Here is a 230,686-nt window from a genome sequence, read left to right on the forward strand (position 1 = left end):
AAGAACAGAAACAGGAACTCCAGGAGACTCAGCAAGAAAAGAATGATATAGCAATGGAAAATGCTATCTTAAAAAAAGCAGTGCACATCTTCAGCAACCCAAGGAAATAAGATTCCAGTTTATTGAGGATCATCGCTCCGAGTTCATCCTGGAGAAGATGTGCAAGGTTATGGAAGTTTCTCGGAGCGGCTACTATAAGTGGAAAACCTCAATTCCAAGTAAGCAAGAGTTGCGCAAGCGTGAGTTAATGGGGCGAATTACGTATCACTATCACGATAACAAGCGACGCTATGGTGCCCCTAAGATCACAATAAAATTACATGATGAGGGCTACAAAGTCACGGAGAGAACCGTTGGCTTGTATATGCAGGAGTTAGGCTTACGTTCTTGTGTCTCAAGGAAATTTAAAGTTCAAACAACAGATTCCAATCACAACTTGCGGATCGCTCCAAATCTTTTGAATCAGCAGTTTAAGGTAAAGAAACCTAACCGGGTTTGGGTTGCTGACATTACTTACATTCCATGTAGAGAGGGGCGCTTATATCTCGCAAGCGTACTTGATCTTTGTACGCGTAAGATTGTGGGCTGGCGTCTTCAGGACCATATGACAACAGACTTGGTGCTTGGAGCTCTGCAAGACGCTTACGTAGCCGAGAAGCCTAAGCAGGGTTTAATGCACCATTCTGATCGTGGAAGTCAGTATGCATCCGAAGATTACCAAGAGCAACTCAAAACATACGAGATGGAGATTAGTATGAGTCGTAAAGGCAACTGTTACGACAATGCATGCATCGAATCCTTTCACAGCATCTTAAAGAAAGAACTGATTTACTGTAACCCACGATTCAGAACGAAAGAACAAGCATACGATGAAATTTATAGTTATATTGAGTTTTTTTACAATAGAAAACGAATCCACGGTGCACTAGGCTACCTTTCACCGGTTCGGTTTGCTGCGCAATTTAATAAGAGAAAGGCAGCATAATGGGTGTCCACTTTCTTGACAGAGGTCCATTCCCCCCTATAAATTCGAGTAATACCCCTATTTCAGAGCAAATCAAGGATATTATAGGGAGAAATTCCCCTTATCCTAACTTACTGACCCAAAATCCAAAAATAACAGGAGAAATTCCCTCTAATCTGATCGAAGATCATTAAGCCCCAGATTCCGCCTAATCACAAGCCAAATCAGCATTCATTCATCATAATGCATTAGATACGATGCAGAACATCATCCTTAAAAGTTACACTCTCGCTTGCCTCACGACTCTCCAAGGCATTCCAGTCATCCTGTGACAACAGCTCGAGCTGTGCTTCCACCAATGTGCGGAAACGAGTGCGATAGATCGAAGCTTGCTTGCGCAATTCTTCAGTCTCAATAGCAACCTTACGGGATTTGGATAACGCTTCGTTAATAATCCGGTCTGCGTTCTTTTCCGCTTCCTTGATAATAAGCTGCGATTCCTTCTTGGAGTTGTTCTTCACATCATCCGCCGCTTCCTGAGCGACTAAGATCGTTTTCGATAAACTCTCTTCAATATTCACAAAATGATCTAAACGCTCTTGAATGGACAAAAGCTGATTCTGCAGCTCTTTGTTCTCACGGATGACACTTTCGTAATCCTTAATTACTTGATCCAGAAATTCGTTGACCTCGTCCTCATCATAACCGCGAAGTCTCCGGGAGAACTCCTTGTTATGTATATCGAGCGGTGTTAATGGCATGCTGTGCACCTCCTAGAAATTTCGGACCTTCTAAGTCTCTGAACCATACCTGCGCAGCAGACAAAGAAGAAAGACTGTACTTCAAGTAAAGGCAGAGGATGTATCGACGTTCCAACTGCCATTCATGGTTCGCCTCTTTTATAAAATATCGGCGTCCTGCTTTAAAAATGTTTGATTCCCTCGAAATAATCAATTTCGACAAGTAAATCCGGATTCCTGCAAGGGATTCACACAAATTTACCAACCTGAACACGGTATCGGCCCTTTTTCGTCAAACTACCAACCTCTAGAACCTTGAATCGACCAAATCCTTGAATAGATACCATGTCACCATCTTTAAGTCCGCAGGAAGGGTCTTCTTCCACTTTCCAATTTACCCGAACGCGTCCAGCCTTGATGGGAGCAAGAATTTTGCTTCGGCTAAGCCGTGTTACTTCTGCGGCAATGCCATCCAATCGTAGGGACGCTACAGTCAAATCCATCATTTCCAGCTTCACCTCACTATTACGCAAGGCAGAAAGTGGCAATACCTTCGTACTCACCTGTATACGGTGCACTCCAGTTAAATTCATGGCTAAATAATCTGCAATATCTGCAGCTACTACCACATGACAACCATCTTCCAGAACATGAATATCACCGATTTTGCCACGTTTTACTCCAAGACCCAGAATAGAGCCCATGTAGTCCCCATGCTCAAGCGCCAGAAACTTTTGCTCACCAGAGGTTATCGCAAGAACCCTCAGCTCCATGTCCTCATGATCCAGATCACGATAATCAGGTGCAATGAGCGCTCGCTTCCGCTCTGCCTCAGGGTGACCGCCTTCCCATCTGACAATAACATCTGGATGTCGGTTGACAAGACTTTGCAGAATAAATCCTTGGCGCGGATCTAGAAATTCGGTCAGTTTCGTCTCATGATATTCTCCAGCATGGGTAACCCATTCCCAAGCCTTGTCCACAAATTGTCTTTCATCGGGATGAAAATGCCCGTAAACTTCTGTCTTCATCACTTCTGCCTAAAAAATTAAGTGCAAAATGGATTTGAGTCCACCTGCCGCAAATTCCAAGACGAGTAGTGCTATGATCGGGGAAATATCAAGCGTACCAAAGAGTGGCGGAATAAATCGACGAAATGGTGTCAAATACGGCTCAACAAGCTTGCTAAGCAGTTCTCCGATAAAGTTCTCACGAACGTTTGGTAACCACGACATCAGTACGTAGAAAATAATCATGTAAAAATAAATATTAAACAGCATATCAATAATGTAATCAATTTGGAGCAAAGCTCATTCACCTCATTCTGTTATAGTCTGGATCGTCACCTAGAATTTCCGTAATGGCACCTTGAATTTCAACGGTATCTGGCGTGCACATAAATATATTGCCCCCAATTTTAGAGATTCCTCCCCCAAGGGCATAAACGGTTCCACTTAAAAAATCAATAATTCTCATCGCCTGATCATTACGAACACGCTGAAGATTGATCACTACCGTCCGGTGAGAACGGAGATGGTCCGCAATTTCCTGAGCCTCATCGTACGAACGGGGCTCATAAAGTACAACTTTTACATTCTTCTGCGAATGGATACTGACAACGTTGCCCCTTTGATTTTTGCGGGTTTCGACAGGGGCTGGCTCATACTCATCCTCTTCGTGGATTCGCTCCCGCTCCACAACTTCTTCTTCCTCCTGCAAGCCCAAAAAACTCATAAATCGGTTCATAACGCTCATCACGATCCCTCCTAATGGCCTACTAACACCGTACCTAGGCGTACCCAGGTGGCTCCTTCCTGTATCGCCACTTCAAAATCATTCGACATTCCCATTGATAGCTCCGTAATTGGCTCAGGTGTCAAAGCAAGTTGATTGAGCTCATCGCGCAGCTCACGAAGTCCGCGAAATACAGGGCGGGTAAGCTCCGGATCACCTTCTAAAGGTGCCATCGTCATTAGTCCAATTACTTTTACACGGTCGAGACTAGCAATCTCACGCAAAAATCCAGGTACCGCCTCAGGCGACAAACCAAATTTCGTATCTTCTCCAGAGATGTTTACTTGAAGAAAGACATTCACTTCTTGATCTGCGGCAATTGCCTTTTTGTGTAATTCTTGTGCCAGGGATATCCGGTCCAAAGAGTGTATATATTGAAACTTGCCAATAACGTCTTTCACCTTATTGGTCTGCAAATGCCCGATAAAATGCCATGTCCCTTGGTCCCCTAAAACCTTCCATTTGTGCTCAGCATCCTGCCAGCGACTCTCGGCAATATGCTCCAGGCCTGCCTCCAATACGGAGGACACCATTTCCAGAGAAACATATTTCGTCACTGCAATTACCTTGACGTCATTTCGATCCCGGCCGCTTGCCGCGCAGGCACGTGCAACACGTTCCTCTACCTCAGCAATTCTCTCCTGCAGTGTTAAAGCCAACTTTCAACTCTCCTTTATTCCGATCCAGCTCGTCATCCTGCCTGTAACCCCATTTTCTTTACGATAAGAAAAGAACAAATCTTGATTACAGCTTGTACACCAAGATGTACATTCGATATGAGTCGGCAATATTCCTGCTTTAATCATAATGCGTCGATTCATTTCTTTCAAGTTTAGCATATATTTGTTCTCATCTGTGTCAGATGTTCTGTACAGCTCCAAAATACCGGCTGTTCCTGTTGGTTTACTCAGATCACCTTCCAGTCGATGAACATGCTCCATCACATAATCGTCCACCTCATAACAGCAGTCACCAATGGAGGGTCCGATCGCTGCAATAATATCCTGCGGATGGCTTCCGTAAATTTTCTCCATTTTACTCACCATTGCAGCTGCAATCTGGGCCACAGTTCCCTTCCAGCCAGCATGCGCAAGACCTACGACTTGGTGCACAGGATCATAAAAGTAAAGGGGTACACAATCCGCATAAAAAGAAGTAAGGAAAACTCCCGGTACATCCGTAAGCAAACCATCGGTTGCCTGAAATGCCGAGGTTCTATCCTTTTGACCCCGTCCACGATCAGCTTCCCTTACCACTGCTATTTCTGCTCCATGGGTTTGTTCTCCACAGGTCCAAGCTTCCGGCTTGAAATCAAGAGCTTCCGCAAGCGCCCTACGATTCGTTAAGACATCTTCCGGAGCATCCCCAACATGAAATGCACAATTCAGGCTGTCATAAGGCTTTTTACCAGCCCCTCCCTGTCTACCCGTAAAACCTGCTGTAATTTCTTTATGCTTTACACGCCAAGGCTCCAGATGGAGCAGCATAAGTGTTTCCTTCCCCTGCACAAACGGTTCCATATCCTCACCTCCGCCTTAGTGTACCACATGTAAATACCCCCACAAAATGCCGCTTAAGTTAGAACACCAAATTTACTAACTTTTAAGCCATGACATTTCGAATCTTTTTATAAAAAACAAAAAACGCACCTAATTAATAAGTGCGCCGTTCGCCTCGTTCGCCTCGGTCCCCTCGTTCCAAATACATCGTTTCTCGCTCGTCCTGTCCTTGAGGCATTCTTGATTCTTCAATCTTCACAAGCACTACATCAGACCCGATTTTGACAATATTTCGCCATGGAATAATCAGATCCGTTCCGCCTCCGAACAATCCCATAAACCGAGTGTATCCTGGAATTACGATAGCATCAATGACACCTCGGCGTAAATCAAGTTCTAAGTCACTGATTTGGCCCAACCGCTTGCCGTCTACAATATTAATAACGTCCTTAGTCTGAAAATCAGAGATTTTCATTTTTTTAGCTGATCCTACATAATCCTCGTTCATCTCACCACCCCTGTACAATCAGACCTATAGTCCAATATATGTTATGAAAGCTTGGCCACATGCATGAAATATCCCCACAAAGTGAGGCTATGCTTTGATGCTTAAACATTAAAAAGAGGAGATCACCTAAAATCCTTTTAACGGATTCTAGATATCTCCTCATTTCAGACGGTTTAAGACTTCACATGCTTTTGCATTTGCTGAATCGCAGATTTCTCTAGACGTGAGACCTGTGCCTGTGAGATACCAATCTCATCTGCGACCTCCATCTGTGTTTTTCCTTCGAAAAACCGCATGGATAAAATTCGTTTCTCCCTTTGACCTAACTTACGCATCGCTTCACGTAAGGCGATTTCTTCGATCCACGACACATCCTTGTTCTTATCATCGCTAATCTGGTCCATTACATAAATAGGATCGCCACCGTCATGATAGATCGGTTCGAATAAGGACACTGGATCCTGAATAGCATCAAGGGCAAATACTACATCTTCCTTAGGTACACCAAGTGCTTCAGAGATTTCGAATATCGTCGGTTCCCGTGAATTCTGATTGGTCAGACTATCGCGTACCTGTAGCGCCTTGTAAGCAATGTCTCTAAGTGAACGCGATACTCGAATCGGGTTGTTATCACGCAAGTAACGACGGATCTCACCAATAATCATCGGGACCGCATATGTGGAGAATTTAACGTTTTGTGATAAATCGAAATTATCGATGGCTTTCATCAGACCGATGCAGCCCACCTGAAACAAATCGTCAACAAATTCCCCCCTATTATTGAACCTCTGGATAACACTTAGAACGAGCCTAAGATTACCATTTACCAATTTCTCTCTGGCGGATCGCTCGCCCTGCTGCTGCAGCGAAGTGAACAGTTGCCGCATTTCCACATTCGTTAGAACAGGCAGCTTAGCAGTATCCACACCGCAAATCTCGACTTTATTTCGGGTCATGATGATTTACCTCCCAAGGAGAAACATTACTGTACATTATCTCCCGGGTTGGCCATTTTATTCCTTGCTAATTTCACCTTACACCATCTTGTTAAACTCCTTACGCAGCCGCTTAATAATTCGTTTCTCCAGACGAGAAATGTAAGATTGGGAAATGCCGAGCAGATCCGCCACATCTTTTTGTGTCTTTTCTTCGCCTCCACGCAGTCCGAACCGCAGCTCCATAATGAGTCTTTCCCGCTCGCTCAGCTTTTCCAGCGCCTTTTGCAGCAGCTTGCGATCGACCTGTTCTTCAATGTTCCGATAAATGGTATCATTTTCCGTTCCTAATACGTCTGAGAGCAACAACTCATTACCATCCCAATCGATATTAAGAGGCTCATCAAAAGAAACCTCACTCCGTGTCTTGCTATTACGCCGCAGATACATCAAAATCTCATTCTCTATGCAACGTGATGCATAAGTAGCTAGTTTTATTTTTTTCTCGGGATCAAATGTGTTAACCGCCTTAATTAATCCGATAGCCCCTATCGAAACCAGGTCTTCAATATTGATTCCGGTATTCTCAAATTTACGAGCGATATACACTACGAGACGCAGGTTACGCTCAATCAGCATCGCACGAACAGCAGCATCGCCGCTAGATAGCCGCTGAAGCAGATACTCTTCTTCTTCCCGTGTCAGCGGTGGAGGTAGAGCCTCGCTCCCGCCAATATAATAGATTTCCTGACTCTTCAGCCCCAGTAGAAACAGCATGCGGTAGTATTGCAGCTGCAGAGCAATTTTCCATTTGACCATTATTGTTCCTCCTCCAAGAAGTACACGGTTAGCGTATTAAGCTTTCAATTCCCGCTTTCAGCCATCAGAAGTTTGGTTCAGCTAGCTTTAAAGATTAGGAAGGTAGTGCTGCATCAGTAGCGCTCTCTTTTTGAGTTAAATCCGGATGTATGACCGCCCGATAGGCTCCATCTCCTGAGAGTGTCCCGCCATCCAGCCCAATTAAGACTCTTTTACTATAAAAGATATCTTCACCGAGCTTTATCGTCACAAGGTCTGGCTTCAGTGCGAGCATAAATGATGCCCCTCGGTTAATCCCCCTGTAAGGTACTAGTCGCATCCTATCCTGCCAAGCAAACGACTGCCCGTCCGTTTCTAGCAAAAGTTTGTCCGCACCATCCTGAGTGAGTCTCCCTTTCCATGCAGCAGGCAGATGCCCCTCCCAGAGCGTCGATTCCATCACCATCACCGGTATGCGGGTCAAAGGATCACAGAGACGATTACCTGTGTCTAACAGGCCAGGACAGGAAACACTTACACCATCAATTTCAACAACCACCTCACCGATATAGGTTTCAAGCTGCTCCCTTCTGATTCGTGAAGAATGCACTGCCTTGAAGCAGATTAACACCAGGGGGAATACTGCAATGACAAACCAAAAGCCGATCTTTAGGCCGTAGGCATGCCCTCCTGAAGCAGTGAACATAATACCATTCCAAATGTCGCTGGAGCTCTGCAGCAAATAGTGAATACCAACAATTCCACCTGCGGCTGCAAAATTAATAATATAGAAAGCTCCCATAGTACGAAGGTAGCTTTGCAGACTCCCAAAACCAAAGGCAATCCATAACATAACCACCGACAATCCAAACTTGATAAGGAAGGTATACATGAAAGACAGCTCCGGTACAAACATCATCACTACATACAGTGCGCCAACGAGAGCTGAGAGGATTAAACGCCACCATGAGATTCTCAGCTTAACCATCCAGCCTGTCAGCCACAAAAGAATTCCGTCGATCACTAGATTGGCGGCGAATATCAAGTCAATATAAACAACCAGTGCATTCACCTGCTTAATGGCGGAATCTATCCTCTAGCCAAATTGGATCAGGCTCTGTTTTTTGGACGATATGATTAGTATAGAAAGTCTCGCATTCAAAGTCTGTCTAAACTTGGGAGGCATTCTTGCGGTTTTTTTGTCGAGTTATAGCGCGTGAGGATTTATTCCTTCTTTATGGAATTTCTTAGATCTTTTATTTCAAAAAAAACACCGTACCGCCATAGCTAATTAGCTAAGCGATACGGTGTTCTCGTATAATCTTGATTCTCTTTAATTAGTCATTGTTGCCCCGAGTACGATTACGCAGGAACGTCGGAATATCGAGCTGGTCAGAAGAACTCTGATTGCCGAAAGGACGTAAATTAGCTGAACTCTTATCCGGTGCTGCCGCAGGCTCGTTATTCGTCGAGACCGGACGACGTCCTGGAGTTTCAGGTGATGGTTTATGTTCAAAGCCAGTAGCAATTACTGTTACTTTGATATCATCCTTCAGGCCTTCATCAATAATCGCACCAAAGATCATATTCACTTCAGGATCAGAGGCGGATGTAACGATCTCAGCCGCTTCATTAACTTCATATAGAGAGAGGTTGGATCCTCCCGTAATGTTCATGATTACGCCGCGGGCGCCTTCAATAGACGTTTCCAAGAGTGGGCTCATGATGGCTTTACGTGCGGCTTCAGATGCACGGTTCTCACCATTTGCAATACCAATACCCATAAGCGCTGAACCGCGCTCGGTCATGATCGTCTTTACATCCGCAAAGTCAAGGTTAATCAGACCAGGAACCTTAATTAGGTCAGAGATACCTTGAACAGCCTGCCGGAGAACATTATCTGCTTCACGGAAAGCTTCCAACATCGGTGTTTTCTTATCAACGATCTCAAGCAAACGGTCATTCGGAATGACGATTAGCGTGTCGACTTTTTCTTTCAAAGCTTCGATTCCAAGCATTGCCTGGTTATAACGTTTTCTTCCTTCAAAAGTGAACGGGCGAGTAACTACACCCACAGTCAAGGCTCCACACTCTCTAGCAATTTCAGCTATAACTGGTGCTGCACCTGTTCCTGTACCGCCACCCATCCCTGCAGTAACAAACACCATATCTGCGCCCTTAAGGGTATTAGAGATCAAGTCACGGGATTCTTCCGCTGCCTTCTTACCGACTTCAGGATTAGCTCCTGCACCCAACCCGCGGGTCAGCTTGTCCCCGATTTGCAGCTTGTGCTCCGATTTGGCCATATGCAACGCTTGGGCGTCTGTATTAACCGTAATAAATTCTACACCCTGAACGCCATTTTCAATCATTCGGTTGACAGCATTACTACCTCCGCCGCCCACGCCGATGACTTTTATTTGCGCCAAGCTCTCCATTTCAAAATCAAATTCTAACATATTGTTCCATCTCCCCCTCAATGTGCTTGGATGGCCAATCCAAGTATATCTGGACTTACACTTATATAAACTCGCTGAACATGTTCTTTAGACGCTCGACAAACCCGGTCTTCTGAACCGTTTCCTGATTTGGAGTGGCGTTCTGCTTACTCCGGTTGACCGTCTTTTTGTTGCTGCTTCCACCACTGCTTCTTCCACGGAAGCTACGGACAACATTATGCAGGATACCAACTCCTCCGGTAAACCCAGGGTCCCGTACACCGATATAATCCGGTACAGCGATGCGTACAGATGCGGCCAATTCAGTCTGAGCCGCCTTTAATACGCCAGGCATCGAAACAGTTCCACCCGTTAGTATATAACCTCCAGGCAGTTCACTGTAACCAAGCCGTTTCACTTCCTGTTTAATTAGATGGAAGATTTCTTGCACCCGTGGTTCGATAATTGCCGCTAAATCCTCTTGGTTAAATTCCTTCTCAACATTACTGCCAATGCGCAGCACCTTGAAGACAACGTCAGAGGCTGCATCGTCAATCCATGCGCAACCATACTTTAGCTTTACTTTCTCCGCTTGATCAGTAAGTGTACGTAATCCGTATGCAATGTCATTAGTTACAAATTCTCCGCCGATCGGAATCGTAGAGGTTGCACAAAGGGAACTTTCTTCGTATATGGCTATCGTTGTCGACCCGGCACCAATATCAACCAGAACAGATCCCATCGATTTCTCGTCCTTGGACAGCGCCAATCCACCAGCACCAAGAGACATCAGCACAAGATCCTTCACTTTCAGCCCTGATTTCTCAACACAGCGTAGTAGATTATGTATTGGCGTCTTAGCACCCGTAATGATGGTTGCGTCCACTTCTAGACGAACACCAATCATCCCGCGCGGGTCCTGAATACCTTCGAGACCATCGACGATAAATTGTTTAGGAACAACATCAATCACTTCCCGCTCCGGAGGCATAGCGATGACTTCCGCAGCTTTAATAACGCGATCGATATCATCCTCACCGATTTCACGATCCTCATTCTGAACGGCCACGACACCGTGGCTGGATTGCAGGCCAATATGATTACCGGAAATGCCTACATAAACCTCTGATATTTGAATACCCACCATTTGCTCTGCATGATCTATAGCACTTTTGATCGATTGCACAGTTTGGTCGATATCTACAATCGCGCCTTTACGTATTCCTTCCGAATCAGCAGATCCAACGCCAATAATATTAAAGGTTCCATTGGTAACTTCCCCAATTATTGCCCGAACTTTGGATGTACCGATGTCCAAACTAACAATGATGTCATTGTTGCTCAAGTCCTATGGCACCTCCTGTTATAATCGAAATAATTTGCATAACCTTATCCCGGTCCCGGGAAACTTCTCTGTACATATTCAACATACCTAACCCTTTCCCTCTTTTTTCTACAAATTTTTTGAACGGAATAATATTCCAACAGCCCTAAATGTGATTAGTTACTCCTAATTTTTTATAAGAATGATAATGATCACAAGAAATATATTCCTTTTCGGTTATCACTAACCATATATAAGATTATATTTCAAAAAAATCGAAGAAAAAAGAGGGATATAGCTTCTTGCCCGTAACTCCGATTGTAGCATTTTTTCAACTCTATTAGTAGGGACTATTGACCTCTACTCTACTCTTGCACATCTTTTTGCTCATCGCCCTTTTGTTCCTCGCTTCCGACCTGAAAAGGAACATACGAGTCGGCTTCAAGCATCGTGATAAGTCCAGGCTCCTTTGTCTCTATTACCTGATTCAAATAGGACACTTTGCTCTTCAATAAAGAGATGGATGTGATCACCTCGAAACGGGATCTAGTATAGAGCTTGATACGATCCGGAAATGACAAGGTTGGCGAGGGAACAATTTCAGAGATATCGCTTGTCAATTCATTAGAGATGCTTGCTAACGCTTGACATAACTTAGCTTTATTCGGATCTTCCGGGTCCCAGTTAGTTAATATGGGCTTCTCAACGGCGATCCCCGTATCATTAACTGGCACTGCAGCTCCGCTGGACAGAATCGCCTTCAAGATGCCGCCCTGTTCCAGTTCATAGGCCACCGCAGGGAACTCTTCAATCTTCACAGTGATTACCCCGGGGAAATCCTTCTTTACGGACACAGCCTTAACCGTCTTAAGCTCCAGCAGAGATTGTTCCACAGATTTCGTAGAAACGGCAAAGAATTGTCCACCTTTATGAATTCCACTTTGCGAGAGTAATTCCTCACTAGTAGAATACTTGCTTCCCTGAAAATCTATCACTGTAATGTGACTAATAGACGATCTGAAAAAAATCACAGCAAGAAGCGCAGTGAACAGTAGCAGCAGGATCGCCGTAATCTTACGGCTCATTTTTTTCTTAGGCTTGTCCTCTTTAAGAAGAGGTAATCGGGTTGTTGTCATTCTCATATCTCCGTAATAAGGCCCTGTCTCCTTCCTTGGTAGAACTGAAGGAGACAGGGAGCTTTAATTGGCCAAATCAAGTGGATCCGGTACGGGCACCTTGCGGCTTATACGCGCGCCAAGCTTCTGAAACAGCTTCTCTATTCCATCATACCCACGGTCAATATGGTGTGCTTGCTCAACGACTGTAGTCCCTTGTGCAGCGAGCCCAGCAATGACCAGAGCCGCACCAGCACGCAAGTCAGTAGCTTCCACAGTAGCACCATACAATCTCTGAACGCCGCGAATAAACGCACGATTCAAATCAATAGAAATATCAGCGCCCATCCGCGCCATTTCTTCAACATGTTTGAATCGTCCCTCAAACACCGTCTCCTTGATTACACTGAAGCCATCAGCGAGAGACAACAGCACCATGACCTGAGATTGCAGATCGGTTGGGAAAGAAGGATAAGGAGAAGTCACAATTCTCTCAACAGCACGTGGACGCCCCATACAACTGATATTAATTATATCATTGCACACTGTGATTTGAACACCAGCCCGCTTGAGCACATGAATAAGCGAAGTCAGATGCCCCGCGTTGGCATGTGTCAAAGTCACATTTCCTCGTGTAGCTGCCGCAGCAATCATTACGGTTCCAGCCACAATCCGATCAGGTATCACCTCGTACGTACAGGGATATAGGTTTTTCACCCCTTGAATTGTGATGGTGTCCGTACCTGCACCGATAATCTGAGCCCCCATACTATTTAGAAATTGCTGTAGGTCCTGTATCTCCGGCTCTCTCGCTGCCCCCGATATTGTTGTAGTTCCCTCTGCCTTTGCGGCAGCCATCATAATATTCTCCGTTGCTCCTACACTTGGATAGTCGAGATGAATATCACTCCCTATAAGCTTAGAACCCCGACAGAATATTCTTCCGTTGCTCTCCTCGATCTCCGCCCCTAACGCCTTAAGTCCCTGTAGATGAAGATCGATTTTACGCTCTCCGATCGCACAGCCCCCAGGCTGATAGATCGTTACCTCTCCAAATCTGGATAACAGCGGTCCCATTAGAAAAATGGAAGATCTCATCTGCCGCATTAAATCCTCAGGGATATGAGATGTCCCGACGGCAGACGTATCTATCGTCACCGTATCCTCTTGATGCACGCACCTGCAGCCCAGCCGGTCTAGGATGTCTAGCATAGTCTCGATGTCCAGCAGCTTCGGCACATTATGCAGTGAGTGAACTCCTTCGGCCAGCAGGCTTGCCGCTAGAATCGGCAGCGCCGCATTTTTTGCTCCATGGATACGAATGGTGCCTGACAGGGGACTTCCACCCTCAATCACCAATTTGTCCAATGTATCACCTCCGAGATTACCGCTCACCCACCACAAACACTTCCGTTACAAGCTCATATGAAATGTACAAGTATAAACGTCTTCGGCGTCCTTTATAAGGACGATAAGCGTTTAAGCGAGAAATATAAGGATAATGTATAACGTGAAACTTATACTTTCTTATATTTCAAGAATATCCTGCACTACATCTCAGGTTTGGAAGTGTCCTGGGTGATTGTCACGATTATAGGATTATCCTATGTTCGTTCCTCCAAGTGTGTGACAGAGAGCTGCCAATAAGGAAGACCCATATGGAAAACGAAGATATCTTAAGACTTCTTACCCGCAAGTCTTCGGAGCTCGCTTGTGATTACTGCCGCAGAATCTCTTTTGCCGAGTCGTTCGGAGGCTGCGGACATTTGCTCACGCACGGCTTCGGTTCCGATGATTTTTTGAACAGCCTCATATAGAGCCATGCCGTTTAAATCTTTCTCAAGCAGCACTACAGCAGCACCTTCACGTTCCAACTGTCTTGCATTGGCCTCCTGATGGTTATTCGTCACATTAGGAGATGGAATGAGTACAGAGGGAATACCCAGCGCTGTAATCTCAGCGAGAAAAGATGCTCCCGCCCGATTAACGATCAAGGAGGTACAAGCCAACACCTCTGGCATATTATGAACATAAGGAAGGACATGCAACCAGTTTGGTATGCTACCCAGCTTTTGACGCAATTCCGCCCGAGTCTCTTCGAAATAGGGTTCACCTGTAACATACACATAATGAACACCATTACCCTTACCCACTTTTGGGGCCATTTCAATCATGACTCTATTAATAGCCTTAGCTCCCTGACTGCCACCAACCACCAAAACAACAGTACTGCCATCCGAAATCCCCAGCGATGCGAATCCACGTTGTGGACTTGCTGTAGTAACTGTTGTAGCACGTGGATTACCAGTATAGATCACATTTTTGCTACCTGGAAAAGAGGACTCTGTACCTTCAAAACTTACGGCAACTGTACTCGCATACCGACTCAGAAAGCGATTGGTAAGACCTGGTATGGCATTTTGTTCATGGATCAAAGTAGGGATGCCCAAACGGGATGCAGCATAAACGACTGGACCACACACATAACCGCCTGTTCCAATCACAACATCTGGTTTGAATTCTCTTAACATTTCTTTGGAAGCCTTAACCCCCTTCAAGAAACGCATTACGGTCTTGACATTGTCTATGGATAGCTTGCGCCGAAAACCAGTGATGTCAATAGATTTGAAAGGGATATTCTCTTGAGGAACAAGCTTGCTCTCTAAGCCACGTGTTCCACCAATATACAGGAAGGTAGATTTGCTATCTTCCAGCTCCATTTGTCTAGCAACAGCGATCGCAGGATAGATATGTCCACCCGTGCCTCCGCCGCTTAATACGATACGCATCTCTTTCACCTCGCAAAACGGGATAAGTTCAATAGAATGCCAAGGGAGGTTAGCATCAGTGTAAGTGAAGATCCTCCATAGCTAATCAGAGGAAGTGTGATGCCCGTTACAGGCATTAGACCAATAACAACACCAATATTAATAATGACTTGCACAGCCACCATACAGACGATGCCAACGGCCAGATAGCTTCCAAAACGGTCAGGCAGACTCATCGCCACCTTCATCCCGCGCCAGATTAGAATAAGAAATAGGATCAACACAGCCAAACCACCGATAAACCCCAGCTCCTCGGCCAATATGGAAAAAATAAAATCTGTTTGTGGCTCAGGTACATAACTGTACTTCTGCCGACTCATTCCTAATCCAAGGCCACCGAGCCCCCCAGGACCGATCGCATATAGCGACTGAATGATCTGGTAACCTGCACCAAGGGGATCGGACCAAGGATCAAGAAAAGCGGTAATCCGCTGCAACCGGTAAGGCGCTGCTGCAATCAAAGCAACAAACCCTGCCGCACCAGCTACTCCAAGAGAAAGTAAATGCTTCATTCTAGCCCCTGCTGTGAAGACCATCATCAAGGCTGCACCAAACATGACGGTACCTGTACCCAAATCCGGCTGGAGCATGATCAGCGCGAAGGCTGACCCAATGAGCGCAAGTGGCGGGAGCAGGCCGCGTGTGAAGGAAGTGATGTCGTATTCCTCTTTCCCTAACCAATTGGCTAAGAATAGAATCATCCCCATCTTCATGAATTCGGAAGGCTGGATCCCGAAGGAGCTAATTCCTAGCCAGCTGCGCGCTCCCCCGCGTACTACACCAATGCCAGGGATAAGCACAATAACAAGTAAGAAAAAGCAGATCAGAAGTGCCGGCTTAGCCAGCTTTTTCAGCACCTTGTAATCGGTATTCGCCGTAACGAACATGGCGACTAGTCCTAGTCCTGCAAACAAAAGCTGTCTTTTTACAAAGTAAAACGAATCTCCATAATTGCGGAAGCCCAGAACGGACCCGGCGCTGTATACCATCACCATGCCGATCACCAGCAAAGACAGAATAGGAATCAGCAACCAAATATCGGGAGCATGACGAGTTTTGTTCATCAGGAGCACACCTCTTGCATCCGTAGTAGGGATGGGGCTTATCCACCCCCCTACTTAAAGGTTATGCACCGCCTCTTTAAAAATACGCCCGCGCTCTTCATAGGATGTAAACATATCCCAACTTGCACAGGCAGGAGACAATAGAACGATATCTCCTTCTTCCGCCAAAGCGGAAGCTTCCTGCACAGCTTGCTCAAGCACGGCAGCGGCACTCTCCCCATTATCGACGGAGATAATCTGCTTTAATCCTGCCAGCTGCGCTACATTCGTTAGCTTGTCCTTAGTTTCCCCTAACGCCACTAGCGCTTTAACACGACCGCTCAGGACAGGCAGCAGCTCCAAATAATCGGAACCACGGTCTAACCCACCAGCGATCAGCACTACGGGGCGCTCAAAGGATGTTAATGCCATAATCGTCGCTTTGGAGTTTGTTGCTTTGGAGTTATTATAATAAGTGGCTCCAGCCTTATCAGCCACATACTCCAGCCGGTGCTCCACACCGCGAAATGAAGCAAGCACTTCGCCCAATAAAGAGGGGTCAGCTCCAGCAGCAATGGCAATTCCGCATGCAGCCAGTGCATTTCCCACGTTGAAACGTCCCGGAAGGCCAATGGAATCTACATCAGCAATGATTGTTTCTTGGTCTGCAGATTCGCGATAGATGATGCGGCGCTTCAGATCGTCTTCTTGACCCGTAATATAGGATGGGCTAACAAACACACCATGAGTGAGCTCCTCGGACAGAGAGAACGGAAGAATAGTAGCTTTCATATACGGCACAAGTTCCCGGCAAAAAGGATCGTCCCAGTTCAGCACAGCCGTATCCGTAGCTACTTGATTGGCGAACAGCTTTGCTTTGGAATCGACATAATCCTTCATGCTCCCATGATAATCCAGGTGGGTCTCCGCAATATTCAACAAACAACCTATTTTAGGGCGAAAAGTCTCCGTACCTTTGAGCTGGAAGCTGCTGAGTTCGACCACCATCCAGTTATCCTCTGTAGCTTCTTGCGCAGCCTCACAGAGAGGCGTGCCAATGTTACCTGCAACAATCGGATTCATACCTGCAGCTTCCAGCATTTGACCTACCCAGGTCGTCGTTGTCGTCTTGCCATTGGATCCCGTGATGCCAATCATCGGCGCTGCACAAAGACGGTAAGCAACCTCTACCTCTGTAACTACTTCAATGCCAAGCTCAAGAGCCTTTTGCACAGGAGGCGCAGAATAAGGAATGCCTGGATTCTTAATGACCAGACTTACACCTTCATGAATCAGTCCATCCGGATGCCCACCGCATATAACACAAATTCCCAAAGATTCCAATTCGGAAGCTTCGGGACTCTGATCTCTTTCCTTTTTATCGTTCACCGTAACTATTGCGCCTCGATCATACAGCACTTTAGCAACCTGGACACCGCTTTTTGCGAGCCCAAGAACCACAACTTCTTCACCACGATACATATCTGGATGTTTCATTCGCTACAACCCCTTGCTAATAAATAGTCCAACAGCGGCTAATATCAAGCTTACCGCCCAGAACGAAATTACCACACGCCATTCCGACCAGCCACCAAGTTCAAAATGATGGTGAATCGGGCTCATTCTGAATACACGTTTGCCACGGGTTTTGAAAGAAACCACCTGTATCACGACAGATAACATTTCCACCACAAACACACCGCCAATAATTAGAAACAGCAGTTCGCTCTTTGTGACAATAGCAATCGCACCTATCGCGCCGCCAATACCAAATGAACCGGTATCTCCCATGAACACCTTAGCTGGATGGGCATTAAAGACCAGAAATCCAAGAACAGCCCCGATCATTGCCGCTGCACACACTCCAGCTGCAATTGACGTAGCCTGCATCGCTACAACAGCATAAGCTGCCAAAGCAATAGCACTTACACCAGACAGCAAACCATCTACTCCATCGGTAAAGTTAACAGCATTCGTTACTGCCATCATCATAATAATAATGAATGGATAGTAGAAAAAGCCGCCCCAGTCAAAGCTGAAATCAGTACCCGGAACGCTGATACTCGTGCTATGTCCTGCAGAAATCAACAGACCGCACATCACAGCACCTACCAACAGCTGCCCGAACAATTTTTGACGCGCCGTAAGGCCCAAAGAACGCTTGAATACGATTTTGATATAATCATCCAAAAATCCGATCAGTCCAAAACCAAGCGTAGCCACTAAGAGTACGTAGAAATCGTTATTCACCACGGAAAATTTCAGATAAGCCAATGTAAAAGCCACGATGATTACGATACCGCCCATCGTCGGCGTTCCCGCCTTCTTTAAATGGGATTGCGGTCCGTCATCTCGCACCTGCTGTCCGAATTTCATCCTGCGCAGTAGCGGAATGAAGAGCGGAGCGGCAATGACCGCAAGGATAAAGGAAACAGCAATAGTCAATAACAATAGTTGATAATCCATGGGTGCACCCCCTCCATTTATTTAGGTCTCTTTAATCTCTTTATTAAGGCTTTGAAGCACTTCCTCAAGCCTCATCCCTCTAGATCCTTTGAATAGAACAATATCCTTGGAGCTGCTTTTCTCGATAAGGACAGCTGTTAATTCTGACTTATCCGTAAAAGCCAGCACACGCTCGTTTCCGAATCTTTCCTTTGCAGCTTCAGCAATATGGACTGACAATTGACCATAGGTATATACAATATCAGTCACTGCGGGATCAAGGTAGTAGCCAATTTCTTTATGAAACTGTATTTCATCCGGCCCAAGTTCCAGCATGTCCCCCAGTACTGCGATTTTTTTGCCACTGCATTTCATAGTTTGGAGCACATCAATGGCCGCCTTCATAGAAGTCGGACTGGCATTATAAGCATCATTCAAAAGTGTAAGCCCGGAAGAAGTCCGAATCACTTCAATCCGCATGCCCGTCAACTTAAGCTTACTTAACCCATTCTCTACATTTTGATCTGTAATTCCAAAATGGCGAGCAACCGCTAGTGCAGCCAACGCGTTAACAACGTTATGCTGGCCTGGCAGCGGTAATGTAAAAGCATGTTCCTTATGAAGGCTTGACGTAAACGTCATACCGCCACTATGGGACATCATCCCAGTCGGATAATCATCATTATCTCCGTTCAGCCCGAAACGAAAGGACACCATCCCCTCCGGAGCCTCAAAAGTGGACTCTTGCATTACCTCAGTCAGCAGCGGTTCATCACCGTTATAAATTAGCAGTCCACCTGGCTTTAGCCCTTCGACTATTTCCAGCTTGGCACGGGCGATTTCTTTGCGGGATCCCAGTTGCAGCAAATGCGACTCACCTACATTAGTAATGACTGCCACATCCGGTGCAGCCAAAGAAGCCAGCAGAGCAATTTCTCCCCGCGAGCTCATACCCATTTCAAGAACTGCAATCTCTGTATCCTCAGCCATGGATAGAATCGTAAGCGGAAGACCAATATGATTATTGAAGTTTCCCTCTGTCTTATGCACCTTGTACTGCATTTCGAGCAAGGCCATAATGATATCTTTTGTCGTTGTTTTGCCATTACTGCCCGTAACAGCGACAACCTTCGGAGCGACCTCATTCAAATATGCGGCGGACAGCTTCTGAAGCGCCTCTAGCGTATCTTCAACAATTATGACTCCGCCACCCTCAGGTGCAGGACCTTTATCACGCTGCCATAAGGTCCCTGCAGCACCAGCTGCAATAGCTGTAGCTGCATAATGATGACCGTCAAATTTGTCTCCCGTTAGAGGAACAAACAGGCAACCTGCAGTTATCTTACGGGAGTCAGTAACGACGCCCGTAAGAGGTATATTCATAGCTTCGGCAGCAGGAAGTCCACCTTCGCACATCACAGCAATTTGTCCCAGTGTTCTTGTAATCAATAGCTTCGACCCCTTATAACTTCTTTAGCGACGATGCGGTCATCGAAATCGTGAACCACTCCGCCAATCAGTTGATAGGTCTCATGACCTTTCCCCGCAATCAATACTACATCGCCAGAGCTTGCCATTTCAATAGCCTTCCCAATTGCTTCTCGGCGATCAACAATCATATGATACCGGTCAGAGGTGACTCCATCCTCTTCTAGTCCTGCTTCTATATCCTTCAGAATTAGCCCAGGGTCCTCCGTCCGAGGGTTGTCAGAGGTTACGAATACCATATCGCTATATTTTGCAGCTATCTTACCCATTAAAGGACGTTTCGTGCGGTCTCTGTCTCCTCCGCAGCCAAACACAGTAAGCACTTTACCTGTAGCAAATTCGCAGACCGTTCTTAATACATTTTCCAGACCGTCTGGTGTATGTGCATAGTCAACGATAACGGCATATTCTTGCCCCTCATCCACTGACTCCACTCGTCCAGCTACCCCATCAATCGCCTCAAGACTAGTCTTGATATCAGGCAGTGACACATCTTCCAACAGCGCAGCCGTAATCGCCGCAAGTGCATTATAGACATTGAACTTACCAACCATACGAAGCGAAATGTCCGTCTCACCCTTAAACGTATCCACATGGAAAAAAGTTCCTTTTGCAGTGATCGAGATTTGCGAAGCTCGGACATTAGCGTTGTTATCAATGCCATATGTAATCACTTCCGCTGCAGTTTGGGTTGCAAAATAGTGGCTCGCCTCATCATCAGCATTAAGCACTGCATATTTGCGTTCTTCTTTCCAAGGAGAGATCACATTTCCAAGTCTGGAGAAAAATAGACCTTTAACCGCCCGATACTCTTCCATTGTATGATGATAATCCAGATGATCCTGGGTTAAGTTCGTAAATATTGCTGTACGGAAGTCCGCACCCTTCACACGTCCTTGCTGAAGCGCGTGGGAGGAGACTTCCATTACGCAACATTCCACACCTTTGGAGGCCATATCATGAAGCGAGCGCTGCAGATCTAGCGATTCTGGGGTGGTCCCTGACATAGGGTAGCTTTTGCCGTCATAGCGCATTTGAATGGTCCCAATCAGACCCGTCTTCATATTCTGGTCTTGCATAATTCGCTCAATAAGATAAGTCGTAGTTGTCTTCCCATTTGTACCCGTAACCCCGATCATTCTCATTCGACTACTAGGTGAGCCAAAGAATGCATTCGACATCACAGACATCGCAAAACGGCAGTCATCCACAACGATCTGTGGGATATCAAGCTCCAGCTTATACTCACATACGATAGCAGATGCTCCAGAGGCTACGGCTTGCGGCGCAAATTTATGTCCGTCTACGGTGTGACCCGGTAAACAGATAAACAGATCACCTGGACTTACATGGCGGGAATCCGTCTGAAGATCAGTAATCTCCACCTCCCCATCCCCATATAGACGCGAAGTAGCAAGACAAGCAGATAATTCATTAACTTTCATAGTAATCCCTCACTCTACATTTTCGGATAACAAGCTAAAACGCCTTCTGCGTCCTTTTAAGGACGGTAAGCGGTTATGCGAGAATTATAAGGATAAAGTATAACGTGAAACTTATACTTTCTTATAATTGAACTGGACCCTTATACCTTTATCATTATTCACTAGAAGCTCCCATATAAATCCTGATGGTTGAGCCCTGTTCTACTCTTGCCCCAGCTTTCGGAGCCTGATTGATGACCGTATTGCCGGAGCCTGAACGCGCCAGATTAAAATTCATATTTAAATCCTCATAAATATCTTGCACGGTTGCACCTGTAAGGTCAGGCACGGTCACAATCGGGGTTTCACCATACTTATAAGTTTTGGGAAGCTGATCACCGCGCTCAGGAACCTTCATATAGTGCAGCGAGTCTTCCAAAATATTTTGCACGATTGGAGCTGCAACTACACCCCCAAATTGAATCCCTTTCGGATTATCCACTGCAGTGTAGACAACGATCTGTGGATCATCCGCCGGTGCAAACCCAATAAAAGAAACAATATGCTCTGTCGGAGAATAACGTCCATTTATAACCTTCTGTGCAGTACCCGTCTTGCCACCTACACGATAACCGTCGATAAAAGCCGGCCGTCCCGTGCCTTTGGCAACCACGCTCTCAAGTGCTGCCCGCACCTTCTTGGATGTCTCCTCCGAAATAACCTGCCGCACAAGCTCAGGCTTCACCTCTGATACAGTCTCTCCCGTTTCCGGATTAACCCATGATTTTGTTACATGTGGTTTATAGAGATTACCACCATTGATAGCCGCGGATACCGCAGCAATCTGCTGAATAGGTGTAACCGAGACCCCTTGGCCGAAGGCCGTAGTCGAAAGCTCTACCGGACCTACCTGACTAAGCTTGAACAGAATCCCGTTAGATTCTCCATTTAGATCAATTCCCGTTTTACTGCCGAAACCAAAATCACGAATATATTTGAAGAGTGTTTCTTTGCCCAGCCGTTGCCCAAGAGTAACAAAACCAGGGTTACAGGAGTTCTCAACCACCTGAAGGAAGGTCTGGCTGCCGTGGCCGCCCTTTTTCCAACAGCGCAGCTTCGCACCCGCCACTTCGATAAACCCAGGATCATAGAAATGATCATTTTGCAGGTCTACCTTACCTTCTTGCAATGCTGCAGCAAGTGTAATGATTTTGAACGTCGAACCAGGCTCGTAGGTCATCCAAATGGGCAAATTCCGATTATAGATCTGCGGATCGTATTCCTTATATAGACCCGGTTCATAACCCGGTCTACTAGCCATGGCCAGAATTTCACCATTCTTCGGATTCATCGCTATAGCCCAAGCACCCTGCGCCTGATATTTTACCATAGCTTGATCCAGCTCACGTTCCATAATGGATTGAATCTGTTTATCAATGGTCAATTGCAGATTAAGTCCATCCTGAGGGGCAGAATACTTCTCCGATGATCCAGGCATGAGTCTTCCACCTGCGTCAGACAAATACGAAATATTGCCTGCTATGCCTTTAAGCAAATTATCGTATATATTCTCGACTCCTGTAATCCCTTGATTATCAATACCTGTAAAGCCTAGTATATGCGCGGCAAGATCACCGTAAGGATAATATCTTTTGCTATCCTCAGCGACAACGATGCCCGGCAACTGCAAATCACGGATGCTCGCGGCAAGTTCCATCGTAATTTTGCGGCCGCCGGGCTGTAATTTCACCGACATTGATTTTTTAGTCAGCAAGCTCATCAGCTTCTCCTCGGTCATCCCAAGCAGAGGCGCCAATTGCTGCGCTGTCTTTTGCTTCTCCTTCACCTGCACAGGCACCGCATAAACCGTAGGCGTACTGATATTATAGGCCAGCGGTATACCTTCACGATCCAAAATTTCACCACGCTTGGCTGTAAAAGGAATATTGCGGCGCAAGGAATCTTCTACCTTGTCACTTAATTTCTCGCCTTGGGATAATTGCACATAAGCAAGACGCACGACCAGCGAACCGAATAACACTGCCAGTCCGAGCAGCGTCCACAACATTCTCCGCCGTGTTACGACCTTCGAAACCTTCATTCCGTTCTCCCCCGCTTTCACCTATAGACATGAGCTCTTATCTTCATGACTATTCGGGACAAACAGGGGTTAGAACAAGCCTATGGCCCACTCTCCGATTCCGTACCCTCATCAGCAGACGAAGTTGCAGGATCATCTTCACTATTATCATTTAATGGTTTCAGCTTCAAAGTAACCAATGTTTTGCCGTTCTTTATTCCTTCAATCTGTTCCGAGACATATCCTTCGCCTTCTACCGCAATCTCCACTTTTAGAAGTGTTAGAATCTCAAGTGCATCACGCAGCGACTCTCCTTGTAAATTTGGAATGGTAGGCTTGTCCCCTTGCTTGCTTAATAGGTATATACGCTGTCCTGGAGCAAGCTTCGTTCCAGCCTCTGGATATTGGGTTTCCACAGAAGCTTCTTCACCGACAACTTCAAAATCAAATCCTTGATCCAGAAGCGTCTCTCTTGCTTCCTTCATCGTTTTGTCCGTCAGATCAGGTGTGGTCCGGAGCACAGGCGCTTCAGATTCAACTATTTTTTTACTATCTTTATCGCTAGTTTCAGTCGCTAACTTTGGAACTCCCATGTATTGAAGAGAATGAGATACGATTTCTTTAAATACAGGAGCTGCAGCTTTACCGCCGCCAACCTCAACGTTCGGTTCATCAATAATAACGATAACAGCGATCTTTGGATCATTCACAGGCGCATAACCAATAAAGGATACCAGTACTTTGGACTTCACGTAGTCCTTACCTTCAACCTTGATAGCCGTTCCTGTCTTACCTGCGACACGGTAACCTTCTATGTGAGCGTTGCGTCCTGTACCTTTGACTTGGTCAGCAACTACCTGCTCCAAGTATTCACCCGTTTTCTTGGCACTTGCCTCATCAATCACCTGACGCACTACACTAGGCTGAGTAACCTTAGTGTCTCCGGTGTTTGGGTCCGTAACCTCTTTTACCACATATGGAGTCATCAGTTTCCCACCATTGGCGATAGCAGATACAGCAACCAATTGTTGAAGTGGGGTAACCAACACTTTACCATGCCCATATGAGAGTGTAGCAATTTCGATAGGACGTCCAAGGTTAGGGTTAACGACCCCACTGGCTTCCCCTGGCAAATCGATTCCTGTCTTCCCATTAAAGCCGAAATCATCAATATACTGTAAAAGTCTATCTTGTCCAAGCATTTCATAAAGTTTTACAAAAAGAACGTTACTAGACCGCTTCACACCTTCCAGGAAACTGATTTGCCCCCAGCCGGCACGATTAATATCATGTAATGCCTTACTGTATCCCTTAATTCTGATAGATCCTGACAGAAATGTAGCTACGGGATCAAAAAGCTTCTCTTCTACAGCTGCAGCAAGTGTAACAATCTTGAAGGTGGAACCAGGTTCATATTTTGATTTGATAGCATGATTATAGAAACCAGCACCCTCATCCTCTGTTTTCCAAAATTCATTAGGATCAAAGGTAGGCATATTCGCCATCCCCAAAATCTCCATCGTATTCGGATCAGCGGCAATGACACTCATACTTTTCGGCTTATATTGCGCATATGCCTTTTCCATGGCCGCTTGTATATACTGCTGGATCGTACTGTCGATTGTAAGCTTGAAATTACTGCCATTTACTACAGGTTTATAGGTATCTTGTGATTCCGGTAGCTTAACCCCTTGACCGTCACTTTGATAAAGCAGCTTGCCATCGGCACCCTTAAGCTGTCCATCTAGGGATTTTTCTAGCCCCATAATCGCCTTGCCATCTCGATCTGTATAGCCTAATATATGCGCAGCAAGCGAACCCTTAGGGTAATATCGTTTCTGCTCTCTAACAAGACCAATCCCAGTCTCTTGAATTTTATGCTCTTTACCTAGGGCTACATAAAATTCTTTCACCTTATCGGCAAGGTCCTGATCGATCTTCCAGCCTTCGTTACGAATTTCACGGTTTTTGAGATAAGCTCCCGTCTTTTCGTCCTTGGCTTCAATCAGCTTCCGCAGCTCATCTTCTGGCTTGCCGAGTAGCTCATGCAATCCCTTGACGACCTCATCACCAATTCCCTTTTCAGCAATGACTGCTGGGTTTACAACCACAGTATAAGCAGGGACATCACTTGCGAGCACACTCCCATTACGGTCAGAAATCGTTCCTCGCTCTGCTTTGATAGTCGAAGTGTGCGCCCAAAGTGTAGCAGCCTTTTCTTGCCATTCTGAACCCTCCATAACTTGAATCCAGAACACTCTAGCTATCAAAACAAGAAAAAAGAGGGTAATACACCCTCCTATAAACAGCGTGCGAAGTTTTATTCTCTTTACCATAAGCGAACCTCACATTTTTTTTATTGCGATCTTGCCAATCGCTCACTAATTATCGCCTTCTGTCGATAGCGGATTCGCCGGAATAAAGATGGTAGTATTTTCGTCCGGTGATACGTAGCCAAGATCCTTTGCTTTTTGGGCAACCTTCTGCTCCAAACTCTGCTTCTCCATCTCAAACGTAGAAATTTGCTTCTTAGCAGTCGCTATATCCTTATCTAATTTCTGGGCCTGCAAGTTCAAATCATAAATGTGAACGTAACGTGAAATCAGGGTGATAGCCACCAAAACGCATACTCCTAGCGTCAGCATATACAAAAGTTTCTCTTGCAGCGGAAGTACTCTTCGTTTGGTAACTACTTTTGTCTTCTCGCGGTAAAGGGGGTTTACCTCTTCTTTTCTTTTGGGCTGAACTGCTAAATTGCCGCGGGTATAGGCCATCTCTGACTCTCCTTTATCGTCAATTACAATTTTTCTGCAATGCGCAGCTTAGCTGAACGGGCTCGAGTATTAAGCTCAAGCTCTTCTTCAGAAGGCACAAGCGGTTTGCGGTTGATTAACTTAAGCGTGCCTTTCGCGCCACATACACAAAACGGAAAGTCAGGCGGGCATGTACATCTGCTTAAATAGCTGCTGAGTATTTGCTTACAAATTCGGTCCTCGAGCGAATGGAAAGTAATAACGGATACTCTACCTTCTGGTGCAAGGCAACGTACTGCGCTATGTAATCCTTCTTCAAAAGCACCCAACTCGTCGTTTACAGCAATCCGTAAACCTTGAAAGCTACGTTTAGCGGGATGTCCTCCCGTTCTTCGTGCAGCCGCCGGAATACCTTCCTTGATAAGCTCAGCTAATTCTCCTGTGGTCTCCACAGGACTTTCTTCTCTTCTGTCTACAATTTTCTTAGCGATTCTCCGCGAGAACTTCTCTTCTCCATATTGGAAAAGCACACGGGCAATCTCTTGCTCGGACCACGTATTCACAATATCAGCAGCCGTTAATAGTGCTGTCTGATCCATCCGCATGTCCAGCGGAGCATCATGATTGTAACTAAATCCGCGTTCTCCCTCATCAAACTGGGGAGAGGATACGCCAAGATCAAAGAGGATTCCATCCACTTGGGGAATGCCATCTTTTTGTGGTACAAAGGGCACATCCTTAAGTACACTCTCCAGATCACGGAAATTGGTCTTAATGAGTACAACCTTGTCTCCGTATTCGGCCAGTCTTTCTTTTGCGTTCTCCAGAGCCCAATCATCTTGATCCAAACAGATTAATCGGCCTTCGCCGCTAAGTTTGGAAGCAATTAGTGCGCTATGGCCTGCTCCACCGAGAGTGCAATCTACATAGATTCCGTCTTTTTTGATGTGCAGCCCTTCTGTCGCTTCTTCTTTAAGCACCGTGATGTGGTGAAACAAGCTGCATCCCTCCAGGACAGTATTCGATATTGTGTTTTATAGATCAAAATTGAAATCCACCAATTTTTCGGCAATTTCGTTGAACGATTCCTCGGACTGTTCGAAGTACTGCTCCCATAGCTCTTTGTTCCAGATTTCCACCCGGTTCGAAACGCCCAGAATAACACAGTCTTTGTCCAGTTTGGCATACTGCCTTAAATTGGCCGGCAGATTTACCCTTCCCTGCTTATCCCATACACATTCTGTTGCGCCTGAGAAAAAAAAGCGACTGAATGCGCGGGCATCTGATTTCATCAGTGAAAGGCTTTTTAGCTTTTGTTCCATGATTGCCCATTCTTCCATGGGATAAACAAATAGACAGGAGTCTAGACCACGGGTCGTCACAAAGGAGGTTCCAAGCAATTCACGGAGTTTAGCCGGAATAATAATTCGGCCTTTGTCGTCAATGCTGTGTTGATACTCTCCCATGAACATCCTTTTTCCCACCCCTAATCCTCAAATCCCCACTTTACCCCACTTTTCACCACTTAAGCATAATAGATTCGCCATTAAAAATCAAAAACCTTTTTCTGGTGAAAGGATTTTTTTGCTAAATCAGATAGAACGTTACCCCAAAAACATTTTGCCACAGAAAAAAGCCATACAATCGGAATCTTGTCCGCTGCATGGCTTTTCAAGCATAAACGCCTTCGCCGTCCTTATAAGGAGGACGAAGCGTTTAAGCGAGAAATATAAGGATAATGTATAGCGTAAAACTTATACTCTCTTATATTTTACAAAAGTTGCTTCAGTTCAAGGTACACTTGGTTAATATACTTTATTGTTGTGCGTTCCGTAATTAATCGTTCAGATTCCAGCTGTCCAAATAATCCACTTGTGCTGGAGTCAGACTATCAATGTTAATGCCCAGACTTTGCAACTTGTAGCGTGCTACCTGCTCATCCAGCTCATATGGAACATTCTCAACTTTTACACCAATGCTCTTATAATTGTCATTTACATATTTCAACGACAGCGCTTGTAGCGCAAAGGTCGTATCCATAATTTCGGCAGGGTGTCCATCCGCAGCACCCAGATTTACAAGTCTGCCTTCTGCAAGCAGATATAGTTTACGTCCGTCGCGAAGCTGGTACTCTTCGATATTTTTGCGAACAGTACGCTGAGATACGGATCTTTCAGACAATTCAGGCTTATTCACTTCAACGTCGAAATGGCCTGCATTGCACATGATTGCTCCATCCTTCATCACATCATAATGTTCACCGCGAATGACATAACGATTACCAGTTACTGTAACGAAGAAATCACCAACCTTAGCAGCTTCCAGAATAGGCATAACTTCGAAACCATCCATATGTGCTTCAACGGCTTTAATAGCATCCACTTCTGTGACAACCACTTTTGCGCCCAAGCCTTTGGCACGCATAGCAACACCTTTACCGCACCAGCCGTATCCGACAACAACTACAGTTTTGCCAGCAACGATCAGGTTGGTTGTACGAATAATTCCATCCCATGCGGATTGGCCTGTGCCATAACGGTTATCAAACAAATATTTGCAATAAGCATCATTTACTGCGACCATTGGGAACTTCAACACACCTTGCTTTTGAAGAGCTTTTAGACGAATGATGCCGGTTGTTGTTTCCTCAGCACCTCCACGAATATTCTCCATTAGATCAGGACGCTCCGAATGTAGCAATGTAGCAAAATCCCCACCATCATCAATAATCAAATCCGGTTTGCTTTCCAGCGCCTTGATATTAAGGGCTTTGAACTCTTCAGGTGACGGGTTGTATTTAGCAAATACGGTAATTCCGTCCTCTACAAGCGCCGCACATACATCATCCTGTGTAGAAAGTGGATTCGATCCAGTAATGGTTACTTCTGCACCGCCTGCTTTGACTACCTTTGCCAGATAAGCAGTTTTAGCTTCCAAATGAAGCGTAATAGAGACTTTTAGTCCTTTGAATGGCTGTTCAGCTTCGAACTGCTCACGGATACGGTTCAATACCGGCATATGTTGGCGAACCCAGTCGATTTTCAAATGTCCTTCGGGTGCTAGTGACATATCAGCCACGATACTATTTTGTTTGGATGAACTCATAATGAAACCTCCTAAAAGTTTTATGGAGCAATACTTCTATGTTTTACTTCGCAATAAAACTCGCTTCGTAAGCATAATCCAAGTTTTGTGAGCGTTACTACATTGAATCTACTTCGCACAAAACTTGCATCGTAAGCATACGCTTTGTTTTATGGAGCAATACTTCTATGTTTTACTTCGCAATAAAACTCGCTTCGTAAGCATAATCCAAGTTTTGTGAGCGTTACTTCTTTGTTTTGTGAGCAATACTTCTCTACATATAAATGATACGATGCGTCCCACTATAATCCGGTTCAATAGCCATCAGCTCATCTAACCATGGAAGTCCGTAGCGGTTCAAGTAATACATGATATTGTACACTCTTTCTTGCAGTTTACCCAGTGGCATTAACGACAGCTCGATTCGCTCCCATTGACGGATTGCAGCTTCATTCTGTTTTGCCATGGCATCTTGGGCTTTCGCTTGTAAAAAAGTGATCTGATCTAAAATCTTATCTTTATTGTTATTCCCTAGTTTTAGCAGACCTGCCTGAATGGTTCCAAGCTGCTCAATCAGTGGTTCGTACATGGCAGAGAAAGTAGCTTTAGTTTCTTCGAAGCGTTGTTCAATCCCCAGCTCATCCTGTGCAGCCAACCACTCATGTCTTTTACGATCTAGTCCCTGTCTTACATCCTCAAAGCTTAGTTGATATTTATCCATATGCTTATGAAGTGTACCTTCCACCACTGTGAAAGACATTCTCGGGATGATCAGGGGCATTTGTCCCCCAACGGTCTCAAACGCACGATGCGGAATGGCCCAATAAGCAATCTCGCCTTGACCTAGCACTGTTGCTAGAACCGGCAACACATAATCCTGCATAAGCGGGCGTGTCAGCACGTTGTTACTGAATAGTTCCGGATGAACCTTCACTTCCTCCAGTAGCTCATCACGCGTGAACGATACCTGGCCCTTGCGATCGGCAAAAACGCCATCTTTCTTATGAAGCAATAATCGTACACCTTCATATATATAAAAGAGGTTGGCATTGCCTGCCGTAACGTCAGCTTGAAGCTCATACCCAGCGTTCACGATATCAGAAGAAGAATTCATGTACGCTGTTTCCAGTGCATCATTCTGCATAATTAGCAAAGTAAAGAAAGGCTCTTCTAACTTACGAAGGTTAGGATCAGCAGAATCAAGCAGGATCAGACCAAATTTACCAAATAAAGAACCCATCAGCTTGGCAAAAGCATCCGTCATACTTTCTGCTCTAAACGAAGAAGATCGAATAAATTCCATAATTTGCGGTTTAAAGTCACTATCTTGAAGTAGCGCATCCAGCTGTTCCACTACTTGCTGCCAGCTTTCCTCTTCTACACGAATATTACTTACCGAGGAGCGTTTCTCCTCTGACTTCTCTATCTTAATCTTTGTAATCTCCTGCGTACGATTCAATACATACGTATGATTCACTTCATCCCAGTCATGATCCTCACCTGCGATCCAGAATAATGGGACAACAGGTCGACCGAGCTGTTCAGCTGCTTCTTTTGCCGCCATAATGGTTGTCATTGCTTTATACACTACAAGTAATGGTCCTGTAAATAATCCGCTTTGCTGCCCACCAGTAACTACTAACGTTTCCGGCTGTTCTAAAAGTGCCAGTGAAGACATCACCGCATCATGTGAATTATGCTTTTCATTATATTGTCGTAGACATGCAGCAACTTGTGTTCGGTCGGCACGGAGACCTTCACTACGATCCAGCCATTCTGCCCGAATGCTTCTACTCTCTTTACTTCGGAAATCCCCACCATACAAATGACTAACCTTCTCAAAATTTTCTATATAGTCGCGCGCGAGTGTAGATCCACCCGGGAGCGGTTCCTTAACAATATTCATTTGCTAGTGCCTCCAGTTCTACTGAGCAGTTATATGTAAATCCAAGTTCGTAAACTCTCTATGATTGTATCCAAAGTCAGGGGCCGCGTCAAAAGAATTACATACCTGCAAAAAGCTATGAAAGAGCAGCCGTTTTATTTTCTTATCCTATAAAATGATTATTAAATATCCCCACTACATACAAGAGGCGAGAGCATAACGCTCCCGCCTGTCTAATACTCACTATGGATTTAAGCAAATTTTTTGCTTACCCAGTGTCCTTTGGATACTTCTACTAATTCAAAGTCACTATCATTGCTCTTTTCGTTAGCAGAATAAATAGGACTACCAAGCTCATCATGCAAGTGAATGCGTTTCTTGTTCACTTCAATTTCCGGATCCGGAATTGGAATAGCTGACAAGAGAGATTTGGTATACGGGTGGATAGGATTTGCATAAAGCTCTTCACTTTCCGCCAATTCTACCATTTTACCCAAGTACATAACAGCTACACGATCACTGATATGTTTAACCATGGACAGATCATGCGCGATGAAAAGATAAGTCAATCCCAGACGATCTTGCAATTCTTTAAGCAAGTTTACGACCTGGGCCTGAATGGATACGTCAAGTGCGGAAATCGGCTCATCACAAACGATGAACTTAGGATTTACCGCTAACGAACGGGCAATCCCAATACGTTGGCGTTGTCCACCAGAGAACTCATGCGGATAACGAGTAGCGTGATCATGGTTAAGACCAACCATATCGAGCAGCTCTTCGATCCGTTTTTTACGCTCTGCACGGCTACCCGCCATTCCGTGAATGTCCAGTGCCTCGCCGATAATATCAGAAACCGTAAAACGCGGGTTAAGCGATGCATACGGATCTTGGAAAATCATCTGCATGTCACGACGCATAGCTTTCATTTTGTTAGAAGGCAATTTATAAATGTCTGTACCATTATATTTCACACTTCCGGCAGTTGGCTCATACAAGCGAAGAATTGTACGTCCAGCAGTAGTCTTACCGCACCCGGATTCTCCTACCATTCCAAGCGTCTCGCCCTCACGGATGGAGAAGTTAATATTATCAACAGCCTTAAGAACCTTGCCTTGACCTACATTAAAATATTTCTTAAGACCTTCTACCTCTATTAGGTTCTTACTCAAGAGTACTGCACCTCCTTGGCCATCGAATGCAGATTCCAGCAACGCGCCATATGCGTTTCGCTGAATTCTGTGGCGCCGGGATCGATTTGTTCGCAAACATGCATTGCTTCGTTGCAACGCGCGGTGAACGGACAGCCGATCGGCGGCTTGATCAGATCTGGCGGTGTGCCGATGATCGGAATAAGCGGCTCGCCTTTCTTTTGGTCCAGACGCGGCATTGAGCGCAGCAGACCTTTGGTATATGGATGCTGTGGATTCTTAAAGATTTCCCATCTTGTTCCGGTCTCCACAACTTCACCTGCATACATTACAATAACCCGATCACACATACCGGCAACGACGCCAAGATCATGGGTAATCAAAATGATGGAGGTACCTAGTTTTTGCTGCATCTCTCTCATAACTTCCATAATCTGCGCCTGAATGGTTACGTCAAGAGCCGTTGTAGGCTCGTCCGCTATGAGTAAAGCCGGACGGCAGGCCAGCGCGATGGCAATCATTACACGCTGGCGCATACCGCCTGAAAACTCGTGGGGATATTGGTTAAAGCGAGCCTCAGCATTTGTGATACCAACTAATTTGAGCATCTCAATACCTTGCTTTTTCGCTTCGGCCGCTGACATTTTCTGATGTTTAATCAAAACTTCAGTGATCTGTTTGCCCACTTTGATGGTTGGGTTCAAAGAAGTCATCGGGTCTTGAAAAATCATGCCAATATCTTTACCGCGAATGGATTCCATTTCTTTCATGCTTTTGTCTAGCAGATTTTGTCCTTGGAAAATAATTTCTCCCTTTTTCACTTTTGAGGGTGGGGAAGGGATCAACCGCATAATCGATTGTGCAGTTACACTCTTACCGCTGCCGGACTCGCCGACGATGGCAACCGTTTCACCTTTGCCAATTTCAAAATTCATACCACGGACAGCTTGCACTTCTCCGCCTTTAACAAAAAACGAAACATGCAAATCTTTGACTTGTAAAATAGGTTCCATCCATAACCCTCCTATTTCTTCAGCTTAGGATCAAGCGCGTCACGAAGACCATCACCGAAAATGTTGAAAGAAAGCATGGTTAAACTGATCAGAATGGCAGGGAACAGGAATCGCCATGGATAGTACAACCAACCGGTGAGTGAATCGTTAATCATAGATCCGAGTGAAGCGATAGGAGCTTGTACACCAAGACCCAAGAAACTTAGAAAGGCCTCAGCAAAAATAGCATTTGGTACAGAAAGTGTAATGGTTACGATAATCGGGCCAACTGCGTTCGGCAGAAGATGCTTGAACAACAGTCTTGCAGAACCTGCACCCATGGAACGGGAAGCCAATACGAACTCGCGATTCTTGAGCTGCATAATTTCTCCACGTACAATCCATGACATCGTAATCCAGCCTGTTATGGTTAAAGCTAGGATGATTGTACCAAGACTTGGTTCAAGCACAACCAAGAGCAAAATCACAACCAATAAATAAGGAATAGAGTACAGAATTTCAGAGAATTTGTTCATAATATTATCTACACGGCCACCGAAGTAACCCATAATTCCACCGTAGATAACACCAATAAATAAGTCGATAGCTGCCGCAGCTAAACCTACGATCAAGGAAATCCGTGCGCCGTACCAAGTACGTACGAAAATATCACGTCCAAGATCATCCGTTCCAAACCAGTGATCGGAGGAAGGGGGCTTATTGGTATTCATCAAGTCATTGGAGTAATAGTTATATTTCGAGAATAAGGGAGCGATAATCGCTGCAAGCACAATCAAGCCTAGAATCCCAAGCGCGGTCATTGCCATTTTGTTTTGACGCAACCGTTGCCAAGAGTCTTTCCAGGCAGAGAGACTCTCCCGCTGAATTACCTCGGCTTCTTTTTCATCCATACCGATTTTTTGAAAATCTTCCGGTTTTAAATTCATGTTGTTCGGAACCAAATTATTATCAGTTGCCACTCTTTAGCCCTCCTTTCCTCCACTTAATTTCATACGTGGGTCAATCAATACATAAGCAATATCAGTAATGAAACGGGCTACCATGAGTAGTACACCATAGAAAATGGTTATCCCCATAATAACGGTATAGTCACGGACACCAATCGCTTCCACGAACTGTTTACCAATACCCCCAACACCAAAGATCTGCTCGATAACAACCGAACCAGTTACGATGTTAGCTGTCATAGGTCCCATGTAAGTAACAACAGGCAGAATACCATTACGAAGTACATGGCGGCTCAGAATAGCCATCCAGCTTAATCCCTTAGCCTTAGCCGTTTTGATATAATCCGCATTCAGAACTTCAAGCATACTTGAACGGGTCAAGCGAGCTATAAAGGCTATTGGCTGTGCCGAGAGCGCTGCTACAGGTAGGAAATAATAGATTGGCCCTTTAAAACCTGAAACCGGTACCCAACCCAATTTGAAAGCGAACACATACTGTAATAATGAAGCGACTACAAAGCTCGGAACCGCAATCCCCAGAACTGCCAGCACCATCGCGGCGCTGTCAAGAAACTTTCTGTGATAGAGTGCCGCTAACATGCCGAGAAGAACCCCAACAATAACCGCCACAACAATTGCGACGAGTCCCAGCTTCAGCGACGCTGAAAAGGTTTGACCGATCAAATGTGATACATCTTGATTCAGGCGTTTCATGGATACACCCAGATCACCTTGGACAATATCACCTAAATACTTAAAATACTGATGAGAGAGCGGCTTGTCCAGACCATATTGCTCCATCAAACGCGCTTTAATTTCTGGCGGTACTTTTTTCTCCGAAGTAAACGGATCCCCTGGAATAGCTTTCATCAAGAAAAAAGTTGCTGAAATCAATACCAATAATGAAACCAACATATAGAAGAATTTATTTACGACATAACGAACCATCCCCATCACACCTCCTCCGACAAATTTTTTAGAGCATTATATTGATTTTATGAAAAAAACGGATTTTTGTCCATTTTCTAAATATGTTATAAATAACAAGAAATAACAAATAGACGGAAATACAAAAAAAAGGGATATATATGGAGTTCCACATATATATCCCGAAGTATTGTGTTACTTCAGTCAACTAACTATTCTGTTTAAATTACTTGAGATCAATCTTAGTGCTCAAGCAAGTATCCACGAGTCAAGTCAATTGCACCACTGAAGTCAAGAGTAACACCTTTGAGGTACTCTTTAGTCAGGGAGTTGTTAGTGTAGTAGTACAATGGAATCAAGACCATGTCTTGTTCAATAAGCAATTTTTCAGCTGCTGCAAACTTGTCTTGACGTACTTTCAAGTCAGAAGTTGCTTTAGCTTCTTCGATCAGTTTGTCATACTCAGGGTTAGCGTAACCAGTATCATTGTTACCGCCACCTGTTACCCACATATCAAGGAAAGTCATTGGATCATTGTAATCCGCAGTCCAACCAGCACGTGCAACTTGGTAGTTCAGGTTTTGACGGTTTTCAATAAACACACCCCACTCTTGGTTAACGGTTTGTACATCGATACCAAGATTGTTTTTCCACATATCAGCAATCGCCAAAGCGTTTTTCTTGTGGCCTTCACTTGTGTTGTAAATCAGTGAGAATGTAGGCAGTTTAGTAAGACCTTCTTCTTTCAGACCTTCAGCAAGCAATTTTTTAGCTTGTTCTAGATCTTCTGTGAAATAGTTATCTTTAACTGCTGTACGGTATTCACCATCAGCACCAGCGATACCTGGAGGTACATAACCGAATGCTGGGAATTGTCCGCCTTGAACTACATTGTCAATAAAAGCTTGACGGTTAATTGCCATTGCAAGAGCTTTACGGATTTTAACGTTAGAGAAAGGTTTTTCAGTGATATTGAATTCGTAGTAGTATACGGAAGCAATACCTTTACGGCTGAATTCGTTAGGAAGTTCTTTTTGTACGATTGGAATTTGCTCTGATGGAATTTCACCAGTAGGTCCGCCCGCACGATCGTATTCACCGTTCTTGTAGCTGAGCAGTTCAGTTGCACCACTGTTTACAAGGGAGAAGTCGATTTTGCTAAGTTTAATGGCATCTTTATCCCAATATTTATCGTTTTTAGATACAACAAGCGTTTGCCCAGTAGTCCACTCAGTAAGAGTGAAAGCACCGTTAACGATCATAGTGTCTTTGTTTGTTGCCCATTTAGCATTACCCTCAGTAGATTTATGAGTAGGGTAATAAGTATAGAAGGAAAGCAATCCAAGGAAGTATGGAGTTGGCGCTTCAAGAGTAACTTCTAGAGTTTTCTCATCAACCGCTTTGATACCTACTTGACTGAAATCAGTAATTTCCTTTTTGAAGTATTTCTTAGCATTTTTGATGTAATACAATTGACCAGCGTAAGGCGCAGCGGATGCAGCAGCAGGATCGAGCACGCGTTTCCAAGCGCGAACGAAGTCTTCTGTTGTTACAGGATCGCCGTTGCTCCATTGTGAATCACGGAGTTTGAAAGTATATACCAGACCGTCAGCGGAAACATCCCAGCTTTCAGCAACACCTGGTTCAGCTTGACCTGTTTCAGCATTCATGCGAGTCAAACCTTCGTACATTGTTTTCAGGACAGTGTTAGCTTGGCTATCCTGTGCCAATCCTGGGTCAAATGTCGGAGGCTCAGCACTTAGATTGATTCTCAATGTTTGGTCTGCAGCCAATTTCTCATCTGTAGCCGCATTACCAGTTGCTGTGTTACCAGTGTTACCAGCATTACCTTTATTGCCGCTGTTCGCGTTGTTTCCGCCGCAGCCAGCAAGCACTGTACCGATAACAAGTACTAATGCAAGCATTAGCAATAGACTTTTACTCTTCTTCATCTAGCAGTTCCCCCTAAATAGAATGTGGTATATGGTTTATGATTATACAACCAGTGGTCAAAAAAATCTAGTGGTATGTTTTCAGAAAATTCTTTTTTTATTAAAACTTTAAACTTTTGTGACGTTGACGCTTCACCGGAGCAGTGGAACATTACATCGCTTGTGATATGTACTTAATTAGCCCTACAAACATAAATAATAAATATCCGACGCTCATAAAAAAGAAGGAAAGTCTCCATACTGCCCGAAATAACCGCTTCCCATCTACTTTTCCTTTCAGTCGATTCTGTGCGCCGCCAATCAATCCAGTGGATATTAATACAATAAGTAGTATAAGATAAAACCCAAAACCGTTATTGAACAAGTTGTTAAATAATGCTGAGACCGATAATAATAAAAAAAATGTAGTCACGTCCATAGCGAGCATAAAAGTTTTCTTTTTATCTTTTTTTAAGCCTCTTCCAATGAAATAAACAATTAAAAACGGTATTATTGGAATCAAGCTTAAAGTACCGACCGAATTCATCAGCAATCCCATAGCTTCACCTCTCCTCCGAGATCATACCTATATTCCCTCTACTAATTGGCAGATCAAGCGATGTAAAGGAACCAATGTTCCAGTTCGTTCTGCCATTTCTACAAGACTTCCATTGATCCAACGAATTTCTGTGCTTCTTGAAGCTAGAACATCTGCCAGCATGGACGAAGTATTGCCAGCCGTTGTCCTGCACACTTTAAGGATGTTATCCCACGCATCATGATCATAAGTAACTCCGCAGGCATCATATACCATAGTAGCTTCTCTAAAAAGTTCTTTCATTAACTGCAGGCGCTCTTCTGAAGCAAGCAGTTCACCATTTGGAATACGCCAAATCGCTGTGAGCGGATTAATAACGGCATTGATTAGGAGCTTCCGGTAAATCATGGTATCCACTTCATTCGACAAAAAGGCTGAGAATCCTGCCATAATGAGAACTTCTATTAAATAATTCACTTGTAAATCAGTATGTATATTATGAGTTTGTCCATTCTTTAAGCTCCATTCTCCTATCCACACCTCCCCCGCACCTGCATGAATGACCTCAGTTAAAGACTTTCGCTTCGCAGCTTCTGTTGTTACGGCAGCATATAAATTAGCCTTCGGCAGCAAGTTACTGAGCATCTCCATATGTCCAATGCCATTTTGAAAACAAATGATGTGTACCTGTTGTTCCCTAAGATCCTTAAGAGGGGATAGAAATTCAGGTAAAACATTATGTAGTATGTCCTGTTTAACCGTCACTATAATCCAATCACTGGGCTCACGAAGATAGGCATCTGCAAATCCCTCTATTGGTGCGGACATAAATCGATCCCCCGAAATCGAAGTCGGATCGCGCCCATCCTCATAACTCACAGTTAAGCCCTCATCTTTTAATTTCCGGCACTGCTCTCCCCCTCGACACCACAATCTCACATCATTCCCGGACTGGGTCAGCCTCCCTGCCAAAAGCAGTCCAAGTGAACCCGCACCGATTATATCGATTTTCATCTGATCCTCCTGTTAATCTCAAGCGAAATTTTTCTAAGTATAGCCTTAATATACCAAGAAGAAACGCCGTTGTCGTCCTTCATAAATGACATACAAAACCAAAACGCCCGCAAATGGCGCTAATAAAGCGAACCACTTACGGGTGTTTTAGTTTGCCTATCTTTTATTCAATACGTTCTAAATTTCCATTCCCATCCATTTTGAAACGAGTCTTCATTTCTTCTTCTTCTTCGTTTAAGAAAGCTAGCCTACGCGCACGATCCATAATCTGAATTAAAGCTTTGTAATCATCATTGACTACCCGGTAGTCACTTTGAGCAAGATTAACCTCTTTTGACAACCGCTCATTCTCAGATCTTAATTCTGTTAATTCATCTTCCTTCTCGCGCAAATCTCTCTCCAGCATTTTCAGCTGGCGCCCTGCCTCCTGGATTGTACCTTTCCATTGTCTCAGGAAACGAATAACCGCATCAATGGATAATGTGTTTTCACTTAATCCTTCGCTTCGACCGAATTCCTCCTCGGTATCCCCGAGAATCAGACCCGCTACCTGCGCTCCTCTTACCGACGGTTGCTTTTTCAGGTAACTTCTCTTTTGACGTTGGCCTTTAGCGATTCCAATTGCGCCTTCATAGCTTTTTCGAACACAACTGTTCCAGCGGAATCCACAAGCAGCCGACGTTCTGCCGATTTTCTCACCCACTTCTTCAAAAGCAGCAAGTTGTGTACTGCCCTCCCGAATGTGGCGCAAGGTTACTTCTGCCAGTATTAGATCATCTTCTGCACTCCAAGCATCCTGTCTAACGGCTGTCATCCAACCAAACCTCCTAACAACATCTTGAAATAACCATCTCCATAACCGACAGCTCTGCCGGGTAGTGAATAGGGATAAAAGCTGCTTACTCCATTTCTATGCTTCTCATAGAGTTCATAGAATCTATTTGATACTAAATTGTATTTCCATTATCTGCCCACATCATACGCTTAAAGTAATAAATTCTCTTTTTTCAAGCATTAATCACTTCAGTCAATTATAAAAATCACATTTTTTCAAGATTAGTGTATTTTTTTCAATGAATTCGTTTACACATTTTTACTGAACGGGTATAATAAGTCGAAGGAATATTCGTGAGATACATACTGGAAGGGGGACTCTCTCTTGGACCGCATGTTTCGGGTATTAGGTTTTTTTACATTGGCTATTGGATTGATGGCTTTCGCCGGAGGTCTGACAGAAATGGCCTTGCTTTTCTTTTTGCAAACCGCTTTTTTCGTAATTCTCGGTTATTTGAAGTTTACTGAAAAAACTTATGTCCTACTTTTCTGGGCATACATGATTTTGACTTTCACCGGTTTCAGCTATTGGACGATCTTTCAAATGGGTCTTCCACTATAAATTGCAGTGCTCTCTTGAAGCGGATGAGGTCCTTATCTAATAAGGATCGCTTCCGTTTTTTTGTTTATCAGTTAGTATATATATATGAGGCCCTCACTGATACCTGAGTACGCATTGAAGGATAACCTTACTTTGTGGGGATATTTTTGTATGTATGCTATTTTAGAAGGGTTAAACATATTATTAGTACATACATATATCCATTCAAGAAGAACCGGTTTTGCCGTCTTTTAGGGACAGCTTCCGTTTCTACGAAACTAGAAGGATAATTTATGGAGTAAAACAGATAAGTTCTTATCTTATATTTCAAAAAAAGGTGGTGGTGTGGTGCGCTCCCGCAATGCCCAAAGCCGCATGATGGCAACCATACTAATTCTCTTCTGCTGTACATTGTTTCCGTTACAATCTACGCTGTACCTGTCTGCCGATCCTAGCGGTTCTTTTTTCAATTCCTCTATACCAGATAATGAAGAAACCCGTAAACTTCTGGAGCAGACTTTATCTTCCGCAGAAATCGAACGGGAGATCATCAAGATTACAGCCGAACAAAAAGCGCTTGAAGAAAAGGTAGATTACCTAGAAGAACAGGCTATCCAGAAAAAATCTGACATCGCAAACCAACAAGAGCGTGCAGGCGCGGTCCTTCGTTCTTATTATATGGGGGATAGAGACGGTCTCTTAGCCGCATTTCTATCCGCGAAGAGCATTAGCAGATTCCTGGCACTATTCGATTATTATGAAATTATTATCGGAAATGACCGCAGCATTCTAACACAATACGAGGACCAATATAAGGATCTAAAGAAGACCCTCCAGACTGCACAGCGCAGCTCGAAGGATCTTGCACAGCTGCGAACCGCTCTGGAAGAACAGAAAATTCGGGTAGCCGCGCTCAATAAAGAAATTGAAGGTGGGATTAAAGACAGTAGTGATCCTGATAATATGAGCGCTCTACTTCAAGAATTCACATTATATTGGGAGAATATTGGTTTGCGCGAGGTAAAGACCTACTTCAAAGCATTATCTACCGCAATGAATAAATTACCGCAGTTTGTCCAGAATCGAGAGGGAGTTCTTACTCGTAAGGGGATGACTTATGTTCTGAATCTGAAGGAAGAGGATTTAAACGAATTCCTTCAGTCCCAGAATAAGCTATTTAACGATTTCGCATTTCATTTTAATGACGGAACGATTACTGCCACAGGAAAAAGTGGAGCTTTAGCCCTTTCATTAACCGGTCACTACATCATACAGGAAGAACCCATCAACGGACTTATATTCCAAGTAGATCATGTTGTATTTAATGGTCTCGAATTACCTGACACCACTAGAAGAACACTTGAGGAGGAATTTGATTTAGGCTTTTACCCTGGGAAAATTGTTTCTTTCCTACGCGCCACAGAAGTAGATAGTAAAGACGGCGTCCTCCAAGTTAAACTTTCTATCTCATTCTAAGCCTTCCTTGATGAAATCTTTGTACCCGGCCGCATCAATTTTTCCTGTAAGCAGTAAGGTTACTGCTTCAACAATCTTACTCCAGCCGCCTTGGAATTCGACCTCCGGGGCGGTTTCTTCTGTCAGTAATAGTTCGACTCCAAAAGGAAGCCTATATTTGAAATCATGTTCTGAACGATATAGGACATCCAGCGCAGGCAAGCTCCCCGTGTTCTCCAGCCAATCCATCTGAGAATCCTCAGAGGTGATAAACGTCAACCAATTCACGGCTTCCTTCGGATTTGGAGATTGAGCTGGAAGTGCAAAGGAACGGCTGTAATAGGATTCAAGTACTCTCCCGTTACTTGCGGTCATTGGTGCTTCAGCAACTAAAGATGAATTCCCATGTTTTTTCCACTCAGATAGCGGTAGAGCAGCAACAGCAACACTCCCGCTCTGAATCATATCCCAAACATCTTTGTTATATCGGCTGGTAAGGTAAAAATAACTGCGAGCATTCTGAGTCCAATTTATTACTTCTTGGTTATCCGATAGTAAGCTGTTGTTCATACTCTCCATAACGGCCGACAATCCATATGGATTACGTGTATCCATCGCGAGCAAATATTTCCCTTGCTCTTTAAGCACATTCTGAAGCAATGTGTTCCACTGTTCCAGACTTCTTGGTAAGGTAGTGAATCCCAGTTCCGCAAGACGCTGTGGTGAATAAACAAATACATAAGGGTCGATATCCAGCGGCACTCCCCAATTATATCCGTTCCATTGCATCCATGGGATTAACTGAGTTAACGGTGCAGTTCCCGGAATGCTCTGATACACATCCACCGGCAATAAATATCCGCGTGTAGCCCAGTCGAGAATACTCCGTCCATCCGCCATAACGATATCCGGGCTATCCCCGATGGTTAGGTCATGCTTCAAAACTTCGTCTGCATCCTCGCTATCAATATTTCTTAATATTACCTTCACTCCACTTTCTAAAGTATAACGATTGCTTAGAAGCTCCAGTTCACTGAATTCCTCACTATTTAACGATACTGTTATGCGCAGGCTATCTATAGTTCCTTCTTCCCCTGAAGAAGGGTTTGTCAACTGACTTTGTGGTTTTTTCATAGGATGTGGGTCGCTATTGGTACTCAATTCCATACTGGGTGACAAGCTTGTCAGCGATAGTAATAAAATTGCAAAAAGCAGCCAATAATTTTTGCGTTTCAGCACAATTCCCCACCTTCCCCATGATTCCTCACCCCTATTTTACCAAACCCGCCGCTGCTTGTCTTTAGAATGTGAAAACGTTCTCTTTCTATTATATAGGGGAAACGAACGGAGATAATAAAAGACTGGGTGATCTTAGTGCTAAGGACGCTCCGTGTGCGGATTATTCTTCCGATCGCTGTTGTCCCCAGATTTATGGATTATATTCCTTAATGGTATAAATCCGGTGACAAAGGCGAACGCTAACGCTTCTACAGAACAATTCCTCCCCCTCCGCTAACCGCTCTCCATCTAAGAACCATAACCTACTAAAATTCCTCCGCCGTTTGTGGGCGGGCAGGAAAAAGCCGGGAGTGTATGCTTCTCCCGGCTGAAAAGAGGATTGAAGGTTAGAGAAGGTCCGCGGCCAGCTGGGCCAGGCGGGAACGCTCGCCTTTTTCCAAAGTAATATGTCCGCTAATCCCTTGCTGCTTAAACTTCTCAACAATATAGCTGAGTCCATTGCTCGCAGCATCCAGATATGGATGATCGATTTGCTCCGGGTCACCCATAAGAATCACTTTACTTCCTTCACCCGCTCTGGAGACGATTGTCTTCACCTCATGACGGGAAAGGTTCTGGGCCTCATCAATTATAATGAACTGCGAAGGGATTGAACGGCCACGAATATAAGTTAAGGCTTCTACCTGTATGCTGCCTAAACCCATTAAGATTTTATCGATATCGCCAGCTTTTTTGGTGTCGAACAGGAACTCCAGATTATCATAAATAGGCTGCATCCAAGGTCTGAGCTTCTCATCCTTCTCTCCGGGTAAATAACCAATGTCTTTACCCATAGGAACTACTGGACGAGCAATGAGCAGTTTTTTGTATTTGTGCTCATCCTCAACTTTGAATAGTCCGGCAGCAAGTGCCAATAATGTCTTCCCTGTACCCGCCTTACCCGTAATGGTTACAAGCGGGATTTCATCATTGAGAAGCAGCTCCAGTGCCATTCGTTGTTGCGCATTTCGGGCGCTGATCCCCCAAACTGAATCATTGCCCAGATAGAGCGGCTCCAGACGGGTCGTATCACTATTCACTTTGAGAAGAGCTGATTTACCTGTGCCTATTTCATCCTTGAGGATCACAAATTCATGAGGATATAAGGGATATGACAACCCGAGCTGTTTAACCGTTAAAGAGCGGTGACTGTAATATTCATCAATCAATGCCGGATGTACCTGCAAAGATTGGTAACCAGTGTAAAGTTCATTTAAATCTCCAGTACGATCTGACAAGTAATCCTCTGGCGTAATTCCTAACACATCCGCTTTAATCCGGACCAGCACATCCTTACTCACAAGCACTACGGGACGCGGATCAGGCTTCTCTTTCTCTTCGATTAAATAATTGAGAGCTACAGCCAAAATCCGATTGTCGTTAGATACCTCACCAAACATTTCCTGTACCTTCACAAAACTGCGATGATTAAGTTCAACCTTCAGCTTGCCTCCATGCTCCAGCTCCACACCACTATGCAAATGACCTAGCTCACGAAGTCCATCGAGCAATCGGGAAACCGTGCGTGCATTCCGGCCGATTTCGTCAGCATTGCGCTTTTTGGAGTCGATTTCTTCCAGCACAACCGCTGGAATAACCACCTCATGCTCCTTGAAAGAGAAAATCGAATTGGGGTCGTGCAAAAGCACGTTGGTATCTAGCACAAATATCTTGTTCATATTATCCCCTCCACAGCGCCTGGTTTGATTGATCATACATAACTCTTTCCGCCAAGGGAAAAGATAAGGTACAGAAACGATCTTGGTTGAAAGGAGTAATCACATATGAGAAAATCAATGTGTCTGTTGCTGGTACTGCTGCTACTGACAAGCTGCGGTATCGCTAATAAAAAGACATCACCCTCTCCTCAGAATAAACAATCTGCGAATGCTGTAAAGGGTACGGGAAACCATGCGGTTCGGCAATTGGCCAACGATGGTGCAACTAATCCTAAGGCCACCTCAAAAGCTGGTCACACCGTCAGTGTTAAGGGCGAAAGTGAAATTGCACTTAAGGACCATTTTGAACAGTTGGCCAAAAGAGTTCCTGGTGTGAATGGCGCACATTGTGTAGTCATGAACAAGGTCGCCATTGTAGGTCTTGACGTAGAAGGTTCTCTAGACCGATCACGTGTTGGAAGCATTAAATATTCTGTAGCGGAAGCTATCCGCAAGGACCCGAGAAGTGTACGTGCACTAGTCACAGCCGATATGGATCTCTCCAGCCGCTTAGCGGACATGAGCCGTCATATCTCTCAGGGACATCCAATTTCCGGATTCTCATCCGAACTGGCTGATATCATCGGTCGAATCATGCCACAGCTGCCAGAGGATACTAAGCCGATCAAAAATGCAAAGTAGAGGAAAAAAAAAGCCCAGTGATATTCTCACTAGGCTTTTTTCATGGCAGTAAATACTTGTCCGTCCAGCTTCTCAGCGGCACGTCCATCATAAACCTTTGCATATCTTGGGGCGGATTCAAGCTGCGCTCCATAAAAAAGCGCGTTACGCACCGCCATAATTTCAACATCAAAGCAGCACATCTTGAAAGGTACATCCAGAAGTGGATCCTGCTTTACAACGGCACTGCCGTTAATAGCATAGACAGTACCCTCACCGAACACAGTGACGGTTACTAACGGGTTGACCTTCATGTTGTTCACGAGTCTGGAACGATGATCTACAGCCAGACGCACAGTACTAGGACTAACTGCATAAATCCACGAAATGGCCGTGGACGTTGGACCTCCTGATTCCGCATCAACTGTGTTGAGAAGAACAAAAGTTTCCGATTGCAGCATCGATAACAAGGTTTCGTTCAGCTGAGCAACGGCTTCGGACATAAGTACTGGCCCCCTATGCGGCGTAAATTCATTCAATTTATTATATTATAGCACAGGCTGAAACTTGCATTCAATTTTAGATCAAGTATTATTAAGGTCTTAAGGCGCCTTAGTAGATTCAGAAGTAGATCCAGCAGAAACTCCTGCTAATCGGTCCTGCAGACTTTTCTTGGCAGCCTCAAGCTCCTCATCATTAATATATACATACGGACTTCGCCACGTTCCAGTCACCGGCTTGAATTCGATATCATCTTTGGAAATCTTCCAATACGTCGCAATGATATCTTTAATCTGCGAATTTTCGATATCAGTCTTCATATTATTGTCCACTGCGTCAAGAACCTTGCCTATTTTTAATACTCCACCAAGCGATTGCATCTGATCCACCAGTGAATGAAGAACCTCATTCTGACGTTTGTTCCGATCGAAATCGTCTGAACCCTTAGTCTTAGGCTTGCAATTAGATTTACGGTATCGCACATAATCCAGCGCTTTATCTCCATCAAGCTCCGCCGGACCTTTTTTCAAATTGATATTCGTACCGTCTACACTGTCTGTATAACACATATTATCGCTAATGTTGACTTTGACTCCACCAAGCTCGTCCACCACATCACGGAAGCCTTGAAAATCCAGAATCGTTGTATAATCTACGTTAATATCTAGATATTTCCCCATCATTGTCTTCATCTCATCTTCTGCCAAAATACCAGAAGAATCTTCTTTCCCCTTAAAGCGAGCATAGAATTCGTTAATCTTCGTTTGCTTGTATCCATTGAGCTCAACTAAGGTATCGCGTGGAAGAGAAACAATGGTTGCTGACTTTGTCTTAGGATTAAGCGCTGCAACCATAATAACATCAGTCAATCTAGATTGATGCTTTGGTCTATTATCCGTACCCAGGATAAGCATCGTCAGTGGTTTTTCTGTAGCCGAATGTCCTGGAGCAACCGTTCCTTTAACACCTGCATTAAAGACCCCATTTTCAAGCTTCCAATATAGATAGCCCCCGTAGCCCAATACGCCAAGAATCGCAATAATGAGTAAGGTTAACAGGATTCTAACTAATCTGCCAAAAAAGCCTCTCTTTTGCGGTTTCTTCTTTTTTTTCTTAGGAGCACCCTTCACAGGCTGTTTTCTATTATTCGGTTGTTGACCACTTGCTCGTGGAGGTAAACTGCTGTTTCGTGTACTCATAGTAGAATAAAGTCCTCTTCATTTCATTTAGAATTAAAATTGCTACACTTAAATAGACGTTCCATAAGCAGTAAAAGTTTCGATTACTGTCTTTTTGCTGCAGCTGCAGCCTTTCTCTTCTGTCGAGCTTCTACGATATAACGTATCCGTACCATCAGCATTAATCCGACGGCTACCAGCAGACACTGGATGATCGGTAGCTTATCATGTTGAAAAATGAGGAGCATGCCGGAGCCGATTGCCATCATTATGTACAGCATAATCTCTTTACCAATCGTTAACTTTTGATTCACACGAAATACCTGGTTATACACAAATGTAAGCAATATAAAAATAACAATATAAGCGACGATTGGATGCTCAGCAAACCAGCCCTGCATAGATACCGCACTCCTCCCAAATTTAAGATACGTTTACATTATATCATCTGTAGGAGAATTTTTTGTTATAAAAAAACCGCCGAAAGTTAAACTCTCCGACGGCTCTTTACTATGCTAAGCTGATCTTACGCGTTTGCTTGTGCCATTTTACGTTGCTTCTCTACACGTTCGCGTTCGCCTTTATTCAGAATCTTTTTGCGTAAGCGAATGGATTTAGGTGTGATTTCACAATATTCATCATCATTCAAATATTCAAGTGCGCCTTCCAAAGAGAAGGTACGTGGTGTCTTCATTTTTACAGTATCATCCTTACCTGAGGTACGCATGTTGGTAAGTGCTTTTTCTCTACAGATGTTAACGATAATGTCGTTTTCACGGGTATGCTCGCCTACGATCATACCTTCATAAATTTCTGTACCTGCATCCAAGAAGAGAATACCACGATCCTCAACGCCCACTATTCCATATTGTGTTGTTGATCCAGTCTCACTGGCTACAAGCACACCTTGATGACGTCCGCCAACTTGACCAGCAACCAGTGGAGCGTAGCTGTCAAAAGCATGGTTCATAACGCCGTAACCGCGTGTCAAAGTCAAGAAGTAAGTGTTGTAACCAATCAAACCACGTGCAGGAATCAGGAACTCCAGGCGTACTTGACCCGTACCGTTGTTAATCATGTTGACCATTTCGGCTTTGCGAGTGCCCAGACTTTCCATAACAGAGCCCATGCTTTCTTCAGGAATGTCAATCATAAGACGCTCAAGTGGCTCCGATTTAACACCATCGATTTCTTTAATGATTACTTGTGGTTTAGAAACTTGCATTTCATAACCTTCACGACGCATATTCTCGATCAGAATACCAAGGTGAAGCTCACCGCGTCCAGAAACGATAAATGCATCAGGACTATCCGTTTCATCTACACGCAAACTCACATCTGTCTCAAGTTCTTTAAAGAGACGCTCACGAAGCTTACGGGAAGTTACCCACTTACCTTCTTTACCAGCAAAAGGACTGTTATTCACAAGGAAAGTCATTTGCATAGTTGGCTCGTCGATCTTAAGAACAGGCAGTGCTTCTGGATTCGCTGGATCAGCAATGGTCTCACCAATGTTAATGTCCTTGATCCCTGCGATAGCAACGATATCGCCTGCGCCCGCTTCTTCTGTTTCAATACGTTTTAAACCTTGGAACCCGAACAATTTCTCAATACGTGCGGTTTTACTCTTACCGTCACGCATAATTACAGTTACAGATTGACCTTGTTTAATCACACCGCGGTTTACACGGCCAATAGCAATACGACCCAAGTATTCGTTATAATCCATCAACGTTACGAGGAATTGAAGCGGGTCTTCTACACTTTCAGTTGGAGCTGGGATATGCTCAACGATTGTTTCGTAAAGTGAAAGCATTGTCTCATCTTGCTTCTCAGGGTCCATGCTTGATGTTCCGTTAAGAGCAGATGCATAAACTACTGGGAATTCCAATTGTTCATCATTGGCTTCAAGCTCGATGAACAAATCCAGTACTTCATCAATAACTTCCTTCGGACGTGCAGCCGGACGGTCAATCTTGTTCACGACAACGATTGGAGTCAGCTTCTGCTCCAAAGCTTTACGCAATACGAATTTCGTTTGCGGCATGCAGCCTTCATAAGCATCAACAACCAGCAATACACCGTCAACCATTTTCATAATCCGTTCTACTTCGCCACCGAAGTCAGCGTGTCCAGGTGTATCCACAATATTGATCAAAAACTCTTTATAAGTAATTGCTGTATTTTTAGCTAGGATTGTAATTCCGCGTTCCCGCTCGATATCGTTAGAATCCATAGCGCGTTCTTGTACGTGTTCGTGTGCGCTGAAGATCCCCGATTGCTGAAGAAGCTGATCGACGAGTGTTGTTTTGCCATGGTCAACGTGGGCAATGATCGCAATGTTGCGAATATCTTTTCTTGAATGCATGATTTGTATCCAAATCCTCTCATTTATCAAATTAAAACTGTTAAAATTCTTAGCATGTCACGGCAGTCTCACAAAAGAAGCGCCAGGCAGAAAGCCGACGCTTCAACATAACATTAATATTATAGTGAAAGCACTATGAAAAGCAAGTCTTTTTATGAAAAAACAGTTGCCAAATTCCGTTTTTTTTCACAAGATCCAACATTAATTAACTTCGATACCATCTCTTCCAGCCGCGTGTTCTGCCCCGTCCGGTAATCAGCCAAATCCCTGCAGCGATGAATACAATACCAATTAGATAGATCACACCCGTACCCATAAGACTGAAAATACAAAGCGTTATGCTTACAACGCCTAATATCACAGCAATTGCAGATAGTCCCCCTGTCCGTCTTGGAGAATTGATGGAATATTCATACAGACCTACGGCAATGCCAAGCAGAAGCACAGGCCATAAATATTTCATAAGCCCCCATCCCCATATATTGCAAAGACCAAACAATAAACCATATACCGTTAATATTCCCGCGGGAATCAATACCGTTGCCGAAGCACGGCGGCTAAAAAATAACATATGTAGAACTAATCCTGGAAGTAAAATCACTAGCGGCCAAAGGGCACGTCCCAAAAATCCGAAGACTCCCAGCTTACCAAATAAAATCACAAATCCAGCAACTGCAATAAATATTCCTAGTTTTATGTCATTCTTTGAGGACATCCCTCACCCATCCCTTCAAATTCACGTCTACCTCACTACCTTGTCATCTCTTACCCAGAAAACGACAGGATTCTTATTCATATATTATCTGAAATATACACAAAATGCCATCACTGACCACGACAAAAAAAGGACGATTCCAATTTATGGAGATGTCCTTGTAGTATTGCCTTTTATTGCAATTTATTAACCTACTGATGTTGTTCTTCGTTTAACTGCTCCTGTAACAACTACTAATATTCCTAAAGCGATCGGCAGTATGGAATGCGTGGATGGGAGCAAAAAGGATAACATTGTCCCTAATTTTGCATCCTGAAGCATCATATCACCTGCTGTAAAGGCTAAAATATAAGCGCCGATAAATACGAGTATCGGAAATCTATGCAGCCACCCCACAATGAGGCCACTTCCCCATACTACAATCGGAATGCTGAGCGCAATCCCGATGACAATTAAAGCCAAATCCCCCTTGGCTAGACCGGCAATCGCCAGGACATTATCAAGACTCATAATAAAGTCAGCCACGAGAATCGTTCGGATGGATTTCCATACGGAGGATGTTTCCGCGACTCTAAGGTCCTCCTCTTCTTCCAGCAGCAGCTTGAACGCAATCCATAGCAGCAGAATTCCTCCTCCAGCCTGGATATAAGGGATTTTCAACAGTAATACCGCGACAAAAGTAAGCAAGCAGCGCAGAATAACAGCTCCCGCAGCTCCCCACCATACCGCAGTCTTCCGGTGCTTCTCCGGAAGGTCCTTACTGGCCATAGCGATGACCATAGCATTATCTCCACTCAGCACAAGATTGATCATCAATATTTCACCAAGGAGCAATAATGATTCCATTCGCTCTTACCTCCCCGAATCACATGTAACTACATGTATGTTCGGAAGTGACAAGCTATGCTTCCTGTCCAACTTTTTTTGAGGATGAAAGCATGTATGCCCCTTTTTTTGCGTATACAAAACTAAGCATATCTTCGTGCTCATCTTAATTAACTTTAGGGGTGACTATGCCTTGAATACATCCATATGGGAGTTTGTATTATCGCTGCTCAATATTATTTTTCTAGATCTCATTCTGGCGGGAGACAATGCCATAGTCATCGGACTTGCTGCGCGTAATTTGCCGAACAGCACTCAAAATAAAGCAATTGTGCTTGGAACAGCAGGTGCCGTCGTATTACGGATTTTCGCAACGGTTCTGGTCGTATGTTTATTAAAAATCCCTTGGTTACTGCTGGCAGGCGGGGTTTTACTTATTCTAATTGCCTATAAGCTGTTAACAGATGAGAACAATTCAGCGAATATCAAGGCTGGTCAAAGCTTAGGGGCTGCTGTGGGTACAATTATTCTAGCCGATGCTGCGATGGGACTGGATAATGTCATCGCCATTGCGGGAGTCGCTAAGCACAATATCTCTCTAGTTGTCATTGGACTGTTAATCAGCGTTCCAATTGTGGTCTGGGGAAGTACTCTTTTTATTAAATTAATCAACAAATATCCATGGATTATTTATATTGGCTCAGCAGTCCTAGGGTTTACAGCCTCAAGCATGATTACAGATGAGCAGCAGCTATCCCCATTTTTTGAGCAGCATCCACTATTGAGAGCTCTGTTTATATTTGTGATCATTGTTGGCATCTTAATTGGTGGACACTGGAGACGCCAATCAAACCATAACAAATCAAAAAAGCTGCCTCAACCGTAGTTGTTGCTACGAATGAGACAGCCTTTTGTTTATAATATTAGAACCATTCTTCCTGTAATCCAGCCTGAGCACTTACTACATCTTTAGGCTTCTCATCTCCATAAGGTGTGATCAGCACAGTCTCCGTGGCTTCAATCGCTGCGTCCAGCAATGCAGAATATCCAGGTAGCGTAGCTTCAATCTTATCTACAATTCGTAAATTCGGGTTCGTTGTAGGTGATTTAGGTACAAATAATGTACAGCAATCCTCATACGGAAGAATTGACAGGTCATAGGTGCCGATATTCTTAGACAGCTCCACAATATCACTTTTGTCCATCATTACCAGCGGACGTAAAAGAGGAAGTTCTGTCGCACGACCGATCACGTTCATACTTGGTAACGTCTGGCTAGCGACCTGTCCAAGACTTTCACCGGTTACGATCGCGAGGGCACCCTCACGTTCAGCAAGCTGTGAAGTAATCCTCAGCATAGCTCGACGCATCAACGTAATAATCAGATTATCCTGACCTATTCCAGTAAAAGATGTCTGCACCTCTGTAAAAGGTACTAAATGTAGCTTGATAACTCCTGCATATCGTGACAATACCCGCGTAAGATCAACCACCTTTTGCCGGGCAAGCTCACTCGTATAAGGATAACTATAGAAATGTACGCACTCCACTTCGAGTCCACGACGCATGGATGACCAACCGGCTACAGGACTATCAATGCCTCCGGACAGCAATAACATCGCTTTTCCATTCGTACCAAGCGGAAACCCACCAACACCAGCAATATTTTCGCAAAATATAAAAGTATGACCTTGACGAATTTCGACTTTCAGCTCCAATTGAGGTGACTTTACATCCACAGTAAGTCCAGAATAGCCTTGCAGCAGTGGTGTGGAGACTAGCTTATTCATCTCCATGGAGCCATATGGGAACTCTTTCCATACCCGGCGTACATTAACTTTAAATGTAGTTCCCGGTGCAGGAGCGATAATCTCCAAAAAATGACGGCTGACAGCCACAATATCCTCGAGTTCTGACTTGGCCACCTTTACCGGACTGACAGAAGCGATTCCGAATACATTCTTCAGTGCTTCTACCAATGGGGCAGCAGGTTCTCCATTCAGTTCCACGTAAATTCTTCCAAACTCTTTGGTTAGAACCACCTTAGGATAAGGCTTAATCATTTCTTTCACATGACGTAGTACTGTTTTCTCAAATCTGGCACGGTTCTTGCCCTTTAATGTAAACTCCCCGAAACGCAAAAGCAGCATATCGGCATAATCAATACTATTGGCACTGCCCTTAGCAGATTCTTGATTCATCACACTCATTAGTTACTTCATACCTCCTTCAGCAATCTTTAAAGCTCGTACCGCAGTAATTAGTGCTTTCTCAAGCGCCGCGACATCTTCTTCAGTGTGACTATCACCGAAACTGATGCGGATGCCTCCTGAAGCTACAGAGACATCTTTCCCCATAGACAATAGAACACGACTAGGTTCTGCCAGCCGGGAGGAGCAAGCTGATCGAGTTGAAACAGCCATCCCTAATTCTTCCAGCTTACGGGCGAACACTTCCCCTTTCATGCCAGGGTATGAGAAATGCACAATATGAGGGGCTCCATCCTCTCTGCTGTTTATAACAAATTCAGGAACACTGTGCAAGAAGCGTAACAGCCGATCTCGAAGTGGGAGCAATCGGGCATAGAAGCTTTCACGCTGCTCACCACCCATCCGTACGGCTTTGGAAGATGCAACAATCGCAGGTACATTCTCAGTTCCAGCACGTAGTCCCTCTTCATGAGAACCACCTGAAAGTAAGGGGAACAGTTGGATTCCTTCTTTAATATAGAGAAGCCCCGCTCCGCGAGGGCCTCGAATTTTGTGAGGAGACAAGCTGTAAAGATCCGCCTTCCATCCTTTAAGGTCAACAGCAAGCTTACCATATCCCTGAACGCCATCCACATGAAATAAGGTTCGTGGATTTACGGATTTAATCAGCCTGCCAATCTCCATCAGCGGCTGTACTGTTCCAATCTCATTATTTACATGCATCACACTTACGAGTACGGTATCACGCCTTACTGCAGCAGCTACTCGCTCTGGATCAATCATTCCATTGCAGTCAGGCGCTACAAAAGTAATCTCCCAGCCATTTCGCTGCAGTTGCAGACAACTTTCATACACAGAGGGATGTTCTATTTCCGTAGTTATCAGATGACGTCCTCTTGACTGATATTGCAAAGCAGCACCTTTAATGGCTAAATTGTTACTCTCTGTAGCCCCAGATGTAAATAGGATCTCCTTTGCTTGTACAGATAACGCAGCCGCGCATACTTCTCGTGAACGCCTGATCAGCTTTGCCGCTTCACTACCGGCCCGGTGTAAGGAGGACGGGTTAGCATAATGCAGCTTCATAATTTGTTCCATCGTCTTCACCACGTCTTCATAGGGTGGTGTGGCGGCGGCATAATCCCAGTAAAGCATATATCGATTGTCTCCTTTACTTCTTTAAAGTACAGAATCATTCTTTTTTAAATTTCGAAAAAGGATCAAACGGTCATCCCAAATACCAGCATGTGGTTTAAGGGGAATACCCGTTTGATCCTTTTTATTATACAGCGTATTCCGCGCGAGCGCGTTCTATTTTAGTGATATAAGACTGCGTCTCTTTTGGGAGCAGTGTAAGTTTTTCCAATAATTCCTGATCATTGCTTACCCCAAGGTTAATCACCCTTCCAGGCCCTGCATTGTAAGCCGCTAATGCCATCTTTTCCTGTCCGTCAAATCGCTTCAATTGATAAGACAGATAGCGTACACCACCATCAATATTTTGAGCTGGATCGAATGAATCAGAAACCCCTAAACCACGCGCTGTTCCATCCATTAATTGCATTAATCCTTTAGCACCAGCCGAAGAGACAATGTTTGGATTAAAGGAAGATTCTGTATCAATCACAGCTTTTATCAAATCGACTGGCACCCCGTACTTAGCACTCGCCGTTTGAATCAGATCATCATAGCTTGTTGGTTTAGTATCCGTTATTTCCCCGGAAATTACACTATCGATGCTTTCAGCTGTTCCGCCTATCTGTTGCCATAACAAGCTACTAACTGATGAAGCATCCGGGAGTGACGTCAAGAAACTTGTATCCCCGTTATTAGAGGAGTTAGAAGATAAAGCTTGAAGCATTGCTGCAAATTGAGAGGCTGACGCGCCCGATCTTTCAGTTTCATTCGCTGAGCTACTCTTGTCGGTTGCACTCTTTAAGCTTACCCATTTAAGCTGCCCTAACCCATTGGTTACAGCGGGATTAATCTCCATACCGGCGCACTCCTTTGATCCTGTTGAATCATATCTATTGGTCTAACCTTAGATTTCGATGAATTACGGCTTAATATTACATTTTATCCGAGATTATTGCTATATGCTGGAATGAAAAACAGACTTCAGACCCTGATATTTAGGTCTAAAGCCTGTTATAATTCAAACTTACCAGTTCATGTTTAGCGAGCAAAGGGTATCATTACAAAGTAACTAAGTGTTGATACTATCCCTAATCCCATCGCCCATGCCCCAAGCGTTTTTTGCTCCTTGGCATATGCAAAATATCCAATCACAACTGAAAGGGGCCCAAGAATGATGGACCAGAGAAACAAGGAGGCAATACCCATAGCAAGCCCAGTATAACCCATCGCTTTGCTTCCACTATATTCCTCTTTGTTCTCCTTAGTTTCACTTGCCACACGTGGTGTTGTATCCCGGACCGGCATCAAAACCGGGGTTACCTCTGCGGCATACTCCTCTTGATGTTCTCTGTCCCGGCGTGGATAGTCTACTCTGCGCGGACGCAAAATGACTTTTCTTGGACCGGATTGTCCATTTGATGAGCTTGAATCATGTTCCTTTTCTTTGTCCATTTGAACGGCCTCCTAGGAGTTCGGCTTAAAAGTTAAACAGCATGTTGCAGACGATGTTGCGACATGATCGTGGTGACCTTCATTCGTCATTTCTTCAGCATATTCTTCTTTAAATCCGCTACCTACGTGCTTGTCGATCTCAATAATAATTTCTTCTGCCCGGCATAAATTATGCTCGCCCCAATAATGACAATTGCTTACACTACATTTGACTAATGGCTTTACATTCGACATATTTATCACCTCGGCTTCATTATGTCCGCATGATTTACCCCCTATTCGACAGGCTGGTTTCCAGTTGATGTAATGATGCCCACGCAAAAAAGGATCAGCCCTCGTCACTTGACGAAGTGCTGATCCTTTACACGAATAAGTTAACTGTTAAACCTGATTTTGCATACGTTTCTCAGTCAAATAGTCGTTCTCATAATAAGTAAGATCATCGCGTAGCTCTTCATAGGTCTTGGTAATTTCCAGAATGATATCACGGGCCGGACGTACTGGCTTTTTACGGAAACGAATGGCATCCTGTCCAGTATAAGCATAACGGCCATCTTCAGAATAGCTTTCGTTCTTTGGATAGAAGAAGTTATTCACGCCATAGTGATATACATTATAAAGCGCTTTCTGCGCAAAAGATTCATCGAATGTAGCACGACGCAGCGCAACTCCCAGCTTCTCATAAGACATTTCCGAGAACACTAACAGATGACGAACATCGGACAGAAACCCTTGATAAAATTGTACAGTTTCTTCATCATCTTCTGTTACAAGCTGAGGCAATGCATGCTCGTTCAGAAAAATCTCCATCTTATCAATTACATCTTTAAGTTTATCTCTCGTCGATTCACATAATTTCTGCACATTGGCTGCTGACATGGCGGTTGCTCCCCCTTATTATTCCCTGCTCTTGTAGTCAATAAAGTTAATCTTATGAAGAAATAGTCTTTAGACATATCTCTTTATTCTTGCAATATCAGGATGTGAACACAGAGAAGTCTAACCTTCTTAAAATTAAAAGAACATCTATCAACATCTCTCCTGCAATATCAGGATGCGAACTCAAGATGCTTATTCTCTCTGATATTATCATAAAAAACGTTAGGAAGGTATCCTTTTCTAAGATGCATAAAACATGCGCTCTCTTCTAAACCTATAGGCATTACAATGCGTAGAGGAGCGGAAATCATGTCACGTAAAAATCTAACGGTTGCAGGTTTGGTAACAGCTGCGTTCACAGTTGCATTACTTACCTTTGCGCTACGTCCTACCACTAATGGGACGACCAGAGAAGTCGCTAATGTCGCTGTACCAAATCCTGCTCCAACTCCAGCCCTACATTCAGCACCAAATCCTTCACAAGAAAAAACATTGAAGAAAAGCTCTTTATCTCAAGATGTTGATGCGACGGATCACCTGAATAGAGTGGATGTCAGCAGACATTTGACTAAACTCCTCTCTGAAACGGATGGAATCGCTTCGCTTCATGATAAATCAGTGTATGCGAAACGTTTGCAGCAGAACCACGGATTTATCACTATGCTTATGTGGATTGATTTTCGCAAGCATAAAACGGAAACCTTTAAGTCCTCCTCATTTCCTCGAGGAACCGAACAGGAGAATCAACAGCTGCAAAAATATCTTAAGACGGCGAAATCAGCAATTCGTGGTCATCAGTCCTATGAATCTCCAACATTTTCAATTGGTAAAGAGAAATATTACTTTATCGCTCAGCGGAACGAAGATAAAAATGTAGGCATCATCGCACTTATTAACCAGAAGGTGCTTGGGCGTGTGGCAGACCATCAGCTGAAGAACCTGCGTCTCATTCCTTATCCGAAGGAAGGGAAGTACCGTGTAGAATCTGTCCATACCGACAATTTAAAGGATATCACCGTTAAGACCGGTCATGATAATGAAAACGCCAGCCATTTTTATGAGAATGAAATTGTCGTCCGTTTCCGTAACAACTCACCCACTCCGGGGCAGCTTCAAACGATCACTGCTGACATCAACGGCAAAAAGCCACGTAAGCTTGGATACGCCTATATTTTCCGTTCGGAGAAGATGACTTATTATGAGCTCAAAGACTATTTCACTAATAAATGGCACCCTGAATATACGGAGCCTCACTATATGTATTTAACCAATGATACGATATCTAAAAACGCAGAGGGAACTGTTACTCCAAATGACATGTTATTCTCCACTTATCAATGGAATCTGCCGGCGATCGAAACGGAACTCGGATGGAATTTATCCAAGGGAAGTAAAGAAGTGATTGTTGCCGTAGTGGATACCGGAGTCCAAATCAATCATCCGGATCTAAAGGGTAAGCTTTTGACAGGGTATAACGCGATCACCAATGGTTCCACCCCAGAAGATGATGTAGGACATGGCACACATGTATCTGGAATTATAGGTGCCCTGGTCAATAACGGAGAGGGAGTAGCTGGAATCAGCTGGTACAACAAGGTCCTTCCGGTAAAAGCACTCGATAATTCAGGAGCAGGTACCACTTATTCTGTTGCAGAAGGAATCATTTGGGCAGCGGACAACGGCGCGAAAGTCATAAACTTAAGTTTAGGTAACTATGCCGATTCCCAGTTTCTTCATGACGCGATCAAATATGCCTACGACCGTGATATCGTCCTCGTTTCTGCTGCAGGCAACGATAATACAGAACGACCAGGATTTCCTGCTGCGTATCCCGAAGTGATTGCAGTAGCTGCAACAAATGCTTCAGGGGAAAAAGCTTCCTTCTCCAACTACGGCGATTATATTGATGTCACAGCACCTGGAGAAAGCATAGCAAGCACTTACCCTGATAGCCAGTATGCCGCTTTATCCGGTACATCGATGGCCAGTCCTCATGTCGCTGCGCTGGCGGGTCTGGTGCGTTCACTAAATCCGAATCTGACGAATACGGAAGTTATGGATCTTATGACCAAAAATGCTGTTGATTTGGGCACTCCCGGGCATGACAAATATTTTGGCTGGGGTCAGGTCGATATTTATAAGACACTGCAAGCCGCTAGCGGCAATCAGGTTCCACTTCAGCTATGGCCACAGCATGTACAAAAACAAATGAAGCAATTGAAACAAAGATTCAGTAACTCTAAGTAACACCCCTTAACTACCCATCTGCAAAAATCGGCCAAGCAAACGGAGAAATAACCGTAAGCCTTCCTCCATATCCGTTTCATTCATTTGTGAATAACACAAACGGATATGCCGGGAAGGAGTCTCCGCGGAGTAACAAACATCACCAGGTAAAAAAGAAATGCTCTCCTGTTCGGCCAGCTCATGTAGCTTTCCGATATCAGGTGAGGCCGGCAACTCCAGCCAGAGATTAAGACCACCCTCTGGGAGAATATATTTTACTCCAGGCGGCGCGTAAAGCTTCAAAAGCTTCGCCGCCTTTTCCATGCGACCACGGAGTGTAACTCGTAACTGAGCAGCATAGGTTTCATACTTCCCCGCTATGAATGGCAGTACCGCCCTTTGTGTAAGCAGCGGACTCCCTAAATCACTTGCAGACTTGGCGGCGATAAGCCGTGACAGAATATTCCCACCAGCGGCTACACAGGCAATTCTGCAGCCGGGTGCAATAACTTTACTGAAACTCTTCATATAAACTACATGCCCTTCGGAATCCATCGATTTGATCGTAGGCGGCGGAGGCGCATGGAAATATAAATCACTAAATGGATCATCCTCAACAATAAGGCAACGGTAACTGCGGGCTAATTCCAGCAGACGTTGTCTTTTTGCTATGCTCATGGTTACTCCGCTAGGATTCTGAAAAGTAGGGATTGTATAAATTAGCTTAGGCGGTCTTTGATCACACATTCTTGTAAGAATATCCACCCGCATCCCTTCACTGTCCGTAGGTACAAAAATCATCTCTGCACCTCGTCCTGCAAAAACATCTATAGCCCCTGTATAACTAGGAGCCTCAAGATATACTGTGTCCCCAGGTCCGACAAAGGTACGAGCCACCAGATCAATGCCTTGCTGAGTTCCGCTTGTGATCATTACATCGGAGGAAGCAAGTGCAATTCCACGTGTTTTTAAATGATCTCTCATAATTCCTCGCAGCTCCAGATCGCCTTGGAAGTTCCCGTAGGTTGCCATAAGCTCCGGCTGCTGAGTAACTAATGATGCGAAGGAGTCACCAATATTTTTTAGAGGAAGTAACTCACTATGAATTGCAGCGATATGAAAGGGATACTTAACTTCAGAGTAATCAAAATTGCGCCAAAGCTGAGCTCGCGGCAAATAATCATCATATACATCCTGCCAGCGGCCATCTTCCTGACGTCTGGTGTGTTCAGGGTCGGCTACAAAGCAGCCTTTTCCTTGTCTGCAATAAATAAGTCCCCGCTTCTCAAGCACATCGTATGCCTTGCTTACAGTAACCTGGCTTACTCTCAAAGCTGTAGCCAAACTTCTTACGGAGGGCAGCCGGACACCTTGCTGAAGCAATCCTGATGAAATCCGCTGACTTAGGGTTTCACTGATTTGATGAGGCAGAGACTTACTGCTGGTGCGAATCAAATCGATATGCATGAACCCTTCACCTCCACTGTTATATTCAACGCTTTACTGTTATACAGTACTCCTATTATGATAGCACCAAATTGAAAGGTGGAGAACTCATTTATGGATATCAAATACTCGGCCGCAGCCAATCATCTAGGATCATCAGCCGTTCGTGAGATTCTAAAAGTTACACAGGGCAATGACATCATTTCACTTGCGGGCGGGCTGCCTGGGGAGGATTTGTTTCCCTTGGAGGCAGTAAGGGACGCTTATAACCGTGTACTCTCCAGCGATACCTCAGCGCTTCAATACGGACTAACCGAGGGCTTTACTCCACTACGTGACAAAATCGCTGAAAGACTTACTCGGCAAGGAATCCCTGTTACAGCATCTGAGATGATCTTGACTACAGGTTCCCAGCAAGCCATAGATTTATTATGTAAAATACTACTTGATCCCGGTGATACTGTACTTGTTGAAGCCCCCACTTATCTAGCTGCTTTACAGGTACTCGGCTCTTACCGAGCTGATATTCATACGATAAATAATGACGAGCAAGGCATTCTGCCAGATCACCTGGAAGATCAAATACAAAAATTACGGCCCAAACTCCTATATGCAGTTCCGACCTTCAACAATCCTTCAGGAGAAACTTGGAGTAAGGAACGCCGTGAGAAAGTGGTGGAAATTTGCCGCCGCTACAATGTTCTTATCTTGGAGGATAATCCCTACGGTGAAATAACCTTTGAGGAGAATAAAGATCTTTATCCACCCTCATTAGCGTCTATCGACAGAAGCTTTGGTGACGATTATTGTGTCGCTTACACTGGAACTTTTTCCAAAATCGTAGCCCCTGCCCTGCGTACCGGCTGGATTATCGGCGATTCCAATCTAATCAAGACCCTCGCCAAAGCAAAACAAGCAGCTGATCTGCATTCTAGCACCGTTGACCAGCGCGCTTTAGATGAACTGCTGCTGCATTTCGATATTGAGCAACATATCCGTGTCATCTCACGAGAATATTATTCTCGAATGAAGCTCTTATCTGCGGAACTACGGTCGCAGAACTGGGAAGGAGCTCATTTTCTGGAGCCGCGAGGCGGTATGTTCCTATGGCTAACACTTTCCCAAGAGATCAACACGAAAGAATTACTTCCTCTAGCAGTAGAGAACGGTGTTGCTTTTGTTCCAGGTGAAGTGTTCTATTCATCAGAGCCCCATAAGAATAAGATGCGTTTGAATTTCACACATACGCCACCTGAGCTTGTACCCGTTGCTGTTCAGCGCCTGGAGAAGGCGTTGGTACAATGGCGGGAGAGTCAGACCGGCATTCGATCATAAGCATGACAAAACCCGGCTTCTTCATCCTGTATGGGATGAGGAAGCCGGGTTATTTTTATTTCTCAGCCATGCTTAGAGTAATTTACTTCTTAGATACTTCTATGCTATCTTTATTGAGCCTAAAATATCCATTTTCAACGAAAGACATGATTCGACTGACACTTACTCCTGTTTGAAGGGATATATTTAATACCATCGTGTCGGGTGAAGTCTCTACGATACGCCTGATTCTCTGATACATCTCATCACAACTATTGCACATCCTCTTATTGTTTCGTTCATATAAATGTCCGCAGAACCCGCAAATCTGATAATTACCCATGCTATATATTTCCCACTTTCTACATATCTTCTTGCCACGAGCATAAACACCTTCGGCGTCCTTATAAGGATGGTAAGCGTTGCGAGAAATATAAGGATAATGTATAAAGTGAAACTTATACTTTCTTATATTTTAAAAAAGCGACGTGATCCGGTTTCCCGAGATACGCCGCCGCTTGTATAGTTGTTGTTATCATAACGTTGCAGTTAGGAAAGTTTGCCGTAAGCCGGGTTCTGTGCTCGTCGTGGTTCGATCGGGAACTACCCTCCCACCATAAGCGACAATCATCTATCTAGGCCGTACATTACTGCACAGCTCCAGCGACCAACCTAGACGCGCCTCAGGCTAAGGCTGCCTATTCCAATAAAGGAATCTGCTGCGTCTCATTAGGTCTTGCTCCAGATGGGGTTTACCAGGAACGAAGTCACCAGCGTTCCTCGGGGTCTCTTACACCTCGGTTCCATCCTTGCCTGTGCCGCCCTAAGGCGGCCATCGGCGGTCCATTTCTGTGGCACTATCCTTCGGCTCGCGCCGACTGGACGTTATCCAGCATCCTGCCTTATGGAGCCCGGACTTTCCTCCCGTGACGTCTTCACGTCACCGGCGATTGTCTGTCAAACTTCCCGAACAACATTATTTATTATACAGACATCACATGTCTGGCACAAGCATTAATATATGGTAATTTTACAGGAACTTAAATGGCTCCGTATTCACCTGCGAAGCATGTACGGCTGTATCGTACTTATGCCCCGCCAGTTTCCCAGTCATCCACTCTGCTACTTTCTCTTTCATGATCTTCTCCGCATTATGTCCTGGATCAATCAGAGTAATCCCAGCGAGCACGGCATCCTGTGCAGTATGGTAATCAAGATCTCCCGTAACCAGCACATCCGCACCGCGGAAAATAGCACTGTTATAATACTTTCCACCCGAACCGCCGAGAACAGCGGCTTTACGAATCGGACGATCCAAATCACCCACAACACGTACGTGGTCTACATTCAGACCCTTTTTTACCCTCTCAACGAATTGCCCAAGTGTTGTAGGCTCTTTGAGCTTTCCAACTCGCCCAAGCCCTAAACTGCGGCCTTTAAGATCCATCGTGTACAAATCATAGGCAACCTCTTCATAAGGATGAGCCTTGAGCATAGCCTGTACCACTTTATTGCGGATACTGTGTGGCACGATTGTCTCAATACGGATCTCCTCAGCACGCTCCATCTTCCCTTTTTCCCCGATATAAGGATCTGTGCCTTCTCCCGGAATAAAAGTCCCGTATCCCTCGATATTGAAGCTGCAATGACTATAGTTGCCGATTGCCCCTGCTCCTGCATTCAAGATGGCATCCAGTACCTTCTGATGATGGTCCTTTGGTACAAATACCACCAACTTAGACAATTGCTCTGAATGAATGTCTTTGATGGGTACTCCGTTCTCTATGCCCAGAGCTTCCGCCATCCAATCGTTCATTCCACCTTCGGTAACATCCAGATTAGTATGACTGATGTAAACCGCGATGTCATTTTTAATCAATTTTTCATACATTCGACCCATTGGAGTGTCTGTTTGAATCCCTTGCAGCGGACGAAAAATAATCGCATGGTGGGCAATGATTAGATTACAGCCGAGACTAATTGCCTCTTCCACGACTTCATCATTAACATCCAGTGCAACCAGAACCTTGGTTATTTCTTTCTGTAAGGAACCTAGTTGCAGCCCGACTTTATCCCAATCTTCAGCTAAATGCTTCGGAGCCAGCTGCTCCATATATTGAATTACTGTTTGTCCTTTGGCAAGCATTGCAGCACCTCCGTAATCTCCTTGATCTGATCTCGAATTAATTTTCGTTTATTCTCCGCAGATTCGAGTTCTGAACGTGACAATGATGTCAGAATGCCTTCCAATTTCTGAATCTCTCCCTGCCACTTGGCAAAAAACACTTCATTCGGTGCTTGAATCAGAAAAGGTCCCATCTGTAGCAAGGTATCCTGACCACGAACCACAGCGGAATCGCCTAACGTAACCTCTCGATATACATTAGCATTTGTAATTCCGGCACCTGGATCCTCTGGTACAGCTGTTAATACTTCATATAACTTGCCGTCTTCTTCCAGAATACTTTCAGCGGTAAGAACCCATTCATTATTTAACAGCCAGCGGCGCAAAATATCCTCGCCCACATTCGGTTGAAGTACCAGTGTTGTAACATCCTTTAGCTTGCCTTGACTCTGACCACGGTCTAAAATCGAGGCAATTAAAGCCCCTCCCATGCCAGCGACCGTGATACAATTAACTTCACCAGGTTCCAGTACCTCAAGGCCATCTCCTCGCCGCACTGAGATTACTTTCCCTAGTCCGGCCTCTGCAACGCCTTTACAAGCAGCATCAAAAGGACCCGGGTTTACCTCACCTGCTACTGCGAATACAGCCTTACCGCTTTCTACAGCAGCTACAGGAAGCAGTGCATGATCAGAGCCGATGTCTGCCAACCTGCTTCCTTGCGGAATTTGTTCCAGCAATTGCTGAAGTCGATCTGATAATTTCACATTGTTCATGTTGCCACCCACGTTATCCATTTTTTTCGAAACAAGAACAGCAGGGCCAAGCCTACCGCAATTTTTAAAATTAGCATAAGCGAAATCCACTGTGGATAATCCTGCCTCAATAAAAGAGCATCGAGTTCTGGCATCATCCATAGTGATACGCCCACTGCAAAAAAAACACTAGCAACGCCTCTAACTTTGTGATGTAATAGCCAGCTCAGCCACACCATCATTACACAGAGTGGAAGCCATAAGAGCTCAAGCTCTAGCATCGAAGCCTCAGGGCGTCTTCCACCGAAGAATCCCCCATATAATAAGGCCCAAAAAGCATAACCGCAGTACTGCAGCAAGCCGATACGGAGTAGAAATCCCAGAATACACCATAACAAGCCACAAGCTCCAATCAGAATCGGTCTCCAGAGCTGAGGATCAAGATCATGCAAAGCAATCAACCATAACCCAAAACCAAGCGATAACACACTGCCAAGCCCCGCTAGGATAAGACTAATAACATGATTTCGGCTCCTGTAAACCGCTGAGTATCCATAACAAATAATTAATACGGATAGTGCTGTTGCAAGTTGCAAAGGCCAGGGAAAAACGCTAAAATAAAGACTAATCAAGAAAATCAAGGAAATAATTCCAAAACCAAACAGCCAAATTTTGATGTTTCCCTGCTGTAGATTCTTCAGTGAAATCGGATTTTTATCCTTCGCCGCAGTTTCATCATCATACAGGTTGGTTAAGAAGTCGCAATATTGCTCTGGTAGCAATCTGTTATTTCTCCAGTACTGAATCTCTTTTATAATAATTTCGCGTTTCTCCAAATTCACTGGCTCATCCTTCTTTCCCGATACGCAAAAGTCAGCACTTTTAGGGTCGTAATTCAAATAAAAGAACCTCCTGCTACTGAGCAGCAGAAGGTCCAGTTCATGAAATACTATTCAAGGAAATCCTTAAGCCGTTTACTGCGGCTAGGGTGACGAAGTTTGCGCAATGCTTTAGCTTCAATCTGGCGAATCCGTTCGCGGGTAACACCGAACACTTTGCCCACTTCTTCAAGTGTTCTCGTCCGGCCATCATCTAGGCCAAAACGCAGACGAAGTACATTCTCTTCACGCTCCGTGAGCGTGTCCAGTACATCCTCCAGCTGTTCCTTCAGCAGTTCATAAGCTGCTGCATCCGCAGGAGCCAAGGCTTCCTGATCCTCAATGAAATCTCCCAGATGAGAATCGTCTTCTTCACCGATCGGTGTTTCGAGCGATACTGGCTCTTGGGCAATCTTCATGATTTCTCTAACTTTCTCAACCGTCAGCTCCATCTCAGCCGCAATTTCCTCTGGCGAAGGTTCACGTCCCAGTTCTTGCAGTAATTGACGTGAGACACGAATCAGCTTGTTAATCGTCTCGACCATGTGTACAGGAATACGAATCGTACGTGCCTGATCCGCAATCGCGCGGGTAATAGCCTGACGAATCCACCAAGTTGCATACGTACTAAATTTGAACCCTTTGTTATGGTCAAATTTCTCTACCGCTTTGATCAGACCCATGTTACCTTCCTGAATCAAATCAAGGAACAGCATACCGCGTCCAACATAACGTTTAGCAATACTTACAACGAGACGAAGATTCGCTTCCGCAAGACGACGTTTAGCTTCCTCGTCACCATTCTTAATCCGCATAGCAAGCTCTACTTCATCGTCAGCCGACAACAGCGGAACGCGTCCAATTTCTTTCAGATACATACGGACAGGGTCATTAATCTTGATCCCTGGCGGCAGTGACAAATCATCATCAAAGCTGAACTCATCGCCCTCTTTGTCCTCATTGTCCTCATTTGGCCGGAGGCTGTTAACCTCCTCATCATTCTCGTTTACAACCTCAATTCCCAAATCACTGAGTTGTTCATAGAACTCCTCCATTTGCTCGGGGTCTTGATCAAACGGCGATAATTTCTCCATAATATCTTTGTATAGCAATGATGATCTTTTCTTGCCTTGCTCAATAAGCTGATCCTTAACCTGATCCAAAGTAAATTCTGCTTCCAATTCAGTATGCTGATCGTTCGCCATAATTCGACTCCCTCCTCCCTAGGTACATCCTGTCAACATTTCATTGTCTCTCTAGGGCTATAATCTCACTTGCTATTTGTGCCGCACGCAAAAAGTCACCTGACTTTTCCGCCTGAATCATTTCTTCACGCTTCTGGTCCATCTTGCGCTGCAGTGGATATTTCCGCACTTCACGGATACAATCATCCAGCACCTGCATATTCCAGTCTGGAGGTGTATCCATCATGGAAATTGATGTTGCAGTTTTCTCTAGACGATCATCCTGAAGCGATGATAGAAACCGACTAATGCCGGGTGGTTTGCCTTGCGCGTAATAGGCATATAGATAAGCGGCAATTGCCGCATGATCATCGATGTTGAAATCTTCTCCGAGGCGTTCGCCCACATACGTGGCGGCTTCCGGGTCCTGAATCATAAAGGACAGTAGACGCCGTTCCGCGACATGATAAGCGGGCAGCAAAGTTGGTGTCTGCACTTGCCCTTTTTTATGCCTACCATTATTCCACCTTTTGTCGTTATTATCCCCTTCAGGGATGTTTTTTTGCATCGATGCCCTAAGTAAATTACAATCCTGCTTCAAACTATCATATGAAAGTTCCAGCTCAGAAGCGATTTCCCTTAGGTAAACCTCTCTCTCGGTCGAGGAAGGTAACGAAGCAATGACCTCCAAAGCTTCTTTGACGTAGGCAATTTTGCCATCTTCCTCTAGGAGTATATGGTTTTTTTTCAGATATATAAGCTTAAATTTTATGGATGAAACCGCTGAATCAATTACCTGATCCATAAACCTTTCTCCACCATGCTTGGAGATGAATTCATCTGGATCGAGCCCGCTTGGCAGTAAGGCGATCTTTACACGCAAGCCACTGCCTTCAAGCATTGGAATGGACTTCATAGCAGCTGCTTGTCCTGCCCGGTCACCGTCATAAGACAGTACAATTTCATCGGCCAGGCTCTTCATAAGTGCTACATGACTTTCAGTTAAAGATGTTCCCATTGTTGCTACACCGTTATGCACACCTGCTTCCCAGGCCGAAATGACATCTCCGTATCCTTCAAAGAGGACGATTTGCCGCGTTTTGCGGATGGATGCTTTGGACTGGTGCAAATTGTATAAAATCCGGCTTTTGTTAAACAATCTACTCTCTGGAGAATTTAGATACTTGGGTTGTCCTTCACCAAGAATTCTTCCGGCAAAAGCAATCACCTTGCCTGTACGGTTCGCAATCGGGAAAATAATCCGACCACGGAAACGGTCTATATAGCCTTTCCCCTCACCTCTGGCAGACAAGAGTCCACCTTTCTCCATCTCAGCAAGGTCAAAATTCCGTTTCTCCAAAAATTGTAGCAAAGTATCCCAGCGGTCCGGAGCATATCCGATCTGAAACTGGTCAATCATTTTATCGCTGAAGTTCCGGGCTCTTAAATACTCCATTGCGGCTTTGCCGTGTTCCGTATTCTTCAGCAAGTAATGATAAAACTTTGCAGACCATTCATAAGCTTGAATCAACCGATCGCGTTCCGGATCAGGAGGAGACATTAGGCCTCCCTTACCTTCAGGAACGGGAATATCACTTTCTTCAGCCATTATTTTGACGGCTTCGGGGAAGGTTAATCCTTCGATTTCCATCCTAAATTTGATGGCATTTCCACCCATGCCGCAGCCAAAGCAATGAAACACTCCCCGGTCGGGGGTAACTGTAAAGGAAGGGGTTTTCTCCGAATGGAACGGGCAGAGGCCCCATAAATATTTCCCCTGCTTGGACAAATGGACAACCTTACCGACTGTATCGACAATATCATGACGTGCAAGCACGCTTTCGATAACTTCTTCCGGAATATTCCCGTGTCCGCTAGCCACTTCAACCACCTTCAATTCTTAACAAATAAATATAATTCGCTATTGCTCCACATTCTCCTGCAAAAGTATTAAAAGTTTTGTCATTTTATGTTGAAAATACATTTTTTCTTCTGCCGTTATAGGTTTTGGACCCTTAGAGTAATGTCCCCGTCTTCGTTCCACGGCCCTGGCATGCCTGCCTTCCAACATAAAATCCATTTTGGAATCGACATATTCCTGGCCACGAAAAGAAAGAACACTGCAACGTTTCCCGAGTGCAAGCGCTGCGAGACCATAGTCCCCAGTCAATACCACATCTCCTGCAGAAATATGATTGGCAATATATAGATCGGCGCTCTGATCTCCCCGGTCCACCTGCACAACCGTTACACCCTCTTCAGCTTTCAGTGCATGGTCATAAGAAGATACCATCAGTACCGGCACACCAAAGGCGCGACCAACTTCAGCTATCTCTTTTTTGACCGGACAAGCATCCCCATCCACGACTATAGTTCTAGACCGGGACTTCTTCTCCATGATCATCACCAATTTCCCGTGTAATATATATACGCCCTTACCGCAAGAAATCCTTCTTTCTATGCATAAATACGGAACGGATGTCAAATGACGCATTGGCACCGTTCCGTATATTTATACCCCAAACCAACGTTCTATACCATAAGACACAAACTTTTCTTATAGATGTTGTTCAAAAAGCTACCCTTTGATCACGAAGTCTAATCTGAGAAGCAATATCGACGTCGAATCTTGAATTCAGCCGGGAACTCCGGTGCTCACGTAGATAATGCCTACGCTCCGCTCCTCCCTCCCTAGCTTCATCCAACCTTCTTGGTGCTGAAAGGTCATCTTTTTGAACCTCAATTTTATAGATGTTGTTCAAAAAGCTGCCCTTTGATCACGAAGTCTAATCTGAGAAGCAATATCGACGTCGAATCTTGAATTCAGCCGGGAACTCCCGTGCTCAGTCGTTTACCAGACGAGCTTGCCAAAATCAGCAAATGCCTTAGAGTCGGCATCAATACCAGCAAGCAAAGCTAAACGGTTAGCGCGTACTTGCTCATCCTCCGCCATAACCATAACGGAATCGAAAAATGCTGTAACAGCATCTTTTAGACCCGAAAGAATACGGAGTGCTTCTTCGGCATTATTCGCGGACATCGCTTCAAGATACGGTGTGTGTAATTCCTGCCATGTATTGTACAGCTTCAGCTCAGCATCTTCTTTAAGCAAAGAAGGATCAATCACTTCACTGGTTGCTTTAGCTGCCAAATTACTGACACGAGTGAGTGAATCTACGGTAATTTTAAAGTCTGCTTGGTCTAAGACAGCACCCATAAGCGCACGGCTTCTGCCCACAACATCTACCACATTGTCAAAGCCAGCTGCTGTAACAGCGTCCACAACATCATAGCGTACATTGTCGGATAAAAGTCGTTTAACACGCAGACCGAAGAACTCGTACAGGTTTATACGTAGTTCATCGTCAGAATGTTTCGAATTCCCTGAATTTTTATGAATTTCAATCGCTGCTTCAAAAATCTCCCGCAGCGTAATCGGCAATTTATGCTCCAGCACGATTTGCACAATCCCTGCAGCCTGGCGGCGCAGTGCGTAAGGATCCTGAGAGCCCGTTGGGATAATACCGATGGAGAAGCAACCTACAATCGTATCGATCTTGTCTGCAATGCTGACAACCGAACCGGCATCCGTCGAAGGTACTGCATCTCCCGCGAACCGTGGCTGGTAATGCTCGAAGATTGCTTTTGCCACAGTTTCAGGCTCTCCGGCTTTGCGTGCATAATCTTCGCCCATGGTGCCTTGAAGTTCTGGGAATTCATAAACCATTTGAGTCACAAGGTCGAATTTGCAAATATCAGCAGTCCGGCTTACTTCAGAGAGGGCTCTATCAGACAATCCCAACTTTACAGCAAGACGATCGGAGATTTGGCGAATTCGACGCACTTTATCTCCAACACTGCCAAGCTCTTCATGGTAGACGATATTCTCTAGTTTGGCTAGTGCATCGTCAATCTTCATCTTTTGATCTTCTTGATAGAAGAATTTGGCATCTGATAGACGAGCACGGAGTACCTTCTCATTACCCTTAGCAATAACATCCAAAGATACTGCATTCCCGTTACGCACCGTTACAAAGAAAGGTAACAGTTTGCCCGCTGCATCAAAAACCGGGAAATACCGCTGATGCTCACGCATCGAAGTAATTAGCACATCCTGAGGAATGTTCAAGAACGATGGGTCGAAGGTTCCAAACAGCACGGTTGGTGTTTCCACCAGGAACAGTACTTCCTCCAAAAGATCCTCTTTGATCGCAATCGTCCAGCTTTTTTCTTCAGCCAATTGATTGATTTGTTTCAGGATCAATTCTTCCCGTTCCTTCACATCTACAAGGACATGCTGCGCACGCATGCTCTCTACATATTGTGCAGGCTCCGAAATTACAGTCTCTGTTCCCAGAAAACGATGTCCACGGCTCACATTACCCGCTTTTACATCCGTAATTTCCAATTCAATAATATCTTTACCGAAAAGAGCAACTAACCAGCGAATCGGACGTACGAATTTAAAATCGTAAGCTCCCCAACGCATGTTTTTCGGAAAAGTCATCGCATTTACAATCCCTAAAAGCCCTTCTGAAAGCAAAGAAGCTGTCTCTACCCCAGCACTATTTCTAGTAGCATATATATACTCTACTCCAGCTAACTCTTTGAATGTAAATTGCTCCGGAGATACACCCTGACTACGGGCAAATCCTAAAGCAGCTTTGCTCCAGTCTCCATTTGCATCCAGTGCGATTTTGCGTGATGGTCCTTTGACTTCTTCGCTAATATCCTCTTGCTTCTCAGCCGCATCCTTAACAAAAACAGCGAGACGACGTGGCGTTGCATAGGCCGTAACTCCAGCATGGGTAATCCGTGCAGAATCCAACCACTTGGATGTTCTATCTTGTAGTTGTTCCATCGCAGCGCGGATAAACCGTGCAGGAATTTCTTCCAGACCGATCTCAAACAGGATATCTTTAGACACGGTCAGCACCTTCTTTCTTCAGCAGCGGGAAGCCAAGCTTCTCGCGTTCCTCAAGATATGTTGCCGCTACAGTGCGGGCAAGATTACGCACTCGGGTAATAAATCCAGTCCGTTCAGTAACACTGATGGCTCCACGTGCATCCAGCAGATTAAAGCTATGTGAGCATTTCAACACGTAATCATAGGCAGGGAACACAAGATGCTGCTCCATCGCTCTACGCGCTTCTTCTTCGTACATGTTGAACAGTGAAAATAGCATTTTTACATCAGATACTTCAAAGGTGTACGTAGAATGTTCAAACTCCGGTTGATGAAAAACATCACCATAAGTCATGCCGCTAACCCATTCAAGATCAAATACATTTTCTTTATCTTGAATGTAGGATGCCAGCCGCTCCATTCCGTAAGTAATTTCTACGGCAACTGGATTGGCTTCAATTCCACCGACTTGTTGGAAGTAAGTAAACTGAGTGATTTCCATACCATCCAGCCATACTTCCCATCCTAGACCTGCACAACCCAGTGAAGGGTTCTCCCAGTTATCCTCAACAAAACGAATATCATGCAAGAGCGGATTAATGCCAAGTGCTTTCAAACTATCCAAGTAAATCTCTTGAATGTTATCAGGCGATGGTTTGATAATGACTTGAAATTGATGATGCTGATACAGACGGTTCGGATTCTCTCCATAACGTCCATCGGATGGGCGACGTGAAGGCTCTACGTACGCAACTCTCCATGGTTCAGGACCTAATGAGCGTAAAAATGTCATAGGGTTCATCGTGCCGGCGCCTTTTTCAGTGTCATAAGGCTGTACGATAATACAGTTCTGTTCAGCCCAGAACTGCTGCAGCGTCAAAATCATCTGCTGAAAGTTCATAATACCGTCTCCTTCGCTTTACAAGTTTTTTTGATCAGCTTGCTTAAAACCTCTTACCATGGAGGCGGCATTTTTCGCTCCTGACAGCAACAAAAAACCCCCGCCCCCATGCCTGATTAACAGACATAGGGACGAGAGCTTAACTTATTCTCCCGCGGTTCCACCCTACTTGATTCCAACCCTTGATTCAGCAAGCAATATCACTTGCTAAAGACAAGAACGAAATCCACTTTCATTCGCCATATCCGTACTCCCGGGTGCCATGTTCATGAACATTGTCCCGCCAGGCTCTCACTACCCCCAGCTCGCTGAATCGTGACAATATCGCTCATTACTTTCCCGATCAATGCACGTTCTCCCAAAGTGGAGCAAAACGGCGATAATCTTAAAATTAAACTGTCCCTATAGTAACGGAAAAATCAGATTTCGTCAAATCTTGTACTTGTCGAGTTGATCCAGGAAATTCTGTGATTTTAGCTTTAATCCAAGCTGCACATCCATAAAGGCACGCATAATTTTTTTTAGCTCATCACGGCTGCTTTCTTTGACATCCACATTCCCTAATCTAGTTAGATCAAGTCTGGCGAATAAGCGTAGTAATTTCAACACACGAGCAGAGACCTCCATTGCTGGAGGATCATTATGTTTACAGCTGCGACAGAGTGCTCCACCAAGGCGAGGGCTTATCAGCAGTTGTTCATCAGGCTTTTCAGCTCCACATATAATACAGGTGTCGAACTCTGGACCATAACCGGCTGCTTGCAAAATCTTCATTTCATAAACATTTATGATAACTCCTGGTTCCTTATCTTCTTCAAGTGCGTTCAAGCAGGCCGTAAGCTGGCGAAACCAGAAGCTCCCCGTTTCCTCATCATGCAGGACTTTATCAAGCAGTTCACAAGCGTATGATGCATATGCAGCTTTGATCAAATCCTCACGCAGAGGGTGGTGAGACTTCGTGATCTCGCCGGAATTCAGCGTCCCAAGACCTCCGTTATTTCTAAAAAAAACAAATTCCCCGACGGTGAACAGCTGGATCAGGGCAGCATGGCGGCTCTTAACCTTCTTAGCACCTCGTACCAGAACTCCTACTTTCCCGGCGTTCTCGGTGCAAAGCGTAATGATTGCGTTCCCCTCACCGTAGTCCATGCTGCGGATGACGATCCCTTCCACCCTGTGTAGCATGCCTCTTCCCCCAACCATTCGGCAAGCAACCAGTCTTTATTGCGCTTCTTCATCACAGACCTTCTCTTCTTCCACTAGCTGTAATCCACTGTCTTCAAGTGGATAGCCAGCTTCCTTGTATAGTAGGTACGCATCGACATCTCCTGTCATTACAAAATACTTCCACGAAAAGTTTCGCATTCGTATTCATCCTTTCTTGGGAAAGACGATGTATCTTCAAGAATTAGGATGTGCGATGAGCCAGGTTCTATCCTTGCAATTCCTGCCAAACGAGAATTGCGGATATAGATCTTAAAGGTCTTTATGGAAGCCCAAATCCCGCAAGACGCGGTCCTGATTACGCCAGTCTTTTTTCACTTTTACCCATAGCTCCAGAAAAATCTTCGAACCCAAAAGGTTCTCAATGTCAGTCCGAGCGCGTCTTCCAACCTCTTTCAGCAACGCACCTTGCTTACCGATAATGATTCCCTTCTGAGAATCACGTTCAACAAAAATAACGGCAGACACATGCACCACACCATTCGGCTCAACCCTCATATCTTCGATAGCTACAGCAATGGAGTGCGGTACTTCTTCCCGCGTCAAATGCAGAATCTTTTCACGAATCAGTTCTGCGCACACAAATTGCTCAGGGTGATCCGTAATTTGATCTTCCGGGTAGTATTGTGGACCTTCTGGTAAATACTTAGCGACTTGCTCTAACAGCGTGTTAACATTGCTGCCCATCTTAGCAGAAATTGGAATAATTTCAGCAAAGTTATGCAGCTTGTTATATTCAGCCATAAGTGGGAGCAATGCTTCCGGCTCTATTTTATCGATCTTGTTGAGTACAAGAATAACTGGCGTCTTAAGTCCGTTTAATTGCTCAGCAATGTATCGGTCTCCACCGCCCAAACCATCTGCAGCGTCCACAAGGAACAGTACAGCCTCAACTTCACCCAACGTGCTCATTGCAGTTTGGTTCATGTAGTCGCCTAGCTTGGACTGTCTTTTATGAATACCTGGTGTGTCCAGGAACACGATTTGCGAATTATTCGTTGTATAGACCCCATGGATTTTGTTTCTAGTTGTCTGTGGCTTATCCGACATGATTGCAATCTTCTGTCCAATAACCTGGTTCATGAGTGTCGATTTGCCTACGTTCGGTCTGCCGATAATTGCGACAAAGCCTGATTTGAATTTCATATTATCTTCCTTCCATACTTTCCTTCTAGTTCAATCTTTTTCAATCATTCAATCTTTTTTTAAAGATTTTTCGATCCCCCTAAATCCCCCTTAGCCAAGGGGGACCCCAAGGGCCCCGGCCCTCTGGACACCCGGAAATAGGCGTACCTGCAACGTTCGGCGGGATTAGAGGTACGGTCGTGCATGAGCGCTTTCGTCCCCTGTTGGGGACACGCTTCACTGTCGCTTATTCACACGGCTCACTTGAAGCTCGCCGTGGTAGGCAAAGATACTGAAATGAGCGACTATAGGCAGGTTTACAATTTACATTGTGCTAGGAATCGCTGGCGGCTACGCCGCATCGCTTACTGATGTTACTCCTATAACACTCAGTTTGCACCAGATTAGCCTAACTTGAAAGAGTTGGAACCCTTTTAAGTGTATTTTGTACAACTAATTTGAGTTTGAGTTATGCTTTTGGTGTTTTAATTGCATTCTGTGCAACTAATTTCTACCTTCCAAGCCAAATGTGGATTAAAACATAAATTTAATTGTATATTCTGCAACTAAATTAGGCTTGATTCGAAATAGTGGCAGTTTAATTGTACATAATGCAACTAAATTAGCTTAATCACTCAACAATGAGCTAAATTCACTCCGGAGCTTGTCCTTGCTTCAGATCTACGGGACCAAAAGCACCGGGAAGTAATTCTCCCACCGTGGTCTCAACAATATCGCCCTTCATGTTTCCAAGGATAACCTTCATGTCGGGTGAACACAACTCAATCAAAACTTGGCGGCATACACCGCAAGGTGATACGGGACCATCAGAATCGGCAACAACGGCGATTGCCTTGAAAGAACCGATAGCATGACCGTCGGCAATGGCACGGAATAAAGCAGTCCGCTCTGCACAATTGGTTGGGCCAAAAGCAGCATTTTCTACATTACATCCGTGATGAATATGACCATCCTGATCAAGGAGGGCGGCTCCAACTCCGAATCGGGAGTAAGGAATATATGCCTTGGCACGTGCTTTAATTGCTTCTTGCATAAGAAGAGCGGAATCCATATTTGGGTCCTCCTAAAGTTTTGTTTAGCGTTACATCGTGGGATCACTTCGTACAAAACTCACTTCGGAAGCATCCACTTAGTTTTGTTTAGCGTTACATCGTGGAATCATTTCGTACAAAACTCACTTCCTAAACATCCAGTAACCAAAGAGGCGGAATCGCAAAACGCGGGTCCGCCTCTCCCCTGAATTGAATTGTAACCTGATTATGACATAAGTCCGCTAATCCAGTCCATCACCGGGTGGTAAAAAACATAGACCCCGACTAAGACAGCAAACACCGCCGTAAGAAGTACAGCTCCTGCGGCGGTATCTTTTGCTCTCTTAGCCAGTGGGTGAATCTCCGGCGAGATCAGGTCTACCGTCGCTTCAATTGCTGTATTGAGCAACTCGGCGGTTAAGACAAGCGTGATTGAGAAGAGCAGCAACATCCAACTGGCCAGCGGAAGTCTGAACACGACAGCGGCAACAAGTACAACCACAGCCAAACCACAATGCACCTTCATGTTAAGCTCGGATTTGAATGCCGACACGATGCCTTGCGATGCAAACCGAAAAGAGTGCCAGAACTTCTTGTGTCCTACCGCCGTGTTTTTCACCATTAGCGAGTCAACCCAACCTGAGCTAGTACTTTCTCTTGCTTAGACATCATCTCTGCCTCTGAAGCTTCATCCTGATGATCGTATCCTAACAAGTGCAGAAATCCGTGCACAAAGAGGAAACCAAGCTCACGCTCCAGCGAATGACCATATTCCTGCGCTTGCTCCTGAGCACGAGTTACGGAAATGATGATATCTCCCAGTACATCCGGAACATCTTCCAGCGCTTCGCCTTCTTCTACTTCGTATATAATGTCCAGCTCGTCCTCTCCGCTTTCATTCATCGCAAAAGAAAGCACGTCCGTCGGACGGTCAATTCCCCGGTACTCCAAGTTCAACTCATGAATACGAGTGTTATCGACAAAAGTAAGCGCAACTTCTCCCTGATTGATCCCTTCCGCTTCACCTGCTTTTTGCAAAATGCTCTCCAGCAGTGCTATGAGATCGTCCTTTATCTCGTATTCTTCTTGCTCGTTATCCCAAACGATCTCCAAACTCATGGGTTAGCTGCCCCTTCCTCTTTTTTCGGCTTACGCACATCTTCCGGGTATTCGATCCGTGAATGGAAAATCCCCATGACCGTTTCTTTCAGCGTCCGTGCAATAATGTCCAATTCTTTAATCGTTAAATCACATTCGTCAAACTGATGATCATCCAGTCGGCTTTTAATAATTTTCTCAATCATCGTTTCCACCTGAAGCACGGTTGGTTTGCGCAAAGATCGCACCGCAGCTTCAACACTGTCGGCGATTCCTACAACAGCCGATTCCTTCGACTGGGCTTTCGGGCCAGGATAACGGAAATCTTCCTCGGTAAAATCAGGCTCGACACCTTTTTCTTCCGCCAGCTTCAGGGCCTTATGGTAAAAATAATGCAGGAACGTAGTCCCATGATGCTGCTCAGCTATATCACGAATCGGTTTAGGCAGCTTATATTCTCGTTGCAATTCCACCCCATCGCGGGCGTGAGCTACAATGATAGATTTACTAAGCTTCGGTTCAATAGAGTCATGTGGGTTTTCCATATTATTCTGATTTTCAATAAAATAAAACGGACGTTTTGTTTTACCAATATCATGATAATACGATCCTACCCGGCACAACAGGCCGTCTGCTCCAATCGCTTCTGCGGCCGCTTCTGACAGGTTACCTACCATTACGCTATGGTGATAGGTTCCTGGTGTTTCCGTAAGAAGCTTACGCAATAAGGGATGGTTCGGATTAGACAACTCTACCAGCTTCAGGGCAGATAGAATGCCAAAGGTAGCTTCAAAGAAAGGCATCAGACCAATCACAAGCACTGCAGTCAAAAGTCCACTCGCAAAAGCAAAACCAACGGCATACAGCGTGCTTATATCTTTCCATTCACCACCAGCTAAGAGTGTCAGCATAAAGACGGTCACACAGCCAAAAAGGGATACCATAATCCCGCCTTTTAATAATGTGGAACGCTGGCCTGCACGATGAGTGGCAAAAATAGCCACATAACAAACAACAATTGAAAAGAAGCCAAAGGTGAAATCAAACACCGAATTCTGCTGAACATTCAAAATGATACTGGCGAGTATACTGATCAGAATAGAACAGAAATACGCTAATGTCATATCCAGAAGCATGGTAATCAGCATAGCACCAATGGCTACTGGAGCCAGATACCCGAGATAGGAATGGACATCCGTCTGCAAAATTGCGGTCAACCGCATGGAGATGATCGTAATAACAAACACAAGCACCAGCATTAATAACTGGGAATTATTATACTTGAAGCCGGCGGTTCCGCCAGAGTAACGGATAAACACCATTAGACCCGCAGATAGCATGGTAGCGAGTAATAGCAATCCAACCTGAGGCCAATAATTGACCACATTACTTAAAAGGCCATTTTCATCTAAAAGGGTATATAGCTCCGGGGTAATTTTCTGCCCTTTAGCGACGAGCACATCTCCTTGCTCAATGAACACATTAGGTGTGTTCTCACGAGCCTGCACCTTAGCTTCCTTCGTAGCATCCTCATCATAGAACTTGTTGCTTGAAATCACTAACCGCACCAGCTCCTGTACAACCTCACGTGCTGTACGCTGACTGAGGGAGCTAATACTGACTTGCTCTGCTACCTTGGCACGCGCAGTCTGAGCATCCATGATTTGATCATTCATAAGCCTGGTTACAATGTCACGAGCGACCGGCTTCATTTCGATAATGTCTTGAGAGGTCAGACGCGGAATCTTGATGTAGGTCTCCTCAGGAATGACATAAGCCTGGTCCTTGATGACAGATTGCATTTCCTCCAACAAATGATCAGAATAAGTCCCATTTCCCCGATTAGAAGCTACGAAGTTCAAGACAAAGTCACTGGCTCTACGCGGAATTTCCTCACGATAAATAGTTGTCTTATCCGTTTGTGAAATCAGATCATCCTGATTGAGACGATCAATCCGATCCAGTAAAGAAGTCACAAGGTTATCTGCCCTCATGGGGATGATCTTGTATTTCAGATCCACTCTCTCAGCAGCTTCTTCCGCCGCCTTTAGCGTTGCCTTCTTGTCCAAAATTTGCTTAGGCGAAATAATCTCCTTCGCGCTGAGCGTATTCTCTTTTATATCGTACCGCTTTGGTAGTAGATCGGGCGACAGACTGAAGTAGAACACAAGTCCGAGTAACAGGAAAAGAGCATAGCGTGTCACTGCGCTATACTTCCACCCGTTGTTCGTATATACAAATCCGCTTAATTTAGATGGTTGCTTTGAAGCCATGAAGACAATCCCCTTTATTGGAGGTTTTCGGCAGAGCGGTCATAGGCAACGATAATTTTCTGCACCAGGGAATGCCGTACTACATCCTGCTCCACAAAATAAACAAAACCGAGTTCTTCTATGCCGGATAAAATCGCTTTAGCCTCAATCAAACCGGATTTCTTGCCGCGAGGCAGGTCAATCTGGGTAACGTCACCCGTAATCACCATTTTGGACCCGAAGCCGAGTCGAGTCAAAAACATTTTCATTTGCTCAGGCGTTGTATTCTGGGCTTCATCCAAAATAATAAATGAATCATCCAGCGTACGACCACGCATGTAAGCGAGCGGAGCAATTTCAATCAATCCCCGTTCAAGCGCCTTAGCCACCTGATCAGGCCCCATAACGTCGTATAAGGCATCATATAACGGACGGAGGTATGGATCTACCTTTTCTTGCAAATCCCCTGGGAGGAACCCTAGACTCTCTCCTGCTTCTACTGCTGGGCGCGTAAGAATGATACGCTTAACAGAACCTTCTTTTAGTGCCGTAACTGCAAGCACTACCGCCAAGTAGGTCTTACCCGTTCCTGCAGGACCGATTCCGAATACAATATCACGCTTCTTGATCGTTGTCACATAATGCTTCTGGCCAATCGTTTTGACACGGATAGGCTTTCCGCGAAAAGTTGTTGTAATTTCTCCCTTGAACAAATCGAGCAGCTGATCGGCTCGAAAGTCTTTCGCCAGCTCCACAGCGTACTGCACATCACGTTCAGTAAGTATGTAACCGCTCCGAACGAGGGACAGCAGCACATTAAACAATTGTCCCAGCATGTCTACTTCCCGCTCCGCACCACGTATCGTTAACTCTGCTTCACGGGAATCAATAATAGCAGGAATTTCACTCTCGATGATTTTCAGGAATCCATCTTGCGGGCCGAACAGCGATTGCGCTTCTCCCGCATTTTGCAAAGTAATACGAATGCTTGCAGTCTGTTCTGACAAGTAGCCTCATTCTCCTCAATTGTTTACTATTGGCAGTTCTTCGGAAATTTTCTCTTCTACTTCAAAGATCACTTTCATATAAACTTTACCATTCTCTTTCTTCTCATGCAAAACTTTTTGACTTTTGATGACGCTATCAACGCCATAACGCGCCAAAATATCCTTCTTCGCTCGTTCTATCCCCTTTTCAAATCCAGACTCAGGAGTTAATGACTCACTCGTTTCACTAATTTCTAGTTCTTTCTCAGTCATTAGACCCAGCGGCAGCTTAATGGACCGCCAGGACAGCGGATCGTGCTCAGTAAGCGTTCGTGATTTCTCAAAAGGAGATTCGCCATAACCCCATAGCTGGATAGCCCATTTGCCAAGCACCAGATAGGTTCGATCCTTACGCTCCCCTGTATATGAGCTATTCGTTGTTGTAAGAGGCACCTCTATATTGTATTCATGCCATACTAGACCCTTAACCTCACCTTTAGCCACCACGTACTGTACATTCTCTTCATCGCCTAGAGCACCCGAGATCAGGATATCCCCTTTTTTAACCCGTGAGTTACGCGCTACAACCGGTCTGCCCTGCTCCGCATATATTTCAGTGACCACCGCATCTGTTCTGCTAATCAAATGCCGCTGACTAAGTAGAGGTTTGATATCCGGCTGTTTAGATTCTACCACCTGAATTTTAATGCTCGTCCCCGTCCGCTGCACCCCTATCCATGAAACGCCGGGTAATTGGGCTAGGAGCCCCTTAGAGAGCTTGTCCGGCTCATCCAGACGCCATATCCATTGAAAAGGATACACCCCCTCCTGGCGAGCAGCTGCCAATATATCCTCAGACGCAATCTTTTCATTCCCCTCGACTCTAATGCTCCATACCATCGTAGATAACATAAAGAGCATTATCCCGAATACCAATATTCCCATGCCAAAAAATTTTCGTTTCCAAAGCCGCGCCATCAAAAATGGCAATCCGCTTCTTCCTGTAACGTGCATCCGACAGCCTGTCTTTTTTAAAATCGGACGGAGGACATAAAAATCATTCAGAAGCAGCTTAAGGGAAGCGCCGCCCTCAGCGGGCCTCACATCCCAAATCACTATACCTGCTTCAGAAATGACATTAATGAATCTCTCCACCTGAGGCCCCGTCACATGCAGTGTAACGGATCCCCGCAGTGATGAAAGAGGTGGTTCCTTCATGATTTCCCCTCGCTTTCTTTATATCTGATCTCTCCGATAATGCCTTCTACCGCCAGTTCTTGGCCAAGAATATTGCGGATGACAAGATCCTCGCCAGTGATTTCAAGCGATCCATTAGCTAACGCGAGCTTAAGCTGGCCTGAAGAAAAATGCAGCACGCCGCGATGATTCTCGATATACAGTTCCTTATTGCCGATCAGGGTGATCCGGGGCATTTCCTGTAGTAAGTCCTGTGGTAAATCCAACACCCCGTTTGTCCATCCCCGCAGCCTGCGGCCAATACGGGTCATAAGTAGACGTTCCCCCTTCCTGCCTTCTGTACACCTTATGCGGCAACGCTTTTGTTTATGAGAAGAAGTAATAAAGGAGCACCTTTCAGGTAAAAAAAATGCAAAAAAAGCCTTGGCGTCCTATCGTAAAGATAGGAAAGCCAAGGCTTAATTGTTACAATGACCGAAAATTACGATCTTCGGCTGGAATGCGGCTGGCGAGCGCGCGGAGGTCCCAAAATTTCCGCCCAAACCACACCATTGCGCAGCTCATCCCTATTCCCTGTTCGATTTGACTGAACAGCTGTGTCAGAGGATGAACTCTTCGTCTTCTTCGACTTGGAATCCGCTCCTGCAATTCCATCGAAAGCAGCTTGAAGACGCCGCACCTCTTCCTGCATTCTTTGCGTGCGCAATTCAACTCCGTCATCAGCGTACTCCAAAGACATACCTTCTCCAGTAGAATAATCTGGCGTTGGGATATACGCAGGCTCTGGAAAGGCAGGTGATGCATCATACTCACGGGAGGATGTAGTAACTGGAGTAGGAAACCCACTATTAGATTGCTCTGGTTGCTCTCTGTTCCCGTCTACATCCTTATTACGGCGGAGAGGATTCCCTTCACCTCCACCAAAAGTCGGCATCCCTCCGGGTGTAGTCCCTTTGGGTTTGTTCTTCGTGGCCTTGTTCACATTGGATACAATCGCGAAGATTATAACCGCAACAATATAGATCCAGCTCATGGAGATTCACATCCCCTTTATTTATTATTGTTTGGACGGTTATTGTCGTCCTGATCATTCATTTTACCGAGGGAACCGCGCATTTGAGTATCGGCCTCGATGTTTTTGATATTCATATAATCCATCACACCAATTTGACCATTTCTGAGCGCCTCAGCCATCGCCATAGGTACCTGAGACTCGGCTTCCACAACAAGCGCCTTCATTTCAACTACGCGTGCCTTCATCTCTTGCTCATGAGCGACAGCCATTGCTCTGCGCTCTTCAGCCTTGGCTTGTGCAATACGTTTATCCGCTTCTGCTTGTTCTGTTTGCAGATAAGCACCGATATTCTTGCCGACATCAATATCCGCAATATCAATGGAGAGGATCTCAAAGGCAGTACCTGAATCCAGACCTTTGGACAAAACAGTACGTGAGATCGAATCCGGATTCTCCAAAACATCCTTATGCGAATCACTCGAACCTACTGTAGTTACAATCCCTTCGCCTACACGAGCAATAATGGTTTCTTCACCTGCACCACCAACGAGGCGGTCAATATTAGCTCGAACAGTAACCCGTGCTTTTACTTTAACCTCAATACCATTCTTAGCTACAGCAGCTACAATAGGTGTTTCGATTACACGTGGATTTACACTCATCTGAACGGCTAGAAGCACGTCCCGTCCTGCGAGATCAATTGCTGCCGCGCGAGTAAATTCCAAAGGAATATCTGCACGTTGTGCTGCAATAAGTGCATTAACAACTCGGTCTACATTACCACCTGCGAGATAGTGACTCTCCAGTTGATTAATATTCAGTCCAAGACCTGCCTTAGTCGCTTTAATCATTGGATTAACGATTCGACTTGGTGTTACACGACGCAATCTCATCGCCACCAGCGTAATAATACTAATTCTAACGCCCGACGCCAATGCAGAAATCCAGAGCATGACTGGGAAGAAGCTTAAAAAGACACTCAACAAAATAACTACGACTACCGCAATCAACAAAAAAGTAATTAAAGATGCTTCCATAACTTTATAACCTCCAGTAAATTATTGTGGAGCTACTATTCGCCATACCTTTTATCTCTTACCTTATTCCTTAATTTCCTTCACCACAATCCGTCCGCCCTCAACTTTTACAACAGAGACCGGTGCATTAACGCTAATAAAGCTGCCTTCAGTAACGACATCTACTCGCTCGCCAGCAATTAAGGCCGTTCCGGATGGACGAAGTGGAGTAATACTGTTTCCTATAGCGCCAACTAAGCTTAACTTCTCTTCAACAGGTACAAATCCCTGATCTTTAGAGAGCGTATCCTTTAAAATAAACCTATTCCAAATTCCACGTTCTTTAAATGCGACAGCCACAATCACAATGACTACCGTTGCAGCCGCGAATGCGATACCGAGACTAAACAATGCATGTGTGAAGCTGTATGCTGCGCGTACGACACCTGCCACAAGGCTCACGGAACCGAGTATCCCCAATATCCCAAAGCTCGGCACGAATAGCTCCAGCACAAGCATGACAAGTCCGATTATGAACAAAAGCCAAGTCTCTGATCCGGCAAACCCTGCTACAGAATTTCCGAAAAAATATAAAACAAAAGCTAATGTCCCAATAATCCCAGGTGCACCAAAGCCCGGAACGATCAACTCAATCACAATGCCTGTGATCCCGATGAATAGCAGAATCGTCATTATAATCGGATTTGTCAGAAATTGCGACATTTTCTCGGCACCCGTATGCTCCACACGAAAAATGTCATCTGTAGTATAACCTAGCCAAGTAATCGCCTCTTCTGGAGTGGTTGTAATTTGATCAGCATAGCCAGCTTTTAAAGCTTCGTCACTAGACAAGGCAATAATTTCGCCCTGCGCTTTAGATACGCCTAGATCTGGCTTATCCACAACCAAATTACTATCCACCATTCCCGCAGCAATATCAGGATCACGCTCATTTAGAGCAGCGGCTCCAATCATTTTTGATTTCCAGTAGGACACCATCTTCGCGTCATCTACTTTCTGGCCGCTACTATCCACTAGAGATGCAGAACCGATCATACTGCCCGGTTTCATGATGATTGCACCTGCGTTAAGTGCTATGTAACTGCCTGCGGAAGCGGCATCACCTTTAATAAATGCAGCCGTAGGTATGTCACTATCTCTTACCATCGTCCCAATCTGTTCTGCTGAATTCACCAGTCCACCCGGTGTATCCACCTCCAGTACAATTAGAACTGCTCCATAATTAGAAGCTTCGGCAAACCCTCTTTCCAAAAAGCTTTGCAGACCTCTTTCAATTTTCTGATCAACCGGAATAATAAACACAGGGCCTTTCTTCATCTCACCATTCGCAGCCTTCGTTGCTTTTGGTACGGTTACATCAGCGCTTACATTCGGGATAAACGGCGTTAAGAGCAGTAGCAGTAAAACAACTGGAATGCTGGCTAACATAATTTTCCGTAATCTTTTCAATGTTTTTACCTCCCTTCTTCAACTTTACCCGGGACACATAAACTTTATTACGTTGTAAGCGTAATTACGTTTCAAAACAAGCTAAAACGCCTACAGCGTCCAATTAAGGACGGTAAGCGTTTATGCGAGAACTATAAGGATAAAGTGTGGTGTGAAACTAATAATTCTTATAATTCAAAGAAAAGCACCCCTTTTGCAAGGGGTGCTGGCGCTATATTATTGCAGAAATTGCTGAACCGCTTGGTTCACGAGTTTACCATCGGCGCGACCTTTAACTTTAGGCATCAGTGCGCTCATGACCTTACCCATTTCACTTTTCGAAGAAGCACCGGTTTCCTGGATGGTCTGCTGTACAATTGCTTTAATTTCTTCTTCGGAAAGTTGCTCGGGAAGATACTTAATAATAATCTCGATTTCTGCCTTCGTACTCGCGGCAAGCTCGTCGCGACCCGCTGATTCAAATTCTTGGAGGGCATCTTTGCGCTGTTTGATTTCACGACTAAGGATATCAAGCACTTCGTTGTCGTCCAATGTTCTCTTCAAATCTATTTCAAGATACTTTATTGTAGAACGAACCATTCGAATCGTGGAGAGCGTGAACTTGTCCTTACTCTTCATCGCTTGCTTCATATCTTCGTTCAATCTCTCGCTAAGATTCATGCGTGGGTAATCCTCCTAAAACTTTCTCTTACGAGCAGCCTCAGACTTCAGCTTTTTCTTAACGCTTGGCTTTTCGTAATGTTTGCGTTTCTTCACCTCAGCCAAGACACCATCTTTTGCGATGGAACGTTTAAAGCGACGAAGTGCAGCATCAATTGTCTCGTTTTTGCGAACTTTCGTTTCAGACACAGTTTCCCCTCCCTCCGACCATACCGTCCAAGAGCATAACACGGTTTATCAAATTCCATTATAGGTCAAACGGAAATAGAGTGTCAACCTTCGTGTTATTCTTTTTTTTCTGGCAAGTTCTTCAACATTTAATGATTGTACTATGCGTGAGAAGCTGAGTTTCCTGTGAGAGCTCCCAGCTTGGCCCCACCAAGCAAGTGATAATGAAGATGAGGCACAGCTTGTCCACTATCTGGACCACAATTATTGATCAAACGATAACCAGACTCGGCAATCCCAAGGTCGATAGCGATCTGTTGCGCTACACTGTGAATTTCTGCAATTAGCGGAAGATCCTCAGGTGTGACATCATTCATGGAAGCAATGAACTTCTTTGGAATGATCAACACATGTACCGGTGCAGCCGGCTCGATGTCGTAGAATGCAAGAATACGTTCGTTCTCAAATACTTTTTTGGAAGGAATAGTACCCTCAATAATTTTGCTAAACACGGTCTCCATAGAGTGCTCGCCTCCTAAAAATTGGTTAAATTCCACTTCATCATAAGATAATCATACAGGAAAATCACCAATTACGAAAGACGGTAGAAGATTCAACATCCACACCCTAGAACTGTATCTATTACAGAATGAAATCCGTTAACAAATGAAGTAGGGCTATATATACACCTGTAGGGTCAAAAAGGCAAAAAAAGAGAAACACCCTTCACAGCTTATAAAGCTGATTCGGCGGCGGACGTATGATAAGGAGTATATTCCCGGTCATACGTCCGCCGAGGTGTTTCTAAAGTAATGTCGGCTTAGCTGTATTATAACAGTGCGTTGATGCTGTATCTGTGATATCGATCACACAGTTTAAAACACTTCACATTTTTTCCAAAAGGATACGAGATCCCCCTCCACCTTGTTCAGCAGGAACAACAACCAGCTTGCGCGGCAGCCTTGCACGAAGCTCTGGAACGTGGCTGATAATACCGACAGACAGCTGGTCATTATGCAATCTTTCAAGTGAAGTAATCACTGTATCCAGCAGCTCCGGGTCGAGAGTACCAAACCCTTCATCCAGGAAGAAAAATTGCAACGGATATTGCCCACGCAGCTGGATCTGAGCTGAAAGAGCAAGTGCCAGCGAAAGGGATGTTAGGAAGGTCTCTCCACCAGACAGGGTTGAGACAGGTCTTCTCACCCCACCGTTCCCGTCATCACGGATCACAAAGCCGCCACCCGAATCAACCTCCAATGCATAACGCTGCTTACTCAGGAATCGAAGCCGCTGGGAAGCGGACTGACACACCTGCATCAATTGTTCCTCCGCAATGTACTCAACAAAGGCGTTCCCACGTAAGACCGTCTGTAGTTTGGAGAGTTGATCTTGCAAAGAAGCGTTCACAATCCGTCGGGCTTCGAGCTCCATCCAGCGAATATGTCGATGCCGCAGGTCCTCCAGATCACGCTCTGCACGTGCTCTGGCCTGAAGAGATACTTCATCCTCAGCTTTGCTTTCTCTTAAGATCCCCTGACTTTCTTGCCATTCTTCTTCACTTAAGCTGGCCCCGTCAAGCTTCTCTTCAATGTTACGAAGTTGCAACGAGACCTCAGCTTCTTCGGCACGATGAGCACGTACGCGGGAAGAAGCCATTTCCCTTGCTTCGGATGTGAGCGCTGCTCCTTCAACCTCAGTGGCTGAACTAAACGCTGAAGAAGCCAAACTTTGTTCCCAATGACTGGTAGCTGCTACGTAATGTTCACGCGCAGATTCCGCAGCCTGGCGAGTAATCGCTGCTTCCTTAACCTCATGCTGAGCCTTCTCCGCCGCTACGAGATGTGACTGCTTGCTTGTCTCCAGTGCAGTTAACAATTCCTGCAGACGTCCTTCACATTCCGCTAGAAGAGGAGCAGCAGCACGACCATTCGTCCACTCCAGTAGTCGCTGATCTTTTTCACGCTGCAATTCTTCCTTGCCTTCGATCTGTGTGATCCACTGAGCCAGCTCTTTATCCAGTCCCGTTATAGTCTCTTGAAGGTTCTGCACTGAAGCGCTTTTCTCCTCCAGAAACTTGACACTGATATCAAGACGAGATCTAATTTCTTCAGCTTGTGCATCCTTAGCTAACAGATCACGGTAAGCTTGTTCCACTTCTCCAGGTGCCAGATCGGGGAACTGCTGTGTCCAGTTCTGCCGTAGAGCCGTTAGCTGGGCGCTGAGTTCCTCAGCTTTGGCAGCAATTCCTTCTACCCAGCTCCGTTCACCTGCGACACCTGCCGCTTCTTTGAGGCACAACTGCTGGACCTCCTGCATCGATTGCTGCCACTGTACCGCAGTTCGGCGTAGTTCACCTGACTGTTCTTTTAATCCCAAATGTGCAGCTTCAAGTTCTGCCAAGGCTTTTTCATCTGGAATGATTAAATCGGTGGAAGTAACTGCACTACTTACTTCTGAACCTGCAGCTGCAGGGTGATTTGCCGCTTCGATGACTTCATTTCCAAATACCTGCTCCAGCCATACTTGATCCTGTTCACGAAGACCACGGAACAGATGACGAGCTTCCAAAGCCCGTCTAGACAATGTTCGAACTTGCTGAAGTTTCATTTCCAGTTCTTGTTGCTCTAAGCTATCCTGCAATAATGCAGGTGAAGGATGATGCTCGCTTCCGCATACAGGGCAGGGTTGTCCTTCTTCCAGCTCCTTAGCTAGTGCTAGAGACAGTCTGTGAAGCTCTTGATCCTTCATTGCCGCTTCCAAAGAACTGACATGTTGCTCCAGGCGCTCCGCTGCGGTACGCGCAGCTTCTTCTGTCGCCAGCAGCTTCTCTTGATGTAGCGCCGCCTCGCGGATCAGTTGCCCGCGAGCAGCTTCCTGCAGCTCGCGACGGCCCTCGGCCTCCGCGAGGCGCGCCTGCGCAGCCGCGAGGGCAGCGTCACGCTCGCGGCGCTCCTTCTCCGCCTTATCCCACTGGGATTCGGCGGAGTGCAGCCCTTGCAGTCTCTGCATCGCTTCTTGCAGAGACTGCCGCTCCTGGGAGCGGACACCGAGCGGCTGCAAGCTCAGCTGCAGCTCTTGCTGGCGCTTTTGGCCCTTGGCCAAAAGCTCACGCTCCCGAGCCATGCCCTCCCGCAGCTCCGCTAGCTTGCGGGAGGCCTCTTCGCGGCGCTCGCGCAGAGCCGCGAGTTCGCGCCGTAGCGCCCCGAGCTCGGACTCGAGCTCGAGCGCGCGGCGGTAGGTGCCGGCCCCCTCCCGGAGGGCCGGCTCTTGCGCCGCAAGCGCGGCCTGCGCAGCAGCCGCGGCGGCAGCGGCACGCGCCGCCTCCTGCTCGGCGGCGGCGGCCAGCACCTCTTGGCCCTCCGCGCGGGCCAATCGGCTCTTAAAGGCTTCTTCCGCGCTTCGCCATGCTTTCAGCGCGGGAAGCCTTGCCTCGGCCTCGTCAGCTTGGCCAAGCTTCTGTTCAAGGAGGAGAATCTCCTCCTCCTTGGCGAGCAGCCCCTGCCGCTGTAACTCGCGGCGGGTCCGTTCCTCTTGGAGCTCGCGTATACGTGCGAAACGCTCCGAGACCTGCAGCGCCGCCTCCAGTTTGCCACGGCATTCCGCAGCATAAAGGGTGGCCTGCTCGAGGCGCTTCGCCGCTGCCTCTACATCCCCTTTACCAGCGCTGCCAAGACCCTGCTGCTCCGCCTCCAGCGCGCGGAGCGCAGCCTCATTCTCCTTCACCCGGCGGCTAAGCTTGATTGCCAGCTGATCGCCATACTGCTCCAGATGGAACAGGCGCTGCAGCATTTGCCGGCGGTCTACGCCGCGAAGTGATAAGAATTCGGCAAATTTCCCCTGCGGCAATACAACCGCTCGCGTGAAGTCATCCATTTTCAGACCGATATGCTCCTCCACGCAGCGCGTAACATCTGCGAGCTTATCCGCCACAACGTTATCTCCGTCAGGTGTGACTTCGATGAAACGGCTAATCGTGTTGCTGACGGTTTGCTCTCCTGTACGTTTGAATTTACGTTCAACCCGGTAACGGTGTGCCCCCGCGGAAGAAGTGAGCTCAAAGGTAAACGCTACGCTGAGTGAATCTTCAGAGTGGTTCATAATCCCCTGTGTTCCATTAACGGCACGTTCCACTTTCCCGTACATCGCCAAAGTAATAGCATCCAGCAAGCTAGACTTGCCGCTGCCCGTAGGTCCAAAAATTCCAAACAGACCCGTCTCACACAGACTTTCAAAATCTATTTCTTGCATTTCTCTATAACTCTGTAATCCTGCTACTTTTAATAGAATAGGTTTCACCTTAGTTCTCCTCTCCTTCCTCTGGCTGACGCCGTTCTTCTTCAGTTAGTTGTAAGAACAGCTCTATCAAGCTATCTTCCGGTTCCGCTCCACCTGTCTGACGCTGATAGAATTTACGGAACAATTCTTGCACCGGCATACGCGAACGGGAAGTCTGTTCAAGCTCCATCTCCATTTGCGGGTAAATTGGACGAATATGAATGATTCCCTCGCGTGACTTGCGCAGGCGCTGTATATCATTCATCGACATGGCTTCCCTAAGCCGAATCTCCAAATCTATAAAAGCAGAAGCATCTCTACCTTCATCCAGCCAGTTATATACCTCCTGCAATCCACCAGTGGAGCTCCATCTTACAAGCGGACGTCCACAGCGGAGGTAAATTTCTTCGAAGATTGGCTCACCGCCCGGCGCAACATCAATCAGCGTTACCGATTTGGCCTGTCCTGCTTCAGAAAAACTGTATGCCAACGGGGAGCCGCTGTAACGGATCATTCCTTCCCCTTTGACACGCTGAGCGCGATGAAGATGACCAAGTGCAGTATATTGCGCTCCACAAGCCAAAGCAGAAGGATCAACGGTATACGCTCCGCCCACTTGAATCGGACGTTCTGAATCACTTTCCACCCCACCAAGCACATAAATATGGCTCATCGCTAAATTTACGGTCTGCGGTGTGAATTCCCGTCCCAACAGCTGCATGAGCTTGCCTACCCGTGCGCTGTAAGCCAGTCGAAGTTCCTCTTCCCCGCTATCTCCTGCAAGTAGTTCACCGAGACGTGCCTCGGAGGGATAAGGAAGAGCTGCGATTTTGGCGATCTCACCCGTGCGTGCAACATGAACAGTCACTGGCTCTGAGGTAGGAAGCCCCACTAATGTAATCCCCTGCCTTAATACAAGCGGTGAAACTGAAGATACGCGCTCCGGTTGATCATGATTTCCGGCGATCACAACAAGGGGCCTGCCCCCTGAAGTCAGCCTTGCGGCAGCCTCATAGAATAGTTGTTCTGAAGCCGCTGGTGGATTAACGGAATCGTACACATCTCCCGCCATCATTATCAAATCCACTTTATGAAAATCGGCGATCTCCACCAATTCATCTATGAACTGCTCTTGCTCCTTCTGCCGGCTTCTTCCTTCCAGCGTTCGGCCGAGGTGCCAATCTCCCGTATGCAATATCCGCATCTTCGTCCTCTTTCCCCGCTCCTATGCGGTAATGAATAGATTTATAATTTCACAGCATGTCCGCCGTCAAAAAAGTACAGCCAAATCTCGCTGATCGGTTCTCCCAAAATATCATGTAATGCCTTGCTGTATAACTCTAGCTGAAAACGATATTTTTCCTTAAGCGCTTCTAACCCACCCTGATGTTCTAAAACAGAGTCCGTCTTATAGTCTAGCAGAATGATCCGGTCTTCTTCACGGAACAGGCAGTCAATCACCCCTTGGATCAGCACAGCTTCACTAAAGCCTTCATTATTATTCTCAGGGCTTAGCTCTGAGACGGCTTTATTCATATAATCAAGCCCTCGATAAGCTTCCCCTGCGGAAACCATATAACTGAACGGCATTTCTCTAAGCTTCCAAGTAGAATCTATTAATCTACGACCAAGTTCATTCGTATAAAAAGCCTCGATCTGCTCGGGAGCCACTGCCTCCACCTGCTCAGCAGTTAGAATAGCCACTCTCTGCAGGCGGGCTAATGTTTCTTCCACAACTTTAGGATCAACTGAACCCTCCAGCGGAATATGCTGCATAACCGTATGATAAGCTGTCCCGCGCTCCGCTGGGGTTAGGCTGCGCTTTTCCATAAATTTCGGACGCCGCAAATGAAGACTGTCTGCTCCTGCTACATTTGGACGTTTATGGTTTTCTGTTGATTTAACAGGATAGCTGCCTTCCTCTAGGAGATCATAAGAAGGCTGGTCCTGCATCGACAATAAAGCTTTTAACTCCGTAACGGAGGTTTTGGCAGGAATACCAGAAACAGCCGCATACGGATAAGGCCATTCTAGTCTTCTAGCAATTTCTTCGCTATTCTCTGATCCATAGACACTTACAGATTCACCTTTTTGCAGCGCCTTGAGGACAGATTGACGTTCTTCTGCTTTGTCCTCTGAGTTATCCGAAGGAAGGAACGCCCCGGAATTCAGTTCGGAAGCATTCTGCACACTGATGCTCCAGTTCGAGACATCGCTGTGCAGCACTGTCGAAACGGTACCTTCAGAACCGCCTAGCTTACGAAGAATAGCCGCCGCCGGATGCCGGATCAATGCCGGACCAACCCAATCCAGATAGCTGCGACCCCGGGCTAGTAAATGATCAGCAAGCAGTAGCTCATCACGATTCTGCACACTGCTCCAGCTGGCAATTTTCCGTGGTAAATCTCTTACGGTACCGACTAGAATCATCTTATCTCTCGGACGAGTCAAAGCTACATATAATACCCGCATTTCCTCAGCCAATAATTCAAGTCGTGTACGACGATTAATAGCCAAATAAGGAAGCGTAGGGTAGCTGACCCGTGTTTCCCGCTCCACAAAACGTGGTCCGAAGCCAAGCTCTTTGTGCATCAGGAAAGGAGAATGCAAATCCTGCCGGTTAAACTGCTTCGCCATACCCGCTATAAAAACAACAGGAAATTCCAAGCCTTTGGATTTATGGATGGTCATAATTCTGACCCCATTCCCCTCTTCACCGCCACCACCAGCTACACCCAGATCTCCTCCATTCTCACGAAGCCGTGAAATGAATACCAGAAAACGGAACAACCCACGCGCCGCAGTATCATTCTCAAATTGAACAGCCCGATCATACAAAGCCTTAAGATTGTTCTGTCGCTGTGAGCCTCCAGGCAAGCCTCCAACCCATTCCAGATAACCGCTCTCACCATAAATACGCCAGATCAACTCACTGAGACTGCCTTGTCTAGCCGCATCTCTCCAGCTTTCAAGCCGTTCTAGAAAACTCTTAAGCTTATGCTTCAGCTTTAGGCTGATTTGCGGTAAAGCTTCACTTCCAGCTTCTACCTCATTAATGATTTCATCGTTATTATTATCTGAGGTAACTTTCTCTTCCGCCGCACTTGCTGTTTCTATCACATGAGCCGAGAAAAGATCGTATTCTTCCTCTGCTTCTTTTGTATCTTGTATGTTCGCTGCCACTTGTACAGCACGATAGAAAGAACCATGGCTGTACATCCGAACTGTAGCCAGTTCCTCTTCAGTTAGACCAACAACAGGTGAACGAAGCACACCAGCGAGTGGAATATCCTGCTGAGGATTATCGACTATTTTTAAGAGTGAGAGTGCAATTTCTACTTCTGTGGCTTCAAAATATCCTTTATTCAGATCTCCGTAAGCAGGGATTCCTTCCATACGAAGCTCTTCAATGATTAAAGGGGTCCATATTCTCGCCGAACGAAGCAAAATCACGATATCACCATAAATCACCGGGCGCATAATCTTAAGCCCCTTATCATAAATCAGCAGCGGAGATCCGCCATTCTGGCCAGTCATCTGTGATATACGCCGAGCTATCGCCCGTGCTTCCAGCTGCGCAGTCTCACTCTCAATGGCTTCACTTTCCTGAAGTGGAGTCTCACCGTCCTCAGCAGCCTCTTCTACTTTACCCGCTGCCGCTCCGCGATCGATTAACAATAGCTCTGGCGCAAAAAAAGTATCTGGCCCCTTCTCTGCTGCACCCGGGAAATTCGCACCATACACAAGCTCAGCACGTTCGTCATAATTAATCTCCGCCACCGTCTCGTTCATAATCTGCCGAAAAATCATATTTACGGCGTTCACAACCTCCATACGACTACGGAAATTACGGGCTAGATCGATAACCGAACCGCCGGACGTTTCATTAGGCTTCTCAGATAACTCGCCTAACTCGGATTCGCCTACTGTATTACTGCTACCCCCGGCATTCTTAGAGCCAAAGCTACGGTATTTATCCAGGAACAGCCCCGGCTCTGCCAGACGGAACCGATAAATACTTTGCTTCATATCTCCGACCATAAATCGGTTACCAGGTGTTTCGCGGGAGATAAGCCGCACAATCTCTTCTTGCACACTATTCGTATCCTGATATTCATCTAAAAGAACCTCATCGAATTGGGCACGGTACTCCATCGCTGCATCAGAAGGCAGGGAATGTCCCGGTAGTGAATCTGGATGCCGTAAAATTTGCAGACAATAATGCTCCAAATCACTAAAGTCGACGAGACCTCGTCCTGCTTTTTCGATTCGATAACGTTCACCGAACGCTATCACCGTCTCAGCAAGCTCTGCCATAAGAGGAGCCGCCTCGTTAAGTTCTCTCAAAAAAACATCTGCAGGACGGCCAAACAATGCCTTCTGAAGATCTAAAATACTCTTCTTCACACTGTCGCGCAGTTCTTTAACCATTTCCTGCAGTCCAGGATCTGTCGAATCCTTCTTACAAGCTTTCAGTTTTCCAAAGTATACTTCCATAAAAATATCATATAGTTCTGCCCAGGGCCGTTCATTCACAGCCTCCTGCAATGCATTTACCATTTCAAGATCAGCCGTCAAATTCTCGGCATAAGGTGCCGGACCACCCGGCTGAAGCGCAATCTCCCGGCCTTGGATAAGCTGACTGGCTGCACCCGCAAGGGTAAGCTTCGCTTCTTCAAGGATACTTAGCACCCACGGTGTTCGGCCCAGACTTTCTGTGTCTGGTAATGAGAAATCTGCTGCGGTATCACGAAGCCACTGCTCTGGCCAAGGATGGCTGCGGGCATAATCATGCAGTCGCTGTATGAGCGCATGTACCGCATCATCGCTGCGTTCACCACTGAACCAGTCAGCAAGCTGTACAAATACGCTATCCGCGCCATCTTCACCTACTTCACCGTATTTTTCCTCCAGTAGCTCTTGAAGCAGCTCCTGCCGCATCATCTCTGCTTCATGTTCGTTCAGGATACGGAAACCAGGATCTATAGGAATAATCTGATAGTAACGCCGGATCACTTCCAGACAGAAGGAGTGTAGTGTTGTAATCGAGGCTTTCCCGAGCAACGACAGCTGACGGCGTAAATGGTCATTCTCTCCATTCTCCTCCAGCTCCCGATCTAGTGCTTCCCTAATCCGCTGGCGCATCTCGGCAGCAGCAGCTTTGGTAAACGTAGCTACTAGCAATCTATCTACGCTAAAGCCATTCTCTTCCTTGCTGATTTTGCGAATAATCCGTTCTACAAGTACAGCTGTCTTACCGGAACCTGCCGCCGCGGCAACGAGGATATCATCACCGCTCTCAGCGATAGCGCGCCACTGGTCATCACTCCATATGCTTCCTTCCGGTTTCGCTTCTATTCCAGGCTTAATACTCATGGTGTAGTTCCTCCTTTACGGGACAGCAGATCCCAAATGACGTCCTTCCCTGGCTTACCCAGATTGTTGTAGCCATTGCCTTCCACGGCTTCATCAAACTGGCAGACGGGTCTAAAGGAACAGAAAGTGCAGGCTGTCTCTTGCCCAATCCGATAGGGCTCAATTGCTACATCACCTTCCGTAATACGAGTCCCGATATCCGAGATCGTTCCCCGAACGGAAGACAATAAGTGCCCCCATTGCTCTGGTGTAGCTACAGACGCACTGCTATAAAAGCTGCCATCAGCCTTTACTGCTACAGGCACGATAGAAGAATACCCTTTGTCTAAAGTCGTATCCATCAGGGATACCACCTCGCGGTCTGCTGTAAGCAGTCCTTTCATCTTGAAGCGTTTCAGCAATTCTTGTTCTGCCTGTTCCTTGTTCATCCCGTTAGATGAGGTTAACAGTGGGTCATGTACGTGGAAATATAGTGTCCCTGCTGGAAGCGCCGGTTGCCCGAGCCATTGCTCCGAGTATGTAAGCAGCACATCCAGATAGGTCAGCATCTGTAGCGATAATCCATAATACACTTCATGTAGTTTAAGATCTTTTTGAGACGATTTATAATCAATTACTCGCAGAAGAATTCCATTCTCTCCACGGGCCATGTCTACACGGTCGATCCGTCCAACAACCTCCATCACACAGCCATTCGGCAGCGTAATTCTTAAAGGAGGCAACTCCTTATCCGGTCCAAAATCCAGCTCCAGCCCTACCGGCTCAAAGCTACCTCGGCGGGCATGCTCGCCCAGAATTACAGAAGCACGTCCAACAATGTTTTTTAGCTTGCGTGAAATGTATCCGTACCGTTTAGAGCTCATCAGAATTTCACCCTGCAGCATCGGCGATAGTCGTTCAACCGTCTCACTTGCCTCACGCCGACACTCCTCTGGAGACAAGCTTCCCCAGCCGCGGCCCTCTTCTTTCAGTCTTACCGCCATGTCACTTAACGCAGCATGGAACAGTTGTCCAATATCAGGTGCTTGCAGCTTATATAGTTGGCGTTCCTTCAGTCTAAGTCCATAAGATGCAAAATGGGAGAAGGAGCAAGCAACAAACTTCTCCATTCGGGAAACACTGCCTCGCAGTGTCGATCCACCGTACAATCTGAGGCTTGTTCCACGCTTTAGCTTCATTCCCACGTTACGATAGAACAATGAACTGAGCAGACGTTTCAATTCGAGACTACGAATATCATCAGCAGCGAACCAGTTATACACATCCCACCATAATTCAGGTATCTCCGTCCCCTGACGCCACTGGCGTAGCTGCATAATCAATGCATGAAGACTCTGTTCTGGATGACCAATGTAACCGAGGTGAATGGAATCTCTGACTTCTTCTGGTAGTCCTGCAGGGGGAAGTGCTGCCAAGTTATGCTCATGAACCCTTGGGAACATTCTATGCAAATGACGGATTACCTCAGAGGGAAGAAGCGCCTTGCCCTCATCATCAGCAGTGGTGTAGCTAATCCAGAGCTTTCGACTTCCTGTCGTTAGCGCATTATAGATCAAAAACCGCTCGTCCAGCAGTTTACGAGAAGCACCAGGAGCAAGCTCCATACCGGCGTTCTCAAGCACGGAGCGTTCGCCTTCCGAGAGAATTCCATCTTCCTTAAACTGCGCAGGCACAACACCTTCATTAAATCCAAGCAAAAAAGCGTATTTAACTCCCGTTGGTCGAGTCCGATCCATGTTACCAACCAGTACTTGATCTAGCGCTGGAGGAACAAGGCCCATCTTAAGCTCAGCAAGTCCTGTTTCTAGGACTCCAGTGAACACATCAAATTCAAGTCTTTCGTTGCCCATCATTTCGACGATCTGATCTAGCAGATCAAGCACTGCACCCCACAGCTGACTATGTTCTCTAGCCTTCTCGGGTTGCCCCTTCTCCATAGCTTCAACGCTAAGTTTCTCCAGCTTTCGAGCTACATCCGTTTCATCTAGCAGCTTGTACACTGCGGTAGAAAGTTCAAGACCGCTTCTGCTCTTCTGTATCCGTTTCTCAAAAGCAAATAGAGGATCCGTTATGCTACCACGGCATCGCTCCATCGTAGCAAGCAGGTCTTCATCCATCTGTCTGCCGCCTTCCAGCGACAAGCTAGGAATCCCTTTCCATGAACGGCCATCCGTCCAGCGATACCCCTGAATCCCGCAAGCCAGCACATAATTCTCTAAGGCATCCATATCCTCACGCGTAATACTACCATCCAGCGGTCTCAAAAGATCCGTCTTTACGCAGCGAAATACATCCTCGTAGCGCCAACGTCGACGCACCACATCCAGTGCTGAACGTACAAACTCCACCAATGGATGGTGTAGCTCATTTACCTTCTGGTCCAGAAAAAAAGGCACTCCGTAATCTTTGAACAACGGTTTAATCAGTTGCTCGTAATCTCCAATATTACGCATCAATACAGCCATTTGGCCATATTTTGCACCTTCATCCCGTGCCAGCCTGATCATTTCACGGAGTGCTCCCTCAACCTCTGCTCTGTGAGAAACTGCCGCGCCTATAGATATCGCTTCATTTGCCAGTTCATCTGTACCCATCCAGATCTTTCGGCGGTCATATCCCCTTTCGAGATGAGCAAGAACAGGACTTTCTTCAAAACGCGGAAGAACCGCTGGCTCCAGAAGCTCGTCCCACACATCGATGCCTAGCTCTTCGGCTATTCCACGCAGTTTAATGTAAGTAACCGCAGTTGGGTGAAATAATTCAAGCTCATTCAACTGATCTCCATAGGGATAGGAGCGATCAAGTGTAAGTGAGATGGTTAGCTTCGACGCTTGCTGCATTAATTCTCGAAGCACTACGAATTCCTGCGGAGTAAAGCCGTGGAACCCATCTACCCAAATCTCCGCCCCGCGAATGTAAGAGGAATCAGGAATATGCTCAGCTAGTTCCGCTAAACGATCCTCTTCGTCGATATAGAGGCGTGACATTTCCTTCTCTAAATCGCTGAATACCAGCTGTAAATCATCCAGCTTGCCTTCAAGAATAGGACTTCTTGCAATAGCGCCTCGCATTGCGGATAACTGCTCCTCTAAATCAGAGGAAGCCAAACAGCAACGCTTCATCTCCGTATGCAGTTGATTGAGCCGTTCCACAAAACCCGGTCTGTCTGCAGAGGCACCGAACAATTTCAGTTCCTCTTTGCGACGACGGATGATTTTGTAAATCAACATCTTTTTACCTTCTTCACTGATAGGCAGACTAGCACTACCACCAGTTTCCTGTTTCACTCGATAGGCAAGCCGAGAAAAGCTTAGTGTCTGCGCCCGAATACTTCCCTTCACATTCCCTACGGTCAGAAGCCCCCTTTCTGCTCCAAAGGAACCTTGTTCCGGTACAAGAATAATGATTGGCGCGCCAAGAGGCTCCTTCTCTAATGAAGAAGAGATAGACTCCCATATTTTTGTTGTCTTGCCGCTGCCCGAGCGGCCTAGTAAAAAGGTTACCGACATAAATGATAGACTCCTTCCGTAGCGGAGAAAATGTATAAGATATAAGGTGAAATATTCACCGTTTGATGATTTTCAATTGAAAAAGTTCAGTCGTTCCTCGTCCCCTCAGTATAGCATAACTAGACAAATCAGAACATGCGTTTGCTAGTATTTTCCAATGATTTACAATAAGAATCTTGTGAATCCCGAATCCAACACTTTTCAGAACGTAGCAAAAAATCCGTAAAAAGAGGCCTCGATCGAAGACTCCTTTTACGGATCAAAATCCATTACCTATATGAACAGTCAGCTTATTTCTTACTCCGCACTTCAAAAATCGCAAACTTCAGATAGTGTCCTTCGTTAACGCCTAGAATCTGCGGATGGTCTTTGCCTGCGGCACGCCATTCCACAAGTCTCAATACTTTACCTGCATCTTTAGCTGCGTCGGCAATCGTTTCGAGGAACAGATCCGGCTGCATGTGGTAAGAACAACTTGCTGTAACCAAATATCCGCCTTCGTTCACCAGTTTCATACCGTGTAGATTGATATCCTTGTAACCACGGCAAGCACCTGCTACTGCACTTTTAGTTTTCGCAAACGCTGGAGGGTCCAGGATAACTACATCCCAAGTTTTACCTCCACCTGCTGTCATTGGCTTGGAGGTATCCGTTTTGGCTGTTTTGCCTCCGGATTTAGCATTTGTAGACGCTACTGTTGATTCCGTTCCGCTTGCAATCGTCGCCCGCTCCGAACGTTCCTCCAGACCTTTTACCTGATTGCGCAGGTAGGCAAAAGCATCATCCACTACAAATTCCACTCGATCACTAAAGCCATTCAGCTCCACATTGACTTTGGCACTCTCTATGGCATGAGCGGAAACGTCAAGGCAGGTTACTTTTTTCGCACCATACTTGCAAGCATGCAGAGTGAAGCTGCCTGTGTGCGAGAAACATTCCAGCACTGTAGCACCATCCCAATAAGGGAAGGTTACGTGTTTACCACTCTTGTTTACCGGCAAAGTTTGTAACGAGCCATCTTCTGCTTCGATTTCTTGCAGCGTAATGCCACTTCGTCCACCCCAGCCCTTCATGAGTGGGGCAATGGATGCTCTATTCTCACGCTGATCAAAGAAGTAGCCTGTCTTCTGGCCCTCTTCGATATCTACTACCAGCTTCAGGCCATTCTCACTTACGGTAACATGCCGTGGGCATTCCCCATACAGCACGCCTGTAGTCTGCTCCATTCCTTCCAGTTCGCGCACGCTAACATCACTGCGTTCATAAATACCACGCGGTGCCATAACCTGTACAAGTGCTTCAACGATCTCTGCACGGCGCTTGTCCATTCCAAGTGTAAGGAGCTGCACAACCAGAATATCCCCGAATCGATCCACAATAAGCCCTGGCAAAAAGTCCGCCTCTCCATAAACCAAACGGTAAGCATCTGCCCCAGGAAGGAAACGTTCTCTATGCTGTAGACAATTCGTAAACCGTTCTGCGAAAAAAGCGGTGTCCATGATAGCCAACGGTCCCTGTGATACAATTCTTACCCGAATCTGCGATGCTGGGTTGTAATATCCTACAGCCAGAAACCGACCTTGATGGTTAAGGACATCAACTAATCCCCCAGCCTCTGGGTTTCCTTCTACTGATGCAACTTCACCTGCGTAGACCCATGGATGGCCCTGTTCCAGTCTTTTTTTACGATTACGTTCTAAAATAACCGATGCCAATGACTTCAACTCCCTGTTTCTCTAAAAATGATTTTATACATGTCCTACTCGTTACTTTCATATATTGGTGTACAACCCTCGTCCAAAGGAGTATGCCCTATGTTCCGTGAACTGCTTTTCCCTATCATATATGGTCTTATTATCTTTCTGGCTGGCATGAAGCTAATGGAAACAGCTTTGTCCAAGCTCGCAGGCCCTCTGATGACTAGAAGCCTTAATAAGGCTACCTCTACGCCACTCAAAGGAATGATTGCCAGTAGCTTGCTGTCGGCCCTGCTTCAGAGTAGCACGGCTGTAACCGTGTTGACGATCGGTATGGTGAATGCCGGCCTGCTCACCTATGCTCGTACACTAGGCATTATCTTAGGTAGCAACATCGGCACTACTTTGACCACAGAACTGATCGGACTTCAGATCAATTCCATGGCCTCCCCATTGCTGGCTGCCTCGCTGAGTCTGTGGGCAGCTGCGGTTATAGCAGGCGAGTTACCACATACGTCACGGGCGGCAGCACTGTGCCGGAAAATATCGGAGCCGCTGCAATTCATCAGCCTGGCTGTATCAGGATTCGCCCTAGTCTTATGGGGAATCGCAGTCATGCAATCCATCGGCGGAACTCTTCAAGAGAGTGGCCTATTCCTCTGGTTCCTGAATCATGCCGCCACAAGTGCCCTATGGGGACTCGCCGCAGGTGCCTGCTTAACTGCCCTGTTACATAGCAGCGCAGCAGTTATAGCCATGGCCATGGGTATTGCTGCCTCGGGTGCCATGCCGCCAGAGCTCGGCATAGCCATCGTGCTCGGTGCTAATGTCGGTACCTGCTTCACGGCAGTCATTGCTTCCATCGGCGGCTCATCTTCTGGCGTCTTCGTCGCTTGGTCGCATGTTGCGCTCAATGTAGGCGGTGCGCTACTGTTCCTACCTCTAATCGGGCCGCTACAAGCAACTGCTGCATGGATTGGCGGAGGAGCCGCCTCACAAATCGCCCATGCACAGACTATTTTTAATGTAGTATGCTCGCTAATTGCACTACCATTATGTTACCTGCCTGTTTGGTCAAGACTGGAGAAACGTCTTCAATCGTAACGATATACTGTAATGCCTGAACCCAAACTTTCCACAACTGTACTATTATACTTCAATCGAAAATATTATAAAACCGCGAACCATCGTAAAAAGTGATTACTGTCGAAGATATTGCGATCAGAGCGAATAAGATCAAAGCAATATAGTCCTTTCTTGAGAACGGACGACTGCTGTACCATGTTCGTTTTCTCTTAGTTCCGAAGCCACGTAACTCCATAGCCGTACTAATATTCTCAATTCGCTCAATGCTAGTCAGAATCAAGGGCATTAGAATCGAAATGATATTTTTAAGCCGCTTAGGCAACTTTTCTTTTCGGGAGATGTCTATTCCCCGTGCCTGAGCAGAGAACGATATATTCTCATAATCTCTTTGGATATCCGGAATGTACCGCAGCGCAAGCGATACAGAATATGCAATTTTATAATTCACACCAATCCGGTTTAAAGACGCTGCGAATTCACTTGGATTTGTCGTTAGAAGGAACAACAGTGCCATGGGAATGACTACTGCATACTTAAGGGCAATATTTAATTGATAGAATAGCTGCTCATATGTAACGGTATACCGACCTACAAGATGAACAATATCATGACGTGAACCATAAACCTTTACACCTTCCAAAGGAGAAAAAATAAAGATAGCTATATGATTAAGCACAAAGAAGATCAGGATAAAATATAGTACGAAAGCATAATCCTGAAATTGAACTTTAGAAACTCTAAAGGCAATCAAACTAAATAATAACATCACTATTAGACATCTTGTATCATATGTAATCATCCCAGTCACAGACCAAACTACAAATAGAATCAACTTAGTGGCGCCTGTAAGACGGTGAATAGGTGAATCTTGCTTCGTAAAAGTTAACATTGTGGCCTTCATCCGCCCCGGCTCCTCCTATCGTATGCAATAAATCTTCTTACGAACTCTTCAGGCTGATCCAATTGGGCCTTCATAGCCAATGTAAATAGTGAGGTCTCCTTCAAATTAGCATTCCTTACTACTTCTATATTGGTTAATACTCGCTCAGGGCTATCATCAGCAAGCTTCACGCCATCAGACAACACTACAGCTCTATCGGCATACTCCAGCATAAGATGCATGTCATGCGTAATCATAATGACCGTCATCCCCTGTTCCCGAAGCGTCAAAAGAAATTCCATCATTTCGTTGTAGTGTCTATAATCCTGAGCTGCAGTCGGCTCATCTAATATGATTACTTCCGGCTCCAGGATCATAATAGAAGCAATAGTCACACGTTTCTTCTGACCATAGCTGAGCGCAGAGATGGGCCAGCTACGAAAAACGTATAGACCGCATATTTTCAAAACATGATGCACTCGCTCACGAATATCCTCCTCAGATCCCCCCCGTAATTTAAGGCCTAGTGCAACCTCATCATATAAAAGCGTCTTAGAAATCATATGATTAGGATTCTGCATCACGAAACCGATCCGCTCTGCCCGCTCCTTAATCGTATCCTTTGCAATGTCTCTTCCGTTCATCAGAATCGATCCGGAGGTCGGCTTATAAAATCCACAGATGAGCTTAGATACCGTGGATTTCCCTGCCCCGTTTCGACCGGCTATACAGACCATTTCTCCTTTATGAATAAGGAGGTTAAGCTTATGAAGCACTGGTCGATTCTTTTCGTAACCGAATGAAATATCTCGTAACTCCAGGATAGGTAGATTCACGATCTTATCCTGCCGCGCTTTATTGTCATCATACCAGTACTCAAGCTTACTGGAGCAGGAGTCCAGCAGAATTTCATCTATATGCTGTGGATTCATATCTGATGTAATCGTACATCCTGCATACTTTAAAGCTGTTAAATAGAGAGGTTCCCGAATACCTACTTCTGAAAGTAAGCTAGTACTTAACAGCTCAGCTGCTGGCATATCCGCCGCAATGCGTCCATCATGGATCACAATAATGCGGTCCACCGCACGATGAAGTACTTCCTCGAGTCTGTGCTCGATAATAATAACCGTTTTACCGGTCTCTTTTTGCACTCGATCAATAAGCTCTATCGCTTTTGTACCGGTATAAGGATCTAAGTTTGCCAAAGGCTCATCAAACAACAGGATGTCCACATCACCAACTAGAACACCAGCTAAGGTCGTTTTCTGCTTCTGGCCGCCTGACAATTCCTGAGGTGACGCTCCCAAATATTCGTGGATATCCACGGCTGTTGCCGCAGCCACTACCTTTTCTATCATTTCGGCCTGTTGAACCGTGTGATTCTCCAGACTGAAGGCGATATCCTCTCCAACCGTTAATCCAACAAATTGTCCGTCCGGGTCCTGCAATACAATCCCTACCTGATCCGACAATGCTGCAATACTAAGTTCTTTCTGCTCCAGACCCATAATTCGCAATGACCCAGACATTTCACCTTTATAGGCAAAAGGGATGAGTCCGTTTATACAATGAGCCAATGTACTTTTTCCAGAACCAGAGGGTCCCACGATAAGTACCTTCTCCCCTTCGGCAATCGTTAAGTTGATGTCTGCGAGTGTAGGTTCCTGCTGTGCCCGATATTGAAAACTGAAATCCTTAAATTCAATCACTGCTTTTTTCATCTTTGACCTTCCTCTTAGCTTCGTTTGAAGAATTCCACTTCCATTATATGTTTTATAGTCATGAAAAAGCCGGTGATCTCCACCGGCTTTTGGTTTGGATTATATGCTACTCAGGCTTCTCTGGTCAAGCTGCCTTGCTTCGTTCTTGTCTTAGCATATGCAATTGCGAGTAGTGAACCAATCACTGCCACAGTGACTATATTGGATGCTCCGGCGATAAGTCCTTGTGTCAATACTTTATTCGCTGGTTCCGCATAGATTAGAATATCCAGTACAGGTGCTACTAAGAACCAGGCGATTGCGTTCGCTACAATCTGGGCCAGATTAAAACGAATCAATTCCTTTCGTCCGAACTCCCCATCATGAATCCCAATCCTAGCCACAAGCAGACCAACAACGAGCCCAACAATGCCAGAAGCGATCACCCAACTGAACCAAGGGGAACCATAAAAAATCGCATCCTTCAGTGTATGTCCGATCAGGCCAATGAGTAATCCGGCAAACGGACCGTATAACAATGCGAACAATGCCAGTAAAGCGTATGTAGTCTCAATGTTAGTGTTTGGAATTCCGGATGGAATCGAACCGAACCTGCCCAAAATAACGAATAAAGCAGAACCGATACCAATCGCAACAATCGTCTTAATCGATAACACCTTTTGTTTTGCCATGTTTTAATCTCCCCCAGTGCATCTTTTTCATTTTATGTTATTATACATCGGAATAGTCGGAATTAATATAGAATATAATAAAAAAAATCTGCAAAGCAACATTAATGTTGGCTTTGCAGACCCAGACCACTTATAGATTCATTATATGATATGTTCTATCTATTTCACAGTAACAGTTACCGTCACTGTCTTGGTGCCAATCTTTCCTTTAATGGATGCCGTGCCTTTGCTCACAGCTACAATCTGACCGCTAGCAGATACTCTAGCTACAGCAGGCTTAGAACTAGTCCATGCCGCACTTCCAGTAACAACAGCTGTCTTCCCCGTATCATACTGCGCAATCACAACTGCGTTCTGAACAGCTCCCGGAGCCATCTTCAGTCTATTCTCATTAACAGTCAACTTCATTAGCTTAGGAACTACATTAATTTTGACACTTGCAGCGAGCCCTTGGTAAGAACCTGATAACGTCGCAGTTCCTTCTGTTATGGCTTTAACAGATGTACTTTTAACCGTGGCAACTGCCTCATTCGAGGACTCCCAATTCATGCTGCTGGAGATATTTCCTGTCTTACCATTAGAGTAGTAAGCCGTTACCTTTATGGATTTAGAGCCTTTAATATTCAATTCAATCGCATTCGGTTCTACAACAATCTTATTAACCTTCTGTTCAATAGTAACCGGAATACTGATGGTCTTATTAGCGTAGGTTCCCTTTAAAGTGGCAGAACCCTTCACCAATCCTTTGATTACCTTGCCGGAGGATGTTGTCTTGATAATGGCATTCGTACCGGTAATCTCCCATTCCATAGTACCTGTAGCATCGAGTTCATTCCCATTTTCCATTACAGCTTTAACTTCAGGAACAGCCTTCTCTTCACCAGTAACAATCACAACGTTTTCCTCTGGTCCGAGCAAAATATGAACCTTATCTTTAACTGTAACACTCACTACAACACTTTTTTCACGAATTGCTGCTTTAGAGGAGGTAGGGTTCTCTGATTTTATTTTGCCGACAATATTAACAGTACCCGCCATTTCAGCAACGAGCTTGCCATCTTTGATGATGGCGATCTCATCGTTGGCAGAAGTCCACTCGATTTCTTGACTGAGATCCAGCTTCGTTCCATCTAGTTTAGTTCCGTTTACCTTTGGCAAACTAACGGAATCCTCTGTGTACAAGTCCAGTTCCTTTTTATCAGCTTCCAACTCAGTAATCGTTGGATATACAGTTACCTTAAAACTCTTACTAACGCCCATATGTTCTGCTTTAACAGTCGAAGTTCCCACTGCTTTTGCAGTGACTGCTGCAGCATCACTTCCTGCAGTAACCGTCACCGCGAGCTGATTGTCCGAACTCCATACTGCACTACCCGATACATTCGGAGTGGAATTCGCAGCATCTCGAACCTCTGCTTTAACGTTCAAACTCTCACCCATAAACAGGAATTGATCGCCTGATGGGGCTAGGAGTAACGCTTCATAAGGAGCACGTACATATACATCTACAGTTTGTGTAATCCCCAGATAAGCTACTGTAATTACAGATTTTCCTGCGGATAGTACTTTGATCTCTCCCTTGTCAACCGTAGCAACACTTGTATTGGAAGAAGACCATTCCGCTTTGGCGGAAATATCATTTGCGGTTGTCTTTGTAGTCTCTTTGGTAAACGCAGCTACTTTCACTGGATTATCGCCAACGAGCATTTCAATTTCCTTAATTACCGTACCCTTATCATTTTTAAGCTCAATTCCCGAATAAGGCAATTTCACTACTGCTTTAAAGGTTGCTGTTAAGTCCTTGTATTTGGCAGTAATGGTTGAGGTACCTTCACCTGCCAGTGTGATCTTACCTTCTGCAATCGTCAATACGCTTGTGTTGGAGCTGCTCCAAGTGGTATCAGCTGTAACATTCTTAGCAGAAGTCGCGGTTTCGCCACCAATCGCATTGGCTTTAACCAGCAATTTATCCTCTTCGTCACCCAATTTATAGTTCCCTTCGGAGCTATATTCGAGCTTCAATTCTTTGATCGGATGTGTTACCTCTACTTCAATAGTAGCGAGCGCATTATTATAAGTAGCTGTAATAATAGCTTTTCCGCTATCTATTGGAGTCAATAAGCCATTTACTACTTTCACAGCGTTAGTGTTAGAAGAATTCCATACCACTGCACCAGTCACATCTCTTTTGGAGGAGGACCCTTCCACATTCGCATATACCTTCAGTTGCTTTGGCGTTTGTCCAACCGTAAGCTGCACTTTGGCTGAGCTTTCGAATTCGATCGAGTTAATGTCGCCGGCAGCTGCAAAGACACTTACCGGAAAAACCGCAGTAGCTAACAATATCATGATGAGGAGCATTTTCGTCATTTTCCTGTACACAGTCATTTGTTCTCTCCCTTGGGCTATAATGTCGTTTGGTGGTTTATCCCCACACTCTTTTACTTATATCGACAATTGTACACCAAGTGTTTACCTTATATCTCCATAAAGCCAAATTCAGGACTTTCAGACTAGATAATCAGGTGAAGGGTTGATCAATATATTAGGAAGTAATATGCTAGCTACTACATTCTTTAATGAACCAAGGGGGTTACGATGAGTACACAGAACATTCAACTAGATGCAATCCCTTCTCCAAAGCAGGAAGATAGCTTCCTTAAAGGGGTAAAAGATTGTATTCCCACACTACTTGGTTATTTAAGCATTGGACTTGCAGCAGGTGTTGTTCAAAAGACAGCCGGGCTGAGCATTGCTGAGATTGCCTTGATAAGTCTGATGCTTTATGCCGGTTCTGCACAGTTTATAGCTGCTGGAATGATAGCAGTAAGCAGCTCGCCTGTTGCTATTATCGTTACGATATTTATCGTGAATCTTCGGCACATTTTGCTTAGTGCAGCTCTTTCACCTTATTTCCGGCATCTTACCCCACTACGAAATATGCTGGTTGGAACCTTATTGACAGATGAGACCTTTGGGGTTGCTATAAATCAAACGGTGAATAAGCAACAAATCAGTGAAAAATGGATGCATGGCCTCAATATCACTGCTTATTTAAATTGGTTTATTGCGAATATAGCGGGAGCTTTTTTGGCACAGTGGATTTCTGATCCAGATCAATTCGGTCTACAGTTTGCTTTACCTGCCATGTTCATTGGCATCCTTGTTATTTCCATGATTGATCGTAATAAAATAAAACTCGATTTGGTTGTCGCAATCCTAGCAGTAATCATTGCTGTAGCTAGCTCCTTCGTATTCTCCGGTAGTGTAGGTGTCATTATTGCAACGCTCATTGCGTCAACAGTAGGGATGGTGCTTGAAAAATGGAAGTGAGATGGGAAGTATTTTTAATTATTCTAGGGGCGGCTTTGGTAACCTTCATTCCAAGGGTGGTTCCATTAATGATTCTAAGCCGATTCGAACTGCCTGAATGGGGAATGCGCTGGTTAAATTATGTTCCTATCTCTGTTATGGCGGCACTAATAGGTCAGGAGATCCTCTTAAATGATGGAAAATTCTCGCCTATAGCTAATAATGTTGAGCTTTTTGCGGCAATTCCTACTTTTTGGATCGCGATAAAGACCCGTAGTCTGCTGGGAACTGTACTTACGGGGATTGTTTCGATCATGATATTACGTTTGTTTTTTTAAAAGACGGATTGAAATATGAAGTGCGACACCTAGAAAAACAAAAAGATCCATGCTGCTTTCATGTACATTGGAGTCACTACAATACAATTCTGTACAAGAGAACCCAACATGAGCTACTCCCATCTCAACATAATTAAAACCAGTAAACTAGAAACACTGCATCGATTAGATTGAGCATGCCGGAAGATTAAGCGTAGTGCGGAGACTTTCAGCGAACAGAAGATGCCGGACCGAAAACCTCACTCGAAGGAAGTTGCCTTCGGGATTTTGACTAGTCAGTAACCTTACAGTAAATTCCAATCGGCGAAAACTGATCGAATTAAATAATTTATTTGTTACGCGAATCTGGTAGCCGTTCACGACATATAGGTCTATTTTGTGGATCCTAATTCTTTTTGACAACGAAACTCTATCGAGAACACAAATGGTCTACTCCGGGAATTCAAACCAAAAAGACATAACTTCACTTTCGTTACCTATGAGCAACTCGCCGAAGCAATAAGGATTTTCCTTTTTACTATGTATTGCTGTCACATAGGTATAGTGCAAGTTCGCCAGCGTATATTCATGAAACAGCTATTATCATGGTTTGAATTATTGGTAGCTCCAAATTTATACTCCAGATAAAATTAAAAAAATATATCTCTATGATTTATATACAGCCAAAATGGTAGCCGAGAACCAAAAAACGGTTGCTTTAGCAACCGTTTTGGTCTCTCCCTAAAAGTACGTCAAAGTCCACACAAGAACTTTTTGATATTATTGAATTACTTTTATAATATTTGTTTCTTCTTTTTTAATCAATTCATCCATTAATTTCAATTTAGATATTTCGTCTTATTCGATCTGTAATAACATTTCAGAATTCGTTTTTTGAACAATAGAACCATTACCCATAACGATTAAGTATTCACGACGCCAAAAGAACTATAATTCCTTCTAATTCAATCCAATTCAGAGTTGAACCCAGGCACATTTGCAGAATTGTCTGCCAAACATACTTCTTCAAAATGGTCTCGTTCTGAGTTAAGAAGCCAGCTCCGAAGCATTATCCTCTATAAATGAAGTTATACTAATTTATTTCATTCAACTCTCACTATCAATTTTATCAATTAAATATCTTAAACATAGATATCCAATACCCACATAGGTAAGAAATGGGGTGACTGCTACCCTAAATGAAGATCCAAATAATCCTGCAGTGATACAACCTGAACATAATAAATAAAAAGAAATTCTTGCTTTTGCTTGTTTTATAGTGATTTTATCTTTCGAGATGTGATACATAAAATAAAGTACTGTAAACAAAGACATTGATAAAAATAGTAAATTATAAAATATTACTTGCCAATCAAAATTCACTCCAATAATGAATTGGGAAGCTACCATCATTAATCCACTCATCGTGAAGGTAAGAAAAAATGTAAATATTGTTAGTCCATAAAGATATGAGGAATGACTAAACATGCTGAGAAAACCACTTACTTCATCATTACTTTTTCGAATAAATTTTGGTGGCTTAATCCAATATGATTTGAAAGTGATTAAGAACAAAGTAAAAAAAATCAAAACACCAAATATTCCAGCAAACTTCTCAATAAAAAACTCATTATCTCCGATAAAAGTGTAAAGTAAAATCATGATCCCAATTATTATGTAAAAAGCGTCTCCAATTCTTGTCGGAGCAAACCTCCCTTTGTGTAAAAACCAATGGTGATAAAAAAATAATTTATCAAATAAGTTACTAAAAGTTTGTTTCAAGCTCTTTTCCTCAATTCAATATTTTTACGTGTAACTGTCTGAAATTCAAGAACCTAAGAGATTAAAGGAGCAGCGCTGGATCCAAGACTTAACTTCACTGAGTGCTCTCTTTATCTAATTTCTTAATACCTCTATGATCCTATAACTGCCTGGTATAATGCATTTACTTAATAAGCAATCCAAGTAATAGAAATATAGTGGCAAGGACTATATCCTTAATGATTGATTTATAATCCCTAGATAAATAGATCTTTAGTGAATTTATAAAGCCTTTATTACTTTTAATTCTTATAGTAGGAACAAAAGCTTGATAAATAAAAAAACTAAATAAGACTGGAAATCCAGTTGCTATTATTAAATCAAAGAATAAAGAAGAACTAAATGAAAAATCTCCTTCAATAATGTTACCGGTTGGCACAATACCAGAGAACATACTCAAAAATAAAACCACTCCAAAGAGAATGCTTACTCCATTAATAAAATTTCTCCTAGTTGGATTTTTATATTTTCTTAATTCTTCATTTATTTTACTTTGAGTCTCTCGAATTTTTTCTATACTGTTAGAGGATAAACTAATAGTTGCATTATTTTTAATTAGGTTTAAAGAGGTATAAGTAAAATCAATTATTGTTTCGTTGGATTGGATAGACATTGTGATATTATAAATACTTTTTGCTGAATTCATCTCATCTAATAATTTACTGAATTCTGAAGTTGAATATGTATATTCTTGATTTTCAAAAGAAGCATTTAGGTCAGTTGAATTACCATTTCCAAGAAAATCAATAAAATCTATAAACTCTTTTAGTGAAGCAAATTCCTGATGCTTTATTCTCAATTTGGATTGATAAGAAAAATCACTATTCATGTTTTTAGTCCTTTCGATAATTCCCTCTAACATTCCTATATTCACGACACTTATCCCTTAAGCCCAAAAAAACAGGAGTGATGCGGTTAGGTCGTTCGTAATTATCAGTCCAATTGCTCTCCTCTGAAATACCTCAGTCGAAAAAATAGGCCAGATGATCGTCGCAGGAATTGGATGTTATTAGTAGTAATTATTTTTCTTGATATTCATAGAATTATCTCATTATGTTCTTTACTACCTTGTAAAGGACATAAAATAGATTGGCTACTCTAATTGTCCCTCCTTGATATCCGACTGCAACTTCCTTTTTCTCAGTTTTGATCTGACCGATTGTAATATGAAGTGCGACACCTAGAAAAACAAAAAGGTACATGCTATTTTCGGGTGAAATGGAAGTCACCACAAAATCATTTTGTACAGGAGATCCTAACATGAGCTACTCCAATCTTATCATAATTAAACGAGGGTAACTAGAAACGCTGCATAGATTAGATTGGTCCACCGGAAGATTGGGTGTCAGCTAGGCTTCGGCTCTCAACCATTTCAAGAGAACTGATCGTGGCTGCAATCCGAACGTAGCTTATAGCGCACGGATTACCCAGCAACTGCATCACGAGCGTAGAGCTAGACCAAAGCTAATAGACACCTGTTCACTTGCTCATTGGCACCCGATCAGAGAACGGAAGACACGCCAGTACGTGTAGCATTGAAGATGCCGGACCGAACAGTTCACACGATGGAGGTTGCTTACGGGGTCGTAGCTACTCAGTACCCTTACCGTTACAAACGGCGACAGACCAAGATAAAGAATTTGCTTGCTATGCGGACCAGAAGAGCATTCATGACATGAAAGTCTATTTTCAGATCCTTATTCCTCCTGGTAACGAGGCTCCACCAAGAACGCAAATGGGCTGCTCCGAGAGTGCATATTTCTTTTCCGCTATTAATGATCAACTCGCCGAAGCAATCCGTATAACAGCCACCCTCGCAAATCCCTCGAATAGAAGTCTTCTAAGGAAGCCTCATGAAAGAACTATCGCACTTAACTTGATAATTCGTCAAAAAAAAGAGTCATCCCAGAGCCATGAACTGGCTATTTGGGACACCCCCTTTTAAAAAAACGTGTATTCTTGTCTCATCGGACAGCCTGCTTAAGACCACTCTGACTAACCCCGACCAATTGGCCTCGGCATTCGTTCACACCAGCTTCGGTGATCTTCACCTCACAAAGCTCTCCTTGAAGTGAATCCTCTCCATCAAAGAAGACCTGCAAATAGTTGTCGCTGAATCCATGCTGGATATTGCGGCCCGGAGCTCCTTTAGCGGATCTTTCTGGAATCACACTAAGCGTCTGTCCTACAAACTTACGGGCATATGCTAATTGCATTTCTTCGGATAGATCAATCAGTTCCTGCACGCGTACATTTTTGATCTCCTCATCGATCTGATTCTCCATCCGCGCTGCAGGAGTACCTGTCCGCTTGGAATACGGGAATACATGCATCTCCGAGTAATTCACAGCCTTCATGAAATCGTAACCGGCACGGAACATCTCATCGGTCTCACCCGGGAATCCAACGATAACGTCAGTGGTAATCCCGACATCTGGCATCGCCTGGCGGATCAATTGCATTTTTGCGTAATACTCTTCTGTCGTATATTTACGGCGCATCGCTTTCAGCACATCATTATGACCGGCTTGTAACGGAATATGCAAATGACGGCACATTTTGGAGGAACGGTTCAGCACCTCAAGCAGCTTCTCATCAATCTGACTAGCTTCGATAGAACTGATACGAACCCGTTCCAGACCATCTACCTTATCTAGATCCCACAGTAAATCGGAAAGACGGTAATTATCAAGATCATCACCGTAACCTCCGGTATGAATACCCGTAAGTACAAACTCCTTATACCCTGCTTCTACCAATTGATGCGCTTGAGCTACGATGCTTTTGGGATCACGGCTGCGAGAAAGTCCACGCGACCATGGAATGATGCAGAAGGTGCAGAAGTTGTTACAACCATCCTGAATCTTCATAAAAGCACGCGTCCGATCTGCAAAGCCTGGCACATCCATCTCTTCGAACTCACGTGTCTTCATAATATTACGCACAGCATTGACCGGCTGACGTGAGGCTTCAATATTTTTCACATGTGTCATGATCTGATCGCGGTCCTGGTTACCGATAACAAGGTCAACTCCAGGAATATCTAGAATCTCCCCAGGAGAGGTTTGTGCGTAGCAGCCTGTTACGGCCACGATGGCCTCTGGATTACGGCGCACGGCACGTCGGATCATTTGACGGCTTTTTTTGTCACCTGTGTTAGTTACTGTACAAGTATTAATTAGATATACATCGGCGGGACCCTCGAAATCAACCTGCTCGTAACCTTCATTTTTAAATAGCTGCCAAATGGCTTCGGTATCATAGAAATTCACTTTACAACCTAAAGTATAAAACGCTACGGATGGCATCTCTTAAGCTCCTCCCATTTCTCCAGATTCATATAATATACAAGCAGCGGCAACCATGCCCGCTGTCTCACAGCGCAGAATTCGCCGTCCTAGTCCTACGGATACTGCCCCGGCTTCTTCTGCCTTGAGGCATTCCTCCGGAGTAAAACCTCCTTCAGGACCTACCACAACCATAACTTTCCCGCCAGACTTCGGTGAAAGCGATGCTAACCATGGAGCGACGCTGCTTCGAAGCTGTAAGCCTTCCTCTTTTTCATAGCAGAAATAAACAGCATCATATTCACTAAAAGTCTGCAAAAGCTGCTTCCAGGACAACGGTGATCCTACAGATGGAACGATGTTCCGATGTGCCTGTTCGGCAGCTTCCTTACAAATTTTACGCCAGCGATCCAGTCGTTTGCTTTCTTTACGCTCGTCGTATTGCACTATTGTACGCTCTGACAGAAAAGGAACAAAGCCTACAGCACCAATCTCTGTACACTTCTGAATGACAGTTTCCATCTTATCAGCTTTAGGCAAGCTCTGAGCTACTGTAATTTTAATTCGAGGTTCATGCGTCATCTCCAGGGACTCCAGAATGTTCACAGTGACTTCCCCAATTTCAATCTGCGCAATCTCTACTAATGCCTCACGGGAAACACCATCGCTAACAATAAGCTTGTCCCCTGCCTTACCACGCATCACTTTAGCAATATGACGGGCGTCTTCCCCATCAATTCTCACGGTATCCGCACCAAACTGCTCCGGTGTAACGAAATATCGCTGCATCTCATCATCATCCTGTTCATAAATTCAGTAACAAATATAAACGCCTTCAGCGTCCCTATAAGGACGGTAAGCGTTTAATCGAGAAATATAAATCATAAAGTATAGAGTGAAACTTATACTTTCTTATATTTGAAGAAACGGCTTAGCCGCCCTATAAGGACGTCACCCGTTTCTTCAAGAAATATAAGGTTCGGTCAGACGAAAACTAACTATCAAATTTTGATCAAATTACATAATACAATGTTTGACAAAGGTTGAACAGACTTCATCCTTACCTTAGCTACCAAAAATTCTTAGAGACAGCTGTACAAATGTTCTCGACATTTCACTAGCCCAGCCTGCGAGCGGATCAATCGTATACGTCCGTAGCCCAGGAATAAACAGAATCAATAAAAAGAGGAATACAGCCCATTGTTCAAATTGCTGTAATTTGCCGCGGATCGAACGTGGGGCGATATCTTCCACAATCCGATAGCCATCCAGTGGCGGCAGCGGAATAAGATTGAACAGAAACAGGAAGAAGTTCCATTGAATGAAGGTGCCAAAGAATAAGTATACAGCCTCGAGCATGCGATCATTCGAGATATTATCTAGAACTCCAGTTGCCGCAAGTGCACCGTATATTATAGCACCAATAATTCCTAAGAGCAGGTTACTGATTGGTCCCGCAGCCGACACGATGACTCCCATGAGACGAGGACGACTAAAGTTATCGCGGTTTACCGGAACCGGACGTGCCCAACCGAAGCCAGCAACTAGCAGCAGCAAAATACCAAAGAAATCGAAATGAACAGCAGGGTTAAGTGTCATGCGGCCAAGTAATCTTGCTGTTGGGTCACCGAACTTATTCGCGAAATAAGCATGACTGAATTCATGTACTGTAAAAGCAATTAAAATTGTAATGAGCAGGAAAGGAAGCTGATCTAAATCTACTCGAATTATATTTTGTAATATATCCATCTTTACCTCTTTCCGGCTGTAAACGCCACCCAATCTTCCTCACGGGATATTTCAATAATCTCAAAACCAGACGCTTTCAGCGCGTTCGCCACAAGTCCTTCTTTATCTTTATATATACCTGAGGTAATGTAGAGGCCTCCAGGCTGAAGCGCGCGGTATACATCATCCGTAAACAATACGATGATTTCCGCCAAAATATTCGCAACCACAATTTGTACAGGCAATGTCACGCCAAGACTGCCTTCTTGATCTTGCTTAGCAGGAACGGCTCCTTCTAGTGAGTGACCAGGTCTAGCGGATGGCCACATCTCTCCAGCCGCTGTATCAGCTACGCCTTCCCCGCCCAGCAGCGATAGAAGATCACTCTCTTTTACCGTTATGGACGATTCAAGCTTGTTAAGGGCTACATTCTCCCGTGCACTTTCCACAGCCACCGGATCTAGATCTAAGGCCAATACGGATTTTGCACCTAGCAGCATCGCACCTACAGCCAGAATTCCTGAACCGGTGCCGACATCGATAACTTCTTCACCGCCGCTAATATTCTTTTCAAGTGCACGTAGGCACAGAGCTGTTGTAGGGTGAGTCCCAGTACCAAATGCCATGCCAGGATCGATCTCAATGATGGCTTCATCCGGACTCTCAGGCGTATATTCCTCCCAGGTTGGTTTAATGGTAAGACGTTTGGATACGCGTAGCGGTTTGAAATATTGCTTCCAAGCATGCGCCCATTCGTCTTCATCCACAGTCTTCCAAGAAATCAACGCTTTGCCTGGATCAATCCCGTACTCATGCAATTCGGCTACCCGTGGAGTCAATTCTTCTATAACAGCATCCATATCTGTGGAATCGGCATAATAACCCTTTATGACCGCTTCCCCTTCAGGAATATCATTCAAAGGTTGGTCGTACAATTCACCGTAACGTGTATCCCGTTCTTTATTCAGTGTACCGGATTCCTCGATAGAAACCCCACCTGCACCAGCTTCATATAAAAAATTCGAAATCATTTCCTGAGCTTCTTCTGTTGTATGTATCGTCACTTCATGCCATAACATCTTTATGTAATCCTCCTAAAAGTTTTGTGAGCATTTGCTACACTTGAATTTACTTCGTGCAAAACTCGCTTCGAAAGCATAGGCTTAGTTTTGTGAGCATTTGCTTCATTGATCTCCTTCGTGCAAAACTCGCTTCGAAAGCATTCGCTTCATAGTATAACATTTCTTATTGGTGTAACGCCAAACTACAGCTCAATGACCTGCGACGTCCTCTTTACGCCTACAAAAGCAGTTGAGCGAATGATCATTCACCATCCCCGATGCCTGCATAAAAGCATAACAGATTGTAGTACCCACAAACTTCATGCCTTTCTTCTTTAATGCCTTACTCATCTCATCAGACTGAGCCGTCGATGCAGGTACATCTGCACGAGTCTTCCAATGGTTAATAGTAGGCACACCTCCGACAAAGCTCCAGAGATACTCTGCAAAGCTGCCATGTTCCTCGCAAATTTGCAAATATACACCCGCATTACGGATGATAGCATCAATTTTCAATCGATTTCTAATAATCCCGGGATCACTCATTAGCTCCGCAATTTTGGCTTCATCATAATGAACAATCTTATTCGGATCAAATCTGTCAAATACCTCTCTGAAACGCGCCCGTTTTTTTAGTACCGTGTACCAGCTCAGCCCTGCCTGCATCCCTTCCAGCATAAGCAATTCAAACAGCTTTTGGTCATCACACAGAGGCTTGCCCCACTCCTCATCATGATAGGCAATATATAGAGGATCATCATTGACCCAAGCACAGCGAGTGTCTTCCATCCTTCTTCTCTCCTTTACACCAGTCCTAGCTGAATACATTCACATCTACTCACTGTATACGAAAAAAAGGGAAGAACACAAGGTTCACCCCTTAAAAAAGTTAATCTATTTTCTATACGCTTACGAATTGCCTACCTCTTAAGGCCGGATCTGTACTCTCGTCTCTTTTTCCGGATCATCCGTGGTGTAGAAGTAATTATAAATAGTAGCTTCTGTACCTTTAAAATTCTTATATACCTCTATATTCTTGTTGCTCCCATCTCCTGTGAAAGTAGGAATAACCGTTTTACCTAGAAGGCGCTCTCTATCCAGCCCAATATGGGTGTTGTTAATTCCACCAAAACGAGCATCTTCGCTTCCAGTTTCGACATAAAGATCGGCTCCCTGTATATAATAGGTCCAATTCACGGGATATCCGCTGAGCTGCTGGATTATCGTCTGTTTCTTTTGAGAGATGTTTGTTAAGAGAAGGGGTATTTTATCATCATTATTCATGTTGTAACTACCATGCTGAGTCACCTTATATTTAGCTACAAAGGTAATCGGAGTCCCCTTTGTAATTTCAAGATCAAATGGTCGCTCAAATAGAAGCTCTGTCAACGCTGGCTCATCTGGAGATATCTTTGATCTACTCTCAATAGTCTTACCTCCTATTTCAAGAGCGTACTTTTTATAAGGGAAGCTATAGTATTTATCCTTACTTCTAACTATGACTCGAATTTGCGTTGGCGTCACAACCAGCTTCTCCAGCATGAAGTCCGTTTCAGCTACCTCGAGCGGCAGATTTAGGCTTGTACTCATTGTCCCGTTTTCCATCTCCTTTTTGCTTAATTGAATATTAAATACCTTTGGTACTGCTATATCTTTTTCTTTCTTCATATATTGCAGCTTATAAGTCAGTTTAACGCCGGAAACATCTTCCGCTTTATAATATTGCTTCGCTGTATACTCCCCATTCACTCCTGGTAGAGCAAATGTAGAGCCAGTTTGCCAATTTATTAGCGTTCCATTGTTATACACAAATATCTCTGGGTAAGCCCACTTTTTCACGTCCGGCTGGTCAAAAATAATTCCTGATGATAACAACAGCATGTCTTGATCTTGGGTAAACGGCTTCACTTCTATGCTACGCATCCCTTCCTGTCCAATAGGGAAGCTCTGTGTCTTCGTCGAGTCGACATCCAGCGGTAAATCCAATGTTTGTAAACTAAAGGCCTGGATATTATCCAAAACAACCTGAGCATTCACTATATCCTGCTTTGGTGTCCATTCACTTTCGAAATAACCGTAATATATATGGTTGTTCTCGTCCCAGTTCAGATATGTAAACTTTTCAAACCTCTTCTCCCCTTCAGGACCTTTCAGAGTCATCCCACCCACACGCCAATATTCATTATCCTTCCGTCCTCCTACATCCAAGGTAAATAAGATCACCGTCCGTTTCTTATCCACGACAGCTGTACGTAGCTTTAGCGTTACTCCATCCTTTGTCACTGATTGATCCAGCTGTTGTCCGAGTTCCTGTGGCAGTGCGGCCTGAATGCCGCTTCTTCCACGAAGCATTGTATCCCAGTTATAATGAACTGCCGCATAAACCGGCGCCGCTGCTAGAAGTACGGATAACGATGACACAAGGGCTAGTTTGCTCCAGTTTCTCCCCCGTTTCTGCTTACCACTGCTCATCTGAGTTTGAAAAGCGGTTGTAGTATTCTGTTCTATTCTCTCCCACATGTTTTCAAAATCAGGATAGGGCACATTTCTATCCTCATTTAACTGATGCACCAGCATATTCTCCAACTTTTTCATAAACTTCGCCCTCCTTTCCCTCAATTTGAACCCCAGCCTCCAGCAGAATTCTCCGTAGTACCTTTAGCCCTTTGTGCAGCCTTGATTTGGTCGTCCCGAGCGGGATGGACAGCAGTTCTGAAACCTCAGCTAAACTGAAATCATGCATGTACCTAAGCGTAATCACCACCCGAAGTTTGACAGGTAGCTTTCTCAAATATTTCGCCCATTCCATTGTCATCTCTCGCATTTCAATCAATTGTTCCACAGGAATTTCAGGAGATTTCTCAAACAAATATAGATTGTCTGAGACTTTTTGCTGTAGAGTACGCTTCCGTTTCAAATGATTGAGGCAATGGTTGACCGTTATTTTCATAATCCAAGCCTTCAAATGCTCTACGTTCTCACGATTCGTGCGAAATACGGTAATGAACACATCCTGCGTCAAGTCCTCCGCATCCGCCGCGTCATGCACCATATAGTAGCAGGTTCGATATACATCCTTGTTGTAAGCTTCGAATAATTCCCGGTTAGTCTCCAAATCTTTCTCCCTCCTTTCTTATCTGTGATATCTATATGACAACCAATCTCTGGAAAAGGTTCGTTTTTCTGAGCATAAACTATAGATGCTAGTAATAACAGATGAAAGATAGCAATTATACTCGCAACACAAAAAGCCACTCCCCATAAATCTGAGAACTGGCTTTCCTTTATATTCACGCTAACAGCATACAGAAATTAAATGATATTCATAACCTCTCGTGCTTGTGTATCTAAATCCTGGGCTGAGGAAGAAATATTCTTGAAATCATCTAATGCTATTTGAATCTGCTGTTGACTATCTTCTATATTTTCTTGCACCTGGTTTGTTCCTTTGGAGATTTTATCGATTTCCAGTGTGATAGCATCGACACTATCTTTCACTTGAATGATTGAATCCTGCACCATGGAAGACAGCTTCCTAACTTCTTTTGCAACCACGTCAAAACCTCGCCCAAACTCCCCGGCATGTGCCGCTTCAATTGCTGCGTTAAGCGCTAACAGGTGCGTTTGCGAAGCAATATTACGAATCGTTTGTACAATCCCCTGAATCGATACCGCTTGTGTCTCCAGATTAGCTAGAGTCTGTGTATTTTCGATGGATACTTCGGCTATTTTATCGACACTCAGTAATAGTTCTTGACTGCGTTCAATGCCTTTCTCAGCTCTTTGATTTAAGCTGTCCGACATCTCTTGCATCCGCTGTACCACGACACTCATGTTATTTTGTCGATCCGTGATATTAGTCGCTATCTTAGATACACCAATGACCTGTTCATTATTTTCATCAAAGACAGGCATATATGTAGCTTCCAGCCATACCGCATTTCCTTTTGCATCCATTCGTTCGATCTTATCCTGAACACTTTTTCCTGAATAAAGATCCTGCCAGAACAACTCATAGCCCGGGCTATTTACAAAGTCAGGAAAGCATAACTCTTTATGATGCATCCCATACATCTCTTCTTTGTTATAGCCCATCGAACTAGCAAAAACGTCGTTCACGTAAGCCACTCGTCGATCAAGATCAAACCTTATAATTGCTAAATTTCTTTCTAAAGATCGGACAACAAGCTCATCGGTAACTCCCTGAGAGTGTACCATTCCCATACAATAATTCCTCCTGGATATCTATAAGTTTTTCGCGTCATCTTGAAGTATATTTGAACAATTATACGCTCTTATTAGGTAGAGAGAAATACATGATTTTTATTAAAATAAATTTAATTCGTAATAAAAATAACCCCGCCAACGTTCGGCAGAGTCCAGCTCTCATCCCGGATGTAACGGTCCAGCAAACTTAGCCTCTTATATGTACAGTTCCTCATTTCTTGGATCCGTAGTCTCCCATTTTGATTCCCCATACCGAATCCTTCTGATGGGCAGCTGCCTCCTTTAAACTTGGAAGTCTTACATCCTGAGGACTATGCCGTTCCAAATACGTCACAAAGGCCTGGCGAAGCCCAATCTCAGCATCCAGTTTATTAAGTTCATTCGGGTGTTTCTCCATCTCCGCTAATTCAACTTCCCAACGGTATAAATCGCTTGCCTCAGATCGTTCCAACCGAACTTTTTCAGTCAGCTCCCGCAGCTCACGGTAAGCCTGTTTTACTTTTGAAGAGTAAAGTTGCTTCTGATTCATAAAAGTTAAGAATGCAACAAGCAGCGCTAAACCTATCCATAAAATAACGTTATCCATATTCTCCCCCCTACTTGGGCTATTCCCCTAATTATACACAGCAGAACGCAAAAATACCCCACAATGTGAGGTATCTTCCCTAGATTTTGCATCTATTCTTTTTTCATAATTTCATGCAACTGACGTTTGTCTGCTTCTAGCGCTCGGGCCTGTGCTTCGACATCCTCCAGATCTGCCTCCGCCGCCGAAAACTCCACATCCTCTGCCTTCGCTTCGTACAGCATTTTCATCTTCTCGGTCTTTGAGAATATTTGCGAGTTCTCTCTATCCATAGTATCGATCGTCTCCCTTCTTATTAATGAAATCATTATTCAAATCATCCCGCCTGCTTCTTCAATTAAACGTAATGCCTGATCATAGGACTCAGAATGCAAGATCACCGTAAGTAAAATATCTCTACCCGTCGGTCCTCCATCTCCGCCATGACTCATCCCACTCGCGCTGGTATCAGCAGCAGCTAGTATACCTGAGTGTGTACGCTCAGCAGTCATGGAGTCCATTCTGGCGACATTGCCTGTCACTGGGTTTACCCCTGAGCTAAAGCTCGTGCCTCCATATCTACTGAAGCGATCAACGGAAATTTCAATGGCCCGAAGTGCACGGAGCTTACGAGCAACTCCCTCAGCTTCTTCAGGACTTTTAAAATAAGCTAAAATAGATCTTTCCGACATCTTATCCCCGCTCTCGCTTGAAATTCAGATATCTGTTGCATTCCTTTATATTGTCTTCCTTTCGCTTGTTTTATGCCCTTTTTTTCTCATATTCCACTTATCTACTGGGAATTCGACATTTTCCTCAACGCTTCCCTGCAATATAGTGCTAAAGTTGTATATTCGATTTGAAGTTATAGCTGTAGAATAAATTTAATTTTCATAATTTTTTACATTTTATGCTGAGGAGGAGAACTACAGATACACACTGCAATATAAAAATTCATTTGGGAGGATGAACTTATTTGAAACGTACCTTTAAACACTCTATTCAGAAATTTGGTATGGGGGCGGCGAGCTTCGGACTGGCTGTTTCTGTCCTTTTTCCATCCGCTGCATTTGCGAACTCATCCCTTGAAACATCAACTAACCTAGCTAATAATGTACAGTCTCAAAGCGTGACCCCTCATAACTATGCGGGTGTGCTCAAAGGTTCAGCACCAGTATCCGTAATTGTGGAATTAACGAATAAACCAGTCAGTGTATATGAAAATGAGGCTAAAACTTCTTCTTTACGATCCTCAGTCTCCTTACAACGCAGTAAAATTATCTCAGAGCATAAAAGCTTTATTTCCTCAGCACAGAAAATCGATGCCGATATCGGTTTTGAATACAGTGAGATTTTTAACGGGTATTCCATTACGTTGCCAGCCAATCAAGTAAACAAGCTGCTAGAGCTTCCGGGCGTTGCGGCTGTTTATCCAAATGATGAAGTACATGCGTTAGCAGACAGTGTTGAGGTAGCAACTTTGCCTGTTACACGTTCCTATTCAGACAGTGGCAATCTTATAGGCGCGGATAAATTACATGCATTAGGTTACACAGGAGAAGGGGTAAAGGTAGCGGTTGTCGATACCGGCATTGATAAAAATCACCCTTTATTAAAGGATAATTATAAGGGCGGTTACGATGCCTATGATCAGGATGATGATCCGTCAGAAACACCTCCTGATGCTAACTTTCCTCCAAAAGCAGGTAACCCTTACAAAACCTCGCATGGCACTCACGTAGCCGGTACAATTTTGGATGTTGCACCTGAGGTGGATTTGTACGCGTATCGCGTGCTCGGCCCCTATGGTTCCGGGCCTACAGCGGTTGTAATCGCGGGTATTGAGAAAGCGGTCGCTGATGGAGCCGATATAATTAACCTCTCACTGGGCTCTGATGTTAACCAAAGCTATTCCGCAAGTTCAATCGCGATTGACAACGCCATAAAATCTGGCGTGAATGTTGTTGTTGCCGCCGGTAACGCTGGACCGGATGTAGGAACATTGGGCGAACCTGCTGGATCTCAACTCGCACTTAGTGTAGGTGCTTCTACTACCCCAGTGAATACCCCATTCTTTGATATTGGCGATGTTAAAAAAATTCCAGGGACATTAGCCACTTACTCCCCAGACTTAGTTGATAATATTGCTGGCAGTAAGATCGTTTATGCTGGTCTTGGGAGTCCTTCCGATTACACAAATTTGGACGTCAAAGATAAGGTAGTCCTTGTCGATCGAGGTGTGCTGAGTTTCGGAGATAAATCTCTAAATGCCAAAGCAGCTGGAGCCAAGCTTGTCCTAATTGCTAATAATGCTGCTGGTGAAATCACTCCCACCCTCGGTGCGCCCGGGAATTACATTCCTACCTACGGAATTACTCAAGCAGATGGCAAAAAGATAAGAGCTCAATTGGATGCTGCTAAAGATATCATCAGTTACTATATAGGGCTTGAAGTAAATCAGTTAGCAAACTTCAGCTCTATGGGTCCGGGGATGCCGGATTATCTAATCAAACCTGATGTCGTTGCGCCAGGGGTTAATATCAACTCCACAATTCCTAGCTGGAATGGTGATTACGAACATGCTTATGGCCTAAAAAGCGGCACCAGTATGGCAACCCCACATGTTGTAGGAGCTGTGGCTTTGCTACTGAGTGAATACTCTGATCTGAAACCAAATGAAATTAAAGCACTGCTGATGAACAATGCTGATCCTATCTTTAACCGTGATGGGGATCCTTACTCACTGTATCAACAAGGTGCAGGTTTAATTAATCTGGAGAAATCGGTAAACGCTAAATCCATTGCTAAAGTCGGAGAGAGCTTAATTAGCGGCCTACCTGGGACTGTAGAAATCCCTTATTACACAGGTTCCTTGTCCTTCGGCCTGCTCCCAAAAGGAGCTAGTGTAACGAAATCAGTTTATGTAGAAAATTTTAATGATAAAGGATCAACCTATACTCTTTCCACCAAATGGCTTACGGAAGCGCCTGGTGACATTAGTATTAATATTGCGCCAAACAGCATTACCTCAGGTGTAGATCAATATGCACAATTTACACTGAAGGTATCTGACACAGCAAAAGAGGGTGCATATGAGGGGATCCTGCTCCTAACCTCTGGTACAGAAACTCTTCGTCTTCCCTTTAATGCACTTGTCGGCGATAAATTCAATTTAGAGCCTGTTAATCAGCTTTCTTTTGAAAGTCCACAGATTTCTCCTAATGGGGATGGACGCTCAGACGACACCACCTTTACCTTCTCTGTCAATGAAGAGCTGGATGGCATAAGTTTCGTAACCTCTCCAATAGATGCTCCTGCGACGGTTTTAGGTGAAGTTTATTCTATCGATGAAAAGGTCTATCGTGGCGTATACGAGATTCCAAATTGGGATGGAACATTAACAGACCTGGAGACCTCCACCAAGTCCACTTTAGCAGATGGTCACTACTACATCACTCCTGTCCTTCCCAATGGGCAACTGCTCGAGAAACAAAAAATCGAGTTCACAATTGATACCGAGAAGCCATTAGTTTCCGGGATCACACTTGAGGAGTATGAACGTGAAGCGCCAACCGATCCTGGTGCGGCTCAAATCAGCGGTTTTATTGATGATGACCTAATGGCCTATTATATTTCGACTACACAACCTATTGGAAACTGGTTTACCGTGTACGCCGAAGGTAAACATTATGATGGGAATTCTTATAAATTTGGCGGTGTGATTGCAAATAACGGTGCTTTTTCCATTGACGTTCCTGTTAACGAGGGGCTTAATGAGTACAAAATCTATGTGGTTGATAAAGTAGGTAATGGCGCAGACGACGATGATTATGCTCAGCGACTGCTTTATAGCACAGGGGATGGTATTTTCAATGTAACTCCCTCTCTATCTGCTGCCACCATTGATGTGGGACAACCGGTAACCGTTGATCTAGGGTATTCCGTGACAGATGAGGTTTATGGCGTCTATGGGGCTTCATTTGCTGTCATTTACGATGATTCCCTCGAAACACCAGCGATCCAGCCAAGCGTACAACTGGCAACGTATCAAGAGGAGAATTTCTCTGGTGTTCCACTTACAGAATTCTCAGAAACCTATGATCTAGGAGACGGTCGCAAACTGACACAGTATAGTGTTAATCTGTCAGGTGGTGCTTATCACGGCTCAGGCTCACTAGGCAAAATAACCTTCAAACCATCTACAGCGGGAAAATACGACTTGGAGCTGTACGATGTACAGGTCTGGAATGATGCTAAAACATCAACAATCCCATCTGGTTTGAGAACGGTAAGCGTAACTGTTAAGACACCTGAAACACCGACGCCAACGCCAACACCAACACCAACTCCATCAACTGATTCATATGTACCTACAGCAACCAGTGCTCCCGCTTCTGGAATCGCATTAAAATCCGGGAAGCTAGTAGAGAATGCAGATCCAGCAGGTGGCAAGCCTTCAGCGGTGTTCAACATCTTAGACACTGCATTAGCCAATTCGATCCAGAATGCAAAAGATAAAACTTCTGTTCTTGATCTTAGTGATGTAAGCTTCAATAAATATAGCCAAGTTGTTATTTCTCTTACCCCGGCCCAAGCCGAGCAGTTAAAGAAATCGGAGAATGCACTCCGCCTAAACGGTAGTGGGTTCAATGTACTTATTCCAGCCGCAACACTTCCGGATTTCATCAACAGCACTGGTTTGACCCTTACGATTAGCCTAACAGATGCGGGCAACACAGCAGTCTTAGCAGGTAGCTCAGCTGCAATAAATATCGGTTCTTCCATTCTCACTATCAAAAATGGTTGGACAACCGGAAAGCCGATCATCCTTCAGCTTAATCTAAAAGCCAGCAGTCTTCATGATGCACGAAAGACTGCTGCTTATGTAGAATCAAAGGATCATAAATGGTCCTATCTACAACCTGGTTTTATCTCTAAAGAAGGTATTCTACAGTTTAACGTTACTAGTGACGGTTCTTACAGCGCAGCATCCCGAAAAATAAGCTTTAAAGATATTGGCACTCACTGGGCTCAAACCGATATCGAAATCCTTGCTTCACATGGTATCATTGCCGGCAAAGGAGCCGATGGCAGCTTTAAGCCTGCCGACACTTTAAATCTGGCAGAGCTTCTAACGCTCTTCGACCGTCTACTTGGAAAAGGTGACACTTGGAGTACTCGCATTAAAGAAAGCGGATCTCGTGATGTGCTGACTCGCGAAGAAGCAGCTCTTATCATCGCTAAGGCTATTGGTGCTGATCTTACAGTAGCCAAGATACCTTTAAGCTTTAAGGATGCCGACAGCATCGCTGCGGAAGCACGCAACGCTGTAGCCTATGCTGTAACCAAAGGTTATCTCAAAGGTGTTACTGCGGACAGCTTCAACCCACAAGGAACTCTGACTCGTGCACAAGCAGCAACGATTCTGAGCCGTGTGCTCGAGGATCTACGTTCTTCGAACAACATTTAGTTGAATGATAAAAAAGCTGTTCCAATGCATATCCTGCATCGGAACAGCTTTTATTCAATTAGTGGATTAATGAAGTTAGAAATATCAGTCCCCGCGGAACGCACGCTTCACACGATCAAAGAAGGATTGCTCGTGCTCATGTGTGTTTTCTCCGTTCAGAGCAGCGAACTGGCGTAACAAATCTTTTTGTTCTTCATTGAGCTTGCTAGGTGTCACAACGATGACTCTAACATGCTGGTCACCTTGGCCAGATCCGCGTAGACGTGGAACACCTTTTCCTTTAAGGCGGAAGAAAGTACCGGTCTGTGTTCCCGCAGGAATCTTCAGCTTCACTTTTTCCGTTAAGGTAGGGATCTCAATCTCATCGCCAAGTGCGGCCTGTGCAAACGTAAGTGGAACCTCGCACATAATATCATCGTTCTCACGTACGAAGAAATCATGCGATTTAACACGGATGACAATATACAAGTCTCCAGCAGGACCACCGCGTAAGCCGCCCTCGCCTTCGCCAGTCATGCGCAGCTGCGCACCATCATCGACACCGGCAGGGATACGCACATGAATCTTACGCTGCTTTTTAACTTTACCCTGTCCGCTACAAGTCGTACATTTTTCCTTAATAATCTTACCTGTACCACTGCAATGCGAACATGGACGACGATTACGCATCTGTCCAAGTGGTGTATTCTGTACGAATTCCTGCTGACCACTACCATGACAAGTGGAACAAGTCTCTGGTTTAGTACCCGGTTTAGCCCCGGAGCCGTAGCAGGTATCGCAAGTTTCCGTACGTGGAATCGTAATATCGGTTTCTTTACCGAATACCGCTTCCTTGAATTCAATGGTCATCGTATACTGCAAATCGCCACCACGCTGTGGTGCGTTAGGATCACGGCGTCCACCGCCTCCGAAGAACATATCGAAGATATCACCTAGACCTCCGAAGTCACCACCGCCGCCTCCGAAGCCGCCCATACCTTGGTTAGGATCAATATGGCCATACTGGTCATATCTAGCTCGTTGTTGTCCGTCGCTAAGAACATCGTAAGCTTCTTTTACTTCTTTAAACTTAGCTTCAGCATCATCTGCTTTATTCACGTCTGGGTGATATTGGCGCGCCAATTTCCGGTACGCTTTCTTCACCTCATCGTCTGAAGCATCTCTACTGAGGCCAAGCACTTCATAATAATCGCGTTTATCTGCCACTGCTTTCACCTCCGTACGTTACATACTCAAATTCCTAATTACCTGTCAAAGAAACCATTATACGATAAAACCCCAGGATCTGACCATCCAGTTCCAGCAGATGTTTATTCTTACAATATCAGAAGGCGCATTCGCGAAGAGTGTGCAAACTGATATTACAAAAGGAAAGTCAAAACACGGGATGACCCGGTTTTGACCTTCCCTTCTTAACTATATAAGAATTTATCAGTTACGCCCTATACACTTATCGTTTAAGGTTACCCTTGATTCTTATCTTCGTCAACAACCTCATAATCAGCGTCAACTACATTGTCTTTCTTAGGAGCGCCTTCAGCAGCTCCAGCGCCACCTTCAGCACCTTGCTCTGCTTGAGCAGCTTGTTCGTACAGCTTCATGGACAACTGTTGTACAATCTCAGTCAATGCTTCTGTAGCTGCATTGATTTCTTCAAGATTGTCAGTTTCAAGTGCTGCTTTCACTTTATCTTTAGCTTCGTTTGCTTTTTCAACTTCGGAAGCATCAGCTTTATCACCAAGATCTTTGATCACTTTCTCAGTAGAATACACGAGTTGGTCAGCGCTGTTCTTCGCTTCTACCAATTCTTTACGCTTACGGTCTTCCTCAGCGTGAAGCTCGGCATCCTTCATCATTTGTTCTACTTCTGCGTCGCTCAGACCGCTGGAAGAAGTGATAGTGATCTTTTGGCTCTTGTTCGTGCCTTTATCAGTTGCAGACACATTCACGATACCGTTGGCATCAATATCGAAAGAAACTTCGATTTGTGGTACGCCACGTGGTGCTGGTGGAATCTCGTTCAGCATGAAGCGTCCCAATGTTTTGTTGCCATTTGCCATTTGACGTTCACCTTGTAGCACGTGAATCTCAACGCTAGGTTGGTTGTCAGCAAAGGTCGAGAATACTTGTGATTTACTTGTAGGAATCGTAGTGTTACGCTCGATCATTTTCGTGAACACGCCACCTGCAGTTTCGATACCGAGGGAAAGCGGAGTTACGTCGAGCAATACAACGTCCTTAACATCACCAGTCAATACACCCGCTTGAACAGCAGCACCAAGAGCTACAACTTCATCCGGATTCACACCTTTGTGTGGATCTTTACCTGTAAGCTTCTTAATTGCATCTTGTACAGCAGGGATACGTGTAGAACCACCAACCAGAACGATTCTGGTAAGGTCTGCAGGCGTCATGCCAGCATCAGACAACGCTTGACGAGTTGGTCCCAAAGTACGTTCTACTAGACCAGCAGTAAGCTCATCAAACTTCGCACGAGTCAAGTTGATCTCCAAATGCTGAGGTACTCCGTCAACTACAGTGATGAACGGAAGAGAAATAGTGGTTGTCAGTACGCCCGACAATTCTTTCTTCGCTTTTTCAGCTGCATCTTTCAAACGTTGTACAGCAGATTTATCTTTGCTCAGATCAATGCCTTGCTCTTTCTTAAATTCGGATACCAGATAATCCATAACCACTTGGTCAAAGTCATCGCCACCAAGTTTGTTGTCGCCGCTTGTAGCTTTTACTTCAAAGAATCCATCGCCCAGTTCAAGGATAGATACATCGAACGTACCGCCACCAAGGTCATAGACAAGGATGGTTTGATCTTCGGATTTCTCCAGACCATATGCCAAAGCTGCAGCTGTTGGCTCATTCACAATACGCAAAACTTCCAAGCCTGCAATTTTACCTGCATCTTTAGTAGCTTGACGTTGGCTGTCATTGAAATAAGCAGGAACTGTGATAACTGCTTGAGTAACAGTTTGGCCAAGATATGCTTCTGCATCGGATTTCAGCTTTTGAAGAATCATTGCTGAAATTTCTTGTGGAGAGTAGTCTTTACCATCGATGCTTTCTTTATGGTTAGTACCCATGTGACGTTTAACAGAGCTGATCGTACGATCAGGGTTAGTAATTGCTTGGCGTTTAGCAGTTTCACCGACGATACGCTCGCCGTCTTTCTTAAAACCTACCACCGAAGGGGTTGTACGTGCGCCCTCTGGGTTTGGAATTACAACGGCTTCGCCGCCTTCCATTACGGCAACGCAAGAGTTCGTGGTTCCTAAGTCAATACCGATAACTTTACTCACAATAATTTGCCTCCTCTAAAGGTATATGGAGCATTCGCTCATTAAAATAATAAAATATTTAAAAAATTCGATTGGTACCGATGGTGGACAGATACTGCCCGTCCTATATATACAGATTACATGCTGACTTTGACCATAGCAGGACGAAGGACTCTATCTTTCAGGAGGTATCCCTTTTGGACCTCTTCCGTTACGATACCCTCTTCGTACTCCTCGCTCTCCACCTGCATAATAGCCTGATGGTATTCAGGATTAAAAGGCTGTCCTACTGTTTCCATAGCCGTAAGTCCCTCGGACTTCAATACCCCATCTAGCTGACGGAAAATCATATTAACACCCTTCACGAAAGCTTCGGATTCTGTGCTGCTAGGAGTAGTTACTAAAGCACGCTCAAAATTGTCCAGTACTGAAAGCAATTCAGTCACGAGCTTGGAGGTGGCATATTGAGCCAACTCTTCTTTCTCCTTCTGAGTACGACGACGGAAGTTATCGAAATCAGCCTGCGCACGCAGCGCACGTCCTTGATATTCATCGGCGAGATCCTGCAGACGTTTTACCTCCGAACCTGTGTCTGAAGCACCTTCACTAATTTCTTCTGCCGTAAATGAGTCGGTTTCCGAAGCTACATCAGCCTCAGGTTCCTCATTTATCAAATCATCTTTGAATTCATTAGCATCTTGAACTTGTTCCTTTTTCAAGTTGTCTTCACCTCCTTAAAATCATTCATTAAAATCATTCACGTAATCAATGTTGACTCTGTTCACTTATACCAGTGTGCCAGCATCGCTGTCAAATCTCGGGATAAAATGCCCAAGATCCCCATCACTCTTGCATATTCCATTCGTGTCGGACCAAGGATACCAATACTCCCCAGTGCCTGCCCATCAAGAGAATAAGTGGCGGTGATCAGACTGCAGTTAGCGAACGCTTCATGATTGTTCTCCGTCCCTATTCGGACCTGGATACCTGTGCCGCCTGTTGTAGGGGCCAGCATTTTGAGCAATGTAGGCGTCTCTTCCAGCAGATCAAGAATGCTTTTCACCTTGTCAACATCCTTGAACTCAGGCTGTGTAAGCATATTCGTGGCTCCACTAAGATAGATACGCTGCTCTTGATCACTTTCCAGCGCAATGTCTAGCACTTGCATTAATTCTTCATAATGTGAGATGTGACGCTGCATTTCCTCGCCAAGCTCGGAATACAGCCGAGTCTTCAGCTTATAGAGTGGTACATTGACCAGCTTACTATTCAGTAGGTTAACCACTTTCTCCATCTCGGAAACGGATATCTCCGGTGGAATGTTCACCGTACGGTTCTCAACTTGCCCCGTACTTGTAACAATAATCGCTACAGCGGTTTTATCATCTAGTGGTAACAACTGAAAATGACGCAATGATGTATGAAAAACCTCCGGTCCCAGAAGGATGGAAGTGTAATTCGTCATATTGGAAAGAATCATCGCCGCATGTTGGATTACCTGCTCCATCGCATTCAGCTTCTCGGCAAAAAAAGCGCGGATCGTGCCCATCTCTGCCGTTTCGGCGGAATTCCACGGTACCAGATGATCCACATAATATCGGTATCCTTTATGGGAAGGTATTCTCCCTGCCGATGTATGAGGCTGCTCGAGATAACCCAAATCCTCTAGGTCAGCCATTTCATTTCGAATAGTTGCAGGGCTATACCCTACATCCCCCCGTTTAGAAATGCTGCGAGATCCTACTGGTTCTGCTGATGAAATATAATCATCTACAATTGCATTTAGTATCATTCTCTGGCGATCAGTTAACATGTTATCCCCTCCTATCGGCTGTTGGCTCCGATTCGTTAGCACTCGACTCAGATGAGTGCTAACCACTAATACAAAAATACCAAACTGACATTGACATTGTCAAGTCAGTTCAGTATCTTAAGCACTGCTATTTCATCGCAGGCATGCTGCTTTTTACAATTCACGCAATCTGTCCATACCTTTTCGGGAAAAATCTCTTTCTCGACGACTTCAAATCCATTTCTAAGAAAGAAATCTACGGCGTAGGTTAGTGCCATGACCTTAGGTATTTTCTGGTTTCTGGCTTCCTCAACCAGCTTCTCTAAAATCATAGAGCCGACACCTTTGCCCTTACCTTCGTCATTCAGACCGATCGAGCGAATCTCTACAAGATCATTCCCGAGTCTGAAGAGTGAACCACAGCCAACGAATCTGCCACCAATCTCGGCAACAACAAATTGATCGATTTGGCGTGTCAGCGCCTGCCTGGAACGAGGCAACATGATACCGCGCTGTGCGTATTCTTCTATCATCAGATACAACGGTTCAACATCTTCTATCACAGCATTTCTGCAAATCACCTGTGCGTCTCCTGCTGGAGACGAATGGCGGATCATTTCCGTCTTGGCAAGCACTTTAATTCACCCCTCTGTTGATAATATGAATAAATATACAACAGAGTGAATTACAATTCAAGGGGTATTTTAAAATTAAACTTCTGTCAGTGCACCTACAAATTCTGCGAAAACATCGTTCCCAAAAAGGATCCCTTGCTTGCTGAGTCGGTAAGTTCCCTCTTCGTGCTCAAGTAGACCCGCATGCAGCATCTTATGCAAGGATTTCGCAAATATATCCTCTATCGAACGCCCAAATTGTGCTTGAAAAGCCTCATTAGAGACGCCTTCATGCATACGCAGGCCAACCATCATAAAGTCCTCCATCGCTTCTGCTTCAGTGATTGGATATGCGTCTAATCGAGGCAGGCCTTTACGTGTAGCTTCAACATAAGGATTTACACCCTTCACATTAATATGACGCTGGCGACCCACATATCCATGTGCACCTGCTCCGAGACCATAGTAATCTTCATTACGCCAGTAAGTGATATTGTGACGACTCTCCATCCCTGGTTTTGCGAAGTTACTGATTTCGTATTGGTTGTAGCCCGCTTCCTTCATAGATGACATCAACAAGAGGTACATTTGCAGTTCATCTTCTTCATTAGGAAGAGGAAGTTTGTTCTTATTAAATAGGGTGTGAAAAAGAGTGTTCTCCTCCACCTTCAAGCTGTAAATAGAATAGTGGGGTAAATCTAGCTCGAGCGCCTTACGAATACTTTCGCCCAGCATCTCTACAGTTTGGTTCGGCAAACCAAACATAAGGTCAACCGACAGGTTGTTAAGACCGACTGCACGGGCATTCTCCAAGCTGCGGTATACATCGTCAACATTATGAATACGGCCAATGCCCGTTAGGAGTTCGTTCTGAAACGCCTGAACACCAAAGCTCACCCGATTCACGCCGCCTTCTTTCATAACCGTCAACTTATCTATATCCGTAGTTCCCGGATTTGCTTCCATAGAGAACTCGATATCTTTATCCCAGTTTGGGAAATGTGTCCGAACTGATTTTAGAAAATAAGCCATCTCATCCGGCTTCAGTACTGTTGGGGTACCACCGCCGACAAAGATCGTTTTGATGACACCCGGTGGGGTGTTCTTGACGGTCTGCTCCATTTCTCGATCCAAAGCCTCCAGATAATCCATAACCGGCTGATCCTTGAGAACATAGGAATTAAAATCACAATAAAAGCACTTATTGGTACAAAAAGGAATATGAATGTATACGGCCTCAGGGGGACGGCCATTAGTATTCGTGGTCATTAGCTGTCTCCTTTATATAAAAATATCGTTTGACTAGTGTAATCTAAAAAACAAGAAAAGGGAAGCCTGACGGCTTCCCTCCAAGGGCGATCATTTAGAAATTAGTAAATCCGCATTTCCACGAGTTCTGCACGTTCTCCACCGTTAGTTTCATGTATAACGATCCGAACAGCGTCCGTAAGGGCAGGCTTCTCTAAACGATGTACGTTCTTCCGGCGATGGTTGTCTTTGACACGGAACATGACTTGCCACGCGCCATCAATAAGCAACTCTACATTATAAGCCTTTACTAGTTCAGGAATCACTAGAAATGGCGTTTCATGGTGATGTAAGTTAATAAGATCTTCATTGACATCATCGTTAAAGGTAAAATGAATTTCAGAGACTGAAGCAGCATCCGGGAGACGCGCCTCTACCCATTCCGTTCTACCAGCAGTCATCGGCTCAGAAACCCAGCTATGTGGCCCTGCAAAAGGTCGAACATACCCGTCAGTGACTTTGGATGCAGCATATGCGGATGTTTCTACTGCAAAGCAGAAATGCCTACGTACAAGCTGTTTCATGCTCCACTCCATCACCGGCTGATCTGGCTGATGATCCTCCAGTGCTGAATCAACTACAGGTTTAATGCCTCGCTCAAATGTAATAACACCTGTGATTGGGGTTTCTGAGATATGCAATTGAAGATGCTCATTTGCTCGAATAATAGCGAAGATATTACCTGCGCCGATTGAACTCCATTGCTCCTCTTGTACCGGAACGTCAATCCATTGCTGTTCTCCAGCTTGTACTGCTATAACATTAACCTGTCCGCACTCCGCCGGCACGTAATTTTCCGCACGTCCAGTCGTCCATAGCTCCACGGTCAGCTCTGACTGAATACTCGCTGACACAAGCAGCTTTAACCCACGGATATTCCCTTCAACCGGGAACAAAATTCCTACATCATGAGAAAGTTTATAAGCTTCAACTGGACGATCCAGCAATATACCATTCATCGTACTGGATGCATGAATCTCGCTTTTTCTGGCGAGGTCTAGCGGATCTTCGTTACGCAATCCAATAATCGAAGCATCTTGCTTTAACATCACCTGTTGCAATTCATGCATATACTGCTTGCGAACTTCACGAGGGGTTACTCCTTTGATGACAGATATTGCTGCGCCCGTTCCAGCCGCTTCACCCATGATTGCACAGGTCGCCATGACGCGTGTTGTTCCAAAAGCCACATGAGATGCGCTGATATTCCGACCTGCGAAGAGTAGGTTTCGCACATTTTTCGAATAGAGCGAACTGAATGGAATATGATAGATCCCATCCGCATGCAGATGCTTCGAGCCGCTCTCTTCTGCGTACATCCCTTGCGGTGGATGCAGATCAATCGACCAACCTCCGAATCCAATCCGGTCTTCAAATTCACGCTGCGCGAGAATATCATTTTGCGTTAGAATCGTATCGCCAACAAACCGTCTGTATTCACGTTTACCCGGAATTGAGCCAACCCACTCCAGCGTCATATTTTCGGCATCAAAATGACCTGAGTTTTTAATGTAATCCCAAATCCCATAAATAACAGAGGATAGCTCATCACGTATACGTTCATTCTCATCCACCGTATCAAGCTCACCGCCCCACTCAATCCACCAGTAGTGACAGCCTGAATCTCCACTCCGAATGACCCGACGGATCGGGATCGATGTTGTTGTAATATCCTTTGCAAACGATGGTGCAACATAACGTACCGGTTTTCCTGTATCCTGTGTATAAAACAATAATGTACTGCCTAATGTAATGTTATCAGGCACTTCAGGTGCCCATTCCTCATTAAATTCATGGCGGGCTTCACGTCCTAATCGGAAATCAGCTCCTGCTAGGAAGCCAACCAAACCATCGCCCGTACAATCGATAAACGCCTCACTCTCGAACGTAATCAACCGCTCAGATCCCATCATCCAACCAATCACACTGCGAATCGTCCGATCCTCTGCCTCACCTTCCGCTTCCACTTCGCGTACATCGGTATTTAGGAACAGACTGATATTCGATTCTGCCTTCACGGCTTCGAGCAAAGTTAGATCCCATAAGTATGGATTCCCCTCCGGGTTCCGGTATTGATTCTCGATGAATAACTCACCCATAATGCCCGTCTCACGTGCATATCGATTTACACCATGTCCTGTTGCACCACATACCCATACCCGAACCTCTGAACTCGAGTTACCACCAAGTACAGGGCGATTCTGCACTAGTGCTACCTTTAACCCAAGGCGCGCTGCAGCGATCGCCGCGTTCATTCCTGCAAGTCCACCACCGACCACTGTTACATCGGATTTAACCGTTTCTGTTCTCATGTTAGTATCCCTCCTATAGTTAGCCTTTTACAGCCGAACTTGAAATCCCTTGAATAATATATTTCTGACCCACGAAGAAGATAATAATCATTGGAATGATCGCAGCCGATGAAGCGGCCATCATCCCGTTGTAATCGACATTGTTCTCAAGAATAAAATTCTGCAATCCAAGCGGAATGGTATATAGTTTAGGACTTTGCAAGAATACAAGCGCATTCTCATAATCATTCCATTGCCAGGAGAAATCGAGTATAGCAAACGTTGCTATTGCCGGCTTTGCTAATGGCAGAATTAAGCGGAAAAATATCTTATAATGCCCCGCACCATCCAAAAAAGCAGATTCCGTAATTTCCTTAGGAATGCTCATGAAGAACTGCCGAAGCATAAATACACCGAAGATCGAGAACATAGCTGGTAGGATCAGCGCCCAATGCGTATTGTAAATCCCAACCCAGTTAAACATGATAAACTTTGGAACAAAAAGCACCTGAGGTGGAACCATCATCATGGATAGATATATGACAAATAGTCCATCTCGCCCTTTGAACGACGTACGTGAAAATCCGTAAGCGGCAAGGGCAGACAGAAACACAGCCCCCACAGTTCCAATAATCGAAATCTTAAGTGAATTTAAATAATACGGAACAAAATCATGACTTCCTGTCCACACCCGAATATGATTGCTCCAGTTGAGAGATGAAGGCAGCCAATTCTTAAACACCTCGGCAGGTGTCTGAAAAGATGTGCTGAGCATCCATAGGAAAGGCACAATCATAAATAGTCCTAGAATAAACATGATGATCGTTACTGGCAGCTTCACCTTCATGTTTCCTGCTTTTTCATTCATACCGCCTGCTCCTTTAAATTATGGTTTCGGGGCCCCCCGCTAAGCTTCACTTTGTGGGATTATTTAGTAATGAACCCAGCGCTTTTGGCCGATCCACTGAATGACTGTAATGACGAGAATGACGGCGAACAAGAACCATGAAATGGCTGAAGCGTATCCCATATCGTAATAACTGAATGCTGTTTTATAAACGAATAGTGATAAGACCGTCGTACTTCCGCTAGGACCTCCAGCCGTAATGGCTTGAATAATCGAGAACGATTTCATTGTCATAATTAATCCGGTAATCATTAATAAGAAAGTTGTTGGACTAACAAGAGGCCATACAATTTTCCATGTTGTTTTAAATGTGCTTGCACCATCGATCCGAGCAGCTTCCAGCTGTTCAGTCGAAATTTCCTGTAGTGCAGCTAAATATATGATCATATTGTAGCCAAGCATCAGCCAGATTTGTACGATATCAATGGCATACATCGCAGTTTCCGTATCCGCAAACCATCCTGGCGGTGAGGCAATGCCAATCCAGCGAAGCATTTCATTGATGGGTCCCTGTGAAGGCTGAAATAACAGCATCCAGACAAATGCAACGGCTACTCCACTGGAGATATACGGCAGGAAGAACATTCCACGTAATACGCCTTTAAGATACACACTGCGGTTTAGAAATAGCGCTACAATAAAAGCGAGCACCATCGATACTGGAACCGATATCAGGAATATCACCGTATATTTGATCGAGGCATAGAAATTATCGTCATGGAACAACCGTTTGAGATTATCCAGCCCAGTAAATTGCCAATTCGGATTTGAAAATTGATAATTCGTAAACATGAGAACAAAGGAATAGATTGCAGGGATAATAAAGAATAAGAGAATACCAATCATATTCGGAAGAATAAAGGTCATGCCGATCCAGCCTTGTCTGTCCATCCAGCTTCTCCGCTTCACGGTATCGCCGCCTTTCGTATGCTGAAAAATGGGTACACGAAAGAGAAGAACGAAGAAATCTTCCTTCTTCTCTTTTGTGTGTGCTAACTATTTTCTTATTTCAATAACTGTTGCGAACGGGTTTGCATATTTTTCATTGTGGTATCAATATCTTGCTTATTTAAGAAGTATTTTTCATACTCTTCTTTACGTGCATCAACGGCTTGCTGGGGTACATTTAGCTGGAAGGATGGGAATTTGCCGAATACAATATTATTCATTGAATCTGTATCATATTTGTCCTCTACACCTTTCAAGAGAAGGCTCATCGCTTCCTTACTGTCTACACTCTTAGAGGCTGGAATACGACCACCGCTTGCCATTGGCAGCATACCGCCATCCGCATACCATTTTGCGAACTCCCAAGCTGCGTCTTGGTTTTTCGACTTAGCGCTTACAGAAAGAACGTCACCCACACCGCCCGGGTATTTATAGTCGGTTTGATCTTTATTCACTCTTGGAATAGCAGCGAACGCGGTTTTGAAGTCATGAGGATAATCCTTCAGATTGTTCGCATTTCGGAAAATAAACTCACCCGCTGATAGCATTGCAGTTTGTCCTTGCAGGAACATTGTGTCAACTGGCATTTTACTCGTTAATTGCTCTCCATATTCAGGTGTAGATTTATCCACGAACATCATGTTATGCAATATTTCCAATTGCTGTTTCCAGAGATCATTACCAAAATTCGAGGTACCATCCGTCTGTTTTACACCCATTCCAGCAAGCGTACCGTCCATCGTTGCTGTGAAGGAGGATTCTGCCTGCAATAGTCCGTACACATCAGGCTTCGTTAACTTCTTCGCATACTCCTCAAGATCCGACCAAGTCCAGTCCACTGCAGGTATCGGTAAGTCTGCTGCATCCAGCATGTCTTTGTTTAACCATACGAACGACATATTCTTCTTCGTTGGCATGCCATAGTATTTATCATTGATTTTCCACAACGCCGCATCCTGACCTATTTGGCTATCGATATCATAATCTGTCTTTGCACTTAGTTCTAAAGCAACGCCTGCATCTACACGCTTCTGTAAATGGGGAAGATCGTAGTTCATATAAAGATCTGCGTTTTGATTGGTCATCAACGCTGTGTCCAGCTTTAAGTTTCCAGCATCATCATTTACATAACGTATATACTCGACCTGAATATCTGGATTTTCTTTATTCCAGTTATCAATTACAGTTTGAGGTCCGGCTTCTGCTGGAACTGCTCCCCACAGGGTAAGCTTTATTTTCTCCTTTGTGGATTGACCGTTCGTACTGCCCTGCGCATCATTACTTCCGCTACTACCACAACCAGCCAGCATCGTACCTGCTAATAAGACAGAAAGCACTGCAGGATACCACTTTTTCTTCATCGATATCTTCCCCCTTGGAAGGATTATGTGTTGTGCTCTACGTCTATAACTTTATCATCAGAGCGGATTCTGGGGGATGAACTACATTTGGGAAACTATAGAACGTTTTTTGGTTCTTTGCGGAATTCATTTGGCGTGACGCCACACCACTTTTTGAAAATTTTAATAAAATAGTTATCATTCTCAAAGCCCACCTGCTGCCCAATCTCACTAATCGTTAGCTTCGTCTCTGCAAGCAGCATTTTCCCAGCCTGAATACGCCGCTCTTGAATATAATTCGTCAACGTTTTCCCTGTCTTTTTCTTGAATAAGTCACTTATATAACTGGCATCCATTCGTATCAACTCTGACATGGATTTGAGCGAGATATCCTCAGAATAATGCTCTTCAATATAAGCAATTATTTTATTCATCTCCACATGATCTGTCGGTCCCGTTTGCTGCTTCTCAGGAAACCATTTATCAGCCTTCTTCATCTTCACCATTCGCTCCAGCTCGGCATGAACCTTACCCATGGTCTGCTTCAAACCTTGTAGATCTAAAGATAGCTTCAGAATGTAGTCCGAAGCTCCAAATACGAGCGCTTGCCGGGCGTATTCAAATTCACTCAATGCGGTCAACATGACAAATCGGCAGTCGAAGCCTTCCTCTCGCGCAACTTGAAGGAGCTTCACCCCATCCATCACTGGCATATTGATATCCGTCACTACCACATCAGGTCGAAGCTCACGAATCATCTGCAAGCCTACTTCACCATTCTCCGCCTCACCTATAATTTCAAAAGGGATTCCAGCCTTTAAGAATAACTTCCGTATACTTTTAACCGCGGGTTGTTCATCATCCACAATTAACGTTCTCCACATATGAGCTTACCTCCATCGTAAGGTTTTGAAATAAGAAGTGGACAATGGATAATCACTTCAGTTCCTGTGTCTGATGACACAATGTCCATACCTGTCCGTTGATTCTTGAACAACAGTTCTAAGCTCTCCCTAATATTCTGAACACCGATTCCTTTACGTTTCCGTGTAGCCTTATTCAGCTGTGCTCTTTCTATCCCCATGCCGTTATCTTTAACCTGCAGATACAGCTGTTGTCCAGTCACCTTAGCGGAAATATCAATTCTCCCTTGTTTCACAGACTGACCGAAGCCGTGAATCAAGCTATTTTCAATTAAGGGCTGAAGACAGAATTTAGGGATTAATGCGTATTGTAGCTCCTCGTTGATATCATATTGAATTTCAATCCCATGTCCGAAGCGTTGCCGCTGAATCTCCATGTACGATTCAATCAGTACGATCTCATCCTTTAACAGGATTAAATCCACTTCAGTATTTAATGTCGTTTCCAATATTTTGCCTAGTGCAACACAAATTTCATAAATTTCATCATCATCTTTATCTAAAGCGATGCTCTTTATCGTATTCAATGTATTTAGTAGGAAATGCGGGTTCATCTGTGAGAGCAACACCTGAAATCGAACGAATTGCTTCTGTTTTTCTTCAAGCTGAAGACGCTGTAATAGCTCATTCAAATCATTAATCATTATATTGAAGCTCTGGGTCAGCGCAAGAATTTCTCCCCGCCCTTGCTCGGGTAATTTCATTTTAAGATTCGTTTTAGCGGTCATTTCCATCTTCTTCTGCAGCTTCTTAAGCGGTACTGTAATCGTTGATGATATGAAATAAGTTAACAGAACGAATAGCAGTAGAATAACTCCAAATACGCCAAAAAATCTCTGCTTCTGCTTGTCTACCTCAAGAAATAGCTGTGCTAGCTGTACCTTTTTAACGACATAGCCATTTAACTCTTCGATGTAGCTGTACGTGTATAAGCTTTTCTCCTTCGGGTCGATGATCGATGCAGCACGTGCTGTCTGCTGTTGGCTGGTACTCTTTACAATACTCTGCGCAATATCAGGAGAAAAGGTCTCGTCCCTATTCGGATTAAGCATCACTCTCCCTGAGGCATCGAGCAGAAAAAAGGACCCTTCCTGTCTACTCCCTAAGACCGATCTAGTGAACCACTCCTCGTAATCGATACTCAGTCTTGCATAGGCGTAAATATTCAAGGCATTGTCACGCATAACCTCATAGAGACTAAGCATTTTATTACTTGTTGTACTTTCCCGAACAACATTATTCCTGTCATTCGGATTCCATATATATCGATTTGACCCTTCTTGCTTCAACGCTTGAACCCAATCCTCTGATTGAATTTCGTCATAGCTCAAAGTATCCTTCGGCATAAAAGAAGTGTATGCGTTTCCATGGAGGTCGATTAAAGTATAATAAACCGTCGCTCCACTCATGAAGAATGTATTTTCAATCGCTCCAAACTTGCTTTCAACGAGCTTTTTTCTCGTGATTTCGTCAGATTGCTCAGGATTCTTCATTATTGATAAGATCGTCGTATCCTGTTCGAGTAATAACCCTGTTTTCATAACGAGACTCATTAGATCGACAAAACCATTCTTAATGCCAATCAGCTGCTCCATGTTCTTCGTTTCCGCGTTATCCTGCAGCATTTGTTCTGTTTCTTTGAAGTTATACAGAACGAGTACGGCAATGGGTGTTAATACCAATAGTAAAAAAGCTAACAAAATCCGATTCTTAAAGGTACTAGGTGTAAGTCTCAAATATAATCGTTTCAAACGAGGACTCCCCTTACTTTGTATGTGCTTACAATCCTTCCACCCTATTGTAATCTTCTCCTGCTCAAAAAAATAGAGCCGGGATATTCTCCCGGCTCTACCTAATTTCTACTCGTCGATCTTCAGTACTGCCATAAATGCTTCTTGTGGTACCTCTACACTGCCGACTTGCTTCATGCGTTTCTTACCTTCTTTTTGCTTCTCAAGCAGCTTCCGCTTACGCGAAATATCACCGCCATAACATTTAGCAAGTACGTTTTTGCGCATCGCCTTAACGGTTTCACGCGCAACCACCTTCGTACCCACAGAGGCTTGAATCGGCACTTCGAACATTTGACGAGGGATAATCCCACGTAGTTTCTCACAAATGATACGTCCGCGGTTGTATGCACGATCACGGTGAACGATAAAGGACAAGGCATCAACCTGCTCATTGTTAAGCAAGATATCCATCTTGACCAGATTCGAACGACGGTACCCGCAAATTTCATAGTCGTAGGATGCGTAACCTTTTGTACCTGATTTCAACTGATCAAAGAAATCATAAACGATTTCAGACAGTGGAATCTCGTAAGTAATCGTTACACGATTCGTATCAAGATACTCCATATTTACGAACTCGCCACGTTTGTTCTGGCACAGCTCCATTACGGTACCTACAAAGTCATTAGGCACGATGATTGCTGCTTTAACATATGGCTCTTCAATGTAGTCAATCGTTCCGATTTCCGGATAATGTGACGGGTTGTCGATTTGAATCATTTCGCCATTGGTCAGCATAATTCGATAAATAACACTCGGTGCTGTCGTGATTAGCGGCAGATTGAACTCGCGCTCAATCCGCTCTTGAATGATCTCCATATGCAAGAGTCCAAGGAATCCACAACGGAAACCAAATCCAAGCGCGCTTGAGCTTTCCGGCTCAAAGCTTAGCGAAGCATCATTAAGCTGGAGCTTCTCCAGTGCCTCACGAAGATCGTTATAATCGGAGGTCTCAATCGGATACAACCCGCAATATACCATCGGGTTGATCTTACGGTAACCCGGAAGCGGCTCAGCAGTAGGATTCTTTGCGTCAGTGACAGTATCACCGACACGGGTATCTCCAACATGCTTGATCCCAGCAACGATAAATCCAACATCCCCGATGTTCAATTCATCGACAATGGTCATACGCGGCATAAATGCGCCAACTTCAATAACCTCGAAGGTCTTCTCAGTTGCCATCATCTTAATCTTCGATCCCGCACGGATCTTCCCGTCCATTACGCGTACATAGACGATGACGCCTTTGTAAGGATCGTAATGTGAGTCAAAGATCAACGCTTTAAGCGGCTCTTCTGAATTACCGGATGGCGCAGGAACCTGCTTCACCACCTGCTCCAGAATTTCCTTGATCCCGATACCGGCTTTGGCAGATGCCATAACCGCTTCACTGGTATCCAGCCCGATAACATCCTCAATCTCCTGCTTTACCCGGTCAGGGTCAGCGTTTGGCAAATCAATTTTGTTGAGCACAGGTAGGATTTCCAGGTTATTATCCAGTGCTAAATACACATTGGCCAATGTCTGCGCTTCAATTCCTTGAGCCGCATCCACGACCAAGAGTGCGCCTTCACATGCTGCAAGACTGCGGGAAACTTCATAGGTGAAATCGACGTGTCCCGGTGTATCAATCAAGTTGAGATAATACTCTACACCATCGTCTGCACGATAGGTTAAACGCACGGCTTGCAGCTTTATTGTGATACCACGTTCGCGCTCCAGATCCATCTGATCGAGTACCTGCTCCTGCATTTCACGCGTGGTTAGTGCCCCCGTGTATTCCAAAATGCGGTCAGCTAGTGTCGATTTACCATGGTCTATATGTGCAATAATCGAGAAATTGCGAATTTGTTGTTGTCTTTTCTGAACGTCAGTCATTCCTTACCCCCACAGACAGCCTGATATTAATCCACTTATTATAACAGTACAAGCTTACTCCATCAATCCCGCCCTTACGTAAAACAGAAGAAACAGCTATTCACGCACCCGTGAAATAACTGTTTCTCCTGAAATCATTGTGATTCTTCCGCCGAATCGAACAATGAAACTACCCAGCGTATGCCCTTCTGAGAAGCCTGCTGCAGAAGGCCTGCCGTTTTATCCGCTATCACATCGACTGTCGGCTTTTGTTCCTCAGGAATCAGAATCTGCTCCGGAGTTTTCGTATTATACCCATCTGCCACCTGCTGAGGAAGATCTGTAGTTGGCGCAGAATTGCTATTCTGAGGCAATGGAGATACAGGCGTATATGCACCTGTGATAGGGTCGATCACCATTGGAACATACACATAAGTCTGCCCACCTTGTGTAACCCCATTCTTAATCGGCTGTGATTGCATGCCCGTCACTTGACTGGTTGGCGTAGTCGATAGGTCGGTCCAGCCTGGCAGCAGCTTAGAGACGGTTGCCCCTCCGCTGCCACTGAACTGCATACCTAACAGTATGCCGACCCCTGCCCAGATACCGACCATAACCAGTCTTTTACCGAAACGAGACATGTAAGCCACTCCTTTATAAATACTTGATAATAAAGCTGTTTATTCTAAAATTAAATGTCTATAGCTTAAGAAGCTCCATTCGACTTTTGAGGTGCTGTAGCGTTTACCTTCTCCGAGTCATGACTGCTCCAGTACACATCTGCAATAGCGTCTGCCAAAATATCAGCCGTACGCTTTAATTCCTCTGCTGTATTATCAATACCGCCCACTTCAATCAAGACACTATTGGGTGAGAGGGTTTGGTTGTACTCCCCGTTGTTTCCTTTACCCGCAGCTTTTCCCCATATTCCGCGAGATATTCCTGGGTAACTCTTTTCAATCGTTTGATGAATCTTGTTCGCGAACTCTTCGTTTTTCTTCCAATCTTTATTCGCATGTCCAATAATAAAATACACCTGAGCGTAACTTTTCCCATCAATCACTGCAGTTGTTTTGCCATGACGCTGTGAGTCGCGGTGAATGTCGATAAGTTCACTCATTTCTTGGTTTGAGCTCATTGCAGATTTAACCAACATTCGAGAGTATTTGTAGGAAAAATTCCAGTTATAGTCGGCAATTTTAGTTAGAAAATCTTCTTTCGCATGAACTGTACCAATCCCGCGTTGTTCCAATTTTTTCTTAATATATGATCCTACCAGCATTACATTTTTAGAAGAAACCGCAGAGCTTGGATTTTCGTTCGCTACTCCTAGTAGAGGGTTATAGGCCTCCCGAGGATGTGAATGATAGATAAGGATCCGTTTAACTGAGGTGTCCTTGGTATTATCTGTCTCGCTTTGCGGATCACTCTTATCCGTACCTCCCGCAGCTCCTGATGGCTCAGGAGACGGAGCTATTGTCGCTTCAGGCTGCTGTGCTGGAGTATCTTCGGGCTTGTCCACTTCGTTTGGAACCGATGGATCAACCTCTTCCCCTCCACCTTCAGCCAGTTCATCCGTTCCCGGATGATAATCAACAGGTGCTCCTGTAGAGCCACCCGAGCCTTTTCGCAAAAGAAATGGATCATCCGCTGCCAAGCCTGGCACTTCACGAGAAACTAGACTCTTCGGATCACTTGGATTCACACTGGTCAGCAATTGAAATACGAAGGAAGTTACTTTTTCACCTGAAAAAGCGGAAGGCTCTTTACCCTGCGGTAAATGGGGGACCTCCATCCCCAATAGCTCCATGAAAAATCCACTCGATAGGGAGGCCGCAAGCCCCTTCATAGATGGAATGGGTGAAGAGTTCAACTTCTGTCCGGCCAATCCACCAGCGCCAAGCAGCATAAAAAATACTAGCGAACCTCCGGCCAACAGCAGCATCGTTCTTCCCAGCGATAAAGCATCCAGCACTCTTCCACGTAAACGGCCGATGTTCCAAAGCTGAAACCATTTTTTATTCATTATATTTATGTCCTCCTCCAGCCCTCTGTAATCTCTTATACTCCAAATCTATGAGCGAAAGAGAAATAGTAGAACCGTAAATGAGAGAATAGACATAGAGTCCGGCGAGATACTGTACATCAGCATCCCGCCAGACTTGTGCTAGCTATGATTCAATTAGTGGGTATAAGCGCCGACATTCTCAGGATCTACCGCATCATGCAGGGCCGCATTCAGACCACTGGCTACAATATTGGCGATGCCTTCAATAAATTCATCGATTTCCTTAGGTGTAACGATCAAATCATGCCCTAGTGGCTCAAGTACTTCCTTCACTAGTGACAATCGTTCCTGCTCAGAAATATCGTCTAGCATCCCCATGATTTCCTTGGTGTGACCAGCTCCTTGCCCAAAATGATTCTTCATCATCTCCAATACATTATTTACAATGGTCGAAGCATAGCAAACAGTAGGAACACCGATAGCAACACAAGGAACACCTAGAATTTCCTGCGTCAATCCGCGCCGCTTATTGCCAATCCCCGAACCGGGGTGGATACCGATGTCGGCAATTTGAATCGTCGTATTGATCCGTTCCAGCGAACGGGATGCCAGCGCATCAATGGCGATGATGAGATCCGGCTTTGTACGATCCACGATTCCCTGCACAACCTCACTCGACTCAATACCGGTCAATCCTAATACCCCAGGAGCAATAGCACTTACCTTGCGATAGCCTGGAGAGACCTGATCCGGCACGAGCTCATAAAATTGCCGAGTAATGAGCGCATTCTCCACCACCAGCGGCCCCAGTGAATCTGGAGTCACATTCCAGTTACCAAGTCCAACGATCAGAACAGATGCCTCCTTACCAATTCCAATCCTAGTCAGGAAGTCCTCGAATTCGCGAGCAAAGACTTCAGCTACTTTTTGCTGCAAGCCGGTATCTCCACCGCGCAATGCTGGTACCTCAAGCGTGACATAATTCCCAATCGCACGACCTATCGCCTGTGATCCGGCAGCGTTAGCCACACCAAGCCGGGTAACTTTTATCCCTTCAGACTCTTCCACTTCTTCGTTTACACCAGGGATTGGCGTCCTTTGTGGCCCTTGAGCCATTTCCTTCGCCTCTAACGCCAAGTCCGTGCGTACCGAATATAGCTGCAGATCCGGTTCCATTGTTCCAGCCTCCTAAAAGTTTTGAAAGCATATGCTTCCTTGAATTACTTCGGACAAAACTTGCTTCGTAAGCGATACTTAGTTTTGTAAGCATCGCTCCATTGAATTACTTCGAGCAAAACTTGCTTCGAAAGCGTTACTTAGTTTTGTGAGCAGACACTTCTTTGAGTTACTTCTAACAAAAACTCAAATTGCAAGCTTCTGCCTATGCTCTTTTGTCGATAGTGTGCGAGAGAAAGCCCTTGTTTATGCAGGTTAAAATGGTTTAATTTGAAAGCTTTAAGTATTGCTTTTTACTACCGGTCATGCTAAACTATTTTAAGTTGTGAATCATTTGATAATGATTTCGAATGTCTTACAGGAGGTGAATGCAATGCCAAATATTAAATCCGCGGTTAAACGCGTAAACACGAACGAAAAACGCCGTGCACTGAACGCTTCCCAAAAATCCGCGCTTCGTACAGCTGTGAAAACTGCTGATGTAGCACTGACAGGTACGGAAGTTGAAACTGCTCAAGCTGCTTTCCAAGCTGCTTCCAAAAAGCTGGACAAGGCCGTAACTAAAGGTCTGGTTCATAAAAATGCGGCTGCCCGCAAAAAATCCCGCTTGGCGAAGAAATTGAACGCTCTTAAGGCTCAAGCCTAGGACGACATTCATAATGAGCAATTGAAGAACCTGACCGCTATGTTTCATACGGTTGGGTTTTTTTGTGCCTACTATTCTATAAATATAAGTAATAGTTTCCTTTAGACGTTAGTTGAATGAAAAAAAACCACCTTAGAAAGGTAGTTTTCTTGAACGATCAACTTTTCTCTTTTTTCATTTCATAATAATGACCATCCCATAAGAAAATCATCGTTTGGTCGTCTTTAATAATAAAAATACTACCGGCATTTGTCCAATTATTTATAGATACCGTTTTAACCGATTCTGATTCAATTCCAATGTCACTTAATTCATTTCTGTATTCGTTAAAAAAATCATCCTTTGTTATGTTCTCTTCCTTATATTCAGGGCTCATAATTTCATCTTTATCAAAGGCTGCTTTTTCTTTCGAATAAGTTACTTTCATTCCGATTAGGTTCTCATCCTCATTTGCCGAGATAGGCGTAGAACCAACTATACTTTGTACACTCCAATCACCAAAATAGGAAGGTGAGTCTGAAGAATTATTCACAGGCGACCCAGAAGTAGAAACTGACGGTGAACTCGTATCAATTTTGCCACAAGAACTAATGAACAGAACGACCAAAAGCAGTGCCGAATAGTAAAATATATTTTTCATAGTTGGATCATCTCCATATACTTTTTCCACTGCTTAGTTCAAGTACCTAGCCGCAACATAAACAATTCCAGACCAAGCACTTTATCTATAGCTCCTGTCTTCATCTTATAATCCAGATCAGCCAGTGCACTTAAAATTTGCCGCAGACGTTCACTTGAGAACTTGTGGGCCTGCTCCCCTGCAAGCTTTACTGCATAAGGATGAAGTCCAATCTGTGAGGCAATCTGACCCTGCGAATAACTATGTGCTGATAAATCCTTCACCTGCAAAATAATTCGGAACTGCCGCGCAATCAGCGCAGCAATCTTAATGGGTTCTTCCCGCTGCTTCAACAGCTCATACAGCGTATCAAGCGCCTTATCTAGACGCAGATTAGCGATATCCTCTACAAGCGTAAACACATTTTGTTCCGTTCCGCGATGCACCAGACTCTCTACTGCTTCTGCGTCTACGGTTCCGCCCTTAGCAGCGAACAAACAAAGCTTGTCCATTTCAGCGGATAAGCCCTGCAAACCTGTCCCGGCATTAGTGATAAGAATCTCTGCGGTGCCAGGTGCCATTGTACATCCCCGCTCACGAATCCCTTTCTCTACCCAGCGCAGCAGTTCTTCTGCCCCTAGCGGGTTGAAAGCTAATACCGTTCCAGCTGTTTTAACAGTCTTCACAATTTTCTTACGCTCGTCCAGCTTGTCACTATTCACCATAAAGACAATCACACTGAAATCTACAGGATGCTGCAAATAATCACTTAAAATATCTATACGATGCTCTAGTTTGGCATTTTCTTTTCCCGCTGTAAATAACGATGCGTCCCGCACCAGCAATAATTTACGTTCTACCATAAAGGGTACAGTCTCAGCTTCTTCTACCACAGCCTGCACCGGCGTCTCAGAGAGATCAAAGGGAATAACCGCAAAATCGCGATCCTCTTTGGCAATCAGCTGGTCTTCCAGCAATGCCGCGAATTCATTCATTCGAAATTTTTCACTGCCGTACAAAAGGTACAGCGGTGAGATTTTCCCTTGTTTGATTTCTTTTATCGCCGTTTTGGCATCCATTCCGCCACTTCCTTTTCCATTCATCTAGCCCAATTTGCCCAGATTCCTATTGTAGCAAAAAAAGCGATATAAATGCACATGCAAAAACGGAGAAACTCTGGCAGCCATGGCCAAAGCCCCTCCGTTTAAGCGGCGCATCTATATAAACGCCGGAATGAGAAGCCCTAGAAACTTCCCATCCGACGGTCATACCGATGTTCTTCAAATTCTATACTCTCTAGTTCCTGTCCGGTTGCTATAGTATATTCTGAAACTTCGAAAAATGTTCCAGCCTCAATTTAATTTGTTGATGTTGAAGATGGAGTCTTCGATGGTGTTGCCCCAGGTGATGTAACCGGCGTTGAAGAAGCTGCTGCTTCCTGTACAGTGTACACCTTAGTGGTATTCACACCATCTTTCTCCGTCACATACGTAAACTGCGAGCTATCCGCCGACCATTCTCCAGAAATCCAATTTCCTTCTAAGGGATAAGAAGTCACTGCTATCCTATCTTCCACTGAGCCTTCGGGTGAATTCTTATAAATAACAAGCTGTAATCCAGCGAACTCAACCGCATAATGCCCATCAGGAGAAGTCCAAGTCTGTACATTAGAATCATTAGAAATGTTAAAACCCATAACGCCTAGTCCGAAGTCATCAGAAGTCCTTAATGATTCCTCCGTAGATGGCGTTGAATCAGCTGCGATCCCTTTATCTTCAGAAGCAGGTTGATCCTTCTTATCGGCTTTGGGCTGATTATTACTGCCAGCACTAGTATCCGGAGTTTGAACTTTCGTTACCGTATCCGGCTTCGGCGTCATAATCTTCTCCGTAGGATTGGGATTCACATTATTTGTTGGTTCTGGTATCGACCGTCCTCCAGATCCAGCATTAGCTTCTGGAGGAGAATTCGGCATCGAGGTAGGTTCTACCGGCCCCATCGCTCTGTCTAAAGCAGCGTTATCCTCATTCACATCCTGTGCAGCTGATAGAGCCCCCGAATCCGTTCCGCTATTAGCAGGCGCAGCCTCATATGAATTAGCAGAAGTAGAGGTTTGCGATTCAATAGCCATATTATTAGCACTATCGCTGGTCGCTTTACTACTATCCTGCATCATTTGTTCTACCTCTGCCCCAGGCATTTTATCCGGCATATTAAAAATAGCGATCCCTAATATTACGGCAGCTGCGATAGCTCCAATGCCTGTCCGTGTTGCTATAGAGGTTCCCTTGGAAGGTTTACCGCGGGAGCTTTCTCGTGAAAATGGAACTACAACTGGTTCCTCGGTTCTCACAGCGCTTTGTTCACGGCTGCTTCGATCCAATTCTGCAAGCTGAGGTAAAATAGAGTCAACCAGACTAAACGGGGGTTTCACGTCTGGCAACTGCTCCAATTCTTTGGAGAGCAGTGTCAGCCGCTCAAAGACTTCCGCGCAGGAAGGACAATTATCGATATGACGGAACATCTCAACAATCTCATCTTGGCTCAAGTCTTGGTCTATATAGCGGTGCATCCATTCCATCACCTCCGCGCATTTCATCCCGATACACCACCTTTCTGGTACTCCTGAAGTCTATTCTGCAGCTGCTGTCTGGCCCTAAACAGATATGATTTCACTGTATTCAAAGGCAAATCTAGGCAGTCTGCAATCTCGTTGTAAGAAAAATCTTGTAAATAGCGCAGGACGATGACTGTCCGATGATGCTCGGGCAATTGATCAATCGCTTCACGTATATCCTCAGCTAAATAAGAGGATAGAACCTCACGTTCCACATTGTGTTTATCCTGAAACACCATTTCATGCTCATCAATAGAAACTGTAGGTTTAGTTCTTCTGAATTTATCAATGCAAATATTGGTAACGATTCGCTGAACCCACGTTTTGAACTGGGCCTTTTCCTCATATGAACCGATTTTGGTATAAACCCGGATCAAGGCCTCCTGAGATGCATCCAGCGCATCTTGTTCATTATGCAAAATGTAGAAGGCGGTTTTATATACATGCCCTTCAATTTCTCGCAATAGGGTGATTAGAGCGTCGCGATCGCCCGCTTGAGCGGCTCTGATGAGTCCCTGCTCCACCACGAAGGTTCCCCCTCTCTATGCAATCTTACTGACGCGCAAGACTGCGAATTTGTTGCAACCCTGTAATTAATATTTTTAGAATACCAAACTTTTCTTAGAACGTCATGTTAAGCCATCTTGTATAAAGCGCTATCGCACATTTCATAGCATTTCACAGCCAATAATTCCTACTAAGCATACAGGGGAAACTTCAATCATTCAAATACTCTTTTGAATAACTTTATAACAAAAATGACACAAGTATAAACGCCTTCGGCATCTCAATAAAGCCGACAAGCGTTTAGGTAAGAAATTTCTCCTATTTCCAAAAGAAACGGCTTATCCTCCTGTCGGAAAAGAAGCCGTCACTAAACAAGAAATAACCTTAAAACCGAGCACATAACTCTATTTATATAACACAATCTTGCAGAGCATGAACACTGCGTAGTTGTCCCTAGTTTCATCATCCACGACATACGCCTCTCCATTCTCAAAAATATGAGGATTATTGTAATTCCGCTCTAATCTATAGATCTGGCCTTCCGTCACCTTACAACCATGGAATGCCGACGCAATCTCTACGTATTCCGCATCCTCTTCATCAGCTGCAAGATACAGCTTTTTATCATGATAAGCAGGCATATACTCACTCCCGGTCCGATAATAAACCATTCCAATTCGTTGACGTCCGTTAAACATCACAACTCTTCTACTTTATAGTTTATTGCCTTTGTCCACATTCTATACTTTATGAATACATATAATGTAAGAAAATCTGAATGTCGGAAAATATGTATACAAAAAGGCTGTACGACTGACATGCGTCAGCTATACAACCTTCAATAAATCTATCTATTCGAAATTAAGAAAAAACAGAATTAAATACCTTTTAACTCTTTAAATTTTGCTACATACTGAGCCGCAAGATCGGTAATCTGATCATATCGGCCATCCTTCGCCGGTGCAGTCAAATTGCCCCCGATACCTACCGCTATACAGCCGTTGGCAATCCACTTCTCCATATTATTCAGATCCACGCCACCTGTTGGCATAATGTTCACATGCGGCATAGGACCTTTAACCGCTTTCACATAATCCGGACCAAACGCACTGCCAGGGAACAGCTTAAGCACATCCACACCAAACTTCAACGCTTCCTTCATTTCATTTAAAGTCATGCAGCCAGGCATGTACGGAATACCATAAAGATTACACATTTTAGCTGTTTCCGCTTCAAAGGAGGGACTGACCACAAATTCTGAGCCTGCAAGAATGGCTATTCTCGCTGTTAATGGATCAAGTACAGTTCCTGCTCCAATCACTGCGCGATCTCCGTACTCCGCTACCAATCGTTTAATCGCCACATCCGCATCCGGAGTAGTAAAAGTTACCTCAATATTATTCAAACCGCCTTCGATACAAGCAACGGACATTTTAAAAGCTTCCTCAGCACTATCAGCACGAATAACGGCTACAACTCCAACGGACGCCACATTCTGCAATACTTTCATTTTCTTCATCAGTAGACTCCCTTTCTCTTGGTACGATCATAGATGAATATGAAATACTAATTTAGATAAACTTTTTTATTAAATTTACTAATCAAAATGATATAATCTATAATCAGATAGTAATAACAATACGGTAAACAGTCAATACATATTTCTGAATATACAGATATTTATTTATTTAAATGACCAAAAATCCCTTGTATTATAAGGATTTATTTCTTATTTAATTTCTTTTATCCAAAACACCGTTCGGATTAAAAATCATTCTTTTATTGTACAAAACCGATTTATGTGATAATTTCAACTTATACATCATTATACTGGGATAAATTCATTACCCTAGGAGGAACTCAAATGAGTAAACAGTTGGATGCCGTCACTTTCGGGGAGCCGATGGCGATGTTTTATGCAAATGAAACGGGTCCCCTGCATGAAGTATTTTCGTTCTCCAAAGCATTGGCAGGTGCCGAGAGCAATGTAGCTACAGGTTTATCACGCTTGAATCATCCTACAGGTTATGTTACGAAGCTTGGCGAAGATAATTTTGGACATTTCATTGCTCAAGCAATGAAGAAAGAAAACATTGATACCGACAACATTACTTTTACTAAAGAAAATTCAACGGGTATGTTAATCAAATCAAAGGTTGTTACTGGCGATCCTAAAGTCGAATACTTCCGCAAAAATTCCGCGGCCTCCAAGCTTAGCCTGGTTGATTTTGACGAGGCATACTTTAATGCTGCAGGACATTTACACGTAACAAGTATCTCCGCCGCCTTATCCAAGAGCTGTCATGAATTCTCTATTCATGCTATGGAGTTTATGAAGCGGCAAGGAAAGACGGTCTCCCTCGATCCAAATCTGCGCCCTAGCTTATGGCCGGATACAGAAACGATGGTGAACACGATCAATGATCTGGCTACACGCTGTGATTGGTTCCTTCCAGGACTCGGTGAAGGCAAGATTCTTACAGGTCTAAGTACGCCAGAAGAGATTGCGGACTATTATCTGGCGCGCGGCGTCAGCTTAGTCGTCATCAAGCTCGGACCTGAAGGCGCTTACTATAAATCCACTGAAGGAGAAGGTTATGTCGACGGGTTTAAGGTAGAGCAGGTCGTTGATACCGTAGGTGCAGGTGATGGATTTGCCGTTGGTGTAATCAGTGCGATGCTGGAAAAGCTTCCGATTGCTGAGGCCGTCAAACGCGGCAATGCGATCGGTGCGTTAGCCGTCATGTCGCCTGGCGATATGGATGGACTTCCGACCCGTGAGGAGCTTGCGAAGTTTATGCAGCAGTAGGTTTAAGCACATAGATTTGAGTATCGTCATTAAAAAATGCCGTCTCACAGTTGAACTGTGGAACGGCATTTCTTTGTATTTTTATAGCCTATGCTTATTTATAAGACTTCACGGACTGTCCTTGTTGCAAGGTCGGTGGAAAACGATAAGTGATAGGAACAGAAACGCCTTTATCCTCGATACAAGAGAGTATAATCTTAGCAGCTTGCATACCCATTTCGTAAGCAGGCTGACGAATTGTTGTAATGACCGGATTATAAATTTGCGCGAACTCCGCATCATCTATACCGATGACAGACAATTGTTGCGGAATAGCGATGGCATTTCGATTCGCATATTTCAAAATCTCTGCTAGCGTGATATCATTCGTAGCCAACAGCGCTGTCGGAGGGTCCGGCAACGCTAAAAGGTGCTTCAGTCCTGTAGCTAATTCTTCTTTTGGCACACTACAAATATACTCCTCACGTAGCGTTAGGCCCGCTTCTTCCATCGCTTTTTTATAACCACTGATCCGCTCTTTACGAGGGGTAATAGCATGTTCCCCTAACGGCAGGGAGACCAGAGCAATTCGCTCATGGCCTTGCTGTGTCAGCTGTCCCACACCTATCTTGGCCGCCATTTCATTGTCGAGCAACAAGCTCTGCGTGGTGATTCCATCTACCAGACGATCCATAAACACTAACGGAAAATCCGCCTCTATTAGTCGGCTGTATGCAGATGGATTGTTCCCCGTCGGAAAAATAATCAAACCGTCCACCTGGCGCGCAACTAAGGTTTCGACGTACTTGCTTTCTTTTTCCGCATTCTCATCGGCATTGCATATGATTACTTGGATTCCGTGTTGCTGCAGCTCGTTCTCGATCGCCCGAATACACTGGATAGACAGCGAATAATCGATATTAGCGACAATGATTCCGACCATATGCGTCCGATTCTGCTTCAGACTGCGTGCAAGTCCATTCGGTTGATAATTAAGCTCCTCAATCACAGCCTCGATCCGATTCTTTGTCGCTTCACTCATATATTTAAAACGTTTGTTCAAAAATTGGGAGACCGTACTCTTCGACACTCCCGCTTTTTGAGCCACATCATCAATCGTTAACTTCTTCATCTCTTCGGCTCCACTCTTCTCAAAAGAAAATTACTTTATCAAAAAGTATAGCTTTTATTGGGTGAATTATCTACTAAGGAGTATTGTTCATAAAATCCATATAAAGCTTATTTTGTTGCTCTTCCGATAAAAAAGCCCGATTCTCATCCAGCCACCCCAATCCAGCTTTCATAAGAATATCCGCTTTACGTTGTTCTTCGCCCACTTTATAATTCATGATTAATGTTCTTTCTTTAATCTCTTTAAACCCGATTGCTGCAGCAGGCGTTTGAATGCTCATGGTCTCCAGATCATAAAGCACTGTTTTCTCTTGGAATTTTAAATCCCCTATATATTCTAAGTAACTAAGAACGAGTTGGTCATGCTCCTTATCAACAGCGATTATCGACTTATAATTTAATAGTGTATCATCAAAAGAAGTAAGCTCCTTCGGCACCATAGTTTCTCCTGCCATTGCTTTTTTAACATTCAATGTCGACATTTTAGCATACTCATATTTATCTGCACCAAGAGTCCGCTTGTAGGTATATAACAGGATATAATCTCCCGCTCCATAAACCCCACTCAAATATTGATAAGTACTTGCCCCTCCCGCATAAAGAGGAAAAGTATATATCCTAGTAGCCGAAGAAGCCGATAGCTCCGTCTGGTCCTTCGAGCTCAGGTAAAGGGTGAACGGTTCTGTAGGATGTGTGTACTTTGGCTTCTTGTAGTCAACCATCGTGGGTGGCGGCGACCAGAGGATTCCCGCTGTTGTCTCAACGGCATACGCTTTGCTCTTATCTCTATTCATTGGCAAAGGCATGTAATATTTCTTACCGCTAATCTCAAACTCTGCTGGACTTGTCGGAGTCTCTAACGCTCTGTCATTAGTAGCAGGAGTAGAAGAAGGTAGTATCCCTGCAGCTTGTGACTGCACCGATGAAGATTGAATTGGACCTTGGCTCTTCCATATTCCCATAGGCAAGTTAAGTACACCCATCAGCAAAATCATAGCCACACTGGTCAGTAGCACACTTTTGTTTATTCGATAACGTGTGTGATTTTTATTTTTAAGCGTAGCAGCCTGTTCGATCTGAAGCATCAGCTCAGGTGTAAAGCCATCTTCAATAAAAGGCCTTTTGCCTGCTTGCGCATACCAATCATTCTGTCCGATCATCACCGGGTTACTGTCATCAGCTTTGCCTCTCATTCTCTTTCCTGCTTCTGGATGGCTTGCTTAACCTTCCCCCTCGCTCGCGCGAGCCGAGATTTCACAGTCCCTTGTGGTACATTCAGTAAATCGGACATTTCGCCGATCGATAGCCCATGCTAAATATCCAGTACAAGCACCTCTCTGTTCTTATCTGGTAGGGTCATAATAATTTCCCAGATTCGGTTCGCATACTGATTGCCGAGCGCTTCTTTTTCTGCAGACGGAGCATTTACAGTAACAGGTTGATCTCCAAATGGTATGAATCTGCGCCAAAAGCTATTTTTGCTCCAGCTAAAGGCTGTATTTCTAGTAATCGTGAGCAGCCAAGTTTTTATCGACGATTGTCCCCGGTACTTCCCCACATTTTTATATGCCTTCAAAAACACTTCTTGGCTGATATCATTCGCTTGCTCACGGCTTCTAGTTAAGAAAAAAGCATAATTCCACACATCCGATCCATACGCCTCCATCATTTCCCGCAAGGTCATTTCGGACGCATACGCTTCTGCATATGGCATATCTTCGCTTAGCATGTTTCGTCTCACCCCTTGCCTAATAAGACTTTTCAAACTCGAAAAAGTTCCCTTTAAAATAAATAATTAGGTTGTTATTTACTTAACAGCATAATCAGTAAATTTGTCTATAAAAAAACACCACCGATGTACGTTGAAACTTCATCGGTGGTGCTCACATATATGATAGGGGTGATCTGAATCTTAGTTGTAGCTCTCGTTGTAAATTTGTCGCCCGTAATCGGACTCGGATATATCTGTAAAAAGCGTTCTAATGCATTTCGTGCAATAGAACTTGATTTTCCAACTCCATAAAGAGATTCTGTTGCACTTCATGCAATAGATACTATTAAAATTCATAGAAATAGCGTTTTCCCTCATTTTGAGTGTACAAAGTACAGCAGAATGAAGATCCAGCTATCTTGGAGTGCGTTCTATTGCACAAAATGCAATGCCTCCACCAACTTATATCGCACTTCAATCCCCTCCGCCCGCACCCGCATCTGTATTTCCCCCTGCTGATCCGTCCGGAATATAGATGCTTGGTTATCTCGTAATCGCTCCAATACCTCAGCTTTCGGATGACCATACAGATTATTAACACCCGCAGAAATCACCGCTGCTGCAGGCTGCCAGAATTTTAACCAAGCTTCGCCAGAAGATGTCTTGCTCCCATGGTGAGCCACCTTCAGCACATCAATGACAGGTCCAGCGCTGATCCCCTTTTGCTTAGCCTGCTCTACAATCTCCTCCTCGGCTTCCAGATCCATATCTCCGGTGAATAGAAAGTTTCTACCATTCATCTCTAAGCGAAAAGCTACCGAATCGTGGTTCTGCTCTTTCAGTAGAGGAATGCCATTCTGATAAGGAGTGCCCAACGCTTCTCCCCCCCTTCCCTCCGGCCATAAAAAGGACAGCTCCGTCTTGTCATCCGGGGAAAGGGTCATTCCTTGATGCACAGCATACAGCTGAACATCCCTCTCAAGTGCAGTCCTCATCATCCCCATATAAAACTCGCGATCAACTAACGTTCCATTAAAAAGCAACGCCGAAACCGGAATCTCTTCCAACACAGCTTGGAGTCCTCCGGCATGATCCTGATCTCCATGTGTCAAAATAATGACATCTAAACGGTGGATACCACGTTTTTTCAGCAGAGGCACCAGCACTTTAGCGCCAACCTCGAACGGACTTCGGCGAACGCGCCACTCTTCTTTTTGACCAAAGTTTAAGGTGCCACCACCGTCCACTAGAATATGTGCTCCGCTCGGTGTAGTGATGAGAATGCTGTCGCCTTGTCCGATATCCAGATAACTAATTGTACCTCTACCTGCTTGACCATCCGACTGATAACCCCTATACAGCAACATCCCCAGCCCAACTGCCAATAGTAGAACAATCGCTCCGCTCCAGCGTCCAACCATGGAAGCACCAATAGCAAACTGTGCATTTCCCACTCTCCCAAACCCACCGTGACTGTTCACAGATAAACCAACCTCCGCTAAAGGTCTCGTCTCATCCTCCATATATTGGGGTGTAGAACGAGCTTCCTTTCTTAGCTTGGCAACAAACAGCAGACCATACAACAAAACATAGTACACCCCGATCCACAGCAGTGAAGGCGAGCCCCAAATCAAAACTCCACCGGCAAATTTGTTGATCCATTCCACTGCGTAAAAAGTAAAGTTATTCAGCAGCTCCGTAACATGCGCCAGTACGTTTGCTGCATCTTCCCACAGTCGTCCAAGCAGTAGCGCAAGCGTCCCTAGCGGTAATACTACAAAGGTAATAAAAGGGACAAAGACCAAATTGGCGACAAAGGACAGTAGCGAAAACTGATTAAAATAATAAATGGTCAGCGGAAACGAGACCAACTGAGCTACTAGAGTCACAGAGACCGCACCTTTAAGCCAGCGTGGCAGAATGCTCAAAAGAGGATTCATAAGCGGAACGTAGACCATCAAACCTAGGGTCACCAGAAAAGACAGCTGGAAGCTGACACTGAGCAGCATATAGGGATTCCAGATCAACATAACCAGTGCCGATGCCGCCAAAATATTCAGTCCATCCTTCAGCATCCCAACTCGTGCAGCGAGCAAGGCAATCATACTCATCAACCCCGCACGCACAATGGACGGACCCGCACCAGACAAGAGGACGTAGACCGGAACGAGTATGAAAGTGAGCGTTAGTGCGGTCTCTTTTGTCAGGCGTAAGCGCCTGAACAGAAATAAAAGAACGCCTACATACACCGCTACATGCATACCTGAAATAGCAAGAATATGTGTCAAACCGAGCTGAGAGAACTGCTTAAAGGTATCCGGATCGAGATCATCCTGCATTCCAATGATTAAGCCCTTCATATACCCAGAGTGGCGTCCTTGAAAAAGTTGATCCAGCTCTGCCCCAAGGGCCGTCCGCGCGCTGTCATTTAAGCGGAAAATCGTCAACGGACTCCATGAATCTGGCACGGTTATCCTTACATTTTCCGCTCCCTGCCCCTTCAATAGCCAATGAATCTTCTTCGTATGTAAATAGGCACGATAATCGAAGCCTCCAAAATTACGCGCTACTGCCGGCTCTTCCAGCACACCATTAAGTAGCACCTCATCCCCTCTTCGCCACTCCGCAGCGACAGCAATTTCTTGCTCAGCCAGAAGTTTGATCTGAACCGCGATTAACTCCCCATGCAACTTGCTATCCTGTCCATCCAAAGGATCAGATGAATTATCATCTTCTTCTGCAAGCAGATTCATATGTGATAGCTTTATCGTAAAATCAACCCGATCCCCATCCCGATCCACAACGGAAACGATCGTGCCTCTAGCTTCCACGGGACTCCCATGCAGCTCTGCAATCGTACTACCCAGCGCTTCAGGTATTCCGCTAATATTGCGGGCTTCGTTCCACTCCCAATATCCAGCTGCTAAAGAAATGGACAAACACAACACGGCTATGTATTTCCAGCTCATTGTTCCCCACACTATCAGACTTACCAGTAAAAGTATTAATCCAGCCCACGCCAATAGCAGTCCGCTCCCTGAGCATAAGCAAGCCGCTGCACTTCCAGCCACCCAACATACCGTAAAGCTTAGCAAAGGTCTTTCCTTCACGTTTCCATCCCCCCCTTTAACAATACTGAATACAAAAAAAGAACCTCTACATACGCCACAAGAGCGCACGAGAGGTTCTTCCTCAAGCCATCTTATTAAATTGGTGTTGTACAGAATAGCTATTCCGATACTTTGATCATCGTTTCACTTGGCGGCTCATAATTCTCCAATTGGCGAAATATGATACCCTTGGCAGCCATCATCGCTTCAACCTTTTCCATATCCTTACGGTAAGGTCGGTAATACACGATTTCCACGATACCACTGTTCGCCAGCATATTGGCGCAGGTCCAGCAAGGCTCATCTGTCACATAGACGGTACTGCCTTCCCGGTCGATCCGGTCTGTAAATAGCAAAAGATTCTGTTCCGCATGAATCGTGCGAATACAGCGCTGTTTCTTCACCATTGTCTCTACGCCATCCACGATTTCCATTTCATATTGCTCCGAGAGCATACAACCTGCCTCTGAACAATCAGGTACGCCCATTGGCGCCCCGTTGTACGCGGTTCCTAGCAACTTCTTGCCTTGTACCAGCACAGCACCCACATGTCGGCGATTGCAGCGTGAACGAGTTGAGACCATGCAGGCAATGTCCATGAAGTAAGTATCCCAGTCTTTACGATAAGCAGCAGTCATAATCAATCTCCATATCCTTCTAAATAGTTGTTAACTATTGTAGCATATCTCCTCAAGTTTTCACTAGGACAACGGTTGTAGCACATTCAACAGTACCTTCGATACCCTTTTATCTTCAAAATACTACTAAAGGCTTTAACTTTTCCAGCATTTTAGGCCCGATCCCCTTAACCTTCCCCAAATCAGATAGGCTACGAAAAGCCCCTTCACGGTTGCGGTAATCGATTATAGTCTGGGCCTTCTTCTCTCCGATGCCTGGGAGATCCATCAGCTCCTTAGCACCTGCAGTGTTCACATTAATTTTACCTTCCTGTGAAGCAACTGACGTGGTAACTTCAAGCGCCCCCTCAACATTCCCCCCATTAGCTGTCGTCCCCTTTTCATCTACTGGAGTTGGAACAGCATGATCTACTTGTGCAGCGTTCTTAACCTTCTGAGCAGTATCAGACTTATCACTAGCTTCAGTCTTTCCAGCATAATCAGTTTTCCCAGTAGCTTCGGCTCCCACTGTAACTTTCCCAGCACCTTGTTTATCTACCTTCGTCTCCTGGCCTCCCACTTTGCCCTCTGTTGCCGATGCTTCATCTGGTTCAGCGACTCCAATCGCCTGTTCCATGCTTGCATTCAAGGCCTCCCATCCGGCAATGCCGGAATCCCCCTTACTCCCAGCAGCCCATAACAGTCCACTACCCAGTAAAGCTACAGCCACTCCGAGCACTACATTCCCTTTATTCAAAATGCGCTCCTCCTCTCGAAAATTCGTCCTATACTTTTTTGTGAATCTTCATACATTCCTTTAATTGGAATTCCCTTTAATAATTCATACAAAACCTGTCATTTGTCCAAGACTATCCTGCATACATATAACGAAGAGCATTCATGTCAGTTAGTAAAAAGCAACGCTAGAAAGGAGGAACCACAGGTGAAAGTAGGATTTATCGGAACAGGCAGCATGGGCAGCCTGCTGATCGAAGCCTTTCTTTCTTCCGGAGCGCTAGAACCGTGTGATGTGCTTGCCAGCAACCGCAGCCTGAACAAGCTGCTGGAGCTTGAGAAGCGTCACCCCGGCATTTCCATTTGCGGAAGCAATAGAGAGACAGCGTTAGGAAGTGATATCGTTTTTTTATGCGTAAAGCCACTTGAATTTAAAACATTAACAGATGAGATCGGCTCATGTCTCCGGAGTGAGCAAATCGTCGTATCCATTACAAGTCCAGTTCAATTGCATCATCTGGAATCCGCTTTGCCGTCCAAAATTGCCAAGATCATCCCAAGCATTACGCACTGCGTCAAGAGCGGGACTTCACTGTGCATATTTGGCAGCAGGCTTAATAAAGAAGACAGGCTTGTACTGCTAAAGCTATTGTCTTTCATAGGTGTTCCCTTGGAAATCCAAGAAGCACATACCCGAATCGCTTCTGATTTCTCCAGCTGTGGACCTGCGTTCTTAAGCTATTTCATTGAGCGCTGGATTGAAGCAGCCGTTGAGGCCACCGGAATTGAGGAGACATTAATCAGCCGACTTGCTGGTGAAATGCTGCTTGGAACAGGCAAATTGCTGACAGAAGGGGAGTTTACCCCGCAAGAGCTTCAAGACCGGGTTGCTGTTCGCGGTGGCATTACCGCAGAAGCGCTAAACCACTTGCGTACCAGTCTAGATGGTGTATTTGAACGCCTCATCACGACAACACATGATAAATATGATGAGGATGTTATTAAGCTTGATGAGCTATTCGGACATGACACTATTAATCAGGGTCCTAATTGAACGTTAGAACAACAAAGCCCGCAGCACGGATTTCTCCGATGCTGCGGGCAGAATTGCGTTCTTCGCTTAACCCACTACAATATTTACAAGCTTGCCAGGAACCGCAATAATCTTGCGTACGGTTTTACCTTCTACAGCTGCACTCACATTAGGGAGTGACAGCGCGTGAGCTTGCATTTCTTCCTGGCCCATATCCAGCGGAATCAATGCGCGTTGTACGATTTTACCATTCACCTGAATAACGATTTCAACCTCAGCATCGACTGTCCATGCTTCATCATAAGTTGGCCAAGCCACGTAGCTGATGCTTCCTTCATGACTGAGCAGTTGCCACAGCTCTTCAGCAATATGCGGCGCCAGTGGCGACAACATTTGTACAAAGTGTTCCGCAGCTTCACGGGACAACGTTTCTTGCTTGTAAGCATCGTTAATGAAAATCATCAACTGGCTAATCGCCGTATTGAAACGCAGATGTTCGAAATCCTCAGTGACTTTCTTAATCGTTTTGTGCCAAGTACGTTTGAACTCTTCCGTACCGCCATCTGCTGTGATTTTGGAATTGAGCTTACCTTCCTCATTCACGAACAGGCGCCATACACGGGACAAGAAACGGTGAACCCCTTCAACACCCTTTTCATTCCAAGGCTTGGTTGCTTCCAGAGGGCCCATAAACATTTCATACACGCGAAGTGTATCTGCACCGAAAGCTTCAACAATCTCATCAGGGTTGATGACATTTCCGCGTGATTTACTCATTTTTTCATTATTATTTCCAAGAATCATGCCTTGGTTAACCAGCTTATGGAAAGGCTCTTTCGTTTCCACTACGCCGATATCATAAAGCACTTTGTGCCAGAAACGTGCATAGAGCAAGTGAAGTACGGCATGCTCCGCTCCACCAATGTACAGATCCACTGGAAGCCATGCTTTTTGCTTCTCCGGGGAGCACAGCTCTTGATCGTTTTTCGGATCAATATAACGCAGGTAGTACCAGCAGCTGCCCGCCCATTGCGGCATGGTATTCGTCTCGCGGCGAGCTTTCATACCTGTCTCTGGATCGATTGTTTCCACCCACTCTGTTACATTCGCAAGTGGAGACTCCCCAGTACCCGATGGTTTGATCGCATCTACATCAGGCAGTACCAGTGGCAGCTGATCAACCGGAACAGTCTTCATTGTACCGTCTTCCAGATGCAGAATTGGAATCGGCTCTCCCCAGTAGCGTTGACGGCTGAACAGCCAATCACGCAGACGATAGGTTACTTTACCTTTACCTACGCCCTTCTCTTCCAGCCAAGCAATCATCTTCGCAATCGCTTCTTCATTCTTAAGTCCGTTCAAGAAATCAGAATTGACATGCGGTCCGTCTCCGGAATATGCCTCTTCTTCAACGTTGCCGCCTTGCACGACTTCCACGATATTCAGGCCGAATTGTTTAGCAAATTCCCAGTCGCGTGTATCGTGACCTGGAACCGCCATGATCGCACCCGTTCCATATCCGGCTAGTACATAATCTGCAATCCATATTGGTGCCTTAGCGCCATTCACAGGATTGATTGCATACGCACCCGTGAATACACCGCTCTTCTCTTTAGCCAAATCTGTACGTTCAAGATCACTCTTATGAGAAGCTTTCACACGATATTCTGCAATCGCTGCACGTTGTGCTTCTGTTGTAATGGCATCAACCAGTTCATGCTCTGGTGCTAATACACAGTAGCTCGCTCCGAACAATGTATCTGGACGTGTTGTAAACACGGTCAGGCTAGCATCGTGACCTTCAATTTCAAAATTCACTTCTGCACCTGTGGATTTGCCGATCCAGTTGCGCTGCATATCCTTGATGCTTTCAGACCAATCGAGCTCTTCCAGATCTTCCAGCAGACGTTCAGCATATTCAGTAATTCTCAGAATCCACTGACGCATCGGTTTGCGGACAACCGGATGTCCTCCACGCTCACTTTTACCATCAATGACTTCTTCGTTGGCAAGTACTGTACCGAGTGCCTCGCACCAGTTAACAGGTACTTCTGCTACATAAGCCAAGCCTTTGTTGTACAACTGGATGAAAATCCACTGCGTCCATTTGTAATAATCTGGATCTGTAGTACTGATCTCGCGATCCCAGTCGTAGGAGAAACCCAGCGATTTGATCTGACGACGAAAATTATCGATGTTCTTATCTGTAAAATCACGTGGATGCTGACCCGTATCCATTGCATACTGTTCTGCAGGAAGTCCAAAAGCATCCCAGCCCATTGGGTGCAGCACGTTAAAACCGCGCATCCGTTTGTAACGGGATACGATATCCGTTGCTGTGTAGCCTTCTGGATGACCTACGTGCAGTCCTGCCCCTGAAGGGTACGGGAACATATCCAGTGCATAGAAATTCGGTTTGGTTGGGTCTTCACCTGTCTTAAAACTTTTGTTCTCATCCCAGAACTTTTGCCACTTGGGCTCAATAGCCTGCGCCCGGTAACCGCCGGCAGGAATACTGTTTGTTTGATTGTCGCTCATTGTCTGCTCCTCCTTGGAGTGTAACTACTTAGATTTCTTAACCAAGCATAAACTGCCATCGACATTCTTATAAGGACGGTAAGCGTTATGCGAGAAATATAAGACATGAAGTATTTCGTGAAACCTATACCCTCTTATATTTACAAAAAAACCTCCCATCCCTAGCGTATTATCGCTAGGGACGAGAGGTTATAATTCCCGTGGTACCACCCTAGTTAGCGGCTGAATATACTTTATTCTGCCACTCACTTTGCACCCTTTAGCGGGGGTGAGGCGACGGCGGTTCACCTAGGACATCCATTATGTCTAGTGGATATCCTGAAACTTGCGCCGTTACTCCGAGGTGAGTTCACTCCGTTCCGTTAACCGGCTCGCACCTTAGTGCCGGCTCTCTGCAATAACGGTATAGAATTACTACTCCTCATCATCGATCAACTATATATACCGACTGTTCATCAGTAATATTCCCCAACATTATATACAAAACTGTTGACAATAGTCAATGTTTTACCCTATTTACACGGGCTTTCGTTTGATTAAATACGTCATAAAGTGTTGAATAACGACTTTTGCAGCCGCGAAGAACGGTACAGCAAGGATAAGTCCGATCATTCCCGCGAATTCACCGCCGACCAGAAGCGCAAAAATAATGAGCAGCGGATGCAAATGCAGCTTCTTTCCCACCACCTGTGGTGAAATAATGTTACTTTCCACGATTTGGCACACTGTGTTAACCACTGCAACCAACAGCACTAAACGAAAAGAAACAGTCGAAGCCATCACAATGGCTGGTGCAGCCCCCAAAAAGGGACCCATATACGGGACAATATTGAACACTGCCACCACACTGGCAAACAGTAAAGCATACGGCATTCCGATGATGGCATAACCGATATAAGCAAGCACACCTATAATAATGCAGACCAGAAACTGTCCACGAATGTAGTTGCCGAGTGCATCATCGATATCTTTTAACAAAGTTACAATAGACTTACGGCGTGCGCGGGGAAGACAAGACACTACCGTCCGCTCAAACACATCAAAATCCTTCAGAATATAGAACACTAGAAACGGCACGATAAAAGCATTGAACAGCAAGTTAATCGTTGTCCCTATATTATCGAGAAAATTAGAAATCCCTTCGGCGAGACGACTCTCCAGTTGAAAAAACCAGTTGTTCATCCCCATCTCGACCCCGGGCGGGATTAGTCTAGAATTCATATGTCGCATCAGCCCTTGGGCTTGCAGCGTCATCTCTGGCAAATGTTCATTCAACTCTTCAAGCTGCTCGATAAACATCGGGATAAGGTTAATTGCGATCACTGCAATCACTGTTAGGAATACTGCATATATAAGTAGAACAGCTACACTACGCGGCATCTTCCGTCCGGCCAGCATACTAACGACGGGATTCAGCACATAGGAAATAATCATAGCTGCCAGAAATGGAGCGAGGACTGCCTTCAAAAATACAAATATCCCCTGCAGCATTGGACGAAGCAACCAAACGAAATATAAAATGATCAGGGAGAGCAGCACTCCGATCATCCAGCGGAACCACTTACTTTGGGACCATTGCTCCATGAGTGTACCCTCCTGCGACTGTAGCCTGGACTAGCTTCGTAAATAAGTATATGTATGGCCGCAGCAAAATAACCATCAAGCACACAAAATAACCCCACAAAGTGATGCTTTTGCTTTGATGCTGATTCAGGTACTTTGCGGGGAGCCCCAAAAAAAGCGCCAATAACCCAACAGCTGATTTCAGCTGAAAGGAGATTGACGCTTTAAGTACATAGATCATTCTTGCTTACAAAGCAAGATTCATAGTTAAGACGACGCATGAATTTGCGGGAAATCCTGAGTCATATCATCCCCGGAGAACAGATCGTCCAGCGAGCTGAGTGTGCCGTCTTCTTCAACCTGATACACCGACATTTTCTCGCCGTTTACCGTCAATTCAATGAAACAGCCCCAGCAATAGAACTGGTGGGAACCAATCTTTCCGATATCTTTGGAGTTACAATTTGGACACTTCATATAATACATTCCACCTATCCGTTAACAATATTAATGGCTTTTTGTAGCCGTTCTTCGCTCATTGCAGGAACCATTAAAGCATTCTCACCAATGGACATCTCATCAGAACAAGGCAGCCATTTGCGGCCTTCGATCAAATCAGTCACAAGCCCGTCACTGATTTCCAGCGCTCCTATTGTGTTTCCCAACTTTTGGTCAAAATAAACATCCGATATTCGTCCAAGTATAGTTCCAGTTGTAGTCAGTACTTTCAAATCCTTAAGTTTGTTCTTTCCTAGTAGAAAAGTACAAGGTATATGATCGGCATCTGTCTTATCAATCGACTCTTTACTACGAATCATGACAGCATCCTCGCCGTAGGCCACAATATCTTTCCATGCCACAAATTTCACATGGCCACCAAAAAAAGATTTGCTTTCCAGTTCAATACCCGTAATATTCCAGTTTGAATCGAGTAGGATATCGACAATCTTGCCGATTTCATTCCCCTCTTCAACTTCAAATACAGCCAAACCGATCAGATCTTGAAGTCTCATGGCTGCCTCGGTCCCCTCACTTTGAGTGTACTTACGAGTTCTCAGAAAGCCAAAAGCCCGAATCGCCTCGATACAGATCGAATCCTAGAGTAACTAGTCTCATTTACGTAGGCGTTTCAAAATGGTTTCAACTTTTCGAGCAACGTACTCGATTTCTTCAGTAGTATTACCCAAACCGATACTAAATCGAATCGCAGACTCTAAAATATTTTGAGGAAGTCCCATTGCTTTCAGAACATGAGATATTTCCAGGGATCCTGAGGTGCAAGCCGAACCACTTGCTGCCGCAATCCCCTCCATATCCAGGTTCATCAGCATAACATCTGTCCCAGCCCCTGGGAAGCTCAAATTCAGAATACTAGGCAAAAAATGCTCGGTATTCCCGTTAAGCGAGTAACGCTCCCGTCCAATCAGAGTATCCAGCTCCTCGAGTAGTCTACTGCGCAGGAGCTTCATATTCTGTTGACGTTCTGACAGACCCTTAACCGCTATTTCAACGGCTTTGGCAAACCCAGCTGCTCCGGCTAGATTCTCTGTTCCGGCACGTCTGCCGCGCTCCTGAAGGCCGCCATGAAGTCTTGGATGCAGCGGTGCTCCGCTTCGAACGTATAAACCACCGATCCCTTGAGGCCCATTGATCTTATGAGCAGTAAAGCTCATGTAATCTACTGGAAGCTCCCGTAATGTAATCGGAAGGGCACCAAGAGCTTGTACAGCATCTACATGGAACAGAATTCCCCGTTCTTTAGCAAGCTGACCAATCTCCTGGATGGGCTGAACAGTGCCTACTTCATTATTGGCATACATTATGCTGATCAGCACCGTGTCTTCCTGCAATGCAGCCTCTACGTCTGTGACAGATACCCTGCCCGTCGAATCCACAGGAAGATAGGTAACTTTGAAGCCTTCCTTCTCTAGCTCTTCGCAGGTATGTAACACTGCATGATGCTCGATCTGGGTGGTGATAATATGTTTTCCTTTATGGGAAACTGCAGCCGTAGCTCCATAGAGCGCTAAATTGTCGCTCTCAGTGCCGCCTCCAGTGAACACCCACTCATCAGGTGAACAGCCCAAAAAGGCGGCGATATTATCGCGCGCCCCGTTCAATATTCTTTTAGCTGAACGCCCGAACTGATGTACACTCGATGCATTTCCGTATTGTTCTGTCATTATATTCAGCATGACCTTAGCCACCTCGGGATGAACCGGGGTTGATGCGGCGTGGTCCAAATAGATGGATTTCATATTCATTTCTCCGCTTCTAGAGTATAGGAAACTAGTTCTTCTAAAAATATAAGAAGGTATAAGTTTCACGTTATACATTATTCTTATATTTCTCGCTTAAACGCTAACCGTCCTTATAAGGACGCCGAAGACTTTTATACTTGCAACTATTAAATTATACCGCGCGAGAAGTGAGTTTTCCACAAGCGAAAGAACACAATATTGTAATCATTTCCCTATGAAAGCTAGGATTATAATAGCCAGTTCTCTTCAGAGGTTACCTCAATGCCATTTTTTCTAAGTAAAGCTGTAGTAACGCCATTTCCGGCTATTTTCTTCCCTTTGAATTCCCCATTATAAATCATACTGCTGCCGCAAGAAGGACTATTTTCTTTAAGCACTACCATCGTAGCTGATACCTCTTGGGCTTTTGCAAGCGTGATATAAGCACCCTCTAAATACATATCTGTAACGTCTGTACCTGATCGATCCACTACTTTAGCCGTCCCTGCCAGCACATCCTCGCCATTCCCACCAATGATTTCAGCGGGTTCTCTAGGCGTTGCGAATCCTCCCAGCAATTCCGGACACACAGCAATAGCTTGATTCTCATTCAAAAGCTTCTGAATTTTCTCATCCAAACAATCCGTACCATTATATCTTCATGCCAGCTAGACAAGAGCTTACCAAAATCACCAATGAGCACCTCTTTCTTCATTCATTCCGCTTCGTTTATAATAAGAAATATTCCGAGCATAACATGATGAAATTAAGCTGTAAACGGAATGAACTTCTAATCTACTGACTGGGGAGTGTAAATAATGTGCGGACGCTATACAATAACCGTCACTATGGAAGAGCTGATGGTCAGATATTTTGCGAATGATTCAACCATTATCCACTATGCCCCTAAATATAACGCCGCGCCCATGCAGCAAATTCCGTCAGTCATTAATACAGGTTCCAGCAATAAGCTCGGGGAACTGCGTTGGGGTCTGGTTCCTTCATGGGCAAAGGATGACAAAATCGGCAGTAAAATGATCAATGCCCGGGCAGAATCGCTACTGGAGAAACCTTCTTTCAAGCGCTTAGTAAGCTCACGCCGCTGCATCATCCCATCTGACGGCTTCTACGAATGGAAGGTGCAGGGCAGCAGCAAACAGCCCATGCGGATCGTGATACGCGATGGAGGTATTTTCTCTATGGCCGGACTATATGATATTTGGATGGACCCTGAGGGTAATAAACTAAGTACCTGCACGATTATAACGACTACTCCGAACGAGCTTATGGCTGAAATCCATAATCGCATGCCGGTTATTTTGAAGCCTGAGGATGAGGCAGAGTGGCTGGATCGGGGCAATCAGGACACTACCTCTCTAATAAAGCTCCTGAAACCGTATGATCAACAACAAATGAGAGCCTATCCAGTTTCCACGGCTGTCGGAAATGTTAGGAATGATGCGAAGGAATTGATTGATGAGGCACAAGCATAAACGCCTTCGGCGTCCTTATGAGGACGGTAAGTGTTTATCGAGAAATAGAAGGATAATTTATAACGTAAGATATAAATTCTTATATTAAAAAAAACATCTTAACCCTACGGCTTAACCGCAGAGTTAAGACCATCGACGCTCGATCTTAGATCGGCGGCTCATCAATTGATGAGACATCTGGAGAAATCTATCCGCATACAGCCCGGAGGAAAGATTGTTTCGGATATGCCATTCGCCATTCATCCTAATTCTGTCCCGCAGTGCTGGATCATGCATTAAAGATAAAGCAGCATTCACAGCTTCATCCAGCTGCCCTCTTGTGTATATTTTTCCAGTATGATTATTAATGACAAGTCTCCGAATGCCATCCGAATCCGTAGTAAGAACAGGACAACGACACAACATCGCCTCGGCTACGGCGTACCCAAATCCCTCGAGAATAGAGGTGGAACAGAGCAGTCCTCCCGAGTCACCAATAATGCTCATATAATCTGCCATTTGCCCGTGAGGAACATTGGAATGCGAAATCAAACGTGAAGAAATCCCTGTCTCGGCTACAAAATGTTCGAAGCTCTCTTTTTGCTCCGGCTCAAACAACGTATCGTCCTGAAAAATCCATAAATAAAGCTCGGGGTGGATCGCCAGAAGCCTTTGTCCGATTTGTAGAAATTCTCTCCAGTTCTTATTCGTTTGAATTCGTCCCACCCAGCCCAGGATGGGAAAGCTTTTCGTAGGGTAATTGGTATATCCAAACTGATCGCAATCGATTGGATTGTCAAAGCAATATTGAGAAATGGATGGAAATCCACCTTTGAAAAGGGTCTGCAAATGGGTCGTTTCTGGATAGAGCAGTGCATCGGTTAGCTTGTGAATCCGCTCAGTAAAATTATTAATAACTTGCTCCGCTTCATCTAATGTCCCCAATCCCTGCACCTCAAAAACAAGCGGGCCCTTGTAACCAAACCCTCTGAACCTTTCCGCTAAGTAAATATCCGTACACACTACAATCAAATCAAAAGCTTCCCGAGTGAGCAATCCTCTGATCTCGTCATCATTATTGGTAATATAGGTTTGAATATTAGGAATATTTTGTTGCCCTTTTCCAGGGTGTGTGTACAACAAATGACACTCTACACCGCGATCATATAGTGCTTGGCAGCGCACTCGGTTCAGGGTTTGCATGCCGCCGCTCGGGTTGAAGAAGGTGAACAAAATCTTCATTACGATCACTCATTCACATATTATTTTAAGAAAAATAGATCTTCAACAGATCATACAAATCTGCACTTCGAAACAGCTCATTATAGTAGTGAGTTTTAGTCGATGGGACATGTCTGTGTCGAAAGCCAATCAAGCTGTGGTCTTCCGTATAATAATTGGAGATCGTGTCCCCACCGGTAGTAATCAAAGCCTCCAGCATGTATTCAATATCGAGTGCTCCTATGAAAATTTTGGGACCTAAAACTATCGTGTATGGAGTGGACAAGTGCTCTAGTGCTCCACAAATCGCGTGCGACTCCACAACTGCTGGCATCCGAACGAACTCCGTTGCAGGATGAGGGATTGAACCCAGTAAAGCAGATGGTTGGCCCGTTAGTGATAAATCCAGCACCCGACACTCATAATTGCTATACGTCTGTTCATACAGATTTTCTATCCTCGCTATTTCCTCCGCACCAGCATTTACTACAGGAAATAAAGCGGTAATCATAGGAGGAATCCCTCTACGGAATCGCGCCTGATGGCGGGTCAAGTGATACGTATATCTCCATCTGCGATGATTTTCAGTAGAATGTAACTGTGCAGATACACTAAAGGTAGAGTCCACACGATAATTCACCAGCTCCACGGGGATAAAGCGAATATCACAATGTTCAGCCAGTCTCAGCCAGTAATCATAATCCTCCACCGGCTCCATTCCGTACCCCCCAACAAGCTTCGCAACCTGCGATTTGTACATGAAAGAAACACCAATAAGCGAATAATCCAGCAATTTCTCTTTGGGCTGTGACTGATAATTTCGCTGAGTAGCTAGCTGATGTTCGTTATGAAGCAGGTTTCCCTCGTTATCTATACTTTGAAAAGAACTGTACACGATCCCTAGCTCCTGCGGCCCCTTCATTAGTGCGCCTCGAAGAATTTCGAGAAAACGGGGTTCATAAACATTATCGCTGGAGACCCAGCTCAGATACTGAATACTGGGTTCGCTAAATAAAAGATCAAAGCCCGTATTCAGCGCATATGCAATACCCCTGTTCTGTACATAAGAGATAATAGTTACCCTTGGATCCTCGGTAATTATTGATCTCACAAGCGGTTCCATATCTGGCGCACCATCAATTACAATGATCAGTCGAAATTCGGTGAAGGTTTGGCGCAGAACAGACTCCAGAGCTTGCCGGAGAAATTCCGGCTTTTGGGTATACAAAGGCATAACTACTCCTACATCCGCCATGATTTTTACCTCTCTCTACATTGGAGTATAAGATTAGTATATTTAAATTCCACCTTTGTGCCTGTGTGAATGCCTTGATGAGATTTATAGCGCCTAAAAAAGAAGCAACCACCCTGTTTGTATCGGTGGTTGCTTCTTCATTTCCCCCAAAAAAAATTGTTATACAGGTATAGAAAGCGCCGAAATCTCCGTTAATTCAGATTGAAGCACTCTCTGATCGGTAACGAGATTTCCAAACTCGTCCAATCCGTACATGGAGCACACCACATTAGCCAATGGATAAGGACTACTTATCTGAACCTCGTAAGCGACATTCCCCGTAATGAAGAACTCTCTGATATCAGAACTCATTGCTGGAACATAATAACCTGTGACATAAAGTGGTGTTAATGCAAGCGTTGAATACGGAACGCCGAAAACTTCGACGATCATCATTGCACTCGCGTTACTTGTGTTGCGAACGCTGACCACTACATTACTTGCTGCAGTGCCGGTTGCTCTCGTATTCGTAATAAGACCTGTTGTATACGGCATTTTCTCACTCCTCCTCTTGGTTTCTATCAATTTATTCAACCGGAAGCAGATAGTTGCGAGGCAAGAGGAAGGGGAGATTCATGGAGTTCCCCTTCAATAATACCTCTCATATTTCCAATTTCCGCGATTTTTCTGATTCCCTTGTCCAAACACAATGAATCTCAATTCATATATATATAGCAAACTAATAAAGAGGTGAAGCTCATGGCAACAACAACAGGCATCATTACGAACACAGGGACTACCCCAGCATCCAACGTGATCATTAATATCGACAATGACAACCTTAGTTTTTCATCTAACGTAGTCTATCACGTTTACGTATGGAATACCTTGGTTAGTAAGGCTTTAGTCTACTCCAACTCATTGAATATTAATGCTAACACCAGCCAGTTTCTCGGTTTTAATATCGCAGGCAATTCGTCTTACGAAGTCCAATTTCTCGTAACTGGAAACGCACCTGCAGACACGATTATTACGGTATTCGGAACGGATACGTCAGGAAACGTCATCCCTCATCAAAGAGTGCTGCAATCAGAACTTACTTTCATAGCTCAGCTGAACCCGTAAGTAACGAAAACTCTATTACGAAAGGAGCTTTGCATGGTTAATATTCAACTTTCGCCGAGCACAAGCGCTCAATTCGAGCCCACCATCGCGGTAAATTGGCTTAATCCTTCGGTTATGGTCGCCGTAGCTGTAGATTTTCGAACAGGCCCTCCCAATATAGGTTTGTACAAATCTATTGACGCAGGTGCCACTTGGACAACAACGTTATTACCGTTACCGACAGGATTTGCAGGCATCGAAGCACCACATATTGATTATATTTTTCCGACCACGTTCGTAGTATTGGCTCACGCCTTCGATTCTGACGGTCTCAGCGGGTCGATCGTATCCTATACATCTGTCGACAACGCCTCTTCCTTTGGACCGCCAGTCATCGTGAATCAAGGGTTTGGACAGTTTGTGAATGATGACCAGGTGGTCGTTGTCACCGACAAGGCTGGATCAAGTCCCTTTTTTGGAAATGTATATACTGGTTATACGCATGATTACAACACACAATTCATACCAGGAAATACGATATTCTTCAATCGTTCCCTAGATAGCGGCAATACCTATTTCAGTCCCGCCCTGCTGTCTTCGGTCGAAGAATTTGAAGAATTCCCTGGTATAGCAATTACATTAAATGGGATTGTTGTCGTAGGATGGATCAATCAGCCTCCCGGTAATACTGATCTTAATATTCGCACATCCCCAGACGGCGGGGTCACTTTTACCCCTGAAACCATGGTCGCCAGCGTTGTAGTCCCACCAGATCCATTGCCGGGATATACATTTAGATGTTTGACATACCCTTCCCTCGCAGCGGATATTTCTAATGCACCGATCTCGCGAGGGAATGTCTATGCTGTATGGCAAGACTTTCGAGAAGGTTATTCCGATGTTTTTCTTGCTACTTCCACTAATTTCGGTGTGGATTGGGGTACACCAATACCCATTACGGGCAGTCCAGTAGGCTCCCAAAACTTTTTCCCAGCCATCACCGTGTCCCCTGCGGATGGTGCAATATTCGTTACCTATTACACTAATCGAGTAAATCCCCTCAACATTGATGTTTATCTAGCTACATCTAGAGATGGGGGTAAGACGTATACAAACACCCGTATAACAACGACTTCCTTTGACATCACCGGCATTCCCCAAATTGGGGACTACATCGGCAATGCTATCGTCCCCCAAACAGGCCGTCTAGTAAGCGTATGGACGGACACGCGGACCGGTACAGAGAACATCTGGTTTGGTGATAATCAATAAGCTATTAATAAACTTCTGATGATTAATTAAAAGGATGCCTAGCGAATATAGGGCATCCTTTTTGCGTAGCGAGAATAACCTTGACCATTCTCCCGGTAATTGAGAAGCCCTAAACTTATGTTTGGGACTTTTTTAAGCATTTGAGTCCGATGCGGTCTATTATATTTTTTAAAAGGTGGGGAGGCTTTGTCTTCGTTTTCTTTTTTTGTGTTCCATTTTACATCGCCCCCTAATTTTAGTTCAGGACTCTGTTCTGCAAGCGGACGTATCTGCATGGCACAAAAAAGGACACTCCAAGAAAAATCTAAGGAATACCCACCATTTTTATATTTTGTTATAATTCCGCCTCAAAGTAATAAACTTACCAACTCAATTTTCAATTAAGTTATTTTTCGGATGATCAATATTACCTACTTGTTGATTTATCAGACTTACTATTTCCTTTGAATTATTACTCATTCCATCGTCAATATTCTGATTCTTTTTAGAGTTGGAAAGTAGCTGCGAATTGTTTTCTAAACTTGTAGATTCGTTCTCAGCTTGTTTTATTTCACTCAATAGAACCTTTGATCCGTCTGAATTAACAATGTACTGTCTAATATAGGCGCCTTCCTTTGCTGTAACCAGTTTCCCTTTTTTTTCTACCGATTTGCCCTTCTTTTCTTCGTCTTCTTTCTTTTCATTTGTTTGTACGAGTAGCGTTGATTCAAACAACTCTTTATTGCTTGATAGATTGTTACGTTGGTTACTATAATAAACGCTAGGACTAGAATTATTAATACGCATGCTTCCACATCCTCTTCCAATAGATTTTATTATCATTTAATATCGGTTATCTTTTGTTCGGAAATGAATGCAAATTGCGATTTGGACACCTCCTTTCCATCTACTTGCTACTTGTGCTATCAGTTCCGCCACTAATATCGTTGCTATTGCAACAGGCATCATCACCCGAACTAAACACTCCGAAGACAACAAAAACAATCAGGATCGTTCCCATAAAAACAGTAATGAGAATGCTGAAGGATCATCTTCTTGCACAATATATAAAAATAAAGGAAAATAAAAGCTCAAAAAAAGCCCCCAAATGGAGGCTTAAACGTTGAAATAGCAGCATTCTTTTTAAAAATCAACGAATGGAAAATTAGATATAGAACATATAGTTGTCCGCCAAGCTCTCTTCTTTATAATTAATTAAGTCATGAAGCGTAGTAGAATCCAATACGTCGGCAATGCTATCGCGAATACGCAGCCATAAATCACGTTTTGCTGCATCATCTTCTTCAGTGAAATCCACTGGAGAAATTGGACCCTCCAGCACACGAATGATGTCACCCGCTGTGATAGTACTAGCCTCACGTGATAAAATGTATCCACCGTATGCACCACGAATACTTTTTACAAGTCCTGCGTTACGCAGAGGAGCAATTAGTTGCTCCAGATAGTGTTCAGAAAGTCCATTTTTCTCTGCAATACTCTTAAGTGAAGTCGGTCCTTCACCAAATTTCAGTGCAAGCTCCATCATAATTGTTAGCCCGTAACGTCCTTTGGTTGATATTTTCAAAGGGGCACCTCTTTCAGTTTAATGTCTGATTTTGTATACTATTGATTCGGCAAGTCATTTTGATTGTCATATCAAGGTATTCCGATAATTACTCTTAGTTTATGTTATCATATTCGAAGTCACAAATGAAATGGCAAACGAAACATTTTGCAAAAATGTTCACCCCTGGTGGACATTTTTCTATTCTCAGACTCTTATAATAGGGTTTACACTAGACAGGTATGTTATAATACATTTTGAGCCGGGTGTTCCATGAATGACCGGTATTTTGGGTACAGAAATGGTGATTACGATGACAAAAGCAAAACAAGACACCCGTGTCGTCGTCGGCATGTCCGGAGGGGTCGATTCCTCCGTCACGGCGCTTCTGCTCAAGCAGCAGGGCTATGACGTCATCGGCATCTTCATGAAGAATTGGGACGATACCGACGAATTCGGAGTATGTACAGCCGAAAGCGATGCAGAGGATGTTCGCCGCGTATGCGAGCAGATTGATATTCCTTACTATACCGTTAATTTCGAGAAGGAATACTTTGACAAAGTATTTTCGTATTTCCTCGATGAATATAAGGCTGGCCGGACACCGAATCCAGACGTCATGTGCAACCGAGAGATCAAATTCGGAGAGTTCCTGAACAAAGCCCTTCAGCTTGGCGCCGATTATGTAGCGACTGGACATTATGCACGTGTTATAGAAGAAGATGGTGTGTACAAACTGCTCCGCGGAGTAGACAACAATAAAGACCAGACCTATTTCTTGAACGCGCTGGGACAGTATCAACTCTCTAAAGCGATGTTCCCGATTGGTCATCTTCCGAAACCGGAAGTTCGGAGAATTGCCGAAGAAGCTGGACTCTATACTGCGAAGAAAAAAGACAGCACAGGCGTTTGTTTCATCGGTGAGCGTAACTTCCGTGAATTCCTCAGCCAGTATCTGCCTGCACAATCGGGTGATATGGTAGATATAGCAACTGGGGAAATCAAGGGTCGCCACGATGGACTTATGTACTATACATTGGGCCAGCGCCAAGGACTTGGCATTGGCGGCTCCGGTAACGGCGAACCTTGGTTTGTAGCCGAAAAAGACCTTAGCCGCAACATTCTTTATGTAGTTCAAGGAGACAAGCACCATAGCCTGTACTCCACTAGCCTGATTGCTTCTGGTGTTAACTGGATTGACGGGCAAGAGCTTGGGCAAGAGCCGCTAAAATGCACCGCCAAATTCCGTTACCGCCAGCCAGATCAAGGCGTGACTCTTACAGCGCGGGAAGATGGAACAATAAACGTAGCCTTTGATGTTCCACAAAAAGCGATAACGCCTGGCCAAGCCGTTGTCTTCTATCTCGGTGAGCAATGTCTAGGTGGCGGCACGATAGAATATGCCGAGAAGGTTGTTCCTTCAACGCAAGCTTGAGTGTAAACCACACTTTTATAAAAGCTTAATCTAGAAATAATAGTAGTAACTCGCAATATCTAACTAACATACCAAAAGCACGAAATAACTGTATTTAATACAGCTAATTCGTGCTTTTTTATTTCTATTTAGCGTTTAGTTGTAGGAAATACAATTAAAATGGATATGAAGACACCACAACTAGTCGCAGTTGCTAACTAACAATAACTAAATGGAGCCCCAGCCAAAATGGCTAGGGCTCCTTTACTCTGGCTTTAAGGCTCAAGTCCCCAAGCTAGAACACCGTTCAGGTACAATAGTACATGATCCCAATTCGTATACGATGTTTTGGTAGGATCATAAGAGTAGTCTTCAACCTCGTTGTAATTGCTCCAATCCGTTTTGTTGACCCGGATCTGAATATCACCTGTGTTGGCACCTGGGGCAAGGCTGCCTGCACCTGCGCCGAAGGAGATTTCCAAATAATAGTCAGCTCCAGTCTTAGCAGGGTTGACCTTCACGAATGTCCCCTGTATATTGCTTCCGCCAATAGTCGCATAGTCAACATTAAATTGTTGAGGTTTATCGCCATCAATCGTGTAATAATACCGCAGCTTTATATTGCTAAGGGCTACTGCAGTATTTCCATTGTTAACAATTTGCAGCTGCGGACGGAACTGATTATCTCCCGGGTTGGTATCACTTGTCCGGTATTTCACTACCAAATCTCCTTGTGTCGGAATCGGCACATCGATAGGCTTGGCCTGAACCTCAGGTGAATTCGAGCTCTCTCCAACCACATTAGATGCACTAACTACGTAGTAATAATCCGTACCGTTAACCACTGAAGCATCACTGTAAGTCGCCTGAGTGACAACGGCAACATTGCTGTAAGGGCCACCCGTTGTCGTTGCTCTTTTCACAGTGTAGCTTGTAGCTCCAGTTACGTTATTCCAACTAAGATCTACAACGCTGTTACCTGCGACCGCACTGGGTTTGGAAGGCGCTTTAGGAGCAACTGGCTCTGTTGGATTACCATTATTGATCAGACGGTCGTATTCAGCATAAGCAGTCGCCATATCTACCTGTGACCAGAAGCGATGGTAGGTAAATTCAGGAGCACCATTATCCCATGTTTTAGTCACTTTATTGAATGAAGTATTGTATTTATCCAGCAGATACTGCCACTTGGAATCATTTACGATATTCGGACGGATGTCGGTATAGCTTGCGTATACCCCATTTCCGCCTTTAGCTGGATCGGAAGCTACTGTAGAGGAACCAGGGATTGTATTTCCTTGACCGAATTTACCTGTCCAGCCGCTTGGGAAATAAACCTCTTTCGTGAAGTAGCGAGAATAGTCTCCACGACTTTCTGTAGTTGCAATACCGATTCCATCATTATAGCCCCATGCTGTATCCAACAACGATTTGGCCAGTACCTGAGCTTCTCCCCCATGTGTACTGTAACTGCCATGCTCAGCCTTTGTACCAGCCGCAAAGAATGTAAGTGCCTTAATATAGCTACCCAACACACCCGTGTCTTGGCTTGGACTCTTAGTGACGGCCTTCAGGTTGGTGTTAGCGGTAGAACCACTGTAGCCGTTCCAACTGTTAGGTTGTCCTGTCCATTCCACATTACCTGGAATCCAGAATTCTCCTGGTGCGGATACCGTAGCCACTTGTGGATTGGTTCCTCCCAGAATTCGATTACCTTGGCTGTTCAGGTAATAACCTTCAGTATCGGTAACTGGACGTTTGTTTGCAAAGGCATAATCTGTAGACCAATCCACCCATTTTTCCACAACCTGTTTAGCCATCTTAAAGTTGTCTGAAGTAGTGTCTCCGTTAGAAGCAAGGATATAGTACAGCTCTGCTACCCGCTCCACACTCCATGCCTGCATTCCGAACCAGTTATTGGATGGAGGGTCGTGGTAGACTGGAGCTTCATCATATGCCATTCCATAAAAAGTACTGGTTCCAGCTGGATAAGCCTTGTAGGCACCTTGATAACTATTGGTCGCTCCACCGGCAATTGCACCTTCAGAGGACTGCAGCCAAGTATAGAATTCCAATTGACGGTTCAGAGAATTTCCCCAATCCTGCCCAGCTGTAGCTGATGACGGGATCAGACCGCCTTCCGAATCAGAAAGTGCATATGCAGCCACGACATTCTGATACCCTTGGTGAGCATGGCTTGCACCGATTCTCCAAGCCCAGTTCCCTGTAGCCCCAAGTCCGCCGCCCCAAGCGGTATACCAAGCCAAAAGATACTGATTGGAGTCTTTGCCAGTCCCGGCATCAGGGGTACCGTCAGTAGCAGCACTTCCTACCTTTTGGAAGTATTTATCATACATGCCGTAACGCAGGAAGTCGCCCATTTTCTTCGCTTTATTCAAATACACGGTATTGTTGTAGCCGAGCTCTTTAGCCCAGTACATTGCTTGTACAGCCCGTGCATCGGCATCTGTAGCATTTGTGTAACGCCATTGTGCGGAAGGCACGTTAGTTTCTTTAGTGAACAGACTCATGAAGCCTTCGTTTGCCTTTCCGAACGTTTTGTCATCTTGAGACGGGTGAGGGACCGCTTCCCAAACGGACTCTTGTTCACCCCGTTGGAATGTATTCACATAAGCGGCTGTATGCGTAGGATTGAGCAAATTGCCGAAGCCGTACCAGTTGTCCACGTCTACCAGCCAGTGCATCAAGTAGGTCTGGTTGTTGCCATATGTCGCCTTCAATTCAGCATCCAGCGGATCTTTACCGGCTGCATACTGGCCACCTAGCTGACTTGGGTACTGATCCGGCTGAGCATGCTCTGCTGCATACGTAGCCGGGCTATTCGGATTGTAGTAACTCATGGTTGGCTGCTCTTCTTTGCCATCACCTTCATTAATAGGAATAATATACTTCTCCATGTTGTCCCAAGCTGATTCCAGCTTAGTCCAATCCCCCGTGTGATAACCGTAGAGTACCTCTAGCCACATCCAGTAACTGTAAGCTTCTGAGGTAGTCATATGTCCGTAATCAGGGGCTTCACTCATCAAGGTCTCTACCGCGTGATAAGGTACTCCTTCAGCAGAGAAATAACCATTTGCAGGATCCTTTAACTGTGTATATAATTGCAGAAATCGTGTCTGCTCCGTAGTAGAAGCGTGAGCAGTTTGAGGTCTAAAATTAAATAGACCAGTCATAAGTGAGAGAAATAGGAATGCGGCCATCATTACAGAAACAGGCTTCTTTATTAAGCTCAATTTCATCATCTTAGGCAAGCTCCCTCTCTTGGATATTTTTATGGTTCTAAACCCCATACAAGTGTTTCACCTTGATAAAGTGTAACCTTATTCCAATCGGCAAAATTCTGCTGAACCGTACCGTAGGAATAATCATCCATTTCGTTATAAGCCGTCCAGTCCGTCTTATTGGTGCGTGTCTGAATCTCGCCGCTATCTCCACCAGGCGCTATGCTTCCAGCCCCTGCACCAAATGAGATCTCCAGATAATAATCCGCGCCCGAACTAGCGGGATTTAGCTTAACAAAACTGCCGCTTACATTACCACTGCCCACTACAGCATAATCACAGTAAAACTGTTGTGGTTTGTCCCCATCTACAGTGAAATAATAACGCAGCTTCAAGCCACTAAGCGCCACGGACTCGGTTCCTGTATTAATGATTCGGAACTGCGGGCGAAGCTGTCCATCGCTGGGATTCGTATCATTCGTACGATACTGCACCTTCAAGTCTCCCGTTGAGGGCTGAGGCGTATCTTGGGGCTTAGCACTAACCTGTGCAGATGGCAGACTCTCCCCGACAGCATTTGTAGCAGTGATCACATAATAATAAGTGGTTCCGTTCACCCGTCCACTATCCATGTAATCCGTTCCCGTGACATTTCCAATCACCGCATATGGACCTCCACTGACTTCACTGCGTTTAACGGTATATCCAGTAGCCCCGCTGATCGCATTCCAGGTCAAATGGACAGTACCATCGCCCGCAACAGCCTGAACGTTAGTAGGACGCGCTGGTACTTGAGGTTGTCCGCCTCCTGCCGGAAGTTCTCCATACATATGCACACCTGCATCATACACCGGAATATTCGTTGTTTTTACAGGTGTTGTTCCTTGAGCTGGCAACCCTTGGAATGAAAAATCATTTGCATTATTCCAGAAATTGGTGTTCAGCGGAGCCGTAATTCGGAATTGAATCTCCTTACGGTAAGCAGATTGTCCACCCGGATAAATCAAAGTCCCTGTAAAATCTACCTTAGTGTAGTAGATATGGTTAGCTGCATCGTAAGGCTGAAGTGCAGACACCGTTCCACCTTGGTTGTAACCTCCCGCTGCAACGGTGATGTCTCCAGGACCATAACCAGCCGCTATCGCTTCACTAAGATCTACATAGTAGTTAAAAGACATCTCTTTACTAGCTCGTGCCGGCCATCCCGTGCGGTTATTCAACAGTGCTCGAATTTCCACAAAGTTGCTGCCGCTGGCATTCACAGAGGCTTCGACAAACATTTCATCCTCACGTGTCTCTGCAGGTGGAAATTGTGGAAGCGGCTGTTGCCCTTGTCCATGCAGCAGTACCATTTTTGCTATAGCTCCTGTAAAAGCTGCATTGTAATCGGTTGCCACTTCATTCGAGACATAATCACTAATGGAATCGGTGTAACTGTCTGTTTTGGACGGCCCTCCAACGAGTGCTCCATACAAGACATGTCGATGATTTACCGGAACAGTCTGACTATCATTCCATGATCCATGAGAGGTTCGATGATGAGGATGATGAGGAGAATTATTACCAAAACCGATGACATAACTGCTGTTTCGTGGATTGTCGCCCAGCATATACGTAATTTGTCTCTCCGCGAAAGAGCGTGCCGTCTCCTTCTTCACAGGATCGCTCACCCAGTCCGAATAAACGAAGGCCATAAACGCCTGATTGGCTGCATAACGCAATGCGCCCCATTGATCCAGATGGGCTAGTCCACCAGGAGTATAAGCTACACGGTCACTTGTTCCACCAACGCCAGTCGTCCAATATTGCATATTCCGTTCAGTGGATTGAATGAACTTGGTCTGCCCGGTGATTCGTGCCAACAGTAATTGAGCACCATAATGCTTGTCATCCCAAGACTGCGTCCACTGATAACCCCAGTTTCCAGCCTGATTCGTTCCCCATTGATCGCTTGCTGCAATAGCCTTATTGAGATACTGTTGATCGTTAGTCGCCAAATACAACCAAACAGCCCCCCAGCTTAATTCATCCGCATAACCGCTCCAAGAATTATAATATTGTTTGGCATCGGTAATGCTGTCGGAATAGGAGCCGCGATAAGTGTCAGCAAAATTGTAAAGCTGTTTAGCATGCAGTAGCAGCTTGTCCGCATATACGGCATCCGTATCCCTGAAAATAATGGATGCTGAAGCTAACGCTGCAGCTGTTTCTGCGGCAAGATCTGATCCGGGATGAGTGGCATCAATTTTGTAGGAAGGTCTTTGCATCTGCATGACTTCTGCGGGTCCCCACCAACTATGATCGGTTGTACCATTACCAACTTGTCCCCACAGCTCGTTAGGAGCGGTATGAGCTTTTACAAAATAATCGGTTGCCCAGCGGATATTGTCTAATATTTCCTCCAGCTGCCCAGAAGCCACATATCCTTGCTTGTACTCATAAACCGACCATGCCAGCATCGCCGTAGAATAGGCCATGGGCAGGCCAAATTTAACGTGATCACCAGCGTCGTACCAACCACCTGTCAGATCATGCCCTACATCTGCTCCGTCCAAAAGACCGGAATCGCCCCGCCACTCTACCCGATTATTATCTGGTAATTCCCCAGACCGCTGGGTTTCATAGAAGTAAATAGATTTTTGCAGAACCTCCGCATAGTTGTAATCTCCGGCCGCCGCCTTTGCAATCGCCGTTTGAAATGAAGCATTTGAACAAAATGTAAGCGCAAACAACAAACTAAAGACCAGTCCCTGTTTCCTATACCTCTTGATCATTTCTACTTCCCCTCTCTTCAGTGAATGCCACAAGAAAGATTGCACCTCTGTCCCGTAACACCTCCCTCTCTTGAATCAGGTACCCGTTATTACAATCATCCAGTCACCTCGCTCTAAGAGCTATGTTTTGCTAAAGGTTCGCTCTCTCCCAAAATATACCATATCTTTCATTAAAATACTATATTTTTACAGTAAATAGTGTACAAAAAATAGTAATTATTGTTAATTTAACGAAAAATAAAAAACAGCAGTTCAGGATTTCTCCTTGAACTGCTGTTCATGAATAACTTCTTACTGAGCTACTGCAGCTTTATCCGCAGATACTGCGATGTCGTTATAGTAGAGTCCAGTGCCATCACCAATCGCATAATTCAGGACACGGTTGTTAACTGGAACTACTACTGCACGATAAAGTGTTGGGAATACTGGAATTTCGTTTACCATGAGCTGTTGCCACTCTTTATAGATCTCTTTACGTTTGTCTACATCAAATGCAGCCTCGGAAACCCCTTCGGCGAGCAAACGATCATTCTCTGCACTTGCATAACGAGGGAAGTTATAGATTGCATCTTTACCGTATAGACCTGTTGGGTCGACGTCAATCCCTACCCCCCAAGCGCCTTGATACACATCAACGGTAGGATCATCCTCACCATTTTGACCAATGCGATCATAGAAGGTATTAAATTCTACCATCTCCAAAGTTACATTAAGACCAATGGCTTTCCAGGATTGTACATAATATTGAGCCAGCGGCTCAGCAATGTCTCCACCAGTCATCGAAATGAAGTTAATCTTCAGCTCGCTGCCATCTGGATTCGTTCTAAATTCACCATTAAGCTTATAACCAGCATCATCCAAAATTTTCTTGGCTGCTTCTTGATCGTAAGCTACGCCCGGATTAGTAGCATCATGGAATTCCGGATGGGACGGTGGAATTAAAGTTGTCGCATTCCAGCGAAGACCATTATAGAATTTCTTACCCACTGTATCATTGTCTACAGCAGCCCACATGGCTTTACGCAGGTTCACATCCGCCATTTTAGCTTTAGGATCGGTAGCAACGACTTTTTTCTCTGCATCCCATTTCCCCAACTTAAATCCAATATACGTATAAGCACGGTCAATCGCACCCAGGAATTCAACGTTTGACATCTTTGCATTATCCGGGAATTGATCAACAGGGAAGGAATCCACTAAGTCAACTCCACCAGATTTCAATTCTTGCACAATCGTTGTAGGGTTGATAACCTTCAGAATTACCTTATCCAGTTTAGGAGCTCCACGCCAGTAATCCTCATTCTTAACGAATACTACAGATTCACCAGGAACAATGCTTTCCACTTTGAAAGCTCCAAAGCCAATCGGCTTTTGACGTAATTCAGGAGAAGAGGAAATTTTAGCAACATCCATGCCACCAAAGATATGCTTGGCTAACGGATAAATCCATACCCCACCTGTTAACAGAGAAGGTGTAGATTTCAGGTAAGTAATTTGCAGTTTCTTATCACCCAGCACCTTAATTCCAGAAATGGTCTTGGCCTTACCAGAGTGGTACTCATCCATACCTTCAATATTCGTAAAGTCAGAACCGTAACGCGGTCCATCGTATTTCGGATTACCAATAACCTCATGCGCGAACAACCAATCTTCTGCTGTTACTGGCTTGCCGTCCTGCCAGTTCACATTGTCGCGAATTGTAAAGGTAAAGGTACGTCCATCCTCCGAGACTTCATACGTTGCTGCACCATCATTTGTATATACATAATCTTTGTCCCATGTTAACAAACCTTCATCAAACCAATTCAACACTTGTGCATCCGGATCTCCGGAATAGAAGTTCCAGTTCAAAGTACCTTCAAAAGGACTGTCGGAAACGAGTCCAAAAGTAATCGTGCCTCCATCAATAGCTTCACCTTGATTTGTCTTAATGTTACTGAAATCTTTAATGTTATAAAGTCCGTCTTCTGCTTCAGGTGCTGCCGTCGCTTCTGCGGTTTCCGCAGGAGCACTGGCACTTGGTGCTGCTGTTGACTCAGCCGCTCCGTTGTTGTTCTTGGAGCCACAGGCTGCAAGGGCGAACAACATTACAAACATTAATGAAACTAGTAGTGCCTTTGAACGGATGGGTTTTCTCATTTAATCATTTCCTCCCTTATTATCCTTTTCTTTGTCTTGCGTCGGTCGCACGTTTGAGCGCTTGACCCACATTATTTATACTCAACATCAACACCAAGATCAGCAGTGATGCGGGTAACCAGATCCACCATCTGAACTCAAGTGTCTGCGGATTTCTCGCATAGCTCACTAGAGTGCCCAGACTGGGTGTACTTTCCGGAAAACCAAAACCTAGAAAGGATAGGCCTGATTCCAATCCAATATTAGCGGCCAAATTCAAAGTCATCGTGACGATAATGATTGAGCTTAAGTTCGGCAGCACTTGTGAGAACATAATTTTAAGATTGGAGGAACCTAATGTCTTTGATGCCTGAACGTAATCGAGTTCCTTCTCTTGTAGCGTTTTGGAACGTATTAACCTGGCAATCCCCATCCATAGAAAGGCAGTCATGATAAAGGAGAAGGTTAACGTATTGTATTTAGGAACTGCACTTACAAAAGCTATGACAATCATTAGAAAGGGTAGAATCATGAAGAAATCTACAACACGCATCGAAATATTATCTATCGTTCCCCCAAAGTATCCAGAGAACAAACCTACTAGAATCCCGATGATTCCCGTAAAAAAAGTAACCATAAAAGCAATCGACATGGAATTTCGTGTGCCTATAATTAATTGACCGAATACATCCCGCCCTCCATAATCGGTCCCCAGCCAATGCACAGCCGAAGGCTTCTCATACAGTGCGAACAAGTCAACCGTAACAATCTCTTTTTGATCTAAAAATAAGGAAATCCCATAAACGGCGGCAATAATCGTAAATAGGAAAATCAGTGAGACCAAAGCCAGTTTATCCCGCACGATCTCACGCCAAACAATCCTGAAGCCTGATGGACTTTTATCTGTTTCCTGCAGCAGAGCCAACTCTGCGCTTGTCTTTGCCATTTCATTCACCTCAAAGTGTTCATCTTCTTATTTAATCCGGATACGCGGATCTACGATACTTAAGATAATGTCTGATAACAACGCACCGACGATGGCAGCAATCCCATATAGAAGAACGAGAGCCGTTACTACGCTGAAATCCCGAATGGTTATCGAACTGAGGAACAACATACCCATACCCGGATAACTAAAGATACTTTCAACGAACACCGTTCCGCCGATCAGTCCAGTAATCTCATATCCGAAAAATGCAGCAATTGGCAGTAAGGAATTTCTCAATATATGTCGATTGTAGACGCGCGACTCTGAAGCACCTTTTGCTCTTGCGGTGAGGATGAAATCCTTCTGTTTCGTATCAATAATCTCATTCCGCAGGTATTGTACTGTCCCGACCGTTGCAATCAGCGCCATTGATATCGCGGGCAGTAACAGATGATAGAATTTACTCCAGAAGTGGCTTAGCGTACCCGGAACTTCTCCAGGACTAACACTGCCGCTAGTAGGAAACCAATGAAGATGAAACCCGAAGACCCATACCATTAAGAGGGCAAATATAAACAATGGTGCGGCAAAGCCAATATAGGTGTATCCAGTAATGAGGCGATCCAGCCATGAATCGTTATAACGACCGCTAGTAATACCAAGCGGAATAGCAATAAGGTATGTAAGGATCAGCGTGACAATCGCCAGCCAAAGTGTATTCATGAGGCGTTGACCGATAAGCTCTGAAACAGGCATTTTGAAACGGAAGGATTGACCAAAATCCCCTTGAATCGCTTTAGTGATCCAATCCCAATACTGGATGTACCACGGATCATTTAAGCCTAGCTTTTCTCTCATCGCATCGATGGCCGCAGGATCAATATTTGGATCAAGCATCCCTGATAACGCATCTCCCGGCATCGCCTTCGCCATTAGAAAAACAAGAATACTTAATAGAAATATTTGAGGAATCATAATAAGAATTCTACGAACAATAATCTTCCACATATTCTCAACCTTTCTCAGGCAAGGCTACCAGATGAGTCTCGGAAATGGATTTCAATGGATAAGGCATGCCTTGTTCATCAAAATAATTCCGGTGCGCTTGTTCATATTCCAGACTTACTGATTTTCTAAACTCTGTCTGCTTCTCTCTTTGCTTAGGATCAATATCAGGAATGGCAGCAATTAGACGTTTGGTATAAATATGGCGAGGATTGTCAAAAATATCTTTAGCAGTTCCTTGCTCCACATGACGTCCTTTATACATAATCCCAATGTGATCACACATATGCCTTATGATTCCGAGATCATGACTGATGAATAGAAACGTAAGATTCAGTTCTTTTTGAATATCCTGCATAAAATTGAGCACCTGTGCCTGTACGGAAACATCCAGCGCAGAGACAGGTTCATCCGCAATAATCAACTTCGGTTTGAGCGCAATAGCTCTTGCAATACCGATCCGCTGCCGCTGACCGCCTGAGAATTCATGCGGATATTTAAGAATATTTTCAGGGCTTAATCCAACCTGCAAAAGCAATTCCTGCACGCGGCGTTTTTCTTCCCCTGGAGACATTTTTTCGAAATTACGCAAGGGTTCAGCAATAATATCCAGCACACGTTTCTTAGGATTCAAGGAAGAGTACGGATCCTGAAAGATCATCTGAATGTCCTTGCGGATATTTTTTTGCTTACGTACACCCTTTGAAGCCAAATCCTGTCCTTCAAAAATCACACTGCCGCTAGTAATAGAATTGAGGCCGATAATTGCACGGCCTGTAGTTGTCTTCCCTGATCCGGATTCACCAACCAAACCGTAGGTTTTGCCTGCTTCAATAGTAAAACTAACATTATCAACTGCCTTGACTACGCCAATTTCCCTTCGAAAAACGCCACCGTGGATTGGAAAATGAACTGCTAAATTTTTAACCTCAAGAAGTCCCATTGTAGATTGCCTCCTCGTTAGTATCAGGGAAATGAAAGTTATTATGGCAGGTGCAGCGAACAAAATGCCCAGGGGCTACTTCGTGCAGCTGCGGATTCTCCTCATGCTCCCATTCCGGGATCCAAGGTGTTCGGGCCGAGAAACGGCATCCTTTACGCGGAAGATTCTGTAGTGGTGGAACAATCCCCTGAATCACGTGAAGTCTAGATTTTTCTTCTTTAACGGTTGGTATGGAGTTCAACAAGGATCTTGTATACGGATGCTTCGGATTAGACGTTAACGTATAAATATCTGCGATTTCTACGATTTGCCCGGCGTACATTACCGCAACCCGGTCAGCCATTTCACTCACAACCCCGAGATCATGGGTAATTAAGATAATGCCTGCTTGCATATCGTTTTTTAATTTTTTTATAAGTTCAAGAATTTGCAATTGGATGGTTACATCTAGTGCCGTAGTCGGCTCATCGGCGATCAAAAGCTTGGGGCTATTGGCAATCGCTATTGCAATCACAACCCTCTGCCTCATTCCACCAGATAATTCGTGGGGGTACTGCTGATATGTATGTTCAGGACGGGAGATTCCAACCTTGGTCAAAAGATCAATGACCTTCTCTTTTCTTTGCTTCTTCGAAAGCTTGGAATCATGTAAGATGAGTACTTCTTCAATCTGTGAACCGATAATCATGAGTGGATTTAATGCGGATAAAGGATCTTGAAAAATCATAGACATTTCTTGACCGCGAAGCTTGTTGAGTGCAGCAGGAGACATAGTAACGATATCCTGACCTTTGTATTTGATTTGTCCGTCTATTTTGGCCCTTGTGTGCAATCCCATAATTGAAAAGGCGAGCGCACTTTTTCCTGAGCCGGATTCTCCAACAATGGCAAGAATCTCATTTTTGCGAACGGACAGGTTAACATCGTCTACTGCAGCATAATAGTCATCTACGATTCTGAACGATGTGGACAAATTCTTGATTTCTAGTAATTCTTCGCTCAAATTAATCCCCCTAACGGCAAAAGTTTCAAAATTCACTCAATGAAATATTATGTAAATTTTGATATAACAGCATTCTTTTCATGAAACATATCAAAACATTGACTGTTATGATTATTAACACCATTAAGAATAGTACAAGTACTTCCATCGGAATTAAAACTTGTTTCTCCGTAACTTTGTAGTTCATTTTAATTAACTTATGGTAAATTATCAATCTTTTCCTATAAAAAAAATTCATTCATGTGATTAAAAGTAACGTAGACAACAAAAAAACGGCTCTAGGCCGCCTTTTTTTGGAATAAATATTTTTTTGTGTTACATTAAATTTATTTGCTTATTAGCATTAAAATGGAAGATACTACAGTCACTGGTGGACTATTGTTCTCGTCGGAGTCGTTGGTTGTGACGGATCTTAATTTCATTTCCTTGCTCGGTCGCTTGATAAAAGACACGCTGAGAAATCTCCTTAGGCAGATACTCCTGTTTCACATAATGCCCCGGAAAATTGTGCGGATATTGATACCCTTCATGCCCTAATGCAGTAGCACCTTTATAGTGTGTATCACGTAAATGTAGCGGTACCTCGGCGGATTTAATCTCATCCATACTCGCCATTGCATTGGAAATAGCAGTATAGACGGCATTAGACTTCGGACTCTCCACCGCGAAAAGAATGGCTTGCGCAATGTTCAGCTTCGCTTCTGGCCAACCGTTATTTCTATAGGCTTCAAGCGCACTTACCGCTTGGACCATAGCCTGGGGATTAGCTAAGCCAATATCCTCACTGCTAGCTGCAATTAAACGACGAATAAAAGTCATCGGGTCCATCCCCAATTTCTCTACCGCATATAGAAACCAGAACAAGGCGGCATCACTAGAACCTCGAATGCTTTTGTGAAAAGCAGATAGAACATCATATTGCGTCGATTCATCTGCCTTCACAATGGGGCGCCGAATCGACTCTTCTGCCACCTCTAGCGTGATATGCACACTCCCGTCTACCTCTGGAGCAGTAGTTAACGCTGCTAGTTCCAGAGCATTTAAAGCCCGCCTGATATCCCCATTAGCCATGGTAGCAATATGCAGCAATGCTTCTTCATCGACCTGAAGCTCCATGAATCCAAGCCCTCTATCCTTGTCTGCTAAAGCTCTGCGCATCGCAACCAGACTGTGTTCACTCGTTAGCGCCTCTAGCTGAAACAAGGTAGAACGGCTCATAAGTGCTCCGTTTACGTAATGGAACGGGTTCTCCGTAGTTGCACCAATAAATGTAATGGTACCTTTTTCTACCGCTGGCAATAGCGCATCCTGACGTGAACTGTTAAACCGATGCACCTCATCCAGAAAAAGAATCGTCTTAGAACCGTAAAGTGTTTTATTATTTTGAGCTCGTTCAATGACCTCCCGTACATCCTTCACAGAAGCCTCCACCGCATTCAGGCGTACGAATTCACCTTGTGTGTGATGAGAAATGATATGAGCTAATGTTGTTTTGCCACATCCAGGAGGTCCATAGAGCAAAATCGAAGAGACCTGGTCTGCCTCGATCGCTCTTCGCAACAGCTTTCCCCGGCCTATGATATGTTCTTGACCAATATATTCATCCAGATTCTCCGGTCTCATTCGGTCGGCAAGCAACCGTCCGCCCCCGTTGTCCTCTCCCATAGAAAATAAATCCATAACTCCACTTCCTTGCTATATTCTTATAAAAGCACAAGTACGTCTCCCATTATCATACCATAGACTTATTTTTCACAAAAAATAAAAAAGAGCATGATCTCGTCTTAGAAAGGCGGGAGCCATGCTCTTTTTTCAAAATATAAGAAAGTATAGGTTTCACGCTATACTTTATCCTTATCATTTCTCGCAAAACGCTTACCGTCCTTATAGGGACGCCAAAGGCGTTTATGCTTGAATTGTACGCTAGCAATTTATTGCCAGCCGCATTTTTGATATGATTTTTCGAATGCTCTCTTCCGACAGATGATACTTCTTCTGAAGCTCTGCTACGGAATCGCCTTTTCGATGACAACTGAAAATTTCCTCATTGCGGTTTGCTATCTCTTTCCTCGAACCGCTGTTCTCGCCCCATCTAACCCGCTCTTCCGTTTTCTTCGGGATGTAGAGCAGTTCACCTTGGATGTATCCCTGAAGCTCTTTGAGCAAGCCAGGGGGGAGCACATCCTTCCCATTTACATAACTCAACTTGCATTTCCTCCTTCAACAGGTGTGTTCCTATGCGTCCGTCAACTACTGATAAAGTAATTTCCACGTCACCTGCCTCCTTTCTTCTCCTCATATTTGGGAAAATCCGTAATTTCATTATATAAAAACCTTTTGGTAGCGTCTACATTCGAATTAGTTTTTCATTGTTCTTATGGATTTGTGTGCTGCATTCTATGTTAGTAATAAGGAGGCCTTACGGCCTCCTCGCTTTAAGCGGGTTTCCGTCTTAGACGGAAACCACCTCGTATACTGAAATCATCTCAATCAGCCTCCTTCCAGAAGTGTTCTTGCCCGGCCGGACACTTATTATTAAGCCATACCCGTAGGGGAGTTACAAGTTCAAAAACAGTTATAACTGTTCTCCACCAGTCTTAGTTCCCCTCAGAATCGCTTTCAGAATCGCTTTCAGCCGTCGTTTGCACATAGGAAGGCATTTCCCCATTATGGAGTAACCACAGCTCGTGAAGTGCTCGTGTACAGCCTACATACATCAGCTTCGCATCCCATGCTGTCGCCCCGTAATGGTCTTGATCGGCATCTGCTAAGATGACCGCATCAAATTCCAAACCTTTAGATAAATACACAGGTAGTACCGATAATCCACCCTGATATTGCGTCATACTACCGTCAATCAGATGAATATCTTCAAAATGCTGCTCCAGTTCAGCGTACAGCTCTGTGGCTTCACGTAGACTACGTGTCAGCACAGCCACCGTACGATATTCCCTTCCAGACAGGGACTTCAGTGCCGATTGTATAGTGCTCAAACGAGCATTCCCTTCAGCTTCCCGTTCTCCGACTATTTCTCCGTAGGCGATTATCCGGACAGGGTCACCACTACGAAAGACAGGAACAGCCAACAACGAACTTTCTACTCCCAAGGATAGAATTCCATTAGCGAAGTCTATAATTTCCATGGTTGAACGATAGCTGCGTGTCAGCGCATGGTAAGCCGTGTTCTCAGGGGTAAATAAGGTCTGCATCTCTTCCCATGCGTGTACGCCTTTATAAGCGTGTATACCCTGCGACAGATCGCCTAGAATGGTAAAGGAATGTCCACGCACATATAAATCCAGCACGGCAATTTGGAAGGGGGAGAAATCCTGGGCTTCATCGATCACCACATGATCAAAACGAGTACCGCCTTCATTCCCATTCAAAAGATAATAAATATACAATAGAGGTGGTAAATCCTCTTCACGTATAATCCCTTTTTTCAGCCCTTTTGCCGTTCCTTCAGCACAGCTGCTGGAATATTCTCTGGCGGGTCCACCGGCCAATCTTCCGGGACTTTAGACGCACGAAAGATTTGCTTGTAGATCGTCAGCGGATCATACTTAGGCCATTTTGCACTGTATGCTTTTTCTCGCGCAGCACCTTTTTTCTTGCGATCCTTCATAGCTGCAGCTGACGGACTCTTCTTCAGCTCCATCTCAATCCAGCGATGTATCCGGGCCATTACACGTTCCTTACGCTTCGCTGGCGGATAAGGAGCATACTCCTCATTATGCCAGCGCAAGATCATGGAGCGGCGCAGCACAGCGCCTTCCCATGGGATAAAATCCCCCTCAGGGACGGAACTTGTCTCCAGCAGTTTAATGCTAGATTCAATAATCCCCATCAGAACCGTTGAGCCCTTGAAACGCCCCGGCGTCTCTTCTGTAATCACAGGCATGCCGCCCGGAGTTTCGAACCAACGGTTCATCGTCTCCGTAGCATCTTGCTCTGGAAGCACCAATCCTAGTACATTTGCCGCCCAATCCGGAAAGGTACTCTGAGCAATATTACCTACTCCGAGTTCAGGCAGTACATCCGAAATATAATCCAGAAACATCCGGTTCGGTGCAAAAATAATCATTTTTTCTGCAGAGACCTGATCCTTGTATTGATACAGCAAAAAGGCTAATCGGTGTAGCGCAACTGTAGTTTTACCGCTTCCCGCTACGCCCTGAATGATCAATGCTGTATTTTTGGCGGCACGGATAATCTTGTCCTGCTCCTCTTGGATGGTCGATACGATATCACGGAGACGATTATCTTTGTTCTCACCCAGGCGATAGACGAGAAACTCATCTGACACCACAGGTGCGTCACTCTCCCGGTTATACGTATCTGCAACCCGCTCCAGAATCTGCTTCCGGATCACCACGTTGCGCTTGAGGTATACCAGTCCTTCTATCAGCCCCTCAGGAGCTTCATAGGAGGCAGGCTCCGTACCACCAGTAAACGAATAGAACAGGCTTGCTACCGGTGCGCGCCAGTCGATGACTAGCGGACGGTCGCTTACCTGCTCGCGGTCTACGCCGATTTTGCCTATATAGAGTGCCTTCCGCTGCTTCTCATCATTGCCCTGAAAATCAAGCCGTCCGAAATATGGCTCCTGCCGAAGCTTGGCAAGATCTTTGCGCTTCTGTTCACGGTTCGCTTCTAACACCTGTTCCGTATAATCGTGTCCCGTGTACACCGGAGTCCTGTTAAGCTTCTCCAGTAAGGTGTCAATCTCAGTAAGCGCTTGATTCAGCCTGTCTTCTTCCTCTTGATAGGCACTTTGAAAGTTGTCTTCCAATTTCAGTTACCTCCTAAAAGTTTATCGAGCTTAAATTTTCATTCTCCTCATTCCCTCTTCTCACGCAAAAAGGATACCCATTGTAGCATAATCAGCACTAAAATACCAAATCTTTCAAGCGAACATACGACTACAGCACAGCTTGCAAAATAAAGTTAGCTACAAATAAGCCCGCAATCCCATACAGCGCAGGAGGTACTTCTTTGCCCTTGCCCACCGCAAGCTTCACGATCGGATAAGTAATAAATCCAAAAGCCATACCATCTACGATGCTATAGGTGAATGGAATCATGACCATGATAAGAAAAGAAGGAAAGAGCTCTGTTAAATCTCCCAAGTCCATTTCACGCACATTCTGTACCATAAGCCCACCGATTACAATCAAGATCGGAGCGATAGCACTGTCTGGAATGTAGGAGAGCAGAGGGAGGAACAAGAATGTCGCCCCGAACAGCAGCCCTGTCACGAGTGAGGTCAGTCCCGAACGTCCACCTGCAGCAATACCTGCATTAGATTCCGCAGCGGCTACTACAGGACTGCTTCCGAAGAGACCTGCAGCGATATTCGCAATAGAGAGCGCTCGTAAGCTACTCTTGAAGCGCTCAGGACGCCCTGCCATCATAGTCTGTGAGGCGACTAGCCCAATATTTTCAAATACAACAATTAAGAGCAGTAAGAACACAGCAATCCAGAATACAAGGCTCACTATGCCGCTCCAGTCCATTCCCAGAAATAAGCTTTCATAACCCGTAAATACATGACCTGATGCCTGCTTCTCAGGCGCGTGAGCCGCTCCCAGCAAGTAGGCTAGACCTGTACCAACCAGCATACTGATAAGCAAACCACCGTTGGTCCCGCGGATAAACAGTACTAAAGCGAGTAACAAAGTTACACAGGAAGTGATAACTGCTGGATCGCTAAAATGTCCTATAGCAACAAACGTGGTCTGATGTGCAATCACAATCCCGCTTTTTTGCAGTCCTATAAAGGTCAGAAAAAGCCCTATCCCGACTGTAATGGCATGCTGTAGGTTTTGAGGAATCGCCTCACTTAGAATACGATAGAGCGATGTGAAGGCCACGATAGCAAATAACACACCGGTTATTACGACTACAGTAAGCGCCTCTCTCCAACCTAAATTCATAGAATGTACAAGTGTGTATGTGAAAAATGCGTTTATCCCCATCCCTGGTACCACGATGATTGGTGTCTTCCCACCGAAGGCCATCAGTAGACAGCCTGTAATGGCAGTCAATAGTGTAGCCACCATTGCTGGTCTAAGCGGCATACCCGCGTCATGAAGAATGGTCGCATTCACCATTACAATGTATACCGAAGCAAAATACGAGAGGATCCCTGCAGCCCACTCCCGTTTCCAGTCATTCTCAGGTGCAAGCCCTACACTATTTCGCCAAAAATTTGATTTCATGTACAAAAACCTCCACTGATATTAAGTTCCGCAGGCGGATATTACCCGGATAATAAGGCTTATAATCAACGGTTCATCCCGGTTCAACTATTATGCCTATTTGTGGTCTGCATCTTGCAGACCCGCCGGTTAACCACAACAAAAGGGCGTACGCAACTGGATTTCAGCTGGTCGCCCTTTTGGTCCATTTTACTACTAATATCGCAATAATTGAAACAGCTTCAGCTCAGCGATTCACTTACACGCTGATGCCTCCAGCCTCAAGCAAATCCCGCACGGCAACACTGACCATGATCAGGCCTGCTACCGGCGGAACGAAGGCGTTACTAGCTGGTGGTTGTTTCGCTTTACGTCGATCCGGCGCATTCTCCGGAACGATCTTATCCGTAACATCCTGACGTGGCTTCATTGGCGGCTCCGTAGAGAAGACCACCTTCACGCCTTTCTTAATTCCTTCCTTACGCAGCTTCTGACGAATGACACGCGCAATAGGGTCATAAGTTGTCTTGGAAATGTCCGCTACCTGGAATCTTGTAGGATCCATTTTATTGGCAGCGCCCATGCTTGAGATCATAGGAATTCCACGGGACAGACATTCTTTGATCAAATGAACCTTATAAATAATCGTATCCGAAGCATCGAGTACATAGTCAGGTTTTAATTTGAACAATTCCTCATAGGTTTCTTCCGTATAGAACATATTGAGCGCAATCGCTTCGCATTCGGGATTGATCAGCTTAACACGGTCTACCATCAGTTCAGCCTTTTTCTGCCCAACTGTGGTGGTAAGTGCATGAATCTGCCGATTCACATTAGTAATGTCTACCGAATCCTTATCAATCAGAATCAGTCTGCCTATGCCGGTACGCGCCAAAGCCTCAACAGCCATACCGCCAACACCACCGATGCCTAACACCGCTACCGTGCTGTTCTTCATTATTTCCAGACCTTCCGGCCCGATCGCCAGTTCCGTGCGTGAGAACTGATGTAGCATGAGGTACAGCCTCCTTCAAAAGCTTTGGCGAAGCAGAAATCTGCCCCGCCCGCTTCGATTAGTAATTATTCTTTTTCTTTCTTCGGTTTAAGCGCCAGCTTAATGTGCAACTGCTCCAATTGTGAACCGTCTACTGGTGAAGGTGCATCCATAAGTAGGTCTGTTGCACTTGCCGTTTTCGGGAATGCGATGGTTTCACGCAGATTTGTACGACCGGACAGTAGCATAACTAGACGATCTAAACCGAAAGCAATACCACCGTGTGGAGGTGTACCATATTCGAACGCATCCATCAGGTAGCCGAACTTCTCATAAGCAACCTCTTTCGTAAATCCAAGGGCTTCGAACATTTTCTCCTGTACTTCGCGTTTGTAAATCCGCATGGAGCCTCCGCCTACTTCATAACCGTTCAGAACGATGTCATAAGCTTGTGCACGGATCGCACCTGGATCTGTGTCAAATAGATGCAGATCCTCTTCACGTGGACGAGTGAACGGATGGTGTTCAGCTACATAACGTTTCTGATCTTCGTCATATCCAAGGAGCGGGAAGTCTGTAACCCAAGCGAACTTGAACACGTTATCGTCAATCAGACCGAGCTGACGTCCAATTTTAACACGAAGGGCGCCTAGAACGTCTGCTACAACCTTTTTATTATCAGCGGAAAAGAGGAGAAGGTCTCCTTCTTCAGCGCCTGTACGTTCCTTCACAGCCGCAATTTCTTCTTCGGAGAAGAATTTCACAATCGGCCCTTTGAATTCGCCGTCTTTCACTTGAATCCATGCCAAGCCTTTCGCGCCATAGCGAGCAGCATAAGGTCCGAGTTCATCGATTTCTTTACGAGTCCAAGTGCCACAGCCTTTAGCATTTAGACATTTCACTTCGCCGCCTTTTTCGATTACAGAAGCGAATACCTTAACACCGCTAGTAGCAACAATATCGTTCATTTCTACAAGCTCTAATCCAAAACGCAGATCAGGTTTGTCAGAACCGTATTTGCCCATAGCATCAGCATAAGTCAACCGTTGGAACGGAAGCTCTATATCTGCTCCTACAGTTTCCTTGAACAGACGCTGCATCAGCTTCTCCATCATACCAAGCAGTTCATCTTGTGACAGGAATGAAGTCTCAATGTCGACTTGAGTGAATTCAGGCTGACGGTCAGCACGCAAATCTTCATCACGGAAACAACGAGCAATTTGGTAATAGCGCTCAACGCCGCCGACCATCAACAATTGTTTGTAGATTTGTGGAGATTGCGGCAATGCGAAGAATTCGCCTTCATGCACACGGCTTGGTACCAGATAATCACGCGCGCCTTCCGGTGAGCTCTTAGTTAGGATCGGTGTTTCTACGTCGATGAATCCTTCACTGTCAAGGAAATCACGGAAAATCTTAGAAGCTTTCGAGCGAAGCAGCAATGTTCTTTGCATCTCCGGACGACGAAGGTCCAAATAGCGATATTTGAGACGTAGAGACTCGTCTACTTCCACACCATCTTCGATGAAGAACGGAGGTGTCTTAGCTGCGTTCAGCACTTCAATGTCCGTAATTTGCACTTCAATTTCACCTGTTGGCAGGTTGCGGTTAATGGTTTCCTCATCACGTTTAACAACTTTACCTTTAACAGCCAGGACGTATTCACTACGAACCTTATCAGCAATTTGTAAGGCTTCGCCAGAGTAATCTGGGTTAAATACAACTTGTACAATACCGCTTCTGTCACGCAGATCAATAAATAGTACGCCCCCAAGGTCGCGGCGAGTCTGCACCCATCCGTTCAAGGTTACCGTCTGTCCAATATGTTCTGGTGTTAACTGTCCACACTGATGACTTCTTTGCATAATTTATCATTCCCCTTCATGGTTAAAAATACATTTTTAATCTTTCTCTATACAGTCACCATAAGACGATAGTCAGATGGTCTAAACTAGTGCCTGACCCAGCTCATCCAGCTTCACGGTGCGCTGCTCACCTGTATTCATCGACTTCACGGTAATTACACCATTCTTCAGCTCATCTTCGCCAAGAATCGCAGTATAACGTGCCGACATACGGTCTGCCGATTTCATCTGCGCCTTCATCTTCCGGCCTAGGTAGTCGCGTTCTGCTGAGAACCCTTGGCTACGCAGAATATATAGCTGCTTAGAGATTTCGATATCAGCTTCTTCACCTAGAGCTACGAAGTACACATCCAGCGGCTTCGCCGTCTCCAGCTCTACCTTCTGATCCTCCAAAATGAGGAGAATTCGTTCAAGCCCAATCCCAAAACCAATACCCGGTTGATCCGGCCCACCAATTTCTTCAACCAAACCGTTGTACCGGCCTCCGCCGCCCACGGTATCAATCGAACCAATACCTGCTGCTTTATATTCAAACGCTGTATGCGTGTAATAATCCAGTCCTCTTACAAGGCGAGGGTTAATGGTGAATTCCACACCCATGATATCAAGGTGCATCTTCACCTTCTCAAAATGAGTCGTGCACTCTTCGTCCAGACTATCCAAAATGGAAGGCGCATCTGTAAATTTATCTTGATCTACCTTACAATCCAGCACGCGAAGCGGATTACGCTCAATACGACGCTGACAGTCACTGCAAAGGGTATCCTTCATTGGTCTTAAGAAACCCAATAGTTTCTCCCGATAAGCTGCACGGCTAGGTGCGTTGCCGACAGAATTGATTTCCACTCTTACATCCTTAAGGCCAAGATCCTTATAGAATTGATAGCCTAAGGAGACTACTTCCGCATCAATAGCCGGATCCACAGCTCCAAAAGCCTCAATACCAAACTGATGGAATTGACGATATCTACCTGCCTGTGGACGCTCATAACGGAACATAGGTCCGATATAATACAGCTTACTTACATCAGGTTCACCGTATAGCTTGTTCTGAACATAAGCTCTAACGACACCAGCCGTTCCTTCTGGACGCAGCGCCAGATCACGATCGCCTTTATCCTTGAACGTGTACATCTCACCTTCTACAATATCCGTTGTTTCGCCTACTCCACGCTCGAATAACCCCGTGTGCTCGAACATCGGTGTACGGATTTCACGGTAATTGAAACGACGGCATAAATCTCTAGCCTTCCCCTCAATATACTGCCATTTCTCCACAGCTCCCGGAAGCACATCCTGCGTTCCTGTAGGTTTCTCGAATCTTTCTTTAGCCACAGTCTATCCCTCCTAAAAAATACCCCTCTAAATCTGCTCTCTTCATCACTTCATCATGCTAAACAAAACAAAAAATCCCCCGCCCTGTTTATAAAAAACAGGGACGAGGGATTATCATAACCAATAATACACCCGTGGTACCACCCACATTCCGGATCAGAACCATTCTGAATCCGCTCAAAGCGGTTAACGCCCGCCTACGCATAACGGCTACTGATCGCGGCAATATGCATTGCCCACTTTCGCCGTACGTTCTCGGGGAGGTCATTCATTCGCTCATCAACAGAATCCTTGCAGCCAAGCAGAAACGATAGATCATCCATTGTACTGGACACATCTGAATCTACAGGGGATTCCTCTCTGGAGTTGTGGTTCCTCGAATTACTTGTTCCCGTCATCAAAACCATATGATAAAATCGTATATTTTTAAATTCTACTGAACTACTGTGTTAAAGTCAAGGCAGGAAATGCGAAGCTGAATAAAAAATTCGACAACTTTCAACTTCTTACCTATAATTTCAACCGTTACAAAAAAAATGACCTGCAGCCAAATGCTGCAGGTCCATCATCATATATTATTAAAAAGGGGGTCATGCCTTTATTATAAACACGCTATATTAAGGAAACATGTATGTAATATTACGATTATATTACATTCATGTAAGCGGTTTATTTTAATAGATTGTTGTTAATCGAATTGCTCTACAAATGCTCCTTTGCCCCGAAGGGTTTCCACAACCTCATTATAATTCTCTTCCGCGACACTTAGGTCCATCACATAACGAAGTTTACTTAAATCCCCATCTTCGAGCTCTCCATCTGCTACATCCGCACTAACCTGGTCTTCATCCACGCTATAATGGGTCCCGGGTTCATCACGCGTTTCGGAGGCGGCAACACCAGGGGCCAACATAGCTCCAGCTGCCGGAGTGCTACCCGTTCCAAGCGTCCCTACTGTACCTGCGGCTAACGTCGTATTACTAAACGGGGCTATCGGAAACAGAATTCTACGATCTTCCCCAATAGGGTCCGTGAGTGGCCATACCTCTAAGCCATCCACCTTATAACTAATCAATGCTATTTTAGCACCTTCTGCTTCATTTTCCGTTCTAAAATAGGCTTGGATTTTTCTGGTCATTACCATTACCTCCTTAGATTATAAGACTAAGTGTTATAAATTGCTATTTCAGGACCTTCAATATTTCACGAACGAACGCAGGCTCATCTTTCGGTGTACGCGAAGTAATGTAATTACGATCAACTACCACTTCTTCATCTTTAAACTCCGCACCGGCGTTCACAACATCATCTTTTAGCGGAGGATAACAGGTGATGGTACGTCCCTTAAGCAAGTCTGCACTGATCAGGATTTGGGGTCCGTGGCAAATAGAAGCGATAGGCTTACCAGCTTCGTTTGCTTCTTTCACAAACTTCAAAATATCTGCATTTTGCCGTAAATTTTCTGGGGAAGATCCCCCTGGAATTATAATCGCGTCATAATCACCTGCTTGAACGTCGGCTATAGCTTTATCGGCTGCGTAGGAGACCTCCTTCTTTTTACCCAGTAAGGTCTCCCCCTTCTTTATACCAATAATGTCAGCTTGATGTCCTGCCTTTATAACTTCATCATAAGGAACCTTCATCTCAGAATCTTCAAAATCATTAGCTAGTAAAAATGCAACATTACTCATGTGATAAGTTCTCCTCTCTGCTAGTGCATATGAATAAGTACTTATTGATCTTTCTTGTCGTCTATTACCCTTATCACAATGATTTCTAACCTCTAATCAGAAAATATCCCCGGCTAACCGCATCAAAAAGCCGCCTCCACCACCCATTTCAGGTACGCGGTAAGAGATTACGGCTTCTTCCTTTGATCACTTGGGATTCAATTTCATCTTCCGTCTTTTTGGCTAATGCATAGGCTTCTACAGGACTCCCTGTCGCTAGTGCCGGGATATTTCTCCATACCCATGCCTTCTGTGATTGTCTCATTGCTAAGCTCCTTGCATCGTGCGGGATAACTGTCTACCTTTAGTTTATCCAGCTCCAAGAGGCTCTATCCGCACAAGATTCTACTCACTGCTCATACACAATAAAAAAAGATGTCGAAAGTTAGCTCCGATCGAAGCAATTTTCGACATCTTTTTTTCATTAACTGCGACTATCTAAAATGAGAGTAACCGGGCCCCAATTGGTCAGCGACACATCCATCATCGCTCCAAATACACCCGTCTCCACTTGAAGCCCTCTAGCTCTAAGCTCTTGGTTAAAATAATCATAAAGTCGCTCGGCCTCCGCAGGAGCTGCTGCTCCCATGAAATTCGGCCGTCTCCCCTTACGACAATCCCCGTATAAAGTAAACTGGGATACTGAAAGAATCGCGCCTTCAGTCTCTGTGACACTGTAGTTCATTTTACCAGCATCATCTTCAAAAATTCGCAGTCCTGCTATTTTGTCCGCCAAATATTTGGCATCCTTTTCTGTATCCTCATGCGTAACGCCAACTAGCAGCATCAAGCCTTTGCCAATCTCTCCGGTCACTGCCCTATCCACGGTTACTTTGGCGTCCTTACAACGCTGTACTACAACTCTCATCGTACTACTCCGCTCCTTGCCCTATTGCATGATCCGATTTACTGTATATACATCCTTGACTCGTTTCACTTTATCTACAACGGATTGCAGATGCTCCGTGTTACGGATGAGAATGGTCATGTGAATCATTGCCATTTTATTCTTGTCAGAGCGCCCAGTGACCGCAGAAATGTTCGTTTTACTCTCGGAAACCGCCTGCAGCACTTCATTGAGCAGTCCATTACGATCATGACCTGTAATCTCAATATCCACACTGTAGTTGGCTTCCATGGTACCTTCCCATTCCACTTCAATCACTCTTGCTGCTTCTTCTCCGTCACCTTCACCCGGAATGTTAGGACAATCCTGGCGATGTACAGATACCCCCCGGCCCCGTGTAACATACCCTACAATATCGTCACCCGGCACCGGATTACAACATCGTGCAAAACGGACAAGCAAATTTTCAATTCCTTTTACACTAACACCATTGGTGGGTTGATTACGTCTCTCCCCGGATGACTTGATCTCCTTCATCTCTGAAGTGAGCTCTAAGTGATTAGCGGCTTCTTCCTGCTCTCTGCGCAGCTTCTCCGTTAAACGGGAAGCAATCTGTGAAGCGGTAATTCCCCCAAAGCCAACAGCAGATAACATATCCTCAACATCGTTAAAAGCAAATTTTTTCGCAGCTTCTAATAGTTTCTCATCGGAAATCCACTCAGAAACCTCGACATTCAGGCGCTTCAGCTCACGTTCAATCGCTTCGCGACCTTTTTCGACATTTTCCTCACGTTTTTCTTTTTTGAACCATTGCTTAATTTTGCTTCGCGCATGTGAGGATTGAGCAATCTTGAGCCAGTCGCGGCTTGGTCCGTACGAATGCTTCGATGTCAGTATCTCTACAATATCGCCCGTCTTCAGCTTGTGATCCAGCGGTACGATCCGCCCGTTCACCTTAGAACCAATCGTACGATTACCCACTTCCGTATGAATACGGAATGCGAAATCAAGCGGCACAGAACCCGCAGGAAGTTCAATAACCTCGCCTTTAGGCGTAAACACGAACACGAGATCCGAGAAAAAGTCCATTTTGAGTGATTTTACGAACTCTTCGGCATCCTTGGCCTCATGCTGAAGCTCCAATATTTCGCGAAAAAAAGGCATCCGATTCTCCGGATTCACATTATTGCTGGTTCCTTCTTTGTATGCCCAGTGTGCTGCTATCCCGTATTCAGCCGTACGATGCATTTCCCAAGTGCGAATTTGCACTTCGGTCGGCTCTCCGCCAGGACCTACAACTGTAGTATGCAAAGATTGATACATATTGGCTTTGGGCATAGCTATATAATCTTTGAATCGGCCTGGCATTGGCTTCCAAAGGGTATGAATAATTCCGAGGGTTGCATAACAATCCTTGATATTATCCACAATGATACGGATGGCCAGCAGGTCATAGATCTCATTAAACTGTTTGTTCTTCGTACTCATTTTGTTATAGACGCTGTAGATATGCTTCGGACGGCCTGAAAGATCACCTTCAATGCCCATTTCATCCAGCTTGGCACGAATACGGCCAATTACACTGTCGATAAATTGCTCACGTTCTGCCCGCTTCTTATGCACCAGATTAGCAATGCGATAATACTGTTGCGGATTCAAGTAACGAAGCGCAATATCCTCCATCTCCCACTTAATCGCGGAAATCCCCAAACGATCAGCCACAGGACAGAAAATCTCCAGCGTTTCGTAAGAAATACGTCGCTGGCTCTCTTCAGATTGATACTTTAACGTACGCATATTATGCAGGCGATCCGCTAGTTTTATAACGATGACCCGGATATCCTGCGCCATCGCAATAAACATCTTACGGTAATTCTCGTTCTGCTGCTCTTCCTTTGAGCGAAAACGGATGCGTTCCAGCTTAGTTAAGCCATCGACAAGCATCGCGCAGGTATCGCCAAATTTCGCACGGATTTGTTCCAATGAGACCGTCGTATCTTCCACAACATCATGCAAAAGCGCCGCAACAATAGATATAACATCCATTTGCATATTGACGACAATATCTGCCACCGCAAGCGGATGCAGAATGTATGGCTCCCCCGACTTGCGGATCTGCCCGTGATGAGCCTGATCGGCAAATTCATAAGCTTCCCGGATGCGGAGAAGATCTTTATCTTTTATATAGGCGCCAGCCTTATCAATTAATCGCTCTATGCCCATTCTCGTCGTATCCGTTTCCTTTCTATAATAAAATGAACCCGCAATCATTCTGAAATCTGCAGGTTCCAATCATTTCGCAAGCAACTTACGCTCTTGTTCAAAGTTGTCTATAATTATGACGCTTACGAAGGATTACGTCAACACTTGCCATCTCATGGCATTCAAGAAGTAAAAGTTATGAAAATCGGACAAATTAATAACACTTGTGAAAATGTTGTTGTAAAAATGTCCAGTTCTATTTAATCTAGTAAAGGCGGATTTTCGCTGGACAACATCATATCCATTAAGAAAGAGGAGTGAACTCCATTGCAACGCGAAATTCAAGTTAATGAAAAACTTCCATGGGGCCCCGGTTTTCTATTAAGCCTACAGCATTTGTTCGCCATGTTTGGCAGTACAGTGCTAGTGCCTAACTTGTTCGGGGTTGACCCTGGCATGATTTTGCTGATGAACGGTATCGGCACACTGCTATACATTTGGATTTGCCGTGGTAAAATACCTGCCTACCTTGGCTCCAGCTTTGCATTTATCGCACCCGTATTATCAGTGCTTGCCGATCATAAAGATGATCATATGAAAGGGTATTCGCTTGCTTTGGGCGCTTTCATCATCACTGGTGTTATCTTTGTGCTCGTTGCTTTGATCATCCGTTATGCAGGAACAAAATGGATCGATGCTGTCTTCCCTCCAGCAGTAATGGGAGCTATCGTAGCAACGATCGGACTTGAACTTGTGCCTGTTGCCGCGCGAATGGCAGGACTTATTGCCCCTGAAGGTGTTGCAGTTGCAGACTGGACTCCAGATGGCAAAGCAATCACACTTTCTATGGTGACACTGGGCGTAACCGTAATTGGAGCTGTACTCTTCCGCGGTTTCCCAAAAATCATTCACATCCTCATCGGTATCGTAACTGGTTATGGTTTAGCTTATATTATGAAAATGGTGGATACGGCTGCAATATCTAATGCGAATTTTTTAGCGCACCCTACCATTGTGACTCCATCCTTCGATTGGAATGTAATCCTGACTATCATCCCAGTATCGCTAGTAGTAATCGTTGAACATATTGGACACTTACTTGTAACCAGCAATATTGTTGGCAGAGATCTGGCTAAAGACCCTGGACTTGATCGATCTCTGATGGGTAACGGGATATCTACAATTATCTCCGGTTTTATCGGTTCTACTCCAAATACAACCTACGGTGAAAATATCGGGGTTATGGCATTAACTAAAGTTTATTCTGTATATGTGATCGGTGGCGCTGCAGTGATTGCAATTCTGCTATCGTTCTCCGGTACTTTCTCCTCCGTTATCGCTAATATCCCAACACCAGTAATGGGTGGCGTATCACTACTGTTGTTCGGTGTAATTGCCGCATCCGGTCTACGAATCTTCGTTGAGCAAAAAGTTGATTTTTCCAAGGCTACTAACATGATTATGGCAACGTTGGTATTAGTTGTCGGAATCAGTGGTACAACCCTTACTATGGGTAGCGTAAAACTCAGTGGTATGGCTCTAGCTACAATTGTTGGTATGGTTCTAGCCTTATTCTTCAAACTCATTGAAGTTCTTGGACTGTCTAATGAAGGTGGAGAAAGCGATAAAGCTGCTCACTAATTTATTTATAAATTAATAACTCAAAAAGACTGCTCCAGATCGATTTTATGGATTGAGCAGTCTTTTTTTGTATCTCTTTTGACCAAAAAATGCAAAACAGCAACCCTCCGCTAGTAGTGACAGAGAATTGCTGTTGTTTGCACTTTTCCACATTATTCGATACATAAATCCTGATTTATTTCCCGGGAAAAGACAAGTTTATCGTATTAATCTTCGTAATCAACTAATGTAATAACTTCAATTCCAGAAAGCTTATTACGTCCAGCAAGCTCAACCAGTTCAATCAAAAACGCTGCGCCTACCACTTTACCGCCAAGCTGTTCTACAAGGTTAACCGAAGTAGCAATGGTGCCACCAGTAGCCAACAGATCATCAGCGATCAATACTTTTTGACCAGGCTTGATAGCATCCGTGTGAACAGCAAGTGTGTCCTTGCCATACTCAAGATCATAACCTACCTCTATAGTCTCATATGGAAGTTTACCGCTTTTACGAATCGGCACAAAACCTACTCCCATCGCATATGCAAGAGGTGCTCCTACTACGAAGCCACGTGCTTCCGGTCCAGCGATCACGTCGATTTCTAAGTGGGATACAAGAGCTTTCAGGGCATCAATCGCCTGGCGATATGCATCACCGTCTTTTAACAAGGTGGTGATATCTTTAAAACTAATACCTTCTTTTGGGAAGTCAGGAATCACGCGAATACTATCTTTAAAATCCAAATTTTTCATCTCCTAAAAGTTTTGTTAGCATATGCCACTTTGAGCCCGGTTCACAAAACTTACTTCGTAAGCGTCTGCTTTGTTTTGTTAGCATATGCTACTTTGTGTCCGTTTCGGCAAAACTTACTTCGTAAGCGCCTGCTTTGTTTTGTTAGCATATGCTACTTTGTGTCCGTTTCGGCAAAACTTACTTCGTAAGCGTCTGCTTTGTTTTGTTAGCATATGCTACTTTGAGTCCGGTTCGGCAAAACTTGCTAATTATGATACGCCTAAACGGCGTGATAACATCCAATCCTGTAGCTCAGACAAGCTACCTTCCATGAAGTACTGCTCCATTTCCGCCATCTGCCCCAGTCTGACAAAATGACTTGATGCTGTAAGGCTTTTAGCTGCAGGCTGCGTAATAAAGGTCACACTTCCTTGACTTCTTTCGATAAAATCAAGCTCCTCGAACACATCCAGCATTTTACTAAGCATTCGAATACTCATCGAGGATTGTCGGCTTAGCCGCAGTAGCACTTCATGTTCAGGCGTTGCAACAGCAGTGATCGAAGCCAGCAGTTTATAAAGTATTTTAAAATGATCCCGTGTCGGAATGATAAGTCGTTCTCGGCCATCCTTTATAGAATGCAATAGCGCAATATTATCAGCATTAGGAAAAGCCTTTAGTAACGCGTCTAGCTGTTCAGGAGTCTCCGGCATATCCAGTAGACATAACAGTGAGACATGCCCTGATTCCTGAATCGAATCATCCTTAATAGCGGCGCTAATGCCAGCTTCTTTATCATATACCCAGAAGGACATTCCTATCAATTCAGTCTCTGGAGACATACGTCCACTCTGAAACACTGCTGCAGCACGATATGGGCCAGCACCACTATAGGGAAGCAGCAGCTCTCTAATATGCGCAGCCTGCCGTACAGCGTCAGCAGCACCACGAAGATCAAATAATTGAGCATCCTGAACTGATAAATCCTGTAGCATCAGCTGTGGTTTCCTCGAGCCATTCCATTCGTTGATCGACAGTTCAGCCAGCACATCGATCGGGGTACCCACAGGGAGCAGCTTAGCCAAATCCCCTTTACCAAAAGCTAAGGCTTCGATCGTGCTCTTTCCCTGCTGCAAGACGATCTTCAAGTGTTTTCCGTCTTGCCCCATGGTGCGTGTCTCTTTCACTGTAGCCCCGCGAATGATGAACTTTGGCAAAGGATTCGACATCCCGAAAGGTGCAAGCCTTTCCAATTCAAGCGCGGTCTGTAGGGACAAATCGGAAATCGACACTTCTGCATCAGAAGAAGTAACAGGAACGAAATGCTCCGGTGTTAACACTGTAGCAGCGTATTCATTTAATGCCGCAGCGAAAGCATCTAAGCCGTCCCAATGCAGGCTCATTCCCGCGGCTGCTGGATGACCACCGAAATGATCCATTAAGCTAGAACAAGAGGATAATGCCGCATATATATCAAGTCCAGGAATAGAGCGGGCAGATCCTTTGCACATGCCAGTCTCCGGATGAATATCCAGAATAATCACAGGTCGATAGTAACGCTCCAGCAGTTTGGAAGCCACTATACCTACCACACCCACATTCCAGCCTTGTTCAGCAAGGACTATGATGTCTGGTATTTCTCCACCCTGAGTCATCTGCTCCAGTTTTGCAGTAGCCTCCACTACAATTCTTTCTACGACCAATTGGCGCTCTTTATTAAGCAGATCAAGTTCCCCAGCCAGTTGCTCTGCCTCATCAGCATGCTCGGTTGTAAGCAAGGCCACTGCCCGTCCAGCATGATCGAGACGACCACTCGCATTGATACGAGGCGCCATTCCAAAAGCGATATTAACCGCACTCACAGTACTCATGGTCACCCCACTGACCCCGAGTAAAGCACGGATACCTGGGAATCGAGAATTCCGCATACTGACCAAGCCGTTTCGAACGATCTCGCGATTCTCACCCAGCAGCGGCATTAAATCCGCTACAGTACCGATAGCAGCTATTTCTGCCCACTCTTCGGGAGTTCCCTCCCCTAGCATAGCCTGGGCGAGCTTATAAGCTACACCTACACCTGCTAATCCCTTGAACGGGTAGGGGCAGTCGGGCAGCTTCGGATTAATCAACGTATAAGCCTCTGGAAGAAGCTCTGGTGGCTCATGGTGATCCGTAACAATCACATCAATCCCGAGTTCATTAGCGTAAGCAATCTGATGATAGGCGCTAATGCCAGTATCTACAGTAATGATCAAGGATACACCCTGCTGTAAAGCCCAATCCAAAGCATGATTATGCAGCCCATAGCCCTCATTAGAACGGTGCGGGATATAAATATCAAAGGAAGCACCCAAGTAACGCAGCAAATGAATCATTAATGCTGTACTGGACACACCATCAGCGTCGTAATCGCCGTAAATCAGAATATGTTCTTCTTCTTTTAAAGCCTTTCTAATTCTGGGAACCGCTTCGGCCATTCCTTTTAGAAGGAACGGATCATGCGCAGCTTCCACACCGCCATCCATGAACGATAGAGCCTCATGTGGCGTATCAATTCCTCTAGTCACTAATAGTGAGGATAAGAGCGGAGAAATAGAAAGGCTCCGGGCCATATCCCTTACGACGTCGGGATCGGCTGCCGGAGATTGCCACCTTGTTTTTGAATAAAGCAATAGCGCTCACCTTTCTTTCACCTTGCGAACTACTGAAGCAGCGTCGGAATATCATTATCCACCAATTCATAATTACTTTTGTATGGATAACCGGGATCATAAGGAACTACGTCCATATGTACCTCACCAACATGAACAAACCTGTGCTGCAGCAACTTTCTTGCACATTCTGAAATATCCTGTGCTTCCATCACCGTAATACGCGGATTTACACTGATCTTCACTTGCAGATTCACAAAATTCCCTTGCTCTAGTGCCTTCAAATGTTCTACACGAATAACACCATGAACACGTTGTACGGTTTCAATAAAATTAGCTGCCTCCTCAGAAGGTAGCTCCTGCGCATTCTTAACACTAACAGTATTAACAATGAGCAAATAACCTTTACGTAGAATTAAGCATCCTGTTAAAAGTGCAGCAATAGGGTCCATATAGCGTAGAGGATACCAATAGGTCCCCCCCATTGATAACGATATCCCAACTAATACTGTAATAGAAGTATACAAGCTGAAACGATGATTATTGGCATAAGCAGCATGACTGCCATCGCCTATTTTTTTAAAGTACCGATATTGATATTGAAATACAGCTTCTTTAAATACAATAGATAGCAGGACAGTTACAAGTGCAAGTTCTCCGTGAGTGGATGACTGTCCCTCGGTTAAATCACGGATTGCAGAGAAGGCGATCTGCAGCCCCCCCATAAGAATTAATACCGAAAATAGTATAGCTAAAAACGGCTCCTTATTCCCTCGTCGCTCTTCTATCCGCTGCTTGCTCTTTCTGCTTAGTTCAGAGCGCCATGGAAGAATATCCGCCAATTTAGCTGCAGCATCTGCTCCAGAATATAATGCATCGCCCATTAATGCCTTGCTACCTGAAATATAGCCAAAACTCCCCTTAGCTACTGCCAAAGTAACATCGCTGATGATCCCTGTCCAAGCAACCTTCTTGCTTTGCGGTGATCGTTCTTTATTCATACGAGGCCCCCCTTACCACTAGCAAGTAATCTCATGATGATACAATACACATGACATACTACCCCAAAGATTTCGAAAGCCGCGTCGCATTTGACGCGGCTTTCTTAAATTATAAAGTTGATGTTTTTTTCATTCAAGTGTAGCCATGTTATTTCTCTTGAGACATTACCCTTTAGCCGGGCTTTTTACATTCGTCTTCTCACGCTTCTTAAGCAGTAGCCAGATCGGACTTGCAATAAAGATAGAGGAGTACGCTCCGAATAGCAATCCGATAACCATCGCAAGCGAGAACATCTTGATGGACTCGCCTCCAAGAATCAACAGGAAGAACGCCGCAATAAATACGGTAAATGCTGTGTAAAGAGAACGCATAAGAGTTTGAGCCACACTCTTATTCACAAGCTCTTTTAAATCCTCATAGGTTTTTTGTTTACCAAAGCGTAAATTCTCACGGATACGGTCAAAGATAACGATCGTATCATTGATGGAATAACCGATAATCGTAAGCACCGCTATAATAAACGTCAAATCCACTTCCAAGCGGAAGATGGAGAAGATTGCAACAACCATAAAGGCATCATGGATCAATGAAACAATAGCTGCTAATGCAAACCGCCATTCAAAACGAATACTTACATAAATGATAATCCCTAGACAAGAAATGAGAACCGCATAGATCGCATTGCGTGCAAGTTCTTTAGACATCTCAGTATCCACAGTGTTAATTTCAAACGATGCTTTATCGTCCAGCTTCAAGATCTCTGCTTTAAGAGCTTCATCTTGTTGCTCATCGAGCACTTGATCATAACGAACGTTGACCCGTTCACTCCCTAACGTAATGCTTGGCTCACTTGAAATCCCTGTTTTTTCAACTGCTGAATTAACCTCTTCCAATGTCAAATTCTTAGACAGAGAGATATCAACATTAGATCCCGCTTTGAAATCAACGCTGTAATTCAATCCAAATGACGCTAGGAAAATCAAACCTGCAACTGTCAGTGCGATAGAAAAGATATAGAAAAACTTACTCAAATGTACGAAATCAAGCTCTTTCTTAAAGCGCACGAATATCACTCTCCTTAACACCGAAACTCTTCGGTTTGTTCAGCTTACCGGCTTTAACAAGCTGGCTAAGCAACCAGTGAGAGAAATAAAGATTCGTGGCGATACTCAGTACGATTTCCACGATCAGCACCAATGCGAAGCCTTTGACTGCACCTGTACCGAAGGCGAACATGACACCTGCCACAATAACAGTTGTGACATTGGAGTCCATTACTGTCCGGAAAGAGGATTTATTACCTGCTTTAACAGAGGAAAGTACACTTTTACCACTGCGCATTTCTTCCCTTATCCGTTCATTTGTAATGATATTGGCATCGACGGCCATCCCTATACCCAGAATAAATGCGGCTATACCAGGCAACGTCAATGTGAAGTCTGCAAAGACAAAGACAACAATCAGCAGCCATGTATGCAAGATCAGTGCAAAACTAGCCAAGAGACCTGGCAAGCGATACATACCGATCATGAAGATAAGAATAATCAAAGAACCCAAAAGGCCGGCTTTGATCGTTTGATCAAGCGATTGTTTACCAAGTGTTGCACCCACACTTTGGGAGTATTTCTCAGTAAGCTTCAGTGGCAACGCACCAAGATTAATGGTATCAGCCAGCTCGCGTGCTTCCTTAATTGTATAACTACCGGAAATAGACGCACTGCCGTCGGTAAGTACTGCTTGTACCGTAGGGTCAGATAGTTTGTTCTCATCCAAATAAATTGCGAGATTCTTTCCTAAGAGGCGTTTAGTAATCTCTGCGAATTTATCCTTGTCTTTTATCTTGATACTGATGATTGGCTGATTCAGGTTATCCCGTCCAACCTCTGCTGCACCTTCAACAAAATCACTACCTACCAGTTCGATTTTGCTGTAAGTACCTTCAGCGTCACCTTCAGCAGCACTACGGAAAGTCAGAACTGCAGGCTCCTTCATCTTCTTGCGAACCTCAGCTTCATCAGTAACGCCCGCAATTTTCAAACGAATACGGTCAGTACCTTCAGTTGTAACCTCTGGTTCACTGGTTCCGAGCGCATTGGCCCGTTTTTCCAAACTTTCCGCTGTTTTCAACAGTGAAGCTTGGGACAACGCTGCTCCCGCTTCCATAGGCTCTGCATGATACAAAATCTCAAATCCGCCTTTCAGGTCAAGACCAAGTCTAACCTTGTCCAGCAGTCCAGAAGTAGTAAATGCCATGACGCCTGTCAAAACGAGCACGGTAATAATAAAGCCCATTAGTCTCTTCATGCTCTAGCTAGTTCCCCTTTCATTCACTCAATATTCCTATTATAGCTACACGCGAAATGACCGTCAATTCACAGCATTGACATAGCTATACTCACACAAAGAAACGGCCGCCCCTGCTCATATCAGCAAGACATCCGTTTATATAGGAGATGTGAAGTTATTATTCTCTTACTTTACTGCTTTATAAGGCTTTTCGCAAAAAAAGGAGCGAGATGCTTATTGTTCAGTTCAACCCCCGATAAGCTGCAAGAGTCAAATAAGTCATGTAACTATTGGCTTTTAAGGAATAAATATCATTTACCAGCTTATGCAAGGGGGGCATTCCGTCCTTATCATAATTACGACTGATACAATCCCAAATATCCTTGCTGGTTACATACTCATAGCCGAGGAGCCGGAATTCTTCAGCTTTGCTGCGGCACATGGCTTCGATTTCTTCACTATGTTGATCATGATTCCACTGTTCCGATTCCACGTGATGACACCTCCAAAGATCGCTCGTGTTCGTATGCTTACCATACGTATTCGACCCAAGTTCTCTTCTTTCCTCCTTCCGTCACAAAAAGTTACAACTACTAAAACAAGGCATGCCGGGATAGGGGTATAGCATATCCATAAGAATAGACAAGTTGGCCAGCGTTTTATTTCATTTGGGGAAGAAGGCGAGACCTTTGAGGAAACAGAGCTTTATACAAGGAACTTTAATCTTGCTTGCCGCCGGCATCATTAATCGAATGCTTGGATTTATACCCCGAATTGCTTTGCCACGCATCATTGGAGCAGAAGGTGTGGGTCTATATCAGCTCGCGTACCCATTCTTTATCGTGCTGGTTACTGTGATTACAGGCGGACTTCCCCTAGCTATTGCTAAAATGGTGGCGGAAGCAGAGGGAGAAAACCGGCCTGAGAAATCGCGGCAAATTTTACGGACTGGCCTTACTCTTAGCGTCGGACTAGGAATCTTCTTTACGATCGTTGCGCTGGTCAGTGCTTCATGGGTCTCTAATGTGATCTTAACAGACCACAGAGTTTATTATACTTTTATCGCCATGATCCCAATGATTGGAATTGTTGCTGTATCTGCGATATACCGCGGCTATTTTCAAGGTAGGCAGAACATGATTCCATCCGCACTTTCTTCGGTTTTCGAGTCTATCGTGCGAATATTTTTTATGCTGTGGTTCTCTTGGCTGCTGTTACCCAAAGGTATCGCTTTTGCAGCTGCAGGGGCGATGCTAGGCGTAACAGTAGGAGAGATTGGCGGAATGTTAGCCATTCTGTGGCAATATTATGTCATCACGAAAAAGGATAAAAAAACAACCCCCATCCTAGAACAGAAAACGGTTGAGAAGGAAGTTATACCATCTGATCCTGATGCCGTACAATCAACTTCCCCCATACTGTGGCGTTTACTAGGTGTATCAATTCCTGTTACGGCAAGCCGGCTTGTGGGTTCTTTTTCTTATCTACTGGAATCTATAATTACCGTACGTAGTCTTGCACTAGCCGGAATCGCAACAGCAGCCGCGACTGCTCAATATGGGTCTTTACAGGGGATGGTTATTCCCTTACTGTTGCTTCCCGGAGCTTTAACTTCCTCTCTCGCAGTGTCTTTGGTCCCCTCCTTATCCGAGGCTGCCGCGAGAAAGGACTTGCCTACCATTCACAAACGAATGCACCAAGCTCTTCGACTCGCTCTTGTAACAGGGGCTCCCTTTGCTGTTCTTATGTATGTACTAGCAGTCCCACTATGCAACTTGTTATACGGAAATCCGGACACCGCGCCTATGCTAAAACTAATGGCCCCTTTCGCTTTGTTCATCTATGTTCAAGCACCCTTGCAAGCTGCACTTCAAGCTATGGACAGACCGGGCAGGGCACTCATCAATACTCTAATTGGGGCAGTAGTCAAAATCATTCTGATTGTTATATTAGCTTCACAGCCAGAATACGGAATCTACGGCGCAATCATCGCCATTATTGTGAACAGCGTTCTTGTTACTCTACTGCACGGGTACAGTGTAGTCAGTCTAATTTCATTATCCTTACGAATAACCGATACCATTAAGACCTTATGTGCAATGATTATCATGGGAGCAGGCGTTCGTTATGTATACATCTCCATTCCCATTTCAGAAGCACAATGGATTCAATTTTTATTTGCCTCTGCGATAGGAATGGCCCTGTATTTCGGTCTCAGTCTATTAGCTGGCCTTATTTCCCTCCGTGATTTGGATCGACTGCCTTTCATTAAGCGTTGGCTTTAGAATGACTATCGGGTATCCAAACGGTCAACATAAACTCGGCCTTTATGGTCAATGGAACAAAGAAATACATCCCGGAAATCTGAAACTCCCTTTTGTCGGATCTGGGTTCTTAGCCAGAACCTTGTTTTTCCTATCATCTCTAAATTATGATCCTGGACCTTTCCATCCATAATCAATGGAATAGGAAGCCCTTCATATCTGATTTTGTTCTTTGGCAGCTTAATTTTCTGACTGCTTACATCTGTATCCTCATCGGTCTTATTGTTCTCAGCAACTGAACTGCTATTGCCTGTTTGATTGGGTGATGAACTTCCTTTGTCTTTCTCGAAAACGGTAAGCTGACCACTGGGCTCCAGAATCGCAAATTCCACATCAGCAGGGCTAGCGATGTTCTGACCACGCAATTGCTGCAGCAAATCATCAATATTGTACCTTTGTTTACGCATCTCTCCCCGGTGCAGCTTGCCTCCAGAAATAAGTATGCTCGGTTTACCGTCCATTAACAGCCGAATCTTTCTGCTCTTAAGACTGAGCTGGGCAACCAGTACTTGAATGATAACCAATGTGGCCATCGGAACCAGACCTTCGTAAATCGGGCGCTTAATATCCTCGATCACAAAAACAGCAATCTCAGCAATCATAATTGAGATCGTTAGATCAAATACAGATAACTTACCGATTTCCCTCTTCCCCATGATTCGCATGCACAGGAATATGAAGAAATACATCAGCACGGTCAAGAAAATATGGGTAGTGATATGCTGGGACATATAGCTTCGCTCCCCTCCACTCTCACCCGCAGACTTGTTTTCTCGGGCGGATTAATGTAACCCTATTCTGACCGCTCAGCACAGGGAACATTCGGAAGCTTACATATTAATTAATGGTAAAAAGGCTGCAATGCCCATTCTTGTACTATTGGGGCAAGCCTCCCCATACAATGAATAATAACTTATGTAGATTTTTTTCTAAAAAAACTTTAGGAGGTTGTACCATGTATTTAATCCGGCGCCTGTTCTCATGGAGAATAGCCAATCCTGTATTGTCTGGCCTATGTCGATCATTCCTCTGGATGCTGCTTGGCGCGTTTGTCCTCTCTCTTTTATTATGGGGCAGCGGTATGAAGGAGCAGGATCTCTCGATGTATACTTATATAGTGCACGGCATAGCCGCAGCATTCGGAGGACTAACCGCCGGTCGCAGAGCCACGAACAAAGGCTGGTATCAAGGAAGTCTTACAGGAATCTTTTATGGGATTATCGTTCTGTTAATCGGATTTCTGGCACTGGATAGCTCACCCTCTGGTGTTGACCTTCTTTGGGTTCTAGCTGCTGCAACAATTGGTGCACTTGGCGGAATGTTTGGGGTAAATTTACAAAAAAGCTAAAATTATTATTTCATTAAATTCGAAACATTCCTTGGAAATATGTTAAACTGTGATCATCTGACTTCATAAAGAGAATCAAGGAGGCTTCGAATGCTTTGTTTTACCAATCAATGAATCATATTGTTTTGTACACAGTTGCATTAGTAGTGATATTAGTATGGATTGGCGCTCGGCGAAATCCAATCATGGCATTAGTTGAAATTGGGAAAGAGATGCTGCGATCCTATAAGTTTCTGCTACTGATGGTAGGCATGTTTGGTGTACTGGTCATGAATAAATACGAACTACAAATTGAAGAAAAAATGCATCTAACCTCAGACTATACATCATTTGTATTTGGACTAGAGGGACATTTTGTCCAAGCTTTTCAGGATATATTCTTTAGTCCATGGCTAACGCCTATCATTGTCTTCTTCTACATTTTCATGCTTCAATCTGTACTAGCAGCTTCTCTAGGTGTCTATCTGTTAGATAAGAACCGTGTGATGCTGTACGCTACCTGCTATGCTATTATCATTAACTATGCTGTAGCCATTCCATTCTACCTATACTTCCCTGTAAATGAGGTATGGTCCTATGTACCTGCAGGTGTTAGATTTACTATGTTGGATGTATTTCCGAAGTTTGAGCAAGAGTACCGCCCTCTATCCGGTCTCAACAACTGCTTCCCGAGCCTACATACGTCCATTTCCGTTACGATGGCATTACTTGCATTCCGTTCAGGAAACCGCAGGTGGATGGCCATTACGAGTATTTCTGCGGTAGCAATCGTCTTTGGTATATTCTATCTTGGCATTCATTGGCTTACAGATATGATAGGCGGCACTCTGCTAGCAGTCCTAGCTTCAACAGTTGGTGTACAGCTTGCCAAATTAACCTTACGGGGGCATAAAGAATCGCTCACAGTTCGCAGCCGAATAACAGATATGCGTTAAACCAATAGATCACGATGAAGGATGAACGTCAAAAAAGCGGTGTCACTCTCTTTAATGAGAAGACACCGCTTTTTTATGTACTTATTAATAACGAAACTATACTTTCTCCTCCACGTCCGTGGCAACGGAGTGACTAATGGAACCGCGATCAAAGGTCAGTTTAGTTACATCATTGACCCGTAGAACCACGATATCATCGGAAATCTCCATGATCGTACCGTGAAGACCACCAATAGTAACGATTTTATCGCCTTTTTTCAGAGACTTCAACATTGCATTACGTGTTTTGGTCTTCTTCTGTTGCGGGCGAATCAGCAAGAAGTAGAATACTACAAACATAAGTACGAATGGACCTACAAGACCCAGTATACTACCTCCGCCTGTTGCTGCTGCATATTGAAACATATTTCTCCCCCCTTTCAAAGCACATTAAAACATGGATCTCAACGAAGCTTTAGAAGCCTTTAAGATTATCATATAATCCGTATTTAGCAAAAAACTCATCGCGAAAATCAAGCAGCCGATCTTCCTTGATGGCTTCGCGCACTTTACGCATCAAATCCAACAGGAAGTGCAAGTTATGGTATGTCGTCAATCTAAGTCCGAAGGTTTCATCGGCTTTGATTAGATGGCGCAAATAAGCGCGGGAATAATTCCGGCATGTATAGCAGTTGCACTCCGGATCAAGCGGCCCAAAATCGCGGGCATACTTTGCGTTGCGTACAACGAGTCTTCCCTGACTGGTCATCGTTGTTCCATTACGAGCAATACGGGTAGGCAGAACACAGTCGAACATGTCCACTCCCCGGATTGAACCTTCCAACAGCGCATCCGGTGAACCAACGCCCATCAAATAGCGAGGTTTGCCTTGTGGCAGCAGGGGAACTGTATAATCCAGCACTTCATACATTAGCTGCTTGGACTCTCCGACGCTGAGCCCTCCAATAGCATACCCCGGGAAATCCATGGAAGTCAAATCTGCCGCGCTCTGACGGCGAAGATCCTCATACATACCTCCTTGAACGATAGCGAACAGCCCTTGATCATTCGGGCGAGCATGACTTTTCAGGCAACGTTCCGCCCAGCGTGTTGTACGCTCCAATGATTTTTTCACGTAGTCATATTCCGCTGGGAATGGAGGACATTCATCGAATGCCATCATGATATCAGAGCCAAGTGCGTTCTGAACTTCCATAGCTACTTCAGGAGACAGGAACTTCTTGTCCCCATTTAGATGGGAACGGAAATGAACGCCTTCTTCGGTAATCTTGCGCATGTCACTAAGCGAGAATACTTGAAACCCGCCGCTATCCGTTAGAATGGGACGGTCCCAGTTCATGAACTTATGCAGTCCGCCTGCTTCACGAACAATATCATGGCCCGGTCTCAGGAACAAATGGTACGTATTGCTCAAAATAATATGAGCATCCATCTCTTTCAGTTCTTCAGGACTCATTGTCTTGACTGTAGCTTGTGTGCCGACTGGCATAAATGCAGGTGTCTCAATCACACCATGTGGAGTGTGGACTCTTCCAAGTCTTGCTCCGGATTGTTTGCACGTTTTGATGTGCTCATAAGTAATTGCTGCCATAAGTTAACCCATCCTCTTACCTTAGTAAATAAACATTGCATCTCCAAAGCTAAAAAACCGGTACTTCTGCTCTATCGCTTCTTCATAAGCAGCTAGAATATGTTCCCGACCTGCCAAAGCACTAACCAACATCACCAAAGTAGACTTTGGCAAATGAAAATTAGTAATTAACGCATTAACTACACTAAACTTATAGCCCGGATAGATGAAAATATCCGTCCAGCCACTACATTCCACTAGTGGACCGCCTTCGCATTGTCTTCCGACTGTTTCAAGTGTCCGACAAGAAGTCGTCCCTACCGCTATAATGCGGCCACCTTGTTCCTTGGTGGCATTTATAGTGTCTGCTGTTTCTTGAGACATTACAAAATACTCTGAATGCATAACATGCTCTTCAACCTTCTCAACAGACATCGGACGGAACGTTCCGAGACCTACATGAAGTGTAATATAAGCAATATTTACACCCTTGGCTTCAATCTGATCCAACAGTTCTTTGGTAAAATGAAGCCCTGCTGTAGGAGCAGCAGCTGATCCCTCATGCTTAGCATAAACAGTCTGATATCGTTCCCGATCATCGAGTGTTTCCTTAATATAAGGAGGCAGTGGCATTGTTCCCAGCCTGTCCAGAATCTCCTGAAAAATACCCTGATAAATGAACCGAAGCGTTCGTCCACCCATATCAGCCTCATCCTCAATAACAGCACGAAGCTCATCACTAAAGATGATGACCGCTCCTGTCTTAAGCTTCTTACCTGGCTTTACAAGAGCTTCCCATCGATCGTCTCCCAGATTCTTAAGGAGAAGCACTTCAGCTTTAGCCCCCGTATCTTCTTTAGCCCCAAACAATCTGGCAGGAATGACTCTCGTATCATTCAGAACAAGTGTATCTCCCGGTTGGAAATAATTAGTAATATCAGTAAAATGCCGGTGAGCCAGCTCCCCACCCTCCTTATTTACTAAGAGCAGTCTAGAAGAGCTACGGTCAGAGAGTGGTGTCTGGGCAATTAATTCTTCCGGCAAATGAAAATCATATGCGTCTACATTCATGGTCTGTCTTCATTCCTTAACTATAGTAACGTTCTGATAATAGTGTTGCAATATCTGCTTGTAATCATACCCGCTGTCAGCCATGCCTTTCACGCCCCATTGCGACATGCCTAGACCATGACCGTATCCTTGGCCAATGAACAGAAAGCCCGAACTGTTAGTAATCGCTCTGACTGAGGAATCCCCACCCATCACTACAGTTCCACTACCGTTCACATTAACCTTACCTGATGCAGAGAGTACACCTGCGCTCTGTGAACTTCCAATCGTGCTGGTAGCACCGTCAGCGCCTAATACAGTATAACTTCCGGCTGGTACAATATCAAACAATGTACTTGGCAATCCATTGAACGCAGAACGGAACATATCAGGATATTTCACATCCAGTGCCTGACCATTTGCTTTCACCTGAACCGCTCTTCCAGAAGGACCGCGCTGGGTGACCTGCAAATTAAGGATGCTGGAAGGGAGCGTGCTAGTTGTTTTACCCTGCAAGCTTTTTAGAAGGTCGGCAGAGGTATATGGCCCTTTGATCCAGCTATAACTACCGGACTCATAGACTTTGTCTAGAACAACAGCATTCTCGCCTGGGTTCAGCTTACCTACCGCACTTACACTACTTTCAACAGCAGGAAGGGGGCGTACATTGACATCTTTAGTGGTAGCTGTTGCTATGTCCAGTCCCGCTGCAGTTTTATTTCCTGTCAATTTAATGTTATCCTCACGTGCGTATCCGGAGATGCCATTAGCGAGCAGTAAATAATACCACTTCTTAGCGGTCGCGGTAGCTGCGACATCCTCTTTGCTGGGAACGCTGGCAAATGCATCTCCACCATTGCCCCATACCTCTGATGGATCAGAGGTTACACCGCCACTGTTCGACGAGAACACAGCCTCTATAACTTTACCACCACTCATCAATACTTCACCGGCAGTAGCATCCACTGCCTTAATAATAACTGGAGCCTCTGATCCGATTCCGTTATATACCTGACTCAATGTAGAATCTACTACATTCGCTACTTCGAAACGGTTGCCTTGCGCCATTGCATAGCTTCGGGCGGCGACAGCCTGAGCCTTTAGAGCTTCACCCGGCCAGCTGGAGGAAACCTCTCCTCCAACCACTGCATACAAATATTGTTCCAGTGGCACTTCATTGATAACTGCTAGGGAACCTCTCAAATTACTTAGTTCCATATTTCCACGGTAGGTACGCTTGGATCTCTCTTCGAGCTGAATTCCAGCTTCATTACCAACTGCCAAAAATTTAGCAACATTTCCGGAAACCATATAATGATTAGCCTGAGTCTCGCTGCCAAGGTCCAGCCCAGCATCCAGACGCATGATTAATCCAGGTGAAGTTGCAGCAGATGCAACAAGCTGTGGCAATGCTGTAGACACTGCGGTCTGAACAGCACCCAAATCTTTGTCGTTCGTAGCTTCGCCTACCCATACCTCAAACTGGGCACTGCCATCACTTCCTGAGAGAAACACCTTCCAGGCATCAAAACCAGCAGCTGTAATACTACTCAGAGCAGCATCAGCTTCTTGTTCCGAAGAATAACGACCCGCCGATAAATGCTTATCCCCTTTCACCGCAGGGGTTTGATCAGCAGGAATGCCGAGTCCTGCCTTTACTACACGGGCAAGCCCATCCTTGGCAGCAGCTTCACTGGCATAGACACCTGTATACAACTGATACACATTGGTTCCATTTCTAGAAATCATAAATATTTGAGGCTTATCAGAGGTAGACTGAAGCTTTTTAGCCGCATCAGCAGCTGTTTTCCAGCTTGAAGTCTCCATTACCTTTACTCTATAACCATCCACACTAACACGAATTTTGCTCTGGGCAGGCACTGATAACAAAGGAGTGCTCCCTGGTTGGTTCGACATCAAAGTGAAGCTTTGTGTCGATTGCATAGTTACTACTGGCACGGTAGATTTATATTTACTGCCAATATCGGCATAAAGGGCAACTCGTATCGTACTATTAGAATTGGCATGACTGGCACCCGCAGGGATCAAGAGACTTCCTACAGCAATCGCAGCTGCTAGCAATCCTTTGCTTAGTGGAGCTATTCCTCCCCATTTCATCTTCGTATGCTTCATCCAGCATCCTCCTTTTAAATGTAGTTACTGACTCAGTGCTGCTCCGGAGGGAGCGGAAGGCCTAAGTGATGATAAGCGGCCGGGGTTACAATTCTTCCACGAGGGCTCCGCTGCAAGAATCCTATCTGCAGCAGGTAGGGCTCATAAACATCCTCAATCGTCTGACTTTCCTCACCAATTGTAGCAGCAATCGTATCCAGACCTACCGGACCGCCACGAAAACTTGAAATCATCGCTCTTAACATCTTGTGGTCGATGCTGTCCAGCCCGCGTGGATCCACTTGTAGCATCTTCAGGGCTTCCCCAGAAATCTCAGGGGTTATAATCCCATCGCCGCGCACTTGAGCAAAATCACGGACTCGCTTCAATAGTCGGTTCGCAATCCGCGGCGTTCCACGGGAACGAAGCGCTATCTCTTCCGCCGCATCTCCGACAATCTCAATCCCTAAAAGATCTGCATTTCGAGCAACAATGAAGCTTAGCTCATCTATGGTATAGAACTCCAAGCGGCTGACCACTCCGAAACGATCACGTAGTGGCGCTGACAGCAGGCCAGCACGGGTGGTAGCGCCTATAAGTGTGAAAGGCGGCAGATCCAATCGTACCGAACGGGCACTTGGCCCTTTGCCGATCATGATGTCCAGCGCGAAGTCCTCCATCGCTGGATACATAACCTCCTCCACCGTCCGGTGTAAGCGGTGAATTTCATCGATGAACAGCACGTCGCCTTCCTGCAGGTTCGTCAGCAGGGCGGCTAAATCTCCCGGCCGCTCTATAGCAGGACCGGACGTTGTTCGTAAATTCACACCCAGCTCATTGGCGATAATGTTCGCGAGTGTTGTTTTACCGAGACCTGGAGGCCCGTAGAGTAACACATGATCCAGCGCTTCACTTCTCATTTTGGCTGCTTCGATATATATTTTCAGGTTTTCTTTCACCTGATTCTGTCCGATATATTCTCCCAGATAACGAGGGCGTAAGCTTAACTCTACGGCTTGCTCGTCCATCATTAAATTAGCGGATATAATCCGGTCATCCATTCCTATCGCTCCCTTTCTTCAGGATGTGTTCGGCTTTACTTAGCAATATATAATAGTCCAAGTGCTTTCTTCATCAACACATCTACAGTCCCTGTCTCTGTGCCCTCTTTCTTCATAGCGAGCCACACACGGTCCAATTCACTTTCGGTATAACCCAATCCCTTAAGGGCATCTCTAGCCTCTTGCCAGGGTAATCCATCCGCCTTTTCTTCCATTGGAACTGCAAATAATCCCGTTTGCATCGAAGCCGTACTGAGTCCGTCCAGCTTGTCCTTCAAATCTAGGATCATCCGCTGCGCCGTCTTCTTGCCAATGCCCGGCAGTTTCGTTAAGAAGGTTATATTCTCTTGGTAAATTGCCGAGATCAACTGATCTGGAGTTCCACCTGTCAGTATTCCGAGTGCAACCTTCGGACCGATCCCAGATACCTCAATCAACTTGCGGAACAATCTTTGCTCCTCCCGAGTCGGGAACCCGAACAGAAGCGTCGCATCCTCACGTGTTTGATAATGAATATAGATCGTTACAGGTCCTTCTACCTTAGCAAAAGCATAAGGGTTCGGGCAGAACACCCGATAGCCTACGCCCTGCACATCCAGCACCACATATTCCGACTCTAAATGAACGACGGGTCCTCTTAAGAAATCTATCATTTTCGCAATACCTCATTTAATTTAGAATTAAGACTGCTCGAATGGGCATGACATACCGCTACCGCGAGTGCATCCGCTACATCATCCGGTTTAGGGATCGCCGATAATTTCAGTAACAGCTTCACCATTTCCTGTACCTGCCGCTTCTCTGCCTTACCATAACCAACTACTGCCTGCTTCACCATCATAGGTGTATATTCCGAGACGGGTAAGCCACGCTGTACAGCAGCTAATATCGTTACTCCCCGGGCCTGTGCTACTGGCAATGCTGTTGTAACATTACGTGCGAAGAACAACTTCTCTATCGCTACAGCATCAGGTTTATATTTATCAATGAGCTGACCCATGCCTTCATAGACATGCAGCAGACGTTCTTCCTCAGGCGTGTGAGCCTCAGTCTGGATACAACCATATTGGACCGGGGTCAACTTATGACCTTCCTTATCCACAAAGCCAAAACCGACAATCGCCAGCCCTGGATCAATTCCCAAAATGCGCAAACACGATCTCTCCTCTAAAACAGGCAGTTTATTCCACCGTTTTCATCCATTACTCCGCTATGAAGCGAACATATGTATTCCTTCAAACCATTATAGCAAAAATACCCCTTCCGGGAGAAAAAAAGTTTACCCTCTGATGCGAAATGACAACTTTAGGCCTACAATGAGAACCTCAAACATTCTTATATTTGCAAAAAAAGCTGCCCTATAGCCATTAATAATGACTTTAGGACAGCTGATATGCTTAAGGATGCTATTGCTTATTCTGCATGACATGTTCGGCAGCCTCACGCGCATAGTCACTGAAGGTGGACAACACGCTGTTGTACTCTTCAATATCCTGTACACGAATGCCTTCATGAAGCTCTTTCCAAATACTTTCCGGCAGAGAGGACTTCAAGGAACCCATATCCATCTGAAAAAAAGTCTTCAGAACCTTTTCCTGCACCGGGGGCCCCTTAAATAATTTCAAATTCCCAAACGCATCGACCCCGATATAGGCTTCTTTTTTCGTTAGGTTCGATAGATCATTCACTTTTTGTTCCAGCCACAAATCTCCATCGCTGCTGATCCAACCGCTCCATGAAGGGTGTTCGTGAATTATCTTTTTAAGCTGAAGCGGGTTCTTTTCGCCTGGCAATGTCTGAACTTCTTCCCCAGATACATACGATATTTTTAAATGAACGGTTCTGCTGAGTCCGCTTTGAGTGATCGTCTGCAACAGTTGTTCGTTATTTATGGTGCCCTTCTCTTTCTCCTCACCGCTGTCCACACCTACTTTAAATACAGCTGCGGCTAACTTGCTTTCGGCACCATCCGTCCAACTAGAATCCGTCAGCAGTCCACTGATTTCCTCAGGTACCTGCATACTGCGCCAAGCCAATACAGTAAGAGCTAAACAAGCGGCTCCTACCCAAAGCGCCTTTTTCCAACGTCTCCATCGCTGCCAAAGTTGTTTTTTTATGCGCGACACGTTAATCCCTTCATTCTGGTTTTTCCCTATTGTGACCTGAGAAGGGATCATTTATGCGCTTTTCTGTGGATAATCGATATTTTATATTATTGCGTTAGGAATAACCGGCAGCTTCACATGGCTTGGATATTCACCATTATGGTAAATAGTCTGCAGTACTGTAATCGCCTCTGTATCTTCATACGGGTTACCACCAGTATTCGTATTAGGAAACGCAACGAATTTACTGGACGAGGTAATCGAGAAACGGATTCGGTGTCCTACCGCAAATCTGTGAGCAATATTCGGCATGAAAATATCATATTCCTCCACTTGACCTGGCGTGAGCAGTTGTGGTGCATCAAACCCATGACGATATTTAGCTCTGACAATATAGTTAGATAACCGGATAGAATCTCCATGTTCATTCACATCACTAAGCGTAACTACCCAATCCGTATCCTTACCTGTGCTAGCGGCGTAGATGACAGCAGACAATTCGCCAGCAATAGTCAATTCTTCTGTCAACACCTCACTAGTGTACACAAGAATATCATTTCGCAGCTCATATTTCCGCAAATTTTCAGGCTCTCGCTCACCGCTGTCATTCATAGGATCATTTGGGTTATAGACATAAGTATCTTCTGGAGAGTGTTCCTCTGGCGCTGTGAGCAGCTTCCCATCTCCTTGTCCTGAATTAGCCCGGCCATCACTGGAAAGATAAAACGGCGTAGTTGTAGCTTCAACCGGTGTCCAATCCTCCGACGTTCTCCACTGATTCTCACCAACGACATAATAAGAGGCCCTAGGCTCCTGATCTATTCCGTTCGGAATGCCTTTGAGGAAGCAGTCGAACCAGCGAAGTACAGAAACATCATAATCATAGACGACTGCATCATTGCCGAAGCTTACCCCCTCATAGTCTCTGGCTCGGTTTGGCCCATGCTCCCATGCACCCAGACGGATTTTACGATTTGGCACATCATGTTCAGTCAGCATTCTCCAAGTCTCCGATACGCCAGGGCTGTCGCCATCATACCAGCCTGAGATTACATACATAGGGACCTGCACCTCATCCCCACGTTCCGTAAAGGTACAGTTTCTCCAGAAATCATCATACTCCGGATGCTGGCTCCACAGATCCCATGGTCCTGATGCTGTGCCGATCATTTGCTGTGGAATCTCCTTAATCGGTCTCGCATCGACGGCCGCTTCCGGGTTCACCGTAATGCCCCCAAAAATATCAAAATCCGTCCGGGTACCCACAGATTGTGCTAGCGTCCAAGACAAGAGTGGCCAAGAACAAAGCGTTCCACCCTTACGCGCCGTATCTACAAACGGTGAGCCAACATTCACTTCATCCACAACAGCCTTCAAATTAGGGTGCCCACTGGTCGCCGCCGAGACAACCACAAAGCCCAGATAGGACGCGCCCCACATTCCAACATTGCCATCCGACCAATCCTGCGCAATAATCCAATCGATCGTATCATAGCCATCATCCCGTTCATTATAAAAAGGGATCAATTCCCCTTCCGAATCCGCTCGACCTCTAACGTCCTGTGACACCACTGCATAACCTTTGTTAGCCCATCTCATAAAAATCTCTTTTTTTCCGTTACGGTCATAGCAGGTTCTCACAAGAATCGTCGGCAGCTTGATTCCCGGCTGAATGCCCTCAGGAAGAAACACATCCGTAGCCAGTCTCACGCCATCACGCATCGGAATCAGATCCGTACCCAAATCATTTACACCATACTCTGGCTTGGACAAAAGGGGATCATCATAAACAACCAGAGGCGTCAGCTTCTCATATCCTGCTTTAACAATCAGCTCGATGCCATACCGATTCGGCGTAAGAAAGGCAATAATCTCACCATCCAAGGTCACAATATCTAGGGCCGTCTCTTTTCGCAACGCCCATACTTGTGAAGTAAGCTCATGGCCATCCAATACAGCCTGATACTGAATATGCTTTTGATAAAGATCACCATTACTTAGAACTACCTCATCATTGACCCATTCTGCTTTAGCGTAAGCGTCCATATGTTCGTGGATTTTTTGAAATGGAAGGACGCTCTTGAACTGGCTATCCAGCACATTGTACTGCATTTGTGTTCGTCTCCGTGGATCAACCTTAGCCAGCATGATTTGTTGTTCCGTAAAATGTATTTTTCCTGAATATATGCCAGAACAGTAGAAGTTAAATGTAGTTGTGTTCAAGTATGTTGTCATCTATTTATCCCCTATCCCCAAATTTCTTCAAATACGCGCAGCCAGTTGCCACCCATAATCTTAGCAATATCCTCATCCTTATAACCGCGAGCTACTAGACCTCTAGTAAAGTTGATAAAATAGCTATATTTTTCAAGCCCAGCAACGGTTTCAGTAGAAGGTCCGTCTCCTTTGGCAAATCCTAGCTTAGGTGCAATATGTTCTTTAAAATAAGTCAATGACCAGAGCACATCGCTCATCGGCCAATCCGTTCCAATCCCAACATGATCCACGCCTACTAGCCGAATCACATATTCGATATGATCCAGCACATGATCAATGGTCGTATGGTTAGGATCTTCATGAACAAACCACGGCATAGCAAAAATACCGATGACTCCACCCGTCTTAGCGATCGCGATGATTTCCTCATCGCTTTTGCAGCGCATATGCGGATAGATGGCCTCTACACCCGTGTGTGAAGCAATGACCGGAGTCTTAGAATACTGGCAAGCATCAAGCGTTGTTTGTTTTCCGCAATGTCCCGTATCTACAATGATCCCGAGCTTGTTCAGACGCTCAATGAATCCTTTTCCATAATTCGTAATCCCAGCGTTCGACTGTTCAGCACAGCCTGCACCGACCTGATTCTGATTGTTATACGTTAATTGTAAAATTCTTAAGCCAAAATTATGTAACACATCTAATAGGTCAAGATTGGTACCTAGGCCATCCGTTTCTTGCGCCGTGATAATACCCGCCTTATGGCCATTGCGCTTGGCTGCACGTATGTCCTCTGCGGTTAAAGCTTTAACTAACCAATCTGCGGAGTCGAACTGAAGCTGAACTTCAGCCATGCTATTGATCATGCTTTCTAAGGACTCTAAATGAAGTTCCCGGTTACCCGCAGTAATTCCCGATTTATACCATTCACTTTTATACTCGGGGATCTCACCGCTGGCTGACAGCTTTGTGATCATTTTTGCTGGCATGCTGCTGTATATCATCGGCTCATCTTTATAGGGCTCACACAGCTCTTTTATTTTTTCGGACATAGACTCTGGAATTGCGTTTGGAGATAAGGGACCTTGAAACAGCAAATCAATATTAATGTTCTGCTCATGCAAATGTACGGCTCGTTCTTCGTCTTGCTCCGTCAACTTGAAATCATACAAACCTTCATAAGTACTCATCATGTGGTCGCTCCTTAGAATGCAATTTCAATGCCTTTTTGTAATTTAACAGCTTCATTATAAATGAAGTTGGCTGCTGCTAAATCCTCTATTGCAAGTCCTAGTCCTTTAAAAAGAGTGATCTCATCAGCTGTAGCTCTGCCCTCAATATTCCCGCTGATCAGTTCACCGATTTCACCGATAATATGGCCTAAAGTAATCACGCCTTCGTTCAGCGGAATTAAATAATCCCCAGATTCATTATGCGCGGATTCCAATCGGTCTACATATAACTTAGCTAACCGTACGGTCTCCGAATCCAGCTCACGATCCGCTGCTCTGCAGGCCCCAACCGCATTGATATGTACTCCAGACTTCAGCCATTCTCCTTTGAGCACAGGCTCTGTGGATGCTGTTACGGTACAAATGATATCTGCTGGATTAACTGCCTCTTGAATAGACTCAGCCACAAGGATGTCCACACCATATTTACGGCTCATTTCTGCTTGGAAATATCTTGCCTTTGAAAGTGTCCTACTCCAAACTCTGACCTCACGAATGGATCGAACCCGTAGCATCGCTTCCAGATGGCTTTTGGCTTGCTCACCCGTACCAAGAATGGCAAGCACCTCTGCATCTTCTCTAGCCAGGTAACGAGTGGCTACTGCGCTAACAGCCGCTGTGCGAATTGCGGTAATCTTCTGTCCATCTACTACAGCTTTCAGAACACCGGTAGAAGAATCGAATAGCGTAACAAGCCCTTGATGGGAAGGTAAACCTGAGCCATGATTGCTTGGAAACACACTGATGATTTTGGCGCCTGCAACTTCTTCACCCTGCAAAAAGCCCGGCATTAAACCAATCAGATTGCCTTGGTGCAGCGGGAGTACTTGTCTTAAGCTCTGTATGGCTTGTCCTGCGGACAAGTCCTTCAAAACGGATTCCATCACTGTGATGCAAGACTCCATTGCTAATAGCTCAGCCACTTCATTTTGATTAATAACTAGCATAAGACAAACCTCCTTTACTTCATTGTGGCAACAACTGTGGGGATGCAAAATTATTCTTTATATCATAACTTATACACTTTAAATATTCATGTATAAAGCTGGCAATCAGTAATCTTTACTATATTCATTTCCCTGATGAAAGCACTCCTAAGGATGAAGGAAAGATCAAAGCGATTGGGGTCTCCAACTTCTCCATTGAACAGCTGAGAGAACCAACAGAGACGGGCATGTGGATGTTCTCCAATCCCACTACAACCTGCTGCACCGTGATGCAGAAAAAGAACTGCTTCCTTACACGCAGGAGCATGGCATTTCTTTCGTTCCTTATTTCCCGCTCGCATCCGGTCTTCTTGGCAGCAAGTATAAGCAGAGAGATACGTTCAGCGACATTAGAAAGAACGACCCACTGTTCCAAGGGGAGACCTTTGCCCAGAACCTGGAGAAAGTGGACAAGGTTCGTAAAATTGCTGATGCCAAAGGTGTTGAAGTCGCACATGTGGTGCTAGATCAAAGCGATTGATTCAATCTTCCGTGCGTAATAGATCCTTATATGTA

The 230,686-nt window shown here is 44.8% G+C and carries 193 protein-coding genes, 1 other RNA gene, 5 pseudogenes and 1 other annotated feature; of the genes and pseudogenes, 24 read left to right on the top strand and 175 right to left on the bottom strand.

Annotated features, from left to right (window positions below):
- Positions 1–76: 76 nt before the first annotated feature.
- Positions 77–985 (top strand): annotated as a pseudogene (locus tag L1028_RS09290) (IS3 family transposase); the annotation flags it as partial.
- A 227-nt stretch (positions 986–1,212) separates the two neighbouring features.
- On the opposite strand, the gene L1028_RS09295 reads toward L1028_RS09290, so the two are convergent.
- The 35 genes from L1028_RS09295 to L1028_RS09465 form a co-directional block, all read right to left on the bottom strand.
- Positions 1,213–1,725 carry a DivIVA domain-containing protein gene (locus L1028_RS09295; protein WP_076299650.1) on the bottom strand — a complete coding sequence of 171 codons (513 nt, stop codon included), beginning with the start codon at positions 1,723–1,725 and terminating at the stop codon, positions 1,213–1,215.
- A 227-nt stretch (positions 1,726–1,952) separates the two neighbouring features.
- The gene (locus L1028_RS09300) at positions 1,953–2,735 is read right to left on the bottom strand and encodes a YlmH family RNA-binding protein (protein WP_234533479.1); all 783 of its coding nucleotides are present in this window, start codon (positions 2,733–2,735) and stop codon (positions 1,953–1,955) included.
- A 9-nt stretch (positions 2,736–2,744) separates the two neighbouring features.
- Entirely contained in the window at positions 2,745–2,984 is a 240-nt protein-coding gene (locus L1028_RS09305) for a YggT family protein (RefSeq protein WP_060622150.1), read from the bottom strand.
- A 34-nt stretch (positions 2,985–3,018) separates the two neighbouring features.
- Positions 3,019–3,459, bottom strand: a complete 441-nt coding sequence (locus tag L1028_RS09310; RefSeq protein WP_234533192.1) for a cell division protein SepF — start codon at positions 3,457–3,459, stop codon at positions 3,019–3,021.
- Positions 3,460–3,470: 11 nt separating this feature from the next.
- On the bottom strand, positions 3,471–4,157 hold the full coding sequence (locus L1028_RS09315; RefSeq protein ID WP_042190837.1) for a YggS family pyridoxal phosphate-dependent enzyme: 687 nt from the start codon (positions 4,155–4,157) through the stop codon (positions 3,471–3,473).
- A 3-nt stretch (positions 4,158–4,160) separates the two neighbouring features.
- Entirely contained in the window at positions 4,161–5,018 is an 858-nt protein-coding gene (gene pgeF / locus L1028_RS09320; RefSeq protein ID WP_234533193.1) for a peptidoglycan editing factor PgeF, read from the bottom strand.
- Between the two features lie 133 nt (positions 5,019–5,151).
- Complete coding sequence (locus L1028_RS09325; RefSeq protein ID WP_234533194.1) at positions 5,152–5,505, bottom strand: YlmC/YmxH family sporulation protein; 354 nt, start codon at positions 5,503–5,505, stop codon at positions 5,152–5,154.
- Between the two features lie 173 nt (positions 5,506–5,678).
- Complete coding sequence (gene sigG / locus L1028_RS09330; protein ID WP_036683631.1) at positions 5,679–6,461, bottom strand: RNA polymerase sporulation sigma factor SigG; 783 nt, start codon at positions 6,459–6,461, stop codon at positions 5,679–5,681.
- Positions 6,462–6,539: 78 nt separating this feature from the next.
- Entirely contained in the window at positions 6,540–7,262 is a 723-nt protein-coding gene (sigE, locus tag L1028_RS09335; protein ID WP_028530613.1) for an RNA polymerase sporulation sigma factor SigE, read from the bottom strand.
- A gap of 91 nt (positions 7,263–7,353) precedes the next feature.
- Positions 7,354–8,301, bottom strand: coding sequence for a sigma-E processing peptidase SpoIIGA (gene spoIIGA, locus L1028_RS09340; RefSeq protein ID WP_234533482.1), 948 nt, complete (start codon positions 8,299–8,301; stop codon positions 7,354–7,356).
- A gap of 274 nt (positions 8,302–8,575) precedes the next feature.
- Positions 8,576–9,697, bottom strand: a complete 1,122-nt coding sequence (gene ftsZ, locus L1028_RS09345; protein WP_042130228.1) for a cell division protein FtsZ — start codon at positions 9,695–9,697, stop codon at positions 8,576–8,578.
- Between the two features lie 61 nt (positions 9,698–9,758).
- Positions 9,759–11,021, bottom strand: coding sequence for a cell division protein FtsA (gene ftsA / locus L1028_RS09350; protein ID WP_042190844.1), 1,263 nt, complete (start codon positions 11,019–11,021; stop codon positions 9,759–9,761).
- A gap of 344 nt (positions 11,022–11,365) precedes the next feature.
- Positions 11,366–12,136, bottom strand: coding sequence for a cell division protein FtsQ/DivIB (locus L1028_RS09355; protein WP_234533195.1), 771 nt, complete (start codon positions 12,134–12,136; stop codon positions 11,366–11,368).
- A 63-nt stretch (positions 12,137–12,199) separates the two neighbouring features.
- Complete coding sequence (gene murA / locus L1028_RS09360) at positions 12,200–13,483, bottom strand: UDP-N-acetylglucosamine 1-carboxyvinyltransferase (protein ID WP_042190848.1); 1,284 nt, start codon at positions 13,481–13,483, stop codon at positions 12,200–12,202.
- Between the two features lie 308 nt (positions 13,484–13,791).
- The gene (murG, locus tag L1028_RS09365; RefSeq protein ID WP_234533196.1) at positions 13,792–14,904 is read right to left on the bottom strand and encodes an undecaprenyldiphospho-muramoylpentapeptide beta-N-acetylglucosaminyltransferase; all 1,113 of its coding nucleotides are present in this window, start codon (positions 14,902–14,904) and stop codon (positions 13,792–13,794) included.
- A gap of 5 nt (positions 14,905–14,909) precedes the next feature.
- Positions 14,910–16,007 carry a stage V sporulation protein E gene (spoVE, locus tag L1028_RS09370; RefSeq protein WP_234533197.1) on the bottom strand — a complete coding sequence of 366 codons (1,098 nt, stop codon included), beginning with the start codon at positions 16,005–16,007 and terminating at the stop codon, positions 14,910–14,912.
- A gap of 54 nt (positions 16,008–16,061) precedes the next feature.
- Positions 16,062–17,483: a UDP-N-acetylmuramoyl-L-alanine--D-glutamate ligase gene (gene murD, locus L1028_RS09375; RefSeq protein WP_234533198.1), complete on the bottom strand. Its 1,422-nt coding sequence runs from the start codon at positions 17,481–17,483 to the stop codon at positions 16,062–16,064.
- Positions 17,484–17,486: 3 nt separating this feature from the next.
- A complete protein-coding gene (gene mraY / locus L1028_RS09380) occupies positions 17,487–18,452 on the bottom strand; it encodes a phospho-N-acetylmuramoyl-pentapeptide-transferase (protein WP_042190854.1) in 966 nt (321 codons plus the stop codon).
- Positions 18,453–18,473: 21 nt separating this feature from the next.
- Positions 18,474–19,877: a UDP-N-acetylmuramoyl-tripeptide--D-alanyl-D-alanine ligase gene (locus L1028_RS09385; RefSeq protein WP_341482516.1), complete on the bottom strand. Its 1,404-nt coding sequence runs from the start codon at positions 19,875–19,877 to the stop codon at positions 18,474–18,476.
- Entirely contained in the window at positions 19,877–21,364 is a 1,488-nt protein-coding gene (locus L1028_RS09390) for a UDP-N-acetylmuramoyl-L-alanyl-D-glutamate--2,6-diaminopimelate ligase (RefSeq protein ID WP_234533203.1), read from the bottom strand. Before L1028_RS09390 ends, L1028_RS09385 begins: the two co-directional genes overlap by 1 nt.
- A gap of 154 nt (positions 21,365–21,518) precedes the next feature.
- Complete coding sequence (locus L1028_RS09395; protein ID WP_234533205.1) at positions 21,519–23,444, bottom strand: stage V sporulation protein D; 1,926 nt, start codon at positions 23,442–23,444, stop codon at positions 21,519–21,521.
- Between the two features lie 80 nt (positions 23,445–23,524).
- Positions 23,525–25,759: a penicillin-binding transpeptidase domain-containing protein gene (locus L1028_RS09400; protein WP_234533207.1), complete on the bottom strand. Its 2,235-nt coding sequence runs from the start codon at positions 25,757–25,759 to the stop codon at positions 23,525–23,527.
- Between the two features lie 45 nt (positions 25,760–25,804).
- The gene (locus tag L1028_RS09405) at positions 25,805–26,197 is read right to left on the bottom strand and encodes a septum formation initiator family protein (RefSeq protein ID WP_234533209.1); all 393 of its coding nucleotides are present in this window, start codon (positions 26,195–26,197) and stop codon (positions 25,805–25,807) included.
- A 23-nt stretch (positions 26,198–26,220) separates the two neighbouring features.
- The gene (gene rsmH / locus L1028_RS09410) at positions 26,221–27,174 is read right to left on the bottom strand and encodes a 16S rRNA (cytosine(1402)-N(4))-methyltransferase RsmH (protein ID WP_234533211.1); all 954 of its coding nucleotides are present in this window, start codon (positions 27,172–27,174) and stop codon (positions 26,221–26,223) included.
- 36 nt (positions 27,175–27,210) lie between these two features.
- Positions 27,211–27,648 (bottom strand): division/cell wall cluster transcriptional repressor MraZ, encoded by a 438-nt coding sequence (mraZ, locus tag L1028_RS09415; RefSeq protein ID WP_036683674.1) that lies wholly within the window; start codon positions 27,646–27,648, stop codon positions 27,211–27,213.
- A 364-nt stretch (positions 27,649–28,012) separates the two neighbouring features.
- Entirely contained in the window at positions 28,013–29,284 is a 1,272-nt protein-coding gene (locus L1028_RS09420; RefSeq protein WP_234533484.1) for an adenosylhomocysteinase, read from the bottom strand.
- A 250-nt stretch (positions 29,285–29,534) separates the two neighbouring features.
- Positions 29,535–31,166 carry a bacillithiol biosynthesis cysteine-adding enzyme BshC gene (gene bshC, locus L1028_RS09425; RefSeq protein ID WP_234533213.1) on the bottom strand — a complete coding sequence of 544 codons (1,632 nt, stop codon included), beginning with the start codon at positions 31,164–31,166 and terminating at the stop codon, positions 29,535–29,537.
- A 230-nt stretch (positions 31,167–31,396) separates the two neighbouring features.
- Positions 31,397–32,317, bottom strand: a complete 921-nt coding sequence (locus tag L1028_RS09430; RefSeq protein ID WP_042190873.1) for an ABC transporter ATP-binding protein — start codon at positions 32,315–32,317, stop codon at positions 31,397–31,399.
- On the bottom strand, positions 32,314–33,309 hold the full coding sequence (locus L1028_RS09435) for an ABC transporter ATP-binding protein (RefSeq protein WP_042190876.1): 996 nt from the start codon (positions 33,307–33,309) through the stop codon (positions 32,314–32,316). Before L1028_RS09435 ends, L1028_RS09430 begins: the two co-directional genes overlap by 4 nt.
- Positions 33,310–33,320: 11 nt before the next feature.
- A complete protein-coding gene (locus L1028_RS09440) occupies positions 33,321–34,235 on the bottom strand; it encodes an ABC transporter permease (RefSeq protein ID WP_060622042.1) in 915 nt (304 codons plus the stop codon).
- A 36-nt stretch (positions 34,236–34,271) separates the two neighbouring features.
- Positions 34,272–35,204 (bottom strand): ABC transporter permease, encoded by a 933-nt coding sequence (locus L1028_RS09445; protein ID WP_234533216.1) that lies wholly within the window; start codon positions 35,202–35,204, stop codon positions 34,272–34,274.
- Between the two features lie 221 nt (positions 35,205–35,425).
- Positions 35,426–37,135: a peptide ABC transporter substrate-binding protein gene (locus tag L1028_RS09450; RefSeq protein WP_234533218.1), complete on the bottom strand. Its 1,710-nt coding sequence runs from the start codon at positions 37,133–37,135 to the stop codon at positions 35,426–35,428.
- 151 nt (positions 37,136–37,286) lie between these two features.
- Entirely contained in the window at positions 37,287–37,673 is a 387-nt protein-coding gene (locus L1028_RS09455; RefSeq protein WP_042190883.1) for a DUF3397 domain-containing protein, read from the bottom strand.
- Between the two features lie 27 nt (positions 37,674–37,700).
- A complete protein-coding gene (locus tag L1028_RS09460; protein WP_234533220.1) occupies positions 37,701–38,666 on the bottom strand; it encodes a ketopantoate reductase family protein in 966 nt (321 codons plus the stop codon).
- A gap of 163 nt (positions 38,667–38,829) precedes the next feature.
- The gene (locus L1028_RS09465) at positions 38,830–39,480 is read right to left on the bottom strand and encodes an RsfA family transcriptional regulator (protein ID WP_234533222.1); all 651 of its coding nucleotides are present in this window, start codon (positions 39,478–39,480) and stop codon (positions 38,830–38,832) included.
- A 345-nt stretch (positions 39,481–39,825) separates the two neighbouring features.
- Here L1028_RS09465 and L1028_RS09470 point away from each other — a divergent pair, with 345 nt between their 5' ends.
- On the top strand, positions 39,826–40,062 hold the full coding sequence (locus tag L1028_RS09470; protein ID WP_042130273.1) for a DUF2626 family protein: 237 nt from the start codon (positions 39,826–39,828) through the stop codon (positions 40,060–40,062).
- Positions 40,063–40,389: 327 nt separating this feature from the next.
- Positions 40,390–41,517, top strand: a complete 1,128-nt coding sequence (locus L1028_RS09475) for a coiled-coil domain-containing protein (RefSeq protein ID WP_234533224.1) — start codon at positions 40,390–40,392, stop codon at positions 41,515–41,517.
- Here the strand turns inward: L1028_RS09475 and L1028_RS09480 are convergent.
- Together L1028_RS09480 and L1028_RS09485 are read right to left on the bottom strand one after the other, a co-directional pair.
- On the bottom strand, positions 41,509–42,735 hold the full coding sequence (locus tag L1028_RS09480; protein WP_234533226.1) for an extracellular solute-binding protein: 1,227 nt from the start codon (positions 42,733–42,735) through the stop codon (positions 41,509–41,511). The two genes, L1028_RS09475 and L1028_RS09480, sit on opposite strands and share 9 nt — an antisense overlap.
- 386 nt (positions 42,736–43,121) lie before the next feature.
- Positions 43,122–44,453, bottom strand: a complete 1,332-nt coding sequence (locus L1028_RS09485) for a PhoH family protein (protein WP_234533228.1) — start codon at positions 44,451–44,453, stop codon at positions 43,122–43,124.
- Between the two features lie 105 nt (positions 44,454–44,558).
- Here L1028_RS09485 and L1028_RS09490 point away from each other — a divergent pair, with 105 nt between their 5' ends.
- Positions 44,559–45,134 (top strand): YhcN/YlaJ family sporulation lipoprotein, encoded by a 576-nt coding sequence (locus L1028_RS09490; protein WP_234533229.1) that lies wholly within the window; start codon positions 44,559–44,561, stop codon positions 45,132–45,134.
- 29 nt (positions 45,135–45,163) lie between these two features.
- Here the strand turns inward: L1028_RS09490 and L1028_RS09495 are convergent, their stop codons facing one another.
- The 6 genes from L1028_RS09495 to L1028_RS09520 form a co-directional block, all read right to left on the bottom strand.
- Entirely contained in the window at positions 45,164–45,616 is a 453-nt protein-coding gene (locus tag L1028_RS09495; RefSeq protein ID WP_234533231.1) for a PNPOx family protein, read from the bottom strand.
- Positions 45,617–45,715: 99 nt separating this feature from the next.
- On the bottom strand, positions 45,716–46,813 hold the full coding sequence (locus L1028_RS09500) for an LCP family protein (RefSeq protein WP_234533233.1): 1,098 nt from the start codon (positions 46,811–46,813) through the stop codon (positions 45,716–45,718).
- 83 nt (positions 46,814–46,896) lie between these two features.
- Positions 46,897–47,193 carry a YlaH-like family protein gene (locus L1028_RS09505; protein WP_234533235.1) on the bottom strand — a complete coding sequence of 99 codons (297 nt, stop codon included), beginning with the start codon at positions 47,191–47,193 and terminating at the stop codon, positions 46,897–46,899.
- Positions 47,194–47,318: 125 nt separating this feature from the next.
- Complete coding sequence (gene typA, locus L1028_RS09510) at positions 47,319–49,160, bottom strand: translational GTPase TypA (RefSeq protein ID WP_234533237.1); 1,842 nt, start codon at positions 49,158–49,160, stop codon at positions 47,319–47,321.
- A gap of 205 nt (positions 49,161–49,365) precedes the next feature.
- Entirely contained in the window at positions 49,366–49,875 is a 510-nt protein-coding gene (locus L1028_RS09515) for a hypothetical protein (protein ID WP_234533239.1), read from the bottom strand.
- 186 nt (positions 49,876–50,061) lie between these two features.
- Positions 50,062–50,721 (bottom strand): TerC family protein, encoded by a 660-nt coding sequence (locus L1028_RS09520; protein ID WP_234533241.1) that lies wholly within the window; start codon positions 50,719–50,721, stop codon positions 50,062–50,064.
- Positions 50,722–50,893: 172 nt separating this feature from the next.
- Between L1028_RS09520 and L1028_RS09525 the strand changes: the two genes are divergently transcribed.
- Positions 50,894–51,586: a TerC family protein gene (locus L1028_RS09525; protein WP_234533244.1), complete on the top strand. Its 693-nt coding sequence runs from the start codon at positions 50,894–50,896 to the stop codon at positions 51,584–51,586.
- A gap of 37 nt (positions 51,587–51,623) precedes the next feature.
- On the opposite strand, the gene thiI is transcribed toward L1028_RS09525, so the two are convergent.
- The 6 genes from thiI to L1028_RS09555 form a co-directional block, all read right to left on the bottom strand.
- The gene (thiI, locus tag L1028_RS09530; protein WP_234533246.1) at positions 51,624–52,910 is read right to left on the bottom strand and encodes a tRNA uracil 4-sulfurtransferase ThiI; all 1,287 of its coding nucleotides are present in this window, start codon (positions 52,908–52,910) and stop codon (positions 51,624–51,626) included.
- A 3-nt stretch (positions 52,911–52,913) separates the two neighbouring features.
- Positions 52,914–54,065, bottom strand: coding sequence for a cysteine desulfurase family protein (locus tag L1028_RS09535; RefSeq protein WP_234533249.1), 1,152 nt, complete (start codon positions 54,063–54,065; stop codon positions 52,914–52,916).
- Positions 54,066–54,192: 127 nt separating this feature from the next.
- Positions 54,193–54,903, bottom strand: a complete 711-nt coding sequence (locus tag L1028_RS09540; RefSeq protein ID WP_234533251.1) for a lytic transglycosylase domain-containing protein — start codon at positions 54,901–54,903, stop codon at positions 54,193–54,195.
- A 182-nt stretch (positions 54,904–55,085) separates the two neighbouring features.
- Positions 55,086–55,499 carry a DUF5353 domain-containing protein gene (locus tag L1028_RS09545; protein WP_234533252.1) on the bottom strand — a complete coding sequence of 138 codons (414 nt, stop codon included), beginning with the start codon at positions 55,497–55,499 and terminating at the stop codon, positions 55,086–55,088.
- A gap of 12 nt (positions 55,500–55,511) precedes the next feature.
- Positions 55,512–55,733, bottom strand: a complete 222-nt coding sequence (locus tag L1028_RS09550; RefSeq protein WP_234533254.1) for a DUF1540 domain-containing protein — start codon at positions 55,731–55,733, stop codon at positions 55,512–55,514.
- A 147-nt stretch (positions 55,734–55,880) separates the two neighbouring features.
- Positions 55,881–56,378, bottom strand: a complete 498-nt coding sequence (locus tag L1028_RS09555) for a YpuI family protein (RefSeq protein ID WP_042190914.1) — start codon at positions 56,376–56,378, stop codon at positions 55,881–55,883.
- Positions 56,379–56,687: 309 nt separating this feature from the next.
- Here L1028_RS09555 and L1028_RS09560 point away from each other — a divergent pair, with 309 nt between their 5' ends.
- Positions 56,688–58,625 carry a S8 family peptidase gene (locus L1028_RS09560; protein ID WP_234533256.1) on the top strand — a complete coding sequence of 646 codons (1,938 nt, stop codon included), beginning with the start codon at positions 56,688–56,690 and terminating at the stop codon, positions 58,623–58,625.
- Between the two features lie 6 nt (positions 58,626–58,631).
- Here L1028_RS09560 and pdxR read toward each other — a convergent pair whose 3' ends face one another.
- On the bottom strand, positions 58,632–60,071 hold the full coding sequence (gene pdxR, locus L1028_RS09565; RefSeq protein ID WP_234533258.1) for a MocR-like pyridoxine biosynthesis transcription factor PdxR: 1,440 nt from the start codon (positions 60,069–60,071) through the stop codon (positions 58,632–58,634).
- Positions 60,072–60,164: 93 nt separating this feature from the next.
- Here pdxR and L1028_RS09570 point away from each other — a divergent pair, with 93 nt between their 5' ends.
- Entirely contained in the window at positions 60,165–61,385 is a 1,221-nt protein-coding gene (locus L1028_RS09570) for an aminotransferase-like domain-containing protein (RefSeq protein WP_234533260.1), read from the top strand.
- 529 nt (positions 61,386–61,914) lie between these two features.
- Here the strand turns inward: L1028_RS09570 and rnpB are convergent.
- The 30 genes from rnpB to L1028_RS09720 form a co-directional block, all read right to left on the bottom strand.
- An RNA gene (gene rnpB, locus L1028_RS09575) (RNase P RNA component class A) lies at positions 61,915–62,330 on the bottom strand.
- Positions 62,331–62,394: 64 nt separating this feature from the next.
- Positions 62,395–63,510, bottom strand: coding sequence for a Nif3-like dinuclear metal center hexameric protein (locus L1028_RS09580; RefSeq protein ID WP_234533262.1), 1,116 nt, complete (start codon positions 63,508–63,510; stop codon positions 62,395–62,397).
- Positions 63,486–64,256, bottom strand: a complete 771-nt coding sequence (locus L1028_RS09585) for a tRNA (adenine(22)-N(1))-methyltransferase (RefSeq protein WP_234533486.1) — start codon at positions 64,254–64,256, stop codon at positions 63,486–63,488. The genes L1028_RS09580 and L1028_RS09585 overlap by 25 nt, the downstream gene beginning before the upstream one ends.
- 5 nt (positions 64,257–64,261) lie before the next feature.
- A complete protein-coding gene (locus L1028_RS09590) occupies positions 64,262–65,143 on the bottom strand; it encodes a hypothetical protein (RefSeq protein ID WP_234533265.1) in 882 nt (293 codons plus the stop codon).
- A gap of 50 nt (positions 65,144–65,193) precedes the next feature.
- Positions 65,194–66,327 (bottom strand): RNA polymerase sigma factor RpoD, encoded by a 1,134-nt coding sequence (gene rpoD / locus L1028_RS09595; RefSeq protein WP_042130309.1) that lies wholly within the window; start codon positions 66,325–66,327, stop codon positions 65,194–65,196.
- Between the two features lie 40 nt (positions 66,328–66,367).
- Positions 66,368–68,188: a DNA primase gene (gene dnaG / locus L1028_RS09600; RefSeq protein WP_234533488.1), complete on the bottom strand. Its 1,821-nt coding sequence runs from the start codon at positions 68,186–68,188 to the stop codon at positions 66,368–66,370.
- A 39-nt stretch (positions 68,189–68,227) separates the two neighbouring features.
- A complete protein-coding gene (locus L1028_RS09605) occupies positions 68,228–68,704 on the bottom strand; it encodes a YaiI/YqxD family protein (protein ID WP_423803031.1) in 477 nt (158 codons plus the stop codon).
- Positions 68,705–69,157: 453 nt separating this feature from the next.
- Positions 69,158–71,233, bottom strand: a complete 2,076-nt coding sequence (gene glyS, locus L1028_RS09610; protein WP_234533266.1) for a glycine--tRNA ligase subunit beta — start codon at positions 71,231–71,233, stop codon at positions 69,158–69,160.
- On the bottom strand, positions 71,226–72,113 hold the full coding sequence (gene glyQ / locus L1028_RS09615; protein WP_234533268.1) for a glycine--tRNA ligase subunit alpha: 888 nt from the start codon (positions 72,111–72,113) through the stop codon (positions 71,226–71,228). The genes glyS and glyQ overlap by 8 nt, the downstream gene beginning before the upstream one ends.
- Before the next feature lie 429 nt (positions 72,114–72,542).
- Entirely contained in the window at positions 72,543–73,298 is a 756-nt protein-coding gene (recO, locus tag L1028_RS09620; protein WP_234533270.1) for a DNA repair protein RecO, read from the bottom strand.
- A gap of 36 nt (positions 73,299–73,334) precedes the next feature.
- Positions 73,335–73,478: a YqzL family protein gene (locus tag L1028_RS09625; protein WP_234533272.1), complete on the bottom strand. Its 144-nt coding sequence runs from the start codon at positions 73,476–73,478 to the stop codon at positions 73,335–73,337.
- Positions 73,479–73,589: 111 nt separating this feature from the next.
- Positions 73,590–74,483, bottom strand: coding sequence for a GTPase Era (era, locus tag L1028_RS09630; protein WP_234533274.1), 894 nt, complete (start codon positions 74,481–74,483; stop codon positions 73,590–73,592).
- Positions 74,484–75,114: 631 nt separating this feature from the next.
- Complete coding sequence (locus L1028_RS09635) at positions 75,115–75,534, bottom strand: cytidine deaminase (RefSeq protein WP_149647613.1); 420 nt, start codon at positions 75,532–75,534, stop codon at positions 75,115–75,117.
- Positions 75,535–75,740: 206 nt separating this feature from the next.
- Positions 75,741–76,136, bottom strand: a complete 396-nt coding sequence (locus tag L1028_RS09640; RefSeq protein ID WP_234533276.1) for a diacylglycerol kinase family protein — start codon at positions 76,134–76,136, stop codon at positions 75,741–75,743.
- A complete protein-coding gene (gene ybeY, locus L1028_RS09645) occupies positions 76,136–76,633 on the bottom strand; it encodes an rRNA maturation RNase YbeY (protein ID WP_234533279.1) in 498 nt (165 codons plus the stop codon). The genes L1028_RS09640 and ybeY overlap by 1 nt, the downstream gene beginning before the upstream one ends.
- Complete coding sequence (locus tag L1028_RS09650; RefSeq protein WP_234533280.1) at positions 76,630–78,885, bottom strand: HD family phosphohydrolase; 2,256 nt, start codon at positions 78,883–78,885, stop codon at positions 76,630–76,632. Before L1028_RS09650 ends, ybeY begins: the two co-directional genes overlap by 4 nt.
- 14 nt (positions 78,886–78,899) lie before the next feature.
- Positions 78,900–79,871 carry a PhoH family protein gene (locus L1028_RS09655; RefSeq protein ID WP_060621999.1) on the bottom strand — a complete coding sequence of 324 codons (972 nt, stop codon included), beginning with the start codon at positions 79,869–79,871 and terminating at the stop codon, positions 78,900–78,902.
- Between the two features lie 15 nt (positions 79,872–79,886).
- The gene (yqfD, locus tag L1028_RS09660) at positions 79,887–81,068 is read right to left on the bottom strand and encodes a sporulation protein YqfD (protein ID WP_234533282.1); all 1,182 of its coding nucleotides are present in this window, start codon (positions 81,066–81,068) and stop codon (positions 79,887–79,889) included.
- A complete protein-coding gene (gene yqfC, locus L1028_RS09665) occupies positions 81,065–81,358 on the bottom strand; it encodes a sporulation protein YqfC (protein WP_094870316.1) in 294 nt (97 codons plus the stop codon). Before yqfC ends, yqfD begins: the two co-directional genes overlap by 4 nt.
- 170 nt (positions 81,359–81,528) lie before the next feature.
- On the bottom strand, positions 81,529–82,080 hold the full coding sequence (locus L1028_RS09670) for a hypothetical protein (RefSeq protein ID WP_234533285.1): 552 nt from the start codon (positions 82,078–82,080) through the stop codon (positions 81,529–81,531).
- A 17-nt stretch (positions 82,081–82,097) separates the two neighbouring features.
- On the bottom strand, positions 82,098–83,099 hold the full coding sequence (gene floA / locus L1028_RS09675; RefSeq protein ID WP_234533287.1) for a flotillin-like protein FloA: 1,002 nt from the start codon (positions 83,097–83,099) through the stop codon (positions 82,098–82,100).
- Between the two features lie 63 nt (positions 83,100–83,162).
- Entirely contained in the window at positions 83,163–84,527 is a 1,365-nt protein-coding gene (locus L1028_RS09680) for an NfeD family protein (RefSeq protein ID WP_423803032.1), read from the bottom strand.
- 237 nt (positions 84,528–84,764) lie between these two features.
- Positions 84,765–85,208, bottom strand: coding sequence for a GatB/YqeY domain-containing protein (locus L1028_RS09685; RefSeq protein WP_042190953.1), 444 nt, complete (start codon positions 85,206–85,208; stop codon positions 84,765–84,767).
- Positions 85,209–85,223: 15 nt separating this feature from the next.
- Complete coding sequence (gene rpsU / locus L1028_RS09690; protein WP_036657994.1) at positions 85,224–85,397, bottom strand: 30S ribosomal protein S21; 174 nt, start codon at positions 85,395–85,397, stop codon at positions 85,224–85,226.
- Positions 85,398–85,537: 140 nt separating this feature from the next.
- Complete coding sequence (locus L1028_RS09695; protein ID WP_042130338.1) at positions 85,538–85,897, bottom strand: histidine triad nucleotide-binding protein; 360 nt, start codon at positions 85,895–85,897, stop codon at positions 85,538–85,540.
- Between the two features lie 364 nt (positions 85,898–86,261).
- Positions 86,262–89,675, bottom strand: coding sequence for an AAA family ATPase (locus L1028_RS09700; protein ID WP_234533291.1), 3,414 nt, complete (start codon positions 89,673–89,675; stop codon positions 86,262–86,264).
- 1 nt (position 89,676) lies between these two features.
- Positions 89,677–90,858 carry an exonuclease SbcCD subunit D gene (locus L1028_RS09705; protein WP_234533293.1) on the bottom strand — a complete coding sequence of 394 codons (1,182 nt, stop codon included), beginning with the start codon at positions 90,856–90,858 and terminating at the stop codon, positions 89,677–89,679.
- A gap of 41 nt (positions 90,859–90,899) precedes the next feature.
- Positions 90,900–95,030: a helicase-exonuclease AddAB subunit AddA gene (gene addA / locus L1028_RS09710; RefSeq protein ID WP_234533296.1), complete on the bottom strand. Its 4,131-nt coding sequence runs from the start codon at positions 95,028–95,030 to the stop codon at positions 90,900–90,902.
- The gene (addB, locus tag L1028_RS09715) at positions 95,027–98,539 is read right to left on the bottom strand and encodes a helicase-exonuclease AddAB subunit AddB (protein ID WP_234533298.1); all 3,513 of its coding nucleotides are present in this window, start codon (positions 98,537–98,539) and stop codon (positions 95,027–95,029) included. Before addB ends, addA begins: the two co-directional genes overlap by 4 nt.
- 290 nt (positions 98,540–98,829) lie before the next feature.
- Positions 98,830–100,254 carry a class I SAM-dependent rRNA methyltransferase gene (locus tag L1028_RS09720; protein ID WP_234533300.1) on the bottom strand — a complete coding sequence of 475 codons (1,425 nt, stop codon included), beginning with the start codon at positions 100,252–100,254 and terminating at the stop codon, positions 98,830–98,832.
- 99 nt (positions 100,255–100,353) lie between these two features.
- On the opposite strand from L1028_RS09720, the gene L1028_RS09725 reads away from it, so the two are divergent.
- Complete coding sequence (locus tag L1028_RS09725) at positions 100,354–101,340, top strand: Na/Pi cotransporter family protein (protein ID WP_234533302.1); 987 nt, start codon at positions 100,354–100,356, stop codon at positions 101,338–101,340.
- Between the two features lie 52 nt (positions 101,341–101,392).
- On the opposite strand, the gene L1028_RS09730 is transcribed toward L1028_RS09725, so the two are convergent.
- The 4 genes from L1028_RS09730 to L1028_RS09745 all read right to left on the bottom strand — a co-directional run bounded on the left by L1028_RS09730 (position 101,393) and on the right by L1028_RS09745 (position 106,985).
- A complete protein-coding gene (locus L1028_RS09730; RefSeq protein ID WP_234533305.1) occupies positions 101,393–102,223 on the bottom strand; it encodes an energy-coupling factor transporter transmembrane component T family protein in 831 nt (276 codons plus the stop codon).
- On the bottom strand, positions 102,220–103,926 hold the full coding sequence (locus tag L1028_RS09735; RefSeq protein WP_234533307.1) for an ABC transporter ATP-binding protein: 1,707 nt from the start codon (positions 103,924–103,926) through the stop codon (positions 102,220–102,222). Before L1028_RS09735 ends, L1028_RS09730 begins: the two co-directional genes overlap by 4 nt.
- A gap of 110 nt (positions 103,927–104,036) precedes the next feature.
- On the bottom strand, positions 104,037–104,597 hold the full coding sequence (locus L1028_RS09740) for an ECF-type riboflavin transporter substrate-binding protein (RefSeq protein ID WP_234533309.1): 561 nt from the start codon (positions 104,595–104,597) through the stop codon (positions 104,037–104,039).
- A gap of 159 nt (positions 104,598–104,756) precedes the next feature.
- On the bottom strand, positions 104,757–106,985 hold the full coding sequence (locus tag L1028_RS09745) for a hypothetical protein (protein ID WP_234533311.1): 2,229 nt from the start codon (positions 106,983–106,985) through the stop codon (positions 104,757–104,759).
- Between the two features lie 210 nt (positions 106,986–107,195).
- Here L1028_RS09745 and L1028_RS09750 point away from each other — a divergent pair, with 210 nt between their 5' ends.
- Complete coding sequence (locus L1028_RS09750; protein ID WP_234533313.1) at positions 107,196–107,930, top strand: AzlC family ABC transporter permease; 735 nt, start codon at positions 107,196–107,198, stop codon at positions 107,928–107,930.
- A complete protein-coding gene (locus L1028_RS09755; protein ID WP_234533315.1) occupies positions 107,921–108,247 on the top strand; it encodes an AzlD domain-containing protein in 327 nt (108 codons plus the stop codon). The genes L1028_RS09750 and L1028_RS09755 overlap by 10 nt, the downstream gene beginning before the upstream one ends.
- 1,086 nt (positions 108,248–109,333) lie before the next feature.
- Here L1028_RS09755 and L1028_RS09760 read toward each other — a convergent pair.
- Together L1028_RS09760 and L1028_RS09765 are read right to left on the bottom strand one after the other, a co-directional pair.
- Positions 109,334–110,008 carry a hypothetical protein gene (locus L1028_RS09760; protein WP_234533317.1) on the bottom strand — a complete coding sequence of 225 codons (675 nt, stop codon included), beginning with the start codon at positions 110,006–110,008 and terminating at the stop codon, positions 109,334–109,336.
- Between the two features lie 163 nt (positions 110,009–110,171).
- Complete coding sequence (locus L1028_RS09765) at positions 110,172–110,921, bottom strand: hypothetical protein (RefSeq protein ID WP_234533319.1); 750 nt, start codon at positions 110,919–110,921, stop codon at positions 110,172–110,174.
- Positions 110,922–111,553: 632 nt separating this feature from the next.
- Here L1028_RS09765 and L1028_RS09770 point away from each other — a divergent pair.
- Positions 111,554–111,757, top strand: a pseudogene (locus L1028_RS09770) (IS30 family transposase); the annotation flags it as partial.
- Between the two features lie 254 nt (positions 111,758–112,011).
- Here the strand turns inward: L1028_RS09770 and mtaB are convergent.
- The 11 genes from mtaB to L1028_RS09825 form a co-directional block, all read right to left on the bottom strand.
- Positions 112,012–113,355, bottom strand: a complete 1,344-nt coding sequence (gene mtaB, locus L1028_RS09775) for a tRNA (N(6)-L-threonylcarbamoyladenosine(37)-C(2))-methylthiotransferase MtaB (RefSeq protein WP_234533323.1) — start codon at positions 113,353–113,355, stop codon at positions 112,012–112,014.
- Between the two features lie 3 nt (positions 113,356–113,358).
- Positions 113,359–114,123, bottom strand: a complete 765-nt coding sequence (locus L1028_RS09780) for an RsmE family RNA methyltransferase (protein WP_234533325.1) — start codon at positions 114,121–114,123, stop codon at positions 113,359–113,361.
- 276 nt (positions 114,124–114,399) lie between these two features.
- Entirely contained in the window at positions 114,400–115,083 is a 684-nt protein-coding gene (locus L1028_RS09785; protein WP_042190984.1) for a site-2 protease family protein, read from the bottom strand.
- 2 nt (positions 115,084–115,085) lie between these two features.
- Positions 115,086–116,141 (bottom strand): 50S ribosomal protein L11 methyltransferase, encoded by a 1,056-nt coding sequence (gene prmA / locus L1028_RS09790; protein ID WP_234533327.1) that lies wholly within the window; start codon positions 116,139–116,141, stop codon positions 115,086–115,088.
- A 192-nt stretch (positions 116,142–116,333) separates the two neighbouring features.
- On the bottom strand, positions 116,334–116,912 hold the full coding sequence (locus L1028_RS09795) for a DNA-3-methyladenine glycosylase I (RefSeq protein ID WP_234533329.1): 579 nt from the start codon (positions 116,910–116,912) through the stop codon (positions 116,334–116,336).
- A 138-nt stretch (positions 116,913–117,050) separates the two neighbouring features.
- The gene (locus L1028_RS09800) at positions 117,051–118,718 is read right to left on the bottom strand and encodes a DUF4179 domain-containing protein (RefSeq protein WP_234533331.1); all 1,668 of its coding nucleotides are present in this window, start codon (positions 118,716–118,718) and stop codon (positions 117,051–117,053) included.
- Complete coding sequence (locus L1028_RS09805; RefSeq protein WP_234533333.1) at positions 118,678–119,238, bottom strand: RNA polymerase sigma factor; 561 nt, start codon at positions 119,236–119,238, stop codon at positions 118,678–118,680. The genes L1028_RS09800 and L1028_RS09805 overlap by 41 nt, the downstream gene beginning before the upstream one ends.
- Before the next feature lie 197 nt (positions 119,239–119,435).
- Entirely contained in the window at positions 119,436–120,347 is a 912-nt protein-coding gene (locus tag L1028_RS09810; protein ID WP_234533335.1) for a methyl-accepting chemotaxis protein, read from the bottom strand.
- Positions 120,348–120,561: 214 nt separating this feature from the next.
- On the bottom strand, positions 120,562–120,936 hold the full coding sequence (locus L1028_RS09815) for a hypothetical protein (RefSeq protein WP_234533338.1): 375 nt from the start codon (positions 120,934–120,936) through the stop codon (positions 120,562–120,564).
- 92 nt (positions 120,937–121,028) lie between these two features.
- Complete coding sequence (locus tag L1028_RS31250) at positions 121,029–121,244, bottom strand: YfhD family protein (protein ID WP_279306845.1); 216 nt, start codon at positions 121,242–121,244, stop codon at positions 121,029–121,031.
- A gap of 3 nt (positions 121,245–121,247) precedes the next feature.
- Positions 121,248–121,607 (bottom strand): hypothetical protein, encoded by a 360-nt coding sequence (locus tag L1028_RS09825; RefSeq protein WP_234533340.1) that lies wholly within the window; start codon positions 121,605–121,607, stop codon positions 121,248–121,250.
- Between the two features lie 284 nt (positions 121,608–121,891).
- Between L1028_RS09825 and L1028_RS31255 the strand changes: the two genes are divergently transcribed.
- A complete protein-coding gene (locus L1028_RS31255; RefSeq protein ID WP_279306846.1) occupies positions 121,892–126,385 on the top strand; it encodes a S8 family serine peptidase in 4,494 nt (1,497 codons plus the stop codon).
- A gap of 84 nt (positions 126,386–126,469) precedes the next feature.
- Here L1028_RS31255 and dnaJ read toward each other — a convergent pair whose 3' ends face one another.
- The 16 genes from dnaJ to gpr all read right to left on the bottom strand — a co-directional run bounded on the left by dnaJ (position 126,470) and on the right by gpr (position 146,635).
- Positions 126,470–127,591, bottom strand: coding sequence for a molecular chaperone DnaJ (dnaJ, locus tag L1028_RS09845; RefSeq protein ID WP_234533342.1), 1,122 nt, complete (start codon positions 127,589–127,591; stop codon positions 126,470–126,472).
- Positions 127,592–127,848: 257 nt separating this feature from the next.
- A complete protein-coding gene (gene dnaK, locus L1028_RS09850) occupies positions 127,849–129,696 on the bottom strand; it encodes a molecular chaperone DnaK (RefSeq protein ID WP_042130388.1) in 1,848 nt (615 codons plus the stop codon).
- A 116-nt stretch (positions 129,697–129,812) separates the two neighbouring features.
- Positions 129,813–130,394 carry a nucleotide exchange factor GrpE gene (gene grpE, locus L1028_RS09855; protein WP_234533344.1) on the bottom strand — a complete coding sequence of 194 codons (582 nt, stop codon included), beginning with the start codon at positions 130,392–130,394 and terminating at the stop codon, positions 129,813–129,815.
- A gap of 62 nt (positions 130,395–130,456) precedes the next feature.
- A complete protein-coding gene (gene hrcA, locus L1028_RS09860; protein ID WP_042191003.1) occupies positions 130,457–131,488 on the bottom strand; it encodes a heat-inducible transcriptional repressor HrcA in 1,032 nt (343 codons plus the stop codon).
- Positions 131,489–131,592: 104 nt separating this feature from the next.
- Positions 131,593–132,084 carry an N-acetyltransferase gene (locus L1028_RS09865; RefSeq protein ID WP_234533496.1) on the bottom strand — a complete coding sequence of 164 codons (492 nt, stop codon included), beginning with the start codon at positions 132,082–132,084 and terminating at the stop codon, positions 131,593–131,595.
- A gap of 93 nt (positions 132,085–132,177) precedes the next feature.
- Positions 132,178–133,350 carry a radical SAM family heme chaperone HemW gene (hemW, locus tag L1028_RS09870; protein ID WP_234533346.1) on the bottom strand — a complete coding sequence of 391 codons (1,173 nt, stop codon included), beginning with the start codon at positions 133,348–133,350 and terminating at the stop codon, positions 132,178–132,180.
- 101 nt (positions 133,351–133,451) lie between these two features.
- The gene (locus L1028_RS09875; RefSeq protein WP_234533349.1) at positions 133,452–135,701 is read right to left on the bottom strand and encodes an FAD-dependent oxidoreductase; all 2,250 of its coding nucleotides are present in this window, start codon (positions 135,699–135,701) and stop codon (positions 133,452–133,454) included.
- Between the two features lie 19 nt (positions 135,702–135,720).
- Positions 135,721–136,548: a carbohydrate ABC transporter permease gene (locus tag L1028_RS09880; protein WP_234533351.1), complete on the bottom strand. Its 828-nt coding sequence runs from the start codon at positions 136,546–136,548 to the stop codon at positions 135,721–135,723.
- Between the two features lie 63 nt (positions 136,549–136,611).
- Positions 136,612–137,496: a carbohydrate ABC transporter permease gene (locus tag L1028_RS09885; protein ID WP_234533353.1), complete on the bottom strand. Its 885-nt coding sequence runs from the start codon at positions 137,494–137,496 to the stop codon at positions 136,612–136,614.
- A 95-nt stretch (positions 137,497–137,591) separates the two neighbouring features.
- Complete coding sequence (locus tag L1028_RS09890) at positions 137,592–138,896, bottom strand: ABC transporter substrate-binding protein (RefSeq protein WP_234533355.1); 1,305 nt, start codon at positions 138,894–138,896, stop codon at positions 137,592–137,594.
- Positions 138,897–138,991: 95 nt separating this feature from the next.
- A complete protein-coding gene (locus L1028_RS09895) occupies positions 138,992–139,759 on the bottom strand; it encodes a response regulator transcription factor (RefSeq protein ID WP_076299684.1) in 768 nt (255 codons plus the stop codon).
- Positions 139,744–141,549, bottom strand: a complete 1,806-nt coding sequence (locus L1028_RS09900) for a cache domain-containing sensor histidine kinase (protein WP_234533357.1) — start codon at positions 141,547–141,549, stop codon at positions 139,744–139,746. Before L1028_RS09900 ends, L1028_RS09895 begins: the two co-directional genes overlap by 16 nt.
- Positions 141,550–141,657: 108 nt before the next feature.
- Positions 141,658–143,472 (bottom strand): translation elongation factor 4, encoded by a 1,815-nt coding sequence (gene lepA, locus L1028_RS09905; protein ID WP_036677511.1) that lies wholly within the window; start codon positions 143,470–143,472, stop codon positions 141,658–141,660.
- Between the two features lie 134 nt (positions 143,473–143,606).
- Positions 143,607–144,092: a hypothetical protein gene (locus L1028_RS09910; protein ID WP_234533358.1), complete on the bottom strand. Its 486-nt coding sequence runs from the start codon at positions 144,090–144,092 to the stop codon at positions 143,607–143,609.
- A gap of 65 nt (positions 144,093–144,157) precedes the next feature.
- Complete coding sequence (locus L1028_RS09915) at positions 144,158–145,477, bottom strand: stage II sporulation protein P (RefSeq protein WP_234533360.1); 1,320 nt, start codon at positions 145,475–145,477, stop codon at positions 144,158–144,160.
- Positions 145,478–145,633: 156 nt separating this feature from the next.
- On the bottom strand, positions 145,634–146,635 hold the full coding sequence (gene gpr / locus L1028_RS09920; protein ID WP_234533362.1) for a GPR endopeptidase: 1,002 nt from the start codon (positions 146,633–146,635) through the stop codon (positions 145,634–145,636).
- A 373-nt stretch (positions 146,636–147,008) separates the two neighbouring features.
- On the opposite strand from gpr, the gene rpsT reads away from it, so the two are divergent.
- Positions 147,009–147,281, top strand: a complete 273-nt coding sequence (gene rpsT, locus L1028_RS09925) for a 30S ribosomal protein S20 (RefSeq protein WP_042130412.1) — start codon at positions 147,009–147,011, stop codon at positions 147,279–147,281.
- Positions 147,282–147,438: 157 nt separating this feature from the next.
- Here rpsT and L1028_RS09930 read toward each other — a convergent pair whose 3' ends face one another.
- The 6 genes from L1028_RS09930 to L1028_RS09955 form a co-directional block, all read right to left on the bottom strand.
- Positions 147,439–147,951: a hypothetical protein gene (locus tag L1028_RS09930; RefSeq protein ID WP_234533364.1), complete on the bottom strand. Its 513-nt coding sequence runs from the start codon at positions 147,949–147,951 to the stop codon at positions 147,439–147,441.
- 8 nt (positions 147,952–147,959) lie between these two features.
- Complete coding sequence (holA, locus tag L1028_RS09935) at positions 147,960–148,979, bottom strand: DNA polymerase III subunit delta (RefSeq protein ID WP_234533366.1); 1,020 nt, start codon at positions 148,977–148,979, stop codon at positions 147,960–147,962.
- A 278-nt stretch (positions 148,980–149,257) separates the two neighbouring features.
- Positions 149,258–150,499 carry a zf-HC2 domain-containing protein gene (locus L1028_RS09940; RefSeq protein ID WP_234533368.1) on the bottom strand — a complete coding sequence of 414 codons (1,242 nt, stop codon included), beginning with the start codon at positions 150,497–150,499 and terminating at the stop codon, positions 149,258–149,260.
- Positions 150,496–151,044, bottom strand: a complete 549-nt coding sequence (locus L1028_RS09945; protein WP_036677530.1) for an RNA polymerase sigma factor — start codon at positions 151,042–151,044, stop codon at positions 150,496–150,498. Before L1028_RS09945 ends, L1028_RS09940 begins: the two co-directional genes overlap by 4 nt.
- A gap of 384 nt (positions 151,045–151,428) precedes the next feature.
- The gene (locus L1028_RS09950; protein ID WP_234533370.1) at positions 151,429–151,722 is read right to left on the bottom strand and encodes a hypothetical protein; all 294 of its coding nucleotides are present in this window, start codon (positions 151,720–151,722) and stop codon (positions 151,429–151,431) included.
- 179 nt (positions 151,723–151,901) lie between these two features.
- Positions 151,902–152,543, bottom strand: a complete 642-nt coding sequence (locus L1028_RS09955; protein ID WP_234533371.1) for a bifunctional 2-keto-4-hydroxyglutarate aldolase/2-keto-3-deoxy-6-phosphogluconate aldolase — start codon at positions 152,541–152,543, stop codon at positions 151,902–151,904.
- 345 nt (positions 152,544–152,888) lie between these two features.
- Between L1028_RS09955 and L1028_RS09960 the strand changes: the two genes are divergently transcribed.
- Positions 152,889–153,833: a sugar kinase gene (locus tag L1028_RS09960; RefSeq protein WP_234533373.1), complete on the top strand. Its 945-nt coding sequence runs from the start codon at positions 152,889–152,891 to the stop codon at positions 153,831–153,833.
- Positions 153,834–153,927: 94 nt separating this feature from the next.
- On the opposite strand, the gene L1028_RS09965 is transcribed toward L1028_RS09960, so the two are convergent.
- From L1028_RS09965 to L1028_RS09995, 7 genes are all read right to left on the bottom strand, one after another.
- The gene (locus L1028_RS09965; protein ID WP_234533375.1) at positions 153,928–154,944 is read right to left on the bottom strand and encodes a LacI family DNA-binding transcriptional regulator; all 1,017 of its coding nucleotides are present in this window, start codon (positions 154,942–154,944) and stop codon (positions 153,928–153,930) included.
- Between the two features lie 73 nt (positions 154,945–155,017).
- Positions 155,018–156,136, bottom strand: a complete 1,119-nt coding sequence (locus L1028_RS09970) for a hypothetical protein (protein WP_234533377.1) — start codon at positions 156,134–156,136, stop codon at positions 155,018–155,020.
- Positions 156,133–156,243, bottom strand: a complete 111-nt coding sequence (locus tag L1028_RS09975; RefSeq protein WP_279306847.1) for a hypothetical protein — start codon at positions 156,241–156,243, stop codon at positions 156,133–156,135. Before L1028_RS09975 ends, L1028_RS09970 begins: the two co-directional genes overlap by 4 nt.
- Positions 156,244–156,255: 12 nt before the next feature.
- Entirely contained in the window at positions 156,256–156,672 is a 417-nt protein-coding gene (locus tag L1028_RS09980) for an RNA polymerase sigma factor (protein ID WP_234533382.1), read from the bottom strand.
- A gap of 413 nt (positions 156,673–157,085) precedes the next feature.
- The gene (locus L1028_RS09985) at positions 157,086–159,764 is read right to left on the bottom strand and encodes a ComEC/Rec2 family competence protein (protein ID WP_234533385.1); all 2,679 of its coding nucleotides are present in this window, start codon (positions 159,762–159,764) and stop codon (positions 157,086–157,088) included.
- Between the two features lie 119 nt (positions 159,765–159,883).
- Positions 159,884–160,402 carry a deoxycytidylate deaminase gene (locus tag L1028_RS09990; protein ID WP_042191041.1) on the bottom strand — a complete coding sequence of 173 codons (519 nt, stop codon included), beginning with the start codon at positions 160,400–160,402 and terminating at the stop codon, positions 159,884–159,886.
- A gap of 115 nt (positions 160,403–160,517) precedes the next feature.
- Positions 160,518–161,138, bottom strand: coding sequence for a ComEA family DNA-binding protein (locus tag L1028_RS09995; protein WP_234533387.1), 621 nt, complete (start codon positions 161,136–161,138; stop codon positions 160,518–160,520).
- A 186-nt stretch (positions 161,139–161,324) separates the two neighbouring features.
- On the opposite strand from L1028_RS09995, the gene comER reads away from it, so the two are divergent.
- On the top strand, positions 161,325–162,170 hold the full coding sequence (gene comER, locus L1028_RS10000) for a late competence protein ComER (RefSeq protein WP_234533390.1): 846 nt from the start codon (positions 161,325–161,327) through the stop codon (positions 162,168–162,170).
- 66 nt (positions 162,171–162,236) lie between these two features.
- Here the strand turns inward: comER and leuS are convergent, their stop codons facing one another.
- From leuS to L1028_RS10030, 6 genes and pseudogenes are all read right to left on the bottom strand, one after another.
- Positions 162,237–164,687 carry a leucine--tRNA ligase gene (gene leuS / locus L1028_RS10005; protein WP_234533393.1) on the bottom strand — a complete coding sequence of 817 codons (2,451 nt, stop codon included), beginning with the start codon at positions 164,685–164,687 and terminating at the stop codon, positions 162,237–162,239.
- A gap of 174 nt (positions 164,688–164,861) precedes the next feature.
- Positions 164,862–165,124: a binding site (T-box leader), on the bottom strand.
- A 79-nt stretch (positions 165,125–165,203) separates the two neighbouring features.
- A complete protein-coding gene (locus tag L1028_RS10010) occupies positions 165,204–166,271 on the bottom strand; it encodes an AI-2E family transporter (protein ID WP_234533395.1) in 1,068 nt (355 codons plus the stop codon).
- Between the two features lie 246 nt (positions 166,272–166,517).
- On the bottom strand, positions 166,518–166,727 hold the full coding sequence (locus tag L1028_RS10015) for a hypothetical protein (RefSeq protein ID WP_036677557.1): 210 nt from the start codon (positions 166,725–166,727) through the stop codon (positions 166,518–166,520).
- 14 nt (positions 166,728–166,741) lie between these two features.
- The gene (locus L1028_RS10020; protein WP_042191050.1) at positions 166,742–167,263 is read right to left on the bottom strand and encodes a PRC-barrel domain-containing protein; all 522 of its coding nucleotides are present in this window, start codon (positions 167,261–167,263) and stop codon (positions 166,742–166,744) included.
- A 99-nt stretch (positions 167,264–167,362) separates the two neighbouring features.
- Entirely contained in the window at positions 167,363–168,508 is a 1,146-nt protein-coding gene (locus L1028_RS10025; RefSeq protein WP_234533397.1) for a cysteine desulfurase family protein, read from the bottom strand.
- Between the two features lie 230 nt (positions 168,509–168,738).
- Positions 168,739–169,183: pseudogene (locus L1028_RS10030) on the bottom strand (2-thiouracil desulfurase family protein).
- Positions 169,184–169,308: 125 nt separating this feature from the next.
- On the opposite strand from L1028_RS10030, the gene L1028_RS10035 reads away from it, so the two are divergent.
- Positions 169,309–169,983 (top strand): SOS response-associated peptidase, encoded by a 675-nt coding sequence (locus L1028_RS10035; protein WP_234533399.1) that lies wholly within the window; start codon positions 169,309–169,311, stop codon positions 169,981–169,983.
- A 123-nt stretch (positions 169,984–170,106) separates the two neighbouring features.
- On the opposite strand, the gene L1028_RS10040 is transcribed toward L1028_RS10035, so the two are convergent.
- The 3 genes from L1028_RS10040 to L1028_RS10050 form a co-directional block, all read right to left on the bottom strand.
- On the bottom strand, positions 170,107–171,204 hold the full coding sequence (locus L1028_RS10040; protein WP_234533401.1) for a glycosyltransferase family 4 protein: 1,098 nt from the start codon (positions 171,202–171,204) through the stop codon (positions 170,107–170,109).
- A gap of 25 nt (positions 171,205–171,229) precedes the next feature.
- On the bottom strand, positions 171,230–172,438 hold the full coding sequence (locus tag L1028_RS10045; protein ID WP_234533403.1) for a glycosyltransferase family 2 protein: 1,209 nt from the start codon (positions 172,436–172,438) through the stop codon (positions 171,230–171,232).
- Positions 172,439–172,597: 159 nt separating this feature from the next.
- On the bottom strand, positions 172,598–172,972 hold the full coding sequence (locus L1028_RS10050) for a hypothetical protein (protein WP_234533405.1): 375 nt from the start codon (positions 172,970–172,972) through the stop codon (positions 172,598–172,600).
- Between the two features lie 204 nt (positions 172,973–173,176).
- Here L1028_RS10050 and L1028_RS10055 point away from each other — a divergent pair, with 204 nt between their 5' ends.
- A complete protein-coding gene (locus tag L1028_RS10055) occupies positions 173,177–173,542 on the top strand; it encodes a hypothetical protein (RefSeq protein WP_234533407.1) in 366 nt (121 codons plus the stop codon).
- 33 nt (positions 173,543–173,575) lie between these two features.
- Positions 173,576–174,793 carry a sialidase family protein gene (locus tag L1028_RS10060; RefSeq protein WP_234533409.1) on the top strand — a complete coding sequence of 406 codons (1,218 nt, stop codon included), beginning with the start codon at positions 173,576–173,578 and terminating at the stop codon, positions 174,791–174,793.
- Between the two features lie 369 nt (positions 174,794–175,162).
- Here L1028_RS10060 and L1028_RS10065 read toward each other — a convergent pair whose 3' ends face one another.
- Positions 175,163–175,579 carry a hypothetical protein gene (locus L1028_RS10065; RefSeq protein ID WP_234533411.1) on the bottom strand — a complete coding sequence of 139 codons (417 nt, stop codon included), beginning with the start codon at positions 175,577–175,579 and terminating at the stop codon, positions 175,163–175,165.
- Positions 175,580–175,937: 358 nt separating this feature from the next.
- On the bottom strand, positions 175,938–176,357 hold the full coding sequence (gene cymR / locus L1028_RS10070) for a cysteine metabolism transcriptional regulator CymR (protein ID WP_234533413.1): 420 nt from the start codon (positions 176,355–176,357) through the stop codon (positions 175,938–175,940).
- A 292-nt stretch (positions 176,358–176,649) separates the two neighbouring features.
- Here cymR and mnmA point away from each other — a divergent pair, with 292 nt between their 5' ends.
- Positions 176,650–177,771: a tRNA 2-thiouridine(34) synthase MnmA gene (gene mnmA, locus L1028_RS10075; RefSeq protein ID WP_234533498.1), complete on the top strand. Its 1,122-nt coding sequence runs from the start codon at positions 176,650–176,652 to the stop codon at positions 177,769–177,771.
- 254 nt (positions 177,772–178,025) lie between these two features.
- Here mnmA and L1028_RS10080 read toward each other — a convergent pair whose 3' ends face one another.
- From L1028_RS10080 to L1028_RS10175, 20 genes and pseudogenes are all read right to left on the bottom strand, one after another.
- Positions 178,026–181,010, bottom strand: a complete 2,985-nt coding sequence (locus tag L1028_RS10080; protein WP_234533500.1) for a glycoside hydrolase family 48 protein — start codon at positions 181,008–181,010, stop codon at positions 178,026–178,028.
- A 32-nt stretch (positions 181,011–181,042) separates the two neighbouring features.
- A complete protein-coding gene (locus L1028_RS10085; RefSeq protein ID WP_234533415.1) occupies positions 181,043–183,766 on the bottom strand; it encodes a glycoside hydrolase family 9 protein in 2,724 nt (907 codons plus the stop codon).
- Between the two features lie 291 nt (positions 183,767–184,057).
- Positions 184,058–185,905, bottom strand: a complete 1,848-nt coding sequence (locus L1028_RS10090; RefSeq protein ID WP_234533417.1) for an oligopeptide ABC transporter substrate-binding protein — start codon at positions 185,903–185,905, stop codon at positions 184,058–184,060.
- A gap of 19 nt (positions 185,906–185,924) precedes the next feature.
- A complete protein-coding gene (locus tag L1028_RS10095) occupies positions 185,925–186,830 on the bottom strand; it encodes an ABC transporter permease (protein WP_042191070.1) in 906 nt (301 codons plus the stop codon).
- A gap of 27 nt (positions 186,831–186,857) precedes the next feature.
- Positions 186,858–187,820 (bottom strand): oligopeptide ABC transporter permease, encoded by a 963-nt coding sequence (opp4B, locus tag L1028_RS10100; RefSeq protein ID WP_234533419.1) that lies wholly within the window; start codon positions 187,818–187,820, stop codon positions 186,858–186,860.
- Between the two features lie 4 nt (positions 187,821–187,824).
- Positions 187,825–188,760: an ABC transporter ATP-binding protein gene (locus tag L1028_RS10105; RefSeq protein WP_234533421.1), complete on the bottom strand. Its 936-nt coding sequence runs from the start codon at positions 188,758–188,760 to the stop codon at positions 187,825–187,827.
- Positions 188,747–189,763, bottom strand: coding sequence for an ABC transporter ATP-binding protein (locus tag L1028_RS10110; RefSeq protein WP_234533423.1), 1,017 nt, complete (start codon positions 189,761–189,763; stop codon positions 188,747–188,749). Before L1028_RS10110 ends, L1028_RS10105 begins: the two co-directional genes overlap by 14 nt.
- A 375-nt stretch (positions 189,764–190,138) precedes the next feature.
- Complete coding sequence (locus L1028_RS10115) at positions 190,139–191,443, bottom strand: replication-associated recombination protein A (RefSeq protein WP_149647653.1); 1,305 nt, start codon at positions 191,441–191,443, stop codon at positions 190,139–190,141.
- 243 nt (positions 191,444–191,686) lie between these two features.
- Positions 191,687–191,968 (bottom strand): CD3324 family protein, encoded by a 282-nt coding sequence (locus L1028_RS10120; RefSeq protein ID WP_042191081.1) that lies wholly within the window; start codon positions 191,966–191,968, stop codon positions 191,687–191,689.
- Positions 191,969–192,360: 392 nt separating this feature from the next.
- Positions 192,361–194,555: pseudogene (locus tag L1028_RS10125) on the bottom strand (HelD family protein).
- A gap of 130 nt (positions 194,556–194,685) precedes the next feature.
- Positions 194,686–195,984: an NCS2 family permease gene (locus L1028_RS10130; RefSeq protein ID WP_234533425.1), complete on the bottom strand. Its 1,299-nt coding sequence runs from the start codon at positions 195,982–195,984 to the stop codon at positions 194,686–194,688.
- A 238-nt stretch (positions 195,985–196,222) separates the two neighbouring features.
- Positions 196,223–196,978: a tRNA threonylcarbamoyladenosine dehydratase gene (locus L1028_RS10135; RefSeq protein ID WP_234533426.1), complete on the bottom strand. Its 756-nt coding sequence runs from the start codon at positions 196,976–196,978 to the stop codon at positions 196,223–196,225.
- A gap of 65 nt (positions 196,979–197,043) precedes the next feature.
- Positions 197,044–198,822 (bottom strand): aspartate--tRNA ligase, encoded by a 1,779-nt coding sequence (aspS, locus tag L1028_RS10140; protein ID WP_234533428.1) that lies wholly within the window; start codon positions 198,820–198,822, stop codon positions 197,044–197,046.
- Positions 198,823–198,903: 81 nt separating this feature from the next.
- The gene (hisS, locus tag L1028_RS10145) at positions 198,904–200,157 is read right to left on the bottom strand and encodes a histidine--tRNA ligase (protein WP_234533430.1); all 1,254 of its coding nucleotides are present in this window, start codon (positions 200,155–200,157) and stop codon (positions 198,904–198,906) included.
- A 197-nt stretch (positions 200,158–200,354) separates the two neighbouring features.
- Positions 200,355–200,555 carry a hypothetical protein gene (locus tag L1028_RS10150; protein ID WP_234533432.1) on the bottom strand — a complete coding sequence of 67 codons (201 nt, stop codon included), beginning with the start codon at positions 200,553–200,555 and terminating at the stop codon, positions 200,355–200,357.
- Between the two features lie 290 nt (positions 200,556–200,845).
- The gene (locus L1028_RS10155; RefSeq protein ID WP_234533434.1) at positions 200,846–201,295 is read right to left on the bottom strand and encodes a hypothetical protein; all 450 of its coding nucleotides are present in this window, start codon (positions 201,293–201,295) and stop codon (positions 200,846–200,848) included.
- A 43-nt stretch (positions 201,296–201,338) separates the two neighbouring features.
- Complete coding sequence (locus L1028_RS10160) at positions 201,339–201,848, bottom strand: type 1 glutamine amidotransferase domain-containing protein (RefSeq protein WP_234533436.1); 510 nt, start codon at positions 201,846–201,848, stop codon at positions 201,339–201,341.
- A gap of 148 nt (positions 201,849–201,996) precedes the next feature.
- Positions 201,997–202,152: a hypothetical protein gene (locus L1028_RS10165; RefSeq protein WP_234533437.1), complete on the bottom strand. Its 156-nt coding sequence runs from the start codon at positions 202,150–202,152 to the stop codon at positions 201,997–201,999.
- 159 nt (positions 202,153–202,311) lie between these two features.
- Positions 202,312–202,755, bottom strand: coding sequence for a D-aminoacyl-tRNA deacylase (gene dtd / locus L1028_RS10170; RefSeq protein WP_234533439.1), 444 nt, complete (start codon positions 202,753–202,755; stop codon positions 202,312–202,314).
- Between the two features lie 21 nt (positions 202,756–202,776).
- A complete protein-coding gene (locus tag L1028_RS10175) occupies positions 202,777–204,957 on the bottom strand; it encodes a RelA/SpoT family protein (RefSeq protein WP_234533503.1) in 2,181 nt (726 codons plus the stop codon).
- Positions 204,958–205,263: 306 nt separating this feature from the next.
- On the opposite strand from L1028_RS10175, the gene uraA reads away from it, so the two are divergent.
- Entirely contained in the window at positions 205,264–206,577 is a 1,314-nt protein-coding gene (gene uraA / locus L1028_RS10180; protein ID WP_234533441.1) for a uracil permease, read from the top strand.
- Positions 206,578–206,783: 206 nt separating this feature from the next.
- Here uraA and L1028_RS10185 read toward each other — a convergent pair whose 3' ends face one another.
- The 6 genes from L1028_RS10185 to L1028_RS10210 form a co-directional block, all read right to left on the bottom strand.
- Positions 206,784–207,302 (bottom strand): adenine phosphoribosyltransferase, encoded by a 519-nt coding sequence (locus L1028_RS10185; RefSeq protein WP_234533443.1) that lies wholly within the window; start codon positions 207,300–207,302, stop codon positions 206,784–206,786.
- A 258-nt stretch (positions 207,303–207,560) separates the two neighbouring features.
- Positions 207,561–209,963, bottom strand: a complete 2,403-nt coding sequence (gene recJ, locus L1028_RS10190) for a single-stranded-DNA-specific exonuclease RecJ (RefSeq protein WP_234533445.1) — start codon at positions 209,961–209,963, stop codon at positions 207,561–207,563.
- 29 nt (positions 209,964–209,992) lie between these two features.
- A complete protein-coding gene (locus L1028_RS10195) occupies positions 209,993–210,943 on the bottom strand; it encodes a cation diffusion facilitator family transporter (protein ID WP_234533447.1) in 951 nt (316 codons plus the stop codon).
- A 165-nt stretch (positions 210,944–211,108) separates the two neighbouring features.
- Positions 211,109–212,008 carry a protein translocase subunit SecF gene (secF, locus tag L1028_RS10200; protein ID WP_234533449.1) on the bottom strand — a complete coding sequence of 300 codons (900 nt, stop codon included), beginning with the start codon at positions 212,006–212,008 and terminating at the stop codon, positions 211,109–211,111.
- Entirely contained in the window at positions 211,998–213,248 is a 1,251-nt protein-coding gene (secD, locus tag L1028_RS10205; protein WP_234533451.1) for a protein translocase subunit SecD, read from the bottom strand. Before secD ends, secF begins: the two co-directional genes overlap by 11 nt.
- A 223-nt stretch (positions 213,249–213,471) precedes the next feature.
- Entirely contained in the window at positions 213,472–213,723 is a 252-nt protein-coding gene (locus tag L1028_RS10210) for a post-transcriptional regulator (RefSeq protein ID WP_042191115.1), read from the bottom strand.
- Between the two features lie 196 nt (positions 213,724–213,919).
- On the opposite strand from L1028_RS10210, the gene spoVB reads away from it, so the two are divergent.
- Positions 213,920–215,515: a stage V sporulation protein B gene (spoVB, locus tag L1028_RS10215; protein ID WP_234533453.1), complete on the top strand. Its 1,596-nt coding sequence runs from the start codon at positions 213,920–213,922 to the stop codon at positions 215,513–215,515.
- Positions 215,516–215,520: 5 nt separating this feature from the next.
- On the opposite strand, the gene L1028_RS10220 is transcribed toward spoVB, so the two are convergent.
- A complete protein-coding gene (locus L1028_RS10220) occupies positions 215,521–216,285 on the bottom strand; it encodes a YetF domain-containing protein (RefSeq protein ID WP_234533455.1) in 765 nt (254 codons plus the stop codon).
- Positions 216,286–216,509: 224 nt separating this feature from the next.
- Here L1028_RS10220 and L1028_RS10225 point away from each other — a divergent pair, with 224 nt between their 5' ends.
- Positions 216,510–216,902 (top strand): TIGR04086 family membrane protein, encoded by a 393-nt coding sequence (locus L1028_RS10225; protein WP_234533457.1) that lies wholly within the window; start codon positions 216,510–216,512, stop codon positions 216,900–216,902.
- Between the two features lie 95 nt (positions 216,903–216,997).
- Positions 216,998–217,837 carry a phosphatase PAP2 family protein gene (locus L1028_RS10230; RefSeq protein ID WP_234533459.1) on the top strand — a complete coding sequence of 280 codons (840 nt, stop codon included), beginning with the start codon at positions 216,998–217,000 and terminating at the stop codon, positions 217,835–217,837.
- A gap of 96 nt (positions 217,838–217,933) precedes the next feature.
- Here L1028_RS10230 and yajC read toward each other — a convergent pair whose 3' ends face one another.
- The 11 genes from yajC to L1028_RS10285 all read right to left on the bottom strand — a co-directional run bounded on the left by yajC (position 217,934) and on the right by L1028_RS10285 (position 230,131).
- Complete coding sequence (gene yajC / locus L1028_RS10235) at positions 217,934–218,242, bottom strand: preprotein translocase subunit YajC (RefSeq protein WP_042191123.1); 309 nt, start codon at positions 218,240–218,242, stop codon at positions 217,934–217,936.
- A gap of 49 nt (positions 218,243–218,291) precedes the next feature.
- Positions 218,292–219,428 (bottom strand): tRNA guanosine(34) transglycosylase Tgt, encoded by a 1,137-nt coding sequence (gene tgt / locus L1028_RS10240; protein ID WP_042130504.1) that lies wholly within the window; start codon positions 219,426–219,428, stop codon positions 218,292–218,294.
- Between the two features lie 21 nt (positions 219,429–219,449).
- A complete protein-coding gene (queA, locus tag L1028_RS10245) occupies positions 219,450–220,478 on the bottom strand; it encodes a tRNA preQ1(34) S-adenosylmethionine ribosyltransferase-isomerase QueA (RefSeq protein ID WP_234533461.1) in 1,029 nt (342 codons plus the stop codon).
- 9 nt (positions 220,479–220,487) lie between these two features.
- Positions 220,488–222,590 carry a SpoIID/LytB domain-containing protein gene (locus tag L1028_RS10250; RefSeq protein ID WP_234533463.1) on the bottom strand — a complete coding sequence of 701 codons (2,103 nt, stop codon included), beginning with the start codon at positions 222,588–222,590 and terminating at the stop codon, positions 220,488–220,490.
- A gap of 32 nt (positions 222,591–222,622) precedes the next feature.
- Positions 222,623–223,630, bottom strand: coding sequence for a Holliday junction branch migration DNA helicase RuvB (gene ruvB / locus L1028_RS10255; protein ID WP_042191128.1), 1,008 nt, complete (start codon positions 223,628–223,630; stop codon positions 222,623–222,625).
- Between the two features lie 35 nt (positions 223,631–223,665).
- Positions 223,666–224,283 (bottom strand): Holliday junction branch migration protein RuvA, encoded by a 618-nt coding sequence (ruvA, locus tag L1028_RS10260; RefSeq protein ID WP_234533465.1) that lies wholly within the window; start codon positions 224,281–224,283, stop codon positions 223,666–223,668.
- Positions 224,280–224,783, bottom strand: coding sequence for a crossover junction endodeoxyribonuclease RuvC (ruvC, locus tag L1028_RS10265; protein WP_036677679.1), 504 nt, complete (start codon positions 224,781–224,783; stop codon positions 224,280–224,282). The genes ruvA and ruvC overlap by 4 nt, the downstream gene beginning before the upstream one ends.
- Positions 224,784–225,036: 253 nt before the next feature.
- Complete coding sequence (locus L1028_RS10270; RefSeq protein WP_234533467.1) at positions 225,037–225,756, bottom strand: BofC C-terminal domain-containing protein; 720 nt, start codon at positions 225,754–225,756, stop codon at positions 225,037–225,039.
- An 81-nt stretch (positions 225,757–225,837) separates the two neighbouring features.
- Positions 225,838–227,970, bottom strand: a complete 2,133-nt coding sequence (locus L1028_RS10275) for a CocE/NonD family hydrolase (RefSeq protein WP_234533469.1) — start codon at positions 227,968–227,970, stop codon at positions 225,838–225,840.
- 11 nt (positions 227,971–227,981) lie between these two features.
- Positions 227,982–229,145 (bottom strand): dipeptidase, encoded by a 1,164-nt coding sequence (locus tag L1028_RS10280; protein WP_234533471.1) that lies wholly within the window; start codon positions 229,143–229,145, stop codon positions 227,982–227,984.
- Positions 229,146–229,156: 11 nt separating this feature from the next.
- Positions 229,157–230,131 carry an ornithine cyclodeaminase family protein gene (locus L1028_RS10285; protein WP_234533473.1) on the bottom strand — a complete coding sequence of 325 codons (975 nt, stop codon included), beginning with the start codon at positions 230,129–230,131 and terminating at the stop codon, positions 229,157–229,159.
- A 110-nt stretch (positions 230,132–230,241) separates the two neighbouring features.
- Here L1028_RS10285 and L1028_RS10290 point away from each other — a divergent pair.
- Positions 230,242–230,636: pseudogene (locus L1028_RS10290) on the top strand (aldo/keto reductase); the annotation flags it as partial.
- Between the last annotated feature and the right edge of the window lie 50 nt (positions 230,637–230,686).

Origin of the sequence: Paenibacillus pseudetheri (assembly GCF_924513355.1) — a bacterium.
GTDB classification, from domain to species: domain Bacteria; phylum Bacillota; class Bacilli; order Paenibacillales; family Paenibacillaceae; genus Paenibacillus_AQ; species Paenibacillus_AQ pseudetheri.

Bases quoted from the DNA above. Each gene is read 5' to 3' on its own strand.
- L1028_RS09295 (WP_076299650.1), bottom strand. From the start codon at position 1,725: ATGCCATTAACACCGCTCGATATACATAACAAGGAGTTCTCCCGGAGA.
- L1028_RS09300 (WP_234533479.1), bottom strand. From the start codon at position 2,735: ATGAAGACAGAAGTTTACGGGCATTTTCATCCCGATGAAAGACAATTT.
- L1028_RS09305 (WP_060622150.1), bottom strand. From the start codon at position 2,984: ATGCTGTTTAATATTTATTTTTACATGATTATTTTCTACGTACTGATG.
- L1028_RS09310 (WP_234533192.1), bottom strand. From the start codon at position 3,459: ATGAGCGTTATGAACCGATTTATGAGTTTTTTGGGCTTGCAGGAGGAA.
- pgeF (WP_234533193.1), bottom strand. From the start codon at position 5,018: ATGGAACCGTTTGTGCAGGGGAAGGAAACACTTATGCTGCTCCATCTG.
- L1028_RS09325 (WP_234533194.1), bottom strand. From the start codon at position 5,505: ATGAACGAGGATTATGTAGGATCAGCTAAAAAAATGAAAATCTCTGAT.
- sigG (WP_036683631.1), bottom strand. From the start codon at position 6,461: ATGACCCGAAATAAAGTCGAGATTTGCGGTGTGGATACTGCTAAGCTG.
- ftsZ (WP_042130228.1), bottom strand. From the start codon at position 9,697: ATGTTAGAATTTGATTTTGAAATGGAGAGCTTGGCGCAAATAAAAGTC.
- L1028_RS09355 (WP_234533195.1), bottom strand. From the start codon at position 12,136: ATGACAACAACCCGATTACCTCTTCTTAAAGAGGACAAGCCTAAGAAA.
- murG (WP_234533196.1), bottom strand. From the start codon at position 14,904: ATGCGTATCGTATTAAGCGGCGGAGGCACGGGTGGACATATCTATCCT.
- spoVE (WP_234533197.1), bottom strand. From the start codon at position 16,007: ATGAACAAAACTCGTCATGCTCCCGATATTTGGTTGCTGATTCCTATT.
- murD (WP_234533198.1), bottom strand. From the start codon at position 17,483: ATGAAACATCCAGATATGTATCGTGGTGAAGAAGTTGTGGTTCTTGGG.
- mraY (WP_042190854.1), bottom strand. From the start codon at position 18,452: ATGGATTATCAACTATTGTTATTGACTATTGCTGTTTCCTTTATCCTT.
- L1028_RS09390 (WP_234533203.1), bottom strand. From the start codon at position 21,364: ATGAAAGTTAATGAATTATCTGCTTGTCTTGCTACTTCGCGTCTATAT.
- L1028_RS09395 (WP_234533205.1), bottom strand. From the start codon at position 23,444: ATGAAGGTTTCGAAGGTCGTAACACGGCGGAGAATGTTGTGGACGCTG.
- L1028_RS09400 (WP_234533207.1), bottom strand. From the start codon at position 25,759: ATGGTAAAGAGAATAAAACTTCGCACGCTGTTTATAGGAGGGTGTATT.
- L1028_RS09405 (WP_234533209.1), bottom strand. From the start codon at position 26,197: ATGGCCTATACCCGCGGCAATTTAGCAGTTCAGCCCAAAAGAAAAGAA.
- mraZ (WP_036683674.1), bottom strand. From the start codon at position 27,648: ATGTTCATGGGAGAGTATCAACACAGCATTGACGACAAAGGCCGAATT.
- bshC (WP_234533213.1), bottom strand. From the start codon at position 31,166: ATGAATATTGTTAAGGAACCGCTCCCGGGTGGATCTACACTCGCGCGC.
- L1028_RS09435 (WP_042190876.1), bottom strand. From the start codon at position 33,309: ATGGAACCTATTTTACAAGTCAAAGATTTGCATGTTTCGTTTTTTGTT.
- L1028_RS09440 (WP_060622042.1), bottom strand. From the start codon at position 34,235: ATGAATTTAAAACCGGAAGATTTTCAAAAAATCGGTATGGATGAAAAA.
- L1028_RS09445 (WP_234533216.1), bottom strand. From the start codon at position 35,204: ATGGTTCGTTATGTCGTAAATAAATTCTTCTATATGTTGGTTTCATTA.
- L1028_RS09450 (WP_234533218.1), bottom strand. From the start codon at position 37,135: ATGAAGAAGAGTAAAAGTCTATTGCTAATGCTTGCATTAGTACTTGTT.
- L1028_RS09455 (WP_042190883.1), bottom strand. From the start codon at position 37,673: ATGGGATTGCTGATGAATTCGGTCGGTACTTTAAGCTTGATTCCAATA.
- L1028_RS09460 (WP_234533220.1), bottom strand. From the start codon at position 38,666: ATGAAAATCGATATAATCGGTGCGGGTTCACTTGGACTGCTTTTGGCA.
- L1028_RS09465 (WP_234533222.1), bottom strand. From the start codon at position 39,480: ATGACAGCCGTTAGACAGGATGCTTGGAGTGCAGAAGATGATCTAATA.
- L1028_RS09485 (WP_234533228.1), bottom strand. From the start codon at position 44,453: ATGAACAAGATATTTGTGCTAGATACCAACGTGCTTTTGCACGACCCC.
- L1028_RS09490 (WP_234533229.1), top strand. From the start codon at position 44,559: ATGAGAAAATCAATGTGTCTGTTGCTGGTACTGCTGCTACTGACAAGC.
- L1028_RS09495 (WP_234533231.1), bottom strand. From the start codon at position 45,616: ATGTCCGAAGCCGTTGCTCAGCTGAACGAAACCTTGTTATCGATGCTG.
- L1028_RS09500 (WP_234533233.1), bottom strand. From the start codon at position 46,813: ATGAGTACACGAAACAGCAGTTTACCTCCACGAGCAAGTGGTCAACAA.
- L1028_RS09505 (WP_234533235.1), bottom strand. From the start codon at position 47,193: ATGCAGGGCTGGTTTGCTGAGCATCCAATCGTCGCTTATATTGTTATT.
- typA (WP_234533237.1), bottom strand. From the start codon at position 49,160: ATGCATTCAAGAAAAGATATTCGCAACATTGCGATCATTGCCCACGTT.
- L1028_RS09515 (WP_234533239.1), bottom strand. From the start codon at position 49,875: ATGTCCTCAAAGAATGACATAAAACTAGGAATATTTATTGCAGTTGCT.
- L1028_RS09520 (WP_234533241.1), bottom strand. From the start codon at position 50,721: ATGGAATCATTATTGCTCCTTGGTGAAATATTGATGATCAATCTTGTG.
- thiI (WP_234533246.1), bottom strand. From the start codon at position 52,910: ATGAGTGTGATGAATCAAGAATCTGCTAAGGGCAGTGCCAATAGTATT.
- L1028_RS09535 (WP_234533249.1), bottom strand. From the start codon at position 54,065: ATGCTTTACTGGGATTATGCCGCCGCCACACCACCCTATGAAGACGTG.
- L1028_RS09540 (WP_234533251.1), bottom strand. From the start codon at position 54,903: ATGGAGATTAATCCCGCTGTAACCAATGGGTTAGGGCAGCTTAAATGG.
- L1028_RS09545 (WP_234533252.1), bottom strand. From the start codon at position 55,499: ATGGACAAAGAAAAGGAACATGATTCAAGCTCATCAAATGGACAATCC.
- L1028_RS09550 (WP_234533254.1), bottom strand. From the start codon at position 55,733: ATGTCGAATGTAAAGCCATTAGTCAAATGTAGTGTAAGCAATTGTCAT.
- L1028_RS09555 (WP_042190914.1), bottom strand. From the start codon at position 56,378: ATGTCAGCAGCCAATGTGCAGAAATTATGTGAATCGACGAGAGATAAA.
- L1028_RS09560 (WP_234533256.1), top strand. From the start codon at position 56,688: ATGTCACGTAAAAATCTAACGGTTGCAGGTTTGGTAACAGCTGCGTTC.
- pdxR (WP_234533258.1), bottom strand. From the start codon at position 60,071: ATGCATATCGATTTGATTCGCACCAGCAGTAAGTCTCTGCCTCATCAA.
- L1028_RS09570 (WP_234533260.1), top strand. From the start codon at position 60,165: ATGGATATCAAATACTCGGCCGCAGCCAATCATCTAGGATCATCAGCC.
- L1028_RS09580 (WP_234533262.1), bottom strand. From the start codon at position 63,510: ATGCTTGCCAAAGGACAAACAGTAATTCAATATATGGAGCAGCTGGCT.
- rpoD (WP_042130309.1), bottom strand. From the start codon at position 66,327: ATGGCGAACGATCAGCATACTGAATTGGAAGCAGAATTTACTTTGGAT.
- L1028_RS09605 (WP_423803031.1), bottom strand. From the start codon at position 68,704: ATGGAGAAGAAGTCCCGGTCTAGAACTATAGTCGTGGATGGGGATGCT.
- glyQ (WP_234533268.1), bottom strand. From the start codon at position 72,113: ATGAACTTTCAGCAGATGATTTTGACGCTGCAGCAGTTCTGGGCTGAA.
- recO (WP_234533270.1), bottom strand. From the start codon at position 73,298: ATGCTACACAGGGTGGAAGGGATCGTCATCCGCAGCATGGACTACGGT.
- L1028_RS09625 (WP_234533272.1), bottom strand. From the start codon at position 73,478: ATGCGAAACTTTTCGTGGAAGTATTTTGTAATGACAGGAGATGTCGAT.
- era (WP_234533274.1), bottom strand. From the start codon at position 74,483: ATGAAATTCAAATCAGGCTTTGTCGCAATTATCGGCAGACCGAACGTA.
- L1028_RS09635 (WP_149647613.1), bottom strand. From the start codon at position 75,534: ATGGATTCCGCTCTTCTTATGCAAGAAGCAATTAAAGCACGTGCCAAG.
- L1028_RS09640 (WP_234533276.1), bottom strand. From the start codon at position 76,136: ATGGTGAAAAACACGGCGGTAGGACACAAGAAGTTCTGGCACTCTTTT.
- ybeY (WP_234533279.1), bottom strand. From the start codon at position 76,633: ATGAGTTTGGAGATCGTTTGGGATAACGAGCAAGAAGAATACGAGATA.
- L1028_RS09650 (WP_234533280.1), bottom strand. From the start codon at position 78,885: ATGGCTTCAAAGCAACCATCTAAATTAAGCGGATTTGTATATACGAAC.
- yqfD (WP_234533282.1), bottom strand. From the start codon at position 81,068: ATGAAGGAACCACCTCTTTCATCACTGCGGGGATCCGTTACACTGCAT.
- yqfC (WP_094870316.1), bottom strand. From the start codon at position 81,358: ATGACCCGTATTGGCCGCAGGCTGCGGGGATGGACAAACGGGGTGTTG.
- L1028_RS09670 (WP_234533285.1), bottom strand. From the start codon at position 82,080: ATGAGCTGGATCTATATTGTTGCGGTTATAATCTTCGCGATTGTATCC.
- floA (WP_234533287.1), bottom strand. From the start codon at position 83,099: ATGGAAGCATCTTTAATTACTTTTTTGTTGATTGCGGTAGTCGTAGTT.
- L1028_RS09680 (WP_423803032.1), bottom strand. From the start codon at position 84,527: ATGTTAGCCAGCATTCCAGTTGTTTTACTGCTACTGCTCTTAACGCCG.
- L1028_RS09685 (WP_042190953.1), bottom strand. From the start codon at position 85,208: ATGAATCTTAGCGAGAGATTGAACGAAGATATGAAGCAAGCGATGAAG.
- L1028_RS09695 (WP_042130338.1), bottom strand. From the start codon at position 85,897: ATGGAGACCGTGTTTAGCAAAATTATTGAGGGTACTATTCCTTCCAAA.
- L1028_RS09705 (WP_234533293.1), bottom strand. From the start codon at position 90,858: ATGCGGATATTGCATACGGGAGATTGGCACCTCGGCCGAACGCTGGAA.
- addA (WP_234533296.1), bottom strand. From the start codon at position 95,030: ATGAGTATTAAGCCTGGAATAGAAGCGAAACCGGAAGGAAGCATATGG.
- addB (WP_234533298.1), bottom strand. From the start codon at position 98,539: ATGTCGGTAACCTTTTTACTAGGCCGCTCGGGCAGCGGCAAGACAACA.
- L1028_RS09725 (WP_234533302.1), top strand. From the start codon at position 100,354: ATGTTCCGTGAACTGCTTTTCCCTATCATATATGGTCTTATTATCTTT.
- L1028_RS09730 (WP_234533305.1), bottom strand. From the start codon at position 102,223: ATGAAGGCCACAATGTTAACTTTTACGAAGCAAGATTCACCTATTCAC.
- L1028_RS09735 (WP_234533307.1), bottom strand. From the start codon at position 103,926: ATGAAAAAAGCAGTGATTGAATTTAAGGATTTCAGTTTTCAATATCGG.
- L1028_RS09740 (WP_234533309.1), bottom strand. From the start codon at position 104,597: ATGGCAAAACAAAAGGTGTTATCGATTAAGACGATTGTTGCGATTGGT.
- L1028_RS09745 (WP_234533311.1), bottom strand. From the start codon at position 106,985: ATGACTGTGTACAGGAAAATGACGAAAATGCTCCTCATCATGATATTG.
- L1028_RS09750 (WP_234533313.1), top strand. From the start codon at position 107,196: ATGAGTACACAGAACATTCAACTAGATGCAATCCCTTCTCCAAAGCAG.
- L1028_RS09755 (WP_234533315.1), top strand. From the start codon at position 107,921: ATGGAAGTGAGATGGGAAGTATTTTTAATTATTCTAGGGGCGGCTTTG.
- mtaB (WP_234533323.1), bottom strand. From the start codon at position 113,355: ATGCCATCCGTAGCGTTTTATACTTTAGGTTGTAAAGTGAATTTCTAT.
- L1028_RS09780 (WP_234533325.1), bottom strand. From the start codon at position 114,123: ATGCAGCGATATTTCGTTACACCGGAGCAGTTTGGTGCGGATACCGTG.
- L1028_RS09785 (WP_042190984.1), bottom strand. From the start codon at position 115,083: ATGGATATATTACAAAATATAATTCGAGTAGATTTAGATCAGCTTCCT.
- prmA (WP_234533327.1), bottom strand. From the start codon at position 116,141: ATGTTATGGCATGAAGTGACGATACATACAACAGAAGAAGCTCAGGAA.
- L1028_RS09795 (WP_234533329.1), bottom strand. From the start codon at position 116,912: ATGGAAGACACTCGCTGTGCTTGGGTCAATGATGATCCTCTATATATT.
- L1028_RS09800 (WP_234533331.1), bottom strand. From the start codon at position 118,718: ATGAAAAAGTTGGAGAATATGCTGGTGCATCAGTTAAATGAGGATAGA.
- L1028_RS09810 (WP_234533335.1), bottom strand. From the start codon at position 120,347: ATGGGAATGGTACACTCTCAGGGAGTTACCGATGAGCTTGTTGTCCGA.
- L1028_RS09815 (WP_234533338.1), bottom strand. From the start codon at position 120,936: ATGGATAACGTTATTTTATGGATAGGTTTAGCGCTGCTTGTTGCATTC.
- L1028_RS31250 (WP_279306845.1), bottom strand. From the start codon at position 121,244: ATGATTTCATTAATAAGAAGGGAGACGATCGATACTATGGATAGAGAG.
- L1028_RS09825 (WP_234533340.1), bottom strand. From the start codon at position 121,607: ATGTCGGAAAGATCTATTTTAGCTTATTTTAAAAGTCCTGAAGAAGCT.
- hrcA (WP_042191003.1), bottom strand. From the start codon at position 131,488: ATGTTAACTGATCGCCAGAGAATGATACTAAATGCAATTGTAGATGAT.
- L1028_RS09865 (WP_234533496.1), bottom strand. From the start codon at position 132,084: ATGATCCGCCATTCGTCTCCAGCAGGAGACGCACAGGTGATTTGCAGA.
- hemW (WP_234533346.1), bottom strand. From the start codon at position 133,350: ATGACCACGAATACTAATGGCCGTCCCCCTGAGGCCGTATACATTCAT.
- L1028_RS09875 (WP_234533349.1), bottom strand. From the start codon at position 135,701: ATGAGAACAGAAACGGTTAAATCCGATGTAACAGTGGTCGGTGGTGGA.
- L1028_RS09880 (WP_234533351.1), bottom strand. From the start codon at position 136,548: ATGAATGAAAAAGCAGGAAACATGAAGGTGAAGCTGCCAGTAACGATC.
- L1028_RS09890 (WP_234533355.1), bottom strand. From the start codon at position 138,896: ATGAAGAAAAAGTGGTATCCTGCAGTGCTTTCTGTCTTATTAGCAGGT.
- L1028_RS09895 (WP_076299684.1), bottom strand. From the start codon at position 139,759: ATGTGGAGAACGTTAATTGTGGATGATGAACAACCCGCGGTTAAAAGT.
- lepA (WP_036677511.1), bottom strand. From the start codon at position 143,472: ATGACTGACGTTCAGAAAAGACAACAACAAATTCGCAATTTCTCGATT.
- L1028_RS09910 (WP_234533358.1), bottom strand. From the start codon at position 144,092: ATGTCTCGTTTCGGTAAAAGACTGGTTATGGTCGGTATCTGGGCAGGG.
- L1028_RS09915 (WP_234533360.1), bottom strand. From the start codon at position 145,477: ATGAATAAAAAATGGTTTCAGCTTTGGAACATCGGCCGTTTACGTGGA.
- gpr (WP_234533362.1), bottom strand. From the start codon at position 146,635: ATGGAACCGGATCTGCAGCTATATTCGGTACGCACGGACTTGGCGTTA.
- rpsT (WP_042130412.1), top strand. From the start codon at position 147,009: ATGCCAAATATTAAATCCGCGGTTAAACGCGTAAACACGAACGAAAAA.
- holA (WP_234533366.1), bottom strand. From the start codon at position 148,979: ATGGATGCCAAAACGGCGATAAAAGAAATCAAACAAGGGAAAATCTCA.
- L1028_RS09940 (WP_234533368.1), bottom strand. From the start codon at position 150,499: ATGAAATGCGCGGAGGTGATGGAATGGATGCACCGCTATATAGACCAA.
- L1028_RS09950 (WP_234533370.1), bottom strand. From the start codon at position 151,722: ATGTTTAACGGACGTCAACGAATTGGAATGGTTTATTATCGGACCGGG.
- L1028_RS09955 (WP_234533371.1), bottom strand. From the start codon at position 152,543: ATGAAGAAAATGAAAGTATTGCAGAATGTGGCGTCCGTTGGAGTTGTA.
- L1028_RS09960 (WP_234533373.1), top strand. From the start codon at position 152,889: ATGAGTAAACAGTTGGATGCCGTCACTTTCGGGGAGCCGATGGCGATG.
- L1028_RS09965 (WP_234533375.1), bottom strand. From the start codon at position 154,944: ATGAAGAAGTTAACGATTGATGATGTGGCTCAAAAAGCGGGAGTGTCG.
- L1028_RS09970 (WP_234533377.1), bottom strand. From the start codon at position 156,136: ATGAGAGGCAAAGCTGATGACAGTAACCCGGTGATGATCGGACAGAAT.
- L1028_RS09980 (WP_234533382.1), bottom strand. From the start codon at position 156,672: ATGCTAAGCGAAGATATGCCATATGCAGAAGCGTATGCGTCCGAAATG.
- L1028_RS09990 (WP_042191041.1), bottom strand. From the start codon at position 160,402: ATGACTGCTGCTTATCGTAAAGACTGGGATACTTACTTCATGGACATT.
- leuS (WP_234533393.1), bottom strand. From the start codon at position 164,687: ATGAGCGACAATCAAACAAACAGTATTCCTGCCGGCGGTTACCGGGCG.
- L1028_RS10010 (WP_234533395.1), bottom strand. From the start codon at position 166,271: ATGGAGCAATGGTCCCAAAGTAAGTGGTTCCGCTGGATGATCGGAGTG.
- L1028_RS10015 (WP_036677557.1), bottom strand. From the start codon at position 166,727: ATGAAGTGTCCAAATTGTAACTCCAAAGATATCGGAAAGATTGGTTCC.
- L1028_RS10020 (WP_042191050.1), bottom strand. From the start codon at position 167,263: ATGAGACTTCAAGATCTGATCGGTTTGGCTGTATTTGAAGTTGAAGAG.
- L1028_RS10025 (WP_234533397.1), bottom strand. From the start codon at position 168,508: ATGAAATCCATCTATTTGGACCACGCCGCATCAACCCCGGTTCATCCC.
- L1028_RS10035 (WP_234533399.1), top strand. From the start codon at position 169,309: ATGTGCGGACGCTATACAATAACCGTCACTATGGAAGAGCTGATGGTC.
- L1028_RS10040 (WP_234533401.1), bottom strand. From the start codon at position 171,204: ATGAAGATTTTGTTCACCTTCTTCAACCCGAGCGGCGGCATGCAAACC.
- L1028_RS10045 (WP_234533403.1), bottom strand. From the start codon at position 172,438: ATGGCGGATGTAGGAGTAGTTATGCCTTTGTATACCCAAAAGCCGGAA.
- L1028_RS10050 (WP_234533405.1), bottom strand. From the start codon at position 172,972: ATGCCGTATACAACAGGTCTTATTACGAATACGAGAGCAACCGGCACT.
- L1028_RS10055 (WP_234533407.1), top strand. From the start codon at position 173,177: ATGGCAACAACAACAGGCATCATTACGAACACAGGGACTACCCCAGCA.
- L1028_RS10060 (WP_234533409.1), top strand. From the start codon at position 173,576: ATGGTTAATATTCAACTTTCGCCGAGCACAAGCGCTCAATTCGAGCCC.
- L1028_RS10065 (WP_234533411.1), bottom strand. From the start codon at position 175,579: ATGCGTATTAATAATTCTAGTCCTAGCGTTTATTATAGTAACCAACGT.
- mnmA (WP_234533498.1), top strand. From the start codon at position 176,650: ATGACAAAAGCAAAACAAGACACCCGTGTCGTCGTCGGCATGTCCGGA.
- L1028_RS10080 (WP_234533500.1), bottom strand. From the start codon at position 181,010: ATGAAATTGAGCTTAATAAAGAAGCCTGTTTCTGTAATGATGGCCGCA.
- L1028_RS10085 (WP_234533415.1), bottom strand. From the start codon at position 183,766: ATGATCAAGAGGTATAGGAAACAGGGACTGGTCTTTAGTTTGTTGTTT.
- L1028_RS10090 (WP_234533417.1), bottom strand. From the start codon at position 185,905: ATGAGAAAACCCATCCGTTCAAAGGCACTACTAGTTTCATTAATGTTT.
- L1028_RS10095 (WP_042191070.1), bottom strand. From the start codon at position 186,830: ATGGCAAAGACAAGCGCAGAGTTGGCTCTGCTGCAGGAAACAGATAAA.
- opp4B (WP_234533419.1), bottom strand. From the start codon at position 187,820: ATGTGGAAGATTATTGTTCGTAGAATTCTTATTATGATTCCTCAAATA.
- L1028_RS10105 (WP_234533421.1), bottom strand. From the start codon at position 188,760: ATGGGACTTCTTGAGGTTAAAAATTTAGCAGTTCATTTTCCAATCCAC.
- L1028_RS10115 (WP_149647653.1), bottom strand. From the start codon at position 191,443: ATGGATTTATTTTCTATGGGAGAGGACAACGGGGGCGGACGGTTGCTT.
- L1028_RS10130 (WP_234533425.1), bottom strand. From the start codon at position 195,984: ATGAAATCAAATTTTTGGCGAAATAGTGTAGGGCTTGCACCTGAGAAT.
- L1028_RS10135 (WP_234533426.1), bottom strand. From the start codon at position 196,978: ATGCTACATCAGTTCTCACGCACGGAACTGGCGATCGGGCCGGAAGGT.
- aspS (WP_234533428.1), bottom strand. From the start codon at position 198,822: ATGCAAAGAAGTCATCAGTGTGGACAGTTAACACCAGAACATATTGGA.
- L1028_RS10150 (WP_234533432.1), bottom strand. From the start codon at position 200,555: ATGACGGGAACAAGTAATTCGAGGAACCACAACTCCAGAGAGGAATCC.
- L1028_RS10155 (WP_234533434.1), bottom strand. From the start codon at position 201,295: ATGACCAGAAAAATCCAAGCCTATTTTAGAACGGAAAATGAAGCAGAA.
- L1028_RS10160 (WP_234533436.1), bottom strand. From the start codon at position 201,848: ATGAGTAATGTTGCATTTTTACTAGCTAATGATTTTGAAGATTCTGAG.
- L1028_RS10165 (WP_234533437.1), bottom strand. From the start codon at position 202,152: ATGAGACAATCACAGAAGGCATGGGTATGGAGAAATATCCCGGCACTA.
- dtd (WP_234533439.1), bottom strand. From the start codon at position 202,755: ATGAGAGTTGTAGTACAGCGTTGTAAGGACGCCAAAGTAACCGTGGAT.
- L1028_RS10175 (WP_234533503.1), bottom strand. From the start codon at position 204,957: ATGGGCATAGAGCGATTAATTGATAAGGCTGGCGCCTATATAAAAGAT.
- L1028_RS10195 (WP_234533447.1), bottom strand. From the start codon at position 210,943: ATGAATAAAGAACGATCACCGCAAAGCAAGAAGGTTGCTTGGACAGGG.
- secD (WP_234533451.1), bottom strand. From the start codon at position 213,248: ATGAAGAGACTAATGGGCTTTATTATTACCGTGCTCGTTTTGACAGGC.
- L1028_RS10220 (WP_234533455.1), bottom strand. From the start codon at position 216,285: ATGTCCCAGCATATCACTACCCATATTTTCTTGACCGTGCTGATGTAT.
- L1028_RS10225 (WP_234533457.1), top strand. From the start codon at position 216,510: ATGTATTTAATCCGGCGCCTGTTCTCATGGAGAATAGCCAATCCTGTA.
- yajC (WP_042191123.1), bottom strand. From the start codon at position 218,242: ATGTTTCAATATGCAGCAGCAACAGGCGGAGGTAGTATACTGGGTCTT.
- tgt (WP_042130504.1), bottom strand. From the start codon at position 219,428: ATGGCAGCAATTACTTATGAGCACATCAAAACGTGCAAACAATCCGGA.
- queA (WP_234533461.1), bottom strand. From the start codon at position 220,478: ATGAATGTAGACGCATATGATTTTCATTTGCCGGAAGAATTAATTGCC.
- L1028_RS10250 (WP_234533463.1), bottom strand. From the start codon at position 222,590: ATGAAGCATACGAAGATGAAATGGGGAGGAATAGCTCCACTAAGCAAA.
- ruvB (WP_042191128.1), bottom strand. From the start codon at position 223,630: ATGGATGACCGGATTATATCCGCTAATTTAATGATGGACGAGCAAGCC.
- ruvA (WP_234533465.1), bottom strand. From the start codon at position 224,283: ATGATAGATTTCTTAAGAGGACCCGTCGTTCATTTAGAGTCGGAATAT.
- L1028_RS10275 (WP_234533469.1), bottom strand. From the start codon at position 227,970: ATGACAACATACTTGAACACAACTACATTTAACTTCTACTGTTCTGGC.
- L1028_RS10280 (WP_234533471.1), bottom strand. From the start codon at position 229,145: ATGATGAGTACTTATGAAGGTTTGTATGATTTCAAGTTGACGGAGCAA.
- L1028_RS10285 (WP_234533473.1), bottom strand. From the start codon at position 230,131: ATGCTAGTTATTAATCAAAATGAAGTGGCTGAGCTATTAGCAATGGAG.